The 223,095-nt window shown below is 63.1% G+C and carries 234 protein-coding genes, 3 tRNA genes, 1 other RNA gene and 3 pseudogenes (1 of these 241 only partly in view); 155 read left to right on the top strand and 86 right to left on the bottom strand.

The window, feature by feature from the left end:
* The first annotated feature begins 303 nt into the window (after positions 1-303).
* Entirely contained in the window at positions 304-735 is a 432-nt protein-coding gene (locus tag KIO74_RS00005; protein ID WP_213333847.1) for an NUDIX domain-containing protein, read from the top strand.
* On the opposite strand, the gene KIO74_RS00010 is transcribed toward KIO74_RS00005, so the two are convergent.
* Positions 727-1,734 carry a glutathione S-transferase family protein gene (locus tag KIO74_RS00010; protein WP_213329141.1) on the bottom strand — a complete coding sequence of 336 codons (1,008 nt, stop codon included), beginning with the start codon at positions 1,732-1,734 and terminating at the stop codon, positions 727-729. The genes KIO74_RS00005 and KIO74_RS00010 overlap by 9 nt on opposite strands.
* A gap of 371 nt (positions 1,735-2,105) precedes the next feature.
* Between KIO74_RS00010 and KIO74_RS00015 the strand changes: the two genes are divergently transcribed.
* On the top strand, positions 2,106-2,609 hold the full coding sequence (locus KIO74_RS00015; protein ID WP_213329143.1) for a GNAT family N-acetyltransferase: 504 nt from the start codon (positions 2,106-2,108) through the stop codon (positions 2,607-2,609).
* 54 nt (positions 2,610-2,663) lie between these two features.
* Here KIO74_RS00015 and KIO74_RS00020 read toward each other — a convergent pair whose 3' ends face one another.
* From KIO74_RS00020 to KIO74_RS00035, 4 genes are read right to left on the bottom strand one after another with little or no spacing between them, the layout of a single operon-like run.
* Positions 2,664-4,739, bottom strand: coding sequence for a hypothetical protein (locus tag KIO74_RS00020; RefSeq protein WP_213329144.1), 2,076 nt, complete (start codon positions 4,737-4,739; stop codon positions 2,664-2,666).
* 9 nt (positions 4,740-4,748) lie between these two features.
* Positions 4,749-7,574, bottom strand: a complete 2,826-nt coding sequence (locus KIO74_RS00025) for a DUF4159 domain-containing protein (protein WP_213329146.1) — start codon at positions 7,572-7,574, stop codon at positions 4,749-4,751.
* Positions 7,575-7,577: 3 nt separating this feature from the next.
* Positions 7,578-8,519 (bottom strand): DUF58 domain-containing protein, encoded by a 942-nt coding sequence (locus KIO74_RS00030; protein WP_213329148.1) that lies wholly within the window; start codon positions 8,517-8,519, stop codon positions 7,578-7,580.
* Positions 8,520-8,529: 10 nt separating this feature from the next.
* On the bottom strand, positions 8,530-9,555 hold the full coding sequence (locus tag KIO74_RS00035) for an AAA family ATPase (protein WP_213329150.1): 1,026 nt from the start codon (positions 9,553-9,555) through the stop codon (positions 8,530-8,532).
* A 368-nt stretch (positions 9,556-9,923) separates the two neighbouring features.
* Between KIO74_RS00035 and KIO74_RS00040 the strand changes: the two genes are divergently transcribed.
* The 5 genes from KIO74_RS00040 to KIO74_RS00060 all read left to right on the top strand — a co-directional run bounded on the left by KIO74_RS00040 (position 9,924) and on the right by KIO74_RS00060 (position 13,159).
* Positions 9,924-10,574, top strand: coding sequence for a DUF1285 domain-containing protein (locus KIO74_RS00040; RefSeq protein WP_213329152.1), 651 nt, complete (start codon positions 9,924-9,926; stop codon positions 10,572-10,574).
* Positions 10,567-11,205: a CoA pyrophosphatase gene (locus KIO74_RS00045; RefSeq protein ID WP_213329155.1), complete on the top strand. Its 639-nt coding sequence runs from the start codon at positions 10,567-10,569 to the stop codon at positions 11,203-11,205. The genes KIO74_RS00040 and KIO74_RS00045 overlap by 8 nt, the downstream gene beginning before the upstream one ends.
* Positions 11,202-11,459 carry a DUF6111 family protein gene (locus KIO74_RS00050; protein WP_213329158.1) on the top strand — a complete coding sequence of 86 codons (258 nt, stop codon included), beginning with the start codon at positions 11,202-11,204 and terminating at the stop codon, positions 11,457-11,459. The genes KIO74_RS00045 and KIO74_RS00050 overlap by 4 nt, the downstream gene beginning before the upstream one ends.
* 42 nt (positions 11,460-11,501) lie before the next feature.
* Positions 11,502-12,764 carry a CCA tRNA nucleotidyltransferase gene (locus KIO74_RS00055; RefSeq protein ID WP_213329160.1) on the top strand — a complete coding sequence of 421 codons (1,263 nt, stop codon included), beginning with the start codon at positions 11,502-11,504 and terminating at the stop codon, positions 12,762-12,764.
* 128 nt (positions 12,765-12,892) lie between these two features.
* The gene (locus KIO74_RS00060) at positions 12,893-13,159 is read left to right on the top strand and encodes a hypothetical protein (RefSeq protein ID WP_213329163.1); all 267 of its coding nucleotides are present in this window, start codon (positions 12,893-12,895) and stop codon (positions 13,157-13,159) included.
* 150 nt (positions 13,160-13,309) lie between these two features.
* On the opposite strand, the gene hemF is transcribed toward KIO74_RS00060, so the two are convergent.
* Positions 13,310-14,218 (bottom strand): oxygen-dependent coproporphyrinogen oxidase, encoded by a 909-nt coding sequence (hemF, locus tag KIO74_RS00065; protein WP_213329165.1) that lies wholly within the window; start codon positions 14,216-14,218, stop codon positions 13,310-13,312.
* A 62-nt stretch (positions 14,219-14,280) separates the two neighbouring features.
* On the bottom strand, positions 14,281-14,757 hold the full coding sequence (locus tag KIO74_RS00070) for a tRNA (cytidine(34)-2'-O)-methyltransferase (RefSeq protein WP_249730813.1): 477 nt from the start codon (positions 14,755-14,757) through the stop codon (positions 14,281-14,283).
* A 252-nt stretch (positions 14,758-15,009) separates the two neighbouring features.
* On the opposite strand from KIO74_RS00070, the gene KIO74_RS00075 reads away from it, so the two are divergent.
* The 5 genes from KIO74_RS00075 (at position 15,010) to KIO74_RS00095 (ending at position 21,085) form a co-directional block, all read left to right on the top strand.
* Entirely contained in the window at positions 15,010-16,827 is a 1,818-nt protein-coding gene (locus KIO74_RS00075; RefSeq protein WP_213333874.1) for an ABC transporter ATP-binding protein, read from the top strand.
* Between the two features lie 490 nt (positions 16,828-17,317).
* Positions 17,318-17,878: a ubiquinol-cytochrome c reductase iron-sulfur subunit gene (gene petA, locus KIO74_RS00080; protein WP_213329167.1), complete on the top strand. Its 561-nt coding sequence runs from the start codon at positions 17,318-17,320 to the stop codon at positions 17,876-17,878.
* A 42-nt stretch (positions 17,879-17,920) separates the two neighbouring features.
* The gene (locus KIO74_RS00085) at positions 17,921-19,210 is read left to right on the top strand and encodes a cytochrome b (RefSeq protein ID WP_213329170.1); all 1,290 of its coding nucleotides are present in this window, start codon (positions 17,921-17,923) and stop codon (positions 19,208-19,210) included.
* Positions 19,211-19,337: 127 nt separating this feature from the next.
* On the top strand, positions 19,338-20,216 hold the full coding sequence (locus KIO74_RS00090) for a cytochrome c1 (RefSeq protein ID WP_213329172.1): 879 nt from the start codon (positions 19,338-19,340) through the stop codon (positions 20,214-20,216).
* 338 nt (positions 20,217-20,554) lie between these two features.
* Positions 20,555-21,085 (top strand): adenine phosphoribosyltransferase, encoded by a 531-nt coding sequence (locus KIO74_RS00095; RefSeq protein WP_213329175.1) that lies wholly within the window; start codon positions 20,555-20,557, stop codon positions 21,083-21,085.
* 28 nt (positions 21,086-21,113) lie between these two features.
* Here the strand turns inward: KIO74_RS00095 and KIO74_RS00100 are convergent, their stop codons facing one another.
* The 9 genes from KIO74_RS00100 to KIO74_RS00140 all read right to left on the bottom strand — a co-directional run bounded on the left by KIO74_RS00100 (position 21,114) and on the right by KIO74_RS00140 (position 29,208).
* Positions 21,114-21,692 carry a hypothetical protein gene (locus KIO74_RS00100; protein ID WP_213329177.1) on the bottom strand — a complete coding sequence of 193 codons (579 nt, stop codon included), beginning with the start codon at positions 21,690-21,692 and terminating at the stop codon, positions 21,114-21,116.
* Positions 21,693-21,820: 128 nt separating this feature from the next.
* Complete coding sequence (locus KIO74_RS00105) at positions 21,821-22,819, bottom strand: MaoC/PaaZ C-terminal domain-containing protein (RefSeq protein WP_213329179.1); 999 nt, start codon at positions 22,817-22,819, stop codon at positions 21,821-21,823.
* Positions 22,820-22,928: 109 nt separating this feature from the next.
* On the bottom strand, positions 22,929-23,573 hold the full coding sequence (locus KIO74_RS00110; protein ID WP_213329182.1) for a hypothetical protein: 645 nt from the start codon (positions 23,571-23,573) through the stop codon (positions 22,929-22,931).
* Positions 23,574-23,754: 181 nt separating this feature from the next.
* Positions 23,755-24,432, bottom strand: a complete 678-nt coding sequence (gene nfi, locus KIO74_RS00115; RefSeq protein WP_213329184.1) for a deoxyribonuclease V — start codon at positions 24,430-24,432, stop codon at positions 23,755-23,757.
* 15 nt (positions 24,433-24,447) lie between these two features.
* Entirely contained in the window at positions 24,448-25,545 is a 1,098-nt protein-coding gene (ychF, locus tag KIO74_RS00120; RefSeq protein ID WP_213329186.1) for a redox-regulated ATPase YchF, read from the bottom strand.
* A 5-nt stretch (positions 25,546-25,550) separates the two neighbouring features.
* Complete coding sequence (gene pth, locus KIO74_RS00125; RefSeq protein WP_213329189.1) at positions 25,551-26,165, bottom strand: aminoacyl-tRNA hydrolase; 615 nt, start codon at positions 26,163-26,165, stop codon at positions 25,551-25,553.
* Between the two features lie 189 nt (positions 26,166-26,354).
* Positions 26,355-26,966: a 50S ribosomal protein L25/general stress protein Ctc gene (locus tag KIO74_RS00130; protein WP_213329191.1), complete on the bottom strand. Its 612-nt coding sequence runs from the start codon at positions 26,964-26,966 to the stop codon at positions 26,355-26,357.
* A gap of 395 nt (positions 26,967-27,361) precedes the next feature.
* A complete protein-coding gene (locus KIO74_RS00135; RefSeq protein WP_213329193.1) occupies positions 27,362-28,306 on the bottom strand; it encodes a ribose-phosphate pyrophosphokinase in 945 nt (314 codons plus the stop codon).
* 215 nt (positions 28,307-28,521) lie between these two features.
* The gene (locus KIO74_RS00140; RefSeq protein ID WP_213329195.1) at positions 28,522-29,208 is read right to left on the bottom strand and encodes a hypothetical protein; all 687 of its coding nucleotides are present in this window, start codon (positions 29,206-29,208) and stop codon (positions 28,522-28,524) included.
* A gap of 257 nt (positions 29,209-29,465) precedes the next feature.
* On the opposite strand from KIO74_RS00140, the gene KIO74_RS00145 reads away from it, so the two are divergent.
* From KIO74_RS00145 to KIO74_RS00175, 7 genes are all read left to right on the top strand, one after another.
* Complete coding sequence (locus KIO74_RS00145; RefSeq protein ID WP_213329198.1) at positions 29,466-31,550, top strand: mechanosensitive ion channel family protein; 2,085 nt, start codon at positions 29,466-29,468, stop codon at positions 31,548-31,550.
* Positions 31,551-31,556: 6 nt separating this feature from the next.
* On the top strand, positions 31,557-32,120 hold the full coding sequence (locus tag KIO74_RS00150; RefSeq protein ID WP_213329201.1) for a P-loop NTPase family protein: 564 nt from the start codon (positions 31,557-31,559) through the stop codon (positions 32,118-32,120).
* A 273-nt stretch (positions 32,121-32,393) separates the two neighbouring features.
* Positions 32,394-34,418 carry an excinuclease ABC subunit UvrC gene (gene uvrC, locus KIO74_RS00155; protein WP_249731103.1) on the top strand — a complete coding sequence of 675 codons (2,025 nt, stop codon included), beginning with the start codon at positions 32,394-32,396 and terminating at the stop codon, positions 34,416-34,418.
* Between the two features lie 89 nt (positions 34,419-34,507).
* Entirely contained in the window at positions 34,508-35,086 is a 579-nt protein-coding gene (gene pgsA, locus KIO74_RS00160) for a CDP-diacylglycerol--glycerol-3-phosphate 3-phosphatidyltransferase (RefSeq protein ID WP_213329204.1), read from the top strand.
* Between the two features lie 105 nt (positions 35,087-35,191).
* On the top strand, positions 35,192-35,443 hold the full coding sequence (gene moaD / locus KIO74_RS00165) for a molybdopterin converting factor subunit 1 (RefSeq protein WP_213333878.1): 252 nt from the start codon (positions 35,192-35,194) through the stop codon (positions 35,441-35,443).
* Between the two features lie 2 nt (positions 35,444-35,445).
* Positions 35,446-35,919, top strand: coding sequence for a molybdenum cofactor biosynthesis protein MoaE (locus KIO74_RS00170; RefSeq protein WP_213329208.1), 474 nt, complete (start codon positions 35,446-35,448; stop codon positions 35,917-35,919).
* Between the two features lie 162 nt (positions 35,920-36,081).
* Positions 36,082-37,521 carry an MATE family efflux transporter gene (locus tag KIO74_RS00175; RefSeq protein WP_502762096.1) on the top strand — a complete coding sequence of 480 codons (1,440 nt, stop codon included), beginning with the start codon at positions 36,082-36,084 and terminating at the stop codon, positions 37,519-37,521.
* A 335-nt stretch (positions 37,522-37,856) separates the two neighbouring features.
* Here KIO74_RS00175 and KIO74_RS00180 read toward each other — a convergent pair whose 3' ends face one another.
* A complete protein-coding gene (locus KIO74_RS00180) occupies positions 37,857-38,747 on the bottom strand; it encodes a branched-chain amino acid aminotransferase (RefSeq protein WP_213329211.1) in 891 nt (296 codons plus the stop codon).
* A 294-nt stretch (positions 38,748-39,041) separates the two neighbouring features.
* Here KIO74_RS00180 and KIO74_RS00185 point away from each other — a divergent pair, with 294 nt between their 5' ends.
* The 3 genes from KIO74_RS00185 to KIO74_RS00195 are packed head-to-tail and all read left to right on the top strand — an operon-like array spanning position 39,042 to position 41,649.
* On the top strand, positions 39,042-39,548 hold the full coding sequence (locus KIO74_RS00185) for a MarR family winged helix-turn-helix transcriptional regulator (protein WP_291955152.1): 507 nt from the start codon (positions 39,042-39,044) through the stop codon (positions 39,546-39,548).
* Between the two features lie 5 nt (positions 39,549-39,553).
* Positions 39,554-40,270 carry a response regulator gene (locus KIO74_RS00190; protein ID WP_213333889.1) on the top strand — a complete coding sequence of 239 codons (717 nt, stop codon included), beginning with the start codon at positions 39,554-39,556 and terminating at the stop codon, positions 40,268-40,270.
* The gene (locus tag KIO74_RS00195; RefSeq protein WP_213329215.1) at positions 40,267-41,649 is read left to right on the top strand and encodes an ATP-binding protein; all 1,383 of its coding nucleotides are present in this window, start codon (positions 40,267-40,269) and stop codon (positions 41,647-41,649) included. Before KIO74_RS00190 ends, KIO74_RS00195 begins: the two co-directional genes overlap by 4 nt.
* 34 nt (positions 41,650-41,683) lie before the next feature.
* On the opposite strand, the gene KIO74_RS00200 is transcribed toward KIO74_RS00195, so the two are convergent.
* The 6 genes from KIO74_RS00200 to KIO74_RS00225 form a co-directional block, all read right to left on the bottom strand.
* Positions 41,684-42,985, bottom strand: coding sequence for a hemolysin family protein (locus KIO74_RS00200; protein ID WP_213329219.1), 1,302 nt, complete (start codon positions 42,983-42,985; stop codon positions 41,684-41,686).
* Between the two features lie 62 nt (positions 42,986-43,047).
* Positions 43,048-43,422 (bottom strand): tRNA-binding protein, encoded by a 375-nt coding sequence (locus tag KIO74_RS00205; RefSeq protein ID WP_213329222.1) that lies wholly within the window; start codon positions 43,420-43,422, stop codon positions 43,048-43,050.
* 539 nt (positions 43,423-43,961) lie between these two features.
* Positions 43,962-44,753, bottom strand: coding sequence for a TetR/AcrR family transcriptional regulator (locus KIO74_RS00210; protein WP_213329224.1), 792 nt, complete (start codon positions 44,751-44,753; stop codon positions 43,962-43,964).
* Positions 44,754-44,849: 96 nt separating this feature from the next.
* A complete protein-coding gene (gene proC / locus KIO74_RS00215) occupies positions 44,850-45,668 on the bottom strand; it encodes a pyrroline-5-carboxylate reductase (protein ID WP_213329227.1) in 819 nt (272 codons plus the stop codon).
* 130 nt (positions 45,669-45,798) lie between these two features.
* On the bottom strand, positions 45,799-46,299 hold the full coding sequence (locus KIO74_RS00220; protein ID WP_213323304.1) for a type III secretion system chaperone family protein: 501 nt from the start codon (positions 46,297-46,299) through the stop codon (positions 45,799-45,801).
* Between the two features lie 381 nt (positions 46,300-46,680).
* Entirely contained in the window at positions 46,681-46,953 is a 273-nt protein-coding gene (locus tag KIO74_RS00225) for an accessory factor UbiK family protein (RefSeq protein ID WP_213329230.1), read from the bottom strand.
* A gap of 241 nt (positions 46,954-47,194) precedes the next feature.
* On the opposite strand from KIO74_RS00225, the gene lgt reads away from it, so the two are divergent.
* The 3 genes from lgt (at position 47,195) to pgeF (ending at position 50,218) form a co-directional block, all read left to right on the top strand.
* Positions 47,195-48,103 (top strand): prolipoprotein diacylglyceryl transferase, encoded by a 909-nt coding sequence (lgt, locus tag KIO74_RS00230; RefSeq protein ID WP_213329233.1) that lies wholly within the window; start codon positions 47,195-47,197, stop codon positions 48,101-48,103.
* Positions 48,104-48,131: 28 nt separating this feature from the next.
* Positions 48,132-49,286 (top strand): class I SAM-dependent methyltransferase, encoded by a 1,155-nt coding sequence (locus KIO74_RS00235; RefSeq protein WP_213329236.1) that lies wholly within the window; start codon positions 48,132-48,134, stop codon positions 49,284-49,286.
* Positions 49,287-49,360: 74 nt separating this feature from the next.
* Positions 49,361-50,218 carry a peptidoglycan editing factor PgeF gene (gene pgeF / locus KIO74_RS00240; RefSeq protein WP_213329240.1) on the top strand — a complete coding sequence of 286 codons (858 nt, stop codon included), beginning with the start codon at positions 49,361-49,363 and terminating at the stop codon, positions 50,216-50,218.
* Here pgeF and KIO74_RS00245 read toward each other — a convergent pair.
* Both KIO74_RS00245 and KIO74_RS00250 read right to left on the bottom strand, forming a co-directional pair.
* Positions 50,208-50,963 carry an SDR family oxidoreductase gene (locus KIO74_RS00245; RefSeq protein WP_213329244.1) on the bottom strand — a complete coding sequence of 252 codons (756 nt, stop codon included), beginning with the start codon at positions 50,961-50,963 and terminating at the stop codon, positions 50,208-50,210. The two genes, pgeF and KIO74_RS00245, sit on opposite strands and share 11 nt — an antisense overlap.
* Positions 50,960-51,763, bottom strand: a complete 804-nt coding sequence (locus KIO74_RS00250) for a glycosyltransferase family 2 protein (protein ID WP_213329247.1) — start codon at positions 51,761-51,763, stop codon at positions 50,960-50,962. The genes KIO74_RS00245 and KIO74_RS00250 overlap by 4 nt, the downstream gene beginning before the upstream one ends.
* A gap of 345 nt (positions 51,764-52,108) precedes the next feature.
* Here KIO74_RS00250 and KIO74_RS00255 point away from each other — a divergent pair, with 345 nt between their 5' ends.
* Positions 52,109-52,825 carry an outer membrane protein gene (locus tag KIO74_RS00255; protein WP_213329250.1) on the top strand — a complete coding sequence of 239 codons (717 nt, stop codon included), beginning with the start codon at positions 52,109-52,111 and terminating at the stop codon, positions 52,823-52,825.
* A gap of 372 nt (positions 52,826-53,197) precedes the next feature.
* Positions 53,198-53,956: an outer membrane protein gene (locus KIO74_RS00260; RefSeq protein WP_213329253.1), complete on the top strand. Its 759-nt coding sequence runs from the start codon at positions 53,198-53,200 to the stop codon at positions 53,954-53,956.
* A gap of 195 nt (positions 53,957-54,151) precedes the next feature.
* On the opposite strand, the gene KIO74_RS00265 is transcribed toward KIO74_RS00260, so the two are convergent.
* The 4 genes from KIO74_RS00265 to KIO74_RS00280 all read right to left on the bottom strand — a co-directional run bounded on the left by KIO74_RS00265 (position 54,152) and on the right by KIO74_RS00280 (position 56,983).
* Positions 54,152-54,757: a glutathione S-transferase family protein gene (locus KIO74_RS00265; RefSeq protein WP_213329255.1), complete on the bottom strand. Its 606-nt coding sequence runs from the start codon at positions 54,755-54,757 to the stop codon at positions 54,152-54,154.
* A gap of 167 nt (positions 54,758-54,924) precedes the next feature.
* On the bottom strand, positions 54,925-55,767 hold the full coding sequence (locus KIO74_RS00270; RefSeq protein WP_213329259.1) for a 23S rRNA (adenine(2030)-N(6))-methyltransferase RlmJ: 843 nt from the start codon (positions 55,765-55,767) through the stop codon (positions 54,925-54,927).
* Positions 55,764-56,387 carry a ribonuclease T2 family protein gene (locus KIO74_RS00275; protein ID WP_249731106.1) on the bottom strand — a complete coding sequence of 208 codons (624 nt, stop codon included), beginning with the start codon at positions 56,385-56,387 and terminating at the stop codon, positions 55,764-55,766. The genes KIO74_RS00270 and KIO74_RS00275 overlap by 4 nt, the downstream gene beginning before the upstream one ends.
* Positions 56,388-56,530: 143 nt before the next feature.
* Positions 56,531-56,983 carry a hypothetical protein gene (locus KIO74_RS00280; RefSeq protein ID WP_213329265.1) on the bottom strand — a complete coding sequence of 151 codons (453 nt, stop codon included), beginning with the start codon at positions 56,981-56,983 and terminating at the stop codon, positions 56,531-56,533.
* 162 nt (positions 56,984-57,145) lie between these two features.
* Between KIO74_RS00280 and dapB the strand changes: the two genes are divergently transcribed.
* Complete coding sequence (gene dapB, locus KIO74_RS00285) at positions 57,146-57,955, top strand: 4-hydroxy-tetrahydrodipicolinate reductase (RefSeq protein ID WP_213329269.1); 810 nt, start codon at positions 57,146-57,148, stop codon at positions 57,953-57,955.
* 78 nt (positions 57,956-58,033) lie between these two features.
* Here the strand turns inward: dapB and KIO74_RS00290 are convergent, their stop codons facing one another.
* A complete protein-coding gene (locus tag KIO74_RS00290; protein ID WP_249730815.1) occupies positions 58,034-59,077 on the bottom strand; it encodes an extensin-like domain-containing protein in 1,044 nt (347 codons plus the stop codon).
* Between the two features lie 439 nt (positions 59,078-59,516).
* Here KIO74_RS00290 and KIO74_RS00295 point away from each other — a divergent pair, with 439 nt between their 5' ends.
* Positions 59,517-60,488, top strand: coding sequence for a TIM44-like domain-containing protein (locus tag KIO74_RS00295; protein ID WP_213333898.1), 972 nt, complete (start codon positions 59,517-59,519; stop codon positions 60,486-60,488).
* Positions 60,489-60,573: 85 nt separating this feature from the next.
* Here KIO74_RS00295 and KIO74_RS00300 read toward each other — a convergent pair whose 3' ends face one another.
* The 5 genes from KIO74_RS00300 to KIO74_RS00320 all read right to left on the bottom strand — a co-directional run bounded on the left by KIO74_RS00300 (position 60,574) and on the right by KIO74_RS00320 (position 67,395).
* On the bottom strand, positions 60,574-60,906 hold the full coding sequence (locus tag KIO74_RS00300) for a hypothetical protein (protein ID WP_249730816.1): 333 nt from the start codon (positions 60,904-60,906) through the stop codon (positions 60,574-60,576).
* A 138-nt stretch (positions 60,907-61,044) separates the two neighbouring features.
* Positions 61,045-63,726, bottom strand: a complete 2,682-nt coding sequence (gene uvrB / locus KIO74_RS00305; RefSeq protein ID WP_213329272.1) for an excinuclease ABC subunit UvrB — start codon at positions 63,724-63,726, stop codon at positions 61,045-61,047.
* A 132-nt stretch (positions 63,727-63,858) separates the two neighbouring features.
* Entirely contained in the window at positions 63,859-64,053 is a 195-nt protein-coding gene (locus KIO74_RS00310) for a hypothetical protein (RefSeq protein ID WP_213329274.1), read from the bottom strand.
* 188 nt (positions 64,054-64,241) lie between these two features.
* Complete coding sequence (locus KIO74_RS00315) at positions 64,242-66,791, bottom strand: HWE histidine kinase domain-containing protein (RefSeq protein WP_213333907.1); 2,550 nt, start codon at positions 66,789-66,791, stop codon at positions 64,242-64,244.
* 7 nt (positions 66,792-66,798) lie between these two features.
* Positions 66,799-67,395, bottom strand: a complete 597-nt coding sequence (locus KIO74_RS00320; protein ID WP_213329276.1) for a biliverdin-producing heme oxygenase — start codon at positions 67,393-67,395, stop codon at positions 66,799-66,801.
* Positions 67,396-67,670: 275 nt separating this feature from the next.
* Between KIO74_RS00320 and KIO74_RS00325 the strand changes: the two genes are divergently transcribed.
* The 6 genes from KIO74_RS00325 (at position 67,671) to KIO74_RS00350 (ending at position 73,606) form a co-directional block, all read left to right on the top strand.
* Positions 67,671-68,363, top strand: a complete 693-nt coding sequence (locus tag KIO74_RS00325) for a class I SAM-dependent methyltransferase (RefSeq protein WP_213329278.1) — start codon at positions 67,671-67,673, stop codon at positions 68,361-68,363.
* A gap of 308 nt (positions 68,364-68,671) precedes the next feature.
* Positions 68,672-70,153 (top strand): DUF1800 domain-containing protein, encoded by a 1,482-nt coding sequence (locus tag KIO74_RS00330; RefSeq protein ID WP_213329280.1) that lies wholly within the window; start codon positions 68,672-68,674, stop codon positions 70,151-70,153.
* Positions 70,154-70,207: 54 nt separating this feature from the next.
* A complete protein-coding gene (locus KIO74_RS00335) occupies positions 70,208-71,449 on the top strand; it encodes a DUF1501 domain-containing protein (protein WP_213329283.1) in 1,242 nt (413 codons plus the stop codon).
* Between the two features lie 144 nt (positions 71,450-71,593).
* The gene (locus KIO74_RS00340; RefSeq protein ID WP_213329286.1) at positions 71,594-71,815 is read left to right on the top strand and encodes a PQ-loop repeat-containing protein; all 222 of its coding nucleotides are present in this window, start codon (positions 71,594-71,596) and stop codon (positions 71,813-71,815) included.
* Between the two features lie 351 nt (positions 71,816-72,166).
* Positions 72,167-73,111 carry a hypothetical protein gene (locus tag KIO74_RS00345; RefSeq protein ID WP_213329290.1) on the top strand — a complete coding sequence of 315 codons (945 nt, stop codon included), beginning with the start codon at positions 72,167-72,169 and terminating at the stop codon, positions 73,109-73,111.
* Positions 73,112-73,234: 123 nt separating this feature from the next.
* A complete protein-coding gene (locus KIO74_RS00350; protein WP_213329293.1) occupies positions 73,235-73,606 on the top strand; it encodes a DMT family protein in 372 nt (123 codons plus the stop codon).
* On the opposite strand, the gene KIO74_RS00355 is transcribed toward KIO74_RS00350, so the two are convergent.
* Together KIO74_RS00355 and KIO74_RS00360 are read right to left on the bottom strand one after the other, a co-directional pair.
* The gene (locus tag KIO74_RS00355) at positions 73,587-74,723 is read right to left on the bottom strand and encodes a PQQ-dependent sugar dehydrogenase (RefSeq protein ID WP_213329297.1); all 1,137 of its coding nucleotides are present in this window, start codon (positions 74,721-74,723) and stop codon (positions 73,587-73,589) included. The genes KIO74_RS00350 and KIO74_RS00355 overlap by 20 nt on opposite strands.
* A gap of 215 nt (positions 74,724-74,938) precedes the next feature.
* On the bottom strand, positions 74,939-75,154 hold the full coding sequence (locus KIO74_RS00360) for a hypothetical protein (RefSeq protein WP_213329300.1): 216 nt from the start codon (positions 75,152-75,154) through the stop codon (positions 74,939-74,941).
* A gap of 236 nt (positions 75,155-75,390) precedes the next feature.
* Between KIO74_RS00360 and KIO74_RS00365 the strand changes: the two genes are divergently transcribed.
* The 5 genes from KIO74_RS00365 (at position 75,391) to msrP (ending at position 82,901) form a co-directional block, all read left to right on the top strand.
* The gene (locus tag KIO74_RS00365; protein ID WP_213329313.1) at positions 75,391-76,593 is read left to right on the top strand and encodes a pyridoxal phosphate-dependent aminotransferase; all 1,203 of its coding nucleotides are present in this window, start codon (positions 75,391-75,393) and stop codon (positions 76,591-76,593) included.
* A 139-nt stretch (positions 76,594-76,732) separates the two neighbouring features.
* Entirely contained in the window at positions 76,733-77,251 is a 519-nt protein-coding gene (locus KIO74_RS00370) for a DUF992 domain-containing protein (RefSeq protein ID WP_249730817.1), read from the top strand.
* 302 nt (positions 77,252-77,553) lie between these two features.
* A complete protein-coding gene (locus tag KIO74_RS00375; RefSeq protein ID WP_213329316.1) occupies positions 77,554-79,602 on the top strand; it encodes an elongation factor G in 2,049 nt (682 codons plus the stop codon).
* 538 nt (positions 79,603-80,140) lie between these two features.
* Positions 80,141-81,874 (top strand): AMP-binding protein, encoded by a 1,734-nt coding sequence (locus KIO74_RS00380; protein ID WP_213329319.1) that lies wholly within the window; start codon positions 80,141-80,143, stop codon positions 81,872-81,874.
* A 91-nt stretch (positions 81,875-81,965) separates the two neighbouring features.
* Entirely contained in the window at positions 81,966-82,901 is a 936-nt protein-coding gene (gene msrP, locus KIO74_RS00385; protein WP_213329321.1) for a protein-methionine-sulfoxide reductase catalytic subunit MsrP, read from the top strand.
* 960 nt (positions 82,902-83,861) lie between these two features.
* On the opposite strand, the gene KIO74_RS00390 is transcribed toward msrP, so the two are convergent.
* The 3 genes from KIO74_RS00390 to KIO74_RS00400 form a co-directional block, all read right to left on the bottom strand.
* Positions 83,862-84,752 carry a LysR family transcriptional regulator gene (locus tag KIO74_RS00390; protein ID WP_213323335.1) on the bottom strand — a complete coding sequence of 297 codons (891 nt, stop codon included), beginning with the start codon at positions 84,750-84,752 and terminating at the stop codon, positions 83,862-83,864.
* 54 nt (positions 84,753-84,806) lie between these two features.
* Complete coding sequence (gene trxB, locus KIO74_RS00395; protein ID WP_213329324.1) at positions 84,807-85,769, bottom strand: thioredoxin-disulfide reductase; 963 nt, start codon at positions 85,767-85,769, stop codon at positions 84,807-84,809.
* Between the two features lie 67 nt (positions 85,770-85,836).
* A complete protein-coding gene (locus tag KIO74_RS00400; protein WP_349629121.1) occupies positions 85,837-86,811 on the bottom strand; it encodes a mitochondrial fission ELM1 family protein in 975 nt (324 codons plus the stop codon).
* Positions 86,812-86,923: 112 nt separating this feature from the next.
* Here KIO74_RS00400 and KIO74_RS00405 point away from each other — a divergent pair, with 112 nt between their 5' ends.
* Complete coding sequence (locus KIO74_RS00405; protein WP_213329327.1) at positions 86,924-87,403, top strand: Lrp/AsnC family transcriptional regulator; 480 nt, start codon at positions 86,924-86,926, stop codon at positions 87,401-87,403.
* Positions 87,404-87,405: 2 nt separating this feature from the next.
* On the opposite strand, the gene KIO74_RS00410 is transcribed toward KIO74_RS00405, so the two are convergent.
* The 3 genes from KIO74_RS00410 to carB form a co-directional block, all read right to left on the bottom strand.
* Positions 87,406-87,936 (bottom strand): hypothetical protein, encoded by a 531-nt coding sequence (locus KIO74_RS00410; protein WP_213329330.1) that lies wholly within the window; start codon positions 87,934-87,936, stop codon positions 87,406-87,408.
* Between the two features lie 93 nt (positions 87,937-88,029).
* Complete coding sequence (gene greA / locus KIO74_RS00415) at positions 88,030-88,503, bottom strand: transcription elongation factor GreA (protein WP_213329332.1); 474 nt, start codon at positions 88,501-88,503, stop codon at positions 88,030-88,032.
* A 149-nt stretch (positions 88,504-88,652) separates the two neighbouring features.
* Entirely contained in the window at positions 88,653-91,985 is a 3,333-nt protein-coding gene (gene carB, locus KIO74_RS00420; protein ID WP_213333919.1) for a carbamoyl-phosphate synthase large subunit, read from the bottom strand.
* Between the two features lie 490 nt (positions 91,986-92,475).
* Here carB and KIO74_RS00425 point away from each other — a divergent pair, with 490 nt between their 5' ends.
* Positions 92,476-92,898 carry a GtrA family protein gene (locus tag KIO74_RS00425; protein WP_213329335.1) on the top strand — a complete coding sequence of 141 codons (423 nt, stop codon included), beginning with the start codon at positions 92,476-92,478 and terminating at the stop codon, positions 92,896-92,898.
* 347 nt (positions 92,899-93,245) lie between these two features.
* Here the strand turns inward: KIO74_RS00425 and KIO74_RS00430 are convergent, their stop codons facing one another.
* From KIO74_RS00430 to carA, 3 genes are all read right to left on the bottom strand, one after another.
* Positions 93,246-93,977, bottom strand: a complete 732-nt coding sequence (locus KIO74_RS00430; protein ID WP_213329338.1) for a class I SAM-dependent methyltransferase — start codon at positions 93,975-93,977, stop codon at positions 93,246-93,248.
* Between the two features lie 39 nt (positions 93,978-94,016).
* Positions 94,017-94,532, bottom strand: coding sequence for a cupin domain-containing protein (locus tag KIO74_RS00435; RefSeq protein WP_213329341.1), 516 nt, complete (start codon positions 94,530-94,532; stop codon positions 94,017-94,019).
* A 110-nt stretch (positions 94,533-94,642) separates the two neighbouring features.
* Positions 94,643-95,881: a glutamine-hydrolyzing carbamoyl-phosphate synthase small subunit gene (gene carA / locus KIO74_RS00440; protein ID WP_213329344.1), complete on the bottom strand. Its 1,239-nt coding sequence runs from the start codon at positions 95,879-95,881 to the stop codon at positions 94,643-94,645.
* A gap of 181 nt (positions 95,882-96,062) precedes the next feature.
* Between carA and KIO74_RS00445 the strand changes: the two genes are divergently transcribed.
* The 7 genes from KIO74_RS00445 to KIO74_RS00475 all read left to right on the top strand — a co-directional run bounded on the left by KIO74_RS00445 (position 96,063) and on the right by KIO74_RS00475 (position 105,483).
* Positions 96,063-96,527: a GatB/YqeY domain-containing protein gene (locus tag KIO74_RS00445; RefSeq protein WP_213329346.1), complete on the top strand. Its 465-nt coding sequence runs from the start codon at positions 96,063-96,065 to the stop codon at positions 96,525-96,527.
* Between the two features lie 401 nt (positions 96,528-96,928).
* Entirely contained in the window at positions 96,929-98,890 is a 1,962-nt protein-coding gene (dnaG, locus tag KIO74_RS00450; RefSeq protein WP_213333922.1) for a DNA primase, read from the top strand.
* A 239-nt stretch (positions 98,891-99,129) separates the two neighbouring features.
* A complete protein-coding gene (rpoD, locus tag KIO74_RS00455; RefSeq protein ID WP_213329349.1) occupies positions 99,130-101,118 on the top strand; it encodes an RNA polymerase sigma factor RpoD in 1,989 nt (662 codons plus the stop codon).
* Between the two features lie 111 nt (positions 101,119-101,229).
* Positions 101,230-101,517, top strand: coding sequence for an HlyU family transcriptional regulator (locus tag KIO74_RS00460; protein WP_213329353.1), 288 nt, complete (start codon positions 101,230-101,232; stop codon positions 101,515-101,517).
* 262 nt (positions 101,518-101,779) lie between these two features.
* Entirely contained in the window at positions 101,780-103,102 is a 1,323-nt protein-coding gene (locus tag KIO74_RS00465) for an adenylate/guanylate cyclase domain-containing protein (protein WP_249730818.1), read from the top strand.
* A gap of 280 nt (positions 103,103-103,382) precedes the next feature.
* A complete protein-coding gene (locus KIO74_RS00470) occupies positions 103,383-105,170 on the top strand; it encodes a TadE/TadG family type IV pilus assembly protein (protein WP_213329356.1) in 1,788 nt (595 codons plus the stop codon).
* Between the two features lie 237 nt (positions 105,171-105,407).
* A tRNA-Ile gene (locus KIO74_RS00475) sits at positions 105,408-105,483 on the top strand.
* 57 nt (positions 105,484-105,540) lie between these two features.
* On the opposite strand, the gene KIO74_RS00480 is transcribed toward KIO74_RS00475, so the two are convergent.
* Together KIO74_RS00480 and KIO74_RS00485 are read right to left on the bottom strand one after the other, a co-directional pair.
* Complete coding sequence (locus tag KIO74_RS00480) at positions 105,541-106,746, bottom strand: tyrosine-type recombinase/integrase (RefSeq protein ID WP_213329358.1); 1,206 nt, start codon at positions 106,744-106,746, stop codon at positions 105,541-105,543.
* A 206-nt stretch (positions 106,747-106,952) separates the two neighbouring features.
* Positions 106,953-107,132 carry a hypothetical protein gene (locus KIO74_RS00485; protein WP_213329360.1) on the bottom strand — a complete coding sequence of 60 codons (180 nt, stop codon included), beginning with the start codon at positions 107,130-107,132 and terminating at the stop codon, positions 106,953-106,955.
* 40 nt (positions 107,133-107,172) lie between these two features.
* On the opposite strand from KIO74_RS00485, the gene KIO74_RS32595 reads away from it, so the two are divergent.
* Positions 107,173-107,418 carry a DUF982 domain-containing protein gene (locus KIO74_RS32595; RefSeq protein ID WP_213329364.1) on the top strand — a complete coding sequence of 82 codons (246 nt, stop codon included), beginning with the start codon at positions 107,173-107,175 and terminating at the stop codon, positions 107,416-107,418.
* Here the strand turns inward: KIO74_RS32595 and KIO74_RS00495 are convergent.
* The 14 genes from KIO74_RS00495 to KIO74_RS00560 all read right to left on the bottom strand — a co-directional run bounded on the left by KIO74_RS00495 (position 107,387) and on the right by KIO74_RS00560 (position 114,989).
* Positions 107,387-107,659: a hypothetical protein gene (locus KIO74_RS00495; protein ID WP_213329367.1), complete on the bottom strand. Its 273-nt coding sequence runs from the start codon at positions 107,657-107,659 to the stop codon at positions 107,387-107,389. The genes KIO74_RS32595 and KIO74_RS00495 overlap by 32 nt on opposite strands.
* Before the next feature lies 1 nt (position 107,660).
* Positions 107,661-108,206 carry a hypothetical protein gene (locus tag KIO74_RS00500; protein WP_213329369.1) on the bottom strand — a complete coding sequence of 182 codons (546 nt, stop codon included), beginning with the start codon at positions 108,204-108,206 and terminating at the stop codon, positions 107,661-107,663.
* Between the two features lie 211 nt (positions 108,207-108,417).
* Positions 108,418-109,254: a hypothetical protein gene (locus KIO74_RS00505; RefSeq protein ID WP_213329371.1), complete on the bottom strand. Its 837-nt coding sequence runs from the start codon at positions 109,252-109,254 to the stop codon at positions 108,418-108,420.
* Positions 109,251-109,493 carry a hypothetical protein gene (locus tag KIO74_RS00510; protein ID WP_213329374.1) on the bottom strand — a complete coding sequence of 81 codons (243 nt, stop codon included), beginning with the start codon at positions 109,491-109,493 and terminating at the stop codon, positions 109,251-109,253. Before KIO74_RS00510 ends, KIO74_RS00505 begins: the two co-directional genes overlap by 4 nt.
* Positions 109,490-109,867, bottom strand: coding sequence for a hypothetical protein (locus tag KIO74_RS00515; protein ID WP_213329376.1), 378 nt, complete (start codon positions 109,865-109,867; stop codon positions 109,490-109,492). Before KIO74_RS00515 ends, KIO74_RS00510 begins: the two co-directional genes overlap by 4 nt.
* A gap of 671 nt (positions 109,868-110,538) precedes the next feature.
* Positions 110,539-110,928: a beta-sandwich lipoprotein gene (locus tag KIO74_RS00520; protein ID WP_213329379.1), complete on the bottom strand. Its 390-nt coding sequence runs from the start codon at positions 110,926-110,928 to the stop codon at positions 110,539-110,541.
* Positions 110,921-111,223: a hypothetical protein gene (locus tag KIO74_RS00525; protein ID WP_213329382.1), complete on the bottom strand. Its 303-nt coding sequence runs from the start codon at positions 111,221-111,223 to the stop codon at positions 110,921-110,923. Before KIO74_RS00525 ends, KIO74_RS00520 begins: the two co-directional genes overlap by 8 nt.
* Complete coding sequence (locus KIO74_RS00530; protein ID WP_213329384.1) at positions 111,210-111,512, bottom strand: hypothetical protein; 303 nt, start codon at positions 111,510-111,512, stop codon at positions 111,210-111,212. The genes KIO74_RS00525 and KIO74_RS00530 overlap by 14 nt, the downstream gene beginning before the upstream one ends.
* Positions 111,502-111,837, bottom strand: coding sequence for a hypothetical protein (locus KIO74_RS00535; RefSeq protein WP_213329388.1), 336 nt, complete (start codon positions 111,835-111,837; stop codon positions 111,502-111,504). The genes KIO74_RS00530 and KIO74_RS00535 overlap by 11 nt, the downstream gene beginning before the upstream one ends.
* A complete protein-coding gene (locus tag KIO74_RS00540) occupies positions 111,827-112,525 on the bottom strand; it encodes a hypothetical protein (RefSeq protein WP_213329390.1) in 699 nt (232 codons plus the stop codon). Before KIO74_RS00540 ends, KIO74_RS00535 begins: the two co-directional genes overlap by 11 nt.
* 68 nt (positions 112,526-112,593) lie before the next feature.
* Entirely contained in the window at positions 112,594-113,160 is a 567-nt protein-coding gene (locus KIO74_RS00545; RefSeq protein WP_213329393.1) for a 3'-5' exonuclease, read from the bottom strand.
* A gap of 231 nt (positions 113,161-113,391) precedes the next feature.
* A complete protein-coding gene (locus KIO74_RS00550) occupies positions 113,392-113,901 on the bottom strand; it encodes a helix-turn-helix domain-containing protein (protein WP_213329397.1) in 510 nt (169 codons plus the stop codon).
* Positions 113,898-114,098, bottom strand: a complete 201-nt coding sequence (locus tag KIO74_RS00555) for a hypothetical protein (RefSeq protein WP_213329400.1) — start codon at positions 114,096-114,098, stop codon at positions 113,898-113,900. The genes KIO74_RS00550 and KIO74_RS00555 overlap by 4 nt, the downstream gene beginning before the upstream one ends.
* A 171-nt stretch (positions 114,099-114,269) precedes the next feature.
* Positions 114,270-114,989 (bottom strand): helix-turn-helix domain-containing protein, encoded by a 720-nt coding sequence (locus tag KIO74_RS00560; RefSeq protein ID WP_213329403.1) that lies wholly within the window; start codon positions 114,987-114,989, stop codon positions 114,270-114,272.
* Between the two features lie 330 nt (positions 114,990-115,319).
* Between KIO74_RS00560 and KIO74_RS00565 the strand changes: the two genes are divergently transcribed.
* The 4 genes from KIO74_RS00565 to KIO74_RS00580 all read left to right on the top strand — a co-directional run bounded on the left by KIO74_RS00565 (position 115,320) and on the right by KIO74_RS00580 (position 118,879).
* Positions 115,320-116,042, top strand: coding sequence for a BRO-N domain-containing protein (locus KIO74_RS00565; protein ID WP_213329405.1), 723 nt, complete (start codon positions 115,320-115,322; stop codon positions 116,040-116,042).
* A gap of 311 nt (positions 116,043-116,353) precedes the next feature.
* Positions 116,354-116,602, top strand: a complete 249-nt coding sequence (locus KIO74_RS00570) for a hypothetical protein (protein ID WP_213329407.1) — start codon at positions 116,354-116,356, stop codon at positions 116,600-116,602.
* A gap of 294 nt (positions 116,603-116,896) precedes the next feature.
* Positions 116,897-117,862 carry a hypothetical protein gene (locus KIO74_RS00575; protein WP_213329410.1) on the top strand — a complete coding sequence of 322 codons (966 nt, stop codon included), beginning with the start codon at positions 116,897-116,899 and terminating at the stop codon, positions 117,860-117,862.
* A 768-nt stretch (positions 117,863-118,630) separates the two neighbouring features.
* On the top strand, positions 118,631-118,879 hold the full coding sequence (locus tag KIO74_RS00580) for a hypothetical protein (RefSeq protein WP_213329413.1): 249 nt from the start codon (positions 118,631-118,633) through the stop codon (positions 118,877-118,879).
* Positions 118,880-118,957: 78 nt separating this feature from the next.
* Here KIO74_RS00580 and KIO74_RS00585 read toward each other — a convergent pair whose 3' ends face one another.
* Positions 118,958-119,218 carry a hypothetical protein gene (locus KIO74_RS00585; RefSeq protein ID WP_213329416.1) on the bottom strand — a complete coding sequence of 87 codons (261 nt, stop codon included), beginning with the start codon at positions 119,216-119,218 and terminating at the stop codon, positions 118,958-118,960.
* Positions 119,219-119,373: 155 nt separating this feature from the next.
* On the opposite strand from KIO74_RS00585, the gene KIO74_RS00590 reads away from it, so the two are divergent.
* From KIO74_RS00590 to KIO74_RS00680, 20 genes are all read left to right on the top strand, one after another.
* On the top strand, positions 119,374-119,631 hold the full coding sequence (locus KIO74_RS00590; protein ID WP_213329420.1) for a hypothetical protein: 258 nt from the start codon (positions 119,374-119,376) through the stop codon (positions 119,629-119,631).
* A 205-nt stretch (positions 119,632-119,836) separates the two neighbouring features.
* Positions 119,837-120,580, top strand: a complete 744-nt coding sequence (locus KIO74_RS00595) for a hypothetical protein (RefSeq protein WP_213329423.1) — start codon at positions 119,837-119,839, stop codon at positions 120,578-120,580.
* A gap of 329 nt (positions 120,581-120,909) precedes the next feature.
* Positions 120,910-121,725: an ATP-binding protein gene (locus KIO74_RS00600; RefSeq protein ID WP_213329426.1), complete on the top strand. Its 816-nt coding sequence runs from the start codon at positions 120,910-120,912 to the stop codon at positions 121,723-121,725.
* A gap of 13 nt (positions 121,726-121,738) precedes the next feature.
* Positions 121,739-122,257, top strand: coding sequence for a DUF669 domain-containing protein (locus tag KIO74_RS00605; protein ID WP_213329429.1), 519 nt, complete (start codon positions 121,739-121,741; stop codon positions 122,255-122,257).
* A 55-nt stretch (positions 122,258-122,312) separates the two neighbouring features.
* The gene (dnaN, locus tag KIO74_RS00610) at positions 122,313-123,389 is read left to right on the top strand and encodes a DNA polymerase III subunit beta (protein WP_213329433.1); all 1,077 of its coding nucleotides are present in this window, start codon (positions 122,313-122,315) and stop codon (positions 123,387-123,389) included.
* A 3-nt stretch (positions 123,390-123,392) separates the two neighbouring features.
* Positions 123,393-123,689, top strand: coding sequence for a hypothetical protein (locus tag KIO74_RS00615; RefSeq protein WP_213329436.1), 297 nt, complete (start codon positions 123,393-123,395; stop codon positions 123,687-123,689).
* Positions 123,670-124,173, top strand: coding sequence for a siphovirus Gp157 family protein (locus KIO74_RS00620; protein WP_213329451.1), 504 nt, complete (start codon positions 123,670-123,672; stop codon positions 124,171-124,173). Before KIO74_RS00615 ends, KIO74_RS00620 begins: the two co-directional genes overlap by 20 nt.
* Complete coding sequence (locus tag KIO74_RS00625; protein WP_213329454.1) at positions 124,173-124,337, top strand: hypothetical protein; 165 nt, start codon at positions 124,173-124,175, stop codon at positions 124,335-124,337. The genes KIO74_RS00620 and KIO74_RS00625 overlap by 1 nt, the downstream gene beginning before the upstream one ends.
* Positions 124,337-125,305: an oxidoreductase gene (locus tag KIO74_RS00630; protein WP_213329457.1), complete on the top strand. Its 969-nt coding sequence runs from the start codon at positions 124,337-124,339 to the stop codon at positions 125,303-125,305. The genes KIO74_RS00625 and KIO74_RS00630 overlap by 1 nt, the downstream gene beginning before the upstream one ends.
* Positions 125,295-125,639 carry an HNH endonuclease gene (locus tag KIO74_RS32105; RefSeq protein ID WP_213329460.1) on the top strand — a complete coding sequence of 115 codons (345 nt, stop codon included), beginning with the start codon at positions 125,295-125,297 and terminating at the stop codon, positions 125,637-125,639. Before KIO74_RS00630 ends, KIO74_RS32105 begins: the two co-directional genes overlap by 11 nt.
* Positions 125,630-125,989: a hypothetical protein gene (locus tag KIO74_RS00640; protein WP_213329463.1), complete on the top strand. Its 360-nt coding sequence runs from the start codon at positions 125,630-125,632 to the stop codon at positions 125,987-125,989. Before KIO74_RS32105 ends, KIO74_RS00640 begins: the two co-directional genes overlap by 10 nt.
* A complete protein-coding gene (locus tag KIO74_RS00645) occupies positions 125,986-127,584 on the top strand; it encodes a DEAD/DEAH box helicase (protein ID WP_213329468.1) in 1,599 nt (532 codons plus the stop codon). The genes KIO74_RS00640 and KIO74_RS00645 overlap by 4 nt, the downstream gene beginning before the upstream one ends.
* Complete coding sequence (locus tag KIO74_RS00650) at positions 127,584-127,910, top strand: hypothetical protein (protein ID WP_213329471.1); 327 nt, start codon at positions 127,584-127,586, stop codon at positions 127,908-127,910. Before KIO74_RS00645 ends, KIO74_RS00650 begins: the two co-directional genes overlap by 1 nt.
* A 133-nt stretch (positions 127,911-128,043) precedes the next feature.
* On the top strand, positions 128,044-128,169 hold the full coding sequence (locus KIO74_RS32110; protein WP_283772102.1) for a hypothetical protein: 126 nt from the start codon (positions 128,044-128,046) through the stop codon (positions 128,167-128,169).
* Positions 128,166-128,795 (top strand): hypothetical protein, encoded by a 630-nt coding sequence (locus tag KIO74_RS00655; protein WP_213329474.1) that lies wholly within the window; start codon positions 128,166-128,168, stop codon positions 128,793-128,795. Before KIO74_RS32110 ends, KIO74_RS00655 begins: the two co-directional genes overlap by 4 nt.
* A 289-nt stretch (positions 128,796-129,084) precedes the next feature.
* On the top strand, positions 129,085-129,501 hold the full coding sequence (locus KIO74_RS00660; protein WP_213329476.1) for a DNA methyltransferase: 417 nt from the start codon (positions 129,085-129,087) through the stop codon (positions 129,499-129,501).
* On the top strand, positions 129,498-129,800 hold the full coding sequence (locus KIO74_RS00665) for a TSCPD domain-containing protein (RefSeq protein WP_213329478.1): 303 nt from the start codon (positions 129,498-129,500) through the stop codon (positions 129,798-129,800). Before KIO74_RS00660 ends, KIO74_RS00665 begins: the two co-directional genes overlap by 4 nt.
* Positions 129,801-129,992 carry a hypothetical protein gene (locus tag KIO74_RS00670; RefSeq protein ID WP_213329481.1) on the top strand — a complete coding sequence of 64 codons (192 nt, stop codon included), beginning with the start codon at positions 129,801-129,803 and terminating at the stop codon, positions 129,990-129,992.
* A gap of 10 nt (positions 129,993-130,002) precedes the next feature.
* Positions 130,003-130,257, top strand: coding sequence for a hypothetical protein (locus KIO74_RS00675; protein ID WP_213329484.1), 255 nt, complete (start codon positions 130,003-130,005; stop codon positions 130,255-130,257).
* Positions 130,257-130,526 carry a hypothetical protein gene (locus KIO74_RS00680; protein ID WP_213329487.1) on the top strand — a complete coding sequence of 90 codons (270 nt, stop codon included), beginning with the start codon at positions 130,257-130,259 and terminating at the stop codon, positions 130,524-130,526. The genes KIO74_RS00675 and KIO74_RS00680 overlap by 1 nt, the downstream gene beginning before the upstream one ends.
* Here the strand turns inward: KIO74_RS00680 and KIO74_RS00685 are convergent.
* Positions 130,523-130,933 (bottom strand): type II toxin-antitoxin system HicB family antitoxin, encoded by a 411-nt coding sequence (locus KIO74_RS00685; RefSeq protein ID WP_213329492.1) that lies wholly within the window; start codon positions 130,931-130,933, stop codon positions 130,523-130,525. The two genes, KIO74_RS00680 and KIO74_RS00685, sit on opposite strands and share 4 nt — an antisense overlap.
* Positions 130,934-130,961: 28 nt before the next feature.
* Positions 130,962-131,162, bottom strand: a complete 201-nt coding sequence (locus KIO74_RS00690; protein WP_213329495.1) for a type II toxin-antitoxin system HicA family toxin — start codon at positions 131,160-131,162, stop codon at positions 130,962-130,964.
* Positions 131,163-131,376: 214 nt separating this feature from the next.
* Here KIO74_RS00690 and KIO74_RS00695 point away from each other — a divergent pair, with 214 nt between their 5' ends.
* The 7 genes from KIO74_RS00695 (at position 131,377) to KIO74_RS00725 (ending at position 136,294) form a co-directional block, all read left to right on the top strand.
* On the top strand, positions 131,377-131,595 hold the full coding sequence (locus KIO74_RS00695; RefSeq protein WP_249730819.1) for a DUF6511 domain-containing protein: 219 nt from the start codon (positions 131,377-131,379) through the stop codon (positions 131,593-131,595).
* Positions 131,592-131,987, top strand: a complete 396-nt coding sequence (locus tag KIO74_RS00700; RefSeq protein WP_213329502.1) for a hypothetical protein — start codon at positions 131,592-131,594, stop codon at positions 131,985-131,987. The genes KIO74_RS00695 and KIO74_RS00700 overlap by 4 nt, the downstream gene beginning before the upstream one ends.
* The gene (locus KIO74_RS00705; RefSeq protein WP_213329505.1) at positions 131,984-132,277 is read left to right on the top strand and encodes a hypothetical protein; all 294 of its coding nucleotides are present in this window, start codon (positions 131,984-131,986) and stop codon (positions 132,275-132,277) included. The genes KIO74_RS00700 and KIO74_RS00705 overlap by 4 nt, the downstream gene beginning before the upstream one ends.
* 22 nt (positions 132,278-132,299) lie before the next feature.
* Entirely contained in the window at positions 132,300-134,609 is a 2,310-nt protein-coding gene (locus KIO74_RS00710; RefSeq protein ID WP_213329508.1) for a bifunctional DNA primase/polymerase, read from the top strand.
* Positions 134,610-134,927: 318 nt separating this feature from the next.
* The gene (locus KIO74_RS00715) at positions 134,928-135,281 is read left to right on the top strand and encodes a VRR-NUC domain-containing protein (RefSeq protein WP_213329511.1); all 354 of its coding nucleotides are present in this window, start codon (positions 134,928-134,930) and stop codon (positions 135,279-135,281) included.
* Entirely contained in the window at positions 135,278-135,961 is a 684-nt protein-coding gene (locus KIO74_RS00720; protein ID WP_213329514.1) for a hypothetical protein, read from the top strand. The genes KIO74_RS00715 and KIO74_RS00720 overlap by 4 nt, the downstream gene beginning before the upstream one ends.
* A gap of 81 nt (positions 135,962-136,042) precedes the next feature.
* Positions 136,043-136,294, top strand: a complete 252-nt coding sequence (locus KIO74_RS00725) for a hypothetical protein (protein ID WP_213329517.1) — start codon at positions 136,043-136,045, stop codon at positions 136,292-136,294.
* Between the two features lie 202 nt (positions 136,295-136,496).
* Here KIO74_RS00725 and KIO74_RS00730 read toward each other — a convergent pair whose 3' ends face one another.
* Positions 136,497-136,751 (bottom strand): hypothetical protein, encoded by a 255-nt coding sequence (locus tag KIO74_RS00730; RefSeq protein ID WP_213329519.1) that lies wholly within the window; start codon positions 136,749-136,751, stop codon positions 136,497-136,499.
* 214 nt (positions 136,752-136,965) lie between these two features.
* Between KIO74_RS00730 and KIO74_RS00735 the strand changes: the two genes are divergently transcribed.
* The 27 genes from KIO74_RS00735 (at position 136,966) to KIO74_RS00865 (ending at position 158,419) form a co-directional block, all read left to right on the top strand.
* Positions 136,966-137,053: transfer RNA gene (locus KIO74_RS00735), tRNA-Tyr, on the top strand.
* 150 nt (positions 137,054-137,203) lie between these two features.
* A tRNA-Thr gene (locus tag KIO74_RS00740) sits at positions 137,204-137,279 on the top strand.
* 162 nt (positions 137,280-137,441) lie between these two features.
* The gene (locus tag KIO74_RS00745; RefSeq protein WP_213329522.1) at positions 137,442-137,951 is read left to right on the top strand and encodes a hypothetical protein; all 510 of its coding nucleotides are present in this window, start codon (positions 137,442-137,444) and stop codon (positions 137,949-137,951) included.
* Positions 137,952-137,962: 11 nt separating this feature from the next.
* On the top strand, positions 137,963-138,778 hold the full coding sequence (locus KIO74_RS00750) for an HNH endonuclease family protein (RefSeq protein WP_213329525.1): 816 nt from the start codon (positions 137,963-137,965) through the stop codon (positions 138,776-138,778).
* Between the two features lie 135 nt (positions 138,779-138,913).
* The gene (locus tag KIO74_RS00755) at positions 138,914-139,453 is read left to right on the top strand and encodes a hypothetical protein (RefSeq protein WP_213329527.1); all 540 of its coding nucleotides are present in this window, start codon (positions 138,914-138,916) and stop codon (positions 139,451-139,453) included.
* A complete protein-coding gene (locus tag KIO74_RS00760) occupies positions 139,422-141,338 on the top strand; it encodes a phage terminase large subunit family protein (RefSeq protein ID WP_213329530.1) in 1,917 nt (638 codons plus the stop codon). Before KIO74_RS00755 ends, KIO74_RS00760 begins: the two co-directional genes overlap by 32 nt.
* Complete coding sequence (locus KIO74_RS00765) at positions 141,326-141,541, top strand: phage head-tail joining protein (RefSeq protein ID WP_213329532.1); 216 nt, start codon at positions 141,326-141,328, stop codon at positions 141,539-141,541. The genes KIO74_RS00760 and KIO74_RS00765 overlap by 13 nt, the downstream gene beginning before the upstream one ends.
* A gap of 1 nt (position 141,542) precedes the next feature.
* Positions 141,543-143,039, top strand: a complete 1,497-nt coding sequence (locus KIO74_RS00770; protein WP_213329535.1) for a phage portal protein — start codon at positions 141,543-141,545, stop codon at positions 143,037-143,039.
* A gap of 1 nt (position 143,040) precedes the next feature.
* The gene (locus KIO74_RS00775) at positions 143,041-145,056 is read left to right on the top strand and encodes a prohead protease/major capsid protein fusion protein (protein ID WP_213329539.1); all 2,016 of its coding nucleotides are present in this window, start codon (positions 143,041-143,043) and stop codon (positions 145,054-145,056) included.
* 51 nt (positions 145,057-145,107) lie between these two features.
* Positions 145,108-145,443 carry a DUF2190 family protein gene (locus tag KIO74_RS00780; RefSeq protein WP_213329541.1) on the top strand — a complete coding sequence of 112 codons (336 nt, stop codon included), beginning with the start codon at positions 145,108-145,110 and terminating at the stop codon, positions 145,441-145,443.
* Positions 145,443-145,643, top strand: coding sequence for a hypothetical protein (locus KIO74_RS00785; RefSeq protein ID WP_213329544.1), 201 nt, complete (start codon positions 145,443-145,445; stop codon positions 145,641-145,643). The genes KIO74_RS00780 and KIO74_RS00785 overlap by 1 nt, the downstream gene beginning before the upstream one ends.
* Positions 145,644-145,655: 12 nt before the next feature.
* On the top strand, positions 145,656-146,063 hold the full coding sequence (locus KIO74_RS00790; RefSeq protein WP_213329546.1) for a hypothetical protein: 408 nt from the start codon (positions 145,656-145,658) through the stop codon (positions 146,061-146,063).
* Positions 146,063-146,833 carry a hypothetical protein gene (locus tag KIO74_RS00795; RefSeq protein WP_213329548.1) on the top strand — a complete coding sequence of 257 codons (771 nt, stop codon included), beginning with the start codon at positions 146,063-146,065 and terminating at the stop codon, positions 146,831-146,833. The genes KIO74_RS00790 and KIO74_RS00795 overlap by 1 nt, the downstream gene beginning before the upstream one ends.
* The gene (locus KIO74_RS00800; RefSeq protein WP_213329551.1) at positions 146,820-147,311 is read left to right on the top strand and encodes a phage baseplate assembly protein V; all 492 of its coding nucleotides are present in this window, start codon (positions 146,820-146,822) and stop codon (positions 147,309-147,311) included. The genes KIO74_RS00795 and KIO74_RS00800 overlap by 14 nt, the downstream gene beginning before the upstream one ends.
* A gap of 10 nt (positions 147,312-147,321) precedes the next feature.
* Complete coding sequence (locus KIO74_RS00805) at positions 147,322-147,591, top strand: PAAR domain-containing protein (protein ID WP_213329554.1); 270 nt, start codon at positions 147,322-147,324, stop codon at positions 147,589-147,591.
* 1 nt (position 147,592) lies between these two features.
* Positions 147,593-147,757, top strand: coding sequence for a hypothetical protein (locus tag KIO74_RS00810; RefSeq protein WP_213329557.1), 165 nt, complete (start codon positions 147,593-147,595; stop codon positions 147,755-147,757).
* Between the two features lie 3 nt (positions 147,758-147,760).
* The gene (locus KIO74_RS00815) at positions 147,761-148,150 is read left to right on the top strand and encodes a GPW/gp25 family protein (protein ID WP_213329560.1); all 390 of its coding nucleotides are present in this window, start codon (positions 147,761-147,763) and stop codon (positions 148,148-148,150) included.
* 8 nt (positions 148,151-148,158) lie between these two features.
* Complete coding sequence (locus tag KIO74_RS00820; RefSeq protein WP_213329563.1) at positions 148,159-149,085, top strand: baseplate assembly protein; 927 nt, start codon at positions 148,159-148,161, stop codon at positions 149,083-149,085.
* Positions 149,078-150,352: a phage tail protein I gene (locus tag KIO74_RS00825; RefSeq protein WP_213329573.1), complete on the top strand. Its 1,275-nt coding sequence runs from the start codon at positions 149,078-149,080 to the stop codon at positions 150,350-150,352. Before KIO74_RS00820 ends, KIO74_RS00825 begins: the two co-directional genes overlap by 8 nt.
* A gap of 4 nt (positions 150,353-150,356) precedes the next feature.
* Complete coding sequence (locus KIO74_RS00830; RefSeq protein ID WP_213329576.1) at positions 150,357-152,699, top strand: hypothetical protein; 2,343 nt, start codon at positions 150,357-150,359, stop codon at positions 152,697-152,699.
* Positions 152,700-152,709: 10 nt separating this feature from the next.
* Positions 152,710-152,895, top strand: a complete 186-nt coding sequence (locus KIO74_RS00835) for a hypothetical protein (protein WP_213329577.1) — start codon at positions 152,710-152,712, stop codon at positions 152,893-152,895.
* Positions 152,873-154,435 (top strand): hypothetical protein, encoded by a 1,563-nt coding sequence (locus KIO74_RS00840; RefSeq protein WP_213329580.1) that lies wholly within the window; start codon positions 152,873-152,875, stop codon positions 154,433-154,435. Before KIO74_RS00835 ends, KIO74_RS00840 begins: the two co-directional genes overlap by 23 nt.
* Before the next feature lie 3 nt (positions 154,436-154,438).
* Positions 154,439-155,383, top strand: coding sequence for a beta propeller repeat protein (locus KIO74_RS00845; RefSeq protein ID WP_213329583.1), 945 nt, complete (start codon positions 154,439-154,441; stop codon positions 155,381-155,383).
* Entirely contained in the window at positions 155,383-155,976 is a 594-nt protein-coding gene (locus KIO74_RS00850; RefSeq protein ID WP_213329586.1) for a DUF4376 domain-containing protein, read from the top strand. Before KIO74_RS00845 ends, KIO74_RS00850 begins: the two co-directional genes overlap by 1 nt.
* Positions 155,973-156,188: a hypothetical protein gene (locus KIO74_RS00855; RefSeq protein ID WP_213329589.1), complete on the top strand. Its 216-nt coding sequence runs from the start codon at positions 155,973-155,975 to the stop codon at positions 156,186-156,188. Before KIO74_RS00850 ends, KIO74_RS00855 begins: the two co-directional genes overlap by 4 nt.
* A gap of 65 nt (positions 156,189-156,253) precedes the next feature.
* Positions 156,254-157,903, top strand: coding sequence for a phage tail sheath C-terminal domain-containing protein (locus KIO74_RS00860; RefSeq protein ID WP_213329592.1), 1,650 nt, complete (start codon positions 156,254-156,256; stop codon positions 157,901-157,903).
* Positions 157,904-157,912: 9 nt separating this feature from the next.
* A complete protein-coding gene (locus KIO74_RS00865) occupies positions 157,913-158,419 on the top strand; it encodes a phage major tail tube protein (RefSeq protein ID WP_213329595.1) in 507 nt (168 codons plus the stop codon).
* Positions 158,420-158,498: 79 nt separating this feature from the next.
* Here KIO74_RS00865 and KIO74_RS00870 read toward each other — a convergent pair whose 3' ends face one another.
* Entirely contained in the window at positions 158,499-159,008 is a 510-nt protein-coding gene (locus KIO74_RS00870) for a hypothetical protein (RefSeq protein ID WP_213329598.1), read from the bottom strand.
* A 27-nt stretch (positions 159,009-159,035) separates the two neighbouring features.
* Between KIO74_RS00870 and KIO74_RS00875 the strand changes: the two genes are divergently transcribed.
* The 19 genes from KIO74_RS00875 (at position 159,036) to KIO74_RS00960 (ending at position 171,759) form a co-directional block, all read left to right on the top strand.
* Positions 159,036-159,290, top strand: a complete 255-nt coding sequence (locus KIO74_RS00875) for a phage tail assembly protein (RefSeq protein WP_213323378.1) — start codon at positions 159,036-159,038, stop codon at positions 159,288-159,290.
* A gap of 11 nt (positions 159,291-159,301) precedes the next feature.
* A complete protein-coding gene (locus KIO74_RS32115) occupies positions 159,302-159,436 on the top strand; it encodes a hypothetical protein (RefSeq protein ID WP_283771430.1) in 135 nt (44 codons plus the stop codon).
* 416 nt (positions 159,437-159,852) lie between these two features.
* Positions 159,853-162,195 carry a phage tail tape measure protein gene (locus KIO74_RS00880; protein WP_213329601.1) on the top strand — a complete coding sequence of 781 codons (2,343 nt, stop codon included), beginning with the start codon at positions 159,853-159,855 and terminating at the stop codon, positions 162,193-162,195.
* Entirely contained in the window at positions 162,195-162,626 is a 432-nt protein-coding gene (locus KIO74_RS00885) for a phage tail protein (RefSeq protein ID WP_213329603.1), read from the top strand. The genes KIO74_RS00880 and KIO74_RS00885 overlap by 1 nt, the downstream gene beginning before the upstream one ends.
* Positions 162,626-162,838 carry a tail protein X gene (locus KIO74_RS00890; protein ID WP_213329606.1) on the top strand — a complete coding sequence of 71 codons (213 nt, stop codon included), beginning with the start codon at positions 162,626-162,628 and terminating at the stop codon, positions 162,836-162,838. The genes KIO74_RS00885 and KIO74_RS00890 overlap by 1 nt, the downstream gene beginning before the upstream one ends.
* A gap of 3 nt (positions 162,839-162,841) precedes the next feature.
* Positions 162,842-163,837, top strand: a complete 996-nt coding sequence (locus tag KIO74_RS00895; RefSeq protein ID WP_213329609.1) for a phage late control D family protein — start codon at positions 162,842-162,844, stop codon at positions 163,835-163,837.
* Between the two features lie 26 nt (positions 163,838-163,863).
* Positions 163,864-164,559, top strand: a complete 696-nt coding sequence (locus tag KIO74_RS00900; RefSeq protein WP_213329612.1) for a hypothetical protein — start codon at positions 163,864-163,866, stop codon at positions 164,557-164,559.
* Positions 164,556-165,395, top strand: coding sequence for a hypothetical protein (locus tag KIO74_RS00905; RefSeq protein ID WP_213329615.1), 840 nt, complete (start codon positions 164,556-164,558; stop codon positions 165,393-165,395). The genes KIO74_RS00900 and KIO74_RS00905 overlap by 4 nt, the downstream gene beginning before the upstream one ends.
* Complete coding sequence (locus KIO74_RS00910) at positions 165,392-165,649, top strand: hypothetical protein (protein WP_213329618.1); 258 nt, start codon at positions 165,392-165,394, stop codon at positions 165,647-165,649. The genes KIO74_RS00905 and KIO74_RS00910 overlap by 4 nt, the downstream gene beginning before the upstream one ends.
* Positions 165,650-166,017: 368 nt before the next feature.
* Positions 166,018-166,614: a hypothetical protein gene (locus KIO74_RS00915; RefSeq protein ID WP_213329621.1), complete on the top strand. Its 597-nt coding sequence runs from the start codon at positions 166,018-166,020 to the stop codon at positions 166,612-166,614.
* The gene (locus KIO74_RS00920) at positions 166,607-166,900 is read left to right on the top strand and encodes a hypothetical protein (protein ID WP_213329624.1); all 294 of its coding nucleotides are present in this window, start codon (positions 166,607-166,609) and stop codon (positions 166,898-166,900) included. Before KIO74_RS00915 ends, KIO74_RS00920 begins: the two co-directional genes overlap by 8 nt.
* A gap of 40 nt (positions 166,901-166,940) precedes the next feature.
* Positions 166,941-167,375, top strand: coding sequence for an HNH endonuclease signature motif containing protein (locus KIO74_RS32600; protein WP_366520184.1), 435 nt, complete (start codon positions 166,941-166,943; stop codon positions 167,373-167,375).
* Positions 167,372-167,773 carry a hypothetical protein gene (locus KIO74_RS00930; RefSeq protein ID WP_213329630.1) on the top strand — a complete coding sequence of 134 codons (402 nt, stop codon included), beginning with the start codon at positions 167,372-167,374 and terminating at the stop codon, positions 167,771-167,773. The genes KIO74_RS32600 and KIO74_RS00930 overlap by 4 nt, the downstream gene beginning before the upstream one ends.
* A gap of 174 nt (positions 167,774-167,947) precedes the next feature.
* Entirely contained in the window at positions 167,948-168,259 is a 312-nt protein-coding gene (locus KIO74_RS00935) for a hypothetical protein (protein ID WP_213323388.1), read from the top strand.
* Between the two features lie 11 nt (positions 168,260-168,270).
* Positions 168,271-168,909, top strand: a complete 639-nt coding sequence (locus KIO74_RS00940; protein WP_213329633.1) for a trypsin-like peptidase domain-containing protein — start codon at positions 168,271-168,273, stop codon at positions 168,907-168,909.
* The gene (locus KIO74_RS00945; protein ID WP_213329636.1) at positions 168,909-170,162 is read left to right on the top strand and encodes a hypothetical protein; all 1,254 of its coding nucleotides are present in this window, start codon (positions 168,909-168,911) and stop codon (positions 170,160-170,162) included. The genes KIO74_RS00940 and KIO74_RS00945 overlap by 1 nt, the downstream gene beginning before the upstream one ends.
* Positions 170,159-170,554: a DUF1937 family protein gene (locus tag KIO74_RS00950; protein ID WP_213329639.1), complete on the top strand. Its 396-nt coding sequence runs from the start codon at positions 170,159-170,161 to the stop codon at positions 170,552-170,554. The genes KIO74_RS00945 and KIO74_RS00950 overlap by 4 nt, the downstream gene beginning before the upstream one ends.
* Positions 170,551-170,841 (top strand): DUF6378 domain-containing protein, encoded by a 291-nt coding sequence (locus KIO74_RS00955; RefSeq protein ID WP_213329642.1) that lies wholly within the window; start codon positions 170,551-170,553, stop codon positions 170,839-170,841. The genes KIO74_RS00950 and KIO74_RS00955 overlap by 4 nt, the downstream gene beginning before the upstream one ends.
* Before the next feature lie 669 nt (positions 170,842-171,510).
* The gene (locus KIO74_RS00960; protein WP_213329645.1) at positions 171,511-171,759 is read left to right on the top strand and encodes a hypothetical protein; all 249 of its coding nucleotides are present in this window, start codon (positions 171,511-171,513) and stop codon (positions 171,757-171,759) included.
* Here the strand turns inward: KIO74_RS00960 and KIO74_RS00965 are convergent.
* Both KIO74_RS00965 and KIO74_RS00970 read right to left on the bottom strand, forming a co-directional pair.
* Positions 171,756-172,481 carry an SOS response-associated peptidase gene (locus tag KIO74_RS00965; RefSeq protein ID WP_213329648.1) on the bottom strand — a complete coding sequence of 242 codons (726 nt, stop codon included), beginning with the start codon at positions 172,479-172,481 and terminating at the stop codon, positions 171,756-171,758. The genes KIO74_RS00960 and KIO74_RS00965 overlap by 4 nt on opposite strands.
* A 1-nt stretch (position 172,482) precedes the next feature.
* Positions 172,483-172,803: a hypothetical protein gene (locus KIO74_RS00970; protein WP_213329651.1), complete on the bottom strand. Its 321-nt coding sequence runs from the start codon at positions 172,801-172,803 to the stop codon at positions 172,483-172,485.
* 867 nt (positions 172,804-173,670) lie between these two features.
* On the opposite strand from KIO74_RS00970, the pseudogene KIO74_RS31555 reads away from it, so the two are divergent.
* A pseudogene (locus KIO74_RS31555) lies at positions 173,671-173,790 on the top strand (pirin family protein); the annotation flags it as partial.
* On the opposite strand, the pseudogene KIO74_RS00975 reads toward KIO74_RS31555, so the two are convergent.
* Positions 173,787-174,338, bottom strand: a pseudogene (locus KIO74_RS00975) (pirin family protein); the annotation flags it as partial. The pseudogenes KIO74_RS31555 and KIO74_RS00975 sit on opposite strands and share 4 nt — an antisense overlap.
* Here KIO74_RS00975 and KIO74_RS00980 point away from each other — a divergent pair.
* A pseudogene (locus tag KIO74_RS00980) lies at positions 174,319-174,606 on the top strand (pirin-like C-terminal cupin domain-containing protein); the annotation flags it as partial. The pseudogenes KIO74_RS00975 and KIO74_RS00980 overlap by 20 nt on opposite strands.
* 610 nt (positions 174,607-175,216) lie before the next feature.
* The gene (locus KIO74_RS00985) at positions 175,217-175,654 is read left to right on the top strand and encodes an RcnB family protein (protein WP_249730820.1); all 438 of its coding nucleotides are present in this window, start codon (positions 175,217-175,219) and stop codon (positions 175,652-175,654) included.
* A 183-nt stretch (positions 175,655-175,837) separates the two neighbouring features.
* Here the strand turns inward: KIO74_RS00985 and KIO74_RS00990 are convergent, their stop codons facing one another.
* Both KIO74_RS00990 and KIO74_RS00995 read right to left on the bottom strand, forming a co-directional pair.
* Positions 175,838-176,140, bottom strand: coding sequence for a hypothetical protein (locus KIO74_RS00990; protein ID WP_213329653.1), 303 nt, complete (start codon positions 176,138-176,140; stop codon positions 175,838-175,840).
* A gap of 116 nt (positions 176,141-176,256) precedes the next feature.
* Positions 176,257-177,120, bottom strand: a complete 864-nt coding sequence (locus tag KIO74_RS00995; RefSeq protein ID WP_213329657.1) for a DMT family transporter — start codon at positions 177,118-177,120, stop codon at positions 176,257-176,259.
* A gap of 1,078 nt (positions 177,121-178,198) precedes the next feature.
* On the opposite strand from KIO74_RS00995, the gene KIO74_RS01000 reads away from it, so the two are divergent.
* From KIO74_RS01000 to KIO74_RS01010, 3 genes are all read left to right on the top strand, one after another.
* A complete protein-coding gene (locus tag KIO74_RS01000) occupies positions 178,199-178,666 on the top strand; it encodes a YaiI/YqxD family protein (protein WP_213329661.1) in 468 nt (155 codons plus the stop codon).
* 156 nt (positions 178,667-178,822) lie between these two features.
* Positions 178,823-179,806 (top strand): D-erythronate dehydrogenase, encoded by a 984-nt coding sequence (denD, locus tag KIO74_RS01005; RefSeq protein WP_213329664.1) that lies wholly within the window; start codon positions 178,823-178,825, stop codon positions 179,804-179,806.
* A 225-nt stretch (positions 179,807-180,031) separates the two neighbouring features.
* The gene (locus KIO74_RS01010) at positions 180,032-180,658 is read left to right on the top strand and encodes a hypothetical protein (RefSeq protein ID WP_213329667.1); all 627 of its coding nucleotides are present in this window, start codon (positions 180,032-180,034) and stop codon (positions 180,656-180,658) included.
* 91 nt (positions 180,659-180,749) lie between these two features.
* On the opposite strand, the gene KIO74_RS01015 is transcribed toward KIO74_RS01010, so the two are convergent.
* Positions 180,750-181,691 (bottom strand): DMT family transporter, encoded by a 942-nt coding sequence (locus KIO74_RS01015; protein ID WP_213329670.1) that lies wholly within the window; start codon positions 181,689-181,691, stop codon positions 180,750-180,752.
* 217 nt (positions 181,692-181,908) lie between these two features.
* Here KIO74_RS01015 and KIO74_RS01020 point away from each other — a divergent pair, with 217 nt between their 5' ends.
* Positions 181,909-182,757 (top strand): FadR/GntR family transcriptional regulator, encoded by an 849-nt coding sequence (locus KIO74_RS01020; RefSeq protein WP_213329673.1) that lies wholly within the window; start codon positions 181,909-181,911, stop codon positions 182,755-182,757.
* A gap of 60 nt (positions 182,758-182,817) precedes the next feature.
* Entirely contained in the window at positions 182,818-183,819 is a 1,002-nt protein-coding gene (araD1, locus tag KIO74_RS01025; RefSeq protein ID WP_213333934.1) for an AraD1 family protein, read from the top strand.
* A 127-nt stretch (positions 183,820-183,946) separates the two neighbouring features.
* On the opposite strand, the gene KIO74_RS01030 is transcribed toward araD1, so the two are convergent.
* The 5 genes from KIO74_RS01030 to KIO74_RS01050 all read right to left on the bottom strand — a co-directional run bounded on the left by KIO74_RS01030 (position 183,947) and on the right by KIO74_RS01050 (position 191,536).
* Complete coding sequence (locus tag KIO74_RS01030; protein ID WP_213329676.1) at positions 183,947-184,759, bottom strand: hypothetical protein; 813 nt, start codon at positions 184,757-184,759, stop codon at positions 183,947-183,949.
* Positions 184,760-184,922: 163 nt separating this feature from the next.
* Positions 184,923-185,525 carry a hypothetical protein gene (locus tag KIO74_RS01035; protein ID WP_213329679.1) on the bottom strand — a complete coding sequence of 201 codons (603 nt, stop codon included), beginning with the start codon at positions 185,523-185,525 and terminating at the stop codon, positions 184,923-184,925.
* A 395-nt stretch (positions 185,526-185,920) separates the two neighbouring features.
* Positions 185,921-187,951, bottom strand: coding sequence for a DUF4214 domain-containing protein (locus tag KIO74_RS01040; RefSeq protein WP_213329681.1), 2,031 nt, complete (start codon positions 187,949-187,951; stop codon positions 185,921-185,923).
* Between the two features lie 708 nt (positions 187,952-188,659).
* Positions 188,660-190,099, bottom strand: coding sequence for an aldehyde dehydrogenase family protein (locus tag KIO74_RS01045; protein WP_213329683.1), 1,440 nt, complete (start codon positions 190,097-190,099; stop codon positions 188,660-188,662).
* Between the two features lie 255 nt (positions 190,100-190,354).
* Positions 190,355-191,536, bottom strand: coding sequence for a mechanosensitive ion channel family protein (locus tag KIO74_RS01050; RefSeq protein ID WP_213329685.1), 1,182 nt, complete (start codon positions 191,534-191,536; stop codon positions 190,355-190,357).
* Between the two features lie 215 nt (positions 191,537-191,751).
* Between KIO74_RS01050 and ettA the strand changes: the two genes are divergently transcribed.
* Positions 191,752-193,407, top strand: coding sequence for an energy-dependent translational throttle protein EttA (gene ettA, locus KIO74_RS01055; protein ID WP_213329687.1), 1,656 nt, complete (start codon positions 191,752-191,754; stop codon positions 193,405-193,407).
* Between the two features lie 94 nt (positions 193,408-193,501).
* On the opposite strand, the gene KIO74_RS01060 is transcribed toward ettA, so the two are convergent.
* Positions 193,502-194,005, bottom strand: coding sequence for a hypothetical protein (locus tag KIO74_RS01060; RefSeq protein ID WP_213329689.1), 504 nt, complete (start codon positions 194,003-194,005; stop codon positions 193,502-193,504).
* 136 nt (positions 194,006-194,141) lie between these two features.
* On the opposite strand from KIO74_RS01060, the gene KIO74_RS01065 reads away from it, so the two are divergent.
* The 5 genes from KIO74_RS01065 to KIO74_RS01085 all read left to right on the top strand — a co-directional run bounded on the left by KIO74_RS01065 (position 194,142) and on the right by KIO74_RS01085 (position 198,795).
* Positions 194,142-195,368 (top strand): lytic murein transglycosylase, encoded by a 1,227-nt coding sequence (locus KIO74_RS01065; protein WP_213329691.1) that lies wholly within the window; start codon positions 194,142-194,144, stop codon positions 195,366-195,368.
* Between the two features lie 87 nt (positions 195,369-195,455).
* A complete protein-coding gene (gene tam, locus KIO74_RS01070) occupies positions 195,456-196,232 on the top strand; it encodes a trans-aconitate 2-methyltransferase (protein ID WP_213329693.1) in 777 nt (258 codons plus the stop codon).
* Complete coding sequence (locus KIO74_RS01075) at positions 196,229-196,849, top strand: MOSC domain-containing protein (RefSeq protein WP_213329695.1); 621 nt, start codon at positions 196,229-196,231, stop codon at positions 196,847-196,849. Before tam ends, KIO74_RS01075 begins: the two co-directional genes overlap by 4 nt.
* A 375-nt stretch (positions 196,850-197,224) precedes the next feature.
* Positions 197,225-197,962, top strand: coding sequence for a HipA family kinase (locus KIO74_RS01080; protein ID WP_213329697.1), 738 nt, complete (start codon positions 197,225-197,227; stop codon positions 197,960-197,962).
* On the top strand, positions 197,959-198,795 hold the full coding sequence (locus KIO74_RS01085) for a DUF3037 domain-containing protein (protein WP_213329699.1): 837 nt from the start codon (positions 197,959-197,961) through the stop codon (positions 198,793-198,795). The genes KIO74_RS01080 and KIO74_RS01085 overlap by 4 nt, the downstream gene beginning before the upstream one ends.
* 165 nt (positions 198,796-198,960) lie before the next feature.
* Here the strand turns inward: KIO74_RS01085 and metH are convergent, their stop codons facing one another.
* The 5 genes from metH to KIO74_RS01110 all read right to left on the bottom strand — a co-directional run bounded on the left by metH (position 198,961) and on the right by KIO74_RS01110 (position 207,445).
* Entirely contained in the window at positions 198,961-202,707 is a 3,747-nt protein-coding gene (gene metH, locus KIO74_RS01090) for a methionine synthase (RefSeq protein WP_213329701.1), read from the bottom strand.
* 227 nt (positions 202,708-202,934) lie between these two features.
* Complete coding sequence (gene metF, locus KIO74_RS01095) at positions 202,935-203,855, bottom strand: methylenetetrahydrofolate reductase [NAD(P)H] (RefSeq protein WP_213329703.1); 921 nt, start codon at positions 203,853-203,855, stop codon at positions 202,935-202,937.
* Positions 203,855-204,868, bottom strand: coding sequence for an ArsR/SmtB family transcription factor (locus tag KIO74_RS01100; RefSeq protein ID WP_502761999.1), 1,014 nt, complete (start codon positions 204,866-204,868; stop codon positions 203,855-203,857). Before KIO74_RS01100 ends, metF begins: the two co-directional genes overlap by 1 nt.
* Before the next feature lie 279 nt (positions 204,869-205,147).
* The gene (locus tag KIO74_RS01105) at positions 205,148-205,858 is read right to left on the bottom strand and encodes a B3/B4 domain-containing protein (RefSeq protein WP_213329705.1); all 711 of its coding nucleotides are present in this window, start codon (positions 205,856-205,858) and stop codon (positions 205,148-205,150) included.
* A gap of 117 nt (positions 205,859-205,975) precedes the next feature.
* Positions 205,976-207,445: an AMP nucleosidase gene (locus tag KIO74_RS01110; protein ID WP_213329707.1), complete on the bottom strand. Its 1,470-nt coding sequence runs from the start codon at positions 207,443-207,445 to the stop codon at positions 205,976-205,978.
* A gap of 283 nt (positions 207,446-207,728) precedes the next feature.
* Here KIO74_RS01110 and KIO74_RS01115 point away from each other — a divergent pair, with 283 nt between their 5' ends.
* A complete protein-coding gene (locus tag KIO74_RS01115; RefSeq protein ID WP_213329709.1) occupies positions 207,729-208,673 on the top strand; it encodes an SGNH/GDSL hydrolase family protein in 945 nt (314 codons plus the stop codon).
* 204 nt (positions 208,674-208,877) lie between these two features.
* Here the strand turns inward: KIO74_RS01115 and KIO74_RS01120 are convergent, their stop codons facing one another.
* Positions 208,878-209,144 (bottom strand): YMGG-like glycine zipper-containing protein, encoded by a 267-nt coding sequence (locus KIO74_RS01120; RefSeq protein WP_213329711.1) that lies wholly within the window; start codon positions 209,142-209,144, stop codon positions 208,878-208,880.
* Positions 209,145-209,567: 423 nt separating this feature from the next.
* Between KIO74_RS01120 and KIO74_RS01125 the strand changes: the two genes are divergently transcribed.
* The 3 genes from KIO74_RS01125 to rnpB all read left to right on the top strand — a co-directional run bounded on the left by KIO74_RS01125 (position 209,568) and on the right by rnpB (position 211,806).
* Positions 209,568-210,560: a lytic transglycosylase domain-containing protein gene (locus tag KIO74_RS01125; protein WP_213329713.1), complete on the top strand. Its 993-nt coding sequence runs from the start codon at positions 209,568-209,570 to the stop codon at positions 210,558-210,560.
* A 126-nt stretch (positions 210,561-210,686) separates the two neighbouring features.
* Positions 210,687-211,358 carry a lytic transglycosylase domain-containing protein gene (locus tag KIO74_RS01130; RefSeq protein ID WP_213329715.1) on the top strand — a complete coding sequence of 224 codons (672 nt, stop codon included), beginning with the start codon at positions 210,687-210,689 and terminating at the stop codon, positions 211,356-211,358.
* A gap of 53 nt (positions 211,359-211,411) precedes the next feature.
* An RNA gene (gene rnpB / locus KIO74_RS01135) (RNase P RNA component class A) lies at positions 211,412-211,806 on the top strand.
* 388 nt (positions 211,807-212,194) lie between these two features.
* Here rnpB and KIO74_RS01140 read toward each other — a convergent pair.
* Positions 212,195-212,734, bottom strand: a complete 540-nt coding sequence (locus KIO74_RS01140; protein ID WP_213329717.1) for an RNA 2'-phosphotransferase — start codon at positions 212,732-212,734, stop codon at positions 212,195-212,197.
* Here KIO74_RS01140 and KIO74_RS01145 point away from each other — a divergent pair.
* From KIO74_RS01145 to KIO74_RS01190, 10 genes are all read left to right on the top strand, one after another.
* Positions 212,721-212,909: a hypothetical protein gene (locus tag KIO74_RS01145; RefSeq protein WP_213329719.1), complete on the top strand. Its 189-nt coding sequence runs from the start codon at positions 212,721-212,723 to the stop codon at positions 212,907-212,909. The genes KIO74_RS01140 and KIO74_RS01145 overlap by 14 nt on opposite strands.
* Before the next feature lie 257 nt (positions 212,910-213,166).
* The gene (gene mraZ / locus KIO74_RS01150; RefSeq protein ID WP_213329721.1) at positions 213,167-213,661 is read left to right on the top strand and encodes a division/cell wall cluster transcriptional repressor MraZ; all 495 of its coding nucleotides are present in this window, start codon (positions 213,167-213,169) and stop codon (positions 213,659-213,661) included.
* Positions 213,658-214,779: a 16S rRNA (cytosine(1402)-N(4))-methyltransferase RsmH gene (gene rsmH / locus KIO74_RS01155; RefSeq protein ID WP_213329723.1), complete on the top strand. Its 1,122-nt coding sequence runs from the start codon at positions 213,658-213,660 to the stop codon at positions 214,777-214,779. Before mraZ ends, rsmH begins: the two co-directional genes overlap by 4 nt.
* Positions 214,776-215,165: a cell division protein FtsL gene (gene ftsL, locus KIO74_RS01160; protein WP_213329725.1), complete on the top strand. Its 390-nt coding sequence runs from the start codon at positions 214,776-214,778 to the stop codon at positions 215,163-215,165. Before rsmH ends, ftsL begins: the two co-directional genes overlap by 4 nt.
* Before the next feature lie 8 nt (positions 215,166-215,173).
* Entirely contained in the window at positions 215,174-217,003 is a 1,830-nt protein-coding gene (locus KIO74_RS01165; RefSeq protein ID WP_213329728.1) for a peptidoglycan D,D-transpeptidase FtsI family protein, read from the top strand.
* Positions 217,004-217,046: 43 nt separating this feature from the next.
* On the top strand, positions 217,047-218,525 hold the full coding sequence (locus tag KIO74_RS01170; RefSeq protein WP_213329730.1) for a UDP-N-acetylmuramoyl-L-alanyl-D-glutamate--2,6-diaminopimelate ligase: 1,479 nt from the start codon (positions 217,047-217,049) through the stop codon (positions 218,523-218,525).
* Positions 218,522-219,973: a UDP-N-acetylmuramoylalanyl-D-glutamyl-2,6-diaminopimelate--D-alanyl-D-alanine ligase gene (locus KIO74_RS01175; RefSeq protein WP_249730821.1), complete on the top strand. Its 1,452-nt coding sequence runs from the start codon at positions 218,522-218,524 to the stop codon at positions 219,971-219,973. The genes KIO74_RS01170 and KIO74_RS01175 overlap by 4 nt, the downstream gene beginning before the upstream one ends.
* Before the next feature lie 32 nt (positions 219,974-220,005).
* Positions 220,006-221,109 (top strand): phospho-N-acetylmuramoyl-pentapeptide-transferase, encoded by a 1,104-nt coding sequence (mraY, locus tag KIO74_RS01180; RefSeq protein WP_213329732.1) that lies wholly within the window; start codon positions 220,006-220,008, stop codon positions 221,107-221,109.
* A 264-nt stretch (positions 221,110-221,373) separates the two neighbouring features.
* Positions 221,374-222,774 (top strand): UDP-N-acetylmuramoyl-L-alanine--D-glutamate ligase, encoded by a 1,401-nt coding sequence (gene murD / locus KIO74_RS01185; RefSeq protein ID WP_213329734.1) that lies wholly within the window; start codon positions 221,374-221,376, stop codon positions 222,772-222,774.
* A 3-nt stretch (positions 222,775-222,777) separates the two neighbouring features.
* Positions 222,778-223,095, top strand: partial view of an FtsW/RodA/SpoVE family cell cycle protein gene (locus tag KIO74_RS01190; protein WP_213329736.1) — the 5' portion only. 864 nt of this gene lie beyond the right edge of the window; the window shows 318 of its 1,182 coding nt (coding positions 1-318); it begins with the start codon at positions 222,778-222,780; the stop codon falls past the right edge of the window.

Below are 223,095 nucleotides of genomic sequence, written 5' to 3' on the forward strand. Positions count from 1 at the left end.
ATCAATTGCGGGGGGCCACAGTGAAACTTCGCTCGCTTGCTCCCAAGTGTGCCCAGGGAGACGGCGCGCGAGTGCTCAAGCCTCGTGTCCTTACAACGCGAGCGCGACGCTGAGAAGCCCCGGCCTGCCATGAAGCGAAGAGAGTGCCATGTGGCGCCGTCTCGCCGTTCTTCTCCGCGCCGGGCGCAGCCGCGCTGCGTGGATCTTCGCGGGATTAAGGGTTATCCCGCTAGCGTGTGTTCGTGATAGGGATCCCGTCCAGCCCCGGGGAAGTATGCCGTCTTGCGTTTGATCTATTATGTCATGCACCTGTATTGGCGCTTCACGCGCGGCCTGACGCTTGGCGTGCGCGCTGTCGTGCTGGATCCGGAGAACCGGGTTTTCCTGGTGCGACACAGCTATATAAAGGGCTGGCATCTGCCGGGCGGAGGGGTCGAGCCGGGAGAGACACTTGTCGAGGCGCTGAGGCGTGAGCTCGAGGAAGAGGGCAATATTCTCATGGTCGGCCGGCCGGCGCTGCATGGGATTTTCCTGAACGGTCGCGCACCCAATCGTGATCACGTGGCGATCTATCTGGTGCGCAGGTTCAGGCAGAGCGCGCCACGGAAAAGCGACGCCGAAATTCTCGAAACCGGCTTTTTTCCACTGGATGCCCTGCCGGAAGGCACGACCGAAGGCACACGCGCCCGGATCCTTGAAATCAAGGCCGGGCTGCCTGCCGCCGCCCTATGGTGAAGGGACGAAGCTGGCGATCGCCGGCAGACGATCCCTGTCGTGGGGACCGGTGAAGTCGAGCTCCGGTCCGACGGGGACAATGCGGGTCGGATTGATGGTGGTATGGCTACCATAGTAGTGGCGCTTGATATGGGCGAGGTCGACCGTCCCGGCCACACCCGGCACCTGATACAGCTCCTTGAGATAATTCGATAAATTGGGATAGTCGGCGATGCGGCGCAGGTTGCATTTGAAATGCCCGACATAGACCGCGTCGAAGCGCACGAGCGTCGTGAAGAGGCGCCAGTCCGCCTCGGTCAGCCGCGATCCCGCCAGATAGCGCTGGCGCGACAGCCGCTCCTCCACAGTGTCGAGGGCCTCGAACAGGGCGACAAAGGCTTCCTCATAGGCCTCCTGCGTGGTGGCGAACCCGGCGCGATAGACCCCGTTGTTGATGGCGCGATAGACGAAGGCGTTGGTCGCGTCGATCTCCGTGCTGAGCTCGGCCGGGTAGAAGTCGTAGGTGACATCTGTGAAGGCCGCGAAGGCGCTGTTGAACATGCGGATGATCTCGGCCGATTCGTTGCTCACGATCGTCCGCCGCTCGCTATCCCAGAGCACCGGGACCGTGACGCGGCCGGAATAGTCAGGCTTGGCCTTGGCATACAACTCGTAGAGATAGGCGGCGTGATTGATCGTGTCGGGCACGCTGCCGGGCCACGCGTCGAAGGTCCAGCCGTGCTCGGCCATGATCGGGGCGACGATGGAGAGGCCTATCAATCGGTCGAGCTTCTTGAGCTTGCGGACAATGAGCGTGCGATGCGCCCAGGGGCAGGCGAGCGAGACATAGAGGTGGTAGCGGCCCGGCTCTGCCTTGAAGCCACCGCCGCCTGACGGCCCGGCCTCGCCATCGGCGGTCACCCAGTTGCGGAAGGCCGAGTCCTGCCGCTCGAAACGGCCTGATGTCTTGGCCGTATCATACCAGCGGTCCTGCCATCGGCCATCAACCAGCATACCCATGCAGATACTCCCCTCAGAGCATTTCGGCGAAGCCGGTTCACCGGAAATGCTCCATCTCTTCAAATCTTAAGCCTTCCCGGATGCAAAACCGCTTCGCGCTTTTGCTGGAATGCTCGAGCCCACCATTCTTGCATCATATGGCGAGGTTCGTCATACGGCGTAGACGCGGGCGTCTCACCATGCTAGAGGCCGCGCGACTTCATGCGTTTCAGATCTTTCGGGATGTAACGGCCGTGAGCCAGGTGGGTGAACAGCGACGACGACAAGGCTGAGTGCCTGACGGCTCTCGCCGTGCGGACATGCGCGGCTGGCCACATGATCTGTCCCAAGCTGTTAGCCCCGTCCTTGACGGTTTCCCGAGAGACTTCGCCATGACCGATCTCAAACTCAACTTGCGCCGCGAACTGCCGGAAGACAGCCAAGCCGTCGAGAAGCTGCATGAACGTGCCTTCGGGCCCGGGCGCTTCGCGCGGACGGCCTTCCGGTTGCGCGAGGGCGTGCCGCCGGTCGCCAATCTGTCCTTCACGGCATCTGTCGGCACGCTGATCGTGGGTTCGGTGCGGCTCACCGAAGTGCGCGTCACGACCGGTGACAAGGTGCTCATGCTGGGGCCGCTGACGGTCGATCCGGCGTTTCACGACCGGGGTATCGGCGCGGCCCTCATGCGCTTGTCGCTCGATGCCGCGCGGGACGATGGCTATCGGCTAGTCATTCTGGTGGGAGACGAGCCTTACTACAGCCGCTTCGGCTTCAAGGTCGTGCCCTCCGGGCGGCTCAAGCTGCCGGGACCGGTCGACGACAGGCGCTTTCTTTACTGCCCGCTGGTGTCGGATGCGATCGACAGCACCGCGGGAATGGTGCTTCCGGCAGCCTGAACGCGCAGGCGGGGCAGGGAGCAGTTCCGCCCCGTCATCGTCACGGTGGTCGGCTTACGCTCTCCGCCTGCGTCGGCCCTCGACCAGCCAGGCGGCGAGGACGACGCCGGCGAGCAGGGCAAGCCCCGCGAAACCGAGGCCGAGAGGCACCACCGTCACGCCGCGGACGATCGCGCTGTCACTTGGCCTCAGGCCGATCCAATCTCCGCCTGAGAAACGCGAACCGCTCGACACCGTGAGCACGCGGGGAATGTCCATCCCGCCGCCGTTGGTCGCGATGCGCCGCACGCTGCCACCCAGCTCGCGGGTGATCGGCTCGAGCCGGGTGGTGTCGCTGAAGACATCGGCGAGTTCGCGCGGGTTCTCGGGCCCAACGCTGACAAAGGCGGTCAGGTCACCGCTCGTCAGCCGGTAAAGGCCAAGCTCGGTCACCGTCGCGCTCGATGTGAAAAGGCCGGGCGCGCCAGGCCGCATGACCAGCTCGCGCTCCTCGCCGCCCGGCGCGAAGAGGCGCACCGGCGGCGGTTGGTCGGCCATGGTCTGCCGCTCCACGCTGATGGTCGTGCCGCGGGCGCTCGCGCGCAACGCCTCTTCCTCCAGCTCCGGCTCCTTCATCATCCAGTGCGCGAGCCGGCGCAGGAGATCGACATGCGGACCGCCGTTCTCGAAGCCACGCGCCCACAGCCACACGTGGTCGGACAGGAGAAGCGCGACGCGGCCCTTCTGTTCGCGGTTGAGAACGAGAAGAGGCCGATCCTCAGCGCCCGCCATCACCACGGAGCCGCCGCGCACGTTGGAGCCGAGCAGGCGCAGCCACTCGCCCCAGCTGGGCGGCTCGCTGTCGCCGCCGGGCAATTCACGCGTCACCGGGTGGCGGCTTCCGGCCGCGGTCACATCGGCGCGGAAGGGACGCTCCACGATGCGGCCATCGGGTGTCGCGGGCAGCACGGAACCTAGAGAGGTGCGGGCGAGGCTGGCGGAACTCGCGAATTCCGGTCCCGCGGCGACGAGGAGCGCGCCGCCTTCCTGCACGAACTGCACGATATTGTCGTAGTACATCGACGGCAGCACGCTCTGGTTTGCGTAGCGGTCGAAGATGATGAGGTCGAAGTCCTTGATGCGCTGCTGGAAAAGCGCGCGCGTCGGGAAGGCGATCAGCGACAGCTCGTTGATCGGCGTGCCGTCCTGCTTCTCCGGCGGGCGCAGGATGGTGAAATGCACGAGGTCCACATTGGCGTCGGACTTCAGGAGGTTGCGCCAGGTGCGCTCGCCGGGATGAGGCTCGCCCGAGACGAGCAGCACACGGAGCTTGTCGCGCACGCCCTCGATGGTCACGACCTGGCGGTTGTTCGCAGTGGTGAGCTCGCCCGGCATGGCGTCCACCTCGACCTCGACGATATTCGGGCCGCCATGCTCGATACGGACGGGTATGGACAGGGGCGCGCCGGCGAGGATTTCCCGTGTCAGAAGCACCTGTCCATCACGGCGGACCGTGAGCTGCATGCGGCCGTCGCCGCCACGTTCGGAGGCCTGGACCCGCAGGATCTGGTCGCGGCCGACGATGCCGAAGCGGGGCGCCTCGATGAGCGCGACACGCCGGTCGCGTTCATCCGGCCGGCCCGTGATCAGGGCGTGCAGCGGGGCCCGGAAGCCCAACTGATCGGCATTGGCCGGGATGTCATGGACCACACCGTCGGTGACCATGATGGCCCCGGCGACCCGCTCCGCCGGCACGTCCGCGAGCGCGCGCCCGAGCGCGGTGAACAGGCGTGTGCCCTCGTCGCCCGCGCCATCCGGCACATCGACGATGCGGGTCTCGATATCCGGCAACTGGGCGAGCCGCTGTTCAAGAGCGCTCGCGGCGGCATCGGTCTGGGCGCGGCGGTCACCCAGCTGCTGCGAGCCGCTGCGGTCCACCACCACGACCGCGATATCCTTCGCCTTCTCCCGGTTTTCCTGGACGATCGCGGGATTGGCGAGGCCGGCCAGAAGCAGCGCAAGCGCCAGCGCACGGACGATCGCGACCGTTCCGCGGGCAAGTACGGCGACGACGACGGCCACAGCGACGAGGGCCGCCAAGCCGTAGATCACGACGAGCGGTACGAGCGGCGAGAAGCTCAGGCTCAGCATACGCGGCTCCTACTGCCCGAGCCGTTCGAGCAATGCGGGGACATGGACCTGGTCGGCCTTGTAGTTGCCGGTCAGCGCGTACATCACGATGTTGATGCCGCTGCGATAGGACATTTCCCGCTGGCGCGGATCAGGGCCGAGCACGGGATAAAGCGGCGATCCGTCGGAACCGACAGCCCAGGCGGCGGCGAGGTCGTTGCCGGTGATGACGATGGGCGATACGCCATCGCCGGCACGGGCGGGCCGACGTTCGCCATCGACCACCGGGGGCAGCGCCTCGACCCAGGTCGTCCCGCGGTCGTAGCGACCGGGGAAGGTCTCCAGCAGATAGAACGCCTTGGTCAGGACGTGATCCGGCGGTACCGGCTCAAGCTCGGGAATGTCGAGGCTCGACAGCATGCGGCGAAGCTGCTGCGTTTCCGGCGAGGTCTGGCCGTTGGCGCGCAAGGCGTCGCGCGTGTCGAAGATCACGGTGCCGCCATTCTTCATGAACGTATCGAGCCGGCGCAGGGCTGCATCTGGAGGCAGCGGGCGCCCCGCGACCACCGGCCAATAGATGAGCGGATAGAACGAGAGTTCGTCGCGGCTGGGATCGATGCCGATCGGCTCCGCCGGCTCGAAAGTCGTACGCGCCATCAGCGCGTCGGAGAGGCCGACGAGACCCGCGCGGCTTGTCGCATCCACCTGCTGGTCGCCGGTGATGACATAGGCGAGGCGGGTATGGAGCGCCGAGGCGATGTCCTCCTGCCGCAGCGGCGGATTGGATGAGGCGGCCGGCTTCGGCGGTATCTCAGCCGCTGTTGCTGGGGACATCAGCATGATCGCCGCCAGCGATGCCGCGACGGTGAGTGCTGCGATGGAGGCGGCGGCCGCGCCGCGCCGACGGCCGAAACGGCCGAGGTGGCCGCCCATCCAGGCGGCAATCAAGGTATCGAGGGCCAGCAGGATGAGCGCCGCCGTGATCAGGCTGCCGCGCAGATCGACGGCCTCGGGCTGGGCAATCGGTCTCACATCAGCGGCGAGCGGGGTGATGTCGAGCGGGGTGAGGCGGTCGGCGGAGGTGAGCACATTCACGGCTTGCAGACCCTCGTTGGGCCCATACAGGCCGGCGGGATGGTCGGGCGTGGCGCGTCCCGCGTAGCCGCGCGGGACGGGCTTGGCTGTGGCCGGCGGCGCGGAGAAGACGCCGAAACCATTGAGAATATGCCGGGGCGCCACTGTCTCGGTGCTTGCGGTCACACCGCTCTCGGTCGCGGGGGTGCCGGCGAGCTGGACGATCTTGCGCAGCATTTCGACGAAGAGACCCGACATCGGCAGGTTCGACCAGGAGGGGTCCGCCGTGACGTGGAACAAGACGATCTCGCCTTCGCCACGCCGTTCCGCGGTGACGATCGGCGTGCCATCGGACAAGGAGGCCCAGGTGCGCGCCGCCAGGTTTCCGTCCGGCTCGGCCAGGATCTGCCGCTGCACGGTGACATCGGTCGGGATCGCGAGATCGGCGAACGGGCTCTGCTGCCCGAAGGGCGCCAGGGACTTCGGGGTATCCCAGGAAAGGGACCCGCCGAGGCTGCGCCCGCCGCGCCTGAGCTTGACCGGCACGAGCGCGTCGTTGCCGGCGGCAAGGCGCGATCCCGCGAAGCGCACGAGCACGCCGCCGTCCTCGACATAACGCGTGAGGCGCTGGAGCGTTTCGGAATCAAGCACGCCGACGTCCGTCAGCACGATCATCGAAACCTGCTGCTCGATAAGCGCGCCGATGGCCTCGGCCACGCCGCCGCGCGGCTCGCGCAGTTCGGCAAAGGGTTGCAATGCGCGCGCCACGTAGTAGGTCGGCGCCAGCAGGGGCTGGGCGACGTCCGCGCTGACACCGGATACCAAGCCGATGCTGCGGCGCTTGCCGTCGTCACCGACGAGCGAGACGGCGCCCGCCGAGTTTTCATCGACGATCTCGACGCGGGTGATGGAATTGCGGATCTCGACGGGCAGCGTGAAGCGCGCATTCGCTTCCGTCGCGCCGGCGGGGAAGGTGAAGGGGGTCTCGCCGACAGGCAGGCCCTTGAGATCGACCGCGCGCAAGGTGCCGCGATCGCGGCCTTCCGCCGTCGGCCGAATGACGGTGACGTCGAAGCCCGCGCTGACATTCGCGGTCGCGGCGAGGCCGAAGGGCTGCGAGGCCTCGCGGCGGTAGACCGTGACGGGATGCGAGCCCTTGATGGCGGCGAGGCCCGTGACGAATTGGTCCTCCTCCACCCGGATGCCGCTCGTGACCCAGACGATTTCAGCCTCGGGCTGGGCGTTCAGGAAGACGCTGATGCTCGTCAGATGCTCATTGCGCCGGCTCGAGAAGGGGAGCGGCGTGATGGCGCGCAACCGCTCGGCGGCCTGGCCGGCCTCGCCCATGGTGACATCAGACGTCAGTGGGCCGCCCAGAGCGACAACCGCGACAGGCCGCTCGGCGCGCGAGGCCGTGGCGATGACCCCGGCGGCCAGATCGACCCGTTCCTGCCAATCCCCGGCTGCCGCGAAATCGTTGTCGATCAGTAGCAGCACGGGCCCACTGCCCGCCGTTGCTCCACCCGAAGGCGGGTTCCAAACCGGTCCGGCGGCGGCGAGAATGAGAAGCGCGGCGATCAGGAGCCGCAGCAGAAGCAGCCACCAGGGCGTGCGCGCCGGTGTCTCCTGCTTCGGCAGGATATCGGTGATCACCGCCAGTGGTGGAAAGGCGATGCGGCGCGGTTGCGGCGGGGTGACACGCAACATGAGCCATATCGCCGGCAGGGCGGCAAGGGCGGCAAGGACAAGGGGGGCGGTGAAGGCCAGCGGCAAGCCGAACATGGACTACCTCCCCACAGCCAGCGGCTGCAGCGCCGCGGCGCCACGGCTGGTCGCGATAAGGTTGAGGAGGCGCAGGACCACGCCGCTCGCCGGCTGATCGGTGTGATGGAGCGAAAGCGTCCAGCCGCGCGCGGCGAAGGCGGCCGTCACCTCTTCGCGATGCCGGGCAATGCGCTTGCGGTAATCCTCGCCCCAGGACGTCGCGTCACCGATCCTGAGATGCGTTCCATCCTCCGGGTTCTCAAGCTCAGCTTGCCCATGGAAGGGAAATGTCTCCTCGACAGGATCGATGATCATCACGCAATGGCCGCGCGCCCCGCGCGCCGCGATCGTCTCGACCGTCGTGCGCAGCCGGGCCGGTTCGACCAGGAAATCGCTGATCAGGATGGCCTCGTTGAGCGGGGGGAGGGCTTGCGGTGGGGGGAGGTCGGCCTTCAGGCCGGCTGTATCCGCGACAAGAGCCTCGGCGACAAGCTCCACGATGCGCCGGGAGGCCCGGGGCGGCATCGCGCCCATCAAGCCGATGCGCTCGCCGCCCTCGACCAGCGCATCCGCCAGCGCCAGCCCGATGACGAGCGCGCGCTCGATCTTCGAGGCGCTGGCGAGCGTCGAGGTGAACCCCATGGAAGCCGAGCGGTCCATCCACAGCCAGACGCTTTGCGCGGCTTCCCATTCCCTTTCACGGACATAGAGCCGGTCGTCGCGCGCCGAGCGCCGCCAGTCGATGCGCGCCATCGCCTCGCCCGAGGTGAAGGGGCGGAACTGCCAGAAGCTCTCCCCCGTTCCGGCCCGGCGCCTGCCGTGAATGCCATGAGCGACCGACGCAGAGACCCGGCGCGCCTCCAGCACGATTCGTGGCAGGCGCTCGGCCAGCGACATCGCGGCATCGGCCTCGCGCCGGCCGGGCGAACGTTGATCGAGCGGAAGAACCTGCACACGCGCCATTGCGGGAGTCCTACCCGAGCCGCGCCACGAGCCGTTTGACCAGCCCGGTCACGGTCTCGCCATCGGCTCGCGCGGCGAAGGTCAAGGCCATGCGGTGTTTCAGGACTGGCTCGGCAAGGGCGGCCACGTCGTCGAGAGAAGGCGCCAGCCGCCCGTCGACCAGGGCGCGGGCGCGGACCGCCAGAATGAGCGCCTGGCTGGCGCGCGGACCCGGTCCCCACGCCAGGAGATCGGTCACCTCGCTTGGGCCGTCACCGGGGCGCGCCGAGCGCACGAGGTCGAGGATCGCATCCACCACCTTGTCGCCGGCCGGCAGGCGACGCACCAGCCGCTGGATGTTGAGAAGGCCGTCGGCCGTCAGTGCCGCCGTGGGCTCCACGATTTCAGACGTCGTCGTTTCGAGGAGGATGCGCCGCTCCGCCGCCCGGTCGGGATAGCCGACGTCGATCTGCAGAAGGAAGCGGTCGAGCTGCGCCTCGGGCAGCGGATAGGTGCCTTCCTGCTCGATCGGGTTCTGGGTGGCGAGCACATGGAAGGGCCGGGGCAGGTCGTGCCGCTCGCCGGCGACGGTCACGTGGTGCTCCTGCATCGCCTGCAGGAGCGCGGACTGGGTGCGGGGGCTCGCGCGGTTGATCTCGTCGGCCATGAGGAGCTGCGCGAAGATCGGTCCGCGGACGAAGCGGAAGCTGCGCTTGTGGTCGATCGATTCGTCCAGGATCTCGCTGCCGAGGATGTCCGACGGCATCAGATCCGGCGTGAACTGCACGCGCTGGGCATCAAGCCCCAACACCGTGCCAAGCGCTTCGACCAGCTTCGTCTTCGCAAGGCCGGGCACACCGACGAGAAGGCCGTGGCCACCGGCGAGGATCGTCACGAGCGCGAGTTCGACCACATGTTCCTGGCCGAAAATCACAGACCCGATGGACGCCTTGGCCTTGCCGATGGTGTCGAGCGCCGTCTCGGCCGCCGCGACGACGGCCTGGTCTATGGTGGTGGGCGCCACGGCTGCGGCCTCAGAACGCGTCCCTGCCGTCATTCGTCTGTCTCCTTCGAAGCCCATCCGGATATTTGGCCCATCCGGATATCTGGGCCGAGAACGTCATTTCCATCAAGGGCGATGCAAGCACGATGCCGCGAGTGGCTAAACTTTCAATGCTTATCAGCCATGCGCCGTTCCTCTGTCCGCGCGCCCTGACACAACCTACATATAGACTGGCACGCATTGCCTTCGAATGTCGGCGCTTTCAGTCACTTGCACAGGTTGCTCCCTGAAAATCTGCCGGGCAAGCGGCGGGACGTCCGTGCGAGGCCGCACGCGTGCTTCACAGGTGACAGGGAATAGGCTGGCCGTAACAATACATGGGGAAAATGACCCGAGACTGCGGCCGAGTTGGGGCTGAACGCATGGATGGAACACAAGAAGACGTGAGGTCGCGTTTGTCGGCCCAGAGGCCTGGAGATCAGCCGCTCGCGGGTTTGAGCGCGGTCGCGCCGGGCCGGGGACCCGCGCCGGTCGATAAATGGAACCCGCCGTTCTGCGGGACGATCGACATGCGCATCGCGGCTGATGGCACCTGGTTCTACCAGGGCAGCCCGATTCGTCGTCCGGCGCTCGTGAAGCTGTTTGCCTCTGTCCTGCGTAAGGATCCGAATGGCTATGTCTTGGTCACGCCTGTCGAATGCGTAGGCATTACTGTCGAGGATGTGCCGTTTCTCGCGGTTGAAATGGCGCTCGATGGGGCTGGTGCGCTGCATTTCCGCACCAATGTCGACGATCTCGTCGTGGTGGATGGTGACCATCCGTTACGATTCGAAACCGACAGCGACGGCGGCCTCAGGCCCTATCTGCGCGTGCGCGGCGACCTTTGGGCACGGCTGACGCGCGCCCTCGTTCACGATCTCGTGGAACTGGCGGAGGATCGGGACGGCCTGTTCGGGGTGCCGTCCGGGGCGCTTTTCTTCCCCATTGCGGCGATGGATGCTCTTGATGCATCCGCCGAGACCGCCGACGCTTCCCAGGCTGGCGGCCGGTCCGGGGGAGCGCGCGATGACTGAGCATTTCGATCGCGTGACCTTCCAGGCGCTTGCCCGGGAACGCCTCTGGCCGACACCACCTTCCGCCTTGAACGCGGGCCGGGCCGGTGAAAACCTCCTGGGCCAGCCCGTCCCGCGCGAACGGTTGTCCGAGGCCCGCCCGGCGGCCGTTCTTGTTCCGGTCGTTGGCAGGGGCGGCGAAGTGACCGTCCTCCTGACGCAGCGGTCAGCCCATTTGCGCAGCCACGCCTCACAGATCGCCTTTCCTGGTGGCCGGGTCGATGCGGCGGATCCGACACCGCTTGCCACGGCGCTGCGGGAGACGGAAGAGGAGGTCGGTCTGGCGCGGCACTTCGTGGAGCCCCTCGGGTATCTTGATACTCTCCGTACGCCGAGCGGATTCAGCATCGTGCCGGTCGTCGGATGGGTCGAGCCCGGTTTCCACCTCGTGCGAAACCCGGACGAGGTCGATGACATCTTCGAGGTTCCGTTCAGTTTTCTGATGAACGCCGGCAATCACCAAAAGATGATGCGCGAGGGCCCAGGCGGGCCGCGAGAAATCTATGCGATGCCCTACGGCGAGCGTCATATCTGGGGGGTAACGGCGAAAATCATCCGCAACCTCTACGAAAAGCTCTATGAGGGGGTATGACCAGAGCATTGTTTGAAGGACTGGTGCTGTTTCTGGCGCCTTTCGCGCTCTTCGCGCTCTATCTCAGCGCGCGGCGGCGTAATCCATTCACCCGGCAGGCGTGGGACGGCCACGTCCACTGGCTTGTACTCGCGGGCCTCGTCGTGGTCATCGGATCGTTCGTCTACATAGGGCTGGTCGCCGAGCGCAGCACAGGCGCCTGGGTGCCTACTCAGATCAAGGACGGGGTGCTCGTTCCCGGGCATTTTGAATGAACGGCGCAGCGTGATCGATTCGCAGTGCCTGGAGCTTGCTTCATGCGAGAAAACGTCGGCACTTTTTCGCAGCCCGCTCTAGCCGCGCTTCTCGCGCGGCCCTCCCTGCAAATCCTGTTCGACGCACTCGCGATTTCCGGCGAGGACACGCGCGTCGTCGGTGGTGCGGTCCGCAACGCGCTGCTCGACCGGCCGATCAACGACATCGACTGCGCCACGACCATGACGCCTCGCGAGGTCGTCCGCCGTGCTGCCGCAGCCAGCTTGCGCACGATCCCGACCGGGCTCGAGCATGGCACCGTCACTGTTCTGGTCGGCGACGACAGCTATGAGGTGACGACGCTGCGCGAGGATGTGGCGACCGACGGACGCCGGGCGACGGTTTCCTTCAGCAAGAGTTTCGCGGCCGATGCGGCACGGCGGGATTTCACCATCAACGCTCTCTATCTCAGCCGCGACGGTCGCCTGCATGATCCGGTGGGTGGTCTAGCCGATATCACGGCGCGGCGCGTCCGTTTCATCGGCGACCCCGAAACGCGTATCCGCGAGGACTACCTCCGTATCCTCCGCTTCTTCCGCTTTCATGCGGACTATGCCGACGGGCCGCTCGATGCCGAAGGCCTGGCGGCGACCATCCGCCTGCGGGCCGGGCTCGATGGCCTCTCACGCGAGCGCGTGCGCGCGGAGTTTCTGAAGCTCCTCGTCGCGTTGCGCGCGGTTGAAACCATCGATGCCATGGCTGACGCGGGCTTGCTGCTGATGGTCATCGGTGGGGTCGGCGAGCGCGGGCGCCTGGCCCGGGCCGTGGCAGGGGAGGCGGCTCGCGCCAGTCCGGCCGACAGCGTGCTGCGTCTGGCGGCCCTTGCTGTCACCACGAGTGAGGATGCGTTGCGGCTGAAGCAGAGCCTGCGGCTTTCCAATGGCGAGTTCGAGCGGCTGGCGGCTTACGCACGCCTTCTGGAGACGCTACGAAGCGTGGTCGAGCCCCTCGACGCGCGCGCCGTCCGGCGTCTCGCGGTGACCGAGGGGCTCGGATCGCTCAGCGACGTGCTGGCGGTCGTGGCGGGCGAGCCGCGTCCGGAACTCACGGCTGACGCGCTGCCTCAGCTCGATGCCTATCGCGAGGGGCGTCCGGTTCCGGTCTTCCGCCTGTCCGGCCGGGACGCGCTCGCGCTCGGTGTCGAGAAGGGGCCGGAGGTCGGGCGTGCGCTCGAAAGGGCGAAGGCGCTGTGGCTCGATGCCGACTGCCCGGATGATCAGGACACGGCATGGGCGCTTCTTGCGCAAGCTGTCAAAGACCTGTGAGGCGAATCATCGCAACAATGCGGGAGTGACTCGGACAGAGTGACTCGCGCATAGCCTCGACCAGGGGTAGCATGACCCGGCGGGTGCCTCCCATTTGGGCTGCCGTCAGGCTGTAACCGGACATCGTCATGGCTCGTACCGTTCAGCGTCCTTCCGATCTCGCCCAGCGCCTTGCCGCGCGGCGTGATGTTGTCCAGCGACGTGAGCGCGATGCGACCAACTCGCCCTGGCGGCGGGAAACCTTCACGCTGCCGCGCGAGGCGGCGCGGGAGAAGGCACGCGAATGGTTCGAGCGCTTCCCGAAGGCCGCCTACATGACCGAGGTAGAAAACTGGCGAGAACTCGACGACGGGCAGATCGAATTCACCATCCGCTGTCTGCCCAGCGCGGATTGAGCCTTCCTGCCATCCCCGGATCCTCCTGGTCATCCCGGGCTCCGCCTCGCGGCCGCCCCGGGATGACACCTGGGGAACCGAGGGGCCCAAGCTTTGATCCCTCCCCGAGGGGAGGGATCGTCCCCACCCGCCCGGATAGCGAAACGGCGCTCAGGGCCAGCGTACGCTCGGCGGCATCGAGGACAGGATGGAATCCACGTTGCCGCCCGTCTTCAGGCCGAACAACGTGCCGCGATCGTAGAGTAGGTTGAATTCGACGTAGCGTCCCCGGCGAATGCATTGTTCCTCGCGGTCGGCGTCCGTCCAGGATTTCTCGACATTGTCGGTGACGATGCGCGGGTAGATCGCGTGAAAGGCCTCGCCGACGCTGCGGGTGAAGGCCATGTCGGCCGAGAAATCGCCGGACCAGTGGTGGTCGTAGAAGATGCCGCCGATGCCACGCGGCTCCTTGCGGTGCGGCAGGTAGAAATATTCGTCGCACCAATCCTTGTAGCGCTGATAGGGGGCGATGGCCGCATGGGCGTCGCAGGCTTCGCGCATGGCCCGGTGAAAGGCGATGGCGTCGGGGTCCTCCTGAAGGCGACGGCGATCGAGGACCGGCGTCAAGTCCGCCCCACCGCCAAACCAGGACTTCGAGGTGGCGACGAGGCGCGTGTTCATGTGCACGGTCGGCACATTCGGATTCCAGGGGTGTGCGATCAGCGAGATGCCGGTGGCGAAGAAGCGCGGGTCCGCGTCCGTGCCCGGGATCTGGCTGCGGAACTCCGGCGCGAATTCGCCGTGTACCGTCGAGCAGTGCACGCTGACTTTCTCGAAGACGCGCCCGCGCATCACGGCCATGGTGCCGCCGCCTCCGGCGGCACCCGTGTGGTCACGACGCTGCCAGGGCGTGCGCTCGAAGCGCCCGGGCTCCGTCGCCTCCGGGAAGAACGGGCCGGCCGCGGCGTCCTCAAGGGTCTCGAAGCTGGCGCAGATGCGGTCGCGCAGTGCCTCGAACCATTTGCGCGCCTCGTCGCGCTGGGCGTCTGTGGCGATGATGTCGGTGACGGCGGAACCCATGGCAGCTCCTTCGGGCGGTTCTAGGCGTATCTTTCTCATCGGGCGGCTGGCTGAAAGGATCGCTACGCGCCTGGCCAGCCGTCCGTTTGCCGCAATGCCTCGCCGACTATCATGGCGCCCGCGACGGCGACATTGAGCGAGCGCAAATCGGCGACCATAGGCACGAGAATGCGGGCATCCGCCGCAGCGTGCACCGTGTCAGGCACCCCGGCCGATTCGCGGCCGAGCAGGATGATGTCGCCCGGCGCGAAGGCGAAGCGCGTATAGGGCGTCGCACCCTGCGTCGTCGCCAGCACGAGCCGGCGTTTCGCCCCGCGCCGCCAGTCGTCGAAGGCGGTCCATGACACGTGACGCTCAATCGTCACACGATCGAGATAGTCCATGCCCGCCCGCCGGAAGGCGCGATCGCTCACGGGGAAGCCGGCCGGCTCGATGATGTGGGCCTCCACGGCGAGGCAGGCGCAGAGCCTGAGTAGTGTCCCCGTGTTCTGGGGAATGTCGGGCTGATAGAGGGCGAGGGCGATGGGGGCATGCTGCATCGTGAGGGCCTGCGCGCTTCCCGGCTCCGCGTCAAGCCGTCTTCCGAGGCCGGTTGAGCCCGCGATGCCCGGTCGCGTCTGCGTCTGCCGCGCATCACGGTTGCGCCTCTTTTCTGGGCGAATCGCTACGGGCGTGTATCCTGTCCGGCTTTTTGAGACGCCACTGAGGGTTATGCCGTGCTGCAGCGCTGGTTGCAAAGATGCCTGACATGGTGCGAGCAGCGCGTCGACGTGTTCGCTCCCTTCGACGATATGCGCATGCCGCCGGAGAGCTTCTTCGGCTTCGCCTGGTATTATCTCAAGCCGGTGCGCTTCTGGCTGGTGCTCATCCTGTTGAGTTCGCTGGTCATCTCGATTGTCGATTCGTCATTGCTTCTGATCGTCGGCTGGCTGGTCGATCGGCTCGCTGGCTCGACGCCCGCCGCGTTTTTCACGGACTACGGTGTGATCATCATTGGTGGCGGTATCGCCATCCTGGTGTTGCGGCCGCTGTTCACAGCCATCAACGAAATGCTCGTCGATCAGGTTGTCGTGCCGCAGCTGACCAATATGATCCGCTGGCGGGCGCATCTCTACACGATCAATCATTCGCTCGCCTATTTCCAGGGGGACTTCGCGGGCCGGCTCGCCAACCGCATCGTCCAGGTCGGACCGGCGCTGCGCGAAATCGCCACCGGGCTTGTGGATAACCTGTGGTTCGTGGCCGTCTATGCGGTCACCGCGATCACGGTGTTCGGGCAGATCGGCATCCTGCTTGCCGTGCCGGTCGTCGCCTGGGTCGTTCTCTATATCGCGCTGCTCATCTACTTCGTACCGCGTGCCCAGCAGCGTTCCCAGGCGGTGGCCGACAGGCGCTCCTATCTCGTCGGCCGCGTCGTCGATACCTACACGAACATATTGACCGTCAAGCTGTTCGCGCGCGTCGCCGAAGAGCGCTCGGCAGTGCGTGAGGCGATCGCCGACCACACCACGACGATGCTGACGCAGATGCGGCTGATGACCGGTGTCAGCGTCACCCTCTCTGCGCTGAATACATTGCTGTTCGTGGTGTCGACGAGCGCCGCCATCTATCTGTGGTCGCTCGGCCAGATGAGTCCGGGCGCGATCGCCGCGTCGCTGGCTCTGGTCCTGCGCATCATCACCATGTCGGGCTGGGTCATGCAGGTCGTGCGGAGCCTGTTCGACAATGTCGGGACCGTGCAGGAGAGCATGGAGACCATCGTGCGGCCGCACGGCGTCGTCGATGCGCCCGACGCCAAGCCACTCGTGGTCAACGGGGGCGAAATCCGCTTCGAGAACGTGCGCTTCCACTATGGCCGCACTTCCGGTGTGGTCGAAAATCTCAATCTTGTGGTTAAGCCTGGGGAAAAGGTCGGGCTGGTCGGGCCGAGCGGCGCGGGCAAGTCCACCCTCGTCAGCCTTCTCCTGCGGCTCTATGACCTCGAGGGGGGGCGCATCCTCATCGACGGCCAGGATATCGCCCAGACGACGCAGGATTCATTGCGCCAGCAGATCGCAGTCGTCAGTCAGGACACATCCCTCCTGCATCGCTCCATCCGGGACAATATCCGCTACGGGAAGCCGGACGCGCCGGAAGAGGCCGTTCGCCGGGCCGCGCAATTGGCCGACGCGGAGACCTTCATCGCCGGCCTTGAAGACCATCGTGGCCGCCGTGGCTTCGATTCGCATGTGGGCGAGCGCGGTGTGAAGCTCTCCGGCGGACAGCGCCAACGCATCGCGATTGCCCGTGTGCTTCTCAAGAACGCGCCGATCCTGGTGCTCGACGAAGCGACATCGGCGCTTGATTCGGAGGCCGAAGCCGCGATCCAGAGCCAGCTGGCGCATCTGATGGATGGCAAGACCGTCATCGCGATCGCCCATCGCCTGTCGACAATCGCCGCCCTCGACCGGCTTGTCGTCATGGACCGTGGCGCGATCGTCGAGCATGGGACCCATGACGAACTGATCGCGAGGGGCGGTCTTTACGCCAGGCTGTGGCACCGGCAATCCGGCGGGTTCCTTGCGCCCGACGGCGGCGCGGCCGCGCTGGAGAGCGAAGCCGCGGTCTGACGCTCAGCGGTTCAGGTTGCGGGGCGGCGGGGGGCGGCGTCCCGGGGGTAGCTCGATCCGCGCTCGGGAGCTGCGTGCGACGGAATTGCGCAGCCGGGTGTGGCAAAAAGCGCCGCTCGCGCAAAGACCTCCAAGGGATAGCTGCGCACGGCTTTCTTTCCCTCGCCAGGCGGTGGAAATCGGCCGTGCGCGCCGTTGGCGCCTGGAATGTCGATACCCCCCAAGCCTATGGACATGCTTCTAGAACCATGCCAAAGAGCCGCCACATGGTGAGGGTGATGGCGACTCCCGGTCGCATTGCGGCCATCGTCACGCCGTGGTTGTTGCTATGTCGGCAGCAGTGCTGCTTGCGGGAGGTTTCGTGCGGGATGGCGAGTGCAGGGTTTAAGGCCCTCATTGTGTCCCGCCGGGCCGACGTGGGTGTTGCTGGCGTTGGAGAGAATGGATCCGGCGCGAGTGGAACCGGACTATCGAGGACTGGGGAGCCGTTGTGGCTGAGATAACAAGTTCTGAGCCGACCAGGCGGGATTTTCTCTACATCGCGACGGGTGCCGTTGGTGCCGTTGGTTTGGGGAGTGTCGTCTGGCCTTTCATCAGCCAGATGAACCCCGATGCCTCCACGCTGGCGCTCAGCACGGTGGAAGTCGATGTCGGCCAGGTGGCCGAAGGGCAGAGCATCACCGTCAAGTGGCGCGGCAAGCCGGTTTTCGTCCGTCACCGCACGGCCAAGGAAATCGAGGAAGCCAAGGCCGTTCCCCTCGGCCAGTTGGTTGATCAGAACGCCCGCAACGCCAATCTGGGTGCCGACGCGTCCGCCACCGATGCCAACCGCGCCGCGGCGGGCAAGGAAGCTTGGCTCGTCATGATCGGCATCTGCACCCATCTCGGCTGTGTGCCGCTCGGCCAACAGGGGAACTATGACGGCTGGTTCTGCCCCTGCCATGGCTCGCATTATGATTCCGCTGGCCGTATCCGTCAGGGGCCTGCGCCGGAGAACATGCATATTCCGGTCTATTCCTTCATTTCCGATACGACCTTGCGCATCGGTTGATGGCCGCAGCAGCGTGAAGCCGGGGAGCTACCTGAGAAAGCCATGAGCAGCGGACATTCGACCTACGTTCCGAAAAGCGCCTTCATGAAGTGGTTCGAGAGCCGCCTTCCGTTGGGCGGTCTCATCCATTCGTCGTTCATCGCTTTTCCGGTTCCGCGCAACCTGAACTATCTGTGGACCTTCGGCGGCATCCTGTCGTTCATGCTGGTCGCGCAGATCGTCACGGGCGTCGTGCTGGTGATGCACTATACCCCGCACGTGACGCTCGCCTTCACGTCCGTCGAGCATATCATGCGTGACGTGAACTACGGCTGGCTCATCCGCTACCTGCATTCCAACGGCGCGTCGATGTTCTTCATCGCCGTCTACATCCACATGTTCCGTGGCATGTATTACGGCTCCTACAAGGCGCCGCGCGAAGTGCTTTGGATTCTCGGCGTCATCATCTTCCTCCTGATGATGGCCACCGCCTTCATGGGCTACGTGCTGCCGTGGGGCCAGATGAGCTTCTGGGGCGCTACCGTCATCACCAATCTTTTCTCGGCGCTGCCCTTCGTCGGCGAGCCGATCGTGACGTGGCTGTGGGGCGGCTTCTCGGTGGACAACCCGACGCTGAACCGCTTCTTCTCGCTGCATTACCTGCTGCCGTTCATGATCGCCGGCGTCGTCGTGCTGCATATCTGGGCGCTGCACCATGTCGGCCAGAACAATCCGACCGGCGTCGAGATCAAGGACATCAAGAAGGACACGCTGCCCTTCACGCCCTATGCGACCATCAAGGACGCCTTCGGCATCGTCTGCTTCATGCTGTTCTTCGCCTGGTTCGTATTCTACCAGCCGAACTATCTCGGGCACGCCGACAACTACATTCCGGCCAACCCGCTCGTGACGCCCGCTCATATCGTTCCGGAATGGTACTTCCTGCCCTTCTACGCGATCCTGCGCGCGATCCCGGACAAGCTCGGAGGCGTGCTTGCGATGTTCGGCGCCATAGCCGTGCTCGCCTTCCTGCCATGGCTTGATACATCCAAGGTGCGCTCGGCCGTCTATCGCCCTATCTACCGGCAGCTGTTCTGGGTGCTGGCGCTGGTGTCGGTCGGCCTCGGTTATCTCGGGGCGATGCCGCCCGAAGGCGGTTACGTCATCGCCTCTCGCCTGCTGACGGCTTATTACTTCATCCACTTCCTGGTTCTTCTGCCGCTGCTCGGCCTTATCGAGAAGCCAAAGGCGCTGCCGAATTCCATTGCGGATGCCGTGCTTGCCAAGCATGCCGGCGCCGGTGGAGCGATGGTCGCGCAGGGTGCGGCCTCCGCGCCGAACACGAAGGGATGACGGCTCGTCCCATGACGGGCTCGCGACCGCCCCGCAATCGCCGGCACAGGCGGTTGTGGGACGGGGCGGACAGAATGATGGTTCAGATGGGCCGGCCAATGGCCATCGCCGAGGGATTTTGAGGGATATGTCGAAGCCTGGTCTTCTCATCGCCGGTGTGGTGGCCGCAATGGTCGCGTTTGCCGGTGCGGCATCGCTCCCGGCCGTGGCTGCGGAGGGAGCGCCCAAGCCTCCTCGCGAATCATGGAGCTTCTCCGGACCCTTCGGCACGTTCGACCGGGCTCAGCTCCAGCGCGGCTTCAAGGTCTATCGCGAGGTCTGCGCGGCTTGCCACGGGCTGAGCCTCGTCGCTTTCCGCAACCTCGCCGAGCCCGGCGGCCCTCAGTTCAGCGAGGCGCAGGTCAAGGCGCTCGCGGCCGAGTACCAGATCCACGACGGTCCGAACGACGCGGGTGACATGTTCGACCGCCCTGGCCGGCCGGCGGATCGCTTCCCGCTGCCTTTCCCCAATGAGCAGGCCGCGCGTGCTTCGAATGGCGGCGCGTTCCCTCCGGACTTTTCCCTTCTGGCCAAGGCCCGCACCTATGAGCGCGGCTTTCCCTGGTTCCTGATCGACGTTGTCACGCAGTTTCAGGAGCAGGGGCCTGACTACATCCACGCTATCCTGAACGGCTACGTTGCTCCACCCGCGGGGTTCGACCTTCAGCCAGGGCAGCACTACAACGAATTTTTTCCAGGCCACCGCATCGCGATGGCAAAGCCGATCAACGACGGCCAAGTGGAATATCCTAAGCTGCCGAACGGCCAGCCGCAGGTGCCCGAGACGGTTGAGCAATACAGCCATGACGTCGCGGCCTTCATGATGTGGGCGGCCGAACCTCATCTCGAGGCCCGCAAGCAGATGGGCTTCAAGGTCATGGTGTTCCTGATCGTGTTCGCCGGTCTGCTTTACTTCACCAAGAAGAAGATCTGGGCCAAGGCTCATGATGAGGAAGCGAAGGCCTGAGGTCCAGGCGAGGCGGCTGCGTCCCCGCCGGCTTCCATCCGAGATCGTTTCCAGCGTGACGTCGTTTCCTGGCCGTCCCGAGGTTTCCTCCGGGCGGCCATGCCTTTTTGCGGGATGGTCCGCTCGATGCCGCGGGGCGGTGCGCCGTCCATTGGCCCGGCTGTTCCGCGTGGCTTGATGCGACGGCCATGTGAGGGCGATGCGGCGGGCTTGGGAAACCCCCCATATTGACCTCCGAAGTTGACCGTCTAAGTGACTTGCACTCAGGTGGTGTCTGGTCGAATCTGGAACGGATGCGCGCGTGCTGCGTGAGGGAGCGGTGAAGGACCGAACGGCTGATGACAGACCTGAAAGCGGCGATACGCAGCATTCCCGACTATCCCAAGCCAGGGGTGATGTTTCGCGATATCACGACTCTCCTGGGTGACGCGCGCGCCTTTCGCCGGGCGGTGGATGAGATGGTGCAGCCGTGGCCCGGCTCCAAGATCGACAAGATCGCCGGCATCGAGGCGCGGGGGTTCATTCTCGGCGGCGCGGTGGCGCACCAGCTCTCGGCCGGTTTCGTGCCGATCCGCAAGAAGGGCAAGCTGCCGCATGAGACGGTACGCGTCGCCTATTCGCTGGAATACGGCATCGATGAAATGGAGATGCACCGCGACGCCATCACGCCAGGCGATCGGGTGATCCTCGTCGATGATCTCATCGCCACCGGCGGGACAGCGACCGGGGCGGTCAAGCTGCTCAACAACATGGGTGCTGAAGTCGTCGCGGCTGTTTTCGTCATCGATCTTCCCGAGCTCGGCGGGGCGGCGCGGCTGCGCAATCTCGGCATCACGGTGCGAACTCTGATGAGTTTCGACGGCCATTGAGGCCGCGGACCGGCGATGGGCGTCGATGTCATGCAGCGTTTGCCTTGCGGGCGCGCTCTTGGGCGTAACGCGGGAAGAACCATCTGTCCGCCTCCGGCGTCGTGATGGTGCCCCGCAGTATGGCGGCCGGCCGGGGCCCAGGATGTTCTTCGAAGACGTGCCCGCTCATGGTTTGGTTCTGGTAAGCCGTGAGCCAGCCGAAGCCGACCCGAAGCGTGTTGAGTTCCATCGCAATGTTCATGAGATACCGTTCGGGGTCGCGAAAGTGACTTGCGATGGCGACGAGACCCACTTCCCGCAGCGCCCAGCCGTGGAGTTCACGGGCAATCTGGGCATAGGCGGACTGGGTCGTCATCATGCCGCGGCCGTTCATGACGATGATGAGCTTGCAACCGCGATCGAACTCCCGCAGGGCCGGCTGGCGATGGCTTAGCGGTGTATAGATGAGGTCCGTTCCACGCGCTTGCGAGGGAGGCCAGAGCTGGCCGTGTGGCGCGAAGCAACGCGCTTTGTCGAGACTGTAGCGCTTGCGTAGTCCATCCGCGATGTGGCGTATATCGTCATCAAGGACGCTGAGGTTAATTAGAAAATACCTGTCCCATCTCATGGCTTGCTCGCTGGGCTTGTACTCGTGGCATACACCTAACGTGTGAACCACGAGGACAGCGACGCAACGCCCGCGTGCAGAGGATCGAACCAAGCACGGAACAGAAAGTCTTCCGGTCAGCTATGGTATTAGGGCCTCTTTTCCCAGAACACCGCGCCGTCGAAGGCGAATACGCAGTCGCCATGCTGGTTATGGGCCGTGTTGTGGTGTGAGACGATACCCCACTGCGGCCGCGAGGCTGACAGCCGTTTGTCACTGATGCGCGAGCGATAGGTAAGGGTGTCGCCCGCAAACACGGGCTTGATCCATTTGATATCCTTGACGCCAGGGGATGGGCCGAGGCGCGCGGCGCGACCGTCGCGCGCTATCGCCGTCTGAATGAGGAGGTTGCGGCGTTCCACCATCTTCTTCATCCACACGGATCCGGTGTGCCAGCCGGACGCGCAGAGGCTGCCAAAGAAGCTGCCGCGGGCAGCAACCGGATCGGTGTGAAAGGTCTGGGGATCGTAAGCCTGTGCGAAGGCGATGATATCCGCCTCCTCGAATGTATGCGTGCCGAGGACCTGCGTGTCGCCCACTACGAGATCATCGAAATAGAGCTGTTGATCCATGCTGGCTTCGCCAGCCAGTGTGGCTGCGGCGGCGGCGGGCACCACGCGCGGGATCGGCGCGGGCCGCTCCTCCCGGGGGGGCGCGTGTGTGCCGAACATTACCCAATTCAGCTGGCGCATCAGCAGTGTACCGGACTGGTTCGAGGTCTCGATCGCAAATTCGACCAAGCCCATCTCCGGCCGGCTGCGCGACTCGCGCTTGTCGAGGGTCTCGATTGTGACGTGGAGCCGGTCGCCGGGGCGTAGCGGCGCGCGCCACTCCACCTTGTCGATACCGGGGGCGCCAAACGCCCGCGAACGCGTCAGGAAGCAGTCGGCGATGGCCCGCATGGTCAGGCAGCAGGTGTGCCAGCCGGAGCCTATGTGCTCATTGTAAAATCCGCCGCCCTCGCCCAGGTGCATCGGCTGCGGGTCGTATTCTCTCGCATAGGCAAGGATGTCATCGGTGGTGACGGGAGGCAGACTGTGGTGCCTGCGCTCGCCGACCACGAAGTCCTCAAAATGCAGCTGCGACATGTGCGTCCTTCGGTAAGAATGGCTGCCCCATCCATTCAGACCCTAGCTCATGGCTTGGGCAGGGAAAAGTTGACGCAGGCATGCGGTCACCGAAGGGCTGGGGGCTACTTCAGGTCAGCCGTCGGCGAAGATTGCAAAGCTGTGGCGAAACGCTCGAAAAACGGCGCGTGCCCGGCAGAACCACATCGATGTTGCCTTTCACGAGGCGAATACGATTTTGATCTGCGGATTTATAACCATGCTCATCGTGCAAATATCTGTCCTCATCGGTATCAAGGCGCGTGTGCCAAGGGCTCCCGGAGTAAGACAAGGGCAGCAGGGCGATCTCCCGATATCCTAGGAGCCATCCGTGATCGATACCCCGCATAGCGATGTCCTTGGACAATATGTCCAGAAACTGATCCTTTCCGGTCAGGCATGCCTTGAAGGAAATCAGTCCCACTTCCTTGAGGCCAGCGTTGACGAGCGTACGGGCCAAGGTCGCCATATCCATGCTGTGCAGGCCGTATTCGCTTCCATGTGATACGATCATGAGCTTGGATGTGCGATCGACAGGCGTGAGCGCGGTTGGCGAGAGAGGGAGGGCGTTGAACGTGGTTCCCGCGAAGCCCGCGAATATATCGCCACTGTCGCGCCTGTCATAGAAACTTCTATTTGATGGTATGTTGTATCTAGCTTGAATTTTTTTGGCATATATATCTATGATAGTATCTCTTGGCTGAATATTTATTATGAAATATTTATCCCACTTCATTATAAATTCCGATATATTTATGTATCAAAAATATAAACGTTTAACGGGCCTGCTTCCTGATCGCAACGCATTGCGCGGATTTCGTGAGCCGACGTGCGCATCGGCGCGGCGGTTGTGGGCCGCGGCTCGCAGCCCATCCACCCTGGACAATGAATGGCGTGGAAGTCCGCAGCCGCGCGGCTCACCTGTCCTGCGCGGCAACAGCCCCCGCCGCCTTGTGGGCCGCGCGTATGGGCTCGGGCAGGCGGAATTTCGGTGTGGTCCTGAGGACGAGTTCCACGGCCGAGGGTAGGTCACAGAGATGTCCTGGCGAGATGAAGACCGGATTGGTGCCCGCGCGCGTCCGCAAGGCGATGCCAATCGTTTCGCCACGGTCGATCAGCGGGGCGGCATCGCCCTTGTCGGGGCCGACCTCCGCATGTCGGCCGCATAGTCGTGTCTTGCCGCAGCCGATGGTGGGCAGGCCGAGCCACAGGCCCATGTGGCTCGCGATGCCGAGCCGGCGGGGATGGGCGATGCCCATGCCGTCGAAGATGAAGACGTCGGGCCTGTGCTGCAGTTTGCCGAAGGCTGCCTCCAGCACCGGCCCTTCACGGAAGCTGAGCAGGCCGGGAATATAGGGCAGTGGTGTCGGCGCCGCGGCGAGGACCGTCTCGACGACTGTGAGTTCGGGGAAGCGCAGGACGACCACCGCCGCCTGGGAGACATTCTCGCGGACGCTGACATCGACGCCCGCCACCAGTCTGACGGCATCGACATCCAGCGGCTGGTCGGCGATCACCTCGCGGCGCATGCGTTGCTGCAGGGCGATCGCCTCGCTGGGTGTCAGTGACCAGTCGTGGCGGTGCGTGAGCTGCATGGTCGCCAGCGGACCCTAGTTGGCGAAGCGGAAATGCAGGACGTCGCCGTCGGCGACGACATAGTCCTTGCCTTCCAGGCGGAACTTGCCGGCCTCGCGCGCGCCGGCCTCGCCCTTGCAGGTGATGTAATCATCATAGGCGATGGTCTCGGCGCGGATATAGCCTTTCTCGAAGTCGCTATGGATGACACCGGCGGCCTGCGGCCCCTTGGTGCCTTGCTCGATCGTCCAGGCGCGCGCTTCCTTCGGCCCCACGGTGAAATAGGTGACGAGGTTGAGCAGGGCGTAGCCGGCGCGGATGACGCGGTTGAGGCCCGGCTCCTCGAGGCCGACGGCTTCGAGATAATCCTTCTGGTCGGCCTCCGGCAGAACGGCGATCTCGCTCTCGATCTTGGCCGAGACGACGACGGCGACGGCGCCTTCCTCGGCGGCGCGCGCCTTGACCTCGGCGGAGAAGCTATTGCCCGTGTCGGCGCTCGCTTCCTCGACATTGCACACGTAGAGCACCGGCTTCGAGGAGAGAAGGCCGAGCATCTCGAAGGCCTTGCGCTCGTTGTCGGCGACCTGCACCAGCCGCGCCGGCTTGCCGTCGCGCAGCAGCACGAGGCAGCGGTTCATCAGGTCCACCTGCTCCTTGGCGTCCTTGTCGCCGGACTTGGCCTTCTTCTCGAGCGGCACGACGCGCTTCTCGAGGCTTTCGAGGTCAGCGAGCATCAGCTCGGTCTCGATGGTCTCGATGTCGTTGATCGGCGCGATCTTGCCTTCCACATGGGTGATGTCGCTGTCCTCGAAGCAGCGCACCACATGGGCGATGGCGTCGCATTCGCGGATGTTCGCGAGAAACTGGTTGCCGAGACCTTCGCCCCGCGAGGCCCCGCGGACCAGCCCGGCTATATCGACGAAGGTCAGGCGCGTCGGGATGATCTCCTTCGAGCCGGCGATGGCGGCCAGCTTGTCGAGACGGGCGTCCGGCACGGCCACGTCACCCACGTTCGGCTCGATGGTGCAGAAGGGATAGTTCGCCGCCTGCGCGGCCGCCGTCTGCGTCAGCGCGTTGAAGAGCGTGGACTTGCCGACATTGGGAAGGCCGACGATGCCGCATTTGAAACCCATAGTGCCTACTCCTTCGCGGCGCGCTCGCCCACGCGTTTCACATCTCCCCAGCCGCGGGCATCCATGGCGAGGTGAACCTTGTTCTGAAAGCTAGGATCCTCGCCCTTGGCGAGATGGCCCGCATTATCGGCCATGATCCGTGTGAGGTCCTCCACCCACGCCATCTCGTCGCGACCGAAGTCGCTGAGCACGTAGGGAAGCACAAGTTCCTTGCCGGGATGGCCGATGCCGAGCCGCGCGCGGCGATAGTCATTGCCGACATGCGCGGTGATCGAGCGAAGACCGTTGTGGCCTGCGTTGCCGCCGCCGGTCTTCATGCGCAGCTTTGCGGGCGCCAGATCCAGCTCGTCGTGGAACACCACGATCTTGTCGAGGGGAATTTTCAGGAAGCGCGAGGCCTCGCCGACGGCTCTCCCGGATTCGTTCATAAAGGTCTGCGGCTCCATCAGGAGCACACGCTGGCCCGCAATTTCAGCTTCCGCGACGCGGCTAGCGAACCGCTGCCGCCAAGGCCCGGCCTTGTGCACATAGGCGATCATCTCGATCGCGAGAAAGCCGACATTGTGCCGGTTGAGCCGATAGCGGTCCCCGGGATTGCCGAGCCCGACGAAGAGGAGCATGGCGACAGGTCTCGGTTGGGCGATACGGCCTTGGAGGCCAAGCCCGGATCGAAACAGACAAAAGGCCTCGTCATCGGCGAGGCCAGCGATAGCGCGGCGGCCATTGGGCGAACAGGCGTCAACGACACCCCGTGGTGGTCAACGTCCGGGACTGATTTCAGCCCCGGACGTAAAGGCTTGCTTAGAGGCTCACTCGGCGGTCGGCTCGGCCGCGGCGTCGGCGGCAACTTCGAGCTTCGCCGGAGCGGCGATCGTCGCCACGGTGAAGTCCTTCTCGTTCGTAGCGGCCTTGGCACCAGCCGGCAGCTTGACGTCTTCCAGATGGATCGAGGTGCCGATCTCAAGGCCGGTGACGTCGATCTCGACCGCATCGGGAATGGCATCGGCCGGGACGATCAGTTCGATCGTGTGGTGAACGACGTTGAGCACGCCACCAGCCTTGAGACCGGGCGAAGCTTCCTGGTTCACGAAGTGAACGGGCACTTCCACGCTGATGGTCGCGTCTTTGGCGACGCGCAGGAAATCGACGTGGAGGGGCGTGTCCTTGACCGGATCAAGCTGGTAGTCGCGCGGGATGACGCGGGTCTTGTCGCCGCCGACTTCGATTTCGAAGAGCGTGGTCAGGAAGTGGCCGGCGAAGATCAGCCGCTTCGTCTCGTTGTAGTCGAGAGCGATGGAAACGGCGGGCTGTCCGGAGCCGTAGATCACGGCGGGAACCTGGCCTTCACGACGAACTGCACGGGCGGCCCCCTTGCCGACCCGTTCGCGCGCCACGGCCTTGATCTGCTTCACAGAGGTCATGGTTTAGTCCTTGTTTCGACCGGATGAAATGCAAAGAACCGCGCAGGATGCGCGGTTGCCTTGAACGTCGTCCGGCGGGTGCCGATGGCACCCATTGGTTTTTCAACGCCGAAGTCTATACGCCCGTGCCTCCAAGGGTGTCTGGCGGGCGCGCGCGGCTTATACCGCCGATCGCGCCGGAACACAAATCCCGAGGCACCGGCGACCGGATCAATCGCTGTTCAGAGGCCGCGCTCCGTTATCGCTTCCCTGTCATCCCCGGCGGCCGGCGCAGCCGGGCGGGAAGGGATCCATGAATCATGACACCCGATCTATGGATCCCCTCCCGTCGCTGCGCGACGCCGGGGATGACACGGGGGGACAGACCGGAGGCCTTCTTCGGGGGTGCGCGCCGCTCAGTCGAACAGGCTGGAGACACTCGATTCCGTGGCGGTGCGGCCGATGGCCTCGCCGAGCAGCGGGGCGATGGTGATGGTGCGAATGTTGCGCGCCACCTTCACAGCCTCCGTCGGCAGGATGGAATCGGTGATGACCATTTCCTTCAGTTGCGAAGAGGCGATACGTGCCACCGCGCCACCGGAGAGAACCCCGTGCGTGCAGTAGGCATAAACGTCGCGGGCGCCATGAGCGAGCAACGCTTCGGCGGCGTTGCAGAGCGTGCCGCCGGAATCGACGATGTCATCCACCAGGATGCAGGTGCGCCCCTCGACATTACCGATGATGTTCATGACTTCGGATTCGCCCGGCCGTTCGCGGCGCTTGTCGACGATGGCGAGCGGGGCATCAATGCGCTTGGCCAGCGCGCGGGCGCGCACGACGCCGCCGACGTCCGGCGAGATGACCATGAGATTGCCGAGTTCGAGCCGTTCCTTGATGTCGCGCACCATGACCGGCGCGGCAAAGAGGTTGTCGGTCGGAATGTCGAAGAAGCCCTGGATCTGGCCAGCGTGCAGGTCGACAGTCAGGATGCGGTCTGCGCCGGCATGGGTGATCATGTTGGCGACGAGCTTGGCCGAAATCGGCGTGCGGCCAGCCGCGCGGCGATCCTGCCGGGCGTAGCCGAAATAGGGCAGCACCGCCGTTATGCGGCGTGCGGAGGAGCGACGCAACGCATCGATGATGATGAGCAGTTCCATGAGATGGTCGTTCGCGGGGAACGACGTCGGCTGCACGACGAAAACATCCTCGCCGCGTACATTCTCCAGAATCTCGACGAAGATCTCCATGTCCGCGAAGCGCTTGACTTGGCAAGCGCCAAGCGGGAGCTCCAGGTAGGAGGAGATGGCCTCCGCCAATGGGCGATTGGCATTGCCCGCGACAAGTTTGATCGAGGCTTTCATGCGGCCGAACTTCCGTATGTGAGGATGGCGCGATGCGGAATGGCTGTCATGCCGAATGTCACGCTGCCGACATAATCCATTCTCGCGGGCTCATAACAGCCGAAGCTCTGGCGAACAATACCGGGCGCCCGTCAAAATTGACCAAAATGCCGCTCTTGATGCCGGAGGCGGGACAATTCTGCCACGGCTGGCGCGTCCCCCTGTGCGGACATGCCTTATTCGGAGAAGCCGAGCGCCGCCGTTCCCGCCACGCCCTGTCCCGCTGCGGCGGCTTGCCCCACGTCCTGCGCGGCTGAAGTCTGAATACCGTCGCCCGCTGACGCGACCACGGTGCCGGCGCTGCCGGGTGTTGGAGCCGGAGACGTTTCCACCGCCGGGGTTCGGGAGACGAACGTCTGGCCGCCCGAACGGGCATCCGTCGCGAGGAAACCCGCCACTTCGCTCATGCTGGTCGAGGCGACCTTGTCGATGACGGTCTGGTCGACGGATTTCCATGCATCATTCGTTCTTGCACCGCTCGCGTTGCCCGCCGATCCGGGAACCGCGAAGCTCGTTCCCTCGATCCGCTTGGCGCGGCGCTTGTCGCCGTCGAAGACGTCCCAGACGAAAGCAAGTTCCGTCGAGCCGTCCTGGCGATCATAGGCGGTGAGATAGCCCTTGAGCCGGTAACGCGCGTCTGTGCCGGAAACGAGCTCGACCTTGCGGGCGGCAGCGGCCGAGGCAAGCGCGGTCGACAGCTCGGATTTGACGGGATCGGGCGCCCCCTCGATGCTTTCGAGGGCGACTGGCATGCCAGGCGGGGCGTTCATCGCGGTGGGGCTGGTCTGACAGGCGCCGAGCGCGAGTGTCACGGCCGTGATGCCACAGGGAATCAGCAGCGAGGTCAATGCCTTTTGGGTCATACGTTTCCGCCGCTCCGTTCCGCTCATTGTCGCTTAACAGACTCTTAACGTTTACGCCGCCCTCACGGCAACGTCCAGCGCAGTCGACAAGGTTGGTTACCATCCGGCGCATGAAGATGCGGGGAGGCGATAGAAACGCTTGCGTGCAAACAACTTACGCGCAACTTAGAGCAACGGTCCGCGCCTGCTGGCTTCTTTCTCGAGCGGAAGCTCGGCGGGACGTGGCACGGAACAGCTTGCGTCACGAGGGATGGGCGATGAGTCGGGGGTTCAACATCAGGCCGTGGCGGCACGCCATGTCGGTGCTGGCGGTTTTTGTGGCGGGCATGGTCATCGCTCTATCCGTCGCGGGCGCCGCGACCCCCGCGGGTGAAGCGCCGGCCGATGCAGCGACGGGCAACCTGCTTCGCAACGAGCTGGACAGCGGCTTCACGCGGGCATGGGCGAAGGTTGATGTCATCAGCGGCCATCTGGCGACCGTGCTGGCGGCTCTGCCGCAGGCGCCGCGCGGCTTGGCGGAAGGCACGGCCGCGCTCTTCGCAACGGCTACGACTCCACTGCTCACTCTCGGCAAGGCGCTCGCTGTCGTTGTCGTCGTCATCGTTCTGCCTGCCCTCATCAGCGGCCTCGTCATGCGCCGGATGCGGCACATCGACTTTGCAGGGCCGAGTGCCGGCGCAATCTTGCGCCACGGCCTTCTCGACATAGTTGCCCTGGGGCTCACTGTTGCCGTGGTGGGCGTTTTCGGACGCCACCTGCTGCAGGGGCCAGAATTGTTCGACACCTTTGCCATCGGGCTCGGCCTCGCCGCCGTGCAGTGGCGCATCTGGATGTTGCCGTTCCTCATCCTTCTGCGGCCGGCCGACCCGGCGCAAAGGCTCGCCGCGGCGGACGATCATCGCGCCCGGACGGCGTATCGCAGTGCGGGGTTCTGCTTCGCGGCCGGTTTCGTCGCCGCGAAATATCTGCCTCTCATGGTGGACGTGGGCATGCCCATCGTCGCAGCGCAGGCTGCCGGCATGGTGGTCGGCGTCTTGATCATGATTGGCGCCCTGGCGGCGCTGCAACGTTTTTTCGCTCAAACGAGGGGATGGCGCAAGACGTTCGGCAATGTGACGAAGGCCATGGTCGTTATTGGCTGGGCGCTGTGGGCCATCGGCCTCAGCATGCTGAAGTTCCAAGCCTACAACATCGTGTTCTGGGCGATGGAAGTGGCCATATTCACGTTCATCGTCGAGCGCCTTCTTTCACGCGCCATCGAGCAGCGTGCCGCGAATGGCGAACCGGGACACGACAAAAATCATTTCTCTCTGCTGCACGTGATGCGGCGCACGGTGGTGCCTGTCGCGGCCGCCGTCGTGCTCGTCATGCTGGCGCGTTCGTGGCTGGTGGACGTGCTCGGCGTCTTCAGCTGGGAAGAGTGGCTGCGCTTCGACCATGCCTTGATCATGGTGGTCAGCGTGCTCATCGTCGGCCACATCGCCTACGAACTGCTGGGCTATTGGTCCTCGACGAAGCTGTCCGCCCCCTCTGTGGCTGTGCCCGCGGATGGCGGCCATGAGGATCTTCTCCCGGGGGCCGGCCAGCCCACCTCACGGCTGTCGAGCATCATGCCGGTCGTGCGGGGCTTCTTCGGCGTCCTGGTGATCGCGACGGCCTTGCTGCTTGGCCTGTCGCATCTCGGCGTCAATATCTCGCCGCTGCTGGCGGGCGCCGGTATCTTTGGCCTCGCCTTTTCCTTCGGCTCGCAGACCCTCGTGAAGGATATCGTATCCGGTGTCTTCTTCGTGGCGGACGACGCGTTCCGGGTCGGGGAATATATCCAGGCCGGCAGCCACAAGGGCACGGTTGAGAAGCTTTCGCTGCGCTCCGTCAGGGTGCGCCATCAGAACGGCCAGTTCCATACGATTCCCTACGGACAGCTTGGCGCGGTGACGAATTTCAGCCGCGACTACGCGACGATCAAGTTCAACCTGCGCCTCGCGCGTGACTCCGACATGGAAAAGGCGCGCAAGCTTGCCAAGAAGGTCGGGGCGGAACTGGCGGAGATGCCGGAGTATGCCGACCAGTTCATCGCGCCGTTCAAGATGCAGGGTGTCACGGATATCGAGCCCAACGCGCTCCTGTGCCGTTTCAAATTCACCGTCAAGCCCGGCAAGCAGACCATGATCCAGCGCGAGGCGATCAAGCGCATCCACAGAGCGTTCCACGACAACGGTATCGAGTTCGCCTCCAATGCGGTCGTCGTGCAGGGGCAGGGCGGCACCATGCAGGAACAGGCGCTGGAGGCCGCCGGCGCGGCATCGACCACGCTGACGCCGGCGCCCGCACCTGGCGCGTGAACATGGATGCGGAATGATGCCCATCCGCTCCACCGCATGATCATTCTCGGCAGCGCCGGGAGCGGCAAGTCGACGCTCGCCCGGGAGATCGGCGAGCGTCTCGGCCTGCCGGTGATCCATCTCGACGCGCTGTTCTGGGAACCGGGCTGGAAGCAGCCAGACGATAAGGCGTTTCGGACGCGGGTCGCGGCTGCCATCGCGGGCGACGCCTGGGTATCCGAGGGCAACTATTCCCGCCAGACCTTTGATCTTCGCGTGCCGCGCGCCGACCAGGTGATCTGGCTGGAAACGCCCCGGCTCCTCTGCCTGTGGCGCGTTCTGGTGCGCGCTCTGCGGGGCGGGCGCCGGCCGGACCTGCCCGTGGGTTGCGAGGAAAGGGTGGATTGGAGCTACGTCGCGTTGCTGCGCTACGTGTGGAACTTCGACAGGGACACTCGTCCCCGTATCGAGGCCAACCTGAAAGCAACGGGGCCGTCAGTTCCCATCATGCGCCTTCATGGCAGGGCGGAGATCGCGGCCTATCTCGCGACGTTGCCTGTGACGGGGCGCGAAGCCGAGCCAAGCCTGTGACGCGAAAGCGTCACCCGCAATCAGCGCGCAGGAAATGCATTGAGATGTGGTGTTGATCGCCGCAGTCCCCTTGACCTCGGGCGCCGCCGGGGTCACGTCATGCGCATGGTGACGGGACGCGACAACGAGCCGAACGGGGAAGACGAGGCACAGGTCGTGCTGGGCGCGCTGACAACGGGTGAGGGCGTTGGCGGCGACGACACCAGTGACGTTACGTCGAACATCGATCTCGACTTCGCCGAGAAGGCGCCTGCCTCGCTGCGCGCCGGTGCGATGGTCATTCGCGATTTCTGGCAGACGGCTCCCAACAGCCCCGGCGTCTATCGCATGATCGATGCGGACGGCGACGTGCTTTATGTCGGCAAGGCCCGGCATATCAAGAAGCGTATCGCCTCCTACATCAAGGGCATCGGGCATGGCGGCAACCGCACCGCGCGCATGATCGCCGAGACGGCGGCGATGGAATTCGTCGTCACCCAGACCGAAACCGAGGCCTTGCTGCTAGAGGCTAATCTCATCAAGCAGCTGCGCCCGCGCTACAATGTTCTGCTGCGGGACGACAAGTCCTTTCCCTATATCCTCCTGACGGGCGACCACCCCGCGCCGCAGCTCGTCAAGCATCGTGGCGCACGCAACCGCAAGGGGGACTACTACGGCCCTTTCGCCAGCGCAGGCGCCGTGACCCGCACCGTCAATGCGCTGCAGCGCGCCTTCCTGCTGCGTACCTGCACCGACAGCTACTACGAGAACCGAAGCCGCCCCTGCCTCTTGTTTCAGATCAAGCGCTGTTCGGCGCCATGCACCGGGGAGATCGACCTGGACGATTACGCAGGGCTCGTCGCGGAGGCGCGGGCCTTCCTCTCCGGGCGTTCGAACGTCGTGAAGAAGGCTCTCGCGGACGAAATGCAGCACGCCGCCGAGGAACTGGAATTCGAGCGGGCCGCGCGTTACCGCGATCGTCTCGCCGCGCTGTCGGCGGTGCAGGCGACGCAGGATGTGAACCCGCAGTCGGTGGAGGAGGCCGATGTATTCGCCATTGACCTCCAGGCCGGACAGTTCTGCGTGCAGGTGTTCTTTTTTCGGAATTACCAGAACTGGGGCAACCGCGCCTATTTCCCCAGGGCCGATGCCGGACTGGCGCCCGATGAGGTTCTGTCATCCTTCATCGCCCAGTTCTACGATGACAAGCCCTGCCCACGGCTTGTGCTGATCTCCCACGATCTGCCCGAGCAGGATCTCCTGGCGGAGGCGCTTTCCACCCAGCGGGGCAGCCGCGTCGAGGTGGCCACCCCACGTCGCGGCGAGAAGCGCGATCTCGTGGAGCACGCACTCAAGAATGCCAAGGAGGCTCTGGCCCGGCGGCTGGCCGACAGCGCCTCCCAGGAAAAACTTCTGGCGGGGCTCGCCGAGGCCTTCGGCCTCGCCGCGCCGCCGCGTCGGATCGAGGTTTACGACAACTCGCATATCATGGGGACCAATGCGGTCGGCGCCATGATCGTCGCCGGTCGCCAGGGGTTCATGAAGACGCATTATCGCACCTTCAACATCCGGTCCGAGGATCTGACGCCCGGGGATGATTTCGGGATGATGCGTGAAGTCCTGAGCCGGCGATTTGCCCGTCTCCTCAAGGAGGCGCCGCGCGATGGCGGTGATCTGCCGTCGATACGCGAAACTGCGCCTCGGGACATGGCATCCACCCTCGCCGACGGGGCAGGGGAGGATGCTGCCTTTACAGCTGTCTCGCGACAGGCTGCTCCCCTCCCGCAGGGCGGCGAGGGGGCGCTGGAGGCCGTGCCCGATACGGAGCCGGAAGACGACCTGCCGGATGATGACAGCTTCCCCGCCTGGCCAGACCTCGTCCTGATCGACGGTGGACGTGGGCAGCTGGAGGCGGCCCGGGCCGCGCTTGCCGACATCGGCATCGCGGACGTGCCGCTCGTCGGCGTCGCCAAAGGCGTGGATCGCGATGCGGGGCGCGAAACCTTCGTCACGCCCGGGCGAACGCCTTTCAAGCTCGCGCCGCGTGACCCCGCGCTCTATTTCATCCAGCGCCTGCGGGATGAAGCGCACCGCTTCGCGATCGGCACCCATCGGGCGAAGCGCAAACGCGCTTTCACCAAGAACCCGCTGGACGAAATTACCGGCATCGGCCCATCACGCAAGCGGGCTCTGCTCCTGCATTTCGGCACGGCCAAGGCTGTGTCGCGCGCTTCGCTGGAAGATCTACAAAGGGCGCCGGGTATCAATGCAGCGACCGCACGAACTATTTATGAGTTCTTTCATGAGAATCAGGGCTGAATAGAATGGTCGATGGAATCTCACCCAAACCATTGACCGCAGCGGATGCTCATGGTTCTTCCGGGAGCAGTGATTTGCCCGGCCTTTCAATGCGACGCGCACGTACATTCAGCCTGCCCAACATCCTGACCTACGGCCGGATACTCGCTGTTCCGGCTCTGGTGATCTGTCTCTTCTGGCCGCACGACGTGGTCCTGCGCTGGGGGGCGTTCTTCATCTTCGTCGCGGCGGCTATCACCGATTACTTCGACGGCTATCTGGCGCGTGCCTGGTCCCAGCAATCGGCCATCGGGCGGATGCTCGACCCCATCGCCGATAAGCTGCTGGTCGCGGCGAGCCTGTTGATGCTTGTGGCGGACGGTACGATCCGCAGCTGGTCTCTATGGGCTGCGATCATCATTCTCTGCCGCGAGATCCTCGTGTCAGGCCTCAGGGAGTTCCTGGCGGAACTCCAGGTCAGCGTACCGGTGACCAAGGTCGCCAAATGGAAGACCACCCTGCAGCTTCTCGCTGTCGGTTTTCTCGTGGCGGGGCCGGCCGGCGATCGCGTGATGGCCGGCACGACACAGATTGGCCTTGTGCTGCTCTGGGTCGCCGCGCTGCTGACGCTCTACACGGGCTTCGATTATTTCCGCGCCGGGTTGCGGCATCTGATCGACCAGGAGTAGGGCCCGACCAACAGCGGGGGCTTGTTCCAGCCCGCTACAAGCCCCACTACATAACCCATAGTCATTGGCCGATGCGGCCTTGTCAGGACATGACCGATGGCCGAGGTGAAGCTGATTTATTTCGCATGGCTGCGCGAGCGTATCGGGCACGGCGAGGAGACGGCCGTTCTGGCGCCCGAGATCAAGACGATCGCGGATCTGCTGTCATGGCTGCGCGCGCGGGGCGAGGGCTACGCGCTTGCCTTCGCGCAGCCGGACATCGTGCGCGCCGCCATCGACCGCCGCCACTGTCGCCACGACGCACCGCTGGCCGGTGCTCGCGAGATCGCTTTCTTTCCTCCCATGACAGGCGGCTGATCATGACTGCAGCCAGGCCTTCCGTCATTGTGCAGGTCCAGCGGGAGCCATTCGATCCCGCCGCCATCGCCGTCCGGCTGACGGCTGGGCGGACGGATATCGGCGCGGTTGTCACGTTCACCGGCCTCTGCCGTGATGAGAACGGCGCGCTGGCCGTTTTGGAGCTGGAGCACTATCCCGGCATGGCCGAGGAAGAGCTCGGCCGGCTTGCGGCGGAAGCTGCCGGTCGCTGGCCGCTCATCGGCCTCGCTGTCGTGCATCGCTTTGGCCCGATCCGCCCTGGCGAAATGATTGTGGCGGTCGTAACCGCTTCCGTTCACCGTCAGGCCGCCTTCGAGGCGGCGTCCTTCCTGATGGATTATCTCAAGACGTCCGCCCCTTTCTGGAAGAAAGAGCACCGCATCGATGGTGTCGAGACCTGGGTTGGGGCGCGCACCAGCGACGATCAGGCTGCTGACCGCTGGCGGCAGGAATGAGGCGACCTCCGAGCATGGCCGGCGCGGGTCATACCGCGGGCGCGCAAGGGCTTGCCCGGATGTTGTGCTGCATAATTAATCAAAGTGCGTTGTCGCACCCATCAGAATAACTCATAGATGCACAATATGGCGGCATCTGCCAATGTCGCGTACAACGGCGGCATGAGCACGACCTTGCCGACGAGGACCGCCATGTGGAACGCATGGCGCGCTGAAGCGCGCGCCATGGCGGCGCTTGGCTGGCCGTTGATCCTCACCAATGTTGCCCAGACGGCCATGACCACGACCGACGTGATCATGATGGGCCGTATCGGGCCGCAAGCGCTCGCGGCGGGCGCTCTCGCCGCCAATCTCTATTTCGCGCTCCTCATCTTCTGCATCGGTCTCGTGACGGCCACGGCGCCGATGGTGGCGAGCGAGCTCGGCCGCCACCGCCATTCGGTTAGGGATGTCCGGCGCACGGTGCGGCAGGGATTTTGGTCCGCGGCCATCATATCGGTGCCCGCCTGGGCGATACTCTGGTACGGCGAGGCGATCCTGCTCACTTTCGGGCAGGAGAAGGAACTTGCCGCCGCGGCGGGCGGCTATCTCAGGACGTTGCAGTGGAGCATCCTGCCGTTCCTGCTTTATCTCGTCCTGCGTTCCTTCGTTGCAGCGCTGGAGCGGCCCTTATGGCCGCTTGCCATCGGCCTCTTTGCGATCCTCTTCAATGCCCTGGCCAATTGGTGCCTGATGTTCGGCAAGCTCGGCTTCCCCGCGCTTGGTCTGCCGGGATCGGGCATCGCCACGTCCCTTTCGAGCGCCTTGCTCTTCGCCGGTCTCGCGGTCGTCATCGCGACCGATCGCCGGTTCCGGCGCTATCGGCTCTTCGGACACTGGTGGCGAGCCGACTGGCCGCGGCTCGTCGCCTTCTGGAGGCTCGGCCTGCCTATCGCCGCGACGATCACGCTGGAAGTGACCATCTTCAACGCGGCCGCCTTCCTGATGGGCCTGCTCAGTTCATCGGAACTGGCCGCTCACGCCATCGCCATGCAGATCGCCTCGCTCGCCTTCATGGTACCGCTTGGCGTTGGGCAGGCGGCGACCGTGCGCGTCGGGCGCGGTTTTGGTGCCCGCGACCCGGAGGCGATCCGGCGCGCTGGCTGGATGGCCTTTGTCATCTGCATGAGTTTCATGGCGGTGACGGCGTCGATCATGATCCTGCTGCCGCAACTACTGATCAGCGCCTTTCTCGACACGGCGGACCCGGCCAATGCCCAGGTCATTGGTTTCGCCGTGCTGTTCCTCGCCTTCGCGGCATTGTTCCAGGCGGCGGACGGCGGGCAGGCCGTGCTGATCGGCATGCTGCGCGGCCTGCATGACACGCGTGTGCCGATGCTGATCGCCGCGACCGGCTACTGGATCATCGGCCTGCCGCTCGGGGCGGTCCTCGCCTTCCCGTTGGGCTGGCGCGGCGCGGGCATCTGGACCGGCCTCGCGACGGGGCTCGGGATCGTCGCGCTCCTCCTGATGTGGCGCTGGCTCCGCCGCGACCGCATCGGCCTCGTTCCCCGAGGCGGCAAGCCGCAAGCGCCCTTGGAGCTCGCCTCCGCGCATCCGTGAGGCGCGCGCCCCCACCAAATCCCCTCATCCTGTCCTTCTCCCCGCCGGGGAGAAGGGACGCTGGCGATCAGCGAAATGGGAGCATGGCCAAGCCCTGATAGCTCTGGCTTTCGTCAAAATGTCGATCTTTATCGACTATGCGAGATCGGCGGCAGTCCCCCTCTCCCCGGCGGGGAGAGGGTTGGGGTGAGGGGACAGACTATGCCGGGGCGGGCGCTAATCGGTCACGCGATTGCGACCATCGCCTATCCCTGGAAGGCTGCCAGGCGTCAAACAAACAGGGCCGATCCTTGCGGACCGGCCCAATGTCTCTCGCATAAAAGCAGCTGTCCCTATCAGGCAGCGGCTTTGGCCTTCGGCTGCACCTCGCGGGTGTAGTCATCGGCAAGCGCCTGCGTGATGGCGGCTGGCGTGAACTTGTAGTCGCCGATCTCGCCGACAGGTGTTACTTCCGCGGCGGTGCCGCAGATGAAGCACTCGCTGAAGCTGGCCAGTTCCTCTGGCAGGATGGTGCGCTCGTTGATGGCGATGCCGCGGCGCTTGGCGAGCTCGATCACCGTGCGGCGGGTGATGCCATCGAGGAAGCAGTCAGGCGTCGGGGTGTGCAGCGCGCCGTCCTTCACGAAGAAAATGTTGGCGCCCGTGCATTCAGCCACATGGCCGCGCCAGTCCAGCATCAGCGCGTCGGCGTAGCCTTTGCGCTCGGCGCGATGCTTGGAGATGGTGCAGATCATGTAGAGCCCCGAAGCTTTCGCCTTCGAGGGGATCGTCGCCGGATCAGGGCGGCGGAACTCGGCCATGTCGAGGCGGATGCCCTTGAGGCGGGCTTCCGGATCGAAATAGCTCGGCCATTCCCAGCTCGCGATGGCGAGGTGGATCTTGTTGTGCTGGGCCGAGACGCCCATCATCTCGGATCCGCGCCAGGCAACCGGACGGACGTAGGCGTCGGCCTTGCCGTTGGTCTTGACGACCAGCGCCTTGGCGGCGTCGATCTCTTCCGCCGTGAAGGGAATTTCGAAGTCGAGCAGCTTGGCGGACTCGATGAGACGCTCGGAATGCTGCCGGCTTTTGAAGATCTCGCCGCCGTAGGCCCGCTCACCCTCGAATACGCAGGACGCATAGTGCAGGCCATGCGACAGCACATGCAAGGTGGCGTCCTTCCAGGGAATCAAGGCGCCATCGTACCAGATGGAACCTTCTCGCTGATCGAAGGGGGTGGCAGACATTTGAAAAATCTCCTTGGCAAGTCCCCGCGAGCTTACGATGTGCTTATGATTGGGACTTAAACATAGCGTGCATCGACCCGTTAGGGTTCTTTCGTTTCGCGGATGACGCTTGACGAGTAACAATCTGCCTGAGATATGTCAATAAGGCTGACATAAAAATAGGAGTGCCGGGTGACGCACTTGCGTACGCGAACCGCGGCTCGACGGTCTGCCGAGGCAGACGTAGAACATGGTGAAGAGGAAGCCCGGGCATTGTCTCCGGTCAAGGCAAGGGATCCACAGGCGCCCACGAGCATCGGGGTGCCAGCCGATGCGGCGGCCGCCCACGAGCGCGCGCCTCCCGACTATGAGATCATCGAGCTCTTCTTCTTTGCCTATCGCGACTTTGTGAGCGACCCCGACCGTATGCTCAACTCCTACGGGTTCGGACGGGCTCACCACCGCATCCTGCATTTCGTCGGGCGTCAGTCGGGCCTTAATGTCGCCGAGCTTCTCGATATATTGCGGATCACCAAGCAGAGCCTCAACCGGGTCCTCAAGGAACTGATCCGCGACGGCTTCGTGGAGCAGCGCGCCGGTGTGACGGACCGTCGCCAACGGCTGTTGTATCTGACGGAGAAAGGTCAGGCGCTCTCGCTGGCCATGTCGGCCGTGCAGCAGGAACGGATTGCCCGTGCCCTTTCAAAATGCGACGCTGGCTCACGTGCGGCGGTGCTCGATTTTCTGTTCGCCATGATCGATCCGGATGACAGCGCCCATGTCGCGCGTTTGGTTTGGAAGGAAACAGGGCGGCCATCGTGACCCGTATGGATCTCGCGCAGGTGGAATTGGTGGATGACGCGCCGCATCTGCTCGTTGTCGATGATGACCGGCGTTTGCGGCAGCTTCTGGCGCGCTTCCTGAACCAGAACGGGTACCGCGTGACGGCGGCGGCTTCGGCGGCCGAGGCCGAAGGCATGCTGGGTCACATGATCTTCGACCTCCTGATCCTCGACGTCATGATGCCTGGCGAGAGCGGTTTTGACTTCGCGCGGCGGCTCCGAGACGGCTCCGACGTACCCATCATCATGCTCACGGCGCGGGCTGAGTCGGCGGACAGGGTCGAGGGCCTCGAGATCGGCGCTGACGACTATCTGTCGAAGCCGTTCGAGCCGCGCGAGCTGCTCTTGCGCATCGGCAATGTGCTGCGGCGGCTGTCCAACGAAGCCGCCGAGGCCGGACCGCAGCGAGAGGCTGTGCGCTTCGGCGATTTCCTGTTCCGGCTCGATCGCGGCGAACTCAGATGCAATGGCGAGATCGTCCGCATCACCGACAGGGAGCGCGATATCCTGACCATTCTCGCCAATCGCGCGGGGGAGCACGTGCCGCGGGAGGATCTGGCCGGCCATGGTGGCGCCGCGAGTGAACGCACGGTCGATGTCCAGATGAACAGGCTGCGGCGGAAGGTTGAGCGTGATCCAGCCAATCCCGCCTATCTCCAGACCGTGCGTGGGATCGGCTACAGGCTGCTTGTCGACGGATGACCAACTGGTTGAGCCAAGGTGGGCTGACCAAGGCGATCAATAGCCCGAGCGCTTTGTTCGACCGTTTCGCGCGGCGTGTCGGCAGTCTTCTGCCCAAAGGTCTCTATGCGCGCACGCTCATCATTATTATCGCGCCCTTCATCATCCTGCAGTCGGTCGTCGCCTATGTGTTCATGGAGCGGCACTGGCAGTTGGTGACGCGGCGCCTGTCATCGGCCGTGACCAGCGATATCGCGGCTATCATCGACGTCTATGAGAGCTACCCGCAGGATGCCGACGCGACGACGCTGAGCAACATCGCCAGCGACAGGCTCGGCCTCGACATCGATTTCCTCCCCGGCACGGACCTGCCGCCGCCGGGCCCCAAACCATTCTTCTCGATCCTCGACGGTGTCCTCTCCGATGAGATCCGCCGGCAGATCGGGCGGCCGTTCTGGATCGATACCGTCGGGCGTTCCAACCTCATCGAGATCCGCATCAAGCTCGACAAGCAGATCATGCGGGTCATCGCGCGGCGCAGTCTCGCCTATGCGTCCAATTCCCATATCTTCCTGATGTGGATGCTCGGCACCTCCATGGTGCTGCTGCTGATCGCCATCCTGTTCCTGCGCAACCAGATCAAGCCGATCCTGCGCCTCGCCAATGCCGCCGAGAGCTTCGGCAAGGGCCGCGATGTCACATTCATGCCGCGCGGCGCGCGCGAAATCCGTCGCGCGGGCCAGGCCTTCATCGAAATGCGCCGACGCATCGAGCGCACGATGGAGCAACGCACGACCATGCTGAATGGCGTGAGCCATGACCTGCGCACCATCCTCACGCGGTTCAAGCTGTCGCTGACCTTCATCGAAGACAGCGCGGAACTCGACGCGTTGCGGGCGGATGTTGACGAAATGGCCCGCATGCTGGAGGCCTATCTCGCGTTCGCCCGGGGCGACACCGGCGAGCAAGCCGTTCCGACCGACATCGTGGAAACGCTGCAGGCGATCCGCAGTGACCTCGAGCGCCAGGGCGAGGAGGTGACGGTCGATGTGGCCGGCCCGCTCGTCGTGACCGTGCGGCCGGACGCGTTCCGGCGACTCATGGTCAATCTCATCACCAACGCGCTTCGCCACAGCGTGGTGGTGGAAGTGCGGGCCGTGGTGGAGGGACGCTGGCTCGTGCTGACGGTCGATGACGACGGCCCTGGCGTGCCGGTGGATCAGCGCGAGGAAGTGTTCAAGCCGTTCGTCCGGCTGGACGAGGCGCGCAACCTGGACGAGGGCGGCACCGGGCTCGGCCTCGCGATCGTCCGCGACATCGCCCGCTCCCATGGCGGCGAGGTGACGCTCGCCGACAGCCCGCTCGGCGGTCTTCGGGCCTTGGTCAAGCTGCCGGTTTGATCGGCACGGCAGTCCCGTATCAGACGGACGAGTGCTAGCCCCGACGGTGGGTGAGGGGGGCGCGTGCTACCAGCACCTTGTCGATGCGGGGGCCGTCGAGATCGACGATCTCGAAGCGCCAGCCCTGCCATTCAAAAGCCTCGCCCACTTGAGGCAGGCTTTTCAGCACCGAGAGCACGAAGCCCGCGACGGTGTGGTAGTCCCGGTCCGGATCAAGCTGCAGATTGAGCAGGTCGGCCAGCTCGTCGGCAGGCAGCGAGCCGCCGATCAGGAACGAGCCGTCGCCACGCTCGACTATCCCCGGCTCCTCATCCTCGTTCTCGCCCTGGTGGAAGGTCCCGGCGATACCCGACAGCAGATCGGCGGGCGTCACGATGCCCTCGAAGTTGCCGTACTCGTCATGCACCAGCGCCATGGGGACCTGTGACGTGCGCAGGCGTTCCAGCGCGGCGAGGGCGCCGAAGGTATCGATGACGACGGGTGCTTCACGCACGAGCTCGCGGACCTTCAGCGGTTCGCCCGACAAGAGTACGTTGAGCATGTCCTTGGCCTGGACGACGCCGACGGGAATGCCTTCCTCGTCCATGGCGGGCAGGCGCGAGCGGCGACTGTCGAACACGGTGCGGCGGATGGTTTCCTCATCATCGGCAAGGTCCACCCAGTCCACGTCGGGCCGAGGCGTCATGATGGCGGCGATCGACCGGTCGGCGAGGCGCATGACGCCGGCGATCATGCGCCGTTCCTCGGGATCGAGCACACCAGCGGTCTCCGCCTCCGCGACGAGCGTCTTGATTTCTTCGTCGGTGACGTTGGAGGCGCGTTCCCCCCGTGCGCCCAGAAGGCGCAGGATGGTATCCTGCGAGATATAGAGGACGTAGACCAGCGGCGCGCATAACCGCGAGAGCAACACCATCGTCGGCGCGATGGTCGAGGCCATGGCTTCGGGATTGCGCAGCGCCAGTTGCTTGGGCACCAGCTCGCCGATGATGAGCGAGAGATAGGTGATTGCCCCGACGACGAGGCCGAAGGCGAGCGGGTCGGCGAAGCGGGGCGAAACGCCCCCATCCTCGAGCACCACCGTCAGGCGGGTCGCGAGGGTCGCGCCGGAAAAGGCGCCCGCGAGCACACCGATGAGGCTGATGCCGATCTGGACAGTGGATAGAAAACGGCCGGGGTCGGAGGCGAGCTTGAGCGCCGCGCTGGCCCCCTTGCGGCCCGAAGCCGCAAGCGCTTTCAGTCGCGGGATCCGCGACGAAACGACGGCGAGCTCAGACATCGCCAAAACGCCGTTCAACACAATGAGAACGGCGACAACCAAAAGTTCAAATGTCACCATGGCTCGACGGTCATAGCACGGGGGTAAGCCTGGCGAACAGCAGGCGGCTGCTTAATATTTCATCAGTAGAGACGCCCGCCATCCGGCACGGCACGGTCGGGGCTGATGAGTATGACTTCGCCGTCGGCATCGGGGACGCCGAGCGTCAGCACCTCGGACATCATGGGGCCGATCTGACGGGGCGGAAAATTGACGACAGCCAGGACCTGGCGGCCGACAAGCGCCTCGGGCTGATAATTCCTGGTGATCTGCGCCGACGATTTCTTGCGCCCGATGTCGCCGCCGAAATCGATGAGGAGCTTGAGGGCTGGCCGGCGCGCTTCGGGGAAGGGCGCGGCTTCGACGATGGTTCCGACGCGCACGTCAAGTTTCTGGAAGTCGTCGTAGCTGACCGTGGTGGGATTTGAAGACGTCGATAGCTTTGAGGATGATGTCATTGGTGCAACTTGAAACGGCGAATCGCGCATCCGCCATTTGATCCTCGCGCATTGCACCACGCTCGTCGAGCCGTGCCTTCCATTTCCTGCGCTCATCTGGCCGAGCCATGATGCGGCGTTCTCAACACGTTAGGGTCACGCTTGTCCGACAAGAGCGATATCACGCGCAAGAGCCTCCAAGAACCTCCATGAACCTCCATGTCATCCCCGGCGGCCGGTGAAACCGGCCGGGAAGGGGATCTCTGCACCCTGACGCTTGCCCTTTGGACCCCCTTTCCGTCGCTTTGCGACGCCGGGGATGTCACGAGGGGGTACCCGCGCAGATCTCCTCCCTTCCGGGGAGGGTGGCCTCGCGTCGGCGAGGCCGGGTGGGGCTTCGGAAGGAGCTACGGCGCAGAAGGTCCTGCTCCACCCCCAGCATGCGCTGCCGTCTTCTGGTCGGGTCAGCGCCAGGTGGACCCCACCCCAGCGCCTGCGGCGCCACCCTCCCCGGAGGGGAGGGATCGGCGCGACACGTTCTTCCGGCTCAATGGCGATCCCTAAAGCGCGGGCACGTAGTCCTCTCCGTCGCGCGGGCCGAGATCCTCATCCTCGCGGCGGTGCCGGTGCCCATGACGCCGGCGGGCGCAGAGGGCCCGGCCGAACGCGCGCAGGGGCGCCGTCAGGCGGTGCACGTCCTGGGCATAGAGCAGCACGCGCTCACCCTTGCGCAGCTCCCGGTCGAGACGGGCGAGGGTGCGGGCGAGATCGGGTTCGTTGTCCTCGATCCACGTCTCGAAGGCCCGCGCGAAGACGGCGACGGCGCCCTGGATCTTGAGGGTGCCAAGCGTGCCCTCGGTCGGGATGCCGGCCGCCGCGAGCATGAAGCGCTGGGAGTTGGCCGCCAGTTTGTTCAAGGCGGCGATCGCCAGAGGCTCGTGCCGCAGGCTGCGGGCGATGTTCCGCAACGCGGCCTTGTAGGGCGTGAGCGCATCGAAGCGTCGCATCATGATGTCGAGCAGGCGCTCACGCGCGGGTTCATCCGCGAGGTCGTCGGTCGTGCCGTCCAGCACGATCCGGTCGATCCGCTTGGTGAAGCCGGCCAGAATGGCGCCCTTCGACGGATATGTATCGCGCAGATCCGCCAAGCTTATTCCGGCTTCCCGGGCGATGTCGACGAGGCTGATGGCGCGCCACTGATGATCGGCGGCCAGCCGCATCAGCGCATCGATGACGGCATCCCGCCGATCGGATGGAGAACCGCTCGCGGCCGATGCCGCAGCCGATGCCGTGGCGCGAGCCTCTGACGCCGCGTCGCCATGATGCGTGGAGGAAACAGGCTTCTTGGCCATCGGGGGATCTCCTCAAAAAGTAAGCCGCTCTGGTCAACATAATGACCTAAGCGGTCCAAAGTGAGGACCCCAATGACAAAAAAGATGGCGATAGCTTCAGCCGGACAATTCCGCCGCGCGCCGTTTGGCGGCTCCTGCGGTGCGCGTGATGAGCGGCTGCAGCCCGTCCGCGGCCATCAGCACGTCCAGGGCGGCGGCCGTGGTGCCTCCCTTGGACGTGACATTCTCGCGCAAGGTGCCGGCCGGCAGGTCCGACTGATGGAGGAGCTCTCCGGAGCCACTGACGGTCGCACGGGCGAGCCGCACCGCGACATCCGCCGGCAGCCCGAGCTGGCGGCCCGCTTCGGCGAGGCATTCGGCGAGATGGAAGACATAGGCCGGCCCCGACCCCGAGATCGCGGTGACGGCATCGATCAGCGCCTCGTCGTCCAGCCACTCGACCGAGCCGACGCCCGACAGGAGCGCCTGGGCGAGGTCCCGCTGGGCAGCTGTCAGGCCCGCGCTGCCGACGGCTGCGGTCACGCCCCGGCCGATCGCGGCCGGCAGGTTCGGCATGGCGCGCACCACGGCCAGGGCCGCCGGTAAGCGCTCCCGAATATTGGCGATCGTCTTGCCGGCGAGAATCGACAAGACAACCGTGCCGTCGCCGATAAGCCGGTTGAGCGCGGGGGCTGCCTCGTCGAGCATCTGCGGCTTCACCGCAAGCACGAGCACGGCTTGTGGCGCGAGGCTCTCCAGCGCGGGATTGAGCGCGAGGCCCCTGGCCGCGAGGGCCTGCATGTCTGGCGAGGGATGCGGGTCGATGACCGTGATACGCGCAAGCGGCAGGCCGATCTTCAACCAGCCGTCGAGCATGGCGCCGCCCATCTTGCCGGCGCCGACGAGGAGAAGGGAGGCGGGAAGTGCGACTGTCATGACAAGGCCCGATCGTCTCAAGCAAACCAGAAGGGAACGCGGCCGCCCAATGGAACGGTCACGCCGCTGTTGTGGTTCGCTTGGACAGTCGCGTCAAGGCAAGGAGACCCGCGTTTGAGAATGGGCGCGCTCAGGCCTCGCCTTCCGTTTCGAACAGCACGTTGTCAAGCGCCTCCTTGGCGCTCTTTCCCGCCCACATGACGAACTGGAATGCTTGGTAGTAGCGCTCGCAGGCGTCCGTCGCCGTGCGCAGCAGCATCTCGCACTGGCCGTGGTTGGGCTCCGCGCCGCCGGCAAGCAGCAGCGAATGGCGGAACATGACGACGTTCTCGCGGCTCCAGAGGTCGAAATGCCCGACCCAGAGCTGCTCGTTGATGAGCGCCACGAGCTTCAGCACCTCGGTCTGCAGCCGGTCCGGCACCTTGAGATCGAAGGCGCAGCCGATATGCACGGCTTCCATGTCCTCGATCCAGGTGAAGGCGATGTGATAGTCGGTCCAGCCGCCGGCCACCGAAACCGACATCTCGTCGTCCTCGGCGCGGTCGAATGTCCAATCGTGGTCCGACGCAAGCCTTTCGACAACGTCGAGTGGGTGTTCAGAGCGACTAATTTCAAACTCGACGTGCGTCATGCCGAACCCTCGGCTTGTGCTGCGCTATCAGGATGCGTGCCTGCACCGGATATGCAGGCCACATCGGGAAAACATGAACACGGGCGACGCAACCATGACTGGATAGACCGAATAGAGACTCGGTTTATCCACCGGGGCGTACTCATCGATATGATCCCTTTCGATAAGAAGGGGCCACGAATGAGCGAATCACTTGTCTGATTGACTATATCCCGCACGAGTCCCACCGCAAGAAAGACAAACGAACGCTCCGGGATTCGTTGCCTTCGCACAACAGTTCCTTTGGCGCCGTCCACAAGTCTTGGTAAAACATTGCTCAAGACATGATTGGGTTTGAGGCGGCGCCCCACCGGTGCAAATGTGGCCGCGGGTTTGGCCGCCTCAGGTCTTTGCCGGGTCGGCTGCGTCGGAAAGCCGCGTCTCCAGCGCGGCGATGCGCGCTTCCAGCTTTTCGTTTTCTTCGCGGGCGATCAACGCCATCTGGCGAACAGCCTCGAACTCCTCGCGGCTTACCACGTCCATGTTGCGTAATAGCCTCTCGATCTGTGCCCGCATGATCGCCTCAGCTTCACGGCGCGCGCCGTCGGCCACACCGGCGGCGTCTGTGAACAAACGGGCGACATCATCGAAGAAGCGGCCGGTCGTCTGTGTCATGATAAAAACCTCATTCGATGCCATGGATGCGAGATGCCATGGAAGTGATGGGCTTAAGTGCGGCTCCATTGTGTCCCTGGTGGAACTGTCGCCCACGTTGTCGGCCCTGTCTGCTTTCAACCTCTCGATAACACGGCTTGACCGGGCGGTCTCGTCATTGAAAGTGTCGCCACGTTCTGCGAACGATGTGCCGGCATCAGATCCGGTTCACCAGCCGCTCGCACAAGGATCAGTCGGCTCCATGACCTTTGCCATCAATTTTCCCGTCATTGATCCTGTGATCTTCGCGATCGGCCCTTTCGCGATCCGCTGGTATGCCCTCGCCTATGTGGTTGGCCTCATCGGTGGCTGGCTTCTCATGCGGCGGCTGGTCGATATCTCTTCGCTCTGGGGCGCGATCCGCCGTCCGAGCCGCAACGACCTTGACGATCTCCTGGTCTATGTGGCGCTGGGCGTCGTTGTCGGTGGCCGGCTGGGCTACGTGCTGTTCTACAATTTTTCCTACTATATCCATGCGCCCGCCGAGATCTTCGCGGTGTGGCGTGGCGGCATGTCCTTCCACGGCGGCCTGTTTGGCGCCATCGCGGCGATCATCCTGTTCGGCCGTGCGCGCAAGCTGCCCGTGATGCCGTTGTTCGATCTCGCCGGCACGGTGGCCCCCATCGGCCTGTTCTTCGGGCGCATCGCCAATTTCATCAATGACGAATTGTGGGGACGGCCGGCGCCTGATCTGCCATGGGCCGTCATTTTCCCGACCGGCGGCCCGGTTCCCCGCCACCCTAGCCAGCTGTACGAGGCCTTCGCCGAAGGCATTCTGCTGTTCATTCTCGTCATATGCGTGGTTCGCATCGCCGGCTATCGTCGGCCCGGGCTGGTCGCCGGCGTATTCGGCGCGGGCTATGCCGTCGCGCGAGCGGCCTGTGAGTTCTTCCGCGAGCCCGATCCGCAGCTCGGGTTCCTGTTCGGCAGCGATGTCACCGCGCTGCAAGGCGGGGTGACGATGGGCATGGTGCTGTCGCTGCCCTTGCTGATTGCCGGCTTGTGGCTGATCCTGCGGGCGCTGCGCCGGCCGCCGGTGCCCGCGGAGCCCGCCTCATTCCCGGCGCCCGCGGCGGCGGATGTCAACCCGGCCAAGGACCAGCCTGTTTGAGCAAGGACCAATCTGTTTGAATATGTCCATGTCAGAAGACGAAACCCCGCTCGGGCATGAGCTGAAGCAATTGATCGCGCTCCAGGGGCCGATCAGCGTCGAGGCCTTCATGGCGGTATGTCTCGGCCATCCGCGCTACGGCTACTACATGACGCGCGACCCGCTCGGCGCTGGCGGCGATTTCGTCACCGCGCCGGAAATCTCGCAGATGTTCGGCGAGCTGCTGGGGCTCTGGGCGGCCGAGACCTGGCGATTGATGGGTGCGCCGGTGGCGATCAATCTGGTGGAGCTCGGTCCCGGCCGTGGCACGCTGATGGCGGATGCGGTGAGGGTGGCACGCGTCGTGCCCGGTTTCCGTGAAGCGATCTCGATCCATCTCGTCGAAACGAGCCCCGTCTTGCGCGCCCGGCAGGAAGCGACATTGGCCGACGCTGGTGAGGTGGCCTGGCATGCATCGGTCGATACGCTGCCTGACGGGCCGGCCATCATCCTCGCCAACGAGTTCTTCGACGCGCTGCCGGTCCGCCAGTTCCTGCGGACGGATCAGGGGTGGCACGAGCGTCTGGTCGGCTTGAACGACGCGGGCGAACTGACCTTCGGCATCGCCGCCGCGCCATCCCCCGAGATCACGACCGAGGGCCCGGTCGGTGCCCTGCTCGAGGTGCCGCGCGCCGGCCTCGCCGTGGCGGGCGAGATCGCGCAGCGTCTCATTGCTCAAGGTGGGGCACTCCTCGCCATTGACTACGGACATATGCGCTCCGGCTTCGGGGATACCTTGCAAGCGGTGCGCGCTCATCGCTTCGTCGATGTGCTCGCGACGCCTGGAGAAGCGGACCTGACGACCCATGTCGACTTCGCCCTGATAGGCAAGGTCGGACGCCTCGCGGGCGCGGCCCAACACGGGCCGATGACCCAGGGCGAGTTCCTGACCGCTCTCGGCATCAACGAGCGGGCGGCTGTTCTGAAGCGCAAGCTCGTTGGCCGTGAGGCGGATGCGATCGACCACGCGCTCGCGCGGCTCGTCGAGGGTGGCCCTGGCGGACGGGCGCGCATCGAGGCGGCCAACGAAAACGGGACAGCCGCGCCGGAGGGCATGGGGCAATTGTTCAAGGTCATCGCCTTGGCCGATCCGGCCCTGCCACTTCTTCCTGGCTTCACGGCCCGGATCGCACCGGGCGTTTGAGGCTTCCCTTCTCGCGCGGGGCCGTCGATCATGAGCCAGCCAGCACGAATTCTGTCGCCAACCAGCGAGCGCCCATGACCTCTGAGCCCAAGAACTCTGAGCCCAAAGCCTCTCAACCCACGCCGCAGCCCGAGAAACCACCGCGTTCCCGATCCGCCGCGGTCGCCATCGAAGTTGAGGCCCTGCGGCTGCCGGGCGTCACCCACGCCTTCTTCACGCGTCAGGGCGGGGTGTCCGAGGGGTTCTACGCGAGCCTCAACGGCGGTGTCGGATCATCGGATGATATCGTGAGAGTTGGCGAGAATCGCCGGCGTATGGCGGCCTATCTCGGCGTATCGGCCTCACATCTGCTTGGGCTCTATCAGATCCATTCTCCCGACGTCATTACCGTCGAGACACCCTGGCGCGACGGCGAGAGGCCCCGCGCCGACGCCATGGTGACGGCCACTCCGGGGATCGCGCTCGGCGTTTCGAGCGCCGACTGCGGCCCGCTGCTGTTCGCGGACCCGCAGGCGGGTGTCGTCGGCGCGGCCCATGCTGGATGGAAGGGAGCCTTCACGGGGGTGGCTGAGGCCACGCTGGCCGCGATGGAGGAACTCGGCGCCCGCCGCGAGGCAACGACGGCGGTTCTCGGGCCGACGATCAGCCGGGAGGCCTATGAGGTCGGGCCTGAGTTCCGCGAGCGCTTCATGGAACAGGACGCCGGCAACGCGGCCCACTTCACGCCGTCGGGCCGGGATGGCCACGCGATGTTCGACTTGCCGGCCTATATTGTCGCGCGCCTGACGCTGGCGGGCGTTGGCCGCGTCTTCGACACCAGCCTCTGCACCTATGGCGACGAAAAGCGCTTCTACAGCTATCGCCGGACCACTCATCGCGGTGAAGGCGACTATGGCCGCCTGATCGCGGCGATCGCGCTGGCTACTCGCTGACTTCCGTATCAGGCGTGCGCCAGATGAGATGCTGGCCGCCGTCCACAGCGAGGATCTGCCCGGTGATGCTGCGGGCCTGCGCCAGGAACAGCACGGCGTCGGCAATTTCCTCCGCCGACGGTCCGTGGCCGAGCAGGGCGGCGGATCCCTGGCGCGCGAAATCATCGACGCTCTGGCGCTTGCTGCGCAGGGTCGGGCCCGGTGCGACCGCATTGACCCGGATACGTGGTGCGAGCGCCTGCGCCATGGTGCGGGTCGCTGTGGCAAGCCCCGCCTTGGAGAGGGTGTAGGAAAAGAAATCCGGCGTCAGTTTACGGACGCGCTGGTCGAGAATATTGATGACCGCCCCGTTCCGGTCCTGTGGAAGGTGCTCCGCCATTTGCTGCGCGAGAAACACGGGCGTGCGCAGGTTCACCGCCATCTGCTCATCCCAGCCGCCGCCGGTCATCGTGGCGAGCGCGTCTGGCTCGAACAGCGACGCGGAATTGACCAGAAGCGTGATCGGGCCGAGCGCCGCCACTGTTCTCGCGGTGAGTTCGACCGCCGCGTGCGGCGCCGCGAGGTCTGCCTGAATCGCGGCGGCCTGCCCGCCGGCGGCCTTGATCTCTGCGACGACGACTTCGGCTTCGTCGCGCGACTGGCCGTAGTGCACCGCCACCGCGTAACCGGCCTGGCCGAGGCGCAGCGCGATGACCCGGCCGATGCGGCGTGCGCCTCCCGTTACCAGTGCGATCTCGTCCCTCACAGGCGTCCCTCATCCCTGGCACGTGACACAAGGCGCCGCTCGACATGTTTGGCGACGCGCAGGTAGCGATAGAACGCGAAGTTCATCGCCGTCATGAAGCCATACAGGCCACGAATGGCATGCCGGCGTCCAATATAAGCCTTGAGGAAGGCTGCTGGAAATTCGACGAACAGCCGCAAGGTGGAAACCTTCGCGCCGCGCGCGTCGAGATCGTCCGCGAGGGCATCGGTGTAGCTGTTGAGCTTGGCGAGCTGGTCGCCGAGCGAGCGCACCGAGAAATGATGGATCGTGCCCCTGAGCCGTTTGACCCGCGCGCCGGCGACGAGCTGGACCCGATCGTGTACCGTCGAGGGCGAGTAACGCCCTTTGTCGCTGCGATAGAGCCGAACGGGTGCGAGGGCGTAGGCGAGGGCGTGGGGGCGGCCTTCGCCGGGAAAGATCTCCGCGATGCGGATCTTATAAGCATCGGCGCCGGGCTCGCCATGGGCAAACAGCCCCGCGATCTCGTTGGCGAGATCCGGCGGCACCACCTCATCCGCATCGACATTAAGGAGCCAGGGATGACGGCATTGTTCCTCGGCGAATCGCTTCTGTGGCCCATAACCCGGCCACTCATTATGGACGACACGCGCGCCCAGGCTCTCCGCGACTGACACCGTGTCATCGGTGGAGCCGGAATCGACGACCACGAGATCGTCGGTGAGGTCGCGAACGGCGCGGATGGTCGCCGCGATGCGGTCGCCTTCGTTGCGGGCGATGATGAAGACGGAAAGAGGCAGCGCGGGGCGTTTCGTGGGCATGGCTGCCTTTTTAGGCATGGTCTCCGGGGGTCGCAAGACGCTCGTTCGCGGTGGTCATGCGCGGGGCCTTGATCAAATGGAGCATGCATCCAAGGGCGCCGATCCCCGCGCGGATTGGCCATCAAGTTTATACTTTATGTATATACTCAGTATTTATTTATAATATTCTGAGTATAAATTGTAATAATGCAACTTATTATTGTATTTTAAACGCATATCAATCAAATTAATTCTTATTTATTGATATATTACCATGAGTATTGCAAGTGAATTCGGGTGAGTGACGGCCTGAATGCAGGGTCATTCTGCCATTACTTGCTATTTTTTGTCTCTCTGGAGCATTTTATGCATAAGTTGTCTTGCATTGCAGCGCTATCTCTTCTTGGCGCATGCGGCCTTGCGGGCCAGGTCATGGCCGCCGATCTCCCTTCGCGCATGTCCGCGCCGGTGGCTCCCGCCCCAGTTGTTGCCACACCGCCTGCTTTCAGCTGGACCGGCTTCTATGCGGGTATCAACGGTGGTTATGGCTGGGGCGGCCTGCCGAATTACAAGAAGGATCTGGAGCCCGGACAGCGCGTGAAAACGACAGCCAACGTGATGTTCGGCGGCCAGGTCGGTTACAACTATCAGTTCGGCTCTTGGGTGGTCGGCGCTGAAGCTGATTTCGACAAGCTGAATGGAAGTGTAAAAGGGCACGACAGCGAGTTCGGTGTGTCGGAATCGTACCGGCGGGAGTACATGGCAACGGGGCGGGCGCGCCTCGGATATGCCTTCGATCGGCTTCTCGTCTTCGGGACGGCTGGTATCGCTCTCGAAAAGACGAGCCTATCCCTCAACGATCCGGACGCTGAGAGCTTCGGACGTTTGTCTAAGTCGGCCTGGAGCAAGGGCTTTGTCGTCGGCGCCGGCGTCGAATACGCGTTGACGGACAATGTCACTGCCAAGGGCGAGTATCTCTACACGAAGTTCGGCAAGCAGACTTATAGACTGGGCGACGAGAAGTTTGTGGCTGAAGGGCGGTCTGGTAGCGTCGTTCGTGCGGGTCTGAACTACAAGTTCTGACCGGAGATATCCTTCTCCATTAGCCCGCCCGGTTAACTTTTTATTAACCATGCAAGGTGGAACTTGCGGCGGGCCTTTAACGACACTTCCGGTCCCGTTTTCCGGGGGCGGAAGTGCTTAGGACATGCCGGAATGCCCCTCATTAACGGCGCATTGCCTGTTTCCTTGGCATTGACGGCCTCGCGTTAACCATCCCTAACATTTGTTAACCAATCGCCGCCTCAATGACGGGCGTTTGCCACATTTTCGCCATCTATCATTAGGGGCGCTGTTGCCAGCCTGCAACAGACGTAAGCCGAAGTTTGCGTTACAAGAGGGCAAGTCCAGAGCGAAACGCATCAAACGCTCAATGGAAGGCAACAGGAGTTCGTTATGAAGAAGGTTCTTCTTGCTGGCGTGGCCGCCGCAGGTCTCATGGCTTCGGGCGCGGTCGCTTTCGCGGCTGACCTGCCGAGCCGTCGTGTCGCCCCGGTTGCGCCGGTGGTGGTTCCGATCTTCACGTGGACCGGCTTCTACGTCGGCGTGAACGCCGGTTACGGCTGGAACACCAACAGCAACAAGGGCTATGTCGATCCCTACTCGGGCTTCGTCTATGGCACCGATTCCAGCGACGGCGGCTTCGTCGGCGGTGGCCAGATCGGCTACAACTATCAGTTCGGCCAGTTCGTTGCCGGTGTCGAAGCCGACATCCAGTACGCTGACCTGAACTCCTCGAACAACAACAACTACGCTGTGAACCCGTACTACGGCTATGCTTCGGCCGGCGGCAACGGCGTCGAGTGGTTCGGCACGGTCCGCGCCCGTCTCGGCTTCGCCTTCGACCGCGCCCTCATCTACGCAACCGGTGGTTTCGCGTATGGTGGTGGCCAGAACGGCAACGGCACGTACTACAACGGCGCGTTCATCAGCCACGGCGACTCGACCGTCACCGGCTGGACCGTCGGCGGTGGTGTGGAATACGCCTTCACCGACAACCTGACCGCCAAGATCGAGGGTCTCTATGTGAACCTCGGCAACAACGGCAACAACAGCAGCTACCTCTGGAACAACTACTACACCGGCAACAACAGCGACGACACCGAGTTCGGTGTGGTTCGCGCCGGCCTGAACTACAAGTTCTCTGGCTTCTAATTCTAGTCGCCAGTCTAAAGAACGAGCCGGTGGGGCAACCCGCCGGCTTTTTCTTTGTGGCGGTGCGATGACGGCAATCAGGCGAAACGTTGAGCCGTTGCCCGTGAGAACGCACCCATGAAAAAGCCTGCCACCCGGCTTTCGGGGGCAGGCTTTCTTCGTTGAAGAAGGGGGGGGGGCGCGCCCCCGCACGTGTCAGGCAGGCGCCGTTTCCGCGAAGGCCGGCACGGTCTTTTCAAACGCCGCGAGCCAAGCGACGAGTTTGGGCTGCTCCGCGCGCCATGCGCCGTCGAAGCGCAGGTCGAGATACCCCAAGGCGCAGGCGATCGTGATCTGTCCAGCATCGGGGATCGCTGTGGGCGCCGCCGGCGGGTTTGCCTCCAGGACAGCAAGGCTTCGTTCGACCTTGCCGTGCTGATGCGCGATCCATTTCGGCTCATGCTTGTCCGCCTCGCGCCAACGCCGCTCATAAACCAGCAGAAGGGCGGCATCGAGGAGGCCATCGCCGAGGGCTTGTTGCGTGAGCACGTCGAAGCGTGCCGCGTCGTCTGGAATGATACGTCCACCGCCCGCGAGGTGATCGAGATACTCAAGAATCACCGGTGAATCGAACAGCACACGCCCGTCCTCGAGAATGAGGGCCGGGATCTTGCCGAGTGGGTTTTGGCGGCGGATCGAATCATTCGGATCGGCGGTGTCCGTCGTCACGACATCGATGCGATCCCAAAGGCCAAGTACTTTCGCGGCGATCTTGACCTTGCGGCCGAAGGGCGAAGGCGGGGACGAACGCAATGTCAGCATTGTGGTGTTCCTAACTCTGCCGTGAGATGCAGTCTGGTGAACCTATGGCATTCAATCGGGACACTTCCCCGATGTCGTTTCGATGAAATGGCTCGGTTATTGGAGGGGCGTCGCCGGTCTCGCCGCAGGGGCCGCGACAGGAGTTGACCAACATGAGGGCCGCGCGGTCATCCTTCCCGCAACCATTCACACCGAAAGCCGGCGCGACTATCGCGTGCCAGGCGTTTCGCAAGCGCAGGCAAGAGGATCTCCGCTTCCTCGGCGAGCTTCCACGGTGGGTTGATGACGACGAGGCCGCAGCCATTGAGGCGGGTTGGATCAATCCTCGTCTCAATCATCAATTCGAGCCGCAGGGTACCCGTCCTCGATCCCGTCGCCAGGTCGTCGGCGAAACGGTCCGCATCGGCGGGGTCCTTGATGGGATACCAGCCGGCGAAAATGCCGGTTTCCCATTTCGACTGGGCCTTGAGCATTTCACGCCCGAGGCGCGCAAGTTCTCCGACCTCCTCGAAGGGCGGGTCGATCAGCACGAGGCCACGCCGCTCCTTCGGTGGAATCATCGCATTGAGCGCGGTCCAGCCATCGAGTTCCAGCGCCTTGACCTGCCGGTCGCGCAGGAAGAGGGCGGCCAGTCTCGCGGCATCCTCCGGATGGCGCTCGACGACGATGGCGCGATCCTGGCGGCGCAGCATCAAGCGCGTGATCATCGGGGAGCCGGGATAGCCGGCCGGATTGGTCGCGCGTACTGCGCTGATAGCCTGTCGATAGGGGGCCAGCAAAGCCTCGACATCATCACCAAAGGGCTCTTCCAACCGGCCGATTCCGTCGCGCCATTCTCCGGTGCGTTGTGCCTCCTCGCCGTCGAGATCATGCAGGCCGATTCCCGCATGCGTATCAATCACGCGGAAGGCTGCATCCTTCTTGAGGAGATGCGCGAGGATACGCGTCAGCAACACGTGCTTCATCACATCGGCGAAATTGCCCGCGTGATAACCGTGACGGTAATTCATTGCGGTTGCGGCACAGTGATGGAGCCACCGCGGCAGCCCCGGCGGTCAAGCTGAGGGCAGGTCTGGAAACTGCGCAGATCCTTGGAGAAACAGATGCGCACCTCGCTCAGGGTTCCCCTGCGACAGGCGACGGACATCATGTCGGTTCGCAGACCGGGATTCGCGGCAACGAAGGCGCGTTCCAGATCAAGAGGCGTCCATGTCGCGTCGCTTTGCATGGAAGTAATTGCCGGAGGGATAACGACCGCCTCGCGGGCGCGTCGTACGGCGGCAAAATAGTCCGTCGGGCTTAAACCCGAGCAGGTTCCGTGCTTGCGCCACTGATAGCGCGCCAATCCTTCGTCGGGATAGAGCCCCGTGGTTGTGGCGATCGCCGCCCGTGTCGGCTGGACGGCGGTCGCCGAACAGGTCGTTGGAAAGCCCTGAGTGTATTGGGGCCAGAGGCCGTGCACCACAAAGCCGAGCTTGCTGCCGTTCCGGCATTGATCGTAGCGATCCGGAGATGCGTTGAGCTCGCAGAACCCGGGCGACCAGGACAGGGCAAGAACATAGAAATCGAACTGGCCGGGAGGGGCGCCGCGACGTTCGCCGGCGCCTTGCGCGGAGACGGCCGTGAGCATCGCGAACGACAGGCCAGCACAGGCGGCGGTGGCGAAGGCGAGGCGGCGGACGTGCCTGGCGCGCGTGGATGGAGCCGCCACAAACGACGGTCGAAACCGGTAAGCGGGATTATCTCCCGTGTGGATCCCTACCGGCATTCAGCTTACGGCAATGCGGTCTTGCACCAGGGGGCGAAGCTCCAGCCGCGGTCGATGCCGCGCACGCAGAACTCGACATTCCAGCCGAAGCCGATCCCGCCGAGACCGGCACGGACGGAGTAGATCACCTCGCGCTTGACGCCATCCGTGACCAGCGTCGTTGCCCTGCAGAAGCGCCGCGGGATGAAATCGTCGCCCCAGGGGTTCAGGGCGATTTGCCGGATACGCTCGAACTGAGCCAGGCGAAGGTCCGAATTCCAGTACTCGGATTCCTTGCTTGCGAAGCGCATGGCCACTTCTGAAACCACGGCGACTGAGTCGCAGGCAGGGAGATTGCGCGTCACGTTGATGGGGTCGAGATCCATCGGCATATGAGGTTCGCCGGGGGCACGCTCGCCGGCGAAGCTGAACGAGCTCGCTGTGGCGAGCATCAGTGAAGCGGCGATCATCCTGCGCATGACAACTCCGACGCGTGGTGGCTCCGACAGCCGATATGGCCCAGCTTGACCATACAATTTTTCTGGACCATGCGGAATGGAGCTTGCGGGGTCAAGCGCAGCCGCGCCACAGTGACCCAAGAAGTGCTTCTGGCGCGAAATTGTCCAACAAAAGGTGCTGATATGGCTGGCATTCGTATCGTCGTTGCGGGGGCGACGGGTTGGGTCGGACGGGCGCTTGTTCCAGCTGTTATCGCGGCAAAGGATCTGGTGCTGGCCGGCGCGGTCAGCCGGGGCGCGGCCGGACAGGATGCGGGGGAGGCCATTGGGCAGCCGACCGCAGGTGTCATTGTCGCGGCCTCGCTCAGGGATGCGCTCGCCATCCCGTCGGACGTCGTCATCGACTACACCAAGCCGCATGTTGTGAAGGGCAACGCGCTGATGGCGATCGAGGCGGGCCGCCATGTGGTGATCGGCACCTCGGGCCTTGGTGCTGAAGACTACGCCGAAATCGATGCAGCCGCGCGCAAGGCGCATGTCGGCGTCCTCGCAGCCGGCAACTTCTCCATCACGGCGACTTTGCTCAAGCGCTTCGCACTGGAGGCTGCTCGCTACGTTCCGGACGTTGAAATCGTCGACTATGCGGCCGCCTCGAAGCCCGACGTACCGTCGGGAACCGGGCGTGAGCTCGCCGAAGTGCTAGGAGAGGCGCGGCAGGCCGGCACGGCCAAAGCTGTTGCCGATCTCTCGGGCCTGAAGGAAACGCGGGGCGCCAGTGTCGGCGCGCCTATTCCCGTACAGGTGCATTCACTGCGTCTGCCGGGTTACGTCCTGTCCTGCGAGGCCCATTTCGGGCTGCCGGACGAACGCCTGCTCATCCGCCACGATGCCGGGTCGTCGGCGGCGCCTTATGTCGCCGGTACACTTCTCGCCGCCAGACGTGTCGCGGAGCAGCCGGGTCTCCGGCGCGGGCTCGACAGTTTGATGGCCTGAACACGCAGAAGCCATGAGGTCTGTCGGGTCCAAGGCAAGAGGCCTTGAAACGCCGTTGGCCGTGGTCGAGATCGCGGATTAGCGCCCGATCAGACCAGGCGGGCGCAGGTCCATGTCAGAAGACAGCCGACGCGGTGGCGGGCTCTGCGGCGGCGCGGGATAGGGTGTGGGGCTGTAGCCCGCCGCCGGCGCGTAAGTTGGGTCCCGCGAAGCGCTCGGACGTGGCGCCGGATCAGGCGACGTGATCGCGAGCGGCGGGGCGGCGGGGGCGAGGCCCGATGTCGGGATATCGCCGCCTTCTTCGCCCGGCCCGTGGTCAGGCAGCGGGCCTTCCGCAGGCAAGTTGAATTGGGGCTGTGCGGCAGCCGGTGGATTACCGGTGGCCGCTATGGGCGCGCCGTAGGACATTGGCCTGTCGGGGTCGATGCGCGGCGCGAATTTGATGACGGGTTTGCAGATTGTCCGGCCTCTGGCGTGACGCGCGAGGTCCAGGTGAAAATGGTCATTGTGATGGGCATCGGCTCCCGGCCCCAGGACCGTTGAGAAATAGCGACAGGAACCGACAAAGATCTCCCGCAGGAACTCCTGCTCCTCGGGCGCGCCGCGCCAGCCCTTGAGAACCGTAATCACTCGCCCGTCGGCGAAAGTCAGCGACATGATGTCGACCGCGTTGCCGTAGGAATGCTCTGAGCGTGGGGCCCCAGCCTTGTTGTTCATGGTGCGGCAGTTGTAGGAGCCCGCGTTCACGCCCGTGACCGGCTGGCCAAAATAGAGCATGGCCGCCGGCTGCACGATCTCCGCGAACCAGCGATCTGTCGTCGTGATCGCCGGGCAGGCAAGCAGCGCGCGGGATTTCAAAGTGATGCTGCCCTCACTGAAGGCGCTCACACGGAACGGATAATCCATGCCACAGGCACCAGGGCCTGAAATGGCGCGGGCCTGCTCGAAATAAGCGGATGCGCGCACGTCCTTGTGCGTCGCCAGACATGCGACCTCCGCCTCGCCGCGCCAGGCTGCTCGCTTTTCCATGACGAACAACCCGCATCCGGCGAGGGCCAGGACGACCAGTATAGATCCGCCCAGTTTCCACGAAGGCAGGCGGCTGAAGGGGCGGCGCGCCATACGCATTACTCCGCGCGCTGTCACTGTAAGGCTTGAAGAATGCGAGCATTGTCCTAACGGAATCTCAACGTCGCCCGGCCCGCGGAGGCGGTCGCATATCGTCCGCCCGCTTACAGTGTTGCGAGGAACAGTGAAGCTCGCGGACGAGCGATCTTCTGGGAAAGTCGTGCTGATGTCGCGGACCCTTGACGTCCCGCAGTGGCGAGACCTCGCGAAAGCATCGCAAAATCATGAAAAACATGTTGGAGAGGCCTTTCCAACGGCTGATGCGTTCCCTATCTTCCATGCATCGGGCGAATGGCGGCTATGCCTGCCGTTCGCAGGTCGCCACGCCGGTTGATCAGCTCGCCGGCAGCAATTGATTTCGACGGGAGGGACGACGTTGTTGAGAACCTTGGGTCGCCGCGGTGGTTTCGTTGCCATCGCCACGCTTGCCTTGATGGTCACGGCGAGTGTCGCGGAGGCGCGCGCAGGTCGCAGCGGGGGCATGGGCAGCAGGGGATCGCGCACCTATAGCGCGCCGCCGCCGACCGCGACCGCGCCAACCCAGGCGGCTCCGCTCCAGCGCTCCACAACCCAGCCCAGCGCGGCCCAACCGAATGCGGCACAGCCCGGCATGGCGGCCCGTCCCGCGACGCCCCCGCGCTCCGGTCTTTTCGGCGGCGGCTTTGGAACGGCCCTGATGGGCGGTCTGCTCGGCGCGGGCCTGTTCGGCCTTCTCTCCGGCAGCGGCCTGTTCGGTGGCCTCTCCGGCCTCGGTTCCATCCTCGGTCTCCTCCTGCAGGTGGGCCTGATTGTCGGCCTCGTCATGCTGGCGATGCGCTTCTTCCGCCGTCGGCAGGAGCCGGCCATGGCCGGCGCCGGCCCGATGGGTAACGGCATGAACCGCAGCGCGCTTGGTGGCGGGCTCGGTGGTCTAGGCGGAGGTCTGGGTGGCCTCGGCAAGGGGCTTGGTGGCGGCCTGGGTGGAGCCCCGGCTCCAGCCGCTCCGGCGACCCCGGTGGACGAGCTTGATATTCAGCCGTCCGATTTCGAGGCTTTCGAGCGCACGCTCATCGACGTGCAGGCCGCCTATTCGAATGAGGACCTGAACGCGCTCCGCCGCCTGGCGACGCCGGAAGTGGTCGCCTTCATGGCCGAGGATCTCGCCAGCACGGCGGCTGAGGGCCACATCAACCGTCTTTCCGACGTCAAGCTCCTGCAGGGCGATCTTGCCGAGGCGTGGCGTGAGGGGGATGTGGAATACGCGACTGTCGCCATGCGCTTCTCGCTGATAGACACCCCCCTTGACCGTGAGACGAACAAGATCGTCGCGGGCCATGCGGAACTGCCCTCCGAGGCGACCGAACTCTGGACGTTTCGTCGTTCGAAGGGCGGCAAATGGATGCTCTCGGCGATCCAGCAGGGCTGAGAACAGGCCGGCTTCAAGGCTGAAATGGAAAAGGCGCCGCTTGTACGGCGCCTTTTTGTTGCCGGTCATTGAGACGGCGTGGTGGTCAGTCGTTGCCTTGGCCGCAGCTATACCCAACAAAGCACTGCGGGTTGTCGCGCGTCGCGAGATAGGCCGGCACTTGGCTCTGCCGCGGCGCGCAGTTGTTGACATAGGTATCGTAAAGGTAGGGGCCGGTACCGATGACCACACGTCCCTGGCGCTGCACCAGATTCTGGAGGGTGGCACAGCTTTCGCGGGAAGCCTGAACCTGCGCTTGCGCGAAAGCGGGAGTGACCGCAGCCGCGGCAAGCACGGCGGTGACCCCTGTCGCGGCGGCCGCTCTCGATATCCTGGACAGCGATGTTCTAAAACCGGGGGGACAGGTAGGCGGGCTCATCGTGATCAGTGTCCTCTGTGGCATTGGGATCATGCCTCTCAATAGAAAACACTGATCGATTGTTCTTTCACAATCAGCAAGTTGTGATGAAGGAGCGTGCGCCCTCAAAAGCGCGAAAGCGAGACATCGTCAAAAGCGCTACCGTCGCCGACGCCCGCCTTTCTTGACATTGGATGTACCCGCCCAATCCGCGACGGCGCGCGGTTTGAATTCCTCCGCGCCAAGGGGGATCTCACGGTTGTGCGGTCCCATCTCGTCGAGGGTCGGTTTGCGGGCGCGCGTGGCCGGCTCGCCATCGCTGCCGGGCGGCTGGTTCGCCTTGGCGCCATATTTGCGCGATCCGGCGAAGTGGCCGGCCTTGGCCTCCACATCCTCCTGCCGGGCCAACGGATCATCGGCGATGGCGAGTTCGGTCGCCTGAAGCCGCTTGATCTCGTCGCGCAGGCGCGCGGCGGTTTCGAATTCGAGATTGGCGGCCGCCTCGCGCATGCGCTTCTCGAGGTCGGCCATGACGGCCTTGAGGTTGTGGCCGACACCTGTCGCCTCCTTCGGCAGGAGGCCGGTGTCTACCTTGACGTGATCGCGCTCGTAGACCGAATCGAGGATGTCGCCGATGTTCTTCTTGATGGATTGCGGCGTTATGCCATGCTCGGCGTTGTAGGCGAGCTGCTTCTCGCGGCGCCGGGAAGTCTCGGCCATGGCCCGTTCGAGGCTGCCCGTGACATTGTCGGCATAACAGATCACGCGGCCGTCGACATTGCGCGCGGCGCGGCCGATGGTCTGGATGAGCGAGGTCTCCGAACGCAGGAAGCCTTCCTTGTCGGCATCGAGAATGGCGACGAGCGCACATTCTGGGATGTCGAGGCCCTCGCGCAGCAGGTTGATGCCGACCAGCACGTCGAAGGCGCCGAGCCTCAAGTCACGAATGATCTCGATGCGCTCGATGGTGTCGATGTCGGAATGCATGTAGCGCACGCGAACGCCGTGCTCATGCAGATATTCGGTCAGGTCTTCCGCCATGCGCTTCGTCAGCACCGTGACGAGAGAGCGATAGCCCTGAGCGGCCACCGCCTTGACTTCGCCGAGCAGATCGTCGACCTGCGTGCGGGCCGGCCGGATGTCGACGGGCGGATCGACGAGGCCGGTCGGGCGAATGACCTGCTCGACGAAAACACCGCCGGTCCGTTCCATCTCCCACGAGCCGGGCGTGGCCGAGACATTCACGGTCTGGGGTCGCATGGCGTCCCATTCCTCGAAGCGCAGCGGGCGGTTGTCCATGCAGGAGGGCAGACGGAAGCCATATTCCGCCAGTGTCGCCTTGCGGCGGAAGTCGCCGCGATACATGCCGCCGATCTGCGGGATGGTGACATGGCTTTCGTCGGCGAAGACGAGCGCGTTGTCCGGCAGATATTCAAACAGGGTCGGCGGCGGCTCGCCCGGCCGCCGGCCGGTGAGATAGCGCGAATAGTTCTCGATGCCGGCGCAGGAGCCAGTGGCTTCGAGCATCTCGAGATCGAAGGTCGTACGCTGCTCCAGCCGCTGGGCTTCCAGGAGGCGGCCCATCCGGTTGAGCTCCTCAAGCCGCCACTTGAGCTCTTCCTTGATGCCCTTGATGGACTGGATCAGTGTCGGACGCGGGGTGACATAGTGCGAATTCGCATAGACCTTGACGAAGCCGAGATCAGACGTCTTCTGCCCGGTCAGGGGATCGAACTCGACGATGGATTCCACCTCGTCGCCGAACAGCGAGACGCGCCAGGCGCGGTCCTCGTAGTGGGCGGGGAAGATCTCGATGACGTCGCCGCGAACGCGGAAGGTGCCACGGCCGAAGTCGCCGCCTGTGCGTTTATATTGCAGGGCCACCAGATCGGCGATGAGCTGCCGCTGCTCGATCGTCTCGCCGACTTTCACCGAGAAGGTCATGGCCGTATAGGTCTCGACCGAGCCGATACCGTAGATGCAGGACACCGAGGCGACGATGATGACGTCATCGCGCTCAAGGAGGGCACGCGTCGCGGAATGGCGCATGCGGTCGATCTGTTCGTTGATCGACGATTCCTTCTCGATATAGGTGTCCGACCGGGGTACATAAGCCTCGGGCTGGTAGTAGTCGTAATACGAGACGAAGTATTCGACCGCGTTGTCGGGGAAGAAGCTCTTGAACTCCCCATAAAGCTGGGCGGCCAGCGTCTTGTTGGGCGCGAGGATGAGCGCCGGGCGCTGCGTTTCCTCGATCACCTTCGCCATGGTGAAGGTCTTGCCCGAACCGGTAACGCCGAGCAGGACCTGGTCGGCCTCCTGGCGGCGGATGCCATCGACAAGTTCGACGATGGCCGCGGGCTGGTCGCCCGCCGGCTCGAAATCGGACTGCATGCGAAAGGCGACACCGCCTTCCGACTTCTCGGGCCGCTCCGGGCGGTGAGGCGTCCAGAGCTTGCCGTTCTTGAAAAGCGGATTGCCACTCTCCAGCAGCGCGGAGAGGGCCGCGACCGTCGCCGAGACGCCGGAAGCGCCGTCGGGGTCACTCAACGGCTCGGGCGCCGCGGCCTTTTTTCGGGTTGGACTCTTGCCGCCGGGGCGCTCGGACTTTCCGGGCTTGGCCGGTGCTGAACCCGATCCCGGCGTCCAAACGACACCCGCGTCAAAACGCGCCTGTGGCGCTTCGCCGAAGCCGCCGCGCTCGTCATTGCCGTCGGACGCGGCTCCGCCGGGGCCGGCGCGACCTTTGTTGATCGCCGGGTTGAGGAGATCCGCGAGAAAGGGATCAAGGGGCTGGACGCGGGGTTTCGCAGCCTTGGAGCGGGGCGTTTTGGGAGCCATGGGCCCAATATGGGCCTAGTTCTCCGTCGAGAAAAGGCCGCAGGTGTCATCCGCGGCGCTTTCCCCAAAGGCATATGGAGGCGCATTGTCGCGTGGGGGCTGCGCTGAACCCCGTTTCCGTGGCGTTTGCCGTCAAATGCCGCTGTAAACGACGCCGATGACCAGCAGGACGAAGCCGACCAAGAGCGTCTCGAAGCCGTAGCCCGAGAAGAAAGGCACCGGAAACATCCCGTAAGTCACCAGAAGCGCGATGATCGCCAGAATGAGCGCGACAATGAACACGATCTTTGACGGAGCCGTCAGAGAAAAGCTGCCTGATCTTGCCATCGAAACTCTCCCGCATGAAGGAGGGTGGGGCCGTGCCTGTGCATGAAGGAGCCGGGGATAAGTCCGATCCTGTGTGCCCAGAATAATCTTAACGATAGCAGAAGCTTAGTAATCAGGCGTGGCAGCTGCTGCCAACTGAACGGCGTCTCGCCCACGTCGGTGGAAAGGAGCTCCTCGCATGTTACCCGTCAGGTCCGCGCCATGACTGTCCGCATGGCGCCCACCAGGACCTGGCCATCATAGGGCTTCCGGACCACCGGAACGTCCGAGAATATCGCGGGAATCATCGCGCTGTCGCCATACCCCGTAGCGAAAACGAAGGGGATGCCGCGTCGGCTCAGTTCATCGGCGACCGGGATAGACGTGCCCTCTCCGAGGTTGACGTCCAGCACGGCCACATCCGGTGTCAGGCCGTTCAGCTTGGCCAAGGCCTCGGATGACGAGCTGGTGATCACAACGTTTGTCACACCGTGCGTATCGAGGATGTTCTCCACATCCATCGCGATCAGCATCTGGTCTTCCACCACGAGAACTTCGACGTCCGGCGCAAACGCCGCATGGGCGATCTCGATCCCCATAGGTAAGATGTTGCCGGACGCCGGTCCGCTGTCCGCGGCATTCCTCACATGTCGAGCCGGAAGCACGAATTCGGCGTGCAAGCCTTTGGGATTATAGGAAACCGCGCTTCGGCCCCCGAGATCATAGGGGATGCTACGATTGATGAGGGCCGTGCCAAAGCCGCGGCGGCTCGGCGGCTTCACCTCTGGACCGCCGCTTTCGCTCCAGGACAGGGCGAAATCCCCGTCCTGATCAAGCGACCAGCGAATCAAGAGCTTGCCGTTTGGTGACGACAGGCTTCCATATTTTGCGGCGTTCGTCGCCAGCTCGTGGAGCACCAAGGCCATGACGGAGAACGAGCGGTTGTCCAGCCATACCGCCGGCCCCTCAAGGGTAACTTCCGCGGAATGTCGCTGATAAGGTGACAGCTCGGCGGTGATAAGATCGAGCAGCATGCCGCCGTCGTTGCTGCGTACGATCTGGTCATGGGCAAAGGCGAGGGCCTGGATGCGTCCCTTCAGGGTCAGCACGTAGTCGGTGAGGCTCAATTCCTCGGCCGAGGGGTGGCTCACTATGGACTTGATGACGGCGAGGATGTTCTTGACGCGGTGATTGAGCTCTTCGTTGAGCATGCGCTGGCGGACATCAGCCTTGTTACGCTCGTCCGCCATCATCTCGTTGTGGCGTAGCACCACCTCGACGGTCGCGATGCGAGCCGCCTCCGCGATCTCCCGATCGGCTTCCGTCCAGGGTTGCGATTGGTGCCTTACAGTTTCCTTCCAGATCGCGAAACTGCGACGGGGTGTCAGACGGTCGCCGAGGGGCCCGGTTTCGTAGGACTTTTCCGGATTGCCTGCCCATTCGAGTGTCTGCACGAATTCCTTGCGGAAGAAAAAGAGGTAGTCCCGGGGAGTTTGCGAGAGGGGAATAGCGAGGATGCCGGAAGCGATCTCGTGGTAGTCCGCCGCGGAGGGAAGGCGTTGCGACAGAGCATGGGTGGCCCAAACTTTCCCTTCCGCGACCTCACCGATAAACCGGGTGATCTCGGGCAGCGCGTCGAGGGGTGGTGTCGTGCCGTAGCCGTTCCACGTTCCATTCATCCATAAGCCGACGCCGTTGCACGGCATCAGCCGCATGAAATCCGGCAGGTTGTCGCGCAGAAGGCTTTCTATGTCCGCGTAGTGAGACGCGGCTTGCAGAAAGCGGTCGAGAGCATCGCGCGCAGCCGTCGCCGATTCAAGCTTGCGCTTCTGCTTGAGGACATGGAGGTGCAGGGAAAAAAACTCCCCGAACATCTCGGCGGAGACCCGCTGCGCCATCGGCAGAACGCGCGGCGCGTAGTGGTGACAGGCAATGAGCCCCCAGAGCCTGCCGTCGATAATGACAGAAATCGACATCGAGGCGGCAACGCCCATGTTGCGCAGGTATTCGCAATGAACGGGCGAAACGCTGCGCAGATGCGCGAAGGACAGGTCGAGCGGTTCGCCGGACGGGTCGAGCTCGGGCACAACCGGCACACGATGCCCACTCGCGTCGGAAATGATGCGGATCGTGTTGCGAAGATAGAGTTCGCGCGCCTGTTGGGGAATGTCGCCGGCCGGAAAATATTGACCTAGAAAGCTCTCGAGATCGGCACGCTTCGCCTCGCTGACGACTTTGCCAGCACCGTCCTGCTCGAACCGATAGATCATCACCCGATCGTAACCGAGCAGCGCACGCACCAGTTTGGAGGTCTTGTCGATCAACTTGTTGACTTCGGTGACGTCGCTGATGCGGCTGATGAGCTGGCGTGCGAGCTCAAGCGGCGAAACGACCGTCTGCGTGGGCTCGAATTCAATGATGACGGTGGCCTTGTAACGATGAACGGCAACATCGAAACGGCGACCGTCCGCGAGGGCGACGTCAAAAAGAAGAGATGGGCGTGAAGCACCGCTCGACGTGGTCAAAGCATTGCGCAGGGCATGCGTGACACGCGCGCCGAGGATGTCGTCCAGATGCGCATTGACGAGCTCGGTCTTTTGCAGACCCAGCATGTCGGCGGCGTTTCTCGAATGCCGCAGCACAACGGCCGCGTTGACGTCACAGGCGAGCAGGCAGCCATGCGGCTGAATGCTGCCGGGTATATGAATGGGTTCGCGGTCACAATTGGTCAAGTCGACCGAGAAAGCTCGGCCGGCCAACGTCCGACTAGACGGCATCGGCGAGCCTTTCCGGCCTTGCGTGTGCGGCACTGGTCGGAGCCGATGCACCAAACGCCAATTCCGCTTCCCTGAATGTTGCCAGCGAGGCCTCGATAGTGGCTTCTATATCGATGTGTTCGACTTGATCCAGCCGGGCAGTAAAGGCACGCCAATCATCCAAACCGCTGGCTTGGACGGCGAGATGCCGGGCGCCGTGACAATCGCTAAGGCCGATTGCATTGGCACGCTTCTGCAGGATTTGGGCGCCGAGGTTAGACCCAAGGAGAACGTACAACGTCCCGAGAAGCTCCGCCTCGGTCCGCATTTTCGGCAGCGCAGCGGCCGGCTCAACGTCCGGGAGCCCGAGATCAAGCAAATCCTGCCTGAGAACATGTCCGATCATCCGTGGGCGCCAGGGACCCCAGGCCTCCGGCCAGCGGGACAGATCCAGGCGATGCTCGACCGGCAGCCTGAACTTCGCCATTCCCCGGATATACCGCGTATAATCTTCCCGTCGCTCGAATGTGCCCACTAATGCGTCAACGCGTGCGTGAGCGAGACTGGTCTTTTCTCGTAAAATAAACCGCCGCGTTAACTCAGACATATCACTTCTTTCTGCCCCAATATCGCATCTGATGTCACAATTGCTTTTTGTCAACATCGTGTGGCGCATGCGAAGACGACGACGCATCATCGGAACGCGTGGCAGGGAAAACGACACAATATCCAATGGCTCGATAGCTTAGACTTGGCCTTTTTTGCGGTGTGCGCCGCCAAATGCTGTATGCTGCGAGGCCGCGCTGGTGGTTTTACGGCCTCAGCACAAATTCGTTCGCCTTACTTCGCTCTCGCAGAAGTATCTGCCTGTGGAACATCCTGATGCATTGCAATATCTGTGGCGGTAAAGCCTTCCTCGATATGCCGAAACGCCCGCTTGCGCGTTGCGCCGGTTGCGGCTCGCTTGAGCGCACCCGTGTGGCCGCTTTGCATATCAAGGCGCTCCGATTGGCTGAAGGCGCGCATATCCTGCATTTCGCGCCGGAGCGCGGACTGGCGAAGCTCCTGCAGGGCATAGGCGGCGAGAACTATCGCGCGGTCGACATCGCGCCGGAGGCCTACGCGGATGTGGGCGTGCCCGTCGGCGCCTTTGATCTCTGCCGCGACGGTTTCCACCTGAAGCCGGACAGCTTCGACCTGATCGTGCATAACCATGTACTGGAACATATCGCCTGCAACTACACCGTGGTGCTGACCCAGCTGGCCCGCTCGCTCAAGCCCGACGGGGTGATGCTCTTTTCCGTCCCCATCGTCAGTGACGACTATTGGGAGGAGATTACGAGGCCGGACACCATCAACCCGGAGCGATTCGGTGACTACGGCCATCGCCGGCATTTTGGGCGGGCTTTCATCGCCGATACGCTCGGAATGCTCTTCCATATGGACGCCGCCTACGACGCCACCCGTAGTTTTCCGGCTGATGTCCTGCGCGACGCGAATATTCCGGAGCGGCTGTGGCATGGGTTCAGCGGCAGCAGCATTTTCGCGGTGCGGCGCGGGGACTTACGGATCTGAAGCGGTTCTGGATGAAGCGAGAGCCTGACTATGCAAAAGCCAATCACAATTGCGAGATGACAAAAAATTCATCTTCCTGACATCCGGAGGTAATGGGGTGTAACGGCACCATGCTTCTCATGAGCAGGCGGCAGGTTCCTGTGACAGCAGGTTTCATGATGCCGCCAGCGCATACCCCAAAGGCAATGTCGCTTCACGACAGCACTTTGGAAATACTGATCTTTGGGCCCGCTATACTGTGCAGCTTCGGTCGGCGGCACGGTTCGTCCGGTCCTTGAAGTGCTCTCTTTCGGCACGGAGAAGTGCGCATGGCAAGCGAACGGGACACGCGGCTGGCGGTCTTTGCAGTCAATCGTTTCGGGCTTGGCGTGAAGGCGGACGGCATTGGCGGGCTCGCCGATGATATCCGTGAAAGGCTGCGTGAGGAGGTGCGCGCGGGGCTGAGCGCCGGCACCCCAGCACCGCAGGGTGGCGACAGCGGGCTACAAACAAGCGCGGCCCTGTTCCGAGCCTGGCGTGAGCAGGAGGATTTCCTGCGTGTCGCGCGTATGCCGGTGCGTCCCGATCCGGGACAGCCCTCGACACCACAGCCCGGCACGCCGGGCCTGCGGGTGGGCGGCATGGAGCCCAACAAGCCGGTTGGCCCGCTGCGGGTGCCGGGCAGCACGATCCCCCAGACCACTTACCTGGCGGAAGCGGCTGCCCGCATGGGTTACGGGCTCATGCCCGACATCGGTTTCGTCGAGCGGCTGGTCATTTTCTGGTCCAATCATTTTGCGATCGCGACGTCCAAGGGCGGGCAGGTGAAGACGCTGGCGGGGGCCTTCGAGCGTGAGGCAATCCGTCCTTATGTGCTGGGCCGTTTCTCCGACATGCTGCTGGCGGTGGAGACCCATCCCGCCATGCTGATGTATCTCGACAATCAGCAGTCGGTCGGTCCGCAGTCACAGGCTGGCAAGAAGCAGCGCAAGGGGCTCAACGAGAACCTGGCGCGCGAGATCCTCGAACTGCACACGCTTGGCGTCGGTTCCGGCTACAGCCAGGCGGACGTGACCAGCCTCGCGCGAACCATCACCGGCTGGACAGTGGCCTATAACGATTCACCCAATCGTGTGCAGGGGCGCTTCATCTTCAGCGCTTACCAGCACGAGCCGGGCGACCACAGCGTGCTCGGCACGAGCTACCGCGCGGGCGGGGCGGTTCAGGGCCAGATGGCGCTGCTCGATCTTGCCCGCCATCCGGCGACCGCGCGCCATGTCGCCCGCAAGCTCGCGCGCCATTTCACAGCCGATGTACCGGACCCCAAGCTGGTCAGCCGGCTGGAGCGGTCGTTCATCGACACCGACGGCGATCTCGCGGCCGTGTCCCTCACGCTGATTGAAGCGCCGGAGGCTTGGCGCGAGGAGACGCGAAAGCCGCGTCTGCCCTATGAGTTTCTGATGGCGGGCCTGCGGGCCACGGGGCGCTCCGGGCTCGACAAGTCGAACGCGGTCAATCCGCTCCTGTCAGCGCTCAACGCCATGGGGCAGGGGCTGTGGGATCCATCGGGACCGAACGGCTTCCCTGATACGACCGATGCCTGGATTTCCGCCGAGGGTATGACATCGCGGCTGGAAACGGCGGCGATGCTGGGCCGGCAGGCGCCGGGTGCGCGCAACCCCAATGACGTGCTCGCCGGCGTTCTCGGGCCGCTCGCGTCGAAGGAAACGCGGGTGGCGGTCTCCCGCGCCGACAGCCGCGCGCAAGGCCTTGCCCTGTTGTTCATGGCGCCTGAGTTTCAATGGCGCTGACCGTATTGATGTCGTGACGGCGCACCAACGCCGCTTTGTCCGGAAGGGTATGCGATGAGCGAACTCTGCGAAACCATCACCCCGTCACGTCGCGCCATCCTTGGTACGGCGGGTGCCCTGTTCGGCTGGTCTTTCATGCCACGCTTCGCCTATGCCGCTGGCGGGCGTGACGTGCGCTTCGTCTGTATCGTCCTGCGCGGCGCGATGGATGGCCTCGCGGCCGTCGCGCCGATCGGCGACTCCGACTATGTGGGGCTCCACGGCGATCTCGCCCTTGAACGCGGTGGACCGAACCCCGCGATCCCACTCGACGGCTTTTTCGCGCTTCACCCCGCCATGCCGCATTTCGCGAGGCTCTATGGCAAAGGCCAGGCGGCTGTCGTCCATGCGGTGGCGACCGCCTATCGCGACCGCTCGCATTTCGACGGGCAGGACGTGCTGGAAAGCGGGCAGGCGGGCGTCGGGCGCACCGACAGCGGTTGGCTCAACCGGCTTGTCGCGGCGCTGCCTGAAGGGGAGGCGGTGGCGCGCCGGGGTTGCCTCGGAGTCGGCGCGGTGGCGCCTCTCGTGGTGCGTGGCGCGGCGCCCGTGCTCGGCTGGGCGCCGCCGAGCCTGCCACCGGCGGGTGATGATCTCGCCCGCCGGCTCATGGATCTCTATGGGCAGACCGATCCGGTGCTGGCGCAAGCCTTGATGCGCGGTGTCGATACTGAAAAGCTCGCTCTCGCGAGCGCTGGCCAGGGCGGGGCGATGATGGGACGGCGCGGGGGGCCTGACACACCACAGGGCATGCGGCAGATCGCGGAGGGCGCGGCCCGGCTTCTCGCCGCGGATGATGGGCCGCGTATCGCGGCGATGGCTTTCGAGGGGTGGGACACACATGCCCGCGAGGGCGGCGCCACCGGGCGGCTCGCGCAACTCCTTGGGGGGCTCGATGGCGCCATCGCGGCGCTGGAGACGGGGCTTGGTAACCGCTGGGCCGACACGGTGGTGATGGTCGTGACGGAATTCGGCCGCACGGCGCGGATCAACGGCACCGAGGGCACGGACCACGGTACAGGTACGGTCTCCTTCCTCGCCGGCGGCGCCGTCAAGGGCGGTAGGGTGATCGCCGACTGGCCAGGGTTGAAGGACGCCGAACTCTACGAAGGCCGTGATCTCAACGCGACGACGGACTTGCGTGCCGTCACGAAAGGTCTGCTCACCGATCTCTTCGGTGTCTCGGCGACGGTTCTCGGCCGGGACGTCTTTCCCGACAGCGGCCTGGTGAAGCCCATGTCCGGGCTGATCGTGTGACGTTAGATTGACTTTCCTCCCAGACGCAGGGTGTTATTGCCCGGCGCGCCCACGGTGGCAGAAGCCTGCGATGCGGTTGGCGCCGCCGCTCTACCTGGCCTGCCGTCGCCGGCATTCTCATGCCTATGGTGCTCACGGAAAACCTTGGCGCCTCGCCGCAGGCTATCCGCATCATCCGCACCCGCGACACGCGCGCTCTATCACATCGCGCAGGTTGCTTTCGCCTACGGCATTTTTCTGTGGCTGGTCTACGGACTGCGCGTCGGCAACTGGCTCTTCATTGTCGCTAATCTCGCCACCCTGCCGTTCATGCTTGTCATCATCTGCATGAAACCGCAGTTTGGACAAAGCCTCTTAACTCATTGATCGCAACGGTCTTGGCGTAATAATCCATTTACCATTCCGACGTTGCACCGCGTGGGACGCGTCGGCGGTCTTGCCTTGGCGCTTGCTCTGTGTTGCACTGCAGCATCGGCAAGCGGCTGACTGCCGGGCTATCCCTTGGCAGGTGCGTAGGCGCACCTGAGCCAGCCTGAACTGCTGCTAGACGCGAAAATAGAACTGAATTTGCCCCGCTTCGAACCGGGGCCGAATGGCCGAGAGCTTGTGGGCTGCGAGGAGGTGAGCCCGCGTCCTCGGTGTGGATGATTTGAGAGGTTTTGACCAGCCATGCGACCACTTAGCGCTCTCAACCGATTGCGTACCGCGGCTGTGATAATGGTCTGGGCTGGTGTCGGCGCAGCCTCCGCTGCGACAGGGGCCGTCGCGCAAACCCATGGCGGACGTTCGCCGCACGAGCAGGGCCGCACGCCGGATGCCCATGCTGAGGGGCGGACGCCGGAGCGCTCTTCAACGCTCGATTTGGCGACCTACAAGGGTATTACCCTTGAGGATTTCGAACTTCCTTCCCAGTGCTTGGCCTCGGAAGGCGATCTCGATCTGGCGGGTTCCCGTGACGGTGGCGGTGTCGCCGAGGATGAGAGCGGCTTTTTCGATGCAAGCCAGCTCGCCAGCATTCAACTGCCCAATCTCGCGACCCTTACCCCCTACCGTCTTGCCGCGGGGCAGCGCGCCCTACGTCCGGAATGGCGCGTGGCTCCGATCGCACGCGGCGTGACGGCGACGCGTTCTGTTGGGGTGATCGCCCTTCCCGGCGTCCCCCAGCCATCGGAACGGGCGCTTGGCATGTCGGTGGGGGCTGGCGGCAACGTGAGCTTCTCGACCGAGGTCGCGAGCGAGGGTGGCTCCTGGCGGCAGGACGATGCGCGCTGGGGCTGGACCTTGAGGAGGCAGGCGGCAGACGGCACGCGCGGTTTCGTCTGGTCTGGCTCGACGACCGGACGCGTCGACATGCAAGGCGGGCGTAACCAGGACATGGATCTGCGGCTCGGCTATCGTCGCGGATCGAGCGATGGGGACTGGCTGCTGACACCGCAGGTCTCGGTATCATCCTCCTACCAGCCCGCCAGCGGTGACCGTTGGGGGACGACGACCGTCAAGCCCAGCGTGACCGCCACCGCCCGCGTCTTCGGCACCGATGAGGATTGGGTCAGCGCGAAAGTCGACACACGCCTTGGTTATTCCATTCCCGTGGCGGCGAGCGCGGCTGGCCAACTTGACGCGGCGGCCATGCTGCGGCTGACGTTCAGGGGGCTACAGTAGTTTCCGCGCAAGATTTTCCGGCGCAACGTTTCCCGCCGAAGGGGCGGGGCATGAAGGGTGAGCATAGCCAGAATCGGGCAAAGCTTTAATGTGGGCGCACGATTCTCATCTTTCGAGCGCTCCATGCCACAGTTGTTCGCTCAGCCCTCCATGGCTGCCCTCGTGCCCATCGTCCTTCTTCTCCTGTCCAACGTGTTCATGACCGTCGCCTGGTACGGCCATCTCAATTACAAGTCGGCCCCGCTATGGGCCGTTGTTCTCGTCAGCTGGGGGATCGCCTTCTTCGAGTATTGTCTTGCGGTCCCGGCAAACCGCTTCGGCTCGGCGGTCTACTCGGCCGCCCAGCTCAAGACGATCCAGGAGGTCATCACCCTCATCGTGTTCGCGGGATTTTCAGTCACCGTCCTCAAGCAGCCGTTGACCATCAATCATGGCATCGGCTTCGCCCTGATCGCGCTCGGTGCGTCCTTCATCTTCAAGAGCCCGCCGGGATGATTCGCAAAAGGCGCCCGTCGTTTTCGTCGGTCAGAAGATAGATGAGGCCGTCCGGCCCCTGTCGGACATCGCGTATGCGCGCGCCGAGATCCGGGAGCAGGCGCTCCTCGCGAATCACACGATCTCCCTGAAGCTGGAGCCTGACCAGCATCTGGCCGGCGAGCGCGCCGGTAAACAGGCTGTTCTGCCAGCCTGGATAGCGATCACCGGTATAGAACACCATGCCGGAGGGAGCGATCGACGGATCCCAGTAGAAAATCGGCTGCTCCATGCCCTTCTGCGCGGTGCCCACCCCGATCTTGGCTCCGCTGTAGTGGGTGCCGTAGCCAATGACAGGCCAGCCGTAGTTGGCGCCCTTTTTGGAGATGTTGATTTCATCACCGCCGCGCGCGCCGTGTTCGATCGTCCAAAGCGTGTTCGTGCGGGGATTGATGGCTGCGGACTGCGGGTTGCGATGGCCGTAGGTCCAGATTTCGGGCTTCGCGCCACTGCGTCCTACGAAGGGATTGTCGCGGGGAACACTGCCGTCGCGGTTGATCCGCACGACCTTGCCGAGATGGTTGTCGAGATCCTGCGCCTTGTCGCGAAGGTCAAAGCGTTCCCCGAGCGTCACGAAGAGCGTGCCATCGGATGCAAAAGCTAGGCGAGAGCCGAAATGGTTGTTGCCGGAGTAAGCGGGCTCCTGCCGGAAGATCACCGCGACGTCACTCAGACGCGTGGCGCCCTCGTCGAGCTTGCCGCGGGCGACAGCCGTTCCTCCGAGCCCACCTTCGCGGGGCTCGGCGTAGGTCAGATAGATCAGGCGATTCGTCGCGAAATCCGGATCAAGCGCGACATCGAGCAGACCACCCTGGCCGCGCGCCCGCACGTCCGGAACGCCAGCTATTGGGGTGGCGTTGCCATTGCCGACGACACGGAGGCGCCCTGCGCGTTCCGTCACCAGCATGCGGCCGTCCGGCAGAAAGGCAACGCTCCAGGGATGATCGAGCCCGCGCGCGACTGTCTCGACGGTGAGGCCACCAAGACGCTGCCGCTCCGGAGCCGTTTGAGCCACCGCCGGGGCATTTGACAGGAAAGCCGCGCCAAGAAGCGCCAACCCGCACAGGATCATTCGCATCAGATCTTCTCCCGCTCGGACGGTCGGGCTCTCGCCCGGCAACGCCCATGCCCTCGCCTTGCTACGATCTTCGCATACAAGGCATAAAGGAGGAGATCTATTCAAAGATCCCAGCCATTCATCTGTCCGGGATCAATATTTTGCGAGTGATTGTGAAGCTGACGTGCCAGATTGCAGAAAAAGTCCCATCATCCGGCTTCCGCGTTATTGACGAATTATGATACGCGGGTCACGGCCCCTTCAGGAGCACGCACAGTATTCGTCGAGGCAATATGGTTGATCGCTGTCACAGCGATAGTCGCGACCGTCAGGACGACGACCAGCATCAGCGACATCTTGAACTGACGCGCGACTTCAACGCGCGACATGCTGCTAACCGCGTTACCCGACTTACGAATATCCGACATGCGGATAGGATCACTTAGACGCATGATGAGCTCCCCTGAGCCCGAGTGAGACTGTCCAGACATTAGATCCATCCGCAACAAATGGTCGTGCGATGGCACACAATGGCAGATGCCATCCAGCCTGGCTTCCTGAAGTGAACGGCGGGGTTAATGGAAAGTTCCCTGAATCGTCGCCGCGCTGCTTGCAATAGCTTGCGCGGCGGCCTTCGGCGGACTAGTGTCCGGCGCCTTTTCACGCATCTTTGAAGGAGTGCAGGTCCATGGCCTTTCTTGCCGATGCTTTGTCACGCATCAAGCCGTCCGCAACCATCATGCTGACGCAGAAAGCCCGCGACCTGAAAGCGACGGGACGCGACGTGATCTCGCTCTCCGTCGGCGAGCCGGACTTCGATACGCCAGACAATATCAAGGAAGCGGCGATCGCCGCTATCCGCCGCGGCGAGACGAAGTATACGCCCGTTCCCGGCATCGTGCAGCTCCGCGAGGCGATCACGCGCAAGTTCAAGCGCGAGAACGAGCTCGACTACAAGCCTTCGCAGGTGATCGTCGGTACCGGCGGCAAGCATGTCATTTACAACGCCTTCCTCGCCACGCTGAACGCCGGCGACGAGGTCGTCATCCCGGCGCCTTACTGGGTGAGCTATCCGGAAATCGTGGTGCTCTGCGGCGGCACGCCCGTGCCTGTGCTCACCACCATCGACAACAACTTCAAGCTGCAGGCGGAAGACCTGGAGCGCGCATTGACGCCGAAGACCAAGTGGGTCCTCCTGAACTCGCCGTCCAACCCGTCAGGCGCGGCCTATTCCTATGAGGAAATGAAGGCGATTACTGACGTGCTCGTCCGCCATCCGCATGTCTGGGTCCTGACGGACGACATGTATGAGCATCTCGTCTATGGCGACTTCAAATTCGTTACGCCCGCCCAGGTCGAGCCTTCGCTGCATGAGCGCACGCTGACGATGAACGGCGTGTCGAAGGCCTATGCGATGACCGGCTGGCGCATTGGCTATGCGGCGGGGCCCGAGCATCTCATCAGGGCCATGGATATGGTGCAGGGGCAGCAGACCTCTGGCGCCTGCTCGATCGCGCAATGGGCGGCCGTTGAGGCGCTGGACGGGCCGCAGGACCATCTCGGGGTGTTCCGCAAAGCCTTCGAGGAGCGCCGCGCGCTGGTCGTATCCATGCTCAACCAGGCCCGTGGGCTGAGCTGCCCGATGCCGGAAGGCGCGTTCTATGTCTATCCGTCCTGCGCGCCGCTAATGGGCAAAACGGCGCCGTCCGGCAAGGTCATCGAAACCGACGAGGATTTCGTGATGGAACTGCTCGCGACTGAGGGTGTCGCGGCGGTGCACGGCTCCTCCTTCGGTCTCGGGCCTAACCTGCGCATCAGCTACGCCACCTCGATCGACAAGCTCGAGGATGCCTGCTCGCGTATTCAGCGCTTCTGCGCCGAGCTGCGCTGATGACTTTAGGCAGCCGGGGGCGGAACCGCCGGCTGCCTCACCCCGTTGGGTAGACGTTTCGAATGCCAGGTCATCACTTGCCAAGGCTACGCGTGGCAAGACTGCCCTTGGCGGTCACTGCGATTGGCAGGAGGGGCTTATGGGATTGGTTAGCTTTACACGAAAGATCTTTGTGCGTGCTCTCGGACTCGCGGCTGTCGGCGGCCTCATGGCAGCCGCGCCGGTGTTCACGAGCGCGGCTGAGGCCCAGAGCGGGGGGAATGTCCGCGTCGGCCGGCTCACGTGCTCGGTTTCCGGGGGCGCCGGTTTCATCATCACCTCCTCGAAGGCACTGAGTTGCGTGTTCAGAGGTACGGGCGGGCGGCGTGACCACTATGCCGGCACCATTCGCAAGTTCGGCCTCGATATCGGCGCCACCACCGGCGGCACCATGATCTGGGATGTGTATGCCACCGGAAACCGCACCGTCGCGGGGATGCTCGCTGGAACCTATGCGGGCGTGTCGGGCGAGGCGACCGTCGTTGGTGGCGTGGGCGCCAATGTGCTCGTTGGCGGATCTCGCCGCTCCATCAGCCTGCAGCCTCTTTCGATCCAGGGCCAGGAGGGCTTCAACCTCGCCCTCGGCGTCGCTGACCTTCAGCTGCACAGCGTCCGCTGAATTCCAAGCGCGCGACCTGCCTTTCTACCAAGGCGGGTGAATCCGGGGCAGGCACGCACTGCGATCCCAATCCAGGGCGCCGCTTCAACGCGGCGCTTGATTCTCGCGCCCGTTAGCGAGACGATTGCCGTTCTGGGCCGCAAAGAGCCCGCGAGAATGGCGATCCTGCCGGGCGCTCTTCCGCACCTTGGACACATTCTCACACCCATGCGCGTCCGGCGTGATGCTGGCCGCGCGGGAACCAGGCACGACTGCCGGGGCGCTCCGCCCCCGGCAGGGATTGGGCTGGAGAGGAGAATGCCATGGGAGATCAAGGCGGGAGAGTATCCGCTGGGCCGCGATGCATCGCCATCGTGGGTCCCCAGCAAAGCGGTAAGACAACGTTGCTGGAGGCGCTTCTTGCACGGGCCGGTGGGCTCGACCGTCAGGGCCGCGTTGCCGACGGCAATACGGTGGGCGATGCCAGTCCGGAAGCGCGCGCTCATTTGATGAGCGTGGAAGCCAATGTCGCTTCGCTCGAATTCCTGGGCGAGAGCTATACGTTCATCGATTGCCCCGGTTCCCTCGAATTTCGCCACGACATGTGCGCAGTCTTGCCGGCTTGCGATGCGGCCATCGTTGTCTGCGAGGCGGATGTCCGCAAACTGCACGCGCTGGAAGTCGTCCTGCGCGAACTCGAAGAGGCGGGCATTCCACGCCTCATCTTTCTGAACAAGGTCGATACCTCGTCTCTGGAGGTGAGGGATGCGCTTGGGCTGCTGCAGGCCGCATCGCGCACCCCTCTGCTGATGCGCCAGATCCCGATCTGGAATGACGGCATTGCCGTCGGCTTCATCGATCTCGCGCTGGAGAGGGCCTTCATCTATCGCGAACATGCGGCGAGTGAGGTCGTCGACCTGCCGGAGGCAGAGCTGTCTGCCGAGAAGGAGGCACGCTTCTCGATGCTCGAGAAGCTCGCGGATTATGACGACACCTTGATGGAAGCCCTGCTCGAGGAGATCGAGCCGCCGCGTGACCGTGTCTTCGATGATCTGGCGCGTGAGTTGCGGGAGCAGCACGTCGTGCCCGTCCTCATCGGCGCGAGCGAACGCGGCAACGGCGTCACGCGTCTATTGAAGGCGCTTCGGCATGAAGTGCCGGGTGTCGAAGGCGTGGTGAGACGGCTCGGCGTCGGGTCGGATGGGCCGGCGCTGGCGCAGGTCATGAAGACAACGCATCTGGCGCAGGGCGGCAAGCTTTCGCTCGTGCGGGTGCTGCGCGGCAACCTGACCGAAGGTGACACTGTAACCGGTTCCGGTGGCAACGAGGCCCGTATCGCGGGCATTTTGCGCCAGAACGGCGGGGCGACCACCCGCCTGCCGACGGCGGGTCTCGGGGACACGGTGGCCCTCGCGCGGCTGGAAGGGATCGCGACTGGCGAAACACTCAGTGCGGGGCGGACGGCGCCGGAGCCGCTCGTGAGCATCGCGGCGCCGCAGCCTGTCTACGCCTGCGCGCTGGTGACGACCGACCTCAAGGACGACGTGCGTTTGACGGCGGCGCTCGCCAAGCTCATGGAGGGCGATCCGTCGCTTGTTGTCGAACAGCGGCCCGAGCTTGGGGAATTGCGTCTGGCGGGGCAGGGCGAAATGCATCTGCGGGTGGCGCTGGAGCGTCTCGCCAATCGTTATGGCGTGCAAGTCGCGGTGCGCAAGCCGCAGGTCGCCTATCGCGAGACCATCCGTAACACGGCCTCCGCCCGGGGGCGGCACAAGAAACAATCGGGCGGCCACGGTCAATACGGCGACGTGGTCATCGACATCGCCCCCCTCAATCGCGGCGACGGCATGATCTTCGCGGATATGATCAGCGGCGGGGTCATACCCCGGCAGTATATCTCGTCGGTGGAAGCGGGCGTGCGCGAGGCGACAGGCAAGGGACCGCTCGGTTTCCCTGTGGTCGATGTCGAGGTGACCCTCAAGGACGGCTCCTATCATACGGTCGATTCCTCGGACATGGCTTTTCGCGCCGCCGCACGCCTTGCGCTCGCGGATGCCCTGCCCAAGGCCAGTCCGGTCCTCCTGGAGCCCGTGCTCGGGGTTGAACTGGCGGTGCCGTCCGAGGTTATGGTGAAGATCACCGGCCTGATCTCGGCGCGGCGGGGCCAGATCCTTGGGTATGACAAGCGGCCGGGCTGGGACGGATGGGATATGGTGAAGGCCCATATTCCGGAGGCCGAAATCAGCGACATGATTATCGAGCTGCGTTCGGCGACCCAGGGGGTGGGAACCTTCTCGTCAAGCTTCGATCATTTCGCGGAACTGACGGGCAAGGCCGCTGAAATGGTCGCGCAGCAGGCCGCGCACGCCTGATTGGGGTCATTCGGCGCGGAGCGGATGAACCATCTGGAGCGCCCGGATGCTGAAAGGTGTCCGGGCGCCAACTTTTGGTCCATCATCGCGGGCGATGATGTTCCTGACTTTGCACCGGTGATTGCGCTCTGGCTTCGGCAGGTTGGGCATGTGGACAGTGGCCGCGGTGAAGCCACCGGAACCTCCGTCGTCATTCCGGGGCGGGCCGGAAGGCCCGAGCCCGGAACCCATGTACACAACGCCAGACAAACAGAGGGCCGTGTCCAACGCGTCTTCTTTTCCGACGCCATGTTCATGGTTTCCGGGCTCTTCGCCGACGCGAAGCCCCGGAATGACGCGATCTTCGGCAAGGCCACGCGACCAACTGTCCGCTCACCTCGAGCCTGTCCTGCGCCCCTGGGGTTCGCTGGAAATGCTCTAGGCCCTTGTTTCCACGCATTTTCTCCACGCGAACCGGTTCCCACTTCGCTGGAAAATGCTCTAGTCTGTCCACCGGCGCGGCATGCGCCGTGCAAGAACAAGATCGGGAAGGCAAGGGATGGCGGGCGAGGATAGGGGAGGCGAGACCCATCTCGCCACGAATGAGACGGCGCCCTGGTTCTCGGCTTATCCAGACTCAATCCCTCACGCGATAGAGCCGCGCGGCACCCTGGCGGATCTGTTCAGCACGGCGATCGCGCAGTTCGACAGCCGCCCGGCCTTCAAGAGCTTCGGCTCGGTATTGAGCTACCGGGCTCTTGGGCAGGCGGCTGACAAAGTCACCGCCTGGCTGCAGGCGCAAGGATTCGTGAAGGGCGACCGGATCGCCATCATGATGCCGAACGTGCTCGCCTTTCCCGCGGTGATGATCGGCGCCATCCGCGGCGGTTACACGGTCGTCAATGTCAATCCGCTCTATACCGCGATCGAGCTGACCCACCAGCTCCAGGATGCGGGCGCGCGTGCCATGTTCGTCCTGGAGAATTTCGCACATACCGTCGAGATGGCGCGGCCGGATCTCGGGCTCGACGCCGTTGTGGTGGTCGCCCCCGGCGATCTCATGGGGTGGAAGGGCCATCTCGTCAACGCCGTTTCGCGGCACATGAAGCGCGCCGTGCCGCCCTTCGCCTTGCCGGGACACCACAGGCTCAGCGCCATCATGGCCGCCCCGGCCGGACGGGTGTCACCCGTCGCCATCGACGGCGCGGATATCGCTTTCCTGCAATACACCGGGGGGACCACGGGAACACCGAAGGGCGCGATGCTGACGCACCGCAATATCGTCGCCAATGTCGCCCAGATCCGCGCCTGGGTCGGCGCCTGGGTGCCCGATGGCCTCGAAGGGCAGGTTATGGTGACGGCGTTGCCCCTCTATCATATCTTCTCACTGACCGCCTGCTGTATCAGCCGCTTCGTCTGCGGCGCCTGCTCGCTTCTGATCGCCAATCCGCGTGATATCGCGGGGCTGGTGAAGACCCTCCAGAAGGAGCGCTTCACGATGCTCTGCGGCGTGAACACCCTGTTCAATGCCATCCTGAACCATCCGGGAGCGAAGGAGATCGACTTCTCACGGCTTGCCTTTTGCGTGTCGGGAGGCATGGCGACCCAGGCGGCGGTGGCGGAGCGCTGGAAGGACCTGACGGGCCAGCCGATCATCGAGGGCTATGGCCTTTCGGAAACCTCGCCCGTGGTGTCCGTCAACCGGCTCGATATCGAGGCGTTCACGGGCACAATCGGCTATCCCCTGCCGTCGACCAAGGTGGTCATCCGTGCCCCGGGCGCGAGCGATGATTTGCCGATCGGCAGCGTTGGCGAGCTGTGCGTGCGTGGCCCGCAGGTGATGGCCGGTTACTGGCGACAACCGGACGCGACAGCCGCGGTGATGACCGCGGACGGCTTCTTCCGCACCGGCGATCTTGCCGTGATGGAAGCGGATGGCGCGTTGCGGATCGTCGATCGCATCAAGGACATGGTGATCGTCTCGGGTTTCAACGTCTATCCGACCGAGGTGGAGGACGTGCTGGTGCGGCATCCGAAGGTACTGGAGGCGGCCGTGATCGGCTTGCCGGACGCGCAGTCGGGTGAAATGGTCGCTGCTTACATCGTGCGGCGCGATGCGAGCCTGACGGATGAGGAGATCAGGACCTTCGCGCGCCAGTCGCTTACGCCTTACAAGATGCCGCGGCAGATCATCTTCTGCGACAGCCTGCCGAAGTCCAATGTGGGCAAGGTCCTGCGCCGCGTCCTGCGCGAGACCGTGCTCGACGGGCATCCGTCGGCGTCAAGCACCTGAACGTGATTTGCGCTTCGCGCGCGAGAGGCGCTTCCTCTGGCGCAACAGACGTCAGCGCTGGAAATCAGCGCCACAAGCGATGGGGCCGTGTATGTTCGTCAGAGCAAAACGTGGCTGGGATATTCCCGAACGTGAAGCTGTTGAAGAGGCGATCTTTCTCAATCGCCGCGCTTTCATGGCGGGTGGTACCGCGATGGCGCTTGCCGCCGGCGGGCAGGCACTTGCCGCAGACAGCCCCTATCCGGCGGCCCGCAATGATCGCTACAAGCTCGCCCAGCCGGTGACGCCGGAGAGCGACAACACCAACTACAACAATTTCTACGAGTTCGGCTTCTCCAAGCGCGTCGCCTCCGCAGCCGAGGCGCTGCCGATCTCGCCTTGGACGGTCAAGATTGACGGCCTCGTCGAGAAGCCGTTCGAGATCGCCTTCGAGGATCTTCTGCGGCGCGTCAGCCTGGAGGAGCGCCTCTATCGGCACCGCTGCGTCGAGGCATGGTCAATGGCCGTGCCATGGACGGGCTTTCCGATGCGCGCATTGGTGGATATGGCGCGACCGCTCGGCTCTGCCAAATATGTCGTGATGAAGACCTTCCTCAATCCGAAGGTGGCGCCCGCGCAGAAGCAGACGTGGTATCCTTGGCCCTATACTGAGGGGCTCACCATCGCCGAGGCGACCAATGAGCTCACATTCATGGTCACGGGCGCCTACGGCAAACCGTTGCCCAAGGTGATGGGCGCGCCGATCAGGCTGGCGACTCCCTGGAAATACGGCTTCAAGTCCATCAAGTCGATCGTCGCCATCTCCTTCTCGGAGACGCGTCCGGTCAGCTATTGGGAGAGCCTGCAAAACTCCGAGTACGGCTTCTGGGCCAATGTGAACCCCGATGTTGCCCATCCCCGCTGGAGCCAGGCGCGCGAGGAGGTGCTGGGCACGGGCGAATATCGGCCGACCGTGATCTACAACGGCTACGGGGAATACGTCGCCGACATGTACAAGGGAATGGAAGGGGAACGCCTCTTCATGTAGAGGCTCCTGTCTCGCAGGACGTCGATTTCCCGGTGAAGATGCTGGCCATCGGGACGCTTAGAACAAGCCGGTCCGCAAAGACATCATCTGGCTCACAGCGTCGGGGCAACGCGCTCGACCAGGCCCACAAAGAAAAGGAGCCGGATCTCCGCTAGGGAAATCCGGCCCGAGTTAATGTCTGACCGAAGTCAGAACACTTCCAGAGGGGAACGGCCGAAAACAAGCTCTACGCCGGGAGGTGGTGCGGAGCCCAACGTCTTCAGCCACGATCAATATGATAGAGTTTCTGCCTTTTTGCAATGCAACATGTGACATGACTGCTATGCAGTTGCCGCATATTTAGTCGGTAAGTCCTGCTGATACCCGTACAACTTGGCCGTTCGCGCGGATGCGGCTGCTGAAAAAATCAATCATCTTAGACCGTTAATGGGCATCCGGAACTGCTTGAACGTGGCGGCAAGAATCCGTTGACTCTTTTAAAAAAATTCAAACTGGCTCTTCCCGAGCGGCATTTAACGCTAAAATTCCGCATGGTTGCGAATTTCAAGGTACTTAAATACCCGAATCACTTTGACAAGGATGGCCGGCTTGTATGTCTCAGCTCAGTTCGGCGATTGGCTTAGATCTGATTGACGCTGTCGAATCGTGCGATGGATGCATGCGAGCCCGCCCGTGGACAGCGAAAACCATTGCGCGCCGCAACCTGCTGATTTTTTAGGCACAGAGATAACGGGTTTGGTTGCCACTTTTTGAGTTGGAATTGACGGTTATTCCCAATTCAGACTTCTAGGCGACCCCGTGACTAACGAGGCGGGCCTGATGCGACATCGCGTCTAACGACGAGGTCGAGCTTCGCGAGGCTCGATAGAATCCGAAATGCCGCGAGGCCGCACGCGCTGGTTGCGCGCGCTCGATCCGTGATGGCGGCAAGGCGGCGCACGTGCCTCACGAAGCCCTTGGTCAGTAGGTCCAGCGTTGGGCCTTGCTGATCAGGAAGTCCCGGAAAACCTGGACGCGCGCCACATTCTTCATCTCTTCGGGAAAGACGAGGTAGCTGTCGAGCGACGGCATCTCCACATCGGTGAGGATCTGCACAAGGCCAAGCCCGGGTTCGACGAGATAGTCCGGCAAGACCGCTATACCTGAGCCCTTCTCCGTGGCCTTCTTGAGCGCCGTGATATTGTTGACCACGAGGTGATAGGCGCGCGGGTCCTTGACGTCGCGGCCCGCCGTCGCGAGCCAATGGGCGGCGAGCAGATAATGCGGGATCGCGCCGCCGAATGTCAGGATGCGGTGGCTGTCGAGATCGGCGAGCTTGTCCGGCTGGCCGAAGCGCTTGAGATACTCGGTGGACGCATAGACATGGAAATGCACTGTGAACAGCCGTCGCTGGATCAGGTCACCCTGAACCGGCTGGCGCAGCCGGATCGCGACGTCGGCCTCGCGCATGGAGAGGTCGAGTTCCTCATCGGTAAGAATAAGCTCGACGCGCACGTCGGGATAAAGGTCCAGGAATTCGCCGAGGCGCGGCGTCAGCCAATGTGATCCGAGCCCCAGTGTCGTGGTGACGCGCAGATTACCCGAGGGGCGTTCCCGGGATTCGGCGAGACGGGCGCGGGTCGAGTCGAGCCGCATGGTCATGTCCCGCGCGGCGCGGAACAATAGCTCGCCCTGCTCGGTCAGGATGAGGCCACGGGCGTGTCGATGAAACAGTGGCGCCTTCAGCTCTCGCTCAAGAGCGCTGACCTGCCGGCTGACGGCAGACTGGCTGAGGCCGAGATCATCGCCGGCCCGGGTGAAACTCCCTGCTTCAGCAACTGTGTAGAAGATACGAACTTTGTCCCAATCCACGGCCGCCCCCCGGGCGTTTCTTCGTTATCATCACTCTATCGTCGTCGAGCACGATCATTCGGCAGCCCGAAGGTCGGCCTCGCCGGTGACAAGCCAGCGTTCTGCCTCGAGCGCGGCCATGCAGCCGAGGCCGGCGGCTGTCACCGCTTGCCGGAAAACCTCGTCCGTGACATCGCCGGCGGCGAAGACGCCGGGGACCGACGTCGCGGTGGAGCCGGGCACTGTGCGGATATAGCCCGACGGTGTCAGATCAAGCTGTCCCACGACGAGCTCGCTTGCCGGCTTGTGGCCGATCGCGATGAACACGCCATCGGTCTCCCGCTCGGTGATCTCGCCCGTCAGCACATTGCGAAGACGCACGCCGGTCACATTGAGCGGCGCCTCATTGCCGCGAATTTCGTTGAGTTCGCTGTTCCACACCACATCGATGCGAGGATGCTCGAACAGCCGCTGCTGCAGAATACGCTCGGCGCGCAGGCTGTCGCGGCGATGGACAAGAGTGACCTTGGCGGCGATCTGCGCGAGATAGAGCGCTTCCTCGACGGCCGTATTGCCGCCGCCGATAACGATGACCGACTTGTTGCGGAAGAAGAAGCCATCGCAGGTGGCGCAGGCCGACACGCCGAAGCCTTGAAACTTGTGTTCGGACGGCAGGCCGAGCCAGCGAGCCTGCGCCCCGGTCGCGATGATCAGCGCGTCAGCCGAATAGGTGTCTCCCCCGTCGCCCTTGACCTGGAAGGGCCGGCGGCTGAGGTCGATCGCGGAAATATGGTCGTTGATCAGCCTGGTGCCGACATGCTCGGCTTGCAGACGCATCTGCTCGACAAGCCAAGGCCCCTGGATGACATCCGCAAAACCGGGATAGTTCTCGACATCCGTCGTGATCGTAAGCTGTCCGCCTTGCTGCAGTCCTGTGACCAATACCGGCTCAAGCATTGCCCGCGCTGCATAGATCGCAGCCGTATAGCCTGCCGGCCCGGAGCCGACGATCAAAACTTTACTATGCGTGTGGCTCATGATCAGGTCCAGAACGCAGCAGCTAAACACGCTGTCCGCGGGCGCGGCCTCAAGGCCGCGAGAAGGGTTACAAATTTGAACGATACCGCTTGAAAGCAGCAGCGATCGCATCCGCTATAGTCACGGTTGAATTTAATGGCAGGTATGCTCCCACTTCAAGCCTTCCGGTAAAAGGACGCACAGCTCCTGCCGACGTGAGGCCTTCCAGCAACGCTTTGATCTTACGGTGGCCACCCGAGGGCTCGTAAACCAGGATCGGCACGCCGGTGACAGCAGCCTCCGCGACCATGTTGGCCGAATCGGCCGTCACGACGACCGAATCGGCGAGCGCCAGCAGGGCGATGTAGGGATTCTCCCCCTGACCATCCCAGATATAGCCCCTGGCGCGGGCCACAACCTCCGACACCGCGTTGGCGAGGGCAGGGGACGTCCGTCGCGAAAGCGTTACCATCAGCGACACGTCAGAGGCTGCGAGGTCGCCGAGGAGCCCCGCAAAACGAGCGATGTCTTCCGCGGTGAAGCTGTGGTGGCGGCTATCGCCGCCCACGACGACGGCCGCGCGCGGCTTCGGCAATTCCGCGAGGAAAGGCGGCGGCGCGGTCCGCGCGGCGATGAGCCGCTCGGCCGTGATACGATGCGGACTTGTCAGCGTGGCGATGACATTCGGGCCGCGCAGGCGATCGTGAGCCGGCACCCAGATCAGATCGGCGGCGCCGGTTCCGGTCCGTGGGTCCTTGAGGATGACGGTGAAAGTTCGGCCGCGCGACGCGCGTTTTACATGGCGGACATAGGCGATAGCACGCCGACCGGACGCGATGAGGATGTCAGGGAATGGTGGGGCGACCGGGCTTCCCGAACGCGATGGCGCCTCACGCGGGTCGATCGGTCCATAGGGCATCGCCCAGGAAAATGGGGCACGCGGGGCTATCCGGCGAACGGAGGGCGTGAGACCCAGCGCCTCGGCGACCGCAAGGCACTGTCCTTCGTCGCCGATCTTGCCATCCGTCACCACCCATGACGTTGTATCAGCCGGCAGAATCACGACAGGCTCCGATTACGGTGCGCATGGTGGCTATCGCCCGACAGCCGCGCTTGTGTCAGTCTGCTCACCGGTCTACACAGCCTTCGCACCTGCGGGAAGGGATGGTTTCCCCTTGCGTTTCACTTTGGACGATACTGACTGGAAAATTCTGGCGGAGTTGCAGTCCGAAGGACGCATAACGAACGTCGAGCTCGCCAAGCGCGCGGGTCTGTCCGCTCCTCCCTGCCTCAGGCGGGTGCGTGCGCTCGAGGAGGCAGGCCTCATCAAGGGCTATCGCGCCATTCTTGATGAAAGACAGCTTGGCTACGAGGTGACCTGCTTTGCGATGGTTCATCTCGCCAGTCAGGCGGAGACCGATCTCGCCCAGTTCGAGGCGCGCATCCGGGCTTGGCCCCTGGTGCGGGAATGCTGGACCCTGTCCGGCGACATCGACTATCTCCTGAAATGCGTCGCGCCGGACCTAAAGTCGTTCCAGTCCTTCGTGCTGGAACTGACCGGATTGCCCAATGTGCGTAATGTACGCACGGCCATCACCCTTGATCAGGTCAAGGATGCGCCGATCATGCCATTTCCGGACAAGGAGACGGTGTAAAGTTACGGGTGGAAGTAGCTCTTCACCCAACGGGCGAAGTTCGTCGACAGGTACACCAGCCGCAGTTGATCGATGTTCGGCAGGTACCAGGCACCGGCCCCGTCGGAGGGCAAGGCGAGCAGAATATGTTGCTTGGCGAGCGTCTCGCCCGTCGAGGAGATGACGAAAGCATCGCCCTCGAGATAGTCGGTGGAGCTTCCGCCATCCATGGGCAGATCACCGCCGTCGCCACCGACGAAGCTCGTCAACGTCACGCCGGTGATAATGACCTGAAGGGTCGCGCCGGTCTTCGACGTCGTTCGCCGGTCAGCGAACTCCTTGGTGAGCTGGGCGGCGGTGGCCTGCTGGATGATGGCCGCCCAGTCAGTCAACCCTTTGGCCTGCAACGGAGACACATCAACGCTGATCGCTGAATATTGCAGTGTCGCTGCGACTTCGGCTGGAAGCTTGAGGTCGCCCCTCGATACGCAGCCTGCCAGAATGAGGGCCGCCAGTACGCCAGCGGCGGCGGTGCGACGTGATACGCTACGCATGACGGTCCCTCCTGCTTACTCTTTTAACGCGAATTCCAGGCTCGCGGTTCACTTGCGCCGCAGAGATGCCAGCCTGCCAAAAAAGGCGCGGGACTAGATGAAAGCGACTTTGACGATCTCGTAGGACTTGCCGCCGCCGGGCGTATTGACCTCGACCGTGTCGCCGACGGATTTGCCGATGAGCGCGCGAGCGACGGGGGACGTGATCGACATCTTGCCGCGGCGCACGTCCGCCTCGGGCTCGCCGACGATCTGATAGACGCGTTCTTCCTCGGTGTCCTCGTCGACGAGGGTCACGGTCGCACCGAACTTGACGCTCTTTCCATCGAGTTTGCTGACATCGATGATGTCAGCGCGCGAAATCAGGCCCTCGAGCTCCTGTACGCGGCCTTCATTGAGGCCCTGGGCTTCCTTCGCCGCGTGATACTCGGCATTCTCAGACAAATCGCCCAACGCACGCGCTTCCGCGATCGCCTGGATGATGCGCGGACGCTCCTGCTGCTGGCGGTGCTTCAACTCCGTTTCCAGAGCAGCGTAGCCCGCCGCGGTCATCGGGATCTTCTCCATTCGTCCTTCTCTCGCAATACAATGTCGCCCCCGGCCGTCCCGCCTTCGCGGGGTGGTCCGAACCCAGGGTTCCAGGGTCGGGATATTAGGCTATCGGGGATGCGACGGGATCAATGAAAAAACTCTGTTCTGCCACGACTGGCGGTCGATCAACCGTTGGCTGGCCAATAGTCCTGCAATGCACGCACCTCCAGTTCGCCGTCGAGATAGGCCTTGATGCCCTCGGCGGCAGCAGCAGCGCCTGCAAGAGTGGTATAGTAAGGTACCTTATGCAAGAGGGCCGCCCGACGCAGCGAACGTGAATCCGAGAGGGCCTGGGCGCCTTCCGTTGTGTTGAAGACGAGCTGAATGCCGCCGTTCTTGATGGCGTCGACGACATGCGGCCGCCCCTCCAGAACCTTGTTGATGCTCGACGCCGTAATGCCCTTGTCCTCAAGAAAGCGTTGCGTGCCGGAGGTCGCGACGATCTTGAAGCCGAGGCCGGTGAGGAGCCTCACGGTCGGCAGGATGCGCTCCTTGTCGACGTCCTTCACCGAAACGAAGACCGTGCCTGACGTCGGCACCTTGGTGCCACCGCCGAGCTGGCTCTTGGCGAAGGCGACCCCGAACGACCGATCGAGGCCGATGACCTCACCGGTGGAGCGCATTTCCGGTCCGAGCAGCACGTCGACGCCAGGGAAACGCGCGAAGGGGAACACCGCTTCCTTCACACCGATATGCTCAAGCTTCTTCGGCTTGAGGCCGAAGACGTCGAGAGCCTCGCCCGCCATGACGCGCGCCGCGATCTTGGCGATGGGCTCACCGATGACCTTGGCGACGAAAGGCACGGTCCGCGAGGCACGCGGGTTGACCTCGAGCACATAGATCGCGCCGTCCTTGATGGCATATTGCACGTTCATCAGGCCGCCGACTTCGAGCGCGAGCGCGAGCGCCTCCGTCTGGCGCTCCAGCTCCGCGAGGAGATCGGCGTCGAGGGAGTGCGGCGGCAGGGCGCAGGCGCTGTCGCCGGAGTGGATGCCCGCTTCCTCGATATGCTCCATGATGCCGGCGATATAGACGCCCTTGCGGTCGCAGAGCGCATCGACATCGACCTCGATGGCATCCGAGAGATAGCGGTCGAACAGCAGAGGGTTCTTGCCGAGCAGCGTGTTGATCTGCCCGGTCTTGTCGTTGGGGTAGCGTGCCTTGATGTCATGCGGCACGAGCGCCGGCAGGCTGTCGAGCAGGTAGTTCGACAGCGCGTCCTCGTCGCGAATGATGGCCATGGCACGGCCGCCGAGCACGTAGGACGGGCGCACGACGAGCGGCAGGCCGACTTCCGCGGCGATGAGGCGCGCCTGCTCCACGGAATAGGCGATGCCGTTCTTCGGCTGCTTCAGGCCGAGCCGGTCGAGCAGGCGCTTGAAGCGGTCGCGGTCCTCCGCGAGGTCGATCATGTCCGGGGAGGTGCCCAGGATCGGCACCTTTTCCGCTTCCAGCGCGCCGGCGAGTTTCAACGGGGTCTGGCCGCCGAACTGCACGATAACGCCGTGGAGCCGGCCGGCCTCACGCTCGGTGTCGATGATTTCGAGCACGTCCTCGGCGGTCAGCGGCTCGAAATAGAGACGGTCCGAGGTGTCGTAGTCGGTCGACACGGTCTCCGGGTTGCAGTTGACCATGATGGTCTCGTAACCCGCATCCTTCAGCGCGAAGGCGGCATGGCAGCAGCAATAGTCGAACTCGATGCCCTGGCCGATGCGGTTTGGTCCGCCGCCCAGGATGATCACCTTGTCGCGGCTGCTGGGGAGTGCCTCATCCGCCGGCGTGCCGGCGAAGGGCGCGGCATAGGTCGAGTACATGTAGGCCGTCGGCGAGGCGAACTCGGCCGCGCAGGTGTCGATGCGCTTGAAAACGGGACGGATGCCGAGGCCGCGCCGCGCGGCCTTGACTTCGGTCTCGGTCTTGCCGGCGAGCACCGCGAGGCGCGCGTCCGAAAAGCCTTGTGACTTCAGCTTGCGGAAGGCGCGCGGCGTGGTCGGCAGGCCGTGGGCGCGAACCCGCGCCTCGGTTTCCATCAGTTCTGCCAGTTGCTCCAGGAACCACGGGTCGATGCGGCAGGTATCGTGGATCTGCTTGAGATCGATGCCGAGACGGATGGCCTGTGCCACGATCAGCAGCCGGTCCGGCGTCGGGGTGCCGAGAGCGGCCTTGATGGCATTGCGGTCGTCGCCCTGGCCCAGGCCGGGGATCTCGATCTCGTCGAGGCCGGTGAGGCCGGTTTCAAGGGAACGCAGAGCCTTCTGGAGGGATTCCTGGAAGGTGCGGCCAATGGCCATGGCCTCGCCGACCGACTTCATGGCCGTCGTCAGGGTGGGCTCGGCGCCGGGAAATTTCTCGAAGGCGAAGCGCGGGATCTTGGTGACGACATAGTCGATCGACGGTTCGAACGAGGCCGGCGTCGCGCCGCCGGTGATGTCGTTGGCGATCTCGTCGAGCGTGTAGCCGACGGCGAGCTTGGCGGCCACCTTGGCGATGGGGAAGCCGGTGGCCTTCGAGGCGAGCGCGGAGGAGCGCGACACGCGCGGGTTCATCTCGATGACGATCATGCGGCCGTTGGCGGGATCGACCGCGAACTGCACGTTGGAGCCGCCGGTCTCGACGCCGATCTCGCGCAGCACCGCCAGCGAGGCGTCGCGCATGATCTGGTATTCCTTGTCGGTCAGCGTCAGGGCCGGGGCGACGGTGATGCTGTCGCCCGTATGCACGCCCATCGGATCGATATTCTCGATGGAGCAGACGATGATGCAGTTGTCCGCCTTGTCGCGGACGACTTCCATTTCATATTCCTTCCAGCCGAGGACGCTTTCCTCGATGAGCACCTCGCTCGTGGGCGAGGCGTCGATGCCGCGCTCGACGATGTCGATGAACTCGCCCTTGTTGTAGGCGATGCCGCCGCCGGTGCCACCCATGGTGAAGGAGGGGCGGATGATGGCGGGGAGGCCGATATCGTCGAGGGCCTCGAGTGCCTGCGGCAGGGTCTTGATGTGATGGGAGCGGGGGGTATCGAGGCCGATCCTGGTCATCGCCTCGCGGAACAGCTCGCGATCCTCGGCCTTGTCGATCGCCTCGGCAGTGGCGCCGATCATCTCGACATCGAATTTCTCAAGGACGCCCATCTTGCGCAGCGACAGGGCACAGTTCAGCGCGGTCTGGCCGCCCATGGTCGGCAGGAGCGCAAAGCCGCCAGGAATGGCATAGCGTTCCTTCTCGATGATCTTCGCGACGATTTCCGGCGTGATCGGCTCGACATAGGTTGCGTGGGCGAGATCGGGATCGGTCATGATCGTCGCCGGATTGGAGTTGACCAGAACGATTCGATACCCCTCGGCCTTCAACGTCTTGCAGGCCTGGGTGCCTGAATAGTCGAACTCACAGGCTTGTCCGATGACAATCGGACCCGCGCCGATGATGAGGATCGTGGAGATATCGGTGCGTTTGGGCATGGTCGTCCGGTATTGTCCTGACTCGGGGAACCCGTGCTGTCGCGAGGCCTGGAACAGATCAGGCAACAGCATGAGCGCTTCTTATATCTGAGTGTGCGGCTCAACGCGAAGAACGGTTGCCCGTTGTCCGTGGGGCCTACACCCGGCGTGGCGGCGCGATCCGCCTCCGCACATCCCGGGACACGTTTGGCCAGGATGAGCGCGCGGACCGCAAAGTTCGAGAATAACGTCGGCTGAAGCTGTCGTTTACACGGGGTCGCGCGGCAAAGGAAGCCCTAAAGGCGTCTCGCCAGTGCATCGCACACATGCGTTGGTGGTTCATGCGCGGTCCGTTAGACAGTTGTTGGGTGGTTAGACGGTGCTTGGGCGGTGGTTGCATTCCAGATGGCCGAGAAACCCGGTTGGCAAAGCGATAGCCGAGGCGATATGGCAAGGTCACGTGCTGCGTGCCGCAGTGGCTGGGCTGAGGGGTGCGCGCCGAAGGAACATCATGAGCGACCGTTCGTCCTTCATCGCCCGTCATGCCGCCGGTTTGCCGCGGCAGGTCGGCAGCTTCGTCATCGTGGGCCTTCTCGCCGCGGTTGCCCATTTTGGCACCCTGATCGGCCTCGTCGAGGGTCTCGGGCTGCCGCCGGTGCCGGCCACGCTCATCGGCTTCATCGCTGGCGGCATCGTGTCCTACATTCTCAACCGCAGCATGACTTTCGAGAGCACGCGTCCCCATCGCGAGGCCGGCTGGCGTTTCGCGATCGTAGCGAGTGGCGGTTTCGGGCTCACTTTCGCATTGATGTATGTCTTCATTCATCAATGCGCGCTGCCGTATCTGCCCGCACAGGTCGTGACGACTGGCATCGTGCTCGTCTGGAATTTCCTCGGCAATAAGCTCTGGACCTTCGGCGCCGGGCCGCTGTGAGGGAGGCTGCGGTGCTCCCTCTCCGATATGGGAGAGGGCTGGGGTGAGGGACAGGCGCTTGCGCGAGAGGATAGGGCGCCGCGTGCGCTATTCCATCGCGGGCGTCATCCCGGAGCGTTGCGCAGCAACCAGTCCGGGAACCATGAACACAGCCGGTGCTCCATGAATACACGTAGTGTTCATAGATCCCGGACAGCGGCTATGCCGCTTCCGGGATGACCGCTGAGGGTCCATTGCTTAAAAAGGGCCAAAGGCCGAGGCAGTACGGTTTCCGGCCGCGTGGCCCCACCCGACCTCGCTGACGCGAGGCCACCCTCCCCGGAGGGGAGGGATCGGCGCCCCACGCCTCACCCTGCAGCAGCCGTCTCCACGCGCGCCGCAGCTGCCGCCGGAGCAGGTTCGGCGATGATCAGCATGCGATCCTGGTTATGGCCGATGTTCGGGCGTTGCCGTCGGGCGGAAAAGCCGGCGGCGGCCAGCGCTGCGATGATCTCGCCCTCGCTGTAATGGGTCAGGCCGAGCTGCCCGCGCAGTTTCCGATAGTCCGACAAGGCCGTGCGGACCAGTCCGAGGCAGGCGGCGCCGAGGAAGCCTCCAGTCCACCCGAAGCCAAGCAGCGCCTTGACGTCGGCGAGCGGGCTCATGCCGGGTTGCAGGATATCGGCGAGCACCAGTCGGCCATCCGGCACCAACTTGCCGCGCAAGGTGGCGAAGACTGCGGCCGCCTCATCCTTGGTCAGGTACTGCAGCACCGAGTTGATGATCACGAGATCGAAGGATCCGCCCGGCAGGGCGGCGATATCGTCCGGCGAAGCGACATCGATATTGGCGACAGAAGCAAAGCGCTCGATCAGCTTCTCGCGTACGCGAGGGGCCGCATCGACGAGGGTGAGTGACCGGCATTGCGCCGCGACATCGGTCGACGCGAGCGCTTCGCCGCAGCCGTAATCGAGCACGCGCGCTTCGCGGGACGGCAGAAGCTTGACGATGTCGCGCGCGATCAGGCGGTAGTGCAGGAGCTTGTGGCGCTCGTTGACATAGATCGGTGTGTCGGAATTCCAGAAATCGGTCCAGGTCATGCGCTTGGCACTCGCGATTGGCGCAAGCACTGTGGCGCTTCACCAGGCGTCGAGCAAGCCGCCTTTTATACCCGTCACGGGGTCGGTTTCCGGTTTTGGCACCTTGGCGATCCGCACGCGGGCGGCCTCATAGGCCGCGAGATCGGCTTTTATCAGGTCATAGCCACATCCCGGCGGATAGGCGCCGACGACGAGGAAGTCCTTGGACGCCTCAAGGCACATGTGGCCGACGCCTGCCGGAATGACGACGACATCGCCAGCCCGGACATCGAGATCCTGGCCGGTCTCGCCGCCGAACCGCACACGGCCATGCCCGCCCGCTATGCCGAGCACTTCGTGGGTCAAGGAGTGATAGTGGTGATAGGGGAAGATCCCGTTGCGCCAGCTATCCGTCCAGCCGTTGCCGGTGAACAGGTCTTCCAGCGCTCCGGCCGGGTCGTCCGCATCGAGCCTTGCCGCGGCCCGATAGACGAGGAGCGGCAGGCTGTTGTTGGGAATTGCGCCATCGCCACTGAAGGTGAAGCGCTGCGGCACGGCCGGCGTATCCTGTCCCATGGCGGCGGCTCCCGATTGTTGATCCCGGTAGAGCCGGACAAAGCGTCCGGCTCTGGGACAACTGACATCGCCGCCGTTGGTTCAAGACCGCGGGCTTAAAGCCTCAGCTTTCAGATCTGCTTGGCTTTCTTCTCGCTCTCGATGAGCGCGACGAAGCGATCGAACAGGTAGTGGCTGTCCTGTGGACCGGGCGAAGCCTCGGGATGGTGCTGCACCGAGAAGGCCGGACGGTCCGTCAAGGCGATGCCGCAGTTCGAGCCGTCGAACAGCGAGATATGGGTTTCGACAGCGTTGGCTGGCAGGCTGTCGCGGTCGACCGCGAAGCCGTGGTTCATCGAGACGATCTCGACCTTGCCGGTCGTCTCGTCCTTCACGGGGTGGTTCGCGCCATGATGGCCCTGGTGCATCTTGGCGGTCTTGGCGCCGATGGCGAGCCCGAGCATCTGGTGGCCGAGGCAGATGCCGAAGGTCGGCAGCTTCTCGTCGAGGATCCTGCGGATTACGGGGACCGAATACTGGCCCGTCGCGGCCGGATCGCCGGGGCCGTTGGCGAGGAACACGCCATCCGGGTTCAGCGCAAGGATGTCCTCGGCGGAGGCCGTCGCCGGCATGACCGTCACCTTGCAGTCGCGCTCGGCGAGGAGACGCAGAATGTTGCGTTTCACGCCGTAGTCGATCGCGACGACATGGTACTTGGCCTCGCCTTCGCGGCGGCCATAGCCGTTGTCCAGCGTCCAGGGCGTCTCGTCCCATTCGTAGCGCTGGGTGGTGCCGACCAGCGGCACGAGGTCGAGCCCATCCATGGAGGGCACGGCGGCCGCCTTCGCCTTCAGGGCCTCGACATCGAAATTGCCGTCGGGGTCATGGGCGATGATGGCATTCGGCATGCCCTTGTCGCGGATGAGCGCGGTCAACGCCCGGGTGTCGATGCCGGACAGGCCGACGATGCCGCGCGCCTTCAGCCACTGGTCGAGATGACGGCTCGCGCGCCAGTTCGCCGGCGAGGTCACGTCCGCGTGGACGACGATGCCGCGCACGCCGGACGATGCGGCCATGTTGACCGTCTCGATGTCCTCGTCGTTGACGCCGACATTGCCGATATGCGGAAAGGTGAAAGTAATGATCTGGCCGGCATAGGAAGGATCGGTGAGGATCTCCTGATAGCCGGTCATGGCCGTGTTGAAGCAGACCTCGCCGGGCGCCTCGCCCGCGGCGCCAAGCCCGAAGCCCTCAAGCACCGTGCCGTCAGCCAGCACGAGGAGTGCGGTCGGGCGCGGCTCGCTCCAGCCGGCGACAGATTGCGCGCCGGAGTGGAGGCCGCGGTCAGCATCGTCTTGCAGCGTCGCCATGTTCCGTTTAAGCCCTCGGTCAGCCCGGCGTGCGGGCATGGAAAAGGCGGGCCAAAAAGCCCGAAGGCCGCCCGCGCGTCACATTCGTCGTCGTTTAATGAACGAATGACATACACGTCAACGCTCTATTCGTCACCTCCCGTGTGAGGTGGCGGATGGGGAAACAAAGGATGCCCTGGCGATGTCCACTTTGCGCGAAAGCTTCACCGCGGCCATGAAGGAGGCCATGAAGGCGGGCGACAAGACGCGGCTGTCCGCCGTGCGCCTCATCCAGGCCAAGCTCAAGGACAAGGACATCGAGGCGCGCGGCGCCGGGAAGGGTACCGCCACCGACGACGAGATCCTCTCCATGCTCCAGAAGGAGATCAAGCAGCGCCAAGAGTCGGCGGCCATCTACAGCCAGGCCGGCCGCGCCGAGCTCGCCGACCAGGAGAATGCGGAAATCGCCGTCATTTCCTCCTTCCTGCCGCAGCAGCTTGATGAGGCCGAGGTCGCGGCCGCCATCGACGCGGCGATCGCCGAGACAGGCGCCGCCAGCATCAAGGACATGGGCAAGGTCGTCGGCCATCTCAAGGGCGCCTATGCTGGCCGCATGGATTTCGCCAAGGCGAGTGCTGCGGTGAAGGCCAAGCTGTCGGGCGCCTGAGGAGCTTCCGGTCTGTCGTTCTTCGGCACCGGGTGTCACCGATTGACGTGATGACGCGCGACGATTGCCTCCTCCTACCTCTCCCCGCCGGGGAGAGGTCGCGCCGCAGGCGCGGGTGAGGGGGACGCCCGCCGGAAAACGACAATCCCCTCACCCCAACCCTCTCCCCGCCGGGGAGAGGGAGAAAACCGGGTGGCCTTGTTCTCTCCATTGGCGGAAAAGCCGCGCGGCTCGGTGCATCACCACTGACCTGACGACACGTCTAGCTCCTGTGGACGAACGGGATAAGCCGCTCAACAGGGGATAACTTTCTCGCGCTGTGGTCGCGTCTTCCGGCGTGGCAGCGCGGCGATGCGGCTGCTCTTGCGTTGGCCGCGCTCGGGGACCATCCTTCGGTGATCATGCGTTTTCCGCCCTCGATTCTCGAAGAAATTCGGGCACGGCTGCCGGTGACGGCGGTGGTCGGCCGACGCGTTCGGCTGACCAAGGCCGGCCGCGAATGGAAGGGGTTGTCTCCTTTCAACGCCGAGAAGACACCCTCGTTCTATGTCAATGATCACAAGGGTTTTTACCACTGCTTCTCCTCCGGCAAGCATGGCGACATCTTCACCTTCCTGATGGAGACGGAGGGCGTGTCCTTTCCGGAGGCGGTGGAGCGGCTCGCGGCGGACGCCGGTGTCACCCTACCGAAGGTGTCGGAGGAAGCGCGGGCCGAGGAGGAGCGCCGGCGCGGCCTGCATGAGATCATGGACATGGCGGCGCGCTTCTTCGAGGCCAACCTGGCGAAGAAGGAAGGCGCGCAGGCCTCGCGTTATCTCGACGGACGCGGGCTCGGCCGCGAGGCGCGGGAGCGCTTCCGCCTGGGCTATGCCTTGCCCGACCGATTCGCGCTGCGCGAGCATCTGGCCGCCCAGGGTGTCGACGCGGACGCGATGATCGAGGCGGGCCTTCTGGTCAATCGCGAGGACGTGGCTGTTCCGCATGACCGTTTTCGTGACCGGATCATGTTCCCGATCACCGATGTCAGGGGCAGGGTGATCGCGTTCGGTGGCCGCGCGATGAGCGCGGACGCCCCGGCGAAGTATCTCAATTCGTCGGAGACGCCGCTCTTTCACAAGGGCCACGTGCTCTACAACCACCAGGCTGCCCGAAAGGCGGCGCATGACAAAAGCTCGGTCGTGGTCGTCGAGGGCTACGTGGATGTCATCGCCATGACCATGGCGGGCTTTCCGCATACGGTTGCGCCGCTCGGCACGGCGCTGACCGAGGACCAGCTCAATTTGCTGTGGCGCATGGCGCCGGAGCCGATCCTGTGTTTCGACGGCGATGGGGCGGGGCGGCGCGCGGCCTATCGCGCCATCGACGTCGCCCTGCCGCATCTCGTCGCAGGCCAGTCCCTGCGCTTCGCCTTGCTGCCCGAGGGGCAGGACCCGGACGATCTTGCGCGCAGTGGCGGCGCCTCTGCCATCGCCAAGGTGCTGGACAACGCGCAGCCGCTGGTCGACCTGCTCTGGATGCGAGAGGTGGAAGTGGCCTCCCTCGATACGCCGGAGCGCCGGGCCGCTTTGGAAAAACGATTGTTCGGCCTGCTCGCCGGCATCCGCGACGAAGACCTGCGGCGTCATTATCGGGCGGAGATCGGCGAGCGTCTTCGGCAATTGCTGCCGCAATCCGGTGGGCGTCGCGGCAATTACGGTAGCGGGCGAGGGCAGGGCTATCAGCAGGGGTCTTTCCAGCAGGGTGCTGGCTACGGCGGTCAAAATTTCGGGAGGAATGGCCGTGGTGGCCGGGATGCGCGCCAGCGGCCAGGTAACGCGCCGCTGCGGGCCAGTCCGAGCCTTGCTCGGCATCCGCTGTTCGCCGCCACGAGCGCCGGGGCGCCGCGGGAGGCCTTGATCGTGCTGACGCTTCTCGCCCATCCTGAATTGATGCACCGCTACGGGGAAGACGTGACTTCGCTTGATTTTGTCAATGCAGATGCGTTACGGCTGCGAGCCTGCCTGATCGACAGGGAAGCCTTGGCGATGGATGGGCCGAAGCCATCCAGTTCGCTACCGCAGGAAGTCGCGCTGGCAGCCGAGCGGCTGCGCGTCGTGGTGCGCCACGGGGATGTCTGGGCCTTTGATCGCGACGCCGAATTGTCGGCAGTCGAGGAGATATTGCGGCAAGCACTGACCTTGCATCGGCGCGCATTCACGCTACATAGCGAATTGAAGGCTGCCGAACGTGCGCTTGCCGACGACGAGAGCGAGGCGAATCTCGCTTGGCTGACGGAAGTGCGCACCCAGTTGACTTCGCTCGACGGAGCGGAGGCCGACAGGGAAGCGGCGAAGAAAATGTCAACCTCCCGTAACCGCCCTTAAGCGTGGCGGCGCGTTCGGGGCGGTGGAGTTGGTTGATGGTGCGTGGGCGCGAGGCGCCGCAGTTTTCGAGATTTTCGGTTCGGCTTGCCGCGACCGGGGGTTGGTTAACGGTTAGTCAAGCGGTCACGCGCTTGAATGAAGTATGAGACGGGTGGCTGAGCGTCGGGGCTCATGCTGCCTTTTTGTCTATGAGCGCATATGGCTGACGCGATAGGCTGTGTGCGAGTGGAGCATGGAACATGGCGACGAAGACGACCGAGCGGGAAGACAACCAGGAAGTCGCAGAGCCGCAAGCTGACGGCCCGTTGCTCGATCTCAGCGATGGCGCTGTCAAGCGCATGATCAAGGTCGCCAAGAAGCGCGGCTATGTGACCTATGACGAGTTGAACGAGGTTCTCCCCTCGGAGGAATTTTCCTCCGAGCAGATCGAGGACGTGCTCGCCCAGCTTAACGAGATGGGCATCAACGTCATCGAATCGGAGGAAGCCGACGATTCGAACAGCGAGGGTGAGAGCGAGGAAGAGGAGGCTGACGGTGGCGAGATCGTCGAGCAGGCCCGTGCCTCGGTTCCCGTAAAGGTCGAGAAGGCGAGCGAGCCGGCCGAGCGCACGGACGATCCCGTGCGCATGTACCTGCGTGAGATGGGCTCGGTCGAGCTTCTGTCGCGCGAGGGCGAAATCGCCATTGCCAAGCGCATCGAGGCCGGCCGCGAGGCCATGATCGCCGGCCTCTGCGAAAGCCCGCTGACCTTCCAGGCCATCATCATCTGGCGCGATGAACTCGTCGAAGCCAAAGTCCTCCTGCGCGACATCATCGATCTCGAGGCGACCTATGCCGGTCCCGACGGCAAGGTGGGCCCGCAGGCCGATGGTGAGGGCGAGGAAGAGGGGGCTGAGCCCGAGATGGCGTCCGAGCCGGCCATGCCCGAGGGGGACATGGACGAGGACGACATGGAGAACAACGTCTCCCTGTCAGCCATGGAAGCGGAGCTGAAGCCGAAGGTGCTCTTGACCTTCGATGCCGTGGCGGAGAACTACAAGAAGCTGCGCCGCCTGCAGGACCAGGACATCGAGAACCGCCTGCAGAACCTCAAGCTGTCGCCGTCCCAGGAGCGCAAATACAAGAAGCTCAAGGAAGATATCATCGTTGATGTCAAATCCTTGTCGCTGAACCAGAATCGTATCGATTCGCTGGTCGAGCAGCTCTACGACATCAACAAGCGCCTGATTGGCCTCGAGGGCCGGTTGATGCGCCTGTCCGAGAGCTACGGCGTGTCGCGCGAGGACTTCCTCAAGCAGCACCAGGGCTCGGAGCTCGACCCGAAGTGGATCTTGCGTGTGTCGAAGCTCGGCACGCGTGGCTGGCGCGAGTTCGTTGCCAACGAGAAGGATCGCATCCGCGAATTCCGCCAGGAGATCCAGACGCTCTCGTCCGAGACCGGCCTTGAGATTCTGGAGTTCCGCAAGATCGTCTCGATGGTCCAGAAGGGCGAGAAGGAAGCCCGCCAGGCCAAGAAGGAGATGATCGAGGCGAACCTTCGGCTCGTCATCTCGATCGCCAAGAAATACACGAACCGTGGTCTGCAGTTCCTGGACCTCATCCAGGAGGGCAACATCGGCCTGATGAAGGCCGTGGACAAGTTCGAGTACCGTCGCGGCTACAAGTTCTCAACCTACGCCACTTGGTGGATCCGGCAGGCGATCACCCGCTCGATCGCCGACCAGGCGCGCACCATCCGTATTCCGGTGCATATGATCGAGACGATCAACAAGATCGTCCGCACATCGCGCCAGATGCTGCACGAGATCGGTCGTGAGCCGACCCCGGAGGAACTGGCCGAGAAGCTCGCCATGCCGCTGGAGAAGGTGCGCAAGGTGCTGAAGATCGCCAAGGAGCCGATCTCCCTCGAAACGCCAATCGGCGACGAGGAAGACAGCCACCTCGGTGACTTCATCGAGGACAAGATGGCGATCCTGCCGATCGACGCGGCGATCCAGTCGAACTTGCGCGAGACGACGACGCGTGTGCTCGCCTCGCTTACCCCCCGTGAAGAACGCGTGCTGCGCATGCGCTTCGGCATCGGCATGAATACCGACCACACCCTTGAGGAAGTGGGCCAGCAGTTCTCGGTGACCCGCGAGCGCATTCGCCAGATCGAGGCTAAGGCCCTTCGGAAGCTGAAGCACCCGTCAAGGTCGCGCAAGCTCAGGAGCTTCCTCGACAACTAGTCTGCGTGGGGCGACATTTGGGTTGCCCACATCCGCCGCCTTGGACGCACAACTCTTGTCCGGTCGCATCAGGATAAGCGGCGGTGGCGCCTGAATGGAGAGGAATTGACCATGTCGTTTTTGAAATCTCTCTTCTCGCGCCGTTCCTCCAGCGAGCCGGCTGCGCCAAAGACATTGAAAACCTTGGAGCATAAGGGCTTTCTCATCCGTGCGGAGCCCTTTCAAGCCGAGGGCCAATATCAGACGGCCGGCGTGATCCAGAAGGAAAGCGATGGCGTTCTGCGCGAGCAGAACTTCATCCGCGCCGACCGGTTTACCTCCGCTGATGAGGCCGCCGAATTCGCGCTCTCCAAGGGCCGGCAGATCATCGATGAACAGGGTGATGGGCTGTTCCGCTGATCGGAAGCGTGGTGAAGGCCAGTCACCAAATAATCTGAAGCGCCGTTCAAAGCGCTGATATCGACGATTGTCTGACTTGTTCATTCGCTCAATCCGGCTTTGGATCAGGGCTTATGTTGCCTTGACGGGCCTCCCGGCAGTGAACATAATGAGAACAAATCAATGAGACGGGGATGATCCTGCGCGATCTCGCGGGATTGTATGCGTCTTTTTTTCGCGATGGATTGCAGTCGCAGAAAGGCATGCCCACATGAATGCGCGCATGACCGAAGACACGTCCCTCTCCGATGCCGATAGCAATGGGATCACGCCCATGTTGGCAGACGTTGGTGCGCCGGCGCCTCCCGCGCCAATTTTTGTAGAACCCGCAGCTTCGGACGCCGCGGCGACAATCACGTCGATCCAGAACTCCCTCAAGGGGTTATCCCTCGACGGGCTGCGGTCGATGATCTCTATACGCGACTGGCTTCTCACCGAGGCGCGGGAGAAGAAGGATCAGACGTCACTGCTGACCACGCTCGCCGAACAGCTCAATGCTGCGGGCGTGCCAATCGATCGCGCCTCCATGACCACCGAAACGTTGCATTCCGAGCATGCGGCGGTCACCAGCGTGTGGCTGAAGGGTGGCAACAGCGAGCAGAAGGCTTTTCCCTATTCGGGCAATTCTGATGGCACCTATGAGCGCAGCCCCTTTTTTCATGTGCATCAAAAGCGCGAGCCCTTGTTCCTGGACTTGCGGGAAACCCCGGATGAGCGCTTTGGCATCATTCCTGAGCTGAAGGCCGACGGTTACGTCGGATACAGCTGCTTTCCGGTTTTCTTCGCGAATGGTGACGAGAACGGCATCTCCTTCGCGACAAAGTCGAGCGAGGGCTTTTCCAAGCCTCATCGCACTTTCCTCGAGGGTATTGTCCCGGCGCTGGCGGCGGCGATGGAGATCCGCGCGGGTTACGCGACGCTCGATCAGATCCTGAGGGTCTATATCGGTGACGAGCCGCATCAGCGCGTGCTCTCGGGGGATGTCCGGCGCGGACAGGTCAGCCGGATCCGCTCCGCGATCCTGTTCGCGGATATGCGCAGTTATACCCGGTTGACGTCCAGCATGCATCCGGAAGACGTCGTCAGCCTGCTGAACGTCTATTTCGACTGCCTCGTGCCGCCCATCGAGGCCGAAGGCGGCGAGGTGTTGAAGTATCTCGGCGACGGGCTCCTGGCGATTTTTCGCGACAGGGGCGACGATACCGGCGCTGCCGCGCAGTCCGCGCTGACAGCGGCCCTCGACGCCCTGGCGCGGATTGACGCCGCCAATGCCTCCGGCGTCGCCGGCGTGCCGTTGAAAGCGGGCATCGCCCTGCATCATGGCGAGGCGGCTTATGGCAATGTGGGTTCAGGCCAGCGCCTCGATTTCACGGTCGTCGGCCGCGACGTCAATCTCACGAGCCGCATGGCGGGGCTTAACAAGGTGCTGGGCGAACCGCTCCTTCTTTCTCGCCCCTTCGTCGAGCATCTGTGGGCGGATCCGCGCAGCCTCGGCTTCTTCGAGCTCGACGGTCTCGACGGCACGTTCGAGATTTATTCGCCTTAGAGCAGGCCGATCTACAAAGCGGTATCCGCTGCTCTGTCTCTTTGTTCTCGCCATCGTAAGACCTGAAAGCCCTCATGCGCTTTCGGTTGCCCGTGCCCTCTGCAAGCCACCGCCAGGGCTGCGATATCGCCAGCCGGGCGGCCCCCCTGCGCATTGCTTTGCCAGCGCAACCAAGTGGTTACATCTATTGATAGATTTTATTGCATAATACAACCTTAGGGTGAACTCGGGATTTACACTCTCCCTGTAGCCTTGCCGGATTGCATGTTTGGAGCCTCCAATGAGCAATCACGGTTCTGCCGATCGTGGCGGGAGCAGGCACAGGGTCTGGACGGGCACGCGTCGTTTCGCGGCATGCGGCTTTGCCTCGCGGCCATGGCGGGCCGCGCGGGCGTTCTGGCGCGCTGAAGATGCCAATATGGTGCTCTGGTTCGCCTTTATGCTCCTGCCGATTCTGCTCGCTGCGGGAGCGGCCGTGGACTATGCGCGGGCGGCGACTTTGCGCACGAAACTGCAGCAGGCGACCGATGCCGCGACGCTCGCCGTAGCGCCTTTCGCCGGCCAGAAGACGGATGCTGAACTGAGGGCCATGGCGGAAAGCTTCCTGCGCGCGGCTATGGCATCGGCCATCAACAGCATGGGCGGACGTGACGTCCGCATCGATTCCATCACGATCAGCGTGGATCGCGGAGATGTGACGGTGGTCAGCTCGGCCGCCTATGAACCGATGGTCATGGGCCTCGTGAGCTCCGGCGGCGACGCTATGACAGTGAGCACATTGTCGCGCACCATCGCTTCCGACGTGGAATATGAGATCGCACTCGTGATCGACAATTCCGGCTCAATGTCGAGCAATGCCGGCTCGCAGAATAAGATGCAGGCGACGAAAACGGCTGCGATCAAGCTCGTGGACGCCATGTTCTCGACGCCGCAAGCCATCAACCGCACGAAGATCGCATTGGTCCCCTTCAATCTCTCGGTCAATACCGGCGGGCAGGTGCCTAGCATGTACACCGACACGACGGGCCGCTCGGAGATCCATTGGCCGTCGAATATCTTCGAGGGGCGCCCCAGCAATCCGCGTACCGCGTCCGCGACCTGGCCCCCACAGTCGCGCTTTGATCTTTTCGCCGAGCTTGCGGCCGTTAAATCCAGCTATGGCTGGGGTGGCTGCTTCGAAATGCGGCCGGGCACCATCGGCACGACGGATACCCCGCCGGTGACATCCCCCGTGAGCCAGGCGGATTTCAACACGTTGTTCGTGCCCCAGTTCTGGCCGGATGAGCCTGACGCCAACAACGGTTCCAACTACAGGTTCACGTCGGGAAAGACGACCACCACGTGGACCTATCTCAATAGCTATCTGAACGACAACACGGCGAGCGCTTGCAGCGCCTCGAGCAATCAGACCGCTGCCGGCGCATATGTGAAGGCCCAGAACAAGCTTTGCAAATATCGGTCAGCGAAGGTTTCGAGCGGAGGCTACGGCCCGAACTATCTGTGTTCCTCCCAGGCACTGACGCGCCTGACGAATAATGCCTCCAACCTTAAGACCAAGATCAACCAGATGGTCGCTGATGGCGGCACCAATCTCGTCGAGGGCTTTATGTGGGGATGGCGCACACTCAGCCCGCGTGCCCCCTTCGCGGACGGCAAAGCTTATACGGAGCGCAGAAACCGGAAGATCATCATCATGATGACGGATGGAAACAATCAATGGCTGCAGGCGAACAATCACAACGCCTCATATTACTCGCCTTTCGGCTTCTTCACGAACAACCGCATCGCCTCCGGCTTGACGACAACGCAGGCATCCCGCAACGCCATGGATGCGAAGACCCTCGATGCCTGCAACAATGCCAAGGCCGCAGGGCTTATCGTCTACACCATTGGCTTCGATACGGGATCCGATATCGACGCCCAGGGCAAGACGCTGCTTCGCGATTGCGCTTCCGCGGATTCCAGCGGCACCCAGAGGTTGACCTATATTGCGACCGACAGCGCCGATATCGTGGAGATCTTCAACAATATCGCACGACAATTGGGAAGCCTGCGTCTCGCGCAATAACGCGGAGGGGTGGCAAGGGTTCGGTCGGACTATGGGGCTGACTGGCCCATGGGCTCAACCGGGCATCAAGCCTCACGTGTCGCCGGGGAACATGATCATCAGCATAACATATGATGATCCTCGCCCCGGGCATCTCCTCGGGTTCTCTTGCGTGGTCCCTTGACCGCCAAACTGTGCCGTGTCATCCAGAGCGTCGATGAGGATGCCGTCGACGGCTTTGGTTGCCAGGCACCTCATGGGCCTGTAGCTCAATGGTTAGAGCCGACCGCTCATAACGGTCTGGTTGCAGGTTCGAGTCCTGCCGGGCCCACCAATGATTTCAATGGCTTACAAAATCGCCATTCCCAATCTCCAATGAAATCTCCAATGATTAGGCCGATTTCTTTGGTTTGAAGCCTCGGACGGCCTCGGCCAGATAGTCAGGGTGGTGGTGGCCGTACGTCCGCTCGACCATCTCAGGCGACATGCCCAAGAAGCCCGCCGCCGTCCAGATCGGCACGCCGTTCTGCATGAGCCAGGTCGCCGCGGTATGTCGGAGGGTGTGCGGCGTGACGTTCCCGTCCAGGCCCGCCTTATCGACGGCCGTCCCGAACGCCGTCTTCACCGAGATGACGGGCTTGCCGTTCCACTGCACGAAGTACTCGCCTGCGATCCCCTTGGCCTGCCATCGCCGCATATGAGCAAGAAGGTGAGGGGGGATGGGAACCGGAGGCTGGCGCTTGTTCGTCGCCTTCTTTCCCTCAGCAAGCCGATAGAAGATGCCGCGATCGAGGTCGACATAAGATCGCCCGACTGCCCTCGACGGCGATGCGGCAGCCAAAGCAGCGGCCCGCGATCCCGTGTACAGGCCCAGGAGAATGAAGCGCGCGACGTGCCGCAGTGGCCGCTTGTCGGTGGGGAGCACCTTGCCGGCATCTGGGCCCCGGTGCCGCCTCTGCTCTTCTCGGGCCCGCCAACACACCCAGAGCAACCGCGCCGCCTCGTCTCGCGTAAGCCAGCGATCGCGTGCCGTTCCCTTTTCAGGAAGCGCGACTTTCACGACGCCCCGGTGGAGCCCCTGTTTTGCATGGTGGTTAATTGCGGCCCGTAGGTCTTCCAGATCACGGCGCGCGCCGCCAGCCGTCGGAGCGGTGGGCGTGCCCTTCGGCCGGTGCTTGGCTGTGGCGCGTCGTTGCAGCTCAACTGCCCTGCGATGCTCGACGTAGGCCCGGCATGATTCGCCCGTGACGTCGGACAGCATTTTGCCGCCCCACCATTCGGCGAGACGGCTCAATCGCTGATCAAAGGTGCGCAGGTTAGCCTGGCGCTGGCGCGTATCGTCGTCGTAGATCGAAAGCACATCGGCAATATCGATGCGTTCGATATCTCGCTCGCGCCGCTCCGGCCTGTATTTCTCCGCGATATATTCTTTTAGGCGCTTTTCCGCTTGCTCAATTTCGCCAGCAGCGCATCCCGTGGGGATATGCTCGCCGCCGTCGAGAATGAACCAGGCAGCATTGGCGATGCGCTTGCCCGTTCGCTTGTCAATCCGCTCCTTCCGGAGCCAGAGCCGGGCGCCCTTCGCTGGACGTGGCATAGCCGACGCATCTCCTCAATTGCCCTGAGCGTGGTAAAATCCTTGCCAGCGATCCGCTCGACTGCCAGCCGCCCACGCTTTGCCTCCTTGCGGAGGCCACTCAACGTCATGCCCCCGTGAGGGAACCCATAACGCACCGCATCCACCAAGCGAAGCGGCTCGTCCGGCCCGATGTTGTCATTTGCGGTGGCCATAACACCCCCAGATCATTCTTTGCCAGCGATTGCCACCCGAAACGCAGCCTCTGCCGACGGCCGGATCAATTCCCGGATCTCCCGCCGGTACTGCTCGCTGCAGTTCTCCCATCGCAGGTGGTTGCGTTCCTTGTTGGCCATGTGGAACGCCGCAGCTGCGGCTTCGACGGCTTGTTCAATCGGGTCACTCATCTATCGGTCCTCCCGGCTGGCGATCGTGCTATCATACAGCATGCCCCGTCTCTCGTTTGAACCGGTTGATATCTGGATCTCTAACAGCACGCGACGGACGGTAACGAGCGTGGAAGAGGCGGCTCGGGTTCTTATGGAGGAGTGGCCGGGCACTGCCGCTGGCACTCCGTCTCACATGACCGCGCAACGGACTTGCCTTGCAGCGTTACAGTCCGAACGGCCCAAAGCGATCCTTGCTGCCCGTGCTGCCTTTCTCAAGGCTGCTGAGGAAGCGGGGATGGGGTGAGGGTTTTCGGTAGCGAGTAGACCGTGCGCGCCTCGGGATGACTAAGCGCCATCTTTATGACGCTGCGAAGCTCTCTTTTGACGACCTCGTGCAACTGCGCAATCTCGTCGTAGCTGAGGTCATCCCGCAAAAACTCCCCGAGACCGAGCGCGCCGACAACCTCTCCGCTCCAGATGACCATCTGCTCATCGTGGCAGATCCTGTCGACAGCGGCGTTAGGCAGTAGGGTGATCGTTGCCATCTCACTCTCCATTGAGGGCGGCGCGGGCGCGGATGTCAGCGAGCAAATCCTTATATGCCGCGTACCATCGGGTCTCGTGCTCTGGATCGAGGTTAATTTCCGCATCCCAGAGCGCCTTCTCCGCCCTGTCAGCGCGGGCTTTCTCTGCCACTGCATGTTCCTGCGCGAAGGCGGCAAAGGCTTCGGCGACATGGCTGCTCTGGGTAAACAGCCATCCGTTCTTGCTTGCTTTCTTCATGTGGTCCCACGCCCTCTCCACGAGATCCGCAGGCGGTTCGGGCAACTTGTGCATTTCCTGCATAAGTTGGTCACCACCATCAACGCCTTGCTGCGCATGGATTTGCGGTGATTTCAGACCGCTTTGATCACCACCAGAAACAGGCGGTTCGGGCTGCGGCGCGGCGGCGAGATAGGCGACGATCGCAGCGCGCACAGTTTTCTCACATTCTTCATCGTGATCGCCGCACATATCGATGGGACAATCAAGATAAGCCTTGTAGGCAGCCTCAAGCGCGGCTTCATCCAGCCGGTATCCGGGCGCGGTCATAGCCTTTCATCCTCCCTGCGAAGCGCTTCCCTTCCAGCGTCGGTCAGCTTTTCGTCTCTGATGAGCCCCCTCCGGTAGAGCGCAACAAACGTTCCGCTAAGACCGCCGCTCATAGACCGTCCGCCGGGAAATCCGTCCGTTGCCGATCGGCCTGCCCCGATGTTTCTCAGAACCTTGAGCATGGTATTGCTAAGGCGACGTGGCGCGGTCATTACTTCCCCTCCGGCTTGCTGAGGGCGGCGGGCGCGATCGTGAACGGGTCGATTTTGGCGAACAGCCCTATGGAAATCTCGTCGGGATCATCTGTCGGCATATCCTCAAGGCGCCAGTGCTCTTCATTGAGGCCCGGAGTGATGATCAGATGGCCGTGAGGGCCATACAGCCTTCCGTGGTAGGCTTCTCCATCAACGGGTTCGCTGTCCTCCACATCCAGCGACGGCTCGGGCTTGGGCGGGTGCGAAACACCCATGCCGGCGCGCTTGCGCCTGGCTATCGCGGCAACATAACGTTCCCGTTCATCGGCTATCCGCTCTCCGCGCTGATGCAGCATCATGGCGAGGTTGCCGACATCCAGAGGATCGCCTTTATCGACGTGCTCAACGAGAAGCAGAGACAGATATTCGCCGCTGCACTGCGCCGGGTCATCCCAGCCGCTTCGTCCCTCGGTGCGCTTCTGTGCAAGTTTGGCCTTCATCGCGGCGGCAAAGCGGTTAACGGCCAAGTCGTCAGGGTGCGCATCCGTCACAACCTCGGTGCGCCTATCACACGGTTCGCAGCGCGTCTCGTCCGTCGGGTAGCCAACAGGCGGGCAGTCAGAGCAGCGCGACGCCTCGGCGCGTTCCGCCTCGCGACCGGCATCGCGCCCCCGCTCGATTGCATTAGCGAACCAGCCAATAAGCCAGTCTTCATCCATATCGGAATATCCGAGACGCTTGGCTATGGTTCTAAACTCATGCGCCCATTTAGCGGCGTCTAGACCAATGCGTTCAAGAAAATCGCCATCGCTTTCTGACGCAAAATCAGCGCTCTCTTTGTCTGTGTTGGTCATGGGGTGTCCTCCGATTGAGTGCGCGTCCATTTCCAATGGTTCCGGGCATAGACAATCCACAAGGCGAAGTTCATAGGGATGAGGCCCCATGTCTTCGTTGCCACTATCCAGAACAGCCATAGCGCCTGCGCCAATAGGCCGACTGCCCATGCATTCCGAGATCGGTTGCCAGCAAGGATGGTCATGTAGATGGTGATGGCCGATAGCAGCCACGGCATAAGTTCGATTGCTGCGCTCATGGCTTCTTCTCCGCGAGGGCTTCGATGGCTTTGGCGATGCGATGGCCCGCCTGTTCTTGAAGTGAACCGGCACGCTCATCAGCGTCAGTGTCGGCAATAGCCTTGCACTCCGCATACGCCTCGCGCTTTGCTCGATCTAAGATGCTGTTGAAATAAGCATCACTGGTCTGCTGAGCCTGCTCCATAAGCCTGATCGACGTTCCTGTTACCGGCACATCAGTAGCGGCGGGAAGGGCGCGGGAGGCGAGGGTGAGAAGGTCGCCTGAAGCCTTGTCCAGAGCCTCAAGCCAGATCGCGTATTCCCTGGTTGTGCCAGCGCGAGCTACCGCCGCCTCACGCAGGCGCTGCAACTCCGCAATTTTATGGGGTGTCATCTGTCACTCTCCGGGGCCGGCTTTGTCGATGGTCGCGCGAATCCGGCTGTAAACTATGGCGGAAATATCCTTGGCAATTACGTCGCCTTTCCCCTCTCGGGATCTGGCTGACCTGCCGTCTCCTATATCGACGAAGTACGAGTGGCTTCGGTCGCAGAATGCGTCGAATAGGCGTGCGTCATCATCAAGAACGGACTTCGCAGCTTCATGCGCGCTCTTCCCAGACATAAAATGAGGAAGCATGCGCATTGCAAAAGCTTTCTCGGATTCGCTAAGCCCCGTGGGCGCCATTTCCGTCGCTCCAATCATGTGCATGATTGAAATTATAACGTGTGCATGTTATTGTCAATATCATGCACACGAAAAAGGTGCCGCTTGACTCACATTCATGCACACGATACGCCTCGACGCATGGGGCGGAAGAAACTCTGGGCCGAACGCGTTCACGTGACCCTCGCCGAGGGCGTAAAAGACCGCATCAAAGCGGCTCTTGAGCCGGGCGAGGATTCCCTAGACCTTATCAGGGACGCTATAGAGCGGGAGCTTCGGCGCCGCGATCGTGCAAAGAAACCTGATGCCGTACCCACGAGAAATACTTGAGGTGGGATCCTTCTTGCTTACAGATTGAAGCCGCACCACCACGCGCCGCAACTCCGCGATCTCATCAGCGGTCATAGCCCAGGCCTCACGTCGATGTCGGGGATGATGACGGAAGGCTTGAAGATGACCCGGTACCGATAGACGTTCGCTTGGGCCGCCTCGATCTGCTCAGCGAAGTAAGTCACGTTGTCAGAAAGGCCGAGGAAGTGCTTCTTGAAGGTTCCGGGACCGGTCTTGCAAGTAACTGTCAGCTCACGGGACTTGTCGGCGTTTCCGAGAGAGCAAAGGCCCTCCATGGTCAGCATGTAGTCGCCGGTGATCCCGTTGTAGAAGACGATCCGTCGGCTAATCTCAAATTGGTCAGCGGCTTTCGATAGGTTTCGGGATGCTACATTCGCATCGCTGTCGCATGCGGATAAGACTGTCAGCGCAAAAAGCGCTGTGATGACGCTCTTATTCATTGGTCGTTTCCTTGTATGGGGAGGAGTCTGTCGTCGGGCATTTGAAGCACTTGCCCCCAGGCCATGACCCGCAACGGCATGGACCGATCACATCACCTGCCGGATAGTTCGGCACCACCATCCCCTCACCATCCATCAGCGCCATTGCTGCGGTGTCGGTGAGGTTGAGGGCTTTGAGGGCGGTGGATGCGAGATGCAGGTAGATTTCCTTCAGATCAGGGAACTCGCTTTCCCATGTGAATGCTTCATTCGCAGCGGAATGCAGCGCCATCGCCAGCCGCTCACGCGCTTCCATGGCTGGCCTCCATAGGGATCTCGGCGCCGAGTTGGCGAAGACGGCGCTCGCAGGCGGCCACACGCTGATCGGCGTCTTGACGGATAAGTGCGGCGACGCGATTGCCAAGGTCAGAGGTGACGTAGCTGCTAATATTGATCTGCTCGTCGCTATACCCGCCCGGTCGCTGCATGAAGGCCGCGACGCTCACTCGGTTCATTTTCCCGCTGATAGACTTCCTGTGAGCCCTGGCAGTCTTCAGCGCCTCGATCGCTGCCAGCACTTCCTTGACGTACTTCTCAGTTATCATGGCTGGCCTCCAGCTTGGAGAGGAGGAAGTACCCGCGCGACACAAGAGGATTGTTGTGAGCCTCTGGGAATCTCGCAGTGAGACTGTCTAAGAGCTCCCGCAACACCCCCACCACCTCATCGAAATGATTGACGGCTTCGACAATAAGGGCGGCGTTGGCGCGGCTCTCTGCGTCTATATCGGCGCGGAATCCAAGCTCGCGCGACACAATGGCCAGCCTAGTATCTTCAATGAGCTTGAGCGTTGTTATCTCAAGGACCTCATCAAAGGTATCCTCGACAACAATCCACGGCCTCGGCGTGGCCTCGCGTGTGTCAGTCGGCATGCTCAGCCTCCATCTGATCGATGTTGCAGCGGTGGACGGTGAAGGTGTAGGCGGCAACCCATGGGTTCGCGTCCCAAGCGTCGATACCGCCATGGATGTCGCTCCAAAGGGCGAGAAAGTTGCCCCGCCCGGTGGACATGTGCCAGAAGTCGCCATGCACGGGTGGCGGACGCTGTGCGAGCTCGTTGTTGGTGGCGACCTGTTCCGACGTCAGTCCGCACCCCTCGGCGATCGCATCTTCTTCGCTGATGTCCTGGAGACGTTGGACGCGGACGTCTGTCACGATCAGCGTCAGGCGGGAGAATTCGCGAGGTAGATGGATAGACGACCACCAGCCATCGATACTTTGATGTCCATCCGACCGGTAGATTATTTCCTCCTCGAACAGGCGGGAGCGAGCATCAGCAATCGTCCAGCCGTGAACCATGCAAGCCGTCCACGTCTCGCGCACCCATAGGCGGTCGCCGATGGCATAGGAAAGGCGCTTGATCAGTTCCCCGTTGCGCAGATCGTGCCAGCGCATTGCGGCATCGCGAAAGTGCCAGTCATAGCCACGCGTATCGGACGGGCCGAATTCGCTGAAAGACCGATGCCCGCGCATTTTGAGAACCCTTCGCGTCTGCGTCTTGCGACCTTCAAGCAAGGCGCGGACCATAGGCGCGGAAAAGAGGATAGGACGATCAGCCATCCGCCTTCTCCATCTGCGCAATCAAAGCCCGGAACAGTGCGGTGAGGAGGGCGAGGGGTGGGGTGGGGCTAGACATCGCAGCCATCCGCCTTGGCCACGGCGGCGCGCTGAAGCGTTTGCCAGTAGTAGGACACCCATTGCGCCTGAAAGACGGCGTCATCGAGAGCCTGATGATGCGTCCCGGCCCTTGGATGAGGAAAGGCCGCTATGTCACCCGCGATATCTTTGATCGTGCGGCAATCGCGCACGTTAAAGAACCGCCATGGCGATGCTTGCCCGGTGATTTTGGGGAAGGCGTAATCCAGAATGGCGATGTCGAATGTTGCGCCGTTGCCCCATGGCTTTATCCTGTCGCCGCGCGTCAAGCAAAAAGCCCTAAATGCGTCGAAGACTTCCTTGGAGCTTTTGTTGCCTGCGATAGCAGCAGCCCTGGCGTCGTCGCCCTGCATCATCCAGAACTTGATCGTCGACCCGCTAGGGTGGCCATATCGGCAAGCGTCCTCGATATCGATCGCGTCATAGAATCGCTCGCCAATCTCGCCCGTAGAGGGCTCGAAGAAGACCGCCCCGATTGCCAGAACCGGCGCGTCATACGACGTGCCCATGGTCTCCAAATCGACCATCAGGTGCAGCATCGGCTCGCCGCCCGATGTGGTCGCGTGTTCTGCTCTTAACCCTCCCATCACACACCTCTTCCGTCTGCGCCTAAGCCGCGCCAGCAAAACCAATTTTCCGTGTTTCAGACGTCCCAGTCGGGATCAAGCATGCGGTTGCGGCTGTGCCACCAGTCTCGGACAGCACGAACCGCAGCCGCCGCACAGGCGCCAGCTAAGAACGCTATCCCCATTAGCGCCGCGGCGCCCTGTTCAGTGGCCATCCCCGAACCTCCGGACATAGCGGGCAGCGAGAATGGCCGCGTCGATGTCGTCGATCCGCTGCTCGGCGGGAACGCGCCTTGCGTTGGGCTCGCGGCGGCGTTCGTGGGGAATGCGTTGGAGTTCGTGGGATCTTAATTTGCACAGCCTGCGGATCGCGTCTGCGGATCCAAGCGAGACATGTTCGCCATTGAACAAGTGCCGGATGCCAGCGCGGCTATCAATGAAGTCTCGCGCCACGCCTTTGTGGAGACTAATTTCGCTCATCCTGCGGCGGCGCGGATCTCCACCACGGAGAGCCTTCGAGATCGTAGAGTGATCGAACCCAAGCCGCCGTGCCATTTCGCGAAGCGACAACCGCGAGTTCTGTCTTAATCTCCGGAATAGATCGTGCCTCGCTTCGACCAGTCCTGTAGTCCGCTCCGCGGACAACAGGAGATCGGTGGGAAATCCGTACTCAGCCGAAACGGCCTGCACGGTATCGCGCATCACGGGAGTCATGAAACCCTCCCGTTGCGCTTCGCCGAGCAATAATCGAGTAAATTGATATAGCCGTCGACAATATGTTCGTTATGAAAACCACGGGCGAGGGTCTTGGCGACTTCCACCGAGCCCACGTAAGACACTATCGTCAGGCCATCCTCGAGCCTGATCTCCAATTGCGGGCCAATTGCCTTGACCTCTACGCCCTTGTTCACGGTGGATTCTCCTGCCGGTAATCTTCTTGTTGGGGTGGCTGGCGGGAGAGGTCTTCTTCTGGGGGTGGGGTGGGTGGTTGCTTCCATCATCGCTTTGTCCTCTGTGCTGCGATGAACACAAGCTAACAAGCGAATCAGATTCTGTCAACAAGTGATTGTATCGACGGCTTGTTATGACAAGCCGGGCACGACGATCTTATGGAGTGCTACCACCTCGTCGCCGTCGAACTCGAGATCCTCGTCGGGATTGAACTGATGCAGAATGAGCATGCCGCGGTCCCATCCCTTGTACTGCTTAATGTAGCCGTGAGGCTCGAAGTCGCCCGGCCTCTTGACCTGCGCGACGACGAAATCGTTGGGCGACGGGGGCTTATGGGGATGGATGTAGACCCGCTCACCTGGAAAATATCGCGGCACCATCGATTCGCCATCGACATAAAGCGCGTAGGCGCCGTCAACGCTCTCGAGCCATGGCGGGCAGGGAACGCGCTCTATAATGTCGCCCATGATTATGAAGCCCCGGCCAGGCGCGCCTCCGGCCGCATGTCCCAGTACGGGAATAGTGCGTATCACGCCCCCCATGGGCGTCAGATTGGCCGCCCGCCCGGCATTCGGCGCGGGAACTCGTGACGACGAATCAGACGCAAGGGTTAGGTGGCTGCCCTTTATCCTCCCGTCCTCGGCCTTCGCCTGGTCCATCAGGGTTTTGAGGTCCTGGAGGGGGATGTCGAGCGCTGCGGCGATTCGCTTCCAGCTCGTTGTGGGGGCCTTTGTCCGCCCTGATTCGATCAGCCCAACGGCCTGTTGGCTGATTCCAACCGCCTCCGCCAGCTGGGCCTGAGTCATCCCCTTGGCCTCACGCGCCCGGCGCACCACATCCGCAAGTGTCATTTTAATAAATCCTGGCAATAACTTGGTGCAACTCTCATAGGCCCAACAAGTCTTTTGGGCAAGCAAGTGGTTGACATCTAACAAGCGCTTGTTGTAAGTTGCGTCATCCCTTGTTGCAAAGGCCGCACCTGATGAGACAGAGCCAGATCCGTACCGGTTTTGATTTCCGCACAAGGCGTTCCCGCGCCGTGAACTTTGGCCCCAGGCCGACACGCGACGAAGATGGGCACCAGCCCGCCGTCGACCCCGACTTCGACCGCCAAGGCGGCCGGGTCTCCCTCTCGCCCGACACAGGGCGCCGCCTCGCCGCACGTCGGCTGGAGGCTTGAGATGGGCAACGCAGTCTCCTCCTTTGAATTCGCCATCGACACGCAGAGTCATAATGTACGTGTGGTCGATATCGACGGCGCGCCGTGGTTCGTGGCGGCCGATGTATGTCGGGCGCTGGACCTGCGGCCTGGGCGACGGGGCGAGTACACTCGCCACCTGGTCAAGCTAGCAGCTGATGAACGAACGCCGATACCCCCCAATCAGATTGGGGGGATACATCACCCCATTTCGATCATCTCCGAATCCGGTCTCTACAAACTCATCATGCGCTCGGACAAGCCGCAGGCCCGGTCGTTTCAGGACTGGGTGACCCGCACGGTGCTCCCCGCCATCCGCAAAGACGGCGCTTACATCAAGGGCGAGGAGAAAGTCGCTTCAGGCGAACTCTCGGATGACGAGTTTGTTCTTCGCGCCATCACCCTCCTGCAGACGAAGGTCGAGCGACTGACGGCTGAACGCGATGCGCTCGCAGCCCAATCTGCCTTTATGACATTGGACCAATATCGGGCAGCCAGCCGAGCGTCATGGCATTGGAGCTACAGGCGAGCCCTTGCCGCGGCGGCATGCAAGCTAGCCCGAGAGCGCGGCATCAAACTCGAGAAGCACACCCGCGAATATACGCGGGACGGGCAGAAGCTCACGGGCGCTGTCAACATTTATCCGCGCGGATTGCTCGACGAGGCACGTCACAAGGTTGGCGAGCCGGCTCAGTTCGCGGCATAGAGAAAGACAACCAAATGACAGCTGCACCAGACCTGAGATTACATCCGATCGAGCCTGAGAGCGCGACCAGTATCGCCGCACGTCTTTTGGATGAATGCGGCGGAGACCGCTCGGCCGCGTCAAAGAAACTGACCTCGGTGGCACGTCGCCGCAAAGACTGGCACGAGGATATTTTTCGCCGATGGGCGGACGTTGCAATAGGCGAAGCGGCTCGCGCCCGAAACGAGGCTATTCGGACGCCTCTTCGCGTTGAGCCCACGCCTAATAGCCTAAACAGGGCGCGGACCAGAGCAGCGCGCTTTGGAGCGGCGGTGACCCACAGCATCCTCGACTACGAGCTCCGCCTGAACGGCAAGTCCATTTTGCTGAAGAACGCGACCGGCGAAGAAGTGCTTGCTGTCGCCCATCACTACCTCTCGCAGGGCACGACCATGATCCGCACAGGGCGATGGCTCGAGCGCGTTGCAGCATCTGTGCCGGACGGCAAGCGCGTCGGCGAGGTCATGGGCGTGAAGGAATTGGAGAGGTTGCAGGCCACCTCTCGGAAGGAAGCCGCATGAGCGGCGGGGCAGGCCAGGTGGCGTGCGCAGCCCATGCAGAATATGCCCGCCCCAACTGAATTCGTGGGCCACAATTCAACCGCAAACCATGTTCCGGGCGCCCACGATCCACTTCGGCTGGCCAATGAACCGGCGCAATCCACAAGGCTAGCGCCAGCCAACCCTATGACGATGGGGCCATTGAATGCTCGCAACCCGTTCGGTGCGCGCCCCATCGCCACCTCTCGCTGAGGGCCACGCCCACGACGCAACCCACCCCACTTGCGCCCTCAGCAACCCACTCAGGAGACTGCCATGCTTTCCGTCGCCGAGATCGCCCAATCGACCACCCGGAATTCACGAATTGCTGCTGGCCCTGGCTCCGTCGCAACCATCAGGACTAAAGCCAGCAGCAACCCCACGCATAGGGAGCGGGCCAGCGCGCCGCCGCCGCCCACCATCATGTCGCCCGCTCCCTATGCCACCCCAGACATCATCCCACTGGCACCCTATGAGGCCACCGCCGAGATCCAGGAGGCGACAGACCAGATCATCGAATTTTGGCGACTGCGTCAGGACATGGTCTCGGCACAGACAAAGCTAATCCTCCAGGCGAAGTCACTGCTACGGCGCGCCATTGGCGGTGACAAGAAGGAGGCGTCTGCGGCGTTCGATCGGATCAAGGCCGGGGAGCCTCATCCGTATTCGGGGCACATCTTCCCGCACCTTGCTGCACTCGAGCCCATCGAAAAGCAGCGCGCCGCCTATGAGAAGTCGCTCGTAAAGCTCGTCCGCACCCTCCCGATCCATGCTTGGGCAAAGTCCGTCAAGGGGCTCGGCGAGATGTCGCTTGCCGGCATCGTCGGGGAGTGCGGGGACGTGGGCACCTACAAGAGCGTCTCGGCTGTGTGGAAGCGGATGGGGCTAGCCGTGATCGACGGCAAGGCCCAGGGCCGGCCGGGGGCAGGCGCGTCCGCGGACGACTGGATCAAGCACGGATACAGCAAGCGCCGCCGCTCTGTGTCCCGCGTCGGGCTTCAGTATGTGATCGGCAGCATGGGGCTGTACCGATCGCCGTTCGGGGCGGATGACCCTGGCGCGACCTATTACCAGAAGGTCTTTACCGATCGCGCTCGATACGAGGCGGAGATGCTCGGGTTGCCCGTCAAAGAGTCCAAGACGGGCAAGGACTCTTACGATGCGCACGTCGCAAACCGCGCCCTGCGGTATGTCGAGAAGCGAGTGCTGAAGCACTTGTATTTGGAATGGCGGCGCGCATAGCGCTGCCGGGGCGGGCCAGAGAATGATTGCAACCCATCAGCCCTTCGCCCGCCCTAACAGCTTGACATGAGATGGGCCATCGGAAGACCGCAACCCATTGCTGCTACGCCCTTCTCACGTCATCCCTTTGTGCGGGCCATGGTCCTCGCGGAACCCATGGAGCGTGCCGCCCGCACACTATGACGGCCGTCGGCCGTCATATGAGAAATTGGTGGGGTTGGGGCCACTGAATGTGCGCAACCCATTCTTTCTGCGCCCCATCCCACCAACCAAAGAGAGCGGGGCCAGGGCTCCGTCGCAACCCAGGGTCTCCGCGCCCCGCTCTCTCACTATCTAACCATCCCCCACGGGGGATGTGGACCGCCGTCAGAGGATCCGGGTTACGAGGCCGGTCTAGAAGGAAAATGAGAGTTGGTCGGGATGGGAACGCCAGTGAGCACAGACATGCTCAAGGCGTCCAAACCGCCAGCGGACGTAGGCCCGCACTCTCACCACCTTCGACTTCAACATGTTGGCCATGTTGTCGTCTCCCTGGTTCGAGGCAGGGGGGAGCCCTGCTGCCCCAGTCTTGCTTGCGCAAGACCGTGCCCCGTGCGGGCGCAGCAAATGCTGTCGAACCAAGGCACTCTGACGGCGGTCCAGTTCAAGTTGAGCATGCACAGCTTTTACTGTCCAGCCACAGCTGCGACGCCTCGTAAAAAAGTTGAGCTTGCAAAACGTTAACGGCCAAGATCAAGCTCTTTATGGGGACAATCGGGGGATTTAACCATGCCACCTATAGATGCGTGGATCGAGACGGCCAAAGCCGCAGAAATGGAAGACTGGCGGGCCGAAGAAGCAGAGCGGCGGGAGACGGAGCTAACGGCGCACGAGCCGGATATATCAAGGGAGATGCTTTTGGCTGGCGAGGCGGCGGCTGCCAAATATGGAGGCCATTGCAAGCACTGCAGCGGCCCCGATCCCCTCGACCTTGCGGTCGAGATCTATCTCGCGATGAGGCGAACAGTCAGCCCATAGCTATGGCGCGCGGCGCCATAGCCTCACCAAGGAGTGCCGCCATGAATGACAAGACAGTTGAGGAGCGAGTGCAGGCCGCTATTGAGCGGATTGGGGCTCGGCTGGATCAGGCTTTCGATCGGATCCAAGCACGGCGTCAAAAGTGCGGGCGAGCCCGCGTGCGAAATCTAGGTTCGCATTGGATTCGGCGCCGCGCGCCTCGATCTTCTGGACGATAGTATTCCTCAGAGCGTTGATCGTCGTCGGCAAGAGCGGCGCGTTTGATGTCGCGACGATCACCTGAATGATGCTTTCCAGAGCGAAGAGACGCCCCTTCAACTCATCTGAACCGCTTTCCATTTTACCCCTCCAAAATGGACCACACCGTAAGCTTAGCGGGTATCGTCATCTTTGCCCATCGCCGAGCGCTGCACTCCAGCGTTCCGCCGTGGGGCAACTCACGACCCGCAGCGGCTCGGCCGCCGGGAAAAGAACCACATGACGAAGGTAAAGTCATGTCGGAAGCAGAATATGAAATTGACGATGTTGTTCGAGCAAATATCGAAGGACGTGTGATTGAGGTCAGACGCAACGGCCAGGGCGAGCAGGTCGTTGTCGAGTACTACGACAATGAAGGAGATCTGAGGAGACGCGCGCTCTGGACGACAGAGATCGAGCCGGTGGTCGATGACGAAAGCGCGGCGCCTGCCGTTGCTATGGCGGCCCCGATCCCGCGCATCGCAGAGGTAATTCCCCTTCGGAGAGCGGCATGACGAACGACGATTTCGCGTTCGACATGCTGAGTACAGTTTGCATTTTGCACACGGAAGTCGTCTGGGAGGTCATTGCCCAGACACGCCACGCATATGCCGAGAACACATACGTAATCCGACGGATAAATGTGCAGACCGGGGAGGTTCTCCAGGCGGTCTATTCCGAAAGTTTGCTCGTTCCGGCTGGCCCGAAGGGGAAAAACTGATGGCATTTTCAATTGGTGACAGAGTGGTGCTGGCGAATGGCCGGCACGACGAAGTCTATACGATCCGCAAACTGAACCCTGCAAAGGGCTATAGGCTACGCACGGTTGGAGGTGAGAAGTATCCGTTCTGGTGGGGCGACGATGAACTCGCCAGTGCGGACCCGATCTTCAAGGTCGGCGATCGGGTGGTGGTGAGTTCGGTTGCTTACGGGCCTGAGTGCGAGGTGGGAGAGATCGTTAATGGGCACGCCGATGGAACCTTTGAGGTTCAGTTGGATTCATGGGCCAATGGACACAACGGGTCATCCGATGACGTGAAATCGAGAGATCGTTGGTACTGCGCTCCAGACGATCTCACCCCCATCCCCACTCCCGACGCCACGATTTACGACGCGTCAATCCATACCAGCATCTTTGGGCGCGTGGTCGTCGGCAAGATCTATGGCGACGGAAAGGGGCGCTTCGCTGACGGCATGCCGATCCGCACGAGCGCGATCGTCGAGGATCTGCCCGACAACACGGTCCGCACCCGCAACAGCGTCTACAAGCTGGTGTTCGGCCCGCCGCCTGGGCGCAAGTTCAAGCCCGGCGACTGGGTGAGGACGCGCGACGGAGAGGTCGGAATCGTCTTCCATGACGACGGTGATTCCGAAGACGGCGATCCCTATCGCGTCGGGACCGTCGAGTGCGGCGGTACAGGCTTCTACTCCGCCAACGAACTCGTTCCCCACCTCCCCAGCTGAGGCGCAATCCATGCACGTAATTTCAATTGAACGCGCCCTGGCGGAAGCTGGGAGCGCAACGAGAGCGGCTGCGCGTTTGCAGCGAGTGGCCGCGTGGAACGAGCGCCGGGCTGCGAAGGCGAGAGGCCGGGCGGACATACGGCGCCACGAGGACAACGCCGCGGCGTTACGGGCCAGCGCTGCGAGCCTCTCCGGCCAATACGAAAGGATGGCGGCGTGACCCTCCCCATCAAGATCATCCTTTGGCTCGTGGCGGCTTCGCTGCTGCTGTCCATCATCGGCGACCTCGGCCAGTACCTCACGGTCGCCAAGTTCATGGGAGTGCTGTGATGGCTATTTCACTTTCCAAGCTCAAGTCGACCAAGAGCCGAAAGCCGCCAATCATCGTCCTGTATGGCGTTGACGGCGTTGGCAAGACATCCCTGGCAGCGGAATTTCCCGACCCGATCTATCTCCAGACGGCAGGAGAGAGTCCGCCTTCCGACGTCGAGCTGGCGACACCTGGCACGATCGAGACCTACGGTGACATGCTGGATGCGATCGGCGAACTGCTAACCCAGCCGCATGACTTCAAGACGGTCATCATCGATAGTCTCGATGGGTTCGAGCCGCTGCTGCAGCGGGCCACCGCACAGCGCATCGGCGCCGACTCCATCGACTCCAACGAGAAAGGGTCGCCGGCCTCCTATGGCCGTGGCTACTCGGAGGCGGACAACGAGTGGAATGACTACCTGTCCGGCCTGGCCGAACTCGCGGCGCAAGGTATCGGTGTGGTGCAGCTTGCTCACCCCGATATCGTGCGTTTCGACTCCCCGACATCCGACCCGTACAGCCGCTACAGCCTGAAGCTCCACAAACGGGCCAACGCTCTGGTGCGCGAGCGGGCGGACATCGTCGGATTCATCAACTACCGGGTCACGTTGAAGACGGCGGACGCCGGTTTCAACAAGAAGGTGACCCACGGTGAATCTGGCGGCGACCGACAGATTCACCTGGAAGAGCGGGCCGGCTTTGTGGCCAAGAACCGCTACAACATGCCCCCAAGTGTCCCCTACAAGAAAGGTCAAGGCTACTCCGAACTCTCGAAATACTTCCCGGCGCCGGCAGGTGTCGCAAACGATAACGACATCGCAGAAGCTGCGTAAGGAGATATATTGAATGGCTGCTTTAGGTGGAAGCTACAACCCGGATGCGGATCCTTCAACGGGCTCGTACGATCCCATTCCGGCCGGTGATTACAACCTCGAGATCGTCGAGTCAGACTATGCCGCCAATGCCAAGGGCAACGGCATGGTGCTCAAGCTGACCGCGCAGATCCTCGACGGCGAATACGCCGAGCGCAAGCTCTTCATCAACCTCAACCTCGAGCACGAGAACGAGAAGGCGCAGGATATCGCTCAGCGTGACTTCGCCGCCTTGCGACGAGCGGTAGGAGTGCTCAACCCTCAGCACAGCGAAGAGCTGCACTTCAAGGCGTTCATGGCAAAGGTCGGCGTGGAGAAGCGGAAGGACAACGGCGAACTCACGAACCGAGTGAAGCAGTACTACTTCGACGGTGAAGGCGGCGCACCCGCCAACGACAACCGATCCGCTGCCAACGAGAACCGGCCAGCGCCGCAGCAACAGGCGGCAACAGGCACGGCCGGCAAGCGGCCGTGGCCGACGGGACGGCGGTAGTACCTAACCCCCAGGGCGGCGTTCGCGCCGCCCACCTCTCCCAAGGACACAAACCATGCGCGTAGAGATTGCGCGCGCCGACTTGGCGCGCCTGCTGACGGCTGTCGACCGCGTGGTCGAGGCCAGAAGCACCATCCCCATCTTGCAGAACGTGCTTCTGACGGCCGAGGCCGGCCGTCTGAAGGTGCAGGCGACCAACCTGGACATGGAGGCGCAGGCAAGCGCGGAGGCCGAAGTGGGCGAGCCTGGCGCCGTCACGGTGCCTGGCCGAACATTGAAGGACATCGCGGCGCGCCTGCCCAAAGATGCGCTGGTCACGATCAGTGTCGAAGGCGACACTGCGACCGTGAAGGCCGGGCGGTCGCGGTTCAAATTGCAAACGCTGCCGGCCGACGACTATCCGAACCTCGCGGCGGGCGCGTTTGACGTGACGTTCGCGCTGCCCGCCCACGACGTCAAAACCCTCTTCGGCCGAGCGGCCTACGCCATGAGCACGGAGGAGACGCGCTATTACCTCAACGGCGTGTACATGCATGTGGTTGGGGACGATCTGGTGGTGGTCGCTACCGACGGCCACCAGCTGGCACGCGTTGCGGTGCCTAGTCCCGTAGCCGAAGTGCCGGCCGTCATCATCCCGCGCCAGATGGTGGGTGAGATCCAACGGCTAGACGCGGATCTGACCGTGTCGCTTTCCCAGTCCAAGATCCGGGTGGAGACCGGCGCGGTCGTCGTCACGTCCAAGCTGGTCGACGGCTCGTTCCCCGACTACGAGCGGGTCATCCCCCGGCAGAATGACAAGGTCGCCGTCATTGCGTCGGAGGCGCTCGCGGGAGCCGTGGCCCGTGTCTCAGCCATCCAGGACCGCAGCAGTCGGGCCGTCCGCTTTGAACTCGCCGGTGATGGTGCTGCCCTGTCCGCAACCGGGCCAGAGGGCAAGAGCGCCAGCGACGAGATCGCCATCGAGTACAGCGCGGAGCCCATCACCATCGGGTTCAACGGCGAGTACGTCACGGGCACCCTCGCGGCGATCGGGACTCCGACCGTCTCGCTGAAGCTGGGCGACCCTGGAACGCCGGCCCTTATGTGCGGGGACGATACAAGCCTGCACGTCATCATGCCGCTGAGGGTTTGAGGGATGAGCAGAACAGTCACCGTTGACATGGAGGTCGAGGTCTATCTCGGGCTTCTTGATGACGATGATCTCATCAACGAGATCAGCGACCGCGGCCTACTCGATCAGCTTCCCTATAAAGCATCCGCATTGGCCGAAGACGGCCTGCGTGAGATCCGGCGCGGACACCTCGATCACGGAGTTTGCCTCATAGAGGCGGCGCTCTACCCCCGCGAAATCTCCCCCGAAACCGAACGCAAGAAATACGACGCGGCCATGGCCGCCAAACGCGAGGCAACCCATGTCCAACTTGCTGCTTGAAGTCCACCTTCTGGAACGTGAGTTCCAGGATCTCGTCGCCGCCTATCCCGAGCTCGCGGAGGACGAGCAACTCCGCGCCGACACGATCGAGGGGGAGACCAACGCGGAGATCATCCTGTCGCGGATTGCCGCGCAGATCCTGGACGCCAAGGCACTGTCTGCGGCGCAGCAATCCCGCATCGACGATCTGAAGGCCCGTCAGGCCGGCAGCGAGCGCCGTGGAGAGGCCATGCGCAAGTTGGCACTACGTCTCCTGCAGGCCGCGGACCTGCCACGTGTGCGGCTGCCTGAGGCCACGCTCACGGTCGCCAAGGGTCGCGACAGCGTCGAGATAACCGACGAGGCCGGTCTGCCCGCCTGGGCATGGAAGACCGACGTGACGAAGTCCGTGTCCAAGTCGGCGATCAAGGAAGCGCTCGACGGTGGGCTGTCCGTGCCCGGCGCCCGCATCAAGACCGGCGAACCGACGTTGCAGGTGCGGTGATGGAAGTGGCGAGCAGACTCCTAAACGTACTGGTCGGAATTGGCGGCGGCGTAATGGCCGGCTTCGGCTGGTATCACCATGACGTCTTCTGGGTGGCGCTCGGCGCGTTCTTTAGCATCTCAGCTCACCTTTCCATCATCTCAGACAAACTGGACGCCCGCTAATGGCGCCCCTCCCGCAAATCGCGACGGTCGCCCCGACGATCGCAGCCATCTACAAGCACTACGAGGCCCGTGAACAGTGGGAGGGGCGCACCCTATCGATCTCCACGCTGGCGGATCCGTGCCTGCGCAAGCTCTGGTACGACTTCCATTGGGTGTCGCCCGGAGAAGTCCTCACGGGCCAGAAGATCCGGCTGTTTGCCACCGGCAACATCGAGGAAGACCGGTTCATCGAGGAGCTTCGGGCCATCGGCTGCGAGGTCCAGGACAAGGACCCCGCAACCGGCCGTCAGATCACAGTGACCGCCGTCGGCGGTCACGTGAAGGGCAAGCTCGACGCGGAGGTCTTGGGGCTGCCGGAGGCGCCCAAGACCATCCACGTGGCGGAAATGAAGAGCCACAATGACAAGTCATTCCGCAAACTGCTCAAGGAGGGCGTGGCCAAATCGAAGCCCGACCATTTTGGGCAGTTTCAGATGTACATGCATCTGCGGCACCGGGATCGAGCAATCTATCTCGCGGTCAACAAGAACACGGACGATCTCTACGCAGAGCGCGTCAATTACGACGCGGAATATTGCCTACGGCTGATTGCCAAGGCAGAGCGCATCGTCCGCGCTGACGAGCCCCTGATGCGGCTCCACGAAGACCCGGACTCCAAGGCGGCCTTCGTCTGCGGCTGGTGCAAGCACAAGCCGCACTGCCACGAGAAGGCTTGGCCACGGGTGAATTGCCGGACGTGCTTGTACTCGACGGCGGAGATCGTCGGCGATCGGGGCGTCTGGACCTGCGGCCGTTGGGACAAGCCGCTGACTCACGAGGAACAGCAGGCCGGCTGTGCGGCGCACCTTTTCATCCCGGCGCTGGTTCCGGGGGAGCAGGTGAACAGCTGTGAGGAAGAAGAGTGGGTCGAATACCGGCTCGCGGATGGCGAACTGTGGAGGGATGGGGGAATGCGGGATGCTGCCTGACATCAACGACGCTCGAATTCCCGACCGAATCCGCGAGCGGATCCAGTGCCACGGCTGCTGGAACTGGACCGGGAGTGACAGCGGATCGGGCAGGGGAGGTGGATACGGCCGGGTGAGCTATCGCGGCGCGACCGTGGGTGTCCACCTCCTCATGTGGCGGTTGCTTGGCGGCCGTCGGCTACGGCCGGGCGAGCAACTGGACCACGAATGCAACAACCGCAGGTGCTGCAACCCGCTGCACCTGCGACCGCGGACACAGGCCGTGAACCTGCGCTTGGCGCATAAGCGGCGGGTGGCCGCGAACGACAACGGCGGGAGGGCGGCATGCGCATAGTCACCGAGAGCGAATTTGCGGAGCGTTTGCGCCGTGTGCTCACCGCTCTGCCGGCGGTGGGGTCGGTGACAGGGCCGGGACGCTCCGGGGCTGTCGCGGCGGTCTATGCCAGCCATCAACTGCACATCCCGTTCATTCCCTACGGCGCGACCGCGCCGGTGCATCTCGGTCGCATCCTGATCATCGATACGGCACGGGAAAGTGGCTCCACGCTTCGAAAAGCTGCGCGCCGGTACGAGGCCGCTAACCCGGTCGTCGTGGCCTGCTTCGAGGAGCCGCCACGGGTGGCGTTCTGGTACGAGGCGCCGAAGCCGCAGCGCTACCGGCATGAGTTGAAGGCGGCGGCATGACTCTCTCGTTGCGCCCGTATCAACAGGAGGCAATTGAAGCCCTCTTCGACTATTGGGCGTCCGAGCCCGGTAATCCGCTGATCGATCTGGCGACGGGGACGGGGAAAAGTCTGGTCATGGCCACGACGATTCAGCGGCTGCTCGACGGCTGGCCGGACATGCGGATCGTGATCGCAACTCATGTGGCGGAACTCATTGAACAGGACTTCAAGGAGCTCACGGGCCTTTGGCCATGGGCGCCGGCGGGCATCCTGTCTGCGGGCCTCGGGCAGCGCAACACCTACGCTCAAATCCTGTTCGCTGGCATCCAGACGGCGCACAGCAAGGTCGATAAAATCGGCCACGTCGACGTGCTGATGGTGGATGAAGCGCACCTCATCCCGCCAAAGGCCAACACCATGTATGGCCGGTTCATTGAGGCGCTGCGCAAGATCAACCCGGACCTCAAGATCGTGGGGCTGACCGCCACGCCGTTCCGGCTTGGCAGTGGCCGGTTAGACGAAGGCGATGACCGCTTGTTCGACAAGGTCGTCTACACCTACGGCATCGCAGACGGCATCCGCGACGGCTACCTGTCGCCTCTGGTCAGCAAGGGGATGACGACCGAGTTCGATCTGTCAGGCGTCGCGAAGAAAGGGGGTGACTATGTTCCGGGCGCTCTGCAAGACGCGGTCGATCAAGATGAGGTCACTCGCGCGGCTGTTGACGAGATCATTGGCTATGGTCGGGACCGGCGGTCATGGATGGCGTTCTGTTCTGGAGTTAAGCACGCGCATCATGTTCGAGACGAGATTAGGTCGCGGGGATTTTCGTCAGAGGTGGTCACCGGCGAGACGCCGGCTCCGGAGCGGCGCCGCATCATCGAAGACTTCAAGGCGGGTCGCATAAGGTGCCTGACCAACAACAGCGTGCTGACGACGGGCTTTAACGCGCCCGGCGTGGATCTGATCGCGGCCCTGCGGCCGACGCTCTCACCGAGCCTTTACGTCCAGGCTGTTGGAAGGGGAACACGCCTAGCGCCAGGCAAGGCGAACTGCCTCGTGCTGGACTTCGCGGGGTGGGTCAGGACGCACGGGCCTGTTGATGACGTTCGCGCCCGAAAGCCCGGCAAAGGGCAAGGCGAGGCGCCGGTAAAGGTCTGTCCCGAGTGCTTCAGCCTTGTGCACGCATCGGCGCGCGTCTGTGCTGACTGCGGCAATGAGTTTGAGTTCGAGGAAAAGCCAAAACACAAGGCGACCGCGGACAGCGCCCCCATCCTCTCGACGGCCGAGCCCGAATGGCTCCCCGTCACCGGCCGTCGCTTTCGCTACCACGACAAGCCCGGCGGGACGGACAGTGTGCGGATCGATTTCGACTGCGGACTGACGGTGCACAAGATGTGGGTATGCCCGGAGCACAAGGGGTTCGCCAAGCAGAAGGCTGGCCGCTTCTGGGCGCAGCACGGCGGAGCGATGCCCGCGCCCAAGGGCGTCCAGGAGTGGCTGGACCGAGAAGGGGAATTGCGGATGACAGCGGAAATCAGCGTTGAGCCGGACGGCCGCTTTTACAAGGTGAAAAGCTACAGGCCGGTCGTGGAGATGAGGGAGGCGGCGTGATGAATGCTGCGGAAACATGGGCGGTCGAGGCGGCCGCAAGGAACGCGCAGGCAGTTGCGCGGTGGAGCCCACCGCCGCAACCAGTGGGGCGGCAGATCGGCTATGAGGTCGAGGGGGTAGAGGGGCGCCGACATTTCAACACGACGTTCTTGAACGGCGCCAGCTTCTGGTTGGCGGAGGAGGCCGCCAAGGACGCCTTCGATAATGGCGACGGCAGGGAGTGGCTGTGGCCGGTTACTATCGAGATCTTCGACGGCGATACGTCGCTTGGCCGTTGGGCTGTCCATCTTGACCACATTCCCAGTTTCACTGCGTGCCCGGAGTGAAGGCGATGCGCGTCAAGCACCGACTGGATGGAGGAAGAGGCCGGCTTATCAGAACCGATGGGCGAATTGCGCTTGTGCGGTGGGATTGCCACCGGACCCCGCTGCTTTGCTACCTGCACGATTTGGAGGCCCAATGACCAACCAACTCGACAGGCTTGCCCGGTCAGCCCGCATCCTGCTCTGGATGCAGGTCATTTGGACCGCGGTGTTCTATGCGCTTCTCATTGGCGGCGTGATCGCACTGGTGGTGGCGTCGTGACCGTCTGCGGCGTCGGAACACACACCCATGCGGCGCGCGGCGATGACTTCTACGCCACGCCACGCGAGGCGGTAGAAGCATTACTGGCGATCGAGTCCAAATGGCTGCCGCAGGGTACAATTTGGGAGCCTGCCTGCGGAGACGGGGCGATCGTCAATGTGCTGCGAGCCAAAGGACACACTGTCGTCGCCACGGATTTGGTCGATCGTGGCTGCCCCGACAGCGTAGGTGGGTTGGATTTCGTGAGGGACGGTCGCTATCCCGGCCAGGGGGTAACCCAAGCGATCGTCACCAACCCGCCGTTCAAGCTGGCGCGCGAGTTCGTAGAGCGTGCTCTCCACGAATGCGGGTATGTCGCGATGCTGCTGCGGTTGGCCTTCCTTGAGGGCACAGCCCGCAGACCGTGGTTTGAAATGCGGCCTCTTGCCCGCGTCCATGTCGCCAGCCGCCGGCTTCCCATGATGCACCGGCACGGCTGGGACGGGCCGAAGGCAAGCTCCGCTGTGTGCCACGCGTGGTTCATCTGGGACCGCAGGCATGAAGGCCGCCCCGTCATCCAGTGGTTCGACTGGAAGGACTATGCGGCGGCGAATGATAACAAGAGTTCGGAGCGGCTATGCGCGTAGAGACAGTTGGCCTTGCGACACTGTATTGCGGTGATTGCAGAGAGGTGCAGCATGCAATTGGGGGGGCATCGAGTCTATGGTCTCTGATCCGCCTTATGGCATGGCCTTTCAATCAAACCACCGCATAGAAAAGCATAGCGCGATCGCAAACGACGACTGCGCCGAGCTCCTCGTTTGGGCTTGCGAGCTTCCCGCAACGCATTCCAAATACATCTTTTGTAGATGGGATAATCTTAGGGAGGTACCAAAGCCAAAGAGTCTAGTAACGTGGGTGAAAAACAACTGGTCCATGGGTGATCTGAAGCACGAGCACGCAAGGCAGACTGAAGTTGCGCTGTTCTACCCTGGCCCGGATCATTTTTTCCCGGCCGGAAGACCAACAGATGTTGTTGATGCACGCCGAACCGGTAATGGAAATCATCCGACCGAAAAGCCGATACCCCTCATGATGACGGTAGTCGGCTGGACGTCCGGAACAGTCTTCGACCCCTTCATGGGCTCTGGAACGACTGGAGTAGCGTGCGCGAGGATGGGGCGTCCTTTCATAGGCGTTGAGATCGACGAGGGATATTTCGAGATAGCCTGCGATCGCATCGCGAAGGCGTATTCCCAAGCCGACCTTTTCGCTGCGCGTGAGGCGCCTTCGAAGTTCGAGCAGGCGCCACTCTTCGCCAACGACAACACCACCATCCCAAGAGCCGCATGACCCGCGAACCACTACCAAACCGCAGACAGCACGAGGTGATCGAGTTCACCCATGACTTCCACATCTACACCGCCGGCATTGGCCGCTATCACGACGGCCGTGTCGCCGAGGTGTTCATCGACTCCGGCAAGACGGGGACAGGCATGCAGATCAACGGGCGGGATGCCGCCATCGCAATCAGCATAGGGCTGCAGTACGGCGCGCCCATCGACGACATCCGCGAGGCGCTAACGCGCCGTGGCGACGGGACAGCGGAAGGGCCTTTGGGCGCGCTGCTGGATATTCTGGAGGGGGAGTGAATGAAGCGACTTGGAATGTTTTTCTTGGGGCTGGCCGTGGTTCCGGTCGGGGTCGCCCTTCTCGTATCCGTTGGATACGGCGCCGCCTGGTGCGCGATGTTTTTGGGCGTGCCTGCCGCGGTCGCAGCCTACATCGGCGCGCTGATCGCGATTCCATCCGTGGCCCTTGCTGTCTCAGCTGCGGCTTATTGAGGGGGTGAACATGAAAGACGTGAAGAACTTCTGGCTTGGCGCTGGAGTCGGTCTGGCGGCTTTCGCGGCCTTGGCGACGGTCATCGGGGCGCTCACCTTCGCCCTCGAGGCGCTCAAGCCAATCATCGGAATGGGCGCCGCGCTGGCCGCATTGTATGCCCTGGTACTCGCGATCGGTTTCGGCTTTGTCGGTGTCGCCGTTGGCCGGAGCACGTGCAAGCCAGCCTCCGACACAGCCGCCCAGCTCCATGTTGAGGGGCGCTGATGCCAAGCGTCGTGCTCCATAAAGACGGTGGGCTTCTCCGCCTTGTATGGAGCGACACGCGCGCCGTCGTTTACACCGTCCCGCGCCACGTGCGCTTACCAAGCCGCGATGCCGTGCGATGGCTCGCCGACCACTGGACGCAGAACCCCGACCGCATCGGCAACGTCGAAGACATCATGGCGGTCGAGCGCCAGTGCCAGAACCTGCGAGCCAGAGAGCGGAAGTATCGGCAGGTGAAGGCACTAAGCGATTGGCGGGCCGGCCGCTAGGCACGGGCAATTTCCGCGATTGCCGCCCGTGCCAGAAAGCCACTGCGGGTGTCCTTCGTGCGCCGGGCGGCTTCGTCAACCGCAGCAAGCGTGCCTTCGTCCAATGTAATCTGGACGCGCACAGCGCGCCCGCGACGGGCGACGAGGGGCACGCCCACCAAGATCGCGCCGGCTGCCAGAAGGTCTTTTACGTCGGCGTCCTTGACGATATCGGCTGCGTCGCGGGGAGCGGGAACCGTGACACCGTTTTCAACGGCAACTTCCACCCAGTCGCGCAAGGCTTCACGCGCGGCGTCGATGGCTTCGTCCAGGGTATCGGCCATTGCAGTGGCGCCGGGGAGATCGGGGAACGAGGCTCCGAAGGCGCCGTCTTCTGAACGGTCAATGATGGCGGTGTAATATGACATCTTCTCAGATCCTTGTGTTAGCCACCCCTTATCGGGGTGGCCACTTCCAGCCGGCGGCTTTAGCGATCGAAATCATGACACCGGATGAGACCATCTTCCTGCCATGAGGAACGCGGGCGATACGCTTGAGGACCGGGTGCCAGTAGGTGATGTGCTTTTCTGACCGTGACACCACCCAACCCTCCCTTTCCAGCTGCGCCCTGATCTCTGAAGCCTTCATCGTGTTCATGTCGTCGCTCCCCGTTGATGTGTATAGTTATACACCATGAGAGCGGCGCGTCAACCGATTATGTGTATCTTGATACACATAATTTGACGGGACGACAATGGCAATTCCACCAATGGAAGAACCGGCCGACTGCTGGCTGTGCCACCGGCACGCCGAGGGGCTGGGCATAGGCACGGCACGGGAGCCCAAGTGGCTCTGTAAGGAGTGCTCCGTCATGGCCGACGGTATACGCAGCGCGCGCCGTTTGGACGCCTTCGAGGTATTGGCGCTCACGGACGCGGGCGCGGACGGCGGGGCGTATTTGGACGGTTTGGGGAAAACCGACTTGGCCGAACTCACCGAGCATGAATACCGCGAGTTCGTGCGGAAGGTCGTCTTGGGGTTCGGCGCAAGTCTACGGCAGCAGATACGCGAAAAGAGGGCGCCATTTTGAGTATAGCTACAGTCCAGCGCCAAGCCAGCGCAGCGGAAATGGCCGCTGAGATCGACCGACGCGGCGCGGTTATCGATAGCCTGGAGGCGGAGATCGAGCGTCTCCGCGATCTTTTCCGCATGGATGGCGAGCAACATGCGGCGCACATAAAGGATCTCACCGAACGCCATGAGGCCCGCATAACGAAGTATGCGGAGGCTGTGCAGGCACATCGCGACGCAACTGAACGTGCCTACGGGGCTGGCTTTCGAGACGCGAAGGCCATGGCCGCAAGCGTGGTCCGCCAGTGGTCGCTTCCGACGATCCAAACACCGTCTATGTGGCTGATCGATAAGGCCGGTATCGAGGCGGACATTCTGGCTATCGAACTTCCTGCGAGGAATGGGGAATGAGTATCACACCAGACGACCCGCGTCTCGTCTATATGCCGGAGGCCGAAGTCCTCACCGCCAATGGCATAGTTCAGGTGCTCCGGAACCGTTGGTTCAGCGTGCACCCCGAACGCGGCCTGATGTTCTGGCAGCCCGAGAAACGTCGTGCGGGCCGGCTAACCGGCGCCTCTCCACAGTGCAACGGTACAGAGTCCATCGCCCGCGATTTGGCAAAGCGCATGTATCCGTGGGCTGAGACTCGGTTTTTTCCTCTCGTCCTCTTGCCGATCGAAATAAGGGATTACGCATGACGCTCGCCGGATACCCTCTCCAATGACCCTCCTCACCCCCACCACCCCCACCGCGCCAACGCCCTATAATCAGACCGGCTCCACGCTCGTCGACCAAGGCTACAGCGCGATCCCCTGCCGCCCCGGATCCAAGAGACCCGGCTCTTACAGCTATGGCCAGTGGTACGGCCGGAACGATTGGCAGCAGTACTGCAACCGGCTTCCGACCGACTATGAGACCCGTGCCTGGGAGCGCTGGCCCGATGCTGGCGTCTGCGTGGCGCTCGGCTATGCTGGCCTGGTCGCGATCGACATCGATACGGACGACCCGGAGCTGTGTGCCGCATTGGCCGCTGTCATTCCCGAATCCCCGATAATGAAAAGAGGGCAGAAGGGCTTCACGGCTTTCTACACCGGCCCCAGCACCATCAAGTCGGCAGCGTTCAACGTGAACAACGAGCGCGTCGTGGACCTTCTGGCCCACGGCAAGCAGACGGTCGTCCCGCCCACCATCCATCCGGAGACGCAAAAGCCCTATCAGTGGATCGGCGAGGCGCTCGAAACCACGACGCCCGACCGTCTACCCGTCCTCCCCGCTGACATCGCCGAGCGCATTGCGGAGGCCCTGGCGCCGTTTGGCTACGCGCCGACGCATACCCCGAGGCCGCAGGGCGAGGGATACGGCCACTCAATTTGGCGCGACCTCAACGCCAAGGCGCTCGAAGACCTCGACGCGTGGGTGCCTGCGCTCGATCTCCCCAAATGCAAAAAGACGCCACGCGGCTACGTGGCTGTGCCGTTCTGGCGACCGTCAAATCGCGGCCGGCCCACCCACCAGCGCAACCCGAATCTGAAAATCACCCGCGACGGTATCAAGGACTTCCATGACGGGGATCGCGGTTACACCGCCCTCGACGTCGTCATGGAGGCGCTCGGTTGCGGGCTCGACTTCGCGGACCAGTGGTTGCGTGAAAAGCTCGGCTACCAGGAGCCGGACCTTTACGGGCTCGAAGCCTGGTTCCCGAAGGTCGCTGCCACGGAATCCGCGCCCGAGCCATCCGAGCCCCAGCCTGTCGCGGCACCACGTGCCAACGTCAACCCGTTCACGCCGTCTGCTGCCGGCGGGCTCCTGCAGGCCATCTCCCAGTGGGTCTTGGACAATGGACGGCGTCCCGTGCCTGAGTATGCCGTCATGGCCGCCACGACGTTCCTGGCGGGTCTGTACGGCCGTCGCTGCGTCGGACCTACCGGCGCGGGGCTGAACGTCTACTTCGTGGGCTTGGGCTCCTCTGCCCACGGAAAGGGGCATCCGTTGAAGGCACTCAAGACCCTGGCCGTCGACACCGGCTTGCAGCAGCTCGTCGTTGCCGGCGACTTCACGGCCGACAGCGCCATCGAGCGCGCCCTGCGACGCTCCCCGTCCATGGTCGTGGCGTGGGACGAGTTCGGGCTGGTCCTCCAGGGTGTGAACGGCAAGAACGCATCCTCCTGGACGCGCACGGTTCGGCGCGCGCTCCTGGAGGTCTACAGTCTGTCGGCGGACATGTGGACCGGCAAGCAGTATGCGGATCCGAAGCGCGACGATCCCGAGCCGATCTTCTGCCCCACGCTGTCGATCCTGGGCATGACCACGCCTTCAACGTTCTATGACGGTCTGGCGGACGGCAACCTATCGGACGGCTTCCTGAACCGCATGACGGTCATCCACGCCACCGAGACGCCCGAGCGCCGTAAGGCGCCTCCGGTGATGATCACGCCGCCTTCGTTGCAAGCGGCCATCAAGGATGCGGCAAATACCCAGTTCGGCCGGGGCAACCTCGCAGGCGCAAACCACCGTGATTCCCGCGCCAGGCCCCCCCTCCACGTCGTCGAATGGGACAGCCCCGCTGTCGAAGCCCGCTGGCTTGAAATCGAGGATTGGCAGATCGCCGAGATCGAGGAGCGCAACGGCGTCGAGGGCATCATCGGGCGCACCGCCGAGCAGACGATCAAGCTCGCCACCATCCGCGCGCTGTCCCGTGACGGCGCCCGAGCGCGCGTCACACTCGACGATGTTGAGTGGGGTTACGCCGTCGTGCAGCGCTCTCTTGATTGCCTCGATCGCGGCGTGCGTGAGCACATGGCGTCGAGCGAGTTCGAGTCCCTCTGCAAGGCGATCGTCGCGGCCCTGCGGAAGTCCAAAGACGGGGCGATGGGCATGGGCGCGCTTCTCCGCATCAAGGGCATCTCTCGATCGGAGGACCGGCACGTCAACGCGGCCATCGACCGCCTGGTGCGCGTGGGTGACGTGACCCGCACACGTGCCCGGAACGGGGGGCAGGGGCTGAAACTGGCGGAATTGGAGGCCGCGTGAACATGCAGCAAACGTGTTGGCCAAACGTGTAAAAGGGGGATTCTTGCATGTTCGAACGTGTAAAGATGTAGAAATCCGGAAAGGTGCTGCACGTTAAAAATTCCCCTTTTATCTTTATATATCATCTACTTATAACTTTAACATGTAAATATAGGGGGTATACCCTTATACTCTAAAAAGGAGGTCTGAATCTGGGAAGAGTGTATATATTACACGTAAGGCAAAACCGGCCCTGAGAGCCGGGAGACAACAACACGCTCTACGGCCCGCCATCACCCAAGGACAACGATGGCAACCAGACGAATTCCCGAATGGCGCTTGCAGCACGCTGCGATCAAAGCGCTCTTCCAGGCCCGCAAGGATGGCATGCCCCTCCGATACGCGGCCAGCATGAACGCCGGGCTTCGCAGCCCAAGAGACCGGGCAATCGCCAAAGCCACGGGCATGGCGGCCGGTGAACCGGATCTGAACATCTACCTGCCTCACGGCAACCTGCTCCAGATCGAATACAAGACCGAGGACGGCGAGCTGTCCTCAGAGCAAATCGACGCCCACGCCGAAATTCTCGAGCTGGGCTTCCCTCCCGTGGCCGTCGTCATCGCCAAGGACGAAGACGACGCAGCCAGCCAGACCATGGCGCTCGTGCGCCAGCGCATTCAGGACAGCCAATGACCATAGCAGCCAATGACAACGCCCCTTCGGCCCGAAAGCTCGCGATGGACGCGGAGCGGAAGAGAGACGACCGAGCGGCTGAAAAATTGAAGCGCTCGATCAGGGCTCGACAGGCGATCGGGGAGGGATGGGACGGCAGGGCCGACAACGACAACATCGCATGGCCCCTGGCCAAGGCGCTACTGGCCGAAAAGAACGGCGACCTGCTCAAATACGCCATCCGATATCGGCAGATCGAAGCCAGCGCGACGAGCGGCGCGCTGCTGGGAGGGACATCGCAGGGCATGGAGTTCATGCCGCTCGATCAGCGAACCTGGCTCAATGCGAAGGGCGAGGTTGTTAACAAGGGGGCCCGGAAGCTAACCGCCGTGGAGGTGACCGGCGACATCGGCACGCAGAACGGCGCGAAGGTCGCAAAGAAGTGGAACGGCGACGCCAAGGTCAATGCGATGATCGACGACAAGGCCTTGCTGGCACAGTTGCGCAGCCGGCTGGGCCTCATCCTTGAGCCCTTCGAGGATCTTGTGCTGCACGGCGCTACGCTGGAGAGGGTTGGGCGCGCACTCGGTTCGGGAAACATCAATGCAGCAACTGGAGCGGCTAAGGCTGTCGCCCACATGGGCCTCATCGCTATCCGCGACGCACTTGGCGAAATCAGGCGAGAAGACATAGCAGCGTAGCTGCTCATGACCAGATCACCCTCCCGTGCGGGTTAATGGGAAGCCAATCAACTTCCACCGAATTTCAGGAGCGCGTCCTCGATGACGAAGCGTCCAAGCCTCGACCACTATGACAATCGCGACTACGACAACGCCACGCTTTTGACGGGCGACGCATGGGCCAACGATGCCCTGTACATCTCCATGACCGAGGGCAGAACGCATGCCCGCGACAAAGCGCTGCTGAAGCAGTTCGGCGTGGATGGAAGCGTCCCGCTCCATCAGGCGATGATCAACGCTGGCCTGGCAGCCAATGACAACAACCCACCTGTCGCCATGGCCGTTGCCGCATAGCAGAATTTGGGCAGGCTAACAGTTTGCCGATGCGCTCAGCGATCGGACTGCCCACGTAACGACGCCGCCTTGGCTGTGTGCCGGGGCGGCTCACCAATTCACACGGGAGAGCCACGAGGGTGGATGCCTGCGGTTCGTTCGCGGACATGAAAGCCCGAAGCCAAAGCGGACGTCGTATGGCTCCGCAGACAGTGGCGCAAAGTCATTGCGATGTGCCGACCACTTCGAATTCAAAGTCCTGCTGATTGCATTGCTCGCAGACGATGTTGAGCGCCTGGGGGATATTGGCGGCCTGTAGTTGTTCCTGTGAGGGCAGGAGGTCGTCGTAGGGCTCAATAGCGATCCCGCGCTCGTTGATGATATGGCAGTGCTTGCAGACGGCATAGTACCGAACTGACGTTGCACTCAGCTGGTCCGCGGTTAACGGCGGGATGTTTGAGATCTCGATATGGGCCATCGTTTCTCTCCATAAATGTTCCCTATTTGTTCACGTTGAGATTGCTGAGTCAACCCACGGTCATTCCCGGACTGCCTCTGGCGCTCGCCGCTATGCCGCCGGCCCAGGTGACGTGCCGCACGATGCGCGGCCGCCGTCGCCGACCCTCGGAGACAAATCCGACCGGATCGGGTTCCTAGGCCGATCACGACGGGACAAAGGCCGGGGATTATTCGGGAAGGCGCCAAAGCCGGAGAGTTGGGGCGGGCTGTAAACCCGCTGCCTTTGTTGCTGAGTAGGTTCGACTCCTACCCTTCCCACCAGTTCAGCGCGGCAGTAACCGGGGCGGATTGCCCACACGGCGAGCCCGCGCCTGGTGCGGTGACACGGTGATCAGCATGCCGTGGGTGCCCGCCTGATCAGGGCATTTCACTTTGCGAGGGGTTGCTGGCCTCGCCCGCACCACCTCATCAGCCGCCGTAGCTCAGCTGGAAGAGCAGTCCCTTTGTACGGCACAGGTCGCGGGTTCGATTCCTGCCGGCGGCTCCAACACCATCGAGGCATCCGCATGCACGCAGTCGCGATAGCCTTCTGGGTGCACGCCATCCACTGCATGTGGGTTGGCGTGTTCGGTACCTGATCGCCGCAAGGCGACCCTCGGCCGGGTCGAGCACCAACGTGCTCCCCGGCCGCTTTTCTTTTCGGTGGGCCATGCAGATCCTCGTCTCCACAGACGGCGTGCTCCAGCAGTTCGCAGATGCCATCCAACCTGCACGCATGCAGCGCGCCATGCGCGAGGGCTTGCAGGAGGGCGGCAAGAAGACGCTGACGCGGGTCCGTAGGGCATTGCGCAAACAGACGGGCGTCAAGGCTTACAGGGCCATCGTGGAGCGCACGCACGGCAGCATGGCTGGCGACCTCGCCTACGTCATCCGAGGCGAGGGCAAGGGAATGCCGATCGGCAATTTCCGTGTTGGCGTGAACCGCAAGGGCGTGCTGGCCTTCCCATGGGGCACGGCACATCAGTTTAAGCGATCGTTCGCCAGCGGCGGGCGCTACCGAGCGCGTACCACTGCAGCCCGCTTCCCTATCCGCGCCCTCTACGGCCCGTCGGTGGCCAAGGAGATCGTGAAGGACCAGAGTGAGCAGACGTTCGAGCAGTCGGCGCGCACCTTCGTGCTGGACGCCATCACCCGCCGCATCATGAGGGCGATGCCGTAGACGGAGGCGCGATGCAGGCCGATAGAAAAATTTTTGTCTGCCAGCAGTGCCAGGCCGAATGCGTGGTCCCCGAAGGCCAAAAACGCAAGAAGTGGTGCGACGAGTGCCGCGTCATACGCGAGCGCGAGCGCTGGCGGGAGAAGGCTGCTGCAAGGGCGCTTCCCGATGGGCATCCACGAAAGCCGAGGCCTAAGGGCTCTCCCCGCAAGCCACGCACGGCCGAACAACGGCGGGGCGAGCGCGAGAGGGCGGCCGCTAGGCAGGGTCGCGTTCTACTGACGCGCGATGAATACAACGCTCAAGTCTCGCGTCTGGCCGCTGAGCGCCGCGAAGAGAAGAGGGCAGACGCTGCAGAAGCGCATAAGGCAAAACGTGCGGCCGATCGCATCGAGAGCGCAAAGCATAAACCGTGGCTTGCGCCTGGTTTGTCGAGCGCTGAGAGGTGGAGACTGCGCTACAAGCACGATCCGGTGTTCAACCTTCGCGAGCGCGTTCGTAGCCAAGTAAGAGACAGGCGCAAATGCGCTCGACACGAAAAAGGCCTGCGTGGCGCTCTGACGTCAATGACGTCTGGCGGAAAGATCTTCGATGAGCTTGGCTATACACCTGCCCAGCTTCGGGCCTCATTTGAGAGGCAGTTCACGCGAGGCATGTCGTGGCAGAAGTTCTCCCGCGGTCTCATCCACATAGATCACATCTTGCCACTCTCATCGTTTGACTTGGCGAATGACAACGAGGTGCGGTCTGCGTGGTCATTGGCAAACCTACGGCCAATGTGGGCCAACGACAACATCAAGAAGGGCACGCGGCGTGAGGTGTTGTGCTAGGGGCGAGCGATAGGTTCTTCCCCGGTACCCCCACCCCTGCGCGGCGACGGCAGCCCTAAAAAACGCTAGTTCCAGCCGAATTTCCGAGGTTCGCACTTGGGTGTTTCACGTCGAGAGCTAGCCCGGATCCTTGGGGTGTCGGAGGCCGGCGTCCGAAAGGCACTGAGCCAAGGGAAAATCGCGGCGCTGCCCGATGGGACGATTGATCCCGAAGCGGCACGCGAGGCCTGGGCCAAAAACTCTGACCCGGCGCGCACCAAAGTGCGCAGTGCGCGCACCGTGCGCACGGAGACCGATCAGGCGCCGGCGCTCGACGAGGGTGGCGCCCGTGAAGCGGTCAACCTGATCAAGCGCGTCTTGATGGAGGAGGGCGGGGCGGAATCCACTGGCCTCGACTTCGACCAGGCCCGCACGGCCGAGACGATCCTGAAGGCCCGCGAGCGCGACATCCGCATCGCGAAGCTTCGGAAGGAGCTCGTGCCGCTCGACGCCGTCCGCAAGCACGTCAATCGCGCCTTCACAGGCTATCGCCAGGCGGTTCAGGGCATCCCGGCGCGCTTCGGCGCGCAGATGGCAGCTGAGGTCGGCTGTGACGTTGGGCTCCTCGATGTGGCGCTGAACAAAGTGATCGCGATGGTGCTCGATGAATTATCAAGCCCGGTGGTCCGAGCCTGATGCAGAGTACCAAGGCTTCGCCGATGTAGAGGACGAGCTTCGGTATGCCATCCGGCCGGAGCCCGTTCTAACGGTTTCGCAGTGGGCGGATAAGTACCGCGTCCTCTCGACCAAGCTGGCGGCCGAAGCCGGCAACTACCGCACCGATCGTGTGCCGTTTCTGCGTGACGTGATGGACGCGCTGTCGCCCATGCACACCGCACGGCGCGTCGTGTTCATGAAGTCGGCGCAGGTTGGCGCCACCGAGGCCGGCAACAACTGGCTCGGCTACATCATGCATTGGTCGCCGGCGCCCGTCATGGGCGTGTGGCCGACCGTCGACACCGCCAAGAAGGTTTCGCAGCAGCGTGTTCAGCCCCTGATCGATGATTGCCCCGAGTTGCGGGCGATCATGGGTGACGCCAAGTCGCGCGACAGCGGCAACACGGTGCTCGCCAAGACGTTCCCCGGCGGCATCCTCGTGATGACCGGAGCGAACTCCGGTGTTGGGCTGCGCTCAATGCCGGCGCGTTACGCCTTCCTTGACGAGGTGGATGCCTATCCGGGCGACGTCGACGGCGAAGGCGACCCGATCGCTCTTGTCGCGAACCGCACAACGACCTTCGGCCGCAAGGCCAAGATGTTTTTGGTGTCCACGCCGACGATCCACGGCGAGAGCCGGATCGAGCGTGAATATGAGAAGTCGGACCAGCGCCGCTACTTCATTCCCTGCCCAGACTGCGGCGGGATGCAGTGGCTGAAGTGGGAAGGGTTGCAGTGGACGGCAGGCAAGCCGGAGACGGCACGCTACGCTTGCGAGCATTGCGGTGTTCTGTTCGAGGAGCGCCACAAGACGTCGTTCCTGGCGAAGGGCGAGTGGCGCGCGACGGCTGAACCTGTCGATCCGAACTCGGTGGGCTTCCATATCTCGGGGCTCTATTCGCCGCTCGGGTGGCTCTCCTGGGAGGAAATGGCGCGCGAGTGGGAAGAAGCCCAAGGCGACATCTCGAAGCTCAAGACCTTCAAGAACACGCGCCTCGGTGAGACGTGGTTCGAAGCGTCCGAGCTCGTCGACTGGGAGCGGATCTACGAACGGCGCGAGAGCTGGCAGCCGGGCACGTTGCCTTCGGGCGTGACGATGATCACGGCGGCGGTCGACGTTCAGGCAAGTCCGGCGCGCCTCGAGCTCCACGTGTGGGGCTGGGGCGAGGGGCTGGAGAGTTGGGCGATCGAGAAGCGGGTCTTCTACGGCCCGGCCGACGATCCGAAGACATGGGCCGGGGTAGAGCAAGCCCTCGACGATACGTGGCGCCATACGTCCGGCGTGCTGATGAAGATCGATCTGCTCGCCGTGGACACCGGCGACCAGACGACGGCCGTCTACGGCTGGATCTCGAAGCAGGACCAGGCGCGCGTGCTGGCGATCAAGGGGCGGCGCGGCTACGAGGCTAATGCGCCCGTCTCGACGCCGACCAACATCCCGTTCGGGCGCCGCAAGCGCGCGATCCGGCTGCGGTCGATCACCGGCGACGTGTTCAAGGCGGAGCTCTACCGGTTCCTGATCCGCGGTCGTGAAGAGGCTGGAGCATACCCTCCGGGATATGTCCACGTGCCGGATTTCATGGATGCGGAATGGTGCAAGCAGCTGGTCGCTGAGCGACGGGTACGCCGCAAGACCGGTCGTTACGAGTGGGTGATGGATCACAAGGCCAACGAGGCGCTGGACTGTCGGGTCTATTCCAGAGCGGCGCTTTGGACGCGCGGCGTGGCGTCATGGTCGCCGGAGCGGTGGAAGCGGGAGCGCGAGGTCAGAGGCCTTGATGCGGTTCCGGTCGAGCGGGTGCAGCAGACGCAGCCCCGTGCCAATTCATTTTTGGGTGAGAGGCGGCGCGGATGGCTGACCTGACGACGGAGGAGAAGCAGGAGCTTCTCCTCGACTTGAAACGCGCGCTCGCCATGGGCGCGCTCCGCGTCCGCGCCGGAGACCGGGACATCACGTACCGTTCCCGCGAGGACATGAAGCGGATCATCGCCGATCTGGAAGCCGAGTTGGACCCGCCCACGCGGCCAGCTTCAAGCGCTCGCCTCATCTCCTTCCACAGGGGGTAGCATGAACCTGCTTGATCGGGCGATCGAATACGTGTCGCCCAAGGCGGGGTTGCGGCGGCAGCGGGCGCGTGTCCAGTCGGACATTCTGCGCCGTGGCTACAGCGCGACAAGACCGAGCCGGGCAAACGGCGGCTGGGTCAGGGCGGGCACTTCAGCGGACGCAGAGATCGGCGCCGCGGCTGACAAGCTGCGGGCCATTCAGCGCGACCTCAACCGCAACAACCCGACCGCCGCCAAGGCTGTCACCGCCTGGGTGAACAACCTGGTCGGCCCCGGCATCGTGCCGCGGGCCAACACGGGCGATGCCGAACAGGACAAGATCGTCAACGATCTCTGGGACGAGTTCTCAAAGGTCGCTGATGCAGATGCCGGCTCGGATGTGTATGGCCTTCAGGCTCTGGCGGCGCGCGAGATGGTGGAGGGCGGCGACGCGCTCATCCGCCGCCGTCCTCGGAAGGCGCGCGACGGTCTGCCTGTCGCGATGCAGCTTGAGGTGCTGACGGCCGACTACTTCGACTCCTCGGTCACGCAGAGCCCGGCAGGGCGTGAGGTGATGCAGGGGATCGAGTTGGATGCCCTCAACCGCCGTGTTGCCTATTGGCTCTACAACAAGCATCCCGGCGACGCGTACCGCATTGGTCGGAACGATCTGAAGTCGCGTGCCGTCGCTGCCCAAGAGGTTACGCACCTCTATTGGCGCGAGGCCAAGCAACTCCGCGGCGTTCCGTGGGGTGTTTCAGCAATGGAGCACCTGCGAGACCTCGCCGATTACGAGCATGCGGAATTGCTTCGGAAGAAGCTGGAAGCTTGCGCCGTCGGCGTGGTTTCCGACTTGGAGGAGGGGACAGGCGCCAACGGCGAACCGATCGTCGGAACAAGCGCGATCGTTGACGGCACCGGCCAGATGGTCGATCGCTTCGAGCCCGGCATGTTCGTGCATGCCCGCGGCGGACGGTCGGTGACGTTCAACCAGCCTCATGCGGTCGGTGGGTACTATGAATACAAGCGGGCCATGCTGCGGACGATCGCGGCGGGCTACAGGCTGCCGTACGAGATCCTGTCCGGCGACCTGGAGAACGTGAACTATTCGAGCATCCGGGCCGGGTTTCTGGAGTTCCGCCGCTTGGTCGAGTCGCTACAGTGGCAGGTTTTGATCCCGCTCATGTGCGAGCCGATGTGGCGCTGGTTCTGCGACGTCGCTTATCTCGAGGGAAGGATCAACTCGCCGAATGTTCCGGTGATCTGGACGCCGCCTCGATTTGAGTCGATCGACCCGCTCAAGGATGTCACCGCTGATGTCATGGAAGTGCGCGCCGGCCTGACGAGCATGACCGATGCCATCGCGAAACGCGGTTACAACGCCGACGACGTGCTGGCCTCAATCAAGTCGTGGAACGACAAGATCGACGCCGCTGAGATCATCCTCGACACCGATCCCCGCAGGGTCACCCACACGGGCGCGATGCAAGCCGCACTGACGCTGGCGACGAAGGACTAACATGCACAACACGATCGAGCTGCCCCGCCAGGTGCGGGGCGCCGAGGTGCGCGCGCAGAGCTTCAACGAAGAGGCGAACACGATCGATATCGTGTGGACCACTGGAGCTCGGGTGCGTCGCTACTCGTGGTCGGACGGGCCGTATGACGAGGAGCTTGAAGTCTCCGCGTCGGCCGTCCGGCTGGAGCGCCTGAATGCGGGCGCTCCCTTCCTGAACACGCACGATAGCTGGTCTTTGGAGAATGTGATCGGGAACGTCGTCCCCGGCACGGCTCGTATTGAGAATGGGCTTGGCGTTGCCAAGGTCCAACTCAGTAAGCGCGAAGACGCGGCCGGCATTGTTCAGGACATTCGAGACGGTGTGATCCGCAACATCTCCGTTGGCTACCGGATTCACCGCGTTCTGAAAGAAGAGAGCGACGATACTCAACCCGCTCTGTTCCGCGTGACTGACTGGGAGCCGCTGGAAATCTCCGCGGTGCCAATTCCCGCCGACCCAGGCGCGCAGATTCGCTCTGACGCCGGCACGAACACTGTGATCATCGAGCGCTCCGGCGCTTCTCTTGAGGGAGCCTCTATGGCTGACCAAAATACCGCCGCAGAGGCCACTCGCGGCAACGACACTCCCGTCGCTCCGGTTGTTGAGCAGCGGGACGTAGCGGCCGAGCAGGCCCGCATTGACGCGGCTGTTGCAGAACGCGTCGAGCAGGCCATCTCTGACGAGGCCGAGCGCGTTGCCAAGATCACTGAGCTTGCGGCTCGTGCCCGCATGCCTGAGTTCGGCGCGGATCACGTTCGCAAGCGCACTAGCCTGGCGAACTTCCGCGTGGCCTTGCTCGATGCGATCGCCGATCGCGACGATGGTGAGACGGCGCCGCGCGCGAGTGTTGGCGAGGAGCACCATGAGAAGCGCGCAGCGCTGATGCAGTCCGCGCTGCTCCACCGTGCCGACCCCGCGGCGCCGTTGGCCGATGGCGCGCGTGAGTATCGCGGCTTTTCGCTGATGGACATGGCCCGCGAGGCGCTCGAGGTTCGTGGCATTCGCACCCGCGGCATGTCGCGTAACGAGATCGCCGGCGCGGCGCTTGCGCAGCGCTCCGGTTACGGCTCGACCTCGGACTTCCCGATCATCCTCGGCAACGTCGTGAACACGACCCTGCGCGCCGGCTATGAGGCGGCGGGCCAGACCTTCCGGCCGCTTGTCCGCGAAGTCACCGTTTCCGACTTCAAGGCGGTGAACCGGGCGCAGCTCGGCGAGGGTCCGGCCTTCGACAAGGTCAACGAGAGCGGCGAGTACAAGCGCGGGTCTCTGGCCGAGGGTAAGGAATCGTACAAGATCGCGACCTACGGCAAGGTGATCGCGATCACCCGCCAGGTCATTGTCAACGATGACATGAATGCCTTCGGGCGCATTCCGCAGCTTATGGGCGGCGCCGCTGCCCAGCTTGAGAGTGACCTCGTTTGGGCGCAGATCCTTGGCAACCCGACCATGGGCGATGGGACCGCGCTGTTCCATGCGAACCACGGCAACCTGCCCACGGCCGCGGCCTTCGACATTGCGCCGCTGGGCCTTGCCCGTGCGGCGATGGCGAAGCAGACCGGTCTTGACGGCAAAACCGTTCTGAACATCCGCCCGATGTATCTGATCGTCCCGGTGGCTCTGGAGACGACTGCGGAGCAGAAGCTCAAGTCCGTGTTCTATCCGGATACCTCCGCCGGCGTGGCAACCAACTCGATGAAGAAGCTTGAGATCATTGTCGAGGCTCGCCTCGACAATGGTATCGCCAAGGGCGCGGCCACCCCGAGCAACATCGCGGGCTCCGCGACCGCCTGGTATCTGGCGGCTTCGCCAGCCCAGATCGACACTGTTGAGCTTGCCTATCTCGAGGGCAATCGCGGTCTCTATATCGAGAGCCGCCAGGGCTTCGAGGTCGATGGCCTCGAGGTGAAGGCCCGCCTTGATGTCGGTGCCAAGACAATGGAACACCGCGGCTTGCTCAAGAACGCTGGCGCGTAAGGTACGGGGGGCGCTTCGGCGCCCCCTCTTCCTCGAGGAGGGATTTTTTTTATGAAGAACTACATCCAGCCGGGCGACACCCTGACGTTGCCGGCACCCTACGCGGTGGCCTCCGGCGACGGCGCCCTGGTCGGCACGCTTTTTGGCGTCGCCACCGGAACCTACGCCAACGCCGAAGAGGGCGAGTTCAAGACGAACGGCGTCTTCGACCTGAAAAAGAAGGCCTCGCAGGCCTGGACGGTCGGCGCGGCCATCTACTGGGACAATACGAACAAGGAAGCCACAACAACCTCGACCGACAACACCAAGATCGGTGTTGCACTGGTCGCCGTAGGCAGCGGCGCCGGCGAGCTCGTCGGTCGCGTCCGCCTGAACGGCGCGTTCTGATGAGTAAGACTGCTGCAGCTGTAGCGGTCCTTGAAGCGCGCGGGGTTCGGGTTTGGCGCCCCATGCGCTCTATTGCACTGCTGGATGACGCCAATCCCCGCAAGTGGAATCACGGTGAAGGCGACGTGCGGGAGTATCTGAAGCTCCTTGCCCTCCCGTACGCCGGCCTATGGCCGGTCATCAACGCCATCCTCGCTTAAGGAAACGCCGGCATGTCCCTGTTCCAACGAATCGAGCGACGTGCCGGCGCCACCGTAGACCATGCCCACGCCGAGTGGCTGGTGTGCATGGCCAAGGGCGACGCCCGCAAGACGGTTGGCGCCAGCGCCCCCGGCACTACGACCCGCCCCGACCTGCGATTCAAGGCGCTGTTCTTCACGAACAGCGGCGAGAAGGATCTGAGCGGCGAGACGCTCGACGGCCGCTGGCAGACGCAACTTCCGTATTGCGACGCCAGGGTCGACGTTCGGCCGGAAGCGATCCCGGAGGGGTACGCCTTCCGGGAAGGTGACCGCATTGTCGCCGAGGATCGGCCTGGCAGCCCGTCGTTCGAGATCGCCCGCGTTGACCGGGTTGGCCTTGGGCGGATCTCGCTGCGGCTCAACATCATAGGTGGCTGATGCTGTCACGCCTGGCCCTGCGGACGCTGGCGGTCCTGGCCCTGCGCGGGAAGACGTGGGCTGGGGATGAGGTCTACGACTCGTCCTTGGCGGCGATTGACCAGATCGAGCCGGGCGAAAAGCGTCCGTTCATATCGGTCTATGTCGATGATGCCACGTACGAACCGCAGGCATCCGACATCATGACAGCGCCGTGCGCCGCGTCACTCGTCCTCGAGATCGGAGTGACGGCCAGGATGCGGGATGAGAATGGCGAGACTCTGTGGGGCGTTCCGTTGACGGACGCGGGCATGGAGGCGTCGCTGGACGTCATCGAGCGGCAGGTTATGCGGACGCTGTCCCAGGATCCCGCGCCGTGGTCGGAAATGTACCGCCGGTTTGTGTCCCGTACGAAGAAGCGCACATCGACGCGAGGCGCGTCGTCGGAGAAGGGCATCAGGTTCGCCGGGCGGCAAATCACCCTCGACGTGGACTTGTTCAGGGATCCAGCATTCGGCGGCCCACCGGGTCCGTTGTGGACGGATCTGATTGCCGCGTTTGAGCAGGATCCTGACTTGGCAGGCACTGCCGAAATCTTTCGCGCGGCCATCGCCGAAGACGCTGGGCTGCACGATTGGCAGCGCGTTCGCGGCTATCTCGGGTTGACGCTCGATCAGGCTCGCGCATTGCAGATCGCACCGCCAGAGCCGGCCGAGGACACATCGCCTCCTTTGCTGCATGTCACGGCGCCCGGCGCCGAGCCGGAGCCCCCGACCTATGAGCTTCCGTGACCTGACGCGGGCGGTGCTGGACATCCAGTTCCGCCTTGCTGAGATCGAGCGCCGCGGTCGAAATGCCAACCGCATTGGCACGATCGCGTCCGATGAGGACATCGACGCCGAGAAGGGGCTAGCGCGGGTTACGCTGGCTGACAAGGACGGTAAGACCTACAAGTCCGGCTGGTTGCCATGGAGCGAGCAGTCGGCCGGCGCGACCAAGACGCACTTCCCCCCCAGCAAAGGGCAGCAAGTGCGGGTACGCTCGCAGAACGGCGAACTGTCCGACGCCGAGATCGAGCTCAGCGTCCCGTCCGACACGAACACGCGAGCATCCAAAAAGGCCGATGAGAACGTCATCCTCGATCGAGGCAAGACGCGCATTGCCGTCAGCGACGGCGGTGACACCGTCACGCTGTCGTGCGGCGCCTCGTCCATCACGATCACGGATGGCGAGATCCGCCTGAAGGCTCCCAAGATTCATCTGAACTGAGGCGCAACGCATGCCTGGAATTGCCCGGCGTCCGACGGACGCGGCCGGCGGCAACCACATGTCTGGTGCCCAGCACACGGTCTTCGCGGAGGGCGCGGAAGTGGTCGTGCTCGGCGACCTGGTGCAGCCGCACGGGCCGCCGCCGCATAGTCCGCCACCGGCCATGGTGGAAGCGTCAAGCACCGTCTTCATCAACGGAATCCCGATCTGCCGGGCCGGCCATCTGGCCTCGTGCGGACACGCAACAACCGGTTCAAGCACCGTCTTTCACGAGGGCTGACATGGAAAAGCAACGCTACGAAGTCCTGAAAGAGGGCTTCCTGAACAACGCCTACAAGAAGGCCGGCGATATCGTCCGCATGACCGAGGCCGAAGCGAAATACTTCCTGCCTCCGCATGACGATCGGCTCGCTCCCGCCAAGCCCGCCAAGCCAAAGAAGGCGTAAGGGATGGGAAGCGCCGGCTTCGATCGGCGCACTGGCAAGGTTCTGCGGGACTGGGACCACACGCGCCAATCCATCGAGATCATCCTCACCACCCCAAAATACACGCGCGTGATGCGCCGCCTGTTCGGCGCAGACCTACAGTCCCTGATCGACGCGCCGATGAATCCGCGTGTGATCCTGGCTGCCTTTGTCGCTATCGCCGAGGCATTGGAGCCGCGCGAGGTCGAGGGCTTTCAGCTAGGCGAGCCCCGCTTTCGGCTGGTCAGCGTGAAGGTGGCTGACGCGCAACAGGATGGGCGGATCACGTTCGAGCTTACAGGCACCTATTTCCCGAACGGGCATCTGGGTGACTTCACGACCGGCAACGAGCGGGTCGCCTCCGTTTCCGTGTGAGGTTTTCCATGAGCCGCTTTTCGGCGTCGACGCTCGATCTGTCGCGCATCGACAAGAGCACGCTGTTCGACCCCCTGTCGTTCGAGACCTTCCGGCAGGAGCGCATCGACGACCTGAAGGCGCGGCTCGAGGCCGCCGGGATGGAGTGGGACACGTTCTCGCTTGAGGACGACTCGAACATCCCCCTGCAGGAGACTGGCGCGCTGCGCGAGATGTTCGTCTCGCAGCAGATCCGCGACGTTGCCTACAACCTGACCCTCGCTTTCGCGAAGGGCGTCTGGCTCGATCGGCTGGGCGACCAGCACGGCACGGCGCGCATGCCGCTGGTAGCGGAGCCTCGCGACTTCGCAACCAATCCAGAAGATTGGGAATCCGACGACCGCTACCGCGGCCGCATTCAGCTCGCGCCGGAAGGCTTTGCATCGTCTGGCACGCCCGGCGGGTATCTCTACCACGCGATGGCTGCTTCGATTGACGTGCGCGATGCGGCTGTCGTGGTCCGGAACAAGGGCAAACACGACCCCATCGTCGAGATGACGGTTCTATCGCGCCTCGCCAACGGCGAACCGTCTGCTGCGCTCACGCGCGCCGTCCGCTCGCGGTTGATGCGCGATGACATCAAGCTTCTGACGGATGCCTTGCGGGTGCGCCCCGCGCGCCCCGTGTCATATGCGGTGAAGGCAACCTTGCTCATCCCGCCTGGGCCGGATCCGGCCGTTATCAAGGCGAACGCGGTTGCTTCGGTCCAAGCCATGGGCGACCGCTACCGGCGCCTTGGCGGCGGCGTCCCGCATTCCGCGATCGTCGCGTCCTTGCATGTCGCGGGCGTCGACAGCGCCGTGCAGGTGATGCCGACACAGAGCGTCGAGACCCTGCGCTTCCAATATGGGTTGCTGACGGGCGTCGATATCGCGGTGGAGGTGATGAGTGGCTGATCCAGTCTCTCTACTCCCCGACCCGACGCCGTGGGAGTTGTCCCATGAACTAACCGACGCCCAGCGCTGGTCACTCCTCGATCCGCAGTGGATCGTGCGCCAGACGGATCCGATGACGTGTGATCCGTCGATGCTTCCGGTCATTGCCTGGGGACGCTCGGTCGATCTCTGGTACGAAGACTGGAGTCTGGAAAAGAAGCGCTACGTCGCTGCCAACTGGTACGCCTACGAGCGTCTGAAGGGCAAGGCCGAAGGTTTCCGGCGCTTCTATAGCCTGGTTGGCGTGAAGCTGCTCAAGGTCACGGCGCCGCCGCAGGGTGTCTATCCGAAGCGCGGCTGGACCGACGAGGAACGGCAACGCTACCTCGCCCAGTTTCAGCAGATCCGCATCTACCCCAAGGTTCCGGTCCGCGAGTTCCAGCGCGGCTTCTTTGTCGCCTCAGCGGCGAGGTCAAAGGCGTTCGTCGGCCGCGTCGCGCCGACCGCGCACAAGGTCACGATCGATACCGTTGTGCGCGAGGCGCGTCTTTACGATCCCACGTCGGGCCAGGAGACAACGCTCACTCGCCGCGAGGTGGCAAGTCAGACGGTTCACTTCGGGTCGGCCTATCGGTTCGAGGATATCGTCCTCCCGGCCAAGGACGGCGGCTTCTATGTCGGCGACCATCTGCGCAATCGCTACCTGCGTGGTGAGCGCGCGCCCGAACGAGTCATCCGAACCGAGATTCAGCGGCCTTACGGTGTCGCGGTCTCCCGGCCCCAGTGGTCGAGCGTTGTGCCAACCGGGCGGCTCATCTCGATCAAGCCCGACTTGATCCGCGAACGCTTCCAGGATCGCGGTTCCTTCATCGGACGCGCGTCTACGGGCAAGCGCACGGCGATCTATCCCAAGCGCGACAAGGCGTGGCAGCACGTCTACGAGCGCTTCTACCTCTACGATCGAACGCGCGATAAAGGCGTGTCGGCCGGCGAGCGAGGCTCCTATGTGGGCCGCTGCTATCTCGGGATGACGCCCTACACGGCGCGCATGAAGGTCGAGATCCGCGGCAAGCGCAAATCCCGCGAGTTCCGCGTTGGGCGCCCGCCTGGCCTTTATCTGAAAGCCGAAGATCGCAGGCTCCTTGACCGCTCGCTTGAGGCCACAAGGGCCGCCAAGTCGTTGCGCGACACGATCTTCCTCCAAACCCAGACCCGCCGCAATCGCCGCTTTGGCGACCGGATGACCTTTGGCGACCGGATTGTCTTCGGCGCGAAAGTGGAGACATAGCCTCGTGCTGAGAGAAGTCATCTTCCGCGATGATCAGAAGATCACTACGCCGGACCTGAATAACCTTGGCGCCTTTTCGCGCCAGACCTTTGACGCCCTGGTCGCCAACGCGGTGTCGAGCCTTCGCTACTACACGGGCTTTACTGTCACCAAGACCGGACAGACGGAAATCACGGTTGCCGCGGGCCATTATTGGGGCGGCGGGCCTGTCTTCGTACGATCCGAACCGACCGTCTTCAACGTCCTGACGGGTGGCACCTACATGCCGAACGTCACGAAGCGCATCGTCGCGGTCGTGGCCTATGGTGAGCCGATCGAGACGGACGTCCAGGAGCGGTCTTTCGAGATCGACGACCAGGGCAATACCGAGCCGCAATCGGTCGCTATGGAGCGCCTGCGCTATGCGCGCATCGCCCTGGTGCCCGGCGCCGAAAGCCCGAGTCCCGTTCGGCCCACCCTGGACGTCGGCCTGATCCCGGTTGCCTGGGTGACGCTCTCCACGTCTGGCGTCGACAGCGTCGAGATGGACGAGAACTATCGGCTTCCGTCCGTGGAATCGCTGAAGCAACTGATCGACGCCATCAACGTGTGGCGCGATCAGATCGGGCAGATTCTCGACACCATCCAGTCGGAGCTCGTGCGCATTCAGGCGGCGATCCCGCCGGACTATCGCGATCTGCTGCTCAGCCTGTTGGCTCGCCTGGAAGCCCTGGAAAACCTCGCCAAGCAGCCGGCCAGCGCCGTCAGGACGTTCATCGACAAGTTCTCGAACCTGTCGGACAGCGACACGGCCTATGCCGGCTACGCCGCGCTGGTGGATGACGGCCTGCGGTTCCCGCAGGGTGATCCGAGCTACACGACGGTGGCCCTGGCCAACCCGCTTGACGCCAAGGTGAAGATCACCAACGGCATCATGACGCCGGCGCAGGATGCCACGGCCGTGCGCCTGTCGATCGGCAACCCGGATGGCGCGCTCTCCATCAGCCAATACCCGGTGCAGACAACCGAGCGCGTCCAAAAGATGATGACGCGCACCGTCACCAAATACGGAGACTGGTTCAATCTGTGCCGCGGCGGCCCGAAGGCGAGCGTCGACGATCTCCTGCGCTACCTCGGCGACGACATGACGCTCGCCGAGGCGAAGGTCGTTTACGAGGCGCTGTTCAACACGGTCAAGGCCGGGAACATTGAGCTCGACGACAAGCATCAGTTCGAGTTCCGTGGGGATGACGGCGAGACGTACACCTTCGAGATCAAGAGCTACAAGGCTGGCCGGGGATCCTACAACATCCGGCTTGTCTCGCTCGAGACGCACGAAGAGCCGTATTGGGACACGGTGACCAAGACCGTCACGGTGACCGCATCGCAGATCACTCAGACCTTCTTGAACGCGACGAACGGATGGCTGACCGAGGTCGGAATCCAGTTTGACCAGGTCGGCACGACGAGCGATGTGCAGGTTTACGTCTTCGAGGTCGCCAGCGACAAGCCGCTCAAGAACTCCATCATCTCGCGGGGCTCGATTCCCGTCGCGAACCTGGTGGGCAACGCGCTCAATAAGTGCCAGATCGAGCCGGTCTACCTCAAGGGCGGGCGCGCCTATGCGATCGGCATTGCGTCGACCGGCAACCACTTCGTCAAAGTCCGCACGGGCAACAAGTATCTGTCTGGGTCGGCTTTCTACCTGTCCGATCTCGGCGAATGGGAGCCCGTCCAGAATAGCGGCGACATCTGCATCAGCCTGTTTTTCGGGGCCTTCAAGCAGTCCCGCATTGAGGTCCAGATGCAGCCGCTCACGCGGGTTGATGGCATCGCGGGCATTCGTCTGAACGCCGCTCAGTACGTCCCGGAGGGCACGCAGTTGCTTTGGGAGGTGCAGCGCGCCGGCAAGTGGTACCAGATCTCTGAAGGCGAATACGGCGCCCTCGACGGCAACCCCACGCTGGTGAATCTGCGGGCCGTGTTCGTCGGAACGCGCGATCTGATGCCGGCTATCGACACCACACAGACCGAGATCGAGCTGCTCGGCCCGGTCGGCAACCTGACGCACTTCTCGAAAGAGCGGACGCTTGGAAGCTCCACGACGAGCATCCAGGTGCACTACGACATCGCGGGCTACGACAAGGACGAGCACACCTTCGGGTGCAGCCTGATCCTGGACGGCGGCGCGACCGAGGCGGCGGACAGCGTGACCATCACGCCCGATCCGCTCGACGCGACGACGGCTCGAGCCGTGGCTGTGTTCACGCCAGCGGCCTTGACCAAGTACCGCGTGAAAACGACCGGGAGCCGTGGGTCAGCGGCGGCTGGCTTCGTCGCGACCGAGCGTCGTGACTTTGTGTTCTAAGGAGGCCGCAATGACCAGGAAGACCACGAAAGCGCCCGATCCCATCGATGACGCCAAGATCTACGACGTGGTTCTCAACCGCGTCGTGGACCGCGGCAACGGCGTGTACCTGAAGCCGGAGCAGGAAGTGACTGTCTCGGGCAAGGTCTTGCGCGAGCTGGGGGATGCTGTCGATGGCTTTGAACCTCGCGAATAGGTTCCGCGCGGATACTGGCGTCGATTTTACGTCAGAGTTCTGGAACGGATTTGTGGGCGAGATCGACCTCGCCCTCAATGACCTAACCGGCAAGTCAGCCTCGTTCGAGGAAGCGCGAGCCGAGCTCATTCAGGCGGCCTTGTTCCGTCTGAACGAAATCCTATTGCCGGCTTATGAGCGCGTGTTTGAGTATCAGCAGGCGGGGTTTCTGACAGCGGAGATCGCGGACGACAGCGAGGTCACCTTCGCTGAAGGCTCGACGACGCTGGCGATCCACCCGGACAAGCGCGACCTTTTCCGGCCGACGCCTTTCGTGGCGCTCTCACGAGCCTCGATCAGCACCGACATCGCGATCGCCCGCCACGACAGCTACGACCCAGAGACAGGCGCTCTTGTCCTCACGATCGTCGCGGTGTCCGGTAATGCCGGGCCGCACTCCGACGTTATCGTGTCGGCGACGGCCGCTTCGGTCCAAGCTCAGCAGATCTTCCTGACGGACGCCAAGGCGGCGCGTGACAGGGCACAGGACTGGGCTGAAAAGGCCGTTGATGTCGCCGTCGAGACCGGAAAGTTCTCGGCCAAGCACCATGCGACGAAGGCGGCGGCGTCAGCCTCCGCTGCCGCTGGCTCCGCATCCACGGCGGCGACGAAGGCCGGTGAGGCGACGACGGCCGCCACCACAGCCGGAACTGCCCGCGACAAGGCCCAGAAATGGGCCGATGAAGCGGAAGACGTCGCGGTTGAGGCGGGGAAGCACTCTGCCAAGCATTGGGCGCTCAAGGCTGCGGCCAGCGCGGCTTTGGCTGCGCTGTTTGACCCGTCCAACTATTACACGAAGGTTGAGGTCTACGCGAAAAGCGAAGTCTACGCCAAGACGGAGACCTATACGCGGGCGGAAGTCGACGCGGCGATATCGACCGCGATCGACAACCTGGTCGATGGCGCGCCTGGCGCGCTGGACACGCTTATCGAGCTGTCCGCCGCTCTTGGGGACGATCCGAACTTTGCTGCGTCCATGGCAGCGGCGATCGCGGCCAAGGCGGATGCGGTCCACTCGCACACTCTGGCACAGATCTCGGATGCCTCGGCAAACGGCCGATCGCTTATTGGCGCTGCCAACTACGCGGCGATGCGGACGCTGCTTCAGCTACGTGTCGGCACAGAGGTGCAGGCCTTCGACGCGAACTATGCCAAGACCAATGCTGCGCAGACATGGACCGGATCGCAGCTGTTTGGGCAGATCGCCGGGACGGTAACGGCTATCGCGGCCTCTGCAATTGATTGCTCTCTCGGCAATGTCTTCACCAAGACGGTCAACGGAAACATCACGTTCACTACGTCGAGCGTGCCCGCCTCACGAGCCTATGGGTTCACGCTCGTGCTGACCTACACCTCCGGCACAATAACCTGGTTCTCGGGCGTCCAATGGCGGGATGGTGAGGCGCCTTCATTCACCGGCGGCAAGACCTATTTCGTCATCTTCGAGACACTCAACGGCGGCACGACTTGGCGTGGTGCAGCGCTTGAATTCAATGGGTGAGCCATGGATCCGATGACGCGGACGCTGTTCATGGCGGCGGGGAAGAGTAAGCCGCCCGTGGTCGTCGCAGGTGGTGTGGACCGTTACATCATCCGCTCTGAAGATGGCGTGAACTGGACATCCCCGTTTAATGACTCTGGCGGGACGTCCTACTTTAATCAGATCATCTTTGCGAACGGGCTGTTCGTCGCTGTGTCTTCGCACGGGATTTATACATCTCCCAATGGAAGCACGTGGACGCTTCGACTAGGGGGCGCTGGTGAGTTTTCCTGCGTCGCCTTCGGAGGCGGGCTGTTTGTCGCTATGGGGGCGGCGTTTTACACCTCTCCGGATGGCATCACGTGGACATCGCGCAGCATGTCTACTTATCTTGGGCCGACGATAACCTACGTGTCGGCCGTCGCCTACGGCAATAGCACGTGGGTCTGCGTCGGGGTGGCGGGGACCACATCTCGACCATTCACGAAAACTGGGACACCAGCGGCAGTCTGGACATCACAGGCAACGCTCACCGGCTCCGATCGTTATGTTGGTCTGCGCTATACGGCTGGCGCGTTCTATATGATGAGGCAGGCCGCTGCCGGGGCATTATATCGGTCGGTCAACGACGGCGTGAGCTTCAGCAATGCCGGCATCCAGGCGGCAACCAATTGCGGCGTGGACTGGGCGTATAATGGTAGCCTTTGGGTCGCGGTTGGTTCCAATGGGACCGCTCCACAGTTGAAGACATCAACGGATATCTCTGTGGGGTGGTCGACGGTTAACACCTCGTTCTTCACGAGCACGACAATCGCTGCCGTCGAATACATCCCTGGCCTTGATCTGTGGGTCATTGGCGGGACAGGCGGTCTGATGGCCTACTCTCCCGACGTCATCAACTGGACACTCGGAACCGTCACCGGGCTTGGCACGCGGGCCATTCAAGCCATCACATACGGATACATCTAATGCACGCACTCATCCAAGTGGGCGAGGTCGTCGTCTATCCTTATACTGATTGGCATCTTCGCCGCGACAATCCCGACACCAGCTTTCCAACAGCGATGGATGACACGGTGCGCGCTGACTTCGGCGTGCACCCCGTTGCGCCAACGCCCATACCCACGGACAAGCGAGCAATTGGCACGACCGCCGGTTACGTAAACGGTGAGCTTGTCGAGATCCATACGCTGGAGGACATCCCCCTCGAAGAGCTGAAAGCCGAGAAGCTCGCGGCTTTGGCTCAGCGCCGCTGGGAAGTCGAGACGGGCGGGCTGACGGTCGGCGGTCTGTTTGTCCCGACCGACCGCGAGACACAGGCAATCGTCGATCGCACCGTAAAAGCATTCGACGACGGTGATCTGACCGCGCCAATTGAGTTCAAATCCCCGGCCGGTTTCGTGGAACTCACCGTCAGCCAATTGCGCACCATCAAAGCGGCGGGCGCACAGCATATCCAGGCGTGTTTTAAACGCGAGAGTGTGCTCACCACTGCCATCGCCGCAGCCACCACGCCAGCCGCCCTTGACGCCATCGACATCAACCAGGGATGGCCGACATGATCACCGTCACCCACCAAACGACCCTCGTCGACGGCATCGAGAAGGTCGTCATCACGCCGTCGACGCAAGACCTGGAAAGCGGCGACTGGGTCCGCGAGATCCGCGTCTTTACCGGGCCGGAGGGTGAGGATGGGATCCCCACCACCGTGCTGCGCCTCCAGGGCGCATCCCGCGAGAAGATCGACCTGACGGCCCCCGTCCAGACGTTCTGACGCCACCCCACACATTCTGTTCGCAAGGCGCCCTCGTGGCGCCTTTTTCTTTTTGAGGGAGCCTTATGGCCGACCTTTCCTTTCACCATGGCGCACGGGTCTTTGAGTCCGACGAAACGCCGGTACTCATCCGCACCGACCAAAGCGCCGTCGTCTTCCTGATCGGCACGGCGCCCGACGCGGATGAAGATGCGTTCCCTTTCGACAAGCCTGTCCTGCTTTACGGCAAGGACAGCCGGGCGTCGAAGCTTGGCAATGCCGGGACGCTGAAGGCGGCCTATGACGGCATCCTCGATCAGCACGGGCCGTACGTCTACATCAGTCGCGTTGAGGTGGGCGACACGGACGCCGAGACGCTGTCCAACCTCGTTGGCGACAGCACCGCGCTGACCGGCGTTCATGCCGCCAAGAAGTGCGAAAGTCTCTATGGCCTTAAGCCGCGCATTTTCATTGCACCGGGCTTCACTGCGTCCACGCCCACGGACGGCATTGCTTCGATCCAGATGACCAATCAGGGATCTGGCTATCACAGTGCGCCGAGCGTCGCGGTCTCTGGCGGCAATGACGGCGAGTTCGAGGCTATCTTCGCCGACGGCAAGGTGACCGGCGTCAAGATCAAGCGGGCAGGGGCGGGCTTCACGACACCTGCGGTTTCGTTCTCGGGCGGCGGCTCGGGGGCTGCAGCGACAGCCTTAGTCAACTCCGGCGCCGTATCCGCGATCAGTGTGACCAATGGTGGCGCGGGCTACGTCACGCCCCCGGCGGTGACCATCACGGGAGCGGGGAGCGGCGCGGCGGCAACGGCGGTCCTAACCGACGGTGTCGTGACTGCGGTGACGATCACGAACGGTGGCACAGGCTACAGTTCCGCTCCGACGATCGCCTTCTCTGGCGGCTCCGGCGCCGCTGCCACGGCTCATGTCGGCAACGTTATGAACCCGGTCGTCGCTGAGATGATGGGCGTGCTCGATGACATCCGCGCCATCGCCTTCGTGGACGGGCCGGATACCACCGATGCCGAGGCCTACGCCTATCGGTCGCTGATCAACTCGCAGCGCATCTATGTGATCGATCCCAAGGCTCTGGTTTGGGATACGACCGCGGACGCCTACGTGCCGCAGCCGGCTTCACCACGCTTTGCGGGTCGGCAGTGCCAGGTCGATCGCGACCTTGGGTTCTGGTGGTCGGTCTCCAACAAGCCGATCAACGGGATTGGCGGCACAACCCGGCCCGTGACCTACGGCGCGCAGGCGAACTACCTCAACGAGCGCGCGGTCAACACGATCATCAACCTGCAGGGCGAAGGCTTTCGCACCTGGGGCAACCGGGTCACGACGGGCGATGACCTGTGGCGCTTCCTATCAGTTCGTCGCACGGCCGACTTCATCAACGAGGCGATCGAGAAGTCCTACACCGAGTTCGTCGACAAGCCGTTCTCCCTCGCGAACCTCAAGTTCATGATCGAGTCCGGCCGGGCGTTCATGCGCACCCTCGTTGCTGAAGGCGCGATCCTTGGCGGCGATGTGTGGCTCGATCCCGAGCGGAACACGAACGAGGAGATGGCCTCCGGCCGTGTGACCCTCGGCGTCAAGTTCGAGCCGCCGGCGCCGATGGAAGACATCCGGGTCATCGCCCATCGCGAGATCCAGTATTACGCCCAGCTCCGCGACCGAGTTCTCTCTGAACTCGGCGACGGCGCCCTCTCGGCCGCGTAAGGAGCGACCATGAAAGAGACACCTGCGTACATCCTGCGCAACTGCACCATCTTCGTGGATCGCGACTCCAAGGTTGGACAGGCGAGTGAAATCACTGTCCCGCCCATGAAGGTCAAGTACGAGGAGTTCCGCAACGCCGGCATGGTGAAACCGCGTCGCGTTGCCCTCGGCTACGAGACGCTCGAGATGTCGTTCGCCATGACGGCCTTTGATCCCGCAACGCTGAAGCTCTTCGGACTTCGGCCGGGAGTGGAAAAGGAGTTCATGGCGACGGCCGCGCTGGTCGATGAGGACGGCACCGTCCACCCTGCGACCGTCTACATGCGTGGCTTCCTCGATGGGTTCGACCCCGGCGCGTGGACGCCGGGCGAAAAAGCCAGCACCTCGCACACCGTGTCCGTGCACTATGTCAAGCTGGAGATCGATGGTTCGCCCATCGTCGAGGCTGACGACTATGACGTGAAGATCGGTGGCGAAAGCCAGACGGGCGGCATCCGCTCGGCTATGATGCTCTGATAGGCGAGGGCGCTCCCGGTGTGGGGCGCCCTACCTCCGACAGGCCCGCTTCGACTGGGTGATGGGGTGGAGATGAGGGTTAGGTCGCAGGCTTCTTTGTGTCCTCGCAGGTGGTGTTGAATTTGCGGACCGCGTTCGCGCTACCTTTCGCAGGGAACGTAATAATCTGGTCAGCTATCCCGACCACAATCCTGTTCTTTGCAGCGCCGACTTCTTTGATGATTTCATGAATTACTGGCTCACGCTCTGCACTAACGCGGAAGGCGATCTTTCCGTCAACATCAATGAGATTTAGGGAGACGTCTCGTTTTTCTCCTTTGTCGACGCGTACAACAACGTCAACCTCATCCTTGTATGCGCCACCCGCATTGTGAGGCAGTGGCGTTGTCAAGATCAAGAGCGTCTCGTCCTTCTCGCCCTGCCAGCATTTAAAGCCGATGATAAACGGTCGCGGCGTCTTCTCCTGCACCGTGAGGATGAAGCCGATTTTCTGATCGTCGAGTGGGTCCTCCCCGCCCTGAAACAACCAATCCGCATGAGCCGATGTCGCGGCCGCAATCACTGCAGCCGCCAAAAGCGCGCGCTTCATTCCCCATCCCCCAAAAAGGTTTCACGCATGACCGATACAGTCACGGTTCCCCTCTCGCGTCCAATCCAGCATGAAGGCGTCGACCTGTCCAGCTTGACCTTCCGCCCGGCTACTGTGGGAGATCTTATCGAGGGCGACGGGATTGTTGGCGACACCGCGCGCCTTGCGACGATTCTTGCCTCGATGGCCGGCATTCCTATCGCGGAGTTTCGCAAGGTCTCCGCCAAGGACTACAACGTTATCATCGACAAGACCGGCGATCTTTGGGGAAACGCCCCATAGGGAGGGGGTGGATGGACGTTGCCATACTGATTGCGCACGTCCTGCACACCTCCCTGACTGATGTCGAGGGCATGCCGCTCGACAAGGCGTGGCGCTATCACGAGGGCGCCCTGAAGGTTCTGAAGGCCAAGGCCGGGACGCGATGACCACAAAAACATCCTCGCTGGTCATCAAACTGATCGACCAGCTCTCCGGCCCATCTAAGAAGGCGGCCGCAGCGCTCGACGGCGTCAACAGGTCCTCGAAGGGGCTAGATGACGCCAAGAAGCGTGCGGCGGATTTCACCAAGGCTGTCGAGAAATTCGGCAAGACCAAGGACGCCTTTTCCAATGCCAACAAGGCATTCCGCGAGGCGCAAGCGCGAGTCAAAGAGCTCGCGCAGCAGATGAGAGCGGCTGGCGAGCCGAGCAAGAAGCTCGCCGCTGACTACAGGCGCGCCCAACAAGCCGTAAGCGGGGCCGCGGCATCATTTCGCCAGCAGCGCGAGGCGTTTGTTTCCGCGCGTCGAGCCATCGAGGGCTTTGGCGTAAACATTCGACGGGTCGGATCAGCCGAGCAGGCGATGAAGGCCGGCGTTGACGCCGCCAACCGCTCTCTCCGCGAACAAGAGCGCCTGCTTGCTCGGACGAAGGCCGCGGCACAGCGGAGTGCGAATCGCCGCGAGGCAATGGGCGTCGCAGGCGGCGTAGCGGGCGGCTATGTTGCCTACCGCGGCAGGCAGTTCGCCGAACGGGCGATCGTTTCCGCTGCCGAGTTTGATATCGGCGTCCGGGCTCAGCGGGCGTATGCTGGCGTCAAAAAGGAGGACCAGGACAAGTACCTGATCCCCCAGGCGAAGCGCATTGGCCAGGACACCCAGTTCACGAACCTCGACGTGGTGCACGCGCAGACGGCGGTGATGCAGGGCCTTCCTGAGAATATGCCTCGCGCGCAGGTCGCCAACAGCATCATCGAAGAGGCAAAGAACTACGCGCTCGCCATGCGGGCGGATATGACCGAGAGCGCCGAAGCGATACGCGGCTTTCTTGCGTCCACCGGCAAGGATATTTCCACGCCGGAGAAGGCCATCAAGGAAGCCCGCCGCGCCAGTAACATGTCCATCCGAATGGCCAAGCTTGGCGGCCTGTCGGACGAGGACGTTCAGCAGTTTTGGAAATACGGGGGCGCGTCAGGCACGGTCGCGGGTCTTTCCGATGAGACGAAGGCGGCCCTGGCCGTGGGACTCCGTCGCGCCGGCGTGCGTGGCGATGAGGCCGGTGTCTTCCTGCGCTCGGCAGCTGGCAAGCTTGTCGCGCCCACACAAAAGGGTCTTGCGGCGCTAGCTTCCACGGGCATTGACTACAGCAAGTACACTACGATGCCTGGCGGCCTCTCGGTCGATGCGCTCGAGGGCAAATTTAAGCAGGACTTCGGCAAGGGGTTCACGCCAGAGATCCGCGAGCGTCTCGCTGATGTTCTGGATGACACCGAGATCATCAACGACCGTGGAGCATTCACGGCCGCTGTGACTGAAGCGGTGTCAGACCTATTCGAGAAGACGAACAAGGGCAAGATGAAGGCGAAGGACGCCCAGACGCTCGCCAAGAAAGTGGGCGAGTTCCACAAATTCTCGGTGGAAAGCGTCGATGCGGAAGGCCTGCTTGCAGCCATCCTTAGCAAGGATCCGTCCCTCGGTATTCTGAATGCGTTTTTCACCGACCGTCAGGGCGGCCGAGGCGCGATGCTCGCGAAGGCGTTCGGCCAGTTCTCCCAAGATCGAGAGTCGCTGACCAATACGCCAGACGACTTCGGAAAGAAGATTGCTGACGAGATGATGGCCGGGCTTGGCGGCGCGTTCGAACGCCTGAAGGGATCGGTCGAGACACTCACACAGTCGATCGGTGAGGCCAATGCAACTTGGCTGACGTGGAGCTTTGACAAGATTGGAAACGCGCTCGACGCGATCTCCAACTTGTCGGAGCCGGCGCGGAGGGTTGCGACTGCATTCGGCGCGACTGCGGCAGCGCTTGGTGCTGTCGGGGCATTCAAGACGCTGGCCGGCATTGTCGGTCTTGGTGCGGCTGGCCCCGCCCTTCTTGAGTCGGCTGCCGCCCTGAACGTTGCCGCCGCTCGACTGGGTGCTGCCGGTGGTGGTGGCGTGCCTGACGTGGTCGGAGGGAAGGGTGGCAAAAGACGCGGCGGGCTGCTCAACAAGGGGCTGAAAACCGTTGGTGTCGTTACCGGCATCGCTGCGGGCGTCGAAGTTATCGACTATGCTACGGGCGTTGCTGGTCAAGTCCTTTCGGGCTCCACGCACAACCCTGCAGATATCAAAGGTGACAAGGACGAGGGCAGGGCGAGGCTCAGCGAGTACACCCAGCAACTCGATGAGATCAACGCCAAGCTCGGCGACATCTACTCCAAGAGCAAGTTGCCCGATGTGGCGGCAACGCTTGCTTCGCCGCTTGAGGCGGAGAAGGCACGCATCACGCAGACGATCGCTGACCTTGAGAAGGCAGTTAGCAAGCTCGACACTAAGCCGATCGTTTTGCCCGAGATCGACGCCCCCGGACCACTGAACCCGTTCCATAACGGCAGCTTGCCGCAAAGCGCTCCGCTGCCGCCTAGCCGGCCAGAGGTGATGGGCCCGAATCCCCAGCCCACGGTCGACACCGCGGCGCTCGACGAAGCCAAGGCCAAGGCTGAGGAAGCCGGCAACGACATCAAGGCATCCCTTGACGTGGTCGCGCGGCCCCAAGTCGACGTCTCTTCGATCGCCGACGCGGAAAGCTTCGTGGATCGCCTGCTGCGAAAACTGAACATGGTTGGCCCTGCCGCACAGCAAGCGCAGGCTGCTGTCGGCCGCTCAGTCGGCGCGAGCTTTAAGAACCGTCAGGACGGTTCGCTACATGACGGAGCGCAGTGATGGCGGGACCAGTAACACTCGCGCTAGGCCCCTTCGCTTTTACCGCGATCGGTTTCGGTTACCAGGGCGTCAAGCGCAAGCTGTCGACGCCCTGGGCCGCCCAGCAAGTTGTCGATCGGCTGGAGGCGCTCCAGTGGCTCGGCCCGAAGTCCGACGAGGTGACGGTTGAGGGCGTCCTGTTTCCGGAAGAGTTCGGGGGCATGGACACCCTCGACGGCCTTCGCGGGGCGGCCCTGTCTGGTCAGTCACTGATGTTCGTTTCGTTGGCCGGTCGAATCTACGGCCCGCATGTGATCGAGGGCGTTGACGAGGATCGCGCCTATCACGACGCATACGGCGCCCCTCAGATGCTGTCCTACTCGCTGCAACTGCGTCGTGTTTCCGGCAGTAGTGCGGCATCCGCGGCGACTTCGCTTCTGAGGCTGTTCTGATGGCAACGACATACACCACGATCGACGGTGACATGCTCGACATGCTTTGCCAGCGCATCTACGGCCGGCATCGCGATACAGCGGAAGCGGTCCTCGCTGCCAATAGGGGCCTGGCGTCGTTCGGCGCTAAGCTGCCCGCAGGCGTCACCATCACCTTTCCGGACCTGCCCAAGGCCAGCGCCGCCACACAGCCGAAGAAGCTCTGGGGATAACGCATGCATTATCCCAGAGCGGAAGTAACCGTGAACGGCACCCCTGTTACGGGTGCCTTCTATTCCCGGCTGATCTCGCTGAAGGTGGCGGATCATGCCGGCTTTGATTCCGATGCGGTGGAGATCGAGGTTCAGGACGGCAATCCCTTCCTCGAGATCCCTGAGCGCGGTGACGATATCCGCGTGAGCCTCGGCTATGAGGACTCCGGTGTCGTGCACATGGGCTCCTTCATTGTGGATTCGGTGGAGGTCGAGTGCCTGCCGTACGGCATCCGCATTTCGGGAAAATCCGCCGACGTCCGCAAGGAAATGAAGGGGCGGAAGGAACGCCACTGGGACGGCAAGTCGTTGAAAGAGATTGTCGAGGAGATCGCCCAGGAGCACGGGCTCGAGCCCGCCATCGGCGCCAGTATCGGCCAGTTCAAATATGACTGGGTCGGTCAGCAAGACGAGTCTGATCTCCACTTCCTGACCCGCATGGCCAAGCGCCACGGCGCGATCTTCGCGCCGAAGAACGGCAAGCTGATCTTTGCGCCACGAGGTGAGGCCACAAGCGCGGCCGGCGAGGCTCTCACGCCCTTTGTCGTCACGCGCGACATGATCCTCCCCAACACCTGCCGCGTGCGCTTCGCCGACCGCGGCAGGCATGAGAAGGTCACCGCGATTTTCCAGGACCGCGGCAAGCAGAAGCGCGTCGAGACAGAGATCGAAAGCGACCCGCTCGGCGGGGCCGCGTTCCGCATCCCCGACCCGTTCGGTTCCGAGGATGAGGCGAAGGCTGCAGCCGGCGCGATCGCCAAGGAGAAGAAGGCGGACGCGGACACCCTGTCCGTGACGGTCCTCGGCGCGCCGCATGCATCCGCCGGCGCACCGCTTGTTCTCCAGGGCGTTCGGCCCGGCGTCGATGACGTCGACTGGATCATCGACTCGGTCGATCACGACTTCTCCAAGTCCGGCTACACCTCAAGCATCGAAGCCAAGCGCAAGAGCGGCACGTAGGCCCGCATTTCCATTCAGGACCATCCATGACAATCAGCACTGACGTTCAGGGCACGGCATCAGCCCTTGCCGCACTCGATCTTGCGAACAAGGCCCTGACCGATGTTGCCGCGCTGCTGGCACGTGCGACGGCAGAGAACAATCGAGCGGCGGCAAATGGAGTTGCCACTGACGCCAAGATCGCAGTTCTGGCCGATGCGCAGAGAGCCGTCGACGCGGCAATGTCTGAACTGTCTCTGTTGCGAAATGACGTTACCGCCAAGGCGCAGGCGGTCGCCACGGCGCAGGCTGCGGTAGCCGTCGCCAAGGCCACCGTCGACAGCACGGCCGAGGCGCTGGAAATCTTGGCCGGTCAGGTCGAGGAAGACGCCGCGGCAGCCCAGAATGCGGCGACAAATGCAGAGTCGCTCATTGTTTCCGCGCCTGTTGTGCGCATCGTGATCCCCGATACCAGCTACACGCTCCTGGCAGAGAACATCGGCAAGTATCACGACTTTACGGCGGCAACGGCGATCACTGTCACTTTGCCGGCCAATATGCCGGAGGGATGGCATTGTGGATGGGCGCAGCTCGGCGCGGGTCGGATCACCTTCGCCGGTGCACACAATGCTCTGGAGATGACGAAATCGGCCGCCAAGGATGCGCAGGGCTTTCTCCGCGTGCGCGATAATGCGGGTGGCAACGCTGCGTATTGGCTCCTCAGTGGCGAGGTCGCGGAATGACCGGGCTAGCGCTTGGCATCTCGCTGCCGTCCGCCGCGGCAACGATCCGTCGCATTCGGCCGCCAAGCTATGACTCGGATGCACTGGAGCTCTTTGGGTATTATGAGCTGATCGACGGCGGCGGGATCTCCTCGGCATACAAGCGCGTCCTCAGCGATCTCTACGTCAATGCCAAGGATATCGATGTCTTCTGGTCGTTCGATTCCTTTCACGATCTCGGTGCGATCGGGCCGGCCAAATACATCATCAACATGTTTGGCGATAAGACCAAGTACACGCTGGGACGCGCTAACGCGCCGGTGCATACCGATAAGGTCGGAACGAAATGCGACGGCGCGACCAGCTATCTGACGGTGTCAGGAATGACGCTCGGCGCGGGCACGCTTTATCAGCGTGATGACGCTTGCCTGTGGCTCGACATCGTCGACGACGTCCCCAACACCGGCATGGTCGATGCTGGGGCGGGGCAGGGGTATGTGTTGGCGATCGTTTCACGCACCACGACGACGAACCAGGCGATCTTCTCCATCAACAGTGTGGCGAGCTCAAACCAGTTGACCGCCAATGGCATAACGACCTCGGCGGGGCTGTATGGCCTGCAGAGGCTCGACGGCTCGACGGTGCGGGCATGGAAGAATGACGCTCTGCTCGCTGAAAAGACCGACAGTTTATCCGAGGGCCTACCTCAAGCCGGCGTGCGGCTTGGCGGCCGTACGCCCTCCAGCTTCAGCAGCCGGACGCTGCGCTTTGCCGCCCTCGGCGCCGCCATACCCGGCAAAGAGCTGGCCTTTCGCCAAATGCTGCAAACCTACAAAGCCGGGATCAACGCCCTATGACCGATACAGTCCGAACGTTCTGTGTTTTCGATGACGTGCAGCGCGATGCAGTGGTTGAATTGAATGACCCGCTGACCTTCCTCGATCCTCGCCTGATCAACAACCCCTACGCGCCTGTGGAAGTGCAGGGGAAGTATGCGGCGAACGCCAACGTGATGAACGATCCCGCATTCGCGCGCTTTCTCCCCGTGCTTGAGGCTGTCCCTCGCATGATCCTGGATTCGGACATGCTGTTTTCGCCGATACCGGATTGACGGGAATTGGCCCGCCCCCAGCCGCAGCTCTGCCGGGGAGGGCATGTCGCGGCCGGGGGCGCTACCTCATCGCCGGGGGAGCGGTGTTGAGGTCTGCCATCGGAACATAGCTCGTCTCGGCTAGCAAGCCGCCCCCGGCCGCTTCGCTGGGGGCAATCTCGGCCGGAGGCTTCGGCCTGGAGGTAAGCAGGCATTTCTAGCCAATCACGGCCAAGCTCGCGTCGCAAGGCGGATAAACGTTCGGAGACATCAATGAAATCCCTCCTTCTCGTGGTGGCTCTCGCCGCCGCGCTGAGCGCGTGCGCGTCCGCGTCTTCGGACTGGGGCGCCATCACCCACGCCACCAAGCAAACCATTGAGCGCGACCAATGAGCCGCGCCGCATTCTACAGCGCCGTGCGAAAACGGCCGTTTGGCGGTGCGCTCGTGCAAAGCCAGGTCGACGGGATGGAAACGATCCTCGACGCTTGGGCTGCGCTGGCTATCAGCGACGACCGGCGATGGCTGGCCTACATGCTGGCCACGACCTACCACGAAACCGCAGCGACCATGCAGCCGATCCGAGAGAGGGGAGGGGCGGCTTATTTCACGCGCATGTACGACATCCGTGGCGAGCGACCCCGTGTAGCGACGGAGCTCGGCAACACCCGACCGGGGGATGGCGCGCTCTTTCATGGGCGCGGCTATGTCCAACTGACCGGCCGTCGCAACTACGCCCGCGCGTCCGACGTCGTCCAGCACGACCTTGTTGCGGATCCCGACGCGGCCATGCGGCCGGACTTCGCCACTGCCATTATGTTTGCCGGTATGCGAGACGGCTGGTTCACCGGCAAGCGGCTCGCCGATTACTTCAGCCGAACCAAGGACGATCCCGCAAACGCGCGTCGAATCATCAATGGCACTGACAAGGCTCAGTTGATCGCCGGGTATCATCGGGATTTCCTGGCGGCGTTCGGCAATGGCTGATGACGTCGCCCGCGTCTCCAAGGACAACTGGAAAATCCGGCGGCGCGTCGTGTTCGGCGCGCTTGGCTACATCGCCATCATGCTCGCCTACATCGTCTTTGTGGGCACAGACAGCGCTCTGTTTGGTCAGGTCGCCGTGGGCCTGATCGGCGCGGCCGTCGCCATCATCGGCTCGTACGTTTTTGGAGCAGTATTCGATGACAACGGGAAACGCCGCCTCATGGCCGAGCGCGGAGAAGTCGACGACGACGGGCCACGGGGGCGATGGTCTAAGTTCAAAATCTGAGGCGGCCTTCGATCGGGAAGTCAAACTTCTCCATCGACTTATGTCATTCACAAAAATCGATGAGCAAAGTGGATGCTGGCTGTGGACCGGATCCAAGACCCATAATGGGTATGGAGAGCTCAACGTCGACCGTCGAGCGCGTAGGGTGCATAGGCTATCCTACGAACTACTTCATGGCTCAATCCCCACCGGGGAGTTTGTTTGCCATTCTTGCGATGTCCGCGCTTGCTGGAACCCGGCACACTTGTTCTGCGGCACCGCTCAAGACAACTCCAGCGACATGAAGGCCAAGGGGCGCCATCGACCCGCGCCTCAACGTGGCGGCGCAAACGGCAACGCACTCGTCGACGAAGAGGCGGTTCGGCGGATCCGGCTGGACCAAAGGCCCTTGAAAACGATCGCCGCCGAACTCGGACTCCACTTCACGACAGTCAGTGATATCCGGCGCCGAAAGTCTTGGAGGCACGTCGAATGAAATGGATAGCCGCACTGCTGGGCGTGAGCCCGGCAGTGATCTATGTGGCGCTTGCTCTGGCCGCCACCGTGCCCGCCGCGTTCTGGGGCTACGGCGCCTGGCAATATCGCTCTGGCCGCTCGGTGGGCAAGGCGGAGGTGACACTTGCCGTTGAGCGCGCCACCGCCGCGGAACGCGAGCGCCAGTGGATCGCCAATGAGGCGGCCCAAGCCGTGGCCCGCGAACAGGTCGAGCGCCTCACCAAGAGCCGCGACCGACTCCAATCCCTCCTGAAGGAAATCGCCGATGCGGCAGATCAAGATCCTCTGCGCGATGCTTGCGGTGTTGGCGCTGACAGCAGCATGCGGCTCGACAAAATTCGTCGCCCAGCCGCCGGTTCTAAGTCCTCCTCCCGCTGAACTGGAGAAGGACTGCGCCGATACCGTCCCTTTGCCCAAGCGTAGGCTCGCACAGCATGAAGTCGAGCGCCTTTGGGGACAGGACCGCGCCAACCTTGTCGAGTGCGGGGAGGGCAAGGCCGCTCTGCGCGACTTCTACCGGGACAGGGATTCACGCCTGTCCCCGAAAGCTTCATGATGGAATTTTCTTTCCTATTCGGGGCCGTCTCGGCTTGCGTGGCCGTTGTTGGCGCGATCGCTGCTGCGCTGCGCCATCAGCACAACCAGATCCGAGCGGTGCAACAGGACGCGGCGCACGAGATCGACGCCATTCGGGAGCAGGTGACCGCAACTCGCCGGGCGCTGACCGAATTTCAGGTCGAAGTCGCGAAGAACTACACCACCAACAGCGTGATTCAGCAGGTCGAGGACAGGCTTGTCGCCGCGATCAACCGCATTGGCGACCGCCTCGACCAAGCCTTCGACAAGCTCGCATCCCGACAGTAACGGAGGGCCATATGCGCAAGCCCCTATATCTCGCGGCTCAGATTTTTGGCGCCGCGTGCGCTGCCGTGCTCGTGCTTTTCCTGGTGTCGGCGCAGGCCCCGGCCCCTACGCCCAAGGCCGGATCGGTCGTTTATCTCGGCGACGCGCGCGGCCACGGGTCCGGCGTGCACATCGGGGAGGGTTACATTCTCACGGCCGCGCATGTCGTGCGTGACGAAACCACCATGGATGTCACGACCGATGCCAACGTCACCATTAAGGGCACCGTGCTCTGGTCGAATAAGGCGTATGACGTGGCGCTTATGAGGGCCAATGTCCAGGCGAAGGTTGCGCCGCTCTCCTGCCGCGAGGCCATACCCGGCGAAGACATCACGATCGCCGGCAATCCGAACGACCTGAAGTTCATCAAGACCTACGGCCGGGTCGGTGGCGAGGCGCGTGAGTATGGCCCGTGGAAGCGGGTGTTCGTGGCCGACGCTACGATCATTCCAGGTGTCAGCGGTGGGCCGACCTTTGACGCGAAGGGCAACGTGATTGGTGTCAATGTCGGGGTGATGCTCGTGCAGACCGGCATCTCGGGATCCATTGCTCGACTCGGCTATGTCGTGCCAGCGTCCGTTGCCTGCATGCTGATGGCGAGGGACATCTGATGCAGGCACCCGTCACGGATGAACAAGCAAGAGAGGCGGCCGAGGCTTTGGCCGCCCATGGCTCGCAGGTGAAGGCAGCAGCCGCTCTTGGCATCGCTCGCTCCACATTACAGAACCGACTGCGGGGAGGGGCTGGAGGCGCCGCCCCCAAGCCTGCCCCGCAACCGGCCACGCCTGCCGAGCTCGTGGTGGCCGATCGAAAGATCGTCCGCTTGCAGGACGAGGTGAATGACCTCCGCGCCAAGCTGCGCGAGGCACAGCGAGGCCATCTCGCCGATGAGGTCGTGCTTGATGCGCTGGGTGTTATGGGCGCTGCGCCTGAAAGCCCGCCTGATTGGTTGACGCGGATTCCGGCAGCATCAGCCACAAAGACGCCCGAAGTGCCCGTGACGATCTGGTCCGACTGGCACATGGGCGAGGTCGTAAGCCGCGATGAAGTCGGCGGCTGCAACGCCTACAACATTGAGATCGCCGAGCGACGGGTCCGGCGCCTTCTAGATGCCACGATCGACATCTGCGCCAACCACGGGCCGAAAAGCTATCCTGGTATCGTGGTCAATCTGCTCGGCGACTTTGTGTCGGGCGGGCTTCACCCGGAACTGGCAAAGACCGATGACGAGGAAGTCATCCCGGCCGCCCTTCGCTGCCGCGATCTGCTCATTGCTGGTCTGGAGCGCATGGCCGCGATCTTCGGCAAGGTCTACGTGCCCTGCACGGCGGGCAACCACGGCAGGGGCACGCCGAAGCCGGAATTCAAGCGCTACGTCTACAAAAACTTTGATTGGCTGATTTATCAGCTCCTGCAAAGGCACTTCGCGGATGACCCGCGAGTGCAGATTGACATCCGCGCCTCCAACGAGGTGCACTATCGGGTCTATGGCCAGCGGTATCTGGCCATGCATGGCGACATGCTGGGCGTGAAGGGTGGCGACGGGATCATCGGTTCGATCGGGCCGATTATGCGTGGCGAGGTGAAGACCAGAGGCCAGGCGACGTCCCTCGGCAATGACTATGACATCCTGCTCATGGGCCATTGGCACCAGGAGCTTTGGTTGCCGCGTGCGATCGTCGCCAACACCCTCAAGGGGTTTGACGAGTATGCGAAGAACGCGCTTAGGGCGCCGCCAAGCGAACCCTCACAGCCGCTTTGGTTCGTCCATCCGACGCGTGGCATTACCAGTCGATGGGCGGTGAAGGTCGAGGAGCGGAAGGCTACGCCGGCGGACTGGGTATCTTGGCGGGAGGCGGCATGATGTGCAACGCATGCCAAGGCGCCGGCCTGGCGCTGGAAGACCTTCGCCACGTGCCGGGCTTCATCTATCTCGCCACACCCTACAGCAAGTATGCGGCCGGCCTAGAGGCCGCCGCGACTGAAGCAAGCCGGATTGCCGCGCGCCTCATGGCGCGTGGCTTCCGCGTGCTGTCGCCCATTGCACATAGCCACGCCGTTTCTGAGGCCGGCAGCCTGGATAAGATGGATCCGGATCTTTGGGCCTATCAGGACCGGCCGCTTCTGGATGCCGCGGCAGCTGTCGTGGTCGTGCTAATGCCGGGCTGGGCAGAGAGCGCGGGCGTCCGCGCCGAGATCGACATCGCGCGGAAACACCGCAAGCCTATCGTCTTTCTTCATCCGGAGCATGCATGACCGAACCAATGAGGGCCGCGCTACTGCGCCAGGGGATCTCACTGACCTGCGGCTCGCGGGATGAGGAATACGGTCCACCCGCCGTGAACCTGGCATGCGCCGGCGAGCTCAAGCGTTTGATCCGGCGTTACGCGGCGCGTGAGATTGGGCCGGCCGAGCAAGAGGCGCTCGACATGGTGCTGACAAAGGTTGCCCGGCTCGTAACTGGCCAACCCAAACCGGACACCTACGTCGATGGCGCCACCTACTTCGCTATCGCGGGGGAGGTGGCGCTGTCTCCGCAGTAAAGGTCAAGATGACACGCAGAAAGTATAAGCGCGGTATCTCGATACGCGCCAAGAACAGCGCGCTAGCAGAGAAAAGCTAAAACTTAGCAAAAGAAATCGTCCGGCTCGACACGCCAAACAGCTATTAGTTTCACCCCGCGACAAAATGTAACTACAGTGAACCAAATACCGCTTTGAGTTCATTAACTTTTGATACATATTCAGCCGGCTTGCGCGAAAAAGGTGCAAGTCGGGTTTGGAAGCCCGACCGACATTGGACCGGCGCCGACCTATGGGTCAGGCGCCGCGGGAGAGCCTTGCGCTCTGCCGTGGTCCAATGCCGCGGTCTTCCAACCTGCGGTTGCCTGGCCCACCAGGGTCGGGCTCTTTGCGGGGGCGGTTCTTTAAAATGGCACAGGGGAAGGAATGCGCGGCACGCGGCGCGCAAACGGAGGATTGCGAGTCACTCTTAGTGGCGCTTGTCGAGTCCCTCTTAATCATCGGGCATGATGGCGAGCATGTGCACGCGGAGATCGCGATGACATTCGAACTGCACGAGCGGCTGGAGGCGTGGTGGGCAGATAGTTGCACCTGCTGAGACTGTAAGCGCTCTCAGCATCGCAAGCTTTGCCTTAGAAGGGTTTTGCATTATTCTCTGATGTGGGGCGAGCCTTGCGATCGGGGGATGGCATGGATCTAGAGACAGTCCGCTGGCAGTTGAAATGGGCCGATCGCGCGATTCGCAATAGCGAAATGCGGATCGCTCGGCTGATCGAGTTGCGCGAAACTCTGCGGCAAAGGGGTTGTGATCAGAAGAAGGTCGATCTGGCCATTCAACGCGAGGAGAAGGAGCAGGCCACTCATCGCATGGATCAGTCGCGCCTTGCGGCAATGGTGGTTCACTTTGAACAGCAGATGAGCGTGCGGCGGGCCGTCTAAATTGGGCCCTCGTCGTCGTTCTTGACGCCTCTCGCCACGATCTGCAATGAGCCATCCGGCAACGGGCGCTGTAGGGCCCTGGCCTCGCTCCAGGGCGCTCGCATCCAGATATCCCGATCCTCCTCGGTGGTGAGGATGACGGGCATCGCCTTGGGATGGATTGCGCCCACTTCGGCGTTCGGGTCCGTGGTCAGGAAGGCGTAGAGGTCGGCGACCTCGAGCCCGGTCTTGACCTTGCGCACGCTTGGCCAGCGTTCCGTCCAAATCCCGGCGAAGAAGGCGAGCGGCCTGCTCTCATCGAAGGCGAACCAGATGTCGCCGCCGGCCGCCTTGTTGAACTCGCTGAATGAGGTGAACGGCACGAGGCACCGGTTGTCCGGCCCGAGCCAGCGCTGCCAGTGCTTGCTGTCCGTGTTGCGGACGTTGGTCGTTCCGCTGTCCGGCTCCATCTTCAAGAGCTCCTTGAAGTCGACCATCTGGCCCTTGGCCTCAAGCTTCTCGGCGCGCTTCTTCGCGGCCTGCATGAGTGCGAACTGTGAGGACGGCATTCCCCATCGTGCCAGAGCCAGAGCCCGCCCGTTCGGCCCGTTGCGGACGATCGGCGCGGAATAGTCGGGGAAGACGCCTGGCATGCGCTGCAGGTTGCCCGTGTAATCCTCGAACGCCTTCGCCAGCTCGCGGATCGCCTGCTGGCCTTTGGTGACGGAGTAGAGATTGCACACATCAGCCTCGCCGCTTTGGTTTTGCCGTTCCCTTCTTCCACTGCGCCCAGGCGCGCCCCCGGCCACGTTCGCGAGGGTCGCAAATCTCGCCCTCGAACCTGTGCGCGAACACAAGAGCATGGGCCTCATCTGCGAAACAGAAGACATTGTACCATTCGCCTTGATAGCAGACGGAATGGCCGCGCGGTGGGCAATTTTTGCCTTCGCGGAAGGCTTCAATCTCATTGTAGCGACGACGCGTCACGAGATGATGCAGGGCCACCTGATGAGGCCATTGCCGGTCGATCGTGCTCGCTGACAGTTCACCCTTCCGCCTAGTCATCCTCGCCCTCGTCGCGGGTCATCCGGGCCATAGCGGGAATGCGGAAAAACTGCCGCGTTCGGCGCAGATGCCAGACCCACGGCTTGGACTCGGCGCTGACGCTCATCCCGCCGCGGCGCAGGCACTTCTGGCAGCGAAAGCGGCTCGTTAGCTCCTTGATATCGAGACTGTCAGGGCCGGGCACTCTGGTCGGGTCGACACTAGCGCAGTGGCTGCACAGGGGGCAGCTGACGGAAAGGGGGACGCTCGCCTTTCGTAGCTCGCCAAGTCTCACGGGCGGGAGGTCGACCATTTCTACACCGGGTTTCGCGGCCCCATGGCCGCCTCTCGGCGCAGTCTCATGGAGCCAGGGCGCTCGGTCTGTGCGGAGAGTCACATTGCGAACAAAACGAGAACACTCACCACTGCGCGTTCAGCAATCAATCTCCAATGGATCTCCAACGAAACACCGTGAACAAAGCCGAACATTGGCGAACAGACGATCACGTAAGTATATGATTTTAAACGCGAAAAACCCGCACCGTCACCGCTCATAACGGTCTGGTTGCAGGTTCGAGTCCTGCCGGGCCCACCAATGATTTCAATGACTTAACGTATTATTTGCGGTGTTCTTGAAGGTTCGTTGAACCTAGGGCAGGTTCGCGCCGGGTTCAGCCCGCCACTTTTATCTGTAGCGCGCAACATCAAATGTCAGCGCGCGAAGCGGCGCAAAATCGACAGCTGTGGTGGCTCCGCGGTCTCACGGCCATCGCGCGTGGAGTGAGATCGTTCGCTCTATTTCACTCTCCCGTGTAAGCCAACCAGAACGATCGGCATTTTGGCGTCAGGCGCTGTATCATCCGGCTTAGAGATCCATTGGAGGATGCCATGAGCTGGAATCCCGCGCTCGTGCCTGGCTGCCCGGACGCCATTGGCGTCGATGCCATCGAGACACTGATCATCCCGCGCGCCCGCGATCTCGGGGGTTTCGAGGTACGCCGGGCGATGTAGATGCCCCTGTCCTCGTGCTCGTCCGGCATCGGGAAACGCGCGCCGGGCTCCAACGCCACATCCGCGTAGAACGTCTCGGAGAACAGCGTCGCGGGGGCCTTTTCGCCATAGGCCGTCCCGAGGATCAGCCTGAGCGCGACGCCATCGCTTTCGAGCGTTGGCAGGGCATCCTTGCCGTGGTGCTCGAACATGGGGAGCATGGCCTCATGCGTGTCGGGCAACGCCACCCACGTCTGGATCCCGAAAAGGCTGTGCGGCCCGCTTCGGCCCTCGGCTGATGTACGCTCCGAATGCGTGACGCCCCTGCCCGCGACCATCCAGTTCAGCGCGCCTGGATGGATGATCTGATCGGTGCCGAGACTGTCACGATGGTGGAAATCTCCGCGATAGAGATAGGTCACCGTGCCAAGCCCGATATGGGGATGCGGGCGCACATCAATGCCTTGCCCCGTGAGGAACTCAGCCGGCCCAGCCTGATCGAAGAAGATGAACGGCCCGACCATCTGCCGCTTCGGCGCGGGCAACGTCCAGGGGGCGATCTCCATAGCCGGACAGATGTTCGAGGCCGGGCGGATGATGGTGTTTCGCCCCGGGGATCCGATTACCGTGGCAGCGGGCGAGATGGGCGCGCGGCTCATGATCCTGGGCGGCGCGACACTGAATGGCCCGCGCTATATCTGGTGGAACTTTGTCGCGTCCTCGCGGGAGAAAATCGAGGAGGCCAAGGCCCAGTGGCGCGCCGAAAACTGGGGCCAGGGCTTGTTCGACCTTCCGACGGGCGATCGTGCCGAGCATATTCCCTTGCCGGGCTGATGCTCAGGATCTCCGCGCCAGGGTGTTGTGGCGCGGATGAGCATAGGGATGATTCCGTTTCGATCAACGAAATTCGCTAATCCGGGCTTTTGATGACGCTGAGAAATCCGCAATGCGCGGTGACGCGCGGATCGGATCAGCGGTATTGTTTCAAATAGAACTGATGCCGTCCGACACATGGTATTTGCCTGAGCGCCAAGCCAGACGGATAGCACAGGCCCGAAGATAGAATACGTGTTTAAGTATTTGAATTTATTTAAAAAACTAGTACGGCAAAAATTGTCCAATGGATCCAATAATATTTGTGATTCTCAGGATTGATGCGCGTGGATGGCGCCTGTGTTGCTGGGGATAAGCAATACCACTGTGACGATTTTGTCTATTCTCCACAGCGATATACCAAAAGTACATCGCTGATATTGATTTGTCTTGCCGGCGCGACCTAAAGCGCCCGGGTGCCATCTATCAACAAAGGCCATGCCACTGCGTGGTTCTTTATTTGTATAAATCAAAATTATGCTTATCAATAGTAATTGATCGTCGATCGTCCTGACTTTGAAATTCTGGAGATCGGCATCATGCACGATCTGTGGTTTATTACAGAAAATTAATGATCATTCAGAACTTGTTCATTGATCGAATGCTAAAAGTTTTCTCCTTGATTAAGGAGTGCGTCATGAAACGACTTTTCGCTGCTGCCGTCGCGATATGCTTCGTCTCGACCAGTGCTTTTGCGCAGGCCCCTGGTTACCAACGCGGGCCTGACCATGGCGGCAAGCCGGCTTATGGTGCGCCGCGCCACCACGCTCAACAGCCGCGCGCCCACCGCCCGCATTCGCCTCAGCCTCACGTCCAACGGCACCAGCCGCCACGCTGGAAAAAAGGAAACCGTCTTCCGCCGGCTTACCGCGGGCATGTCGTGCGTGACTATGGCCGCTATCACCTACGTCCTCCGCCGCGCGGCTACAACTGGGTCCGGGTCGACAACAATTATCTGCTGATCGCCACCGCAACCGGCCTGATCTCGTCGATCATCGCGGGGCGGTAGGTCGCCGCTGATACCTATGTGGTCGCGTGAAGGGCTGACAAAGTCGCCTGCCGGCGAGTTCCCTATTCCGCGCGGGACGAGATCCCGGCACTCATCAAGCTTGGCGCAAGAAAAAGCCCCGGCTGTGCCGGGGCTCCGTGGTGTGCGTAGCGATAGACAGTGTCCCGTGACGGGCTGCCGGGCCTACCAGCAGCCCCAACGGTTGCAGCGACGGTAGTAGGGATAGTAGCGGGGCGTGGAGGCGGCGCCAATCACGGCGCCGCCGATGACACCAGCAGCCGCACCCAGCGCGACTGCGTTGGCAGCGTCTTGGGACTGCTGCCGATTGCGGCTGTAGTTGACATTGGCGCAGCGCTCGAAGGCACGCGTACCTGGACGCAGGCCGGCCTCTTCGCAGGTGAATTCCGCGTCCACCATCGAGTCCTGGGCCGATTGGCAGCCCGCCACGGCAAGGGCCAGAAAGGCCGCAGTCAGTGCAATCCGCATTGCTACCCCGTAAGTTATTAAAGGATACATCCTTAATTATGGGTTAAGAACGGGGGGTCAACCAAAAATAGCCTCAAATTCGGCCTGTTGTGGTTGATGGTTAATGCCTGTTGCTTTCAGACCGCGTACCGTCGGCGTTCTCGACTTGCCGTGTAGAGCCCACTGAGCATGATGACGACAGCGCCGAGGATCGCCCATTGGTCGGGCATCTGATGGAAGACAAAATAGCCGATAAGCCCGGACCAGAGGAGTTGCGTGTAGGCGATGGGCGCGAGCGTCGAGACGCGCGCGGCATGGAAGGCGGCGATCACCAGGAATTGCGCGCATACGGTGGAGACACCGATAACGCCCACCCAGAGAAGTTCAATCAGTGACGGCTGCACCCAGCCAAAGGGCAGGAGCAGCGTCGTCAGCGCGAAGCCCAGGCAAGAGGCGTAGATCAACGCGGTGAGCGCGCCGTCGCGGCCACTGGTCATGCGCGTCGCGATGAGGGCAATTGCCCAGCAGGTCGCGCTGCTGAGCGGAAGGAGCGCCGCCAAGCCGAGATGGCCGGATCCCGGCCGGACGACGATGACGACGCCAATGAAGCCGACGATGATCGCCGCCCAGCGGCGCCAGCCGACCTTTTCTCCAAGGATTGGAATGGCAAGCGCCGTGACGAGCAACGGCGAGACGAAGGAAATCGACGTCGCCTCGGCGATTGGCAGGAAGCTCATGGCCGTCACGAAGAGCACCGTTGAACCGGCGATGCCTATCCCACGGACCAACTGGATATGGGGGCAGCGGGAACGAAAGGCTGACCAGTCACGGCGTAGCGCCGCTATCAGCAGCACGATCGCGGCGAAGACGCCAAAGCGCATCCATGAGATCTGGAAGGGCGGCAGGGTCTCCGTGAGATATTTCGATGTTCCGTCGCCGATAGAGAACAATATCAGGGCAAGCGAGAACATGAGGATGCCGCGAAGGGACGTGTCCTTCACGGGGGCTGACAAGTGGGGAGACGCGGTATCTGTCCGAGGTGACGCTTCGGGGAGGGGCTTCTCGGTAGGCGCTGAAAGCGTCGACACTTCGAACGTCTCTTATCTGTTGCTTGATACCTCAATAGCATGCGCCCAGACGGATGCCAGAGGGGCTGGCGCATCGCACGGTTGCCTCACCCGCAGGTCTCGGGCGCCCAGGCTCTGGACGGGCTCCGCCGCTCCATCGGCGGAAAAAGCAAGGCTTATCAAGCAGAAAAGACTTGAGAATCCACCAAAAGACTATTCGTGGGATTTCATGCACAAAACACTTGTGCAAACGCGAGACTCACGTCCTACTATCACTGTCGTCAACTATTGAAAGGAGGTGATCTGGTGTCTCATTGTCATTTGTCGAGGCCTAGTTTCTCCTTGATGATGCGGGCTTATTCGACAAAGGGGCAAACCCAAGGGCGCTGATATGGCGCAAGGCGCGGGGAGGCGATCTCGCCCCCCGCGCCAACCTGTTTTAGAGCGCGCCTTCCACGGAAAAGCTAACCAGAGTGAGGGTTGGGCTATCGTGGGAGGGGTTAGCCGTTTGCTGGACATGGTCTGCGTCCAGCAGGGTGATCTGGATGTCACCTACGCGGTCAGCGGTCCTTCCTCGAGAAGCTGGACCTGAAAAACGGTCGCTTGTGCCTCCTCCACCGTCAGGAGGCTCTGCCTCGCGATGTGCGGCGGAAATCGTTGAGTCTCGGGACCAACGGCGCTGCTGCTTCGGTCTTTTCATCATCTGCTTCCGGTGGCGGTGCGGGTTGTTCGGCCGCCCTGACAGGAACCTCAGCGACTTCCCGGACCGCAGGCTCGATGCGCGCCATGACAGGAGCCGGAATTTCGGAAACCGACGTTTACCGCGCGATAGTTTTCAGGGGAGGAGAGGGCCTGTCACCGTGACATCCTCTTAGCGACCTGTCACCTTGTTGATCAAGCCGCCTCTTTCATGTGTTCGTGTTGGCGTCGGTGAGTGAAGTCCGCAACCGACCGATGGCGGAGCGCTTGCGGGGGTTGACGTCACCCCGCGCGTGGTTGCTTATCCCGGACTATGGATGCTCCTTCCCCTATCATCGTCTATGTCGACGCGGACGCGTGTCCGGTCAAGGACGAAGTGTACAAGGTCGCGCAGCGACGCGGCGTCGGTGTGGTCGTCGTTGCAAACAGCTTCATTGCCGTCCCCCGGGAGCCCTGGATCGAAAGGGTGATTGTCGGGGCGGGGCTCGATGTCGCTGACGACTGGATCGCGGAACGCGCCGGGCCGCGGAGCGTCGTGGTGACGGCCGATGTGCCGCTGGCCAGCCGCTGCGTGAAGTCCGGGGCGGCGGTGATCACGCCCACGGGACGCGCCTTCACGGAGGCGTCCATCGGCATGGCGCTGGCCACGCGTGATCTCATGACCGATCTCAGGGCGGCGGGCGCCGTTACCAGCGGGCCGAGGCCATTCTCGGCGCGAGATCGCTCCAGTTTTCTCTCCGCGCTCGATCTGGCGATCGTCAGGCTGCAACGGCCACGGTAACTCTTCACGATGGGTTTCTAGGGGACAGCGTCTCCGCGCCAGCTCCCCACGGTTGCCTTGGGGCGAGCGCCGGGCAACCATGGCTTGCGTATATATTGCGGGGCTTATCGGCGGTCGTCAGGCGAGCCTAGCGGTGTTTTCGGGGATGATGTCTCTATGCGAATTCTCATTCTAGGCGCGGCCGGCATGGTGGGGCGCAAATTGACCGCACGGCTGGTGGCTGACGGGCATCTCGGCAACAAGCCCATCGACAGCCTCACACTCGTGGATGTCGTGGAGCCCGAAATTCCCGTCGGCTTTTCCGGCGAAAGCGTTGTCAAGGCTATCGACGTCGCGGTCCCGGGCGAGGCCGAGGCGCTGATCGCGCTGAGGCCAGATGTCGTCTTCCACCTCGCCGCGATCGTTTCGGGGGAGGCGGAGCTTGATTTCGATAAGGGATACCGCACCAACCTCGACGGAACGCGCGCCCTGTTCGACGCCCTCCGCCTGGAAACCCGCGACGGGTCCTACTTCCCGCGCGTGGTCTTCACCTCGTCGATCGCGGTGTTCGGCGCGCCATTCCCGGATGTCATTCCCGACGACTTCCTGACCGCGCCGTTGACGAGCTATGGCGCCCAGAAGGCCATCGGGGAACTCCTGCTCGCCGACTACTCCAGGCGCGGCTTTTTCGACGGCATAGGCATCCGCCTGCCGACCATCTGCATTCGCCCTGGCAAGCCGAACAAGGCGGCGTCGGGCTTTTTCTCCAATATCCTGCGTGAGCCGCTGGCCGGCCAGGAGGCGGTGCTTCCGGTCTCGGAGGATGTTGTCCACTGGCACGCGAGCCCTCGCTCGGCCGTCGGCTTCCTCATCCACGCCGCCACCATGGATCTCGCCGCGCTCGGCTGGCGTCGCAACGTCACCATGCCGGGTCTTGCCGCATCCGTCGGCGAACAGATCGAGGCGCTGCGCCGTATCGCCGGCGACAGGGCTGTCAGCTTGATCCGCCGAGAGCCCGATCCCCTGATCCGCAAGATGGTCGGCGGATGGCCGACAGCCTTTGAAGCACGCCGTGCGGAGGCGCTCGGTTTCACGGCCGAGGCTTCGTTCGACGAGATCATCCGCATCCATATCGAGGATGAGCTGGGGGGACACTTGTAAGGGCCTGTCCCGGTGCCGCCATTGCCTGTCGCCCAAAAAAAAGCGGGCATCGTTGTGCGATTGCGGCAGGCGGAAGTTGGCGACACAATGCTCGGCGATGCTCGATATTGAAATATATCGTCAGTATATTTTTTTTAATTATAATGGATGCATACTCTGATAGTATTGCCGGATCAGATATCCATAATAGTATTTTTGCAATGAAAATTGAATCAGGGTGCTGCGATGTTGAAAAGGCCGAGCCTTGGTCTCGACGTCGGCCATATTCGTTCGGTCGAATCGCAATTCATAGACGATCACGTTCTCTATGTGCATGGCTCGAATAGCGAAAGCCTGAAGGGTGTCGCGAAATTTCGCGCCTTGCTGCCGATGGACCTCATCGAGAGAACGCCGTGGTTTCACGGGTCCGGCTTGGCTTCGGGGGAGCGTGGATACACGTTGGAAGGACTTTATGAGTCGGACGGTCCTTTTAGCGTCGTCGCGCGTATCGCATGGAGCAAGGTCGATAGCCGATGGGTTCACGATAAAATCCCAGTCCATCGCCAAGAAATACAACAGGTGTCCTCTGGGGTTAGTATAAGCTATTCACAAAATTATCAAATTTCGATGATATACTCAAACTTCGGATCGAACGGCCATATTTATCCGATAATATATGGTATTTATTTGAAGGGCGATGATGTATTGCATCCTTATGGATTGGATCATCCGATCAGCAAAGGTGCAATCACCATCGATTGCATCCGGGCAATCTATGTGCCCCCCGGACGGCGTGAACAGACAAGCGAATTCCTGCGGCGGAACCGCATGGAACGCCTCAGCCTCATCGTGAAGGAAGGGCGCATGTTCTAGCGGAGGGCAATTCAGGTTATGCGCTCGAGGCTGGCCGCGCGGCGGCCGCCGGGCGAGGCTTTTGTCAACGTCCGACGCCGCGCCGCCTGCCTCAGACCCGATCCGGATTGACCGGCTCTCGGGCCAGCGCTTGCTCCCGCAAGAAGATGAACAGGCCGGCTCCAACGATGATCGCCGCGCCGACGAGCATATGCGGTGTCGGCATGTCGTCGAAGAACACGTAGCCGAACACGATGGCCCAGATGATGAAGGTATATTGGTACGGCACCACAACCGAAGCTGGCGCCAGTTTCAGCGCTCGGTTGACGCATAGGCTCGCAATCATCGAGACGATGCCGAGCAAACCCAGCAGCCCGAAGTCGATCGCCGTCGGTGTGACCCAGCCGATCGGTGCCAATATGGCGCCAATGAGAAGTGGCGCGACGATCTGGACGGAGACCAGCAGCGTCTCGGATGTCCCGCGAAGCTGGCGGGTCGTGATCATCAGGAATGCGAAGCCCATGCTGCCGCAGAACGCGACGAAATCCGGGAACCCGAAGGTCCCGGCTGTCGGATTGAGGGCAATGACGACACCGCAAAAGCCGAAAGCCACGGCGAGCCAGCGTTTCCAGCCAACCTTCTCGCCGAGCAGCAGGGCCGAGAGGGCCGTGACATAGATCGGCGCGGCAAGATAGTAGGTCATGACGCTGGCGAGAGGCAGATAGGCGACCGCCCAATAGAAACAAGCGACATCAAAGATGACGGCGATGCCACGCAGGATTTGCAAGCGGGGGCGCTGCACCCCCCGGATGCCTGACAAGCCCTCGCGCCAAAGGAACGGTAGAAGCAGCAAGAACGCGGCCAGGCCGCGGATTAGCATGACCTGCGGCACGGTGTAGGTGGCCACCAGCCACTTGCCCATGACGTCGTTCAGCGAATATGAGAAAATGCCGAGCAACATCAGTCCGATGCCCGCGACCGTCGCGCCTTTGGCGACGGGCCCCTCGACGAGGGAGGCGGATCTAGGGACAGTTGTTGGATCGGTGGCGGACATGATGACTGCTTTACACGATGAACTGTGGCTATTTTCAGCACTTTCCGCATAGCGGATAAGCATCGTGCCCGGTAGGTAGGCAGCTGCAACCCTTGCCTGCGTCGCCTTCAACGCAGCGCAAGACGCATGTCACGTTGACCTGCGTGGCGATTTGTCGGACATTTGCGGCAAAAGGGACGGCGCTGATGCTGGCTAGTGGGTATTGTGGGGGAGCCAAATGAGCAAGCGATCGGCCGTCTCGGCTCGCACCCCGCGCTATCGGCATACCGAAGTCGCCCTCGCGATCGGGCGACAGATCGTGAGCGGAGAATGGTCTCCGGGGCAGGCTTTGCAGCCGGAGGATGCGCTGTCGCGTGAGCTCGGTGTGTCCCGTTCCTCCTTGCGGGAGGCCATCAAGATTCTCGCCGGTAAGGGCCTGGTCCAATCCTCTCCCCGGCGCGGGACCGTTGTTCGCCCTCATGACCAGTGGAATCTGTTCGACGCGGATGTGCTTGCGTGGCACAGCGAGGGGCAGTTGAGCGCCGATTTTGTCCGCGAGCTTTTTGAGCTCCGGCGGATGATTGAGCCTGATGCGGCGGCGCTCGCTGCCGAGCGGGCCATTCCCGCCAAGCTCACCGCCCTTGAGGCGGCCATGGCCGCCCTTGCTGCGGCTGATACCCATTCCACGCATTCAATCGATGCCGACCTCGCCTTCCACAGCGCCGTATTGGCTGCTTCGGGCAATCACCTCCTCGCGGCACTGGCCCCTGTGATCGAAGCCTCCCTGACGTTGGCCTTCCGCGTCTCGCGGACGGTGTCCGACGAGCTCGGCCACGTCATTCCCATGCATGGCGCGGTCGTCGAGGCAATCTTGAGCGGCGATGCCGCGGCGGCCCATGCCGCGATGCGGGGGTTGCTCGAGAGGTCCGAGCGCGACGCTCTGGCTGTCGCCCGGCCCGACAGGATGGTCCCCCAACCCGCCACTGGCCGGGTGTCCTCCCGGAAGTCTGTCGCGCGTCTTACGGACGCGCTCGGGTCTGACGCATCTTCCAACCCGACCTTGCATGACCTAGCCCCTGGCAAGTGACAATGCTTGTCGGCAAGAATTCTGACGGTTTCGACCAAAGGTGAGGAAGCAATGACAACTTTGCGCCTGGTGCAGTTCCTGAATGCAAATGGGGAGCGGCGAGTCGCCGTTCCGTCAGCCGATGGCAAGACCCTGACGCTGCTCGAGGGCATCGAGCGTGTCTACGACCTCGCTCGCGCCGCCGAGGCCAAGGCATCGTCACTCGCTGATACGGTGAAGGCTCATCTTGGGCGCGAGACGGTGGACTACGAGCTTGTCGTCGCGGAAAAGCGCCTCTTGGCCCCGATTGATCATCCCGATCCCAGCCGTTGCCATGTGACGGGCACCGGACTGACCCATCTTGGCAGCGCCGATACCCGGGACAAGATGCATCAAAGCGCGCAGTCCGAAGAGGCGACACTCACGGATTCCATGAAGATGTTCCGCGATGGCCTGAACGGCGGCAAGCCGGCCGGCGGCGAGCCGGGCGCCCAGCCGGAATGGTTTTACAAAGGCAACGGCCGTTTCATTGTCGCTCCCGAGGCGTCGCTCGTCTCTCCGGCCTTCGCCGAGGACGGCGGTGAGGAGCCGGAGCTCGCGGGTATCTATCTCATCGGAGAGGACGGCACACCGCTCAGTATCGGCTTTGCCCTTGCGAACGAGTTCTCGGACCATGTCACCGAGCGCCGGAACTATCTGCTGCTCGCCCATTCCAAGCTTCGTCAGAGTTCTTTCGGCCCGGAACTGCGGCTTGGACCCGCGCCCGCCGATATCCGCGGCACAAGCCGGATTCGTCGTAACGGCGCGGTGCTCTGGGAAAAGCCGTTCCTGACGGGGGAGGACAACATGTCCCACAGCCTAGCCAATCTTGAGCATCACCATTTTAAATATCCCGAGCATCGGGTGCCGGGTGATCTGCATATCCACTACTTCGGCACGGCAACCTTGAGTTTCGCTGATGGAATCAGGGCAGAGGCGGGCGATGTGTTTGAGATAGAGGCGCCCGATTTCGGCCGCCCGCTTCGCAATGCGCTCAAGGTCGCCAAGGCGGGGGCGGCGGTGACGGCCGCGCGGCGCCTGTAAAGCTGATAGCGTGTTGGTGGTAATGAAAGGGACCGGATTGAAAACCCGGTCCCTACATGCCTTGTCGGCGGATCAGATTGATTGACCTGCCATATTCCCCGCCGCAGACGAGGAGATACGGGAGCCGTCAGGCGAAGGGGAGGCCGGAGTCCGACGGCGGAGCCGCGAACGACATGACATGCGCCCCCTCCGGCACAAACCAGCTGCTCGAACCATGGGAGCTCCAAGCCTGGGCCAAGTCCTTCAGCTCCTGATAGATAGCCGTGCCGTCTTGTCCATCACGATAGTCGATGACATACAATTCGCGTGTGGAAGCGTTTTCGCCCACCAAGTACCAGCTATTCTCCTCACCTGTCTTGAAATCAAAATAGTTGTAATTGTGGTCGCCCATCGCAACGTGATAGACGAAGCCGCCCTCGGAGCCTTCGGAACCGATCGCGCCGGCTTCCGAACGCTTGGTCTCCGAAGTGTATGCATTACCATTCGACGCGGTCGCGGTTGCCTCGGCGTTGCCCTCCACATGGGTGTCGGTGGAGATCGACCCGCTGACGAAGTTACCTTCCTCATCGTACACGCCGCTCGCGCTCGCCGACGCGGAGGCAAACGAAGAGCTGCCGTTAGCTGCGGGAGCCACCGTAGCAGTGGAGGAATCCACGATGATATGGCTGCCGTCCGTTGCGCTGGCGCTCGCGCTGGCATTCCCCTCACTGTGGGTGCTGGTCGTTACGGCCATGCCGCCAGCATCGTCGTCAGTGACCTGCAAGACAGAAGACGCGCCGCCATTTGTGGTGTCCGCCGATGCGCTGGCATTCACATAGCCGAAATCACCGGTCGCGCTGACCGACGTCGCAGTTGTGCCGTTGGTGGAACTCGATGAAGCCTGAATACTGGCGGACCCTGAACCATCGAAAGAGAAGCTCTGTACGGAAACACTAGCCATTGATATAATCCAAAAATATTAGGTAAAACAGATAAGTAGCATTCTCATAAAACTTTATTCCGCGAGAGTTACCTCGTGTGAGGCGTCCACATTATCGCATTTTATGCAGATAATTTTTCTCAAATTACGACGCGGCATCGTGTTCGCGCCCATTTCGGAGTGATTAGTGCGGACCGCTGGGTTCCAGGTTTTGCCCTCTCCTTATGTCCTCGGAAAAGAATGCATTCTTTAATCGAGACGCGGTTTCGGGAGGGTGCGGCAAGCCGGCTGCATCAATCCGCTGCAGTACGGCCCTACGTATCCGTGCGGCATCGCTGCAAATTCCAGCGACGGTGAATGTCGGAAGAACAGGTTTAGCATAGTCATATGCGTGGCTGACCACGAGCGATTTCTTGACGATATCGACGCAATTGAAATCATAGTATAAAGGGCCGAATGGCAGCGAGTCCACCCGGTGGAGATGTGGAGATTCTCTGTATCGACGCATTCCTTCGCCAGCGAATTCCTTGTATATCCAGTCATATGTGGCGCGCTCACTAATTCCTATATTGTATTTCAAGTCTTCGTCGGAAGGTATGCACACCCGATAGACGGGGTCGCCAAATGGTCCTTTCTTAAAGGCATCGAAGACCGGTGACCGCCCTTTGCGTATCCACGAAATATAAGTTGAATCGTGGCCGAGCCCTGTCAGTGCAACCGCGGCGTGGCCACCGCCCAGACGGAGCTCAAAGGCGCCGCCATTTGCCATCCCGTAAACAACAATCATTCTGGGGTCCCAAAAGAACATAAAATTAATCTACGTGAATATAAATATATTTCCTTTCTAGATTTAATATTATACCGTAATATTTGGTATTATGTTTATTTAAATTGCGGTTATTCTGAATGATTAATCTGCCGTCTGGCAAATTTGGGGCGATCTATGGGTTTATTTTGGCGCCTCTTAAATGCCGCGTGTCGCGCGAGCTGTGCTGGGCATTCGTGATATCGGAAATGAGCGACGCGATGAGGGCATGCCCGGCGCTTCCTGGAGGCCTGCCGCATTTCAAGAATGATCATATACTATAGATTGTGAGGGTCGAGCGACAATGAGTTGGAGCAAAGCCCAATTGCCATGGGGTGTGGGAGGGCAAGTCTGTTGGGATTTTTGTGGTGGCTATGTCATATAATGATAGGCCAATGATCTCTGCGATCTCCGGACCCCAGGTTCTGGAGCTCCAGGTCATGGAGCCCCACTATTTTGATCAAGGTGTGCTCGCTATTGTCCGCGAAAATGTAGGAGTTGCCATTGAAGGCGAACCAGCCCCAACCATCTTTGTCTGTTAATTCAACGGCCTTGCCATGGGCCTGATGAAGGCTCGCGGCTGCACTCACGGTATTGATAGCTGATTGGATGTCCCTCAGCAAAGCGAGATCGGCACAATCAGTACGCTTGAGGAAGGGCAATTCGATCCGATCAAATCGCAAAGGATCAAAATCGTAGATCACGGTCATGTTGTCATCGCTCTCGCCTAGAGTCGACTGCGAGGCTTTCTCGATGACTATACGATCCTTTCCAGAGCCGGTGGAGATGATGTTGTGCCCACCGCCAGCATAAATGGTGTCATCGCCGGATCCCGTTGTGATGAGGTCGGTGCCATTACCGGTTCTGACGGTGACTTTTTTCGAATCTTGCCAGCAGAAGTCGCTACCATGAGCGCTTCCGTAAAATTCGATTGTCTCTATATCGTCCTTATGCCTCCAATTCTTCTCGTAGTGGAGTACAAGACTCCCTTTGCATCCTGTCGCATCGATGCGACGGAGCGAAGGCGTTGTCGCGTGGGACAGGTTGAGCGCGATGTCGCTTTCGCTAACAATCCTGAGTGTCAGCAGATTGGGAGAATCAAGGCCGATAGGCGCCATTATCCCTTCCCCGATCGTCAATTTCAGCCAGCTCGCCCGGTTGAAATGCAGGTCGCTTGCCTGCCCAGCGATATGGATATCCCGTTCGCTGAACCATGTCTTCGCCGGACGGAAGTCGAGCGTCGTGGAATGGGCCGCGTTGCGGATATGGACGGAGACATCACTATCCAGGTTCGGGACTTTGACCGGGAAGGACAGGCTATCGAGCTTGAGGGTTCTCAACTCTCCAAATCCGTATCCGTTGATCAATGCTCCGTTCGTCTTGGAGGCCGTATTCAATCCGCTCTGTGGGACGACCTCGGCGGGGCGTATCCAGAGCTCTTCGATACTGATGAGCTTGGCGTCAACGACCGTCTCGCTCATCTCCAGCGACAAAATGTCATGCCCGGCACAGCCATCGACCGTATTTCGGCTTAGTACAGTTGAGTTAATCCGCGGACGCTCGGTACTATTCGACACGATATAAGCTGGCGCGCGGATGAAATCACCGAATGGTGTTCCAACGAAATGCTGATGCGAACTGGAGATGACATGTTCTGTCCAGTTCACGGAATTGGCCGCGCCCTCGGATCCCGCGGCGCGGCAGATCCTTGGGTCATCTGGGGTTTGTGTGAGTGGCGGGGATGTATCGGGAAGACCCGGAGCTTCGTGGGCCACGGCGTTTTGGGGAGGCTCGGGCGAGCTTTCAGGGACGATGGATGCATTGACGATCTGGTCAGATGGGGGAGCCTCTTGGAGAGCGTTGGAGAGGCTAGGTGAAGTTTCCTGTGGTTCGTCCGCGACATCGGTTTCGTTGATGTCAGCGGGCATTGGAGGGTGGCGCAGCAGAAGCGAGCCGATATAATTTTCCGTGCGGTTGTGCAGCCCATCCAGAAAGACACCGATATAGGGCTTGAGAAAGGTGCTTATCTCTGATGCCTGCGCGAGTTTCGCCAGGAGTTGCCCCGCCGAGTGCGTTTCAAACTCGGGTCGCCAAGCGTATTCCTTCGAAATGATCCTATTTGAGCCTAGGGCATTCGCAAGAAATTCGTGATAGATCGAGCGCGGCGTCCAGGAGCCATAAAGCGAATTGAACTCGGGATTGTCGATGAAGCGTGTCGCCACATCGCCGAAGGATTGGCGTCCATCGAGCATGCTGGTCCAGTAATCCAGCCCAGTGCGGTCCGGTACGCGATTGAACGTGATCTGATAAAGTCTCACGGCCTGAACGGCGCGGCCATGCCAGGCGCTGCTTTGGCTTCGATCGCTGTCGTCTATTTCTTGTACCATGTTGTCTATGAATTCGGACATGAATTCCCCTGCCAGTTTTTCAAATGGCTATCTGCAGCTTCCAATTTTCGATGTAATCGAATTCTTTCAGCCCTGTATCGGCTGACGAAGAATTGTAATTTTTATCTTCTTTGATGTGTATTTATTTCGAATCGTTCTTTATTGACGATGTATACATGCTTTTCGGCGCGTTCGTGAGTGCGCTGTATCTGTTCGGTGCAAGGAACGTGTGGGTCCGCAAGCGCTCGAACGGCCTACCCGGCACGGATCAAAACTGCGTCGGGCAAGGGCGGTGCGCTCAAGATGCGAGAGGTCATGGGTGTGTTTGCCGTCGTCAGCCAACGGCTCTTGCTGATCAGCATGTCAGATGTGCTCCGGGGACGCGATGAGCGCTCATCGCATTTTCGGGCGACCATAATTTTGGCGACAGAACTTGTTTTTGCAGTTTCGGAAAATGATATTTCAATCTGCGCATCTGGTGCGAAAAGCATAGTTCGAGGGCTAATATATAAAGTATATTGCAAATTGCATTAAATATCTCGTTATTCTGTCCGAATAAGTAGAAAGTTATTTTGTTTTATTATTCTATTGTTTTATTTTTTAACCGAAGCTGATCTGCGAGGTGATCAGCTTCCCGCGCGGCGCCGCTGGTAGGACGCAAAAAAGCGATCCAGCGCGGGCGGCGCCGGATCGCTTCTTTTTGTGCGCTCTCTCGCGTCCGGTCGCGGTTTACGGCAACGTGTAGGCCGTCTTCACGATCGTGTAGAACTCGGCGGCATAGCGGCCCTGCTCGCGTGGGCCGTAGCTCGAGCCCTTCCGGCCGCCGAACGGCACATGGTAATCGACACCCGCTGTCGGCAGATTGACCATGACCATGCCGGCCTCGGCGTTGCGCTTGAAGTGCGAGGCATGTTTCAGGCTGGTGGTGACGATGCCGGACGACAGACCGAACTGCGTGTCGTTGGCGAGCGCCAGCGCCTCATCATAGTTCTTGGCGCGCGACACCGTCGCTACCGGCCCGAAGATCTCCTCGCGGGAGATGCGCGTTGAGGGATCGACGTCGGTGAACAGGGCGGGGGCCATGTAGAAGCCGGGCGTCTCACGGTTCAGGAGTTCGCCGCCGTAGACCAGCTTAGCGCCTTCGTCCTTACCGAGCTTGACATAGGAGAGATTCTGGTCGAGCTGCGACTGGTCGACGACGGGGCCGATATGCGTGCCGGCCTTGAGCGCGTCATCGATGACAAGGCCCTTCAGGCGCTCGGTGACCGCATCGACGAACGTGTCATGGATGCCATCGGTGACGATGAAGCGGGAGGATGCCGTGCAGCGCTGACCCGTGGAGAAATAGGCGCCGTTGACGGCGACCTCAACGGCTGTCTTCAGGTCGGCGTCATCAAGCACGACGAGGGGGTTCTTGCCGCCCATTTCGAGCTGGAACTTCTTCATGGTCTCGACGCAGGTGGCGGCCACCTGACGGCCGGTCGCGACCGAGCCTGTGAAGCTGATCGCATCGACGTCACGGCTCTTGAGGAGGGCGTTTCCGACCACCGAGCCACGGCCCATGACGAGGTTGAAGACGCCTGACGGGATGCCAGCGCGCACGATGATTTCCGACAGCGCGTGGGCCGAACCGGGTACGAGGTCGGCCGGCTTGAACACCACCGTGTTGCCGTAGGCAAGCGCGGGCGCGATCTTCCAGGCGGGGATGGCGATGGGGAAGTTCCACGGCGCGATGATGCCGACGACGCCGACGGGCTCGCGGGTGATCTCGATATCGATGCCGGGACGCACGGAGGCAAGCTTCTCGCCGGCGAGCCGAAGTGTCTCCTGGGCGAAAAACAGGAAGATCTGGCCGGCGCGGGCTGCCTCGCCGATGCCCTCGGGCAAGGTCTTGCCTTCCTCGCGCGACAGCAGGCGGCCGAGTTCGTCCTTGCGGGCGAGGATCTCGTCGCCCACCTTCTTCAGGATGTCATGGCGCTCCTGCGGGGTCGTACGTGACCACGCCGGCAGCGCGGCGCGGGCGGCGGCGATGGCGCGGTCGGCGTCAGCCGCGCTGGCGCGCACGAACTGTCCAACAATATCACCAGTGTTGGAGGGGTTGATGTCAGGGGCGGCCTCGGTACCGCTGACCCATTCGCCAGCAATGTAATTCTTGGAGTGATCAGTCATCGCTTCCTCCGATTGCACGGCGTCAGGGCCGCTTGCCCCGCCGCAACCTCATGCTAGTCCCTGCAGGCGGATGGGCAGGGCCCGTCCGTCTCCCCCGCACTAGGGGGAGATGTCATCGATGTTAGCGCTCACTGCCAGGTCCCTGACAATGGTCCCTGACAATGATCGCCGACGCCTTGCTCTAAAGCATCAGGCGACGGCAAGGGAAGCGCTTTCCGCACACACGGCCTGTGGGCTCCGCAATTCCAGCAATTGTCAGCCGGCTGCTGCTGCGATGGAAGGGCGATCCGGTGAACCGGAGAGGCCCTCGGCGCCGACCCGTGCGCGCGCCCGGGTGCTCGCGCCACCGCCGTCATGCCCGTGCGCATCGACAAGTTCAGCGCGGCGACGGGGCAGGGCGTGCGGATAATCCGTTTGCAGAAAGGCAAGGAGCTTTTCGCGAACCTCACAGCGCAGGTCCCAGGCCCTTGGCGACGTGCGGGCGCTCATCAAGGCACGCAGCTTGAGCGTCTCCGTTTCCGCTTCCACGACCTGCAGGTTCACCACGGCGCCATCCCACAGTGGCGAGGCCTTGACGATCTCTTCCAGCTTGGCACGCAATTTGTCCACCGGCACGGTGTAGTCGGCATACAGGAAGACGCTGCCAATGATCTGACCGGTGTTGCGTGTCCAGTTCTGGAAGGGCTGCTCGATGAAATAGGAGAGCGGCACGATCAGACGCCGCCAGTCCCAGATCTTGATGACAACATAGGTTGCGGTGATCTCTTCGATCCATCCCCATTCGCCCTCGACGACCACCGCGTCGTCGATGCGGATGGGCTGTGTGACGGCAATCTGAATCCCGGCGATCAGGTTGGCGAGCACGGGTCTGGCGGCGAGGCCAACGATCAGGCCGGCCGCGCCCGCCGAGGCGATGAGGCTGACCCCGTATTGGCGGACGGCGCTGAACGTCATCAGCGCGGCCGCGGTCGTGATGATCACCACCAGGATGTTTACGGTCCGCTTGAGGATGTTGACCTGCGTGACATGCTTGCGCGCGAGGAGGTTGTCATCGGTGTCGATACGAAAGCGCCGCAGATAGAATTGGGAGGCAAGCTCGATCGCGGTGAGCGCGCTCCAGCCGACGAGGACGATGAAAGCGACCAGCAGGATCCTCGCGACGCTCAGCGCGGCGGCCGAGGTTAAGGGCGCCGCCGGGAGCGCGATGGCGACTGCGAAGACGATCACGGCCAGACGGCGCGGCCCTTCGGTCTGCGTCACCAGTTGCTGGAGGAAGGGATGGCTCGGACCAATCATACGCCGTAGCAAGCGTTTGACCGTGCGATGGAGGAGCAGGGCGAGCCCTGCGGCGCAGGACAGGAGCAGGATGGCGTAGATCCAGTCAGGGATCCAGAACAGGGTCTCGCGGGTCGAAGCGAGGAAGGCGCCGAGCGTCATGCCGGGGCATCTCCTTTCGTGCTGGAGAAGGGCGGTGCGGATTACGTTGGGCTGGTGACCAAGCCTATCATCGGGTTCACACCATGCGCAAATCGTTTCGGGGCGGAGGATAAGCGCGCGGGGCCTTGCCGTTCTGGCGGGCGGTCGCTAGATACGAGGCTCATTCCCGAAAGTCTGATCCGTCGCCGGCGTGCGCGGGGTGGAGCTCGTTGTTCATGTCTGCCAAGCAGTTCGTCTACCATATGCGCGGCCTGTCCAAGACCTTTGCAGGCGGCAAGAAGGTGCTCGACAACGTGCACCTGTCCTTCTACCCCGGCGCGAAGATCGGTGTGCTCGGCGTCAACGGCTCGGGTAAATCGACGCTGCTCAAGATCATGGCCGGCCAGGACAAGGATTTCGTCGGCGAGGCCTGGGCGGCGGACGGCGTGCGAGTGGGTTACCTGCCGCAGGAGCCGCAGCTCGACACCACGAAGAGCGTGCGCGACAACGTCATGGAAGGCGTGGCCGAAAAGAAGGCGATCCTCGATCGCTACAACGACCTCGCCATGAACTACTCGGACGAGACAGCCGACGAGATGACGGCGCTGCAGGACGAGATCGAGGCCAAGGGCCTCTGGGATCTCGACAGCCGGGTCGACCAGGCCATGGACGCCTTGCGCTGCCCGCCGGATGATGCCGACGTGGCAACGCTCTCGGGCGGTGAGAAGCGCCGTGTGGCGCTGTGCAAGCTCCTTCTGTGGGAGCCGGACCTGCTGCTGCTCGACGAGCCGACCAACCATCTCGACGCCGAGACGGTGGCATGGCTCGAGGGTTATCTGCGCAACTACACCGGCGCGATCCTGATCGTGACCCACGATCGCTACTTCCTCGACAATGTCACCGGCTGGATCCTTGAGCTCGATCGCGGCCGTGGCATCCCGTACGAGGGAAACTACTCGTCCTGGCTGGAGCAGAAGCAGAAGCGCCTTCAGCAGGAGGGCCGTGAGGACGAGGCCCGCCAGCGCACCCTCCAGCGTGAGCAGGAGTGGATGGGCGCCTCGCCGCGGGCGCGCCAGGCCAAGAACAAGGCGCGTATCCAGCGCTACGAGGAACTGGTCCAGAAGGCCAACGACAAGTCGCCGACGTCAGCCCAGATCGTCATTCCGATCGCCGAGCGGCTCGGCAACAATGTCGTCGATTTCGAAGGGCTGTCGAAAGGGTTTGGCGACCAGTTGCTGATCGACGACCTGTCCTTCAAGCTGCCTCCGGGCGGCATTGTCGGCGTCATCGGCCCGAACGGCGCCGGCAAGACCACGCTGTTCCGGATGATCACGGGGCAGGAGCAGCCGGACGGCGGCGCCATCACCGTCGGTGAATCAGTGAAGCTCGGCTATGTCGACCAGTCGCGCGACGCTCTCGACGACAAGAAGACGGTCTGGGAGGAAATCTCAGGCGGCAACGAGATCATCTACCTCGGCAAGCGGGAGATCAATTCGCGCGCCTATTGCGGCGCCTTCAACTTCAAGGGCGGCGACCAGCAGAAGAAGGTCGGCATGCTCTCCGGCGGTGAGCGCAACCGTGTTCATCTCGCCAAGATGCTGAAGTCCGGCGCCAACGTCCTGCTGCTCGACGAACCGACCAACGACCTCGATGTGGAAACGCTGCGGGCACTGGAAGAGGCGCTTGAGGATTATGCTGGCTGCGCCGTTATCATCAGCCACGATCGCATGTTCCTCGACCGCATCGCCACGCACATGCTGTCCTTCGAGGGGGACAGCCATGTGGAATGGTTCGAGGGCAACTTCCAGGACTACGAGGAAGACAAGAAGCGCCGCCTTGGCATCGATTCCACGATACCGAAGCGTATCCAGTACAAGAAGTTCGGGCGCTGATCGGCGGGCGCCGTAGCGCGGCCCGACCAAACCCCCCGCCCCACACCCCTCCCAACAGAAGGGAGGGGCAACGGGCGGGATGGACCTCGCCAATCTATTCCAGTGGGCGCCAGTATTCCTTCACGAAGCCACGCGGATCGACACTGCGCACGCCGCCCTTGTTCTTCACAGCCGCCCCATCGCAGCCCCAGGCAAAGATCGTATCCCGCCCGGTTGCGGACGTAGGCACCGATTCGCTGCCGGGGTGACCGCGGCAATAGGCACTGGCTTCTGGCGTGGCCATCGGTTGGCTGTCCGCGCGCCCGCAATGGCGCTCGCCGCCGGGGAGGCAGACATAGGCTCGCCCGCCCATGCATCGCCAGACGGCAGTGTTAGCCTCGTCCAGCGCACCTACATCCTGGCCGAATGCGGCCTTGGCGGCCGCGAGAAGGGGCGGTGGCAGCGGCCGCAGCATATTGTCGTCGCCGGCGCTGCGGCACATGTTCACGGGGCTTTCTTGCGCGACGGCTCGTTGCTCGATCAGGAACGCACTTGCGATGAGAGCAAGCGTGATTGCCGCCGCCGATTTGCCGGCAACGCGAGTTGGTGGAATTGTCATCCTTTGCCTTACCATTCGTCTGCCGCGCGGACGCACATATCGGATGCTCATGCTAAACCTGTGATGGCGCATTTCGGCCTTCTTGCGCAAGATGGATGCAGAACAAGCTCTTTGGTTCCGGCCCCGAGGTACCTGATTGAAACATCCAGCGCTTGTTGCCGTCGCCGTCGCGCTTTTGCAGGGATTTTTCTCACAGGCCCTGCTTGCGCAGGATTTCTCAACTTTCCTGCGCGAGATGCGAGCCGAGGCGCCGGCCGTCGGTGTGACGACCTCCACCTTCGACAGGGAGACCGACGGGCTTACGCCCGACTTAGGTCTCCCCAATCTTGATCTTCCCGGTCGCCGTGGGCCGTCCAACGCCGGGCAGTCCGAATTCACTCTCACGCCTGGGCAGTACCTCGCGCCGAAGGCCCTTGCAGCGCAGGCGGGACGGGGCCGGCAATATCTCGCCCGGCATAAACAAGCGCTTGTCGCCATCGAGCACCGCTATGGCGTTCCAGGCTCTGTGGTTCTCGCCATCTGGGGCCGCGAAACCGCATTCGGCGCGGCCAAGGTGCCCCATGACGCGGTGCGTGTCCTCGCCACCCAGGCTTTCGTCGGGCGCCGCAAGGCCGAGTTCCGACAGGAATTCCTGCTGGCGCTCAAGATGCTGCAGGATGGCGTGGTGACGCGGCCCGCGCTGCGCAGTTCATGGGCGGGCGCCATTGGCCTGACCCAGATGCTGCCGTCGCAGTATTACAAATATGGCGTCGATTTCGACGGCTCGGGCCGGGTCGATATCTGGAGATCGGAGACAGACGCTCTCGCCTCGATCGCCAATCACCTCGCCGGTGAGGGCTGGGTGCGCGGTCTCGACTGGGCGCTGGAGGTGAAGCCTGCTGCCGGGTTCACCTGCGGCCATGCCAATCCCGAACAGGCGATGACGGTGACGCAGTGGCTCGCGCGCGGGTTCACCGTCATCGGCGGCAAGACACCGAGTCCCATCGACCGTTCGGCGCAGGCTTCCCTGTTCATGCCCGCCGGCGCCTATGGCCCGGCCTTTCTGATCACGCGCAACTACTACGCGTTGAAGGCCTATAATTTCTCCGATCTCTACGTCCTTTATGTCGGCCATTTGGCGGATTTGATCGACGGAGGCCGGCCCTTCGCCACCCCGTGGCAGGGCATGAAACAGGCCTCGACCGCCGGTATCGCCGCCATCCAGCGGGAGCTCACCCGCCATGGCCACTATGCCGAGACCATCGACGGGCGCGCCGGCATGCGGACGCGGCTCGCCATCGGGCTCTATCAGGAAGCGCGCGGCCTTCCTGTGGACTGCTGGCCCGGCGAAGCTGTGCTGAACGCTTTGCAGGCGGCGCGTTGATCGGGGCCGATCTGCATTTCCTCACCCTGCGCGTCAGGGTGGCGGGTGTTATCACGCTGGGTGAAATCGTGAGTGAGGGAGAGCGTCATGGCTGACTGGAACGCCCGGCTGTATTTGAAGTTCGAGGACGAGCGCACGCGGCCTTCCGCCGATCTTCTGGCGCGGGTTTCGCCCGTCGCGGCACGGCGTGTGGTCGATCTCGGCTGTGGCCCGGGAAATTCGACGGAACTGCTCGCCGCGCGCTTTCCCGACGCAGAAGTGATCGGCGTGGACACATCGCCCGACATGCTGGAGAAGGCGCGCCAGCGCCTGCCACGCGCCACGTTCATCGAAGCCGACGTCGCGACCTGGGGGCCGGAGCAGCCGGTCGACGTGCTGTTCGCCAATGCGGTGTTGCAGTGGCTGCCCAATCATGACGCGCTTCTTCCGCATCTGATGTCATTGCTGGCGCCCGGAGGCATCCTGGCCGTGCAGATGCCCAACAATCTGACCGAGCCCTCGCATGCGCTCATGCGCGACGTGGCTCGTGAGGATCGCTGGCGGGAGAAGCTCGCCAAGGCCAGCGCGGCGCGCGCGCCCCTCGCGCCACCCGGCCATCTCTATGACCTGCTGAAGCCTCATGCACGCCGTGTCGACATCTGGCAGACGGCTTACCAGCATCCGCTGGATGGTCCGGCGGCGATCATCGAATGGCTGAAGGCAACGGGCCTGCGTCCGTTCCTCGCGCCGCTCGACGCCGGTGAGCAGGAGGCTTTTCTGGCCGACTATCTCGAGCGGCTGACCGAGGGATATCCGCCACGCGTCGACGGCAAGGTGCTGCTCGCCTTCCCACGCCTGTTCATCGTTGCCGAGAAGGCGCCATGACGACAACTGGCGACCTCTTCGGGCCGGCGATCTTCCCCGGGCGCCGGCTCAGTGGCCGGGTGACGGCGATGCTCGTGGCGGGGCAGAGCGGCGGCACCTATGACTTCGTGACTGCGGCGGTCCAGGATCTCACGGTCACCTATGAAGGCATTCCGGGCGATCGGCATTGCGGTCTCACCCGCCGCTCCGGCGCGCGGGAGCCGTGGTATCCGCGCGGCACCGAGATGCGCAACGATCGCCAGATCTCCCTTCTGGCGGTGGAGGAGCTCGCGGAGATCGCTGCCGGCCTCGCTATCCCCTCGGTCAAGCCCGAATGGATCGGCGGCAACATCGTCGTGGAAGGACTGCCCGCCTTTTCGATGATCCCGCCGCGAACGCGGCTGACGTTCGCCGGCGGCGTTGTCATCACGATCGAAGGCCAGAACGCCCCCTGCAAATACGCGGGCCAGATGATCGCCGAGGCCCATCCCGGGCGACCCACGATCGCCCTCGATTTCGTCAAGGTGGCGAAGCGCCTGCGCGGCCTCGTCGGCTCAGTCGAACGGCCCGGCGTGATCATGCCCGGGGAGGCGGTGGTCGCGCGCATCCCGGAGCATTGGGCCTATCCGGCGGGGTAAGGGGTGTCGGCATGGCAACAGCCGCGTTGCCATACTAGCCAGAAAGCGTAGGCTTTCTTGCGATTTTGCGCCCATAGACATCCACTTATTTTCAATTGGTTAGATGGGTTCAATCACTTGTCATCCATCGGCGTTCAGGGATATTTAATACGCTCAATCTAGGGGGGGCTGCCACTTGCAGGTAATGGGCGATGCTGAGAGCAAAGCGCGCGCCGCGCAGGTACGTCTCAAGGCGCGAAGCGAACCTTACCGGCGTTGCCTGGATGTAGGTTTGCTTCTTGATCATGCAATTATTGTGCTGATCGCGTGATTCGGCGGTCGATCCCACTCCGTTTTGACAGACTTGCGGAAAACGGCAGAACTGAGCCGTTACGTATGTCGGTTTTCACCCAGGACGATGCCGAGCACGAGGTGTTCGTGAAAGTGTCATCCGGAAAGGAGTGCAGCGTTGAAGGTCTGATGAACGAGATGCTTGGGGCGCTGCTTGCATCCGACCTCGGCTTACCGGTCAACGAGCCCTTCTTCGTCGAGCTTGATCCGGATTTTATCCAGTCGGTCGTGCGCCCCGAAATTCGTACGCGTCTCTCCGCGTCCTGTCCGCTTGCCTTCGCGTCAAAGGCTGCTGGGCAGCAATGGCGGCGTTGGATTGCCTCGGACAAGATCGTCGAGTCACAAGTCGAACTGGCGCTTGGCGTCATTGCGTTCGATGGCTTCATCGCCAACAATGATCGAGGGCCACGGAACTCCAATCTTCTCGTGCGAGACCTCGACTGGCGCGTCATTGACCACGAGACCGCCTTCGGATTTCGCACAAAGTTGTTTCCCCGATGCGAGCCTTGGAAACTCGGCAACCTTGCCCTTCTGTGCCGGTATGGCCAAGATAGTGAACACATTTTTGCCCGCTTGTTGGCAGGGCGAGACGACCTCGATTTCCCGGCTCTACGCGCCCGGTGGTCGGCCTTGTCAGATGCTCGTCTCGCCCAGTACGAGGCTACCTTGCCAGAGGAGTGGGAGGTGGTGCGCCCTAATTTGGCCGAGGCAATACGCCATCTTAAGCAGGTTCGGGACAATATCGACCTGTGCTTGGCCGAACTGAAACGGGTACTGACATGACGAGAGAGCCCTACACCTATATGATCCTAAGATACCGCCACGACCCACTCGCTGGCGAGCTGGTCAACGTCGGTGTCGTGGTTCATGCAGCGAGGAGCGGTTTTCTGGATGCCCTAGTTCGGCGTGCCTACGGCCGCATTTCCAAGCTGTTCCCGTCAGTAGATGGAACCACGCTACGTCATGACTTAGTTAACATTGAACGCGCGCTCCAACGGCTAGGTAAAGGTGATGTAGGCGACGATATTTTTGATATGCCGAATGCCTCGACCTTCGCCCACCGTGTTCTTGGCAAGGACGACAGCTCTCTGATCTGGAGCGAGATGGGCTCGGGTCTGACGCGCGACCCGGCCAAAACGCTGGAGGAGCTGCATGCGCGGTTCGTTACCCAGTACGACGAGCAGCCGGCAGTTCGTCGGTCGGATGCCGATATTTGGAGGCCGTTCCGCGATCTATTGCTGGAGCGCAAGATCGACGCCATCTTTCAGACCAAGAGGATCACGGGCGCACATGACGCAGTCGAGTTCGACTACGCATGGAAGAACGGAAAATGGCATTGCTTTCAACCGCTGTCCTTTGACCTGACGACTGCTGAGGGCATTCAAGAGAAGGCAGCGCGATGGGTCGGGCACATGGTTGGCCTGAAGGAGGCAGAGGGTCAGTTCCAACCTTACTTCATCGTAGGCGAGCCGTCGGATCCCGCCCTCATGGCCACCTATGATCGCGCGGTGGAATTCATCCGTGCAGCGCCCTTGCGGCCAAAAATCGTGTCAGAAAGTAACATCAGCGAGTTTGCCGACGAATTGGCTCACAAGGTTCTTGAACATAAGGGCTGACCGCCCAAACCCGAGTGGATAGGTTCTGGGCTGGCCCGCTGTCTTTCTGCTGCGATAAGGGACCTGCGCTAAGGGTGATCGACCAAAGCGTATTCGAGCTCCCTCACCCGTAGGAGTTAGAGCGCTGCGAAGTGCTTAGTGAAAGAGCTTCTTCGCACGATGCCCCTATTCCGCCGCGCGGGCATAGTTCGCCGGATCGTAATTGAGGATGGGGGAAAGCCAGCGCTCCACTGTGGCGATGTCCATGCCCTTGCGCACGGCATAGTCCTCGACCTGGTCGCGTTCCACCTTCGCCACGCCGAAATAATAGGACTCGGGGTGCGAGAGGTAGAGCCCCGACACCGATGATCCCGGCCACATGGCGTAGCTCTCCGTCAGTGACACACCGACGCGCTCGCTCGCCTTCAGCAGATCGAACAGGGTTGCCTTCTCGGTGTGGTCAGGCTGGGCCGGGTAGCCCGGCGCGGGGCGGATGCCCGCGTACTCCTCGCGCACAAGCGCCTCGTTGTCGAGGTTCTCGTCCGGCGCATAGCCCCAGAACTCCTGGCGCACGCGCTGGTGCATGCGTTCGGCGAAGGCCTCGGCGATGCGGTCGGCCAGCGCCTTCACGAGGATCGAGGCATAATCGTCGTTCTTCTCCGCGAATTTCTTGGAGATACGCTCTTCTTCCATCCCCGCCGTGACCACGAAGCCGCCGACATAATCGGCCTTGCCGGTGTCCTTGGGGGCGACGAAATCCGAGAGCGCCAGGTTGGGGCGCCCGTCGCGGCGGGTAAGTTGCTGGCGCAGGGTGAAGAACGTCGCCAACTCCTCGGTGCGGCTCTCACCGGTGTAGAGCCGGATATCGTCACCCACCGCGTTGGCCGGCCAGAAGCCGATGACGGCCTTGGGGTTGAACCAGCGCTCCTCGACGATGCGCTTCAGCATGGCCTGGGCATCGCTGTAGAGCTGGCGGGCGACCTCGCCCTGCGCCTCGTCCTCCAGGATCGCCGGGAAGCGGCCCTTCAGTTCCCAGGTCTGGAAGAACGGCGTCCAGTCGATGTAGCGGACGAGTTCCGCCACGTCATAGGTGCGGAAGACGCGCGTGCCGAGGAAGGTCGGCTTCGGCGGCTGATAACCGGCCCAGTCGAGCTTCAGCGCGTTGGCGCGGGCCTTGGCGATGGGCAGGCGCTGCTTGTCGGCCTCTGCGCGGGCATGGGCATTGGCAACCTTCGCGTATTCGGCGCGCAGCGTTTCGATATAGGTCGCGCGGTTGTCCTGCGACAGCAGCGAGGAGACGACGCCGACGGCGCGGCTTGCGTCATTGACATAGACGGCTTGCCCACGCGCGTAGTTCGGGTGGATCTTCACCGCCGTATGGACGCGGCTGGTCGTCGCCCCGCCGATGAGGAGCGGAATGTCGAAGCCCTCGCGCTCCATCTCGCCGGCGACATGGCACATCTCGTCGAGCGACGGCGTGATGAGGCCGGAGAGGCCGATGATGTCGACCTTCTCCTTGCGCGCCGTCTCGAGGATCTTCTGCGCCGGCACCATGACGCCGAGGTCGATGACCTCGTAGTTGTTGCAGGCGAGAACCACGCCGACGATGTTCTTGCCGATGTCGTGGACATCACCCTTGACGGTCGCCATCAGGATCTTGCCGGCCGCCGAGCGCACGCTGCCGCCGCCGTTCTCTTCCTTCTCCTTCTCCATAAAGGGCATGAGATAGGCGACCGCCTGCTTCATGACGCGCGCGGATTTCACCACCTGCGGCAGGAACATCTTGCCCGAGCCGAAGAGATCGCCGACCACGCTCATGCCGGCCATCAGCGGCCCCTCGATGACATGGAGCGGCCGCTCCGCCGTCTGGCGGGCCTCCTCGGTGTCCTCGTCGATATAATCGGTGATGCCGTTGACGAGCGCATGTTCGAGGCGCTTCTCGACGGTCCATGTCCGCCAGGTCAGGTCCGCCTCGCGGGCCTGCCGGCCCTTGCCCTTGAAGCTCTCGGCGAGGTCGAGCAACCGCTCGGTGGCGTCGGCGCGCCGGTTGAGGACCACGTCCTCGCAGGCCTCCTTGAGCGCCGGGTCGATCTCGTCATAGACCGCGAGCTGGCCGGCATTGACGATGCCCATGTCCATGCCGACCTGAATGGCATGGTAGAGAAACACCGCGTGCATCGCCTCGCGCACGGGCTCGTTGCCGCGGAACGAGAAGGAGAGGTTCGAGACGCCGCCCGAGATATGCACGTGAGGCAGGCTCTCGCGGATGCGCTTCGTGGCGTTGATGAAATCGACGCCGTAGTTGTTGTGTTCCTCGATGCCGGTGGCGACCGCGAAGACATTGGGATCGAAGATGATGTCCTCGGGCGGGAAGCCCACCTCCTCGGTGAGGATCTTGTAGGCCCTTGAGCAGATCTCGACCTTGCGGTCTTCCGTATCCGCTTGACCCGTCTCGTCGAACGCCATGACGACGACGGCCGCGCCGTAGTTGCGCACGATGCGCGCCTCGTGCAGGAACTTCTCCTCGCCTTCCTTCAGCGAGATCGAGTTCACGATGGGCTTGCCCTGAATGCACTTCAGGCCGGCCTCGATCACCGAGAACTTCGAGGAATCGACCATCACCGGCACGCGCGCGATATCCGGCTCGGCGGCGACGAGGTTGAGGAACTCCGTCATCGCCTTCTCGGAATCGAGCAGGCCCTCGTCCATGTTGATGTCGATGACCTGCGCGCCATTGGCGACCTGATCGCGCGCCACATCGAGTGCTGCCGCGTAGTCGCCGTTGGTGATGAGCTTGCGGAACTTGGCCGAGCCGGTGACGTTGGTGCGCTCGCCCACATTCACGAAGGGAATGTCGGATGTCAGCGTGAAGGGCTCGAGCCCGGAAAGCCTCATGTGGCGCGGCGGTTGGGCGATGGCGCGGGGCGCCTTGCCCTTCACCGCCTCCGCGACGGCCCTGATATGGGCGGGCGTCGAGCCGCAGCAGCCGCCGACAATATTGACGAAGCCCGACTGGGCGAATTCGCCGACGAGCTCCGCCATCGCCTCCGGGCTCTCGTCATAGAGGCCGAATTCATTGGGCAGGCCGGCGTTGGGATAGGCGCAGACGAGGGTGTCGGCGATCTGCGAGAGCTCGCGGATATGGGCACGCATCTCCTTGGCGCCGAGCGCGCAGTTGAGGCCGATGGAGATGGGGTCGGCGTGACGCAGGGCGTTCCAGAACGCCTCGACCGTCTGGCCCGAAAGCGTGCGGCCGGAGAGATCGGTGATGGTGCCGGAGATCATGATCGGCAGCGTCACGCCGGTTTCGGCGAAGACCTGCTGGGCGGCGACCACGGCCGCCTTGGCGTTGAGCGTGTCGAAGATCGTCTCGATCAGGATGATGTGCGAGCCGCCGGCGATGAGGCCGCGCACCTGCTCGGCATAAGCATCGCGCACCTGGTCGAAGGTGACGGCGCGGAAGCCGGGGTTATTGACATCGGGCGAGAGCGACAGCGTGCGGTTGGTCGGCCCGATGGCGCCAGCGACGAAGCGGCGGCGCCCGTCCTCCTGCTCGGCGATGGCGGCGGCCTCGCGGGCGATGCGGGCACCCTCGCGGTTCAGCTCGAAGACGATGGCTTCAAGGCCGTAGTCGGCCTGGGCGATCGACGTCCCGGAGAAGGTGTTGGTCTCGACGATGTCCGCGCCGGCGCGGAAATAGTCGAGGTGAACCTTTCTGACGGCATCCGGCTGCGTCAGGATGAGAAGGTCGTTGTTGCCCCGGACGTCGTGGCCGTGATCGCGAAAGCGCTCGCCGCGGAAGTCCTCCTCCGAGAACTTGCTGTTCTGCAGTTCCGTGCCCATGGCGCCGTCGAGCACCAGGATCCGCTCGGCCGCCGCCTGTTTCAAGGCGGCCCGCACTTCAGCACCATCGACGGGAGGGAAATCGGTCATTGCGTTAACTTTCGTCCGTGATTTCAAGCGCTAACGTGCAACCAGCGCGTGTACCCCTCCCCGGTGGGGAGAGGTCGGACGCGCAGCGTCCGGGTGAGGGAACATGGATTCCATGGAAAGCGTTGGACCCTCACCCTATCCCTCTCCCCACCGGGAAGAGGGAACGACATTTTCCTGACAGTCGCGCCTGACAAGACGCAAAAAAGAGGCCGAGGGAGGCCGCGTCCTCAAGCCGCCGCGACGGCCTTGGCCGGTGCGACGGTATCAGCTCTTAGCCCCAGGAGATGACAAACTGCATAGACCAAGTCAGCACGATTCATCGTGTAGAAGTGGAGATCGGTCACGCCGCGGTCAACGAGATCGATGACCTGTTCGGCGGCGACCGCCGCGGCGATGAGGCGTCGGGTTTCCACATCCTCGTCCAGGCCATCGAAGCGTGCGGCGAGCCAGGACGGCATGCTGGCGCCGGCGCGCTCGGCGAAATTCGCGGCCTGCTTGAAGTTCTGCACGGGCAGGATGCCCGGCACGATCGGGATGTCGATGCCAGCCGCCCGGACCTTGTCGATATAGCGCAGGTATAGGTCGTTATCGAAGAAGAACTGGGTGACGGCCCGGTCGGCGCCGGCATCGACCTTGCGCTTCAGAATATCGATATCGGCATCGATGGATGGGCTCTCGGGATGCTTTTCCGGATAGGCCGAGACCGTGACCTCGAAATCGCCGATGCGTTTCAGGCCGGCGACGAGATCATAGGACGACGCATAGCCGCCGGGATGCGCTTCATAGGCGGTGCCAATGCCGGCGACGGGATCACCGCGCAGGGCGACCACATGGCGGACGCCGGCCTCCCAATAGGCGCGCGCGACATCATCGACTTCCTCCCGCGTTGCCGAGACGCAGGTGAGGTGGGCGGCCGGCTTGAGGATCGTCTCATCGACGATGCGCTTGACGGTGGCGTGGGTGCGCTCACGCGTCGAGCCGCCTGCGCCATAGGTGACGGAGACGAAATTTGGCTTCAGCGGCGCCAGACGCTCGATGGACGCCCACAGGGTCTCTTCCATCGCGGGCGTCTTCGGCGGGAAGAACTCGAAGGAGACGCGCACGGGCCGGGAGCTGTGGCGGCTGGGGCGAAAAGAAGCGGGTGCCATCAGGCAACCTCCCGTTGAGTCGAACGCGGTTGAAAATCGGTGATGACACGGCGGTCGCGCGCCAGCCAGAGCGATACGGTGAGCTGTTCCGGATGGTCCCGCTCGGGCTTGAGATCGCGATGGGCGATGACGTCGAGGCCGGCTTCCTCAAGCCACCCGCCGATCTGGTCCGCGGCGAAGCCGAGCCGGCGGTGAGCGTGCTCCTCGCGCAGGAATTCCAGCGCATGCGGCGCGAAATCGACCACCAGCAGGCGCCCACCCGGCGCGAGCACGGCCGCGGCTTCGCGGAGCGCCCGGGCCGGATCGTCGAGATAATGGAGGACCTGATGTATGAGCACGAGATCGAAGGCATCGTGCTCGACAGGCAGGGCGTGGATGTCGCCCTGCTGGAGCTGGACCTTGGCGAGGCCGGCCCGTTCCAGATTGGCGCGCGCGACAGAGAGCATGGCGTGGCTGGCATCGACGCCGACCACACGCGAGGCCAGAGGCGCCAGCAACTGCAGCATGCGCCCGGTGCCGGTGCCGAGATCGAGGAAGGCCTGCACGGGCTTTGCCCCGACGACCTCGATGATCGCGGCCTCCACGGCCTCCTCGGGCACATGCAACGAGCGCACCTTGTCCCAATTGTCCGCAAGACGGGAGAAATGCGCCTGCGCCGCTTCCGCGCGTGCTTGCCGCGCGGCCTTCAAGCGGGCGCGGTCTCCCGCCAGGCGTTGGTCCGCACTGTCGAGATGGGCGACGAGGTCGCGAATGGCGGTGGCGGCGGGATGATGGTCCGCCATCCGGAAAAAGGCCCAGGCGCCTTCGCGATGGCGCTCGACGATGCCGGCCTCCGCGAGAAGTTTGAGATGGCGCGAGATGCGCGGTTGGGACTGCCCGAGGATGTCGGTCATGTCCGAGACGGTCAGCTCGCCCTCGCTGAGCAGCGCGAGCATGCGCATGCGCGTTTCTTCGGCCGCGGCTTTCATCGCGGTGAGCAGAACGGGAAAGGGAAGGGCAGGTCTATCCATCATCACGCCATCTCAACACATAAAGATATGTTTATGTGAAATTTTGCGGCGATGCAAGGTCGATGTCAGAGACGTTTCGGGGCTGGTGAGGTGGGGCGCACATTGACCCCCACCCCTTACCCCTCCCAGCAAGGGGGAGGGGACTGGTTGGCGTTTCTACCTTGCTTCCCAATAGCTTCCCAGTCGCATTTTTGAAGTGGCCTTGGAGATAATTCACACCGCTGCCGCGCCCCTCACGCTTGCTGGGAGGGGTAAGGGGTGGGGGTTACCCGCGATAACGCCTCAAGTTTCGATCGTCACCATGGGGGTCGCGGCATCGGCGATCTTGACGCTGGTCTGGCCGCCGCAATGAATGGCGATGAGCGTCGTGAAATCGGCGACGGCCTGGTTGATGTCGCCCTGACCGTTGGCCTGGATGGTGGCGATGACCCTTGTGGAGCGGGGTGAAATGCCGGTGCGCGCGTCCTGGCGCCAGTTCCAGCGGCGGCAGAGCACATGGCGGGCGTCGGCATAGACCACCTCGCCCGCCTTGGGCGGGTCGTTTTCCTCTCCGGGCTCGGAGGCGCCCATGTCGATGAAGCTGTCGCCCTCGCGCGCGAATCGGAAAGCAAGTGGCGGCTCGATCTTGTCGAGGTCATCCGCGCCGCAGCACATCACATGGGTGAGAGACACGGCGTTGTAGAGATCGACGAAGCTGTTCACGACCGGCAGCCGCTCGCCCGCGAGGACGCGCTTCACCAGGCGCTCGACCGAGGAGCGATAGCTGGTGCGCTTGATCCCAAAGCCTTTGTAGGCGGAGCGCCACGCGGCGATGCCGGGAATATCGGACAGTTCGCGGCCGCCCCAGTGTTCCCGACAGGCGGCCTCGCGCTCGGCGATCAAGGCATCGAGCGAGGGCGGGCGGGCTCCCTGGATCTGGAGGCCCTCGATCACGACCGCCGCGACGCGAGCCTCCGGAAACTGCGGAGAAATTTCGGCAATGGATAGCTGCATGGTCCCCGTCCCGTTCGAAGCGGGCACAGATTGCCCCCTTCGCGCGGAACAAGCCATGCCGCCACCGCAAGGGCGAGTTGCGGCGGTGTTACTTGTCGCGCTGTCGCGTTGGAGTGATCAGCGAAACGGCGGCTCGTCGAAGCTGCGCAGTTTACGCGAATGGAGCCCGTGGGTCTCTTGGCGCAACAGGTCCAAAGCCTTGAGGCCAATGCGCAGATGCTCGCCCACTGCCCGTTCATAGAAGGCATTGGCGGCGCCGGGAAGCTTGATCTCGCCGTGCAGCGGCTTGTCCGAGACGCATAGCAGCGTCCCGTAGGGCACGCGCAGGCGATAGCCCTGGGCGGCGATCGTGCCGCTTTCCATGTCGACGGCGATAGCCCGCGACAGATTGATGCGCCGACGCTCCTGGCTCCAGCGCAGCTCCCAGTTCCTGTCACCATTGGTGAGGACGGTGCCCGTACGCAGGCGCTGTTTCAGGGCGTCGCCGCGATCGCCGGTGATGATCGCGGCCGCTTCCTGAAGCGCAACCTGGATCTCGGCAAGGGCAGGAACCGGAATATCGGTCGGCAACAGCCGATCGAGGATGCCATCCTGCCGGAGATAGCCGTGGGCGAGCACATAGTCGCCGATGGTCTGCGATTGGCGCAGGCCGCCACAATGACCGATCATCAGCCAGCATTGCGGGCGCAGCACCGCGAGATGGTCCGTGATGTTCTTGGCATTGGCCGGGCCGACGCCGATGTTCACGAGCGTCGTGCCCCGGCCATCCGCGGCGATGAGATGGTAGGCAGGCATCTGGAAGCGGTGCCAGGCGACGGCGGTCATCCGGGCGATGGCTTCGGCCTCCGAGAGGTCGCGCTCGATCACGACATTGCCCGGCAGAACGAGGCGTTCGGCGCGGCCGTCGGCGAGTTCCACAAGACCGAGCCGCATAAACTGGTCGACATAGCGGTGGTAGTTGGTCAGGAGAATCCACGGCTGGATGTGGCGCCAGTCACTGCCGGTATAGTGCACAAGCCGGCGCAGCGAGAAATCGACGCGGGCCGCGTCGAACAGCGCGAGCGGCTTGACCCCGGTCGCGTCATCTTCCCACAGGCCATCGGCGATCTCGTCACCCACCGAGGCCAGCAGGGGCGGCGGGAAATAACGGGCGAGTTCGGCTGCCGTCACGCCCGTTCCCGCCAGCTCGTCACCCCGCTCGACAACATAAGGATAGGGAATGTCCTGATGGCTCAGGCCGACGGTGGCGGTGGCCCCGTATTCGCCCATCAGGTGGCGAAGCTGCTCGACCAGGTAGCCACGGAAATGACGTGGCTGGGTGATGGTGGTGGCGTAGACGCCCGGAGCCTGGAATTTCGCATAGGCGCGCGGTGTCACCGGCATCAGGCCGGGCGGTTCGTAGGTGACGCGAATTTCGGGATAACGATAGGAGGCGCGCTCGGTCGCCGTCGGGATGGTCTGATTGTCGAGATAGGCCTCGAGCGCCCGACGCAGCCCGTTGGCGGAGCCGGTATGCAGCTCCGTCAGGCGATCAACTGCTTCCTCGGGGGTTTTGACAGCAACGAAGCCGTTGGTTCGGCTGGGCACGCAGAGTTTCCTTCCTCGCAGACGACCGCTCGCGATGAATCTAGCGCGAAACGGAGCACATCGTCAGGTGAAACCGGCCCATCCCGGTGCGCATTGTCCGCGAATGGTTGCCATTTTGGGAAGACAGTTGCGTGGCGACGTTCCATTTTTCCTGTGTGATTTTTGCCAGCTTAAAAAATAATGAACGCCCGCAAACGTATGCACGGCAACGGTTCCGCTCGCACGGCGGTGCAGCATATGCTAGAGACTGGCTGGGTCCTGCCACTTTCCCGGTGACAACAGAATGGTTCGAGGTTCAGTTTCGACGGCCGGCGCGACCGTCGCAAAAGTCTTGTGCCGTATTTCCCTCCCGATCATTCCCGCATTCGTTGTCTCCGCCATGGCCGTGACGCTCCCCGCCACGTCATTCGCGGAAGGCCTCAACGCGGCTCAAGACGCCCATCGCGCGGTCGCGACGTCCCAGACGACACCAGCCCCCGCGGCTGCCGGTTGGGAATGCCTCACCATGCAGCCGGTACTGGCGCTGAACGGCCGCCTCACGCACACTGCCGCGCGCTTTGCCACGGGTGGGCGCCTGACCATTCTGGCGATCGGATCCTCGACCACGGCGGGCGTCGGAACATCGTCGCCTGCCGCCGCCTATCCCGCCCAGCTGGTGGGACGGCTCGAGGAGAAGCTGCCTCTCGTCGACATCGACATGCATGTTTCGGGTATCGGTGGGGAGACAGCCGTGCAGACCCTGGCGCGGCTCGAGAAGCAGGTCGCCGAGCTGAAGCCTGATCTCGTCATCTGGCAGGTCGGCACGAACGATGCGCTGACCTCCGTCGGCGAGGACGTTTTCCGGAACCTCGTGGAGCGCGGCATCGCGGCGGCGACGGCTGCGGACGCTGACCTTATCCTGCTCGATCAGCAATTTTTCCCGACGATCAGCGACAAGCAGCGCTACGAGCGGTTTGTCAATCTGGTCACCGAGGTCGGCCTGAAGACAAAGACATGTGTCTTTTCCCGCTATGCCTTGATGAAAGGCTGGGGCGACCAATCGGCGGTCGCCTTGCAAGCCATGCTGTCAAGCGATGGCTTTCATATGAGCGATCGCGGCCATGCCTGCATGGCCCGCCTTCTCGGTCGCGAGATCCTGCGCGCGGCGCGTGAGGGTGACAAGCCCGTCGCGCTCGCCGGTCCGACGCAGGCTTCAGATAAGACCGCCATCGCCGCGCCCGGGTTCTGAAGCCCGTTCGTCGGATTCTGTTCTGATTGAATTCCAGCCCCCGAGAAGCGTCGCGCCCGGAAGCGTCGCGCTTCTTTTGGGGGCTTACTTCTTTTGCGACATGTGGCGCGTCCGGGCGATGCGCCGACTTCGCGAGCGTTTTGAAAAAATGACGGCCGGGACTTGCCGGCCGTCATCCTTAAGGACAGTCACGTCAGGCCGTTATCAGCAATCCTGATATTGGCGGCCGCGATAATAATAAGTTTCGCAAGCCGGAGCGGTCGCGGCACCCACCAGCGCACCACCAGCCGCGCCGACAGCGCCGCCGACCAGAGCGCCGCTCGCGCGGCCTGTGGCTAGCCCTCCCACCGCGGCGCCGGTCGCGCCTCCTATGACCGCTCCGCCGACGGCCCGGTCCTGTGGCGTGTTGCAGGCCGCCAGACCGCCAGCCATTCCGACGGTGATGAGGCCAATCGCCAGGATCTTTTTCATGGGGTCGTTTCCTTTCAAACCGCATGCATACGAGACCTCAACGCTTGGAAAAGCGGGACAGTTCCTCCCAAAGTCCGCAAATTTTGGATTTTATGGCGCGGATTTTCGGTGGGGACCGTATAGTTTCTGTTATTTCCAGATATTCAATGAATACAATTATCGTAAGTAAGTTTGTGTAGAAAATCATCGGTTTGAAATAGAAAATTTCACTTTTTATTCTGGGCAATCTTGACAGTAATAGACGATTCTCCTGCCCGAAGATTGCCGCATTCTTGCGCGAAGTCACACGCTCAAGCTCGAATGTGACGAATGATTGCTGTGGCATGGCGATATGATTATCGCGTGTCTACGGCTGCGCTTAAGGTGATGTTATCCACATCGCTTTTTGGAACAGGAGGACGTGCGTATGGATCTGACGCGGGCATGAAGGGCGCGTACAGAAACGTCAGGATGCTGCTGACGGCGTCGCTTTTGGCGACAGTGGGCTGCATCACCGCGGCATCCGCCCAGAGCGAGCGGCGTGCTTTGGAAATCCCGCCTGATTTGCAGGCGACGGCCAAGGCCACCGGCAAGAATGGGAAGGGTGATTACCGGCGCAAGGCACAGCGGACCCGCGCCGGCGGGAGCAGCGTTGCCACATCGTCCGGCAGCGTTTCCCCACAGGCGGCGGCCGTACCTGAAGTGAAGGCGCTCGCGCCCGATCCGGCGCAGGCCGTCACGCCGCAACCGAAGGTGGCTTCGACCGCGACAGGCCGGCGTAAAGCGCCGCGCCCGCTCGATTTGAAGTCCGCGGCTCTGCGTAAGCCTGTTGCCGCTTCGCTCGTGACAGGCGCGCCACGCTCGCCCGTTGCCAGTGCGACGGCTGCTGAAGGCCCGGCCGACAAGGCGGACGTGACATCTTCGATTGCAGTCCGCACGCCACAGCCGCCGCCAGCTCCCGCACGGGCGGCTGCCGCGCCGGCGAAGCCGCTGAAGGTTGCGATTGCCGAGCCAGGCACCGCTGAAATCGCCGCCACGCGGTCCATGACAGACGCCGGCCCAGCCGCGGGGGGCGTGCATTCGCTGATCGCCCGCCATGCGTCGGCCAATGGCGTGCCAGTGGATCTCGCGATCGCAGTCGTGCGAGTCGAGAGCCGGTTCAATCCGCGTGCCCGCAATGGCGTCAATGTCGGGCTGACGCAGATCAGCACGGCGACAGCGCGGGGAATGGGATACCAAGGCCCGATCCAGGGTCTCTACGACGCTGATACGAACTTGCGTTATGGAATTCGTTATCTCGCGCAGGCCTATCGCCTTGCGGGAGGGGACACCTGCCGGACTGTCTTGAAGTATCAGGCCGGTCATCGCGCGACGTCCATGACGGGCGCGGCGCGGGCATATTGCGCCAAGGTGAAACCCCACGTCAGTCGGCGCTGATCCTTCGGCCCGGTTCGGTCAAGGCTCAGCATAGGCCGGCATTCTTGCCGCTATTGGAGCTGGCAGGCTGCGAGGCATAGCCTCGCGGCGCGGTTTTTTATTGAGCCATTTTGAGGAGTGAGAGTATTGCGTTTTGTCAAAGTGATTGCGTGCATCAGTTTTTCCACGTTCTGCATGGCCGGCGCCGCGTCGGCTACCGAAACCAGGACAGGGCCAGAGGTCCCGGGCGCTCTCGATATCAATCGCATGGGTGAACTGGTTCTCGGCATCAAGGTGTCCCAGCCGCTGATCGACGCCCACAGCCATCCTGTCATCGGCTACAAGGGGGCGATCCGCGTGAAGGCGGGCAAGGCGCTGCGCTACAATTCAGCTTATCGCAGCCGCTATACCGCGCTCATCGCGCACTATGCCAAGGAGAACGGCTTGCCGGAGAGGCTTGTCGATGCCGTCATGCGCGTGGAAAGCCGCTACAAGCAGAACGCGTTCAGCGGTGTCGCGGTTGGTCTGATGCAGATCAAGCCATCGACGGCGCGTGACATCGGCTATGTCGGTACGGTCGCGGGCCTCTACACGCCCGACGTCAACATCATGTACGGCGTCAAATATCTGGCTGGGGCCTATCGGCGTGCCGGGGGCGACATGTGCGGCACCATCATGCGCTACAACAGCGGCTACTACGCCAAGCGGCCGAATGCCACCAATCGCGATTACTGCGCGAAGGTGAAGGGCATCATCGCCGAGGATATCCGCCAGAATCAGCCCGATGCCAGCAAACAGGTGGTCGCAGACCGCGGTTGACGGCGCCTCGCGCCGTCTTGACCCGGGGGCTGGCGGCGCCTATCGAACAGGCGTCAGCCGGCCGGACGACCGCCGCGAGAGGAGTGATCTTCGCGCGGAGGAAAGTCCGGGCTCCACGGAAACACGGTGCCGGATAACGTCCGGCGGGGGTGACCCCAGGGAAAGTGCCACAGAAAGCAAACCGCCGGGCATTGCGATGTCCGGTAAGGGTGAAAGGGTGCGGTAAGAGCGCACCGCGCGGGCGGTAACGCAGGCGGCAAGGTAAACCCCACCGGGAGCAAAACCGAATAGGGACGACAGGCGCTTCGGCACCAAGCCCGTTTCCGGGCCCGTCGTCCGGGTTGGTTGCTGGAGGCTGTCGGCAACGGCAGTCCCAGAGGAATGGTCGTCACGTCGGCGAGTTCGCTCGCCGGCCTTACAGAACCCGGCTTACAGGCCGGCTGACACAACCGCCCCATCTACTCCTTCCTCACGCCGATGCCGTCCGCATTGGCGGCATCGCGGGCGCTGCGTTTCTGATTCAAAATGTCGCGCCATCCTGCTGTACGGGAATCATTTTTCCTCCGGCTGCCCCGCGCGACGCCGCTATCGTTGCCTTCGCGCCATGTGGCGCAGGGGCAAGTTGGGCGGCATCCGGCTAAGGCTTTGGGATGGCGCCCCACAGCGCGACGCGGGGGCTGACGGGCTTTGGCTAGATCCGCGCGCAAGTCCTTGCCGCGGAATCGCATTTTTGCCCTGTCCGGCGTGTCGTCACGCGATGACTGGGTGTCGTCCGTGACGACGATACTGATTCAACTATCAGACTCAAGGTGTTGAAAATAAAGATTTTATAACGATCACTCGCTGATGACCGCGAGAAACTCCGGCGGCACATGGTTTGTCAGCCACACCCCGTTCTCCGCCTCCAGGAAAGTGAAGCCGGCCTGGCGCATCGCGCCTGTGTCGACTGTCAGGATGGCGGGCGATCCATGCCGCATCCCGACGGTCCGGGCGGTCTCGGCGGTCAGGGAAAGATGGACGTGCTGGCGCTGTCCAGGTTTCAGTCCTTCCGCGAAGATAGACCCCAGGTTGCGCCGTGCCGTCCCATGGTGGAGCACGGCGGGCGGTTCGCTCGGCGCGATGCCGAGATCCACGTTCACGGAATGGCCCTGCGCTGCGCGGATGCGCTTTCCGTCTGGTGAAAGCGTAAAGCGTTGCTTGTCGCTGGCGGCTACCACGGCGAGGAGGGTCTCGCGGTCAAGATTCTGTCCCGCGGTCCGCGCCTTCGTGATCAGCGTATCCACGTCGGCCCAGCCCTGGGGATCGAGCTGAAGGCCGATGGAATCCGGCGCGTGGCGGAGCACGTAGCTGAGAAACTGACTGATGGCCTTCGACATTGCAGGGGTGATCCGCGAGGGCGGCGCGACACGCCGGGGTCCGGCAATCATGGCGATTGGCTGGGAAATGTCGACGTCGCCGGCCGTGCGCTACCAGTCATCGCGCTTATCCTCCGCCTTCTTTCCTGAAAAAAGTGACGTGATTTTGAGCGGCTTCCGCGTCGGCAAGCGCTGAAAAGCAAGCCTTCGTTAACCTTGAGGGAGTGTCATGGCGGCTCCTGGGAGCCATCACCGGAACTCCCTGATTCCATTGACGACCATAAAATCCCATGCTATCCCAAATCATCCCGTCAACGGCGGGATTCACAAGCTCAGACAAGGTGTTTGGCGCCTCCTACGGGACCGGCGACGAGCTGTCGTTTGGGATGTCTGGGGTCAGTGTGCGTGCGCCTGCGGGGCTCGCAGGCGAGGGGACGGCTGGGATCGGTTGCCATGGACCGCTTTGTGTCCAACTTCACCAACCGGTTGGACGCGAAGGGACGGGTCTCCATCCCGGCGTCGTTTCGGGCCGTTCTCGTAAGGGATGGTTTCGAGGGGCTCTATGTGCATCCGGCGCTGGACACGCCAGCTTTGGACGCGGGGGGCAACGCCCTGTTGACGGAGATCGACGGCTTGCTGTCGACGCTGTCTCCCTATTCGGAGGAGCGGGACCATCTCTCGACAGCGCTGCTTGGGACGAGCGAGGTTTTGAAGGTGGATACGGAGGGGCGCGTCATCCTCACGGATACGCTGCGCGACCACGCCGGTATCTCCGACCATGTCACCTTTGTGGGGCATGGGCAGAAGTTTCAGATGTGGAAGCCGGACCTGTTCCGGACCCATCTCGAGGAGGCGCGGGCGAAGGTGCGGGAGCTCAAGCGCGCCCTTGGCACTGCCACCCTTGGCACTGCGCCAAAAGTTCCGGGGTCTTCCGGAGCACGGGAATGACGACGGGTCGCGGTGGCGGCCAGGCCGGAGACGGCCCGGCTGATACCGCTGGCGGACCGGCCCGTCACATTCCCGTGCTACTGGAAGAGGTTCTGGACGCGCTCGCCCCGCAACCGGGCGGTTCCTATCTCGACGGCACGTTCGGCGCTGGTGGTTATACCGGCGCCATTCTGAAGGCGGCCGATGGGGTGCGCGTCGTCGCACTCGACCGTGACCCCGATGCGATCCGCGACGGGCGGCCGCTCGTTGAAGCGGCTGCGGGACGGCTTCACCTCATCGAAGGCCGCTTCGGCGATCTCGAGGACCACGCGGCTGAGGCGGGCTTTCTCCCGCTCGATGGTGTGGTGCTCGATATCGGCGTGTCATCCATGCAGGTGGACCAGGGCGAGCGGGGCTTTTCCTTCCGCAACGATGGTCCGCTCGACATGCGCATGGAGCAGGCCGGACGCAGCGCAGCCGATATCGTCAATGAGGCGGATGAAGGCGAGATCGCCGACATCCTCTACCATTTCGGCGAGGAGCGCCGGTCGCGGGCGATCGCGCGGGCGATCCTGGAAGCGCGGCGCCGGGCGCCTATCCGCACGACAGGCGAACTCGCCGATCTCGTTGCCGGCATTGTGCGGGCCGAGCCGAATGGTCCCCATCCCGCGACGCGCTCCTTCCAGGCGCTGCGCATCGCGGTCAATGACGAGCTCGGCGAACTCGTGCGCGCGCTCCACGCCGCTGAGCGGGTGCTCAAGCCGGGAGGCCGGCTCGTGGTCGTCACCTTCCATTCGCTGGAAGACCGCATCGTCAAGCAGTTCATGGCGCGGCGCTCGGCGCGCACGGCCGGCGTCTCCCGGCATCTGCCCGGCGAGGCGGTGGACGATGCGACCTTCACACTGGCGACGCGTGGCCCGGTGATCGCATCGGAGACGGAACTGCGCGCCAATCCGCGTGCGCGTTCCGCCAAGCTGCGTGCCGCCGAACGCACGACCGCACCGCCCCGCGCGGAAGACGAGGACGTTCTGGCGTTGGCGGCGCTACCCGAGGCGGGCCGTGCCGGAAAGCCCCGGTCCAAGAGTGGGGGACCGGGGAGTGGGCGACCAGGCTCCAGTCGAGGAAGGACGCGTACATGATCCGCCTCATGCATCTCATCGCCATCGCCTTGCTCGTGGGCTCGGCGGGATACGCGTATTCCGTCAAGTATGAGACGATCTACTACGCCGAGCAGGTGGCCAAACTGAAGACGCGTGTCCAGCGCGAGAAAGAGGCCATCGCGGTGATGCGGGCGGAGTGGCAGTATTTCAATCGCCCGGATCGTCTGCAGGTTCTGGCGAAGCGGCATCTCGACCTGCAACCGCTCACGGTGAAGCAGATCGCGAAATTGAGCGACGTGCCGGAACGGCAGGCGAAGGTCGATGCCATCGGACGCAAGCTCGAGTTGCTTGGCCTCGGTGAACCGACGGCAACGCCCCAGACCGGTTCGACGTCAGCAGCCAGCACCCCCTCCGTGGCGCGGTGAGAGTTCCTATGTCCAACGTTCCGACGATCGACGCTCCTTACTCCGGCCAGTATGGTTCCGACGCTACGGTGGCGCCGGGTGAGCGCCCTTCGCCTGCCGGCCGGGCTCGCCGGATCCTGCTCGCGATCATCGCCTTTCTCAGCCGCTTCTTCCACATGCGGGCCGACAAGGGTGTGGCCCGCATCGGCCTCGTTGGCGTCTTCTTCTCGCTGCTTTTCATGCTGATCATCGGCCGGCTCACCCTGCTCGCGCTGGCGCCGGAGGCCCAGAGCGAGTTCCATCGGAGAGCAACGGCCGCCATCATGGCCTCACGCCCCGATATCGTCGACCGCAATGGCGTCATTCTGGCCACCGACGTCAAAACCGCCTCGGTCTTCGCCGAGCCGCGCAACATCATCGACAAGGACGAGGCGACGGAGCTTCTGACCGCGGTGCTGCCGGATCTCAACGCGACAGATCTGCGTAACAGGCTCGGCACCAAGCGCGGCTTCGTCTGGGTGAAGCGCGAGGTCTCGCCGAAGCAGCAGGCGGAAGTGCACCGTCTCGGCATCCCCGGCGTCGGCTTCATTCCGGAGAACAGGCGCGTTTATCCCAACGGTCCGATCGGCGCGCATATCCTCGGCTTTGCCAATGTCGACCACGAGGGTATCGCCGGGATCGAGAAATACCTCGATGGCCAGGGCCTGCAGGCTCTGTCCGGTTTTGGTTTTGCCCGCAGCGCCGACGACATGAAGCCGATCGCCCTGTCGCTCGACCTGCGCGCCACCCACGCGGTGCGCGACGAACTCGTGAAGGGCATGGCGTATTTTCGCGCCAAGGCGGCGGCGGCCGCGATCCTCGACGTCAACACCGGCGAGATCGTCTCGCTCGTTTCGCTGCCGGATTTCGACCCGAGCAACCCTGTCGACGCCCAGGACAAGGACCGCATCAACCGCCTCAATGTCGGCGTCTATGAGATGGGCTCGACCTTCAAGGCGCTGACGGTCGCGATGGCGCTGGACAGCGGCAAGGCGAACATCAACTCGACCTACTCCACCGCGGGCGGCATGATGCGCTTTGGCCGGCAGGTCATTCGCGAGTATCACGGCACGGGCCGCACGCTGACGGTGCCGGAAGTTTTCGTGCATTCATCGAACATGGGCTCGATCAAGATGGCGCTGTCTGTCGGAGTGGAGGGCCACAAGGCCTTCCTCCGCAAGATGGGGCAGCTGGATCGCATGCGTACCGAATTGCCCGAAAGCGCCGAGCCCCTCGTGCCGGGCCGCTGGGGCGAGATCAATACCGCCACCATCGCCTTCGGCCATGGCCTGGCCGTGGCGCCTATCCAGGCGCTAGCCGCCGTCGGCGCGCTGGTAAATGGCGGCTATTTCATCAAGCCGACCTTCCTGAAGCGCTCGGAAGCGGACGCCAAGGCGGATGCCCCCCGGGTGATCAAGCCGGAGACGTCGGAGGCGATGCGCTATATCATGCGCATCAACGCGGAGCGTGGTTCGGCGCGCAAGACCGAGGAAGCAACGAGCGGCGCCTATTACATCGGCGGCAAGACGGGCACGGCCGAGAAGGTGATCAACGGCCGCTATGCCAAGAACAAGAACTTCACGACGTTCATGGCGATCGCTCCGGCCGACAAGCCGAAGTATGTTTTCCTGACGCTCTATGACGAGCCGCAGGCGACGCCGGAGAGCTATGGCTACACCACGGCTGCCTGGAACGCGGGCGTGACCACCGGCAAGATAATCGAGCGGGTGGCCCCACTTCTCGGCTTGCCGCCCCACACCGCGCCGCTTGCCGTGGCCTTCCCGACCATGGCGCGTCAGGGCGCCTGGGGGATCCGCTGATGGACACGAGCGCGACCTTGCCTGAACGCGGGAGAATGGGTCCATGAAGAGCCCTGTGTCAGAGGCCGCCAGATCGCTTGGCGACCTGATCCCCGGTCAATTCGCGGAGAGTGAAGCCCGGCGCGCCATCGCCGGGCTTACTGCCGATTCACGTGCCGTGAAGCCTGGTTTCCTCTTCGCCGCAGTCCCGGGCACGAAAACCGATGGCCTCACTTTCGCCGGCGATGCCGTCGCGCGCGGCGCTGTCGCGATCATCGGCGAGGGGCCAAGGCCAGCGGATGTTCCGACCGATATCGTCTTCGCGCAGGTGACCAACGTTCGCCGCGTGCTCGCGCTCGCCGCGGCGCGCTTCTATCCGCGCCAACCGGAGACGATCGTCGCGGTGACGGGGACGAGCGGCAAGAGCTCTGTAGCCGAGTTCACGCGGCAGATCTTCGCGGCGCTGGGGCACCAGGCGGCAAGCCTCGGCACGATCGGCGTCGTTGCGCCGGGCGGGGCCGTCTATGGCTCGCTGACGACGCCTGACCCCGTGGCGCTGCACCGGACGCTTGATCAGCTGGCCGGCGATGGGGTCACCCACCTCGCAATGGAAGCGTCTTCCCACGGGCTCGACCAGCACAGGCTCGATGGCGTCAGGCTCACAGCCGGCGCCTTCACCAATCTTGGCCGCGACCATCTCGATTATCATCCGACGGTCGAGGCCTATCTTGAGGCCAAGCTCCGTCTGTTCACGGACCTTCTGCCGGGTGATGCGGCCGTCGTGGTCAATGCCGACGCGCCCGAATCGAAGGCTGTGGCCGATGCCGCCCGCGCGCGGGGTCTGCGGCTGATCAGCGTCGGCGAAGCCGGAGCGGATCTCAAGCTCGAAGGGATCGAGCAGCAGGGCTTTGACCAGGTCCTCTCCATCAGCCATGGCGGCAGCGCCGAAACGGTGCGTCTACCGCTTGCCGGTGATTTCCAGGCATCAAACGCCCTCGTGGCGGCCGGGCTTGCCATTGCGGCGGGCGAGGATGTGCGACAGGCGCTCGCGGCCCTCTCGGGCCTTGCCGGCGTCAAGGGCCGGATGGATCGGGTCGCGACGATCAATGGTGCGCTTGTCATCGTGGATTTCGCCCACAAGCCCGACGCGCTCGACCATGTCCTGACCGCCCTGCGCCCCTATGCGAGGGGCAAGCTCGTCGTCGTGTTCGGCACCGGCGGTGATCGCGACCAGGGCAAGCGCCCGATCATGGGCCGCATCGCCGTAGAGCGGGCGGACGTCGTCATCGTCACCGACGACAACCCGCGCTCGGAGGATCCCGCGACCATCCGCGCGGCCATACTCGCCGCGGCGCCGGGCGCGCGCGAAATCGGCGATCGCGCTGCGGCGATCCGAACGGCCGTCGCCGAGCTCAAGGCCGGCGATGTGCTCGTGATTGCCGGCAAAGGCCATGAAACGGGCCAGATCATCGGCACAAAGACATTGCCCTTCTCCGATCACGACGCCGTGACCGAAGCCATTGCCGCGTTGAGGCTACCATGAGTGCGACGATGACGAGTTCCAAGTCCTTGTGGACCGGTGCCGAGCTGGCCGAGGCCATGGGCGCGCGCCTCGAGGGTGAAGCTGCCGGCGCCATCACTGGCGTGTCGATCGATACGCGCACGCTTGCCCCCGGTGATGCTTATTTCTCCATTCGTGGCGACGTGCACGACGGCCACGCCTTCGTTGCGGAAGCGTTCCGCCGGGACGCCGCGGCGGCCGTCGTCGACGAGGCGCATGTGGGTGAGCTCGCGGGCGCGGGTCCCATGATCGTCGTTCCCGATGTGCTGCGCGGCCTTGAGAGCGCCGCCCGCGCGTCACGCGCGCGCTCGCCGGCCCGCTTCGTCGCCGTGACCGGTTCTGTGGGCAAGACCAGCACGAAGGAAGCGCTGCGCCTCGCGCTCGGTTCCCAGGGTGAGGTGCATGCCTCGGCCGCGTCCTACAACAACCATTGGGGCGTGCCGCTGTCGCTCGCGCGTATGCCGGCGCACTGCGACTTCGGCGTCTTCGAGATCGGCATGAGCGCTCCCGGCGAGATCGTGCCGCTGACGCATATGGTGCGTCCTCACGTGGCCGTCGTGACCACGGTCGCGCCGGTTCACCTCGAATTCTTCCCGTCGATCGCGGCGATCGCCGACGCAAAGGGCGAAGTATTTCTGGGCCTTGAGCCGGGCGGCGTCGCGGTCATCAACCGCGATATCGGCGAGTATGGACGGTTGAAGTCCCATGCCATGGCCTCGCCGGCCGGCCGGATCATCACCTTCGGCGAGCATGACGAGGCGGATGTCCGGGCGCGGCGCATCATTCCTCAGGCCGATTGCACTGTCGTTGACGCCACGGTCTTCGGCGTGCCGGTCGCCTATCGCATCGGCAGCCCGGGCCGGCATATCGCCCTGAACAGCCTCGCCGTGCTGGCCGCTGTCAAGGCGCTCGGTGGCGATCTAGCGCTGGCGGCGCTGGCGCTCTCGGAGCTCGCGCCGCCGGTTGGCCGGGGCGAGCGCACGCGCCTGACGGTTGCCGGCGGTGAGGTGCTTCTCATAGACGAAAGCTACAACGCCAATCCGGCCTCCATGCGCGCGGCTATCGAGGCTCTTGGGCAGTCCGACATCGGGTTCCGGGGGCGCCGCATCGCCGTGCTCGCCGACATGCTGGAACTGGGCAGCGAGAGTGAGCGGCTGCACGAGGCGCTTGTCGCAACTTTGGAAGAGAACGCCGTCGATGTGGTCTTCGCGGCCGGTCCCGCGATGAAGAGCCTCTGGCGTCATTTGCCCATGAACCTGCGCGGCTCCTATGCGCCCGCTCCGGCGGAGCTGGAGGCCACGGTCACGGCGGCGCTTCGGGCCGGCGACGTCGTCATGATCAAGGGCTCGAACGGAACACGCATATCCCGGCTCGTCACAGCGTTGAAAGGCCGTTTTGCAGATACTGCCCCCGCGACGGTCAAGGCGTAAGCGGGCCCACTAGACTCAAGGAATAGTCGCGCATGTTCACCTGGCTCGCGGAGTTCTCCGGTACCTTCTCCGCCCTCAACGTCTTCCGTTACATCACCTTCCGTGCGGGTGGCGCGACGGCGACGGCCCTGTTCTTCGTCTTCATGTTCGGGCCGTGGCTGATCTCTCTGCTCAGGGTGAAGCAGGGCAAGGGGCAGCCGATCCGCGTGGATGGCCCGCAGTCGCATCTGGCCAAGCGCGGCACGCCGACCATGGGCGGCCTGATGATCCTTTCAGGCATCATCGTGTCGACGCTGCTCTGGGGCAATCTCGCCAACGCCTATGTGTGGATCGTGCTGTTCGTCACGGTCGGCTTCGGCGCGATCGGCTTCTACGACGATTATCTGAAGGTCACCAAGCAATCCCACAAGGGCTTTTCCGGCCGCTCGCGCCTCGCCATAGAGGCCGCGATCGCCTGCGTTGCGTGCCTCGCCCTTGTCTACGTCAGCAAGGGCGCGTTGCCGCCCGCGCGCCAGTTTCTCGCGACCTCGATCGCCATCCCCTTCTTCAAGGATCTTCTCCTCGACATCGGGCTCCTGTTCGTGATCTTCGGCGGCTTCGTCATCGTCGCCTCAGGCAATGCCGTCAACCTCACCGACGGCCTCGATGGCCTCGCCATCGTGCCGGTGATGATCGCCGCCGCGACTTTCGGCATGATCGCCTATCTCGTTGGCAACGCGATCTTCGCGAATTACCTGCAGATCAATTTCGTGCCGGGTACCGGTGAGCTCGCCATCATCTGCGGCGCGTTGATCGGCGCGGGCATCGGCTTCCTCTGGTTCAACGCGCCACCGGCGCAAATCTTCATGGGTGACACGGGGTCGCTGGCGCTCGGCGGGCTGCTCGGCACTGTCGCGGTCGCGGTGAAGCACGAGATCGTGCTGGCCATCGTCGGTGGGCTGTTCGTGCTCGAGGCGCTATCGGTCATCATCCAGGTCGCCTCCTTCAAGCTCACCGGCAAGCGCGTCTTCAAGATGGCGCCCATCCATCACCATTTCGAACAGCTCGGCTGGACGGAGCCGCAGGTGGTGATCCGCTTCTGGATCATCTCCGTGGTGCTCGCCCTGATCGGCCTGTCGTCGCTCAAGCTGCGGTGAGGGGGCGGTGATGGGGGTAAGCACATCGATCACCAGGCTGTTCCACCTCTCCCCGGCGGGGAGAGGTCGCGCCGCAGGCGCGGGTGAGGGGGTGATTTCCGGCGATGGGTTTCCCCCCCTCACCCTGTCCCTCTCCCCGCTGGGGAGAGGGGACGCCAGTCTCCACGCGCGCCGGCGGGGATCCCTCCCCGTGAGGGGAGGGATCGCTGGGTTTGTCGTCGTGCGCGGCCGTCCAGCGTTGTCGAAAACGGGGGAGGATCGCCCGTGATCCCTGTCACCTCCTTTGCCGGCAAGCGTGTTGCGGTCTTCGGGCTTGGCGGGTCAGGCCTCGTCACGGCGGAAGCCTTGATCGCCGGCGGTGCCGATGTGGTTGCCTGGGACGACGGCGAGGCGGGGCGCGCCAGGGCGGCCGGGGCCGGTGTCCCGGTGGCGGACCTCAACGCGGAGGACTGGAGCGCGATCGCGGCGCTCGTCCTGTCCCCTGGCGTTCCGTTGACGCATCCCGCGCCTCACTGGAGCGCGAAGCTCGCCAAGGCGGCGGGTGTCGAGATCATCGGTGACATCGAGCTTTTCTGCCGCGAGCGCGCGAAAGTGGCGCCTGACGCGCCTTTCGTCGCCATTACCGGTACCAACGGCAAGTCGACGACGACGGCGCTGACCGCCCATATCCTGAAGGCGGCGGGTCGCGACGTGCAGATGGGCGGCAACATCGGCCGGGCCATCCTCTCGCTCGATCCGCTGACACCCGAGCGCGTCTACGTCATCGAATGCTCATCCTTCCAGATCGATCTCGCGCCGTCGCTCGCGCCGACGATCGGTGTGCTGCTCAACCTCACGCCGGACCATCTCGACCGTCACGGCACGATGGAGAACTACGCCGCCATCAAGGAGCGGCTGGTGGCGAAGTCGAAGCTGGCGGTGATCGGGATCGATGACGACTACACGGCCGCCATCGCGGCGCGGCGCGCCGAGATCGAGCGGCCTGTCGTCGAAATCAGCGCGGTTCATCTGTTGACCGAGGGCGTGCATGTGGAAGGGACGCGGCTCTTCCGTGACGGCGACCAGCCTCTCGTCGATCTTGCCGGGCATGGCTCCCTGCGCGGCCGGCACAACGCGCAGAACGCGGCGGCGGCTTTCGCCGTGACGCTCGCGCTTGGCCTCGACGCGCCGGGGATAGCCGGCGCGATCGCCAGCTTTGTCGGGCTTGCCCATCGCATGGAAGAGGTTGGGCGCATCGGCGCGACGCTCTTCATCAACGATTCCAAGGCCACCAACGCCGATTCCACCCAGAAGGCCCTGGCGGCCTTCCCCGGCGGCATCCACTGGATCGTCGGCGGCAAGCCCAAGGAGGGCGGAATAGCGCCCCTGGCCGCGTATTTCCCGCGCATCGCCCACGCCTACCTCATCGGCGTGTCGAGCGATGACTTTGCCGCGACGCTCGATGGCCAGGTGGCGTTCACGCGCTGCGAGACGCTCGAAAACGCGATCGCCGCCGCCACCGCGGATGCCGCGCGATCCGTGGACGCGCAGCCCATCGTGCTGCTCTCCCCGGCCTGCGCGTCCTACGACCAGTTTCCGAATTTCGAGGTGAGAGGCAATCGCTTCCGCGATCTCGTCCTCGCCCTGCCGGGTCTCATCCCGGCCACCAGCAACAAGGGGCATTGAGCCATGGCGTCACGCGCTGAACGCACACTGGTCGGCGAATGGTGGTGGACCGTCGATCGCTCGATCCTGGTCGCGATCGCGGTGCTGATGGTGGCCGGGCTCGTGTTCCTCATGGGCGGCGGCCCGCCGGTCGCCGAGCGCCTCGGCCTGTCGACCTTCCATTTCGTCAGCCGGCAAATCGTCTATCTGGCGCCGGCCATCGCGCTGATGATAGCGGTCTCGTTTCTTTCGCCGCGCTACGTTAGGCGCGCGGCGCTCCTCGTCTATCTCGGCGGCCTCGTCATGGTCATCGCCGCGCTCTACCTCGGGCCTGAGGTGAAG

It is taken from the genome of Chelatococcus sp. HY11, assembly GCF_018398335.1.
Taxonomy (GTDB): Bacteria; Pseudomonadota; Alphaproteobacteria; order Rhizobiales; family Beijerinckiaceae; genus Chelatococcus.

Bases quoted from the DNA above. Each gene is read 5' to 3' on its own strand.
- proC (WP_213329227.1), bottom strand. From the start codon at position 45,668: ATGACAGTCGCACTTCCCGCCTCCCTTCTCCTCGTCGGCGCCGGCAAG.
- KIO74_RS00325 (WP_213329278.1), top strand. From the start codon at position 67,671: ATGCATTGCAATATCTGTGGCGGTAAAGCCTTCCTCGATATGCCGAAA.
- KIO74_RS00590 (WP_213329420.1), top strand. From the start codon at position 119,374: ATGTCGGAAGCAGAATATGAAATTGACGATGTTGTTCGAGCAAATATC.
- KIO74_RS00135 (WP_213329193.1), bottom strand. From the start codon at position 28,306: ATGAAAGCCTCGATCAAACTTGTCGCGGGCAATGCCAATCGCCCATTG.
- KIO74_RS00725 (WP_213329517.1), top strand. From the start codon at position 136,043: ATGACGAAGCGTCCAAGCCTCGACCACTATGACAATCGCGACTACGAC.
- KIO74_RS01140 (WP_213329717.1), bottom strand. From the start codon at position 212,734: ATGTCGAAGGCCATCAGTCAGTTTCTCAGCTACGTGCTCCGCCACGCG.
- KIO74_RS00860 (WP_213329592.1), top strand. From the start codon at position 156,254: ATGGCCGACCTTTCCTTTCACCATGGCGCACGGGTCTTTGAGTCCGAC.
- KIO74_RS00565 (WP_213329405.1), top strand. From the start codon at position 115,320: ATGGGCAACGCAGTCTCCTCCTTTGAATTCGCCATCGACACGCAGAGT.
- KIO74_RS00270 (WP_213329259.1), bottom strand. From the start codon at position 55,767: ATGAATTACCGTCACGGTTATCACGCGGGCAATTTCGCCGATGTGATG.
- KIO74_RS00510 (WP_213329374.1), bottom strand. From the start codon at position 109,493: ATGAGCGCAGCAATCGAACTTATGCCGTGGCTGCTATCGGCCATCACC.
- KIO74_RS00720 (WP_213329514.1), top strand. From the start codon at position 135,278: ATGACCATAGCAGCCAATGACAACGCCCCTTCGGCCCGAAAGCTCGCG.
- KIO74_RS00675 (WP_213329484.1), top strand. From the start codon at position 130,003: ATGAAAGACGTGAAGAACTTCTGGCTTGGCGCTGGAGTCGGTCTGGCG.
- KIO74_RS00680 (WP_213329487.1), top strand. From the start codon at position 130,257: ATGCCAAGCGTCGTGCTCCATAAAGACGGTGGGCTTCTCCGCCTTGTA.
- greA (WP_213329332.1), bottom strand. From the start codon at position 88,503: ATGGAGAAGATCCCGATGACCGCGGCGGGCTACGCTGCTCTGGAAACG.
- KIO74_RS00530 (WP_213329384.1), bottom strand. From the start codon at position 111,512: ATGATAACTGAGAAGTACGTCAAGGAAGTGCTGGCAGCGATCGAGGCG.
- KIO74_RS00890 (WP_213329606.1), top strand. From the start codon at position 162,626: ATGGCAACGACATACACCACGATCGACGGTGACATGCTCGACATGCTT.
- KIO74_RS00300 (WP_249730816.1), bottom strand. From the start codon at position 60,906: ATGAGCCCGCCTACCTGTCCCCCCGGTTTTAGAACATCGCTGTCCAGG.
- KIO74_RS00630 (WP_213329457.1), top strand. From the start codon at position 124,337: ATGGCGCCCCTCCCGCAAATCGCGACGGTCGCCCCGACGATCGCAGCC.
- KIO74_RS00150 (WP_213329201.1), top strand. From the start codon at position 31,557: ATGCGGAATGATGCCCATCCGCTCCACCGCATGATCATTCTCGGCAGC.
- KIO74_RS00800 (WP_213329551.1), top strand. From the start codon at position 146,820: ATGAGCTTCCGTGACCTGACGCGGGCGGTGCTGGACATCCAGTTCCGC.
- KIO74_RS00865 (WP_213329595.1), top strand. From the start codon at position 157,913: ATGAAAGAGACACCTGCGTACATCCTGCGCAACTGCACCATCTTCGTG.
- KIO74_RS00775 (WP_213329539.1), top strand. From the start codon at position 143,041: ATGCACAACACGATCGAGCTGCCCCGCCAGGTGCGGGGCGCCGAGGTG.
- KIO74_RS01050 (WP_213329685.1), bottom strand. From the start codon at position 191,536: ATGACGCTCGGCGCCTTCCTCGCTTCGACCCGCGAGACCCTGTTCTGG.
- KIO74_RS00535 (WP_213329388.1), bottom strand. From the start codon at position 111,837: ATGCCGACTGACACACGCGAGGCCACGCCGAGGCCGTGGATTGTTGTC.
- KIO74_RS00640 (WP_213329463.1), top strand. From the start codon at position 125,630: ATGCGCATAGTCACCGAGAGCGAATTTGCGGAGCGTTTGCGCCGTGTG.
- KIO74_RS00810 (WP_213329557.1), top strand. From the start codon at position 147,593: ATGGAAAAGCAACGCTACGAAGTCCTGAAAGAGGGCTTCCTGAACAAC.
- KIO74_RS01060 (WP_213329689.1), bottom strand. From the start codon at position 194,005: ATGACAATTCCACCAACTCGCGTTGCCGGCAAATCGGCGGCGGCAATC.
- KIO74_RS00505 (WP_213329371.1), bottom strand. From the start codon at position 109,254: ATGACCAACACAGACAAAGAGAGCGCTGATTTTGCGTCAGAAAGCGAT.
- KIO74_RS00435 (WP_213329341.1), bottom strand. From the start codon at position 94,532: ATGGGACAGGATACGCCGGCCGTGCCGCAGCGCTTCACCTTCAGTGGC.
- KIO74_RS01165 (WP_213329728.1), top strand. From the start codon at position 215,174: ATGTCCAACGTTCCGACGATCGACGCTCCTTACTCCGGCCAGTATGGT.
- lgt (WP_213329233.1), top strand. From the start codon at position 47,195: ATGACCTTTGCCATCAATTTTCCCGTCATTGATCCTGTGATCTTCGCG.
- KIO74_RS00225 (WP_213329230.1), bottom strand. From the start codon at position 46,953: ATGACACAGACGACCGGCCGCTTCTTCGATGATGTCGCCCGTTTGTTC.
- KIO74_RS00690 (WP_213329495.1), bottom strand. From the start codon at position 131,162: ATGAACACGATGAAGGCTTCAGAGATCAGGGCGCAGCTGGAAAGGGAG.
- uvrC (WP_249731103.1), top strand. From the start codon at position 32,394: ATGGTCATTCGCGATTTCTGGCAGACGGCTCCCAACAGCCCCGGCGTC.
- KIO74_RS00880 (WP_213329601.1), top strand. From the start codon at position 159,853: ATGAAGGCCGGCGTTGACGCCGCCAACCGCTCTCTCCGCGAACAAGAG.
- KIO74_RS00750 (WP_213329525.1), top strand. From the start codon at position 137,963: ATGCAGGCCGATAGAAAAATTTTTGTCTGCCAGCAGTGCCAGGCCGAA.
- KIO74_RS00695 (WP_249730819.1), top strand. From the start codon at position 131,377: ATGGCCGACGGTATACGCAGCGCGCGCCGTTTGGACGCCTTCGAGGTA.
- KIO74_RS00220 (WP_213323304.1), bottom strand. From the start codon at position 46,299: ATGACGCACGTCGAGTTTGAAATTAGTCGCTCTGAACACCCACTCGAC.
- KIO74_RS00930 (WP_213329630.1), top strand. From the start codon at position 167,372: ATGAAATGGATAGCCGCACTGCTGGGCGTGAGCCCGGCAGTGATCTAT.
- KIO74_RS00335 (WP_213329283.1), top strand. From the start codon at position 70,208: ATGAGCGAACTCTGCGAAACCATCACCCCGTCACGTCGCGCCATCCTT.
- KIO74_RS00585 (WP_213329416.1), bottom strand. From the start codon at position 119,218: ATGGAAAGCGGTTCAGATGAGTTGAAGGGGCGTCTCTTCGCTCTGGAA.
- KIO74_RS00485 (WP_213329360.1), bottom strand. From the start codon at position 107,132: ATGAGTGACCCGATTGAACAAGCCGTCGAAGCCGCAGCTGCGGCGTTC.
- KIO74_RS00105 (WP_213329179.1), bottom strand. From the start codon at position 22,819: ATGTCGCAGCTGCATTTTGAGGACTTCGTGGTCGGCGAGCGCAGGCAC.
- KIO74_RS00320 (WP_213329276.1), bottom strand. From the start codon at position 67,395: ATGTCTGAGTTAACGCGGCGGTTTATTTTACGAGAAAAGACCAGTCTC.
- KIO74_RS01115 (WP_213329709.1), top strand. From the start codon at position 207,729: ATGGTTCGAGGTTCAGTTTCGACGGCCGGCGCGACCGTCGCAAAAGTC.
- KIO74_RS00660 (WP_213329476.1), top strand. From the start codon at position 129,085: ATGGGTGATCTGAAGCACGAGCACGCAAGGCAGACTGAAGTTGCGCTG.
- KIO74_RS00520 (WP_213329379.1), bottom strand. From the start codon at position 110,928: ATGAATAAGAGCGTCATCACAGCGCTTTTTGCGCTGACAGTCTTATCC.
- KIO74_RS32110 (WP_283772102.1), top strand. From the start codon at position 128,044: ATGACCAACCAACTCGACAGGCTTGCCCGGTCAGCCCGCATCCTGCTC.
- KIO74_RS00620 (WP_213329451.1), top strand. From the start codon at position 123,670: ATGTCCAACTTGCTGCTTGAAGTCCACCTTCTGGAACGTGAGTTCCAG.
- KIO74_RS00075 (WP_213333874.1), top strand. From the start codon at position 15,010: ATGCGCATGCCGCCGGAGAGCTTCTTCGGCTTCGCCTGGTATTATCTC.
- KIO74_RS00210 (WP_213329224.1), bottom strand. From the start codon at position 44,753: ATGGCCAAGAAGCCTGTTTCCTCCACGCATCATGGCGACGCGGCGTCA.
- KIO74_RS00885 (WP_213329603.1), top strand. From the start codon at position 162,195: ATGGCGGGACCAGTAACACTCGCGCTAGGCCCCTTCGCTTTTACCGCG.
- KIO74_RS00380 (WP_213329319.1), top strand. From the start codon at position 80,141: ATGGCGGGCGAGGATAGGGGAGGCGAGACCCATCTCGCCACGAATGAG.
- KIO74_RS00310 (WP_213329274.1), bottom strand. From the start codon at position 64,053: ATGGCAAGATCAGGCAGCTTTTCTCTGACGGCTCCGTCAAAGATCGTG.
- KIO74_RS00985 (WP_249730820.1), top strand. From the start codon at position 175,217: ATGATCATTCAGAACTTGTTCATTGATCGAATGCTAAAAGTTTTCTCC.
- KIO74_RS00460 (WP_213329353.1), top strand. From the start codon at position 101,230: ATGTCGTTTTTGAAATCTCTCTTCTCGCGCCGTTCCTCCAGCGAGCCG.
- KIO74_RS00190 (WP_213333889.1), top strand. From the start codon at position 39,554: ATGGATCTCGCGCAGGTGGAATTGGTGGATGACGCGCCGCATCTGCTC.
- KIO74_RS00235 (WP_213329236.1), top strand. From the start codon at position 48,132: ATGTCAGAAGACGAAACCCCGCTCGGGCATGAGCTGAAGCAATTGATC.
- KIO74_RS00110 (WP_213329182.1), bottom strand. From the start codon at position 23,573: ATGAAGTGGGATAAATATTTCATAATAAATATTCAGCCAAGAGATACT.
- KIO74_RS00625 (WP_213329454.1), top strand. From the start codon at position 124,173: ATGGAAGTGGCGAGCAGACTCCTAAACGTACTGGTCGGAATTGGCGGC.
- KIO74_RS00805 (WP_213329554.1), top strand. From the start codon at position 147,322: ATGCCTGGAATTGCCCGGCGTCCGACGGACGCGGCCGGCGGCAACCAC.
- KIO74_RS01145 (WP_213329719.1), top strand. From the start codon at position 212,721: ATGGCCTTCGACATTGCAGGGGTGATCCGCGAGGGCGGCGCGACACGC.
- KIO74_RS00940 (WP_213329633.1), top strand. From the start codon at position 168,271: ATGCGCAAGCCCCTATATCTCGCGGCTCAGATTTTTGGCGCCGCGTGC.
- KIO74_RS00010 (WP_213329141.1), bottom strand. From the start codon at position 1,734: ATGGGTATGCTGGTTGATGGCCGATGGCAGGACCGCTGGTATGATACG.
- KIO74_RS00250 (WP_213329247.1), bottom strand. From the start codon at position 51,763: ATGCCCACGAAACGCCCCGCGCTGCCTCTTTCCGTCTTCATCATCGCC.
- KIO74_RS00835 (WP_213329577.1), top strand. From the start codon at position 152,710: ATGACCAGGAAGACCACGAAAGCGCCCGATCCCATCGATGACGCCAAG.
- KIO74_RS00600 (WP_213329426.1), top strand. From the start codon at position 120,910: ATGGCTATTTCACTTTCCAAGCTCAAGTCGACCAAGAGCCGAAAGCCG.
- KIO74_RS00360 (WP_213329300.1), bottom strand. From the start codon at position 75,154: ATGCGTCTAAGTGATCCTATCCGCATGTCGGATATTCGTAAGTCGGGT.
- KIO74_RS00350 (WP_213329293.1), top strand. From the start codon at position 73,235: ATGCCACAGTTGTTCGCTCAGCCCTCCATGGCTGCCCTCGTGCCCATC.
- KIO74_RS00895 (WP_213329609.1), top strand. From the start codon at position 162,842: ATGCATTATCCCAGAGCGGAAGTAACCGTGAACGGCACCCCTGTTACG.
- mraZ (WP_213329721.1), top strand. From the start codon at position 213,167: ATGGACCGCTTTGTGTCCAACTTCACCAACCGGTTGGACGCGAAGGGA.
- mraY (WP_213329732.1), top strand. From the start codon at position 220,006: ATGTTCACCTGGCTCGCGGAGTTCTCCGGTACCTTCTCCGCCCTCAAC.
- KIO74_RS00085 (WP_213329170.1), top strand. From the start codon at position 17,921: ATGAGCAGCGGACATTCGACCTACGTTCCGAAAAGCGCCTTCATGAAG.
- KIO74_RS00665 (WP_213329478.1), top strand. From the start codon at position 129,498: ATGACCCGCGAACCACTACCAAACCGCAGACAGCACGAGGTGATCGAG.
- denD (WP_213329664.1), top strand. From the start codon at position 178,823: ATGCGAATTCTCATTCTAGGCGCGGCCGGCATGGTGGGGCGCAAATTG.
- KIO74_RS00615 (WP_213329436.1), top strand. From the start codon at position 123,393: ATGAGCAGAACAGTCACCGTTGACATGGAGGTCGAGGTCTATCTCGGG.
- KIO74_RS00820 (WP_213329563.1), top strand. From the start codon at position 148,159: ATGAGCCGCTTTTCGGCGTCGACGCTCGATCTGTCGCGCATCGACAAG.
- pgeF (WP_213329240.1), top strand. From the start codon at position 49,361: ATGACCTCTGAGCCCAAGAACTCTGAGCCCAAAGCCTCTCAACCCACG.
- KIO74_RS00560 (WP_213329403.1), bottom strand. From the start codon at position 114,989: ATGACACTTGCGGATGTGGTGCGCCGGGCGCGTGAGGCCAAGGGGATG.
- ychF (WP_213329186.1), bottom strand. From the start codon at position 25,545: ATGGGTTTCAAATGCGGCATCGTCGGCCTTCCCAATGTCGGCAAGTCC.
- KIO74_RS00200 (WP_213329219.1), bottom strand. From the start codon at position 42,985: ATGGTGACATTTGAACTTTTGGTTGTCGCCGTTCTCATTGTGTTGAAC.
- KIO74_RS01075 (WP_213329695.1), top strand. From the start codon at position 196,229: ATGACGACAACTGGCGACCTCTTCGGGCCGGCGATCTTCCCCGGGCGC.
- ftsL (WP_213329725.1), top strand. From the start codon at position 214,776: ATGATCCGCCTCATGCATCTCATCGCCATCGCCTTGCTCGTGGGCTCG.
- KIO74_RS00055 (WP_213329160.1), top strand. From the start codon at position 11,502: ATGCGAGAAAACGTCGGCACTTTTTCGCAGCCCGCTCTAGCCGCGCTT.
- KIO74_RS01080 (WP_213329697.1), top strand. From the start codon at position 197,225: ATGTCGGTTTTCACCCAGGACGATGCCGAGCACGAGGTGTTCGTGAAA.
- KIO74_RS00020 (WP_213329144.1), bottom strand. From the start codon at position 4,739: ATGCTGAGCCTGAGCTTCTCGCCGCTCGTACCGCTCGTCGTGATCTAC.
- KIO74_RS00070 (WP_249730813.1), bottom strand. From the start codon at position 14,757: ATGCAGCATGCCCCCATCGCCCTCGCCCTCTATCAGCCCGACATTCCC.
- KIO74_RS00855 (WP_213329589.1), top strand. From the start codon at position 155,973: ATGATCACCGTCACCCACCAAACGACCCTCGTCGACGGCATCGAGAAG.
- KIO74_RS00650 (WP_213329471.1), top strand. From the start codon at position 127,584: ATGAATGCTGCGGAAACATGGGCGGTCGAGGCGGCCGCAAGGAACGCG.
- KIO74_RS00295 (WP_213333898.1), top strand. From the start codon at position 59,517: ATGGTCACGGCGAGTGTCGCGGAGGCGCGCGCAGGTCGCAGCGGGGGC.
- KIO74_RS00205 (WP_213329222.1), bottom strand. From the start codon at position 43,422: ATGACATCATCCTCAAAGCTATCGACGTCTTCAAATCCCACCACGGTC.
- KIO74_RS00845 (WP_213329583.1), top strand. From the start codon at position 154,439: ATGGATCCGATGACGCGGACGCTGTTCATGGCGGCGGGGAAGAGTAAG.
- KIO74_RS00850 (WP_213329586.1), top strand. From the start codon at position 155,383: ATGCACGCACTCATCCAAGTGGGCGAGGTCGTCGTCTATCCTTATACT.
- carA (WP_213329344.1), bottom strand. From the start codon at position 95,881: ATGGCGACGCTGCAAGACGATGCTGACCGCGGCCTCCACTCCGGCGCG.
- KIO74_RS00645 (WP_213329468.1), top strand. From the start codon at position 125,986: ATGACTCTCTCGTTGCGCCCGTATCAACAGGAGGCAATTGAAGCCCTC.
- KIO74_RS01000 (WP_213329661.1), top strand. From the start codon at position 178,199: ATGGATGCTCCTTCCCCTATCATCGTCTATGTCGACGCGGACGCGTGT.
- KIO74_RS01105 (WP_213329705.1), bottom strand. From the start codon at position 205,858: ATGCAGCTATCCATTGCCGAAATTTCTCCGCAGTTTCCGGAGGCTCGC.
- KIO74_RS00265 (WP_213329255.1), bottom strand. From the start codon at position 54,757: ATGCTGACATTGCGTTCGTCCCCGCCTTCGCCCTTCGGCCGCAAGGTC.
- dnaN (WP_213329433.1), top strand. From the start codon at position 122,313: ATGCGCGTAGAGATTGCGCGCGCCGACTTGGCGCGCCTGCTGACGGCT.
- KIO74_RS00045 (WP_213329155.1), top strand. From the start codon at position 10,567: ATGACTGAGCATTTCGATCGCGTGACCTTCCAGGCGCTTGCCCGGGAA.
- KIO74_RS00130 (WP_213329191.1), bottom strand. From the start codon at position 26,966: ATGACCTCTGTGAAGCAGATCAAGGCCGTGGCGCGCGAACGGGTCGGC.
- KIO74_RS00920 (WP_213329624.1), top strand. From the start codon at position 166,607: ATGGCTGATGACGTCGCCCGCGTCTCCAAGGACAACTGGAAAATCCGG.
- KIO74_RS00095 (WP_213329175.1), top strand. From the start codon at position 20,555: ATGACAGACCTGAAAGCGGCGATACGCAGCATTCCCGACTATCCCAAG.
- metF (WP_213329703.1), bottom strand. From the start codon at position 203,855: ATGGCACCCGCTTCTTTTCGCCCCAGCCGCCACAGCTCCCGGCCCGTG.
- KIO74_RS00815 (WP_213329560.1), top strand. From the start codon at position 147,761: ATGGGAAGCGCCGGCTTCGATCGGCGCACTGGCAAGGTTCTGCGGGAC.
- KIO74_RS00960 (WP_213329645.1), top strand. From the start codon at position 171,511: ATGGATCTAGAGACAGTCCGCTGGCAGTTGAAATGGGCCGATCGCGCG.
- KIO74_RS00915 (WP_213329621.1), top strand. From the start codon at position 166,018: ATGAGCCGCGCCGCATTCTACAGCGCCGTGCGAAAACGGCCGTTTGGC.
- KIO74_RS00430 (WP_213329338.1), bottom strand. From the start codon at position 93,977: ATGACCTGGACCGATTTCTGGAATTCCGACACACCGATCTATGTCAAC.
- KIO74_RS00290 (WP_249730815.1), bottom strand. From the start codon at position 59,077: ATGGCGCGCCGCCCCTTCAGCCGCCTGCCTTCGTGGAAACTGGGCGGA.
- KIO74_RS01120 (WP_213329711.1), bottom strand. From the start codon at position 209,144: ATGAAAAAGATCCTGGCGATTGGCCTCATCACCGTCGGAATGGCTGGC.
- KIO74_RS00445 (WP_213329346.1), top strand. From the start codon at position 96,063: ATGTCCACTTTGCGCGAAAGCTTCACCGCGGCCATGAAGGAGGCCATG.
- KIO74_RS00790 (WP_213329546.1), top strand. From the start codon at position 145,656: ATGTCCCTGTTCCAACGAATCGAGCGACGTGCCGGCGCCACCGTAGAC.
- KIO74_RS00260 (WP_213329253.1), top strand. From the start codon at position 53,198: ATGAAGAAGGTTCTTCTTGCTGGCGTGGCCGCCGCAGGTCTCATGGCT.
- carB (WP_213333919.1), bottom strand. From the start codon at position 91,985: ATGCCCAAACGCACCGATATCTCCACGATCCTCATCATCGGCGCGGGT.
- KIO74_RS00495 (WP_213329367.1), bottom strand. From the start codon at position 107,659: ATGGCAACGATCACCCTACTGCCTAACGCCGCTGTCGACAGGATCTGC.
- KIO74_RS00040 (WP_213329152.1), top strand. From the start codon at position 9,924: ATGGATGGAACACAAGAAGACGTGAGGTCGCGTTTGTCGGCCCAGAGG.
- KIO74_RS00050 (WP_213329158.1), top strand. From the start codon at position 11,202: ATGACCAGAGCATTGTTTGAAGGACTGGTGCTGTTTCTGGCGCCTTTC.
- KIO74_RS01100 (WP_502761999.1), bottom strand. From the start codon at position 204,868: ATGATGGATAGACCTGCCCTTCCCTTTCCCGTTCTGCTCACCGCGATG.
- KIO74_RS01020 (WP_213329673.1), top strand. From the start codon at position 181,909: ATGAGCAAGCGATCGGCCGTCTCGGCTCGCACCCCGCGCTATCGGCAT.
- KIO74_RS00500 (WP_213329369.1), bottom strand. From the start codon at position 108,206: ATGACCGCGCCCGGATACCGGCTGGATGAAGCCGCGCTTGAGGCTGCC.
- KIO74_RS01125 (WP_213329713.1), top strand. From the start codon at position 209,568: ATGAAGGGCGCGTACAGAAACGTCAGGATGCTGCTGACGGCGTCGCTT.
- KIO74_RS00990 (WP_213329653.1), bottom strand. From the start codon at position 176,140: ATGCGGATTGCACTGACTGCGGCCTTTCTGGCCCTTGCCGTGGCGGGC.
- KIO74_RS00545 (WP_213329393.1), bottom strand. From the start codon at position 113,160: ATGCTGCACCTGATGGTCGATTTGGAGACCATGGGCACGTCGTATGAC.
- KIO74_RS00375 (WP_213329316.1), top strand. From the start codon at position 77,554: ATGGGAGATCAAGGCGGGAGAGTATCCGCTGGGCCGCGATGCATCGCC.
- KIO74_RS00945 (WP_213329636.1), top strand. From the start codon at position 168,909: ATGCAGGCACCCGTCACGGATGAACAAGCAAGAGAGGCGGCCGAGGCT.
- ettA (WP_213329687.1), top strand. From the start codon at position 191,752: ATGTCTGCCAAGCAGTTCGTCTACCATATGCGCGGCCTGTCCAAGACC.
- KIO74_RS32600 (WP_366520184.1), top strand. From the start codon at position 166,941: ATGTCATTCACAAAAATCGATGAGCAAAGTGGATGCTGGCTGTGGACC.
- KIO74_RS00910 (WP_213329618.1), top strand. From the start codon at position 165,392: ATGACCGATACAGTCCGAACGTTCTGTGTTTTCGATGACGTGCAGCGC.
- KIO74_RS00705 (WP_213329505.1), top strand. From the start codon at position 131,984: ATGAGTATCACACCAGACGACCCGCGTCTCGTCTATATGCCGGAGGCC.
- KIO74_RS00760 (WP_213329530.1), top strand. From the start codon at position 139,422: ATGAATTATCAAGCCCGGTGGTCCGAGCCTGATGCAGAGTACCAAGGC.
- KIO74_RS00670 (WP_213329481.1), top strand. From the start codon at position 129,801: ATGAAGCGACTTGGAATGTTTTTCTTGGGGCTGGCCGTGGTTCCGGTC.
- KIO74_RS00580 (WP_213329413.1), top strand. From the start codon at position 118,631: ATGCCACCTATAGATGCGTGGATCGAGACGGCCAAAGCCGCAGAAATG.
- KIO74_RS32115 (WP_283771430.1), top strand. From the start codon at position 159,302: ATGGACGTTGCCATACTGATTGCGCACGTCCTGCACACCTCCCTGACT.
- KIO74_RS00780 (WP_213329541.1), top strand. From the start codon at position 145,108: ATGAAGAACTACATCCAGCCGGGCGACACCCTGACGTTGCCGGCACCC.
- KIO74_RS00100 (WP_213329177.1), bottom strand. From the start codon at position 21,692: ATGAGATGGGACAGGTATTTTCTAATTAACCTCAGCGTCCTTGATGAC.
- KIO74_RS00180 (WP_213329211.1), bottom strand. From the start codon at position 38,747: ATGTCTGCCACCCCCTTCGATCAGCGAGAAGGTTCCATCTGGTACGAT.
- KIO74_RS01045 (WP_213329683.1), bottom strand. From the start codon at position 190,099: ATGACTGATCACTCCAAGAATTACATTGCTGGCGAATGGGTCAGCGGT.
- KIO74_RS00840 (WP_213329580.1), top strand. From the start codon at position 152,873: ATGGCTTTGAACCTCGCGAATAGGTTCCGCGCGGATACTGGCGTCGAT.
- rsmH (WP_213329723.1), top strand. From the start codon at position 213,658: ATGACGACGGGTCGCGGTGGCGGCCAGGCCGGAGACGGCCCGGCTGAT.
- KIO74_RS01030 (WP_213329676.1), bottom strand. From the start codon at position 184,759: ATGGCTAGTGTTTCCGTACAGAGCTTCTCTTTCGATGGTTCAGGGTCC.
- KIO74_RS00015 (WP_213329143.1), top strand. From the start codon at position 2,106: ATGACCGATCTCAAACTCAACTTGCGCCGCGAACTGCCGGAAGACAGC.
- KIO74_RS01040 (WP_213329681.1), bottom strand. From the start codon at position 187,951: ATGTCCGAATTCATAGACAACATGGTACAAGAAATAGACGACAGCGAT.
- KIO74_RS00970 (WP_213329651.1), bottom strand. From the start codon at position 172,803: ATGACTAGGCGGAAGGGTGAACTGTCAGCGAGCACGATCGACCGGCAA.
- pth (WP_213329189.1), bottom strand. From the start codon at position 26,165: ATGCTCCTCTTCGTCGGGCTCGGCAATCCCGGGGACCGCTATCGGCTC.
- KIO74_RS00540 (WP_213329390.1), bottom strand. From the start codon at position 112,525: ATGGCTGATCGTCCTATCCTCTTTTCCGCGCCTATGGTCCGCGCCTTG.
- KIO74_RS00900 (WP_213329612.1), top strand. From the start codon at position 163,864: ATGACAATCAGCACTGACGTTCAGGGCACGGCATCAGCCCTTGCCGCA.
- metH (WP_213329701.1), bottom strand. From the start codon at position 202,707: ATGACCGATTTCCCTCCCGTCGATGGTGCTGAAGTGCGGGCCGCCTTG.
- KIO74_RS00035 (WP_213329150.1), bottom strand. From the start codon at position 9,555: ATGACGGCAGGGACGCGTTCTGAGGCCGCAGCCGTGGCGCCCACCACC.
- KIO74_RS00770 (WP_213329535.1), top strand. From the start codon at position 141,543: ATGAACCTGCTTGATCGGGCGATCGAATACGTGTCGCCCAAGGCGGGG.
- KIO74_RS00030 (WP_213329148.1), bottom strand. From the start codon at position 8,519: ATGGCGCGTGTGCAGGTTCTTCCGCTCGATCAACGTTCGCCCGGCCGG.
- KIO74_RS00710 (WP_213329508.1), top strand. From the start codon at position 132,300: ATGACCCTCCTCACCCCCACCACCCCCACCGCGCCAACGCCCTATAAT.
- KIO74_RS01170 (WP_213329730.1), top strand. From the start codon at position 217,047: ATGAAGAGCCCTGTGTCAGAGGCCGCCAGATCGCTTGGCGACCTGATC.
- KIO74_RS00330 (WP_213329280.1), top strand. From the start codon at position 68,672: ATGGCAAGCGAACGGGACACGCGGCTGGCGGTCTTTGCAGTCAATCGT.
- KIO74_RS00955 (WP_213329642.1), top strand. From the start codon at position 170,551: ATGACCGAACCAATGAGGGCCGCGCTACTGCGCCAGGGGATCTCACTG.
- KIO74_RS01085 (WP_213329699.1), top strand. From the start codon at position 197,959: ATGACGAGAGAGCCCTACACCTATATGATCCTAAGATACCGCCACGAC.
- msrP (WP_213329321.1), top strand. From the start codon at position 81,966: ATGTTCGTCAGAGCAAAACGTGGCTGGGATATTCCCGAACGTGAAGCT.
- KIO74_RS00365 (WP_213329313.1), top strand. From the start codon at position 75,391: ATGGCCTTTCTTGCCGATGCTTTGTCACGCATCAAGCCGTCCGCAACC.
- KIO74_RS01175 (WP_249730821.1), top strand. From the start codon at position 218,522: ATGAGTGCGACGATGACGAGTTCCAAGTCCTTGTGGACCGGTGCCGAG.
- KIO74_RS32595 (WP_213329364.1), top strand. From the start codon at position 107,173: ATGCCCCGTCTCTCGTTTGAACCGGTTGATATCTGGATCTCTAACAGC.
- KIO74_RS00595 (WP_213329423.1), top strand. From the start codon at position 119,837: ATGGCATTTTCAATTGGTGACAGAGTGGTGCTGGCGAATGGCCGGCAC.
- dnaG (WP_213333922.1), top strand. From the start codon at position 96,929: ATGCGTTTTCCGCCCTCGATTCTCGAAGAAATTCGGGCACGGCTGCCG.
- KIO74_RS00685 (WP_213329492.1), bottom strand. From the start codon at position 130,933: ATGTCATATTACACCGCCATCATTGACCGTTCAGAAGACGGCGCCTTC.
- KIO74_RS00950 (WP_213329639.1), top strand. From the start codon at position 170,159: ATGATGTGCAACGCATGCCAAGGCGCCGGCCTGGCGCTGGAAGACCTT.
- KIO74_RS00255 (WP_213329250.1), top strand. From the start codon at position 52,109: ATGCATAAGTTGTCTTGCATTGCAGCGCTATCTCTTCTTGGCGCATGC.
- KIO74_RS00465 (WP_249730818.1), top strand. From the start codon at position 101,780: ATGACCGAAGACACGTCCCTCTCCGATGCCGATAGCAATGGGATCACG.
- KIO74_RS00005 (WP_213333847.1), top strand. From the start codon at position 304: ATGCACCTGTATTGGCGCTTCACGCGCGGCCTGACGCTTGGCGTGCGC.
- KIO74_RS00605 (WP_213329429.1), top strand. From the start codon at position 121,739: ATGGCTGCTTTAGGTGGAAGCTACAACCCGGATGCGGATCCTTCAACG.
- uvrB (WP_213329272.1), bottom strand. From the start codon at position 63,726: ATGGCTCCCAAAACGCCCCGCTCCAAGGCTGCGAAACCCCGCGTCCAG.
- KIO74_RS01010 (WP_213329667.1), top strand. From the start codon at position 180,032: ATGTTGAAAAGGCCGAGCCTTGGTCTCGACGTCGGCCATATTCGTTCG.
- dapB (WP_213329269.1), top strand. From the start codon at position 57,146: ATGGCTGGCATTCGTATCGTCGTTGCGGGGGCGACGGGTTGGGTCGGA.
- KIO74_RS01035 (WP_213329679.1), bottom strand. From the start codon at position 185,525: ATGATTGTTGTTTACGGGATGGCAAATGGCGGCGCCTTTGAGCTCCGT.
- KIO74_RS00480 (WP_213329358.1), bottom strand. From the start codon at position 106,746: ATGCCACGTCCAGCGAAGGGCGCCCGGCTCTGGCTCCGGAAGGAGCGG.
- KIO74_RS00140 (WP_213329195.1), bottom strand. From the start codon at position 29,208: ATGACCCAAAAGGCATTGACCTCGCTGCTGATTCCCTGTGGCATCACG.
- KIO74_RS00345 (WP_213329290.1), top strand. From the start codon at position 72,167: ATGGTCTGGGCTGGTGTCGGCGCAGCCTCCGCTGCGACAGGGGCCGTC.
- KIO74_RS00355 (WP_213329297.1), bottom strand. From the start codon at position 74,723: ATGCGAATGATCCTGTGCGGGTTGGCGCTTCTTGGCGCGGCTTTCCTG.
- KIO74_RS00550 (WP_213329397.1), bottom strand. From the start codon at position 113,901: ATGACTCCCGTGATGCGCGATACCGTGCAGGCCGTTTCGGCTGAGTAC.
- pgsA (WP_213329204.1), top strand. From the start codon at position 34,508: ATGCGACGCGCACGTACATTCAGCCTGCCCAACATCCTGACCTACGGC.
- KIO74_RS32105 (WP_213329460.1), top strand. From the start codon at position 125,295: ATGCTGCCTGACATCAACGACGCTCGAATTCCCGACCGAATCCGCGAG.
- KIO74_RS00170 (WP_213329208.1), top strand. From the start codon at position 35,446: ATGACTGCAGCCAGGCCTTCCGTCATTGTGCAGGTCCAGCGGGAGCCA.
- KIO74_RS00275 (WP_249731106.1), bottom strand. From the start codon at position 56,387: ATGCTCACGGCCGTCTCCGCGCAAGGCGCCGGCGAACGTCGCGGCGCC.
- KIO74_RS00765 (WP_213329532.1), top strand. From the start codon at position 141,326: ATGGCTGACCTGACGACGGAGGAGAAGCAGGAGCTTCTCCTCGACTTG.
- KIO74_RS00410 (WP_213329330.1), bottom strand. From the start codon at position 87,936: ATGCGTAGCGTATCACGTCGCACCGCCGCCGCTGGCGTACTGGCGGCC.
- tam (WP_213329693.1), top strand. From the start codon at position 195,456: ATGGCTGACTGGAACGCCCGGCTGTATTTGAAGTTCGAGGACGAGCGC.
- KIO74_RS00025 (WP_213329146.1), bottom strand. From the start codon at position 7,574: ATGTTCGGCTTGCCGCTGGCCTTCACCGCCCCCCTTGTCCTTGCCGCC.
- KIO74_RS00470 (WP_213329356.1), top strand. From the start codon at position 103,383: ATGAGCAATCACGGTTCTGCCGATCGTGGCGGGAGCAGGCACAGGGTC.
- KIO74_RS00425 (WP_213329335.1), top strand. From the start codon at position 92,476: ATGAGCGACCGTTCGTCCTTCATCGCCCGTCATGCCGCCGGTTTGCCG.
- KIO74_RS00575 (WP_213329410.1), top strand. From the start codon at position 116,897: ATGCTTTCCGTCGCCGAGATCGCCCAATCGACCACCCGGAATTCACGA.
- KIO74_RS00870 (WP_213329598.1), bottom strand. From the start codon at position 159,008: ATGAAGCGCGCGCTTTTGGCGGCTGCAGTGATTGCGGCCGCGACATCG.
- rpoD (WP_213329349.1), top strand. From the start codon at position 99,130: ATGGCGACGAAGACGACCGAGCGGGAAGACAACCAGGAAGTCGCAGAG.
- KIO74_RS00280 (WP_213329265.1), bottom strand. From the start codon at position 56,983: ATGCGCAGGATGATCGCCGCTTCACTGATGCTCGCCACAGCGAGCTCG.
- KIO74_RS00195 (WP_213329215.1), top strand. From the start codon at position 40,267: ATGACCAACTGGTTGAGCCAAGGTGGGCTGACCAAGGCGATCAATAGC.
- KIO74_RS00795 (WP_213329548.1), top strand. From the start codon at position 146,063: ATGCTGTCACGCCTGGCCCTGCGGACGCTGGCGGTCCTGGCCCTGCGC.
- KIO74_RS00875 (WP_213323378.1), top strand. From the start codon at position 159,036: ATGACCGATACAGTCACGGTTCCCCTCTCGCGTCCAATCCAGCATGAA.
- KIO74_RS00060 (WP_213329163.1), top strand. From the start codon at position 12,893: ATGGCTCGTACCGTTCAGCGTCCTTCCGATCTCGCCCAGCGCCTTGCC.
- KIO74_RS01015 (WP_213329670.1), bottom strand. From the start codon at position 181,691: ATGTCCGCCACCGATCCAACAACTGTCCCTAGATCCGCCTCCCTCGTC.
- KIO74_RS00525 (WP_213329382.1), bottom strand. From the start codon at position 111,223: ATGGAAGCGCGTGAGCGGCTGGCGATGGCGCTGCATTCCGCTGCGAAT.
- trxB (WP_213329324.1), bottom strand. From the start codon at position 85,769: ATGAGCCACACGCATAGTAAAGTTTTGATCGTCGGCTCCGGGCCGGCA.
- hemF (WP_213329165.1), bottom strand. From the start codon at position 14,218: ATGGGTTCCGCCGTCACCGACATCATCGCCACAGACGCCCAGCGCGAC.
- KIO74_RS00370 (WP_249730817.1), top strand. From the start codon at position 76,733: ATGGGATTGGTTAGCTTTACACGAAAGATCTTTGTGCGTGCTCTCGGA.
- KIO74_RS00090 (WP_213329172.1), top strand. From the start codon at position 19,338: ATGTCGAAGCCTGGTCTTCTCATCGCCGGTGTGGTGGCCGCAATGGTC.
- KIO74_RS00935 (WP_213323388.1), top strand. From the start codon at position 167,948: ATGATGGAATTTTCTTTCCTATTCGGGGCCGTCTCGGCTTGCGTGGCC.
- KIO74_RS00145 (WP_213329198.1), top strand. From the start codon at position 29,466: ATGAGTCGGGGGTTCAACATCAGGCCGTGGCGGCACGCCATGTCGGTG.
- KIO74_RS00745 (WP_213329522.1), top strand. From the start codon at position 137,442: ATGCAGATCCTCGTCTCCACAGACGGCGTGCTCCAGCAGTTCGCAGAT.
- KIO74_RS00730 (WP_213329519.1), bottom strand. From the start codon at position 136,751: ATGGCCCATATCGAGATCTCAAACATCCCGCCGTTAACCGCGGACCAG.
- KIO74_RS00905 (WP_213329615.1), top strand. From the start codon at position 164,556: ATGACCGGGCTAGCGCTTGGCATCTCGCTGCCGTCCGCCGCGGCAACG.
- KIO74_RS00175 (WP_502762096.1), top strand. From the start codon at position 36,082: ATGAGCACGACCTTGCCGACGAGGACCGCCATGTGGAACGCATGGCGC.
- KIO74_RS00515 (WP_213329376.1), bottom strand. From the start codon at position 109,867: ATGACACCCCATAAAATTGCGGAGTTGCAGCGCCTGCGTGAGGCGGCG.
- nfi (WP_213329184.1), bottom strand. From the start codon at position 24,432: ATGCAGCTCACGCACCGCCACGACTGGTCACTGACACCCAGCGAGGCG.
- KIO74_RS00785 (WP_213329544.1), top strand. From the start codon at position 145,443: ATGAGTAAGACTGCTGCAGCTGTAGCGGTCCTTGAAGCGCGCGGGGTT.